Source organism: Cognatishimia sp. WU-CL00825, from assembly GCF_040364665.1.
Taxonomy (GTDB): Bacteria; Pseudomonadota; Alphaproteobacteria; order Rhodobacterales; family Rhodobacteraceae; genus Cognatishimia.
Map to the genome: position 1 here is coordinate 570,153 of NZ_BAABWX010000001.1, position 229,139 is coordinate 799,291.

Sequence of the window (229,139 nt, forward strand, 5' to 3'; positions counted from 1 at the left end):
TGTTTGAAATCACGGTTCAGGGCAAGGGCGGGCATGCGGCAAAACCGCATGAAACAATTGACAGCACGGTGATGGCCAGCCAGTTGGTCTTGGCACTGCAAACAATAGCCAGCCGCAATGCAGACCCGGTTGATCCTGTGGTAATCTCGGTGACATCCTTTGAAACAAGTTCGAAGGCGTTCAATGTTATCCCGCATGCGGTGACCTTGCGCGGTACCGTGCGCACCCTAAGCAAAGACATGCGGCAATTGGCAGAAGAGCGCGTCAAAGCGCTGTGTGCGCTGCAATGTGAAAGCTTTGGCGGACAGGCCATTGTGGACTATCGCCGGGGATACCCGGTGATGGTCAATCATCCGGATCAGACCGAATTTGCCGCTCAGGCAGCGCGCAGCGTGTCGGGACAATGCGACAAAGCCCCGTTGATCATGGGCGGAGAAGACTTTGCTTATTTGTTAGAAGAACGCCCTGGTGCTTATATTCTGGTGGGCAATGGTGATAGCGCGATGGTGCATCATCCGGCTTATAATTTTAACGACGAGGCCATTCCGGCAGGGTGCAGCTGGTGGGCTGAAATCGCCGAACAGCGTATGCCACTCAGCTCTTAATTAACAGCGTTGTGCAGCAGCGCGAGTAGTTTAACAGACACGTCTTTGCGAATTTCAGCGCCTTTTGTGACATAGGCGTATGCAGATTTTTGCATTGTTTCCAAATCGTTGCTGGCATGAAGTTCAAGCAATGCGTGACCAAGTTGATCTGCGGTGTCAACCTGTCGAGCTGCCCATATCCCATCTAGGTCAGCATAGGCCTGTGCAAAGTTCGCATAAAGCGGTCCGTGCAAAATAGCGCAGTTAAAATGCGCCGGTTCAAACGGGTTGTGACCGCCAACGGGCACAAAGGAACCGCCGATAAAGGCCTGTGGTGCCAGGCTGTAAAATAGCCCGGTTTCACCAAGGGTATCTGCAAGGTAAATCTCGGTGTCGCGATTGGGGTTCTCAGATTTGCTGCGTTGGGCCACTGTCCAACCGCGTGATTTGAGCATTGTAGCTATGGCATCGCCCCGTTCCGGGTGACGGGGCAGCAAGACCAAAAGCGCATCATCCTCTTGCGCTTGAAACTGTTTGTGCGCGCTTGCGACCAGTTCTTCTTCGCCAGGGTGGGTTGAACTGGCAAGCCAAAGCGGGCGCTGACCAAATTCGGAGGCAAGCAAGTCGCGTTGGTTTTCGTCGACGGGCAGGGGATCAGAAGAGATTTTCAGATCTTGCGTAACGCTTACATTTACTGGGTTTGCACCAAGATTTGTAAGGGCTGTAGCCGTCTTTTGTGTCTGACACAGGACGAGCGAAAAACGGGATAGTAAGGCTTTGGCAAGTCGTGGGAAACGTGACCAGCTTTTGATAGACTTTTCCGACAAACGCGCATTGATCAGTGCCAATGGAATGCCGCGATCACCAAGGTTGACAATCTGGCGTGGCCAAATTTCGCTTTCAACAAACACCGCCATGTCTGGGTGCCAATGGGTCAGAAAACGCTGTGTGGCCTTCGCGGTATCAAGCGGCGAATACTGGTGTAAACAACGTTCTGGTAGCCGTGTTTCGGCCAATTTGGCGGCAGTGGCGGTTGTTGTGGTAACCAAAATTGTGGTGTCTGCAGCTTGCTTTATCAGCGTGGGCAATAGACCCAGAATGGACTGGAATTCGCCAACTGACACTGCGTGTATCCAGACAAGTTTGCCTGTTGGTCGTGGCAATGTTGCGTGCCCAAGGCGTTCCTGCGCTCGCGTCGGGGAAACACCGGCGTCTTGTAGTTTTTTTACTGCATGATTGGCGATTTGGCGTGCAAAAAGGCGCGTGACAAGCGCATAGAGCCGATAAATCGGTGGCAAGGACAACGCAGGGCGCACCGACATCAGCCGCCTGTGTGGCTCATATGGCGAGACATTTGGCCTTCGACCTTTTGTCGAGAATAGTCAAAATCATGCCCCTTTGGTTTAAGCTTGATCGCGTCACGGATCGCTGTTTCCAAATGGTCATCATCTTTGTGTTGTCGCAATGGGTCCCGCAAATCTGCCATGTCTTCTTGACCAAGGCACATGTAAAGTTCGCCTGTACACGTCAGACGCACACGGTTGCAGCTTTCACAAAAGTTATGGGTCAATGGGGTGATAAAGCCAATTTTTTGCCCGGTTTCTTCCAGACGCACGTAACGGGCCGGGCCACCTGTGCGTTCTGCAAGTTCGGTCACTGTATAGTTTTTTTCCAGGTCAGCCTGCAGATCCTTAAGCGACCAATATTGGTCAAGCCGATCTTCCTCGCCCATATCGCCCATGGGCATGACTTCTATCCAGGTCAAATCCATGTCCCGTTCGGCGCACCACTGCGTGATTGGCAGAAGCTCGTCGTCGTTTACGCCCTTGAGCGCAACGGCATTGATTTTGACGCGCAGACCGGCCTTTTGGGCGGCGTCAATGCCGCGAATAACGTTGTCAAGTTTGCCCCAGCGGGTCACCTTCGCAAATTTTTCAGTGTCGATGGTATCCAGTGAAATATTCACCCGCCGCACGCCACAGTCAAAAAGCTCGTCAGCAAATCTGTGCAACTGGCTGCCATTTGTGGTCAGCGTCAGTTCCTTAAGGGCACCGCTGTCCAAGTGGCGCGACATTGCGCGAAAAAAGCTCATGATATTGCGTCGTACCAAAGGCTCGCCGCCGGTGATCCGCAACTTTTGCACACCCAGTTTTACAAAGGTCGAACACATGCGGTCCAGTTCTTCGAGGGTGAGCAAGTCTTTCTTAGGCAGAAAGGTCATATCCTCGGACATGCAATAGACGCAGCGAAAATCGCAGCGATCTGTTACGGAAACCCGCAGGTAATCGATGGGGCGTTGGAAAGGGTCTATCAATGGCGCTGTCATAGGGTAGACTTAGGCCTATGCGCCCGTAGGAGCAAGAGAAATTGGGGTTTTAAGGATTCTGAAATGATGAAGTATTTCTGGATTTCGACGGTTTTCGTGGCCGTGACGGGATGTGCACAGGTCGAAAAGCTTGGTTTGGGCAAAAAGACGCCAAGTCAAAGCAGAGCAGCACCTGCGGATCCGGCATTAGGGCTTGTTCGCCCGGTGGCGCGTGGAGATTTGGGCGGGGATCTGGCCAAATCCGGTGCTGAGCAACTAGATTTGACAAGTAAAACGGGTACAAAATCAGGGGTGTTGGGGGTGACAATTGCCAGCCTTGGCGACGCGCGACAGCCTGGAATGTGGCTTAAGACCCCATTGGTTGAGGCCCCACAGCCTGGTCAGGTCATTTTTGGCAGCAAAAGTGCTGATGTGCAGTTGCTGCCGCTTGATGGTCCTTTGACCGCCGGCAGCCAGATTTCCTTGCAAGCGATGCAGGCCCTTGGTGCCCCGCTGACGGGGCTGCCAGAATTGAAGGTGCGCGCGTTTTAACCGGGCAAGTGGCGCGCGGCTTCTTTTTGCGCAAAGGGTTTCATCGCATTGCCATGAGTCGCCAAAAAGGCGCGGGTGCGGTCGGGGTCATGTTTGGATAGGTCACGCAACCACCATGCGATTGATTTTTGGATAAACCATTCTGGGTCAGACACATAGCTGGCGGCCCAACCCAGCACTCGATCGCGTATTTCCAGATCAAGTGGTTTGGGAAAGTTTTGTTTGGTCCAAGGCAACGTGGCCACAAGTGCTGCGCGGCGTGTCCACATGTGGTCTGAAGTTATCCAGGTCTCAACGATATCAAGGCGCGTGGGATCTGCCACCAGCCGTTTTTGGATCGCCGCACAGGCGTGATCTGCTATCGCCCAGCTGTCAAATTCAGGCACCCAGGTCTGCATCAGTTCCCAAGCTTGATCGTCTGGGCGCAAACGGGCTTGTGTCAGCAATTTTGCGGCTGCAATTCGGGCCTCGAAAATATCACTTTCCCATAGGGCCTTTGCAAGCGTCAGCCGCTGCGTCACTGACAGGGTCTGTCGCCACGTTTTTGTCAGGTCATTCAAGGCAGGGTTTGGCACTCCAAGCACAATTCGGGTTTGCTTGTGGTAGGCTGCCTTTTGCTCGGCGCGCCCGGGTTCCACGTGCTGCATAAGTTGCGCGAGGGCCTCGTCATAAGTCATTCGACGGTAACCGATTTTGCAAGATTGCGCGGTTGATCCACATCGGTGCCTTTGGCGACTGCGGTGTGATAGGCCAGCAATTGTGCGGGCAGCGCATAGAGGATTGGGCTGAGAACTGGTGAGATGGGTGGCATTTTGATGACCTGCCACGCGCCATCCGCTGCCTCGGTTGCGCCGGTGCTGTCGGTGATCAACAACACTTTTCCGTTGCGCGCCATGACTTCTTGCATGTTTGAGATCGACTTATCAAAAAGCGCGTCGCGCGGGGCCATCACAACAACTGGAACTGCTTTGTCAATCAGTGCGATGGGGCCGTGTTTTAGCTCTCCTGATGCATAGGCTTCGGCATGTATATAGCTGATTTCTTTTAGTTTTAATGCACCTTCTAAGGCTAGAGGATACATGACGCCGCGGCCTAGAAACAGGATATCGCGTGCTTCTGCCAGCTTGCGCGCCACTTTCTTGATTTCACGGTCACATTCCAAAGCCGTGTTCATAATCCCCGGCAATGCCCGAAGGGCTGACAAGTGATCCGTCAGGGTTTTTGGATCTATAACTCCCCGGTCAGAGGCAGCCTTAAGTGCCAACATTAACAGGACGGTAAGCTGACAGGTGAAAGCTTTGGTTGAGGCCACACCAATTTCGGTGCCTGCAAGAATGGGCAGCGCGATGTCACTTTCGCGCGCAATGGAGCTTTCTGCGACGTTCACAACCGATACAATTTTTTCCGCTTTTCCCTGACAATAGCGCAGGGCAGCCAAGGTATCGGCGGTTTCGCCGGATTGGCTCACAAACAGGGCCACGGTGCCTTTGGTGATGGGCGGCTCGCGGTAGCGGAATTCTGAAGCAATATCGACTTCGACTGGAATTCCAGCTAACTGCTCAAACCAGTATTTTGCGGTAAGGCAGGCAAAGGATGCTGTTCCGCAGGCAACCATTGTCAGGCGTTCGACCTTGCTGAAATCCAAATCCGCGCCCGGCAACACAACTTCGGTGCCAGTGGAAGACAGATAATGGCGCACGGCTTCGCCAATGACTGTGGGTTGTTCGGCAATTTCTTTGGACATGAAGTGCTTGTGGCCTGCTTTGTCCACCCGCGCAGAGTCGATCTGGATTGTCTTTTTGGCACGGTTGGCAAGCTCGCCGGCTTCGTTGCGAATTTCCAGAGACGTGCGGGTGATGACAGCGCTGTCACCTTCTTCAAGATAGGTGATTTCGTCGGTCAAAGGGGCCAGAGCAATGGCGTCAGACCCGACAAACATTTCGCCGTTGCCGTGACCGATGGCCAATGGTGATCCTTTGCGGGCAGCCACGATCAAATCGTCCTCACCCTCAAACAGAAAGGCCAGGGCAAAGGCACCGTGCAGGCGCGACAGAGATTTGCGAGCTGCATCGACAGGCGACATACCGTCGTTCATATATTTTTGCGTCAGTAGCGCTACAGTCTCGGTGTCTGTTTCTGTTTGAAACGACAAACCGCAGTCGGCAAGTTCTTGGCGCAACTCGCGAAAGTTTTCAATAATGCCATTATGGACCACGGCCACGGGGCCAGCTTGATGAGGGTGTGCATTGTCTACCGAGGGCGCACCGTGGGTTGCCCAGCGGGTGTGACCGATGCCCGATTTTCCGCGCAGTGGTTCGTGCACTAACAGATCAGACAGGTTGACCAATTTACCGACAGCCCGTCGCCGCGTCAGCGCGCCATCATCGACGGTTGCAATGCCCGCGCTGTCATAGCCGCGGTATTCAAGACGCTTTAACGCCTCGACAAGCAAAGGGGCTGCTTCGTGATTACCTAATACGCCAACAATTCCACACATTACTTTGATCCCTTTGCCATTTTGGCTTTTTTGGCGCGCAGCATTTCAAACAGTTTGCGTGCCATGCCTGGTTTGCTGACTTGCTGGGCCCTTGCAATCGCAAGTGCGCCATTTTCGACAGTCTTGGTGACTACCGAACCGCTGGCTGTCATGGCGTCATCCCCAACGGTGACCGGGGCCACCAGCATTGTATTTGAGCCGATAAAGGCGTTTTTGCCTATGATGGTTTTATGTTTCATGACCCCATCATAGTTGCAGGTGATTGTGCCCGCACCGATGTTGGTTTTTTCGCCAACCGACGCATCCCCGATATAGCTAAGGTGGTTCACCTTAGCGCCTTCGTCGATGATGGCGTTTTTGATTTCAACGAAATTGCCAATATGCACGTCTTCGGCGAGCTCTGCACCGGGGCGCAGGCGCGCATAGGGGCCAACTGTACCACCGCGCGACACATGGGCACCCTCTAGGTGAGAGAATGCCCGAATGCGGGTGCCGCTTTCTATGGTGACTTCAGGCCCAAAGAAAACGTTTGGCTCGATCACGCTATCACGACCGATGACCGTATCAAGGCTCAGATAAACAGAACTTGGATCTACCAGTGTAACGCCGTCATCCAACAATGTCGCACGCGCGCGGGACTGAAAGGCGGCCTCGGCCTCGGCCAAATGAGCGCGAGAATTCACGCCCATCGTTTCTGATGCATCACAGGAGATTGCCGTTGTGGTTAGTCCCTTTTGTTGGGCAACTTTGACCACATCAGTCAGATAGTATTCCCCTGATGCATTATCATTATTTGTGGCGTCCAGCAGGTCAAAAAGCGTATCGCTTTTGGCTAGCATAACGCCACTATTACAAAAGGTTACGTCGCGCTGCTCGTCTGTCGCATCAGAAAATTCCACGATTTCAGAAAGCTGATCATTATGCATGATCAGGCGGCCATATTTTTCAGTTGGATCAGCTTGAAACCCTAGCACCACCACGGCGTTATTTGCCCGGGCGGCCACCATCCGTTCTAGAGTTTCTGGTTGAATAAAGGGTGTATCCCCATAGAGCACAATGACATCGCCAGCGAAGCCTTGCAGAGCGTCGCGGGTGACCATGACCGCATGGCCGGTGCCATTTTGTTCGGTTTGGTCAACGACGATGGCATCGGCGTCATATTTCTTGGCAGCCTTTGTGACAGCTGCGATCCCGTGACCTGCCACAACAACGGTGCGTTCGGGCATCAGCGTTGCGCCAGCCTTCATTGCGTGAACCAACATCGGCGCGCCTGCTATTTCGTGCAAAACCTTTGGCAGGTCGGAATTCATCCGTGTGCCTTTGCCTGCGGCAAGGATGACCAGTGCGATGCTCATTTTTGTTTTCTCTTTGTAATTGGCTTGCGCCCGTTTTATCCGAGTGGGGGTAAGGCGCAAGGGTCTGAGACTTCAAAGAAGGTTGCGGCCTGTAACAGGATTGGGCGGATTGTCGCCCTTTTGAGCAATTTGGCGGGATATTTGGCTGATGAAGACGGTGATTTTTGATCTGGACGGCACTTTGGCGGACACCAGCGGTGATCTGCTAGAGGCGGCGAATGTGTGTTTTCGTCAGATGGGCCATGGGGATGTTTTAAAGCCTGCAACAGATGCGGGGATCGCTTTGCGGGGTGGTCGGATGATGTTGCAGGCTGGTTTGCAGCGTCTGGAACGATTTGATGCCGCAATTGTAGATGAGTATTACCCCGTATTGTTAGAGGCTTACGGCGAAAACATAGCGCGTCACACCACCTTATATCCCGGTGCAATGCAGGCTGTCGCAACGCTGAGCGGTCTTGGTTATGGCGTTGGTATCTGCACCAATAAGCCAGAGGCGCTTGCCGAACAATTACTGGGGGAATTGGGCGTGCGCGCGGCCTTTGGGGCTTTGGTTGGAGCAGATACGCTGCCAGTGCGCAAACCTATGCCAGATCCGTTGGTCGAGACCGTGCGACGTCTTGGGGGAGATCCTGCCAAAACCGTTTTGGTTGGAGATAGTGATACCGACCGAAATACGGCGCTTGCCGCCGGGGTGCCCTCAATTCTGGTGACCTTTGGTCCAAGTGGTGAGGATATGGCCGCTTTGTCGCCTGAGGCCTTGCTGTCGGACTATGGCGACCTTGCCGCGGTTGTCGTGTCATTGCTAGGGGCACCGACCAAGGTTCTTGAAACCTGAATCTGAGCTTTCACTTTTTCAAAGCCAAGAACACGGCATTGACCCGATGCAAATAGCGTATAAAGCTGCTGCTATGAAACAGAATTTCCTTGGTAATTTCACCCAGCAAGAACCGATTCCTGAAGAAGGCATTCAGGCAGCAATTGATGTGATGCGCAGTGGGCGGTTGCATCGGTACAATGTTGCACAAGGCGAGGCAGGCGAAGTTGCGCTGCTGGAACAGGAATTTGCCGCACTTACTGGGGCAAAATTCTGTTTGGCTGTGGCCTCTGGTGGATATGCAATGGGGGCTGCTTTGCGCGCGCTTGGCGTTGGTCCGGGGGATCACGTTTTGACAAATGCCTTTACTTTGGCACCGGTTCCAGGAGCGATTGCCGCAGTCGGCGCGGTGCCAGTATTTGTGGGAGTGACTGAGGGATTAGTGATTGATTTAAATGACCTAGAGGCGAAAGCTGATCAAGCGGATGTATTGATGCTAAGCCATATGCGCGGGCATCTTTGTGATATGGAAGCGCTGATGGCAATTTGTGACGCTCATAAAATTCGTGTCATCGAAGATTGTGCCCATACCATGGGAGCGCACTGGAAAGGCAAGGCATCGGGGCGATGGGGCGCGATGGCGTGTTACTCGACGCAGACCTATAAGCATGTGAATTCCGGCGAAGGTGGTTTTTTGATTTCCGATGACGAGGTGTTGATGGCAAAGGCCACGATGTTGTCAGGATCTTACATGTTGTTTGACAGGCATTTGGCCGCGCCAGATTCTGCGGTTTTTGCTGAAATTAAGTACGACACCCCAAATGTGTCGGGCCGTATGGATCATTTGCGGGCCGCCATTTTGCGCCCGCAGTTGCGGGTTTTGGACCAGCAAGTTGAAAACTGGAATGCGCGTTATCGTAAAGTGGAAGGCGGCTTAAGGGGCACGCCGGGTTTGACCTTGGTCGCGCGCCCGCAGGAAGAACATTTTGTGGGATCGTCGATACAGTTCTTATTGCTGGATTGGTCTGAAGATAACATTAACAAAGCCGTTGCCGCCTGTGCAGCGCGTGGGGTGGAAATCAAATGGTTTGGCGGCAAAGAGCCTGTGGCATTTACGTCGCGCTATGACAGTTGGCGTTATGCGCCGTCAGAAAAGATGCCAAAGTCTGACCGGGTTTTGTCGTCAATCATGGACATGCGAATTCCATTGACGTTTTCTGTCGAGGATTGCGCTTTGATTGCGCAGATCATCAAAGAAGAGATTGGCGAGATCTTTACCGCTTAAACCTATTTGTCTGGAAACCGACAAAATTTCACTGCGCGGTTGCGAGTGTTCGTGATGATGTTTTTGTCCGCGAGCTTTCTATAATTTAGTTTTTTTCAGCGAGACGTCGCGTCCTTTGGGGCGTTGCAGCTGCTTGCAGGCTTGATCGAAAGCTGTGTCTCCCGTATTAACTGAACAAACGTTCAATAACGGGGTTGCCCATGTTTATGCACACTTTGAATTTCGACCTAGGCGAAGATGTAAATGCACTGCGCGATATGGTGCATCGCTGGGCGCAAGAGCGCGTGAAGCCAATGGCGACCGAAATCGATGCCAAAAATGAATTTCCCGCTGAGCTTTGGAAGGAAATGGGCGAGCTGGGCCTTTTGGGTGTGACTGTCCCTGAAGAATTTGGCGGAGCGGGCATGGGCTATTTGGCGCATACGGTTGTCACGGAAGAACTGGCGCGGGCCTCGGCCTCTGTGTCGCTGTCCTATGGTGCGCATTCCAATCTTTGTGTGAACCAGATCAAGTTGAACGGCAACGCAGAACAAAAGGCAAAATACTTGCCCGGTCTGATTTCCGGCGAACACGTTGGTGCCTTGGCCATGTCCGAGGTCGGGGCCGGCTCTGATGTTGTGTCGATGAAATTGCGTGCAGAGAAACGTAATGATCGCTTTGTCTTGAACGGCAACAAATTCTGGATCACCAACGGCCCGGATGCTGACACGTTGGTTGTCTATGCAAAGACCGATCCAGAAGCGGGATCCAAAGGCATAACTGCGTTCATCGTCGAAAAGGACATGAAGGGTTTTTCGACCTCAAAGCACTTTGATAAGCTCGGCATGCGTGGGTCCAACACCGCTGAGTTGATTTTTGAAGATGTCGAAGTGCCGTTTGAAAACATCCTTGGCGAAGAAGGTAAGGGTGTTCGGGTTTTGATGTCTGGTTTGGATTTTGAGCGCGTTGTCCTGTCTGGCATTGGTACCGGGATCATGGCGGCCTGTCTGGATGAGGTGATGCCGTATCTGGCAGAGCGCAAACAATTTGGCACTGCCATTGGGGATTTTCAGCTGATGCAGGGCAAAATCGCTGACATGTATACCAAGATGAACTCAGCCCGCGCTTATGTGTATGAAGTGGCCAAGGCGTGTGATCGTGGCCAAGTGACCCGCCAAGATGCGGCGGCATGTGTTTTATATGCATCAGAAGAAGCCATGGTTGTGGCGCATCAAGCAGTGCAGTCGATGGGTGGTGCGGGTTTTATGAATGAAACCCCGGTCAGCCGGATTTTCCGTGATGCGAAACTGATGGAAATCGGGGCAGGCACCAGCGAAATTCGCCGGATGCTGATTGGCCGCGAAATGATGAACAAGATGCGTTCTAATTAAACTTGAATTCTGGAGGTAGCGTGATGAAGCTTTCATCCACTGCGATGCCATCGTCTGAGGCCTTTAAGGCCAATGTTGCGGGTCATCTTGAGGCGTTGTCTGTTGTCCGCGAAGTTGCGCAAAATGCCGCTTTGGGTGGCGGCGACCGCGCGCGGCAACGCCATTTAGATCGCGGCAAAATGTTGCCACGCGATCGGGTTGCCAATTTGCTAGATCCCGGTTCGCCGTTTCTAGAGGTTGGCGCGACTGCGGCTCATGGCATGTATGGTGGCGCTGCTCCGGCGGCAGGTGCTGTTGCTGGTATAGGACGCGTGCATGGCCAGGAAGTGATGGTTGTTTGCAACGATGCGACCGTCAAGGGTGGCACCTATTATCCAATGACCGTGAAAAAGCATCTTCGAGCGCAAGAGATCGCCGAAGAATGTAATCTGCCATGTATCTATTTGGTCGACAGCGGTGGGGCGAATTTGCCCAACCAAGACGAAGTATTCCCAGATCGTGATCACTTTGGCCGCATTTTCTATAATCAGGCCCGGATGAGCGCAAAGGGTATCCCACAGATTGCTGTTGTGATGGGGTCGTGTACCGCCGGCGGTGCATATGTGCCGGCGATGTCGGATGTGACCATCATAGTTAAAGAGCAGGGCACCATTTTTCTGGCAGGCCCGCCTTTGGTGAAAGCCGCAACCGGTGAAGTTGTAACATCTGAGGACTTAGGTGGCGGTGACGTTCATACACGCCTTTCTGGCGTTGCCGACTATTTGGCAGAAGATGATGCGCATGCATTGGCTTTGGCGCGACGTGCCGTCAGCCATTTTAATCGCAGTAAACCCGCTACGGTCACTTGGCAGGCTTCGGAAGAACCAGCCTATGACCCAAGTGAAATCTTGGGTGTAGTGCCTACGGACCTGCGCACGCCCTATGATATTCGCGAAGTGATCGCGCGGGTGGTGGATGGCAGCCGGTTTGATGAATTCAAACCGCGCTTTGGCGAGACTTTGGTGACGGGCTTTGCCCATGTCAAAGGCTGCCCTGTTGGCATTATCGGCAACAATGGAGTGTTGTTTTCAGAAGCCGCCCAAAAGGGTGCGCATTTTGTGGAACTCTGTTCGCAACGCAATATCCCCTTGGTGTTCTTGCAAAACATCACCGGATTTATGGTGGGGCGCAAATACGAAAGCGAAGGTATTGCGCGGCATGGGGCCAAGATGGTGACCGCTGTAGCCACAACTAATGTGCCTAAGATCACCATGGTTGTGGGCGGGTCTTTTGGGGCTGGTAACTATGGCATGTCAGGACGGGCCTATCAGCCGCGCTTTATGTGGAGTTGGCCAAGTTCGCGTATTTCGGTGATGGGTGGGCCGCAGGCTGCCGGCGTACTGGCGACGGTGAAACGCGATGCCATTGAACGTCAAGGCGGCAGTTGGTCAGCCGAAGAAGAGGCCGCCTTTAAGCAGCCAACGATTGATATGTTCGAAGAACAAAGCCACCCGCTTTATGCGTCGGCGCGGTTGTGGGATGACGGCATTGTTGACCCGCGCAAGACCCGTGATGTTTTGGCTTTGTCGTTAAGTGCGTCTTTGTGTGCGCCGATCGAGCCTACAAAATTTGGTGTGTTCCGGATGTGACGTGGACGGGGGGCAGCCCCCGCGGTCGAAATGATATTTCGACCTTTCCCCCGGAGTATTTTTTGGAAAAATGAAGATCCTGGTCCAGGAGGCCGCCAATGTTTGACAAGATCCTGATCGCCAATCGTGGTGAAATTGCCTGTCGTGTTATGGAAACCGCCCGTAAATTGGGGGTTAAAACCGTTGCGGTCTATTCAGATGCGGATGCAGCAACCAAACATGTGGCTTGCGCAGATGAGGCCGTTCATATTGGCGGCTCAACGCCTGCGGAAAGCTATCTGAAAGGCGATGTGATCATTCAGGCAGCACAGCAAACCGGGGCGCAGGCCATTCATCCGGGCTATGGGTTTCTGTCGGAAAATCCTGAATTTGTAGACGCTGTTGAAGCGGCTGGGTTGGTATTTATTGGACCCTCTGCGGATGCAATCCGGGCGATGGGTTTAAAAGACGCAGCCAAAGCGCTGATGCATGAGGCCGGAGTTCCAGTTGTGCCCGGCTATCATGGCCCAAATCAGGATGCAGCGTTTCTGCGCCAAAAAGCTGACGAAATCGGCTATCCAGTGTTGATCAAAGCGGTTGCTGGCGGTGGCGGAAAAGGCATGCGTCTGGTGGAGGCCAGTGAGGAGTTTTCTGACGCTTTGGCGAGCGCTCAGAACGAGGCGACCACTGCTTTTGGCAATGCAGATGTGCTGATTGAAAAGTATATTCAACAGCCGCGCCATATTGAAGTTCAAGTGTTTGGCGATGGCAAATCCGCCGTGCATTTGTTTGAGCGCGATTGTTCATTGCAGCGCCGCCATCAAAAGGTGATTGAAGAAGCGCCTGCGCCGGATATGACCGAGGAGATCCGCGCGGTCATGGGGCAGGCAGCTGTCAGAGCGGCGGAGACCATCGGGTATAAGGGGGCAGGCACGGTAGAGTTTATCGTGGATGGCTCGGATGGGCTGCGGCCAGATGGCTTTTGGTTCATGGAAATGAACACGCGGCTGCAGGTAGAGCATCCGGTGACCGAAGCCATCACCGGGGTTGATTTGGTAGAGTGGCAATTGCGTGTCGCGGCAGGGGATTCAATTCCTATTGCACAGGATGCGCTCACGATCACGGGGCATAGTTTTGAGGCGCGGCTATATGCCGAAGATGTGCCCAAAGGGTTTTTGCCAGCCACTGGCCAGCTGTCTCATCTGCAATTCCCAGACGATTGTCGCGCTGATAGCGGCGTGCGCGCCGGCGATGTTATCAGCCCATTTTATGACCCAATGATTGCCAAGGTCATCACCCATGGCGCAACGCGATCGATTGCTTTGTCTAGGCTGAAAAAGGCATTGCAGGGGTGCCAGGTGGCGGGCACTGTCACGAACCTTGGTTTCTTAGGTGCGTTGTGTGCCCACCAGGGTTTTGCGAAAGGCGAGGTCGATACGGGGTTAATTGCGCGTGACCTTGAGGATCTGGTTGCCTTGGCTGAGATTAAACCTGCAACTGTTGCGCTGGCTGCGGCCGCAGCAAGTGGGGTTATGGACAGCGCGCATGATGAAAGCGGGTTTACGCTTTGGGCTCCGTTGGATCATACGGTGCATCTGCGGCAGGATGAAAACGTGCAACAGGTGAAACTGCGGGTACTCTCAAAGACCTTGATCGAGGTCTTGGTCGGTGAAGTTGCCGTGACTTTGGAAAAAGGGCGAGAGGTCTGGCGTGTGGATGGCCAGCCTGCGCCCGGTGTTTTTGTTGGGGGCAGTAGTGTTACTGTTTTTGACAATTATGGCGTTTCTTTTGAAATCGTCGATCTTTTGGATCAAGCAGCATCCGCCGGGGGGGATGGCAATTTGATTGAAGCCCCGATGCCAGGTTTGGTGAAGGCGGTGTTTGCAAAGGCAGGACAAAAGGTGAAAGCGGGCGACAGATTGGCCATTCTGGAGGCGATGAAGATGGAACATGCTTTGTTGGCAGCACGCGACGGTGTGGTTGCCGAGGTGTTGAGCCAGGCCGGAGACCAAGTGGAAGCCGGGGCTGCATTGATCTGCCTAGAAAACGACGAGTCGGCGCAATGATGCATTTGCATCATGTGCCTGGGACACGCTCGAGCCGCATCTTATGGCTGCTGGAAGAGTTGTCTTTGGACTATGAACTGAGCGCCTATCAAATCGGCGACGGGTCGTTGCGTACGGCCGAATTTTTGGACCGCTCCCCTTTGGGGCGGGTGCCCGCGTTGGAAATCAATAGCACAGTGATTTTCGAAAGTTCGGCGATTACCCAGGTGCTGTGTGAACAATATCCAGATGCAGGCTTGGCCCCGTCTGTGGGCGAGGCTGATCGGGCTGCGTATTTGCAATGGCTGAGCTATGCAGAGACTCAGGCCAGCATTGTTGAAGCCTTGAATTTGCAAATGATCTTTCTTAGGCCACCTGCCAAACCTTCGGTCGCAGTTCTAAAGCTGATGGTGGCGCGCCTTAAGGCAACCTTGGGGCCTCTGGAAGCCCTATTTGGGACGCAGGACTGGGTGCTTGCACGTGGTTTTTCTGCGGCGGATACCATGTTGGGGTTCAATCTTTATGCGGTGAAACATTTTGTGGACTTGCAGCCATTTCCAAAATTGCGCGCCTATACAGAACGCTGCAGGGCGCGCCCGGCCTATCAACGTGCTGTGGAAAAAGATGGGGCGCAAAAAATGTATTCGCAGGACTTTTATCCGCTACCGACCGAGGTGTGATATGACTGAATTTGTTGAGATATTTGAGGTAGGCCCACGTGACGGCTTGCAGAATGAAAAAAAACTGATAGCAACAGCCGATAAAATTGACTTGGTCGATTGCCTTAGTGCTGCGGGTTTTAAACGTATTGAAATTGCCAGCTTTGTGTCACCCAAATGGGTGCCGCAAATGGCAGATTCAGCGGATGTTTTGGGTGGTATCCAACGGGCCACAGGCGTGTCTTATGCGGCTTTGACACCTAATATGAAGGGGCTTGAGCGTGCGATTGCAGCCCGGGCTGATGAAGTGGCGATTTTTGCCTCGGCGTCTGAAGGGTTTTCAAAAGCCAATATCAACGCCAGCATTGCCGAAAGCTTAGAGCGGTTTGCGCCGGTTGTTGCGACTGCGAATGAAAATGGTATTGCCGTGCGCGGCTATGTTAGCTGCGTGACAGATTGCCCTTATGATGGTGCAACGGATCCGGTTCAAGTGGCCCGCGTTGCCAAAGCGCTTAAGGATCTTGGTTGTTATGAAATATCACTGGGCGATACTTTGGGGCAGGCGACGCCAGATCGCATTTCGGCCATGCTTGAGGCGGTGATTGAGGAAATTCCCGTCGCACAGTTGGCAGGGCATTATCATGATACAGCGGCGAGAGCTTTGGACAATATCGAGGCGTCGTTACACAAAGGCGTTCGGGTGTTTGATGCAGCTGTCGGCGGATTGGGTGGTTGCCCCTATGCCCCAGGTGCGGCTGGTAATGTGGCCACAGAAGCAGTGCACGCAAGACTTCTGGCTTTGGGCTTTGAGACCGGATTAGATGCGGCGATTTTAGAGAAAGCCGGTCAAATGGCGTTGGCGCTGCGTTAAAAGACGGAAATTTGAGAAATGGAACAGGTTATGTATCAGACCATTCGCATCGAAATAGATGAACGCGGTGTTGCAACGTTGACCTTGGATCGAGCAGAAAAACACAATGCCATGTCTGCTTTGATGATGGCAGAACTGACCAATGCGGCCAAAGCCCTGGGGAAAGACACTTCTGTGCGGGTTGTGGTGCTAACGGGGGCTGGCAAGACCTTTTGTGCGGGTGGGGATCTGGCCTGGATGAAGCAGCAGATGGCGGCTGACCCGAAAACGCGCTTTGTCGAGGCCCGGAAATTGGCTGAAATGCTGAACGCATTGAATGAAATGCCAAAACCGCTGATTGGTCGTTTGCAAGGTAATGCTTTTGGAGGTGGCGTTGGACTGGCCTCGGTCTGTGACGTGGCGATTGGTGTTGACACTTTGAGCATGGGTCTGACGGAAACCCGGTTGGGATTGATCCCGGCAACAATCGGCCCCTATGTTTTGGCCCGGATGGGCGAAGCCATGGCGCGACGCGTGTTTATGTCGGCGCGGATCTTTAAGGCCGACGAAGCGAAATCTCTGGGACTTTTGGCAGAGGTGGTTTGCCCAGCGGATCTGGATCGCGCGGTCGAAGCTGAGATTGCGCCTTACTTAAACTGTGCACCGCAAGCCGTGGCGCGTGCCAAGGCTTTGGCCCGTAGATTTGGGCCGCGGATTGATGATGCGGCAATCGACCACACTATTGCGGAACTGGTGAAGTGCTGGGACGGAGATGAAGCCAAAGAGGGTGTGGCGGCGTTCTTTGATAAGCGAAAACCGGGCTGGATGCTCTGAGGGTCATTCAACAAACTTTTAGCCATATGTTAAGGTGGTTTTGTCAAGCGTTTTGGCGTTTCCTTAGTGTTGTTGGGTGTTTATCGACCAAGGGAATCGTTGAGTCTCAAAAAATCGATATCTGGAGCAAACCGCGCATCCGCTTTTGATGCTTTGCGGATTTTGAAGGCTGTGTTTGAAAAGACTGCGCTGGGTGGTGGTCTGTTTTTTCCGGTCAATCGTCGTATTTCTTAAAGGTTTGCTAACAGCGCCAGCAAAAGCGGTCGAATATAGCCAGATTTGGTTGACCCCACCTTGGGGCAGAGGTAAACCCCAATCTGATCAATAAGCCATCTGACTGCAGAAAATTGTCTGCATGAAAGGAGCCGCCCCGTGGAAGAGATGCTGAGGGAATACCTTCCCATTCTCGTCTTTCTGGCCATCGCCATTGCTCTTGGACTCGTTCTTATCCTAGCTGCTGTTATTGTTGCCGTGCGTAACCCTGACCCTGAGAAGGTGAGTGCGTATGAGTGTGGTTTCAATGCCTTTGACGATGCGCGTATGAAATTTGATGTGCGATTTTATCTTGTCGCGATCTTATTCATCATTTTTGACTTGGAAATCGCGATGCTTTTCCCCTGGGCCGTGGCCTTTAAGGATATCAGCATGGTCGGATTTTGGTCGATGATGGTATTTCTCGCCGTTCTGACCATCGGCTTTGCTTACGAGTGGAAGAAGGGGGCGCTGGAATGGGAGTGATGACAGGTGTAAACACCGCTGGGGCTGACAAAGAAGTCGCCACACAAGCGTTGAACGCAGAGCTGCAAGACAAGGGCTTTCTGCTGACTTCTACTGAAGACATCATCAACTGGGCCCGCACAGGGTCGTTGCACTGGATGACATTCGGATTGGCCTGTTGCGCTGTCGAGATGATCCAGGTTGCGATGCCGCGTTATGACCTTGAACGGTTTGGCACTGCACCGCGTGCCTCTCCACGTCAGTCTGACCTGATGATTGTCGCGGGCACTCTGACCAATAAAATGGCACCCGCGTTGCGCAAGGTTTACGACCAGATGCCAGAACCACGCTATGTGATCTCGATGGGATCCTGCGCTAATGGCGGTGGCTATTATCACTATTCATATTCAGTAGTACGTGGCTGTGATCGGATTGTGCCGGTTGACGTCTATGTGCCTGGTTGCCCGCCAACCGCCGAAGCGCTGCTGTACGGTGTTTTGCAGTTGCAACGTAAAATTCGCCGCACGGGGACACTTGTACGATGAGTGAAGCATTGATGGAATTGGGCGCGCTGATTGAAGCAAAGCGCGCCGATTGTGTGCTGGGTTGGGACGTGACCCATGACGAGCTGAATGTCGATGTTGCGCCGTCGAACCTGGTTGCGTTTGTTGAGTTTCTGAAGACTGAACCGACCTGCAAATTCACTCTGTTGATCGACCAGACCGCTGTAGATTACCCAGAGCGGGTCAAACGTTTTGATGTGGTTTACCACTTGCTGTCGATGCATCAGAACCATCGTATTCGCTTGCGTGTGTCTGTCCGCGAGGACGAAATGCTGCCATCTATCACTTCTGTGCATGCCGGGGCAAACTGGTTTGAGCGTGAAGTGTTTGATATGTTTGGCATTATCTTTACAGGTCACCCGGATTTGCGCCGTTTGTTGACGGACTATGGTTTCCGAGGTCATCCGCTGCGCAAGGATTTCCCGACAACGGGTTATACCGAAGTGCGTTATGACGAAGAGCTTAAGCGTGTGGTTTATGAACCAGTAAGCCTGACGCAGGAATACCGTCAGTTTGACTTTATGTCCCCTTGGGAAGGTGCCAATTACATTTTGCCAGGCGACGAAAAAGAGGGGGCGAAATGATGCCGTTTCTGACTGAGATTGCTTTGTTAGTATCCACTGTTTTGATTGCAGCGATGTTGCTTTCGGCACCGGCACCCAAGAAAGCCCGTGTGGTGGCACGTATGCGCAAGGAGACCAAATAATGGACGGCTCCAAAGGTTTTGAAGACGCCCAATCTGGCGAACAGAAAATTCGTAACTTCAATCTGAACTTCGGTCCGCAGCACCCGGCAGCGCACGGGGTTCTACGTTTGGTTCTTGAACTGGACGGCGAGATTGTCGAACGTTGTGATCCGCATGTTGGTTTGCTGCACCGTGGGACTGAAAAGCTCATGGAAAGCCGGACCTATTTGCAAAACCTGCCGTATTTTGACCGGCTGGACTATGTTGCGCCGATGAACCAAGAGCACGCTTGGTGTTTGGCTATTGAAAAGCTGACTGGCACGGTTGTGCCGCGTCGTGGGTCTTTGATCCGGGTTTTGTTCTGTGAGATCGGCCGTTTGCTGAACCACTTGATGAACGTGACCACTCAGGCGATGGACGTTGGCGCACTGACGCCGCCGCTTTGGGGTTTCGAAGAACGCGAAAAGCTGATGATTTTCTACGAACGGGCCTGTGGCGCGCGTTTGCACGCGGCTTATTTCCGTCCGGGGGGCGTTCATCAGGATATTCCCGACGCGCTGTTGGATGATATCGAAGCATGGACGCTGACATTCCCGCAGGTGTTGGAAGACATTGATGGTCTGTTGACTGAAAACCGCGTCTTCAAGCAACGTAACGTTGATATCGGCGTCGTCGATGAAGAAATGGTCATGCAATATGGTTTTAGTGGCGTTATGGCGCGCTCTGCTGGTCTGGCATGGGATCTGCGTCGTGCGCAGCCGTATGAATGCTATGACGAGTTTGAGTTCCAGGTTCCAGTTGGCAAAAACGGCGACTGTTACGATCGTTATCTGATGCGCATGGAAGAAATGCGTCAGTCGGTGTCGATCGTGCGTCAGGCGATTGTGAAACTGCGTGAAGCCACTGGCGACGTTCTGGCACGTGGCAAGGTCACACCGCCCAAACGTGCCGAGATGAAAACCTCTATGGAAAGCCTGATCCATCACTTCAAGCTTTATACCGAGGGTTTTCACGTGCCTGCAGGTGAAGTTTATGCCGCTGTTGAAGCACCCAAAGGTGAATTTGGTGTGTATCTGGTGGCCGATGGATCTAACAAACCCTATCGCAGCAAAATTCGTGCGCCGGGGTATCCACATTTGCAAGCCATGGACACCTTGGCTAAAGGCCATCAGTTGGCTGACGTCGCCGCGATTATCGGCACAATGGACATCGTTTTTGGGGAGATTGACCGCTAATGTTGCGCCGTCTTTATCATGAGCAACCCGAAAGCTTTGCGTTCACGCCTGCCAATCAGGCTTGGGCTGAAGCGCAAATAACCAAATTCCCAGAAGGTCGTCAGGCCTCGGCTGTGATCCCACTTTTGTGGCGTGCACAGGAACAAGAGGGCTGGGTGACCAAACCGGCGATTGAATATATCGCTGACATGCTGGGTTTGGCCTATATTCGTGTGCTTGAAGTCACATCTTTCTATTTCATGTTCCAAATGCAGCCTGTTGGCTCTGTGGCGCATATTCAGATTTGTGGCACAACGTCCTGCATGATCTGTGGTGCCGAAGATCTGATTGCGGTTTGCAAAGAGAAAATCGCTGCAAACCCACATGAATTATCTGCAGATGGCAAATTCAGCTGGGAAGAAGTGGAATGTCTTGGGGCTTGCACCAACGCGCCCATGGCTCAGATTGGCAAAGATTATTTTGAAGATCTGACCACCGAAGGTTTGGCCAAGATGTTGGACGAGATGGCGGCAGGCAAAGTGCCTGTGGCTGGTCCGCAGAATGGCCGCTATGCCGCAGAGCCTTTGTCAGGTTTGACGTCGCTGACCGAATATGACTCTGGTAAAACTCAGTATAATGCGTCGGTACAATTGGCGACAGATATTGGCGACAGCATCAAACGCATTGACGGAACCGAAGTGCCACTTAATACGTCATGGATTGGCAAAGATGGCGTCGTGGCCGGTCGCGCTGCGGCAGAGCCAACTCCGACGGCGCCTGCGCCTGCAATGCCCGCAGTTCGACAAGCCGAAGACGCCAAGAAAGCCGCCAAACCAGCTGCAAAGAAAGCCGCGCCCACAAAGCCTGCGCCGAAGAAATCAGATGACACCGCTGAAGTTTCTGAATCTGCCCCTGAGACCCTAGGCGCTGCGCGTGCGGGTGGTGCGGACGATCTTAAGCAACTGAAAGGTGTTGGGCCAAAGCTTGAAGCAACGCTTAACGAGTTGGGTTTCTATCACTTTGATCAGGTCGCTGCTTGGGGCGCTGAAGAAGTGGCATGGGTTGACAGCCGCCTGTCGTTCAAAGGCCGCATCGAACGCGATGGGTGGATTGACCAAGCCAAAAAGCTTGCGGCTGGTGAAGAGACAGAGTTCGCGAAACGCGTCAAAAAAGGCGACGTTTACGAGGACTAGAAAATGACGGAGGGGCAAACAGAGCAGCAATTGGCAAAACGAGGCCGCACAGTCAGCCTTGTAATTGCAGGAACGCTTGTGTTTTGGATGCTCATCCAGGTGGTTGGACGGCAGATCGGATTGCCGGGGCGGTTTGCCTTGTTGTTCGACTTTGCTGCCATTGCGGCGCTGATTTGGGCGCTGGTGAATGTTTATCAGATCTGGCGCGCGCGTCAGAAAACGGAAGGGTAGAACGGGATGCTCAAAGATCAAGACCGTATCTTTACCAATCTCTACGGTATGCACGAGCGTACCCTTAAAGGGGCGCAGCAGCGTGGCCATTGGGATGGCACCGCAGGCATAATCGAAAAAGGCCGCGGCTGGATCATCGACACGATGAAAGCATCTGGTCTGCGTGGCCGTGGTGGCGCGGGTTTCCCGACAGGCCTGAAATGGTCATTTATGCCCAAAGAAAGCGATGGCCGCCCGTCTTATCTGGTGATCAACGCGGATGAATCAGAGCCGGGCACCTGTAAAGATCGCGAAATCATGCGCCATGATCCGCATACTTTGATTGAAGGGGCGCTGATTGCCTCTTTCGCGATGAATGCACACACCTGCTATATCTACTTGCGCGGCGAATATATTCGCGAACGCGAAGCGCTGCAGGCCGCCATTGATGAATGCTATGACAAGGGCATGCTAGGCAAAAACGCAGCTGGCTCCGGTTGGGACTTTGATGTCTTTCTGCACCATGGTGCAGGCGCTTATATTTGTGGTGAAGAAACCGCATTGCTGGAAAGCCTTGAAGGCAAAAAAGGCATGCCACGCATGAAGCCGCCGTTTCCGGCGGGCGCGGGTCTGTATGGGTGCCCAACTACTGTGAACAACGTTGAGTCCATTGCGGTTGTACCAACAATCCTGCGTCGTGGTGCTGAATGGTTTGCAGGTTTTGGCCGTGCCAACAACGCGGGCACAAAACTGTTTGCGATTTCTGGCCACGTCAACAACCCCTGTGTTGTCGAAGAAGCGATGTCTATTCCGTTTGAACAGCTGATTGAAAAGCACTGCGGTGGCATTCGCGGTGGCTGGGACAATTTGCAGGCTGTTATTCCGGGTGGTTCCTCTGTTCCCTGTGTGCGCGGTGAAAACATGCGCGACGCGATTATGGATTTTGATTATCTGCGCGGCGAATTGGGGTCAGGCCTTGGGACGGCGGCGGTGATTGTGATCGACAAGCAGACTGACATTATCAAGGCAATCTGGCGCTTGGCGAAATTCTATAAGCACGAAAGCTGTGGCCAATGCACGCCATGTCGTGAAGGCACCGGTTGGATGATGCGTGTGATGGAGCGTTTGGTCAAAGGCGAAGCGGATCCAGAAGAAATTGACATGTTGTGGGATGTGACCAAACAGGTCGAAGGCCACACAATTTGCGCATTGGGAGACGCGGCAGCTTGGCCAATTCAGGGCTTGATCCGCAATTTCCGTGAAGAAATCGAAGACCGTATCAAAGCGCAAAAAACGGGCCGTATGGGCGCGATGGCTGCAGAGTAAATTAGAGATGACAATGTTTAATACAAAATTTTTAAAAAAGTCCGCAGTTTCAGCGGTATTGGCGCTTTCTTTCGCCACGGGCCCAGTTTCGGCTGCGCCATCTAAGGGTGAGTTTCTTACTAAAGAGATTCGTGACGAAGTTCTTGCCCTGGATATTGCTTATATAATTGCAAAAAAATGTAGGAAAATCGTGTTCAGCGACCACCAAAAGCAGAAATTTTTTGAAGGCGTTTACGAGAAGTTCGTGGATGAAAGTCGTAGACGACGCGCCGTTCTGGATGCAATTGACGCGATTGACAAAAAAGAACATGAAAAGAAGATTGTTGGTTTTTTTGAAAAAGCTGGGGTTGATCCTCAAGTCAGAAATTCTTTCTGCACTCCTGGATTTTCTGAGATTCAAAAGAGCTCATTGATCGGTAAATATCTACGAGGTCGAAAGTAATGCAAACACCGCAGTCATCTTCATTGTCTTTGAACGTTCAGCCTTGGCGCTGTGGCGTAGCGATACTTTTTATCGCGAGCTTGTCGATGTCTGCGTGTGGCCGTTTCCAGAAAGACACTGGCCTGCGTTTTGACGAACAGCGTTTCCGTATCAAGGCTGCAAAGGTCAGCAAGGATGACCGCAGTGTTTTCACGGTTGCAGTTAGCCCAGCGTCAGCGACGCTTGATGGCGCGCGGGCGGCGGCGGCTTACGGTGGAACGCAATATTGCATCAAACAGTATGGCACTTCGCTTATTTCTTGGTCGCATGGCCCCGAGGACGAGCCGCAATTTGATGGTGACAAGCTCGTTGTTCAGGGGCAGTGCAAACCGTGAACCAAGTCGCTGCACATATGGGTCCTAAAAAAGCCGGTTCTCGGCAATTTCATGCTGAATTGGGCATGAAACAGACCTGTTATTGCATAACACCCAGTCGATCTCTTGATCTGGGCCAGAAAGGGCGCGGTTTCGCAGCCCTGTTTGGCGTTGAAGGAGAGATACGGTGCGTATGATGGTTTTAGCGATGGTGATGGCGGCAGGCACAGCAAATGCCAAGCAACCCTTGGAAAACGTTAAAAGCGTAACGGATGGGTTGCTATGGGTGGGGATTGCGGATGAAATTCGCAATATTTGCCCGACAATTTCTGCGCGAATGATCCGCGCATTGCGCTATGTCAATGCGATCCATTCAGAAGCAAAGTCTTTGGGCTATAGCAAAGACGAAATAGATGCTTTCCGAAAGAGCGATGTGAACAAAGCAGAGCTCCGCCGTCGTGGGGAAGCTTATCTGAAAGCCAATGGGGTCAATTTCGATGACCCGGAAACATACTGTGCGCTTGGGCGTACGGAAATCAAGAAATCCAGCCAGATCGGCGCGCTGTTAAGGGCCAAATAACTATGTCTGACCTACGCAAGATCATTATTGATGACCATGAAGTTGAAGTGGATGGCGCCCTGACGCTGATCCAGGCCTGCGAGCAAGCCGGGGTAGAAGTGCCGCGGTTCTGTTACCATGAAAGACTGTCCATTGCTGGCAACTGCCGCATGTGCCTGGTCGAAGTGGTTGGCGGGCCACCAAAGCCCGCCGCGTCTTGCGCGATGCAGGTAAAGGATCTGCGTCCAGGTCCTGAAGGCCAAGCGCCTGTTGTGAAAACCAACTCGCCGATGGTCAAAAAGGCCCGCGAAGGCGTGATGGAGTTCCTGCTGATCAACCACCCGCTGGATTGCCCAATTTGCGACCAAGGTGGGGAATGTGACTTGCAGGACCAAGCGGTGGCTTATGGTCTTTCTGGCTCGCGTTTCAAAGAATCAAAGCGCGCGGTTGAAGATTTGGATCTCGGGCCGTTGGTTGCAACAACCATGACCCGCTGTATTTCTTGCACGCGCTGCGTTCGGTTTACTACTGAGGTCGCTGGTATCACCCAGATGGGCCAAACCGGTCGTGGTGAAGATTCAGAAATCACAAGTTATTTGAACGAAACACTGGATAGCAACCTGCAGGGCAATATCATTGACCTTTGCCCAGTTGGGGCGCTGACATCCAAGCCCTATGCCTTTACCGCACGTCCTTGGGAATTGGCCAAAACCGAAACCATCGACGTGATGGACGCCTTGGGTTCCAACATTCGCGTGGATACCAAAGGTCGTGAAGTGATGCGGATTTTGCCGCGCAATCATGATGGCGTGAATGAAGAGTGGATTTCCGATAAAACCCGTTTTGTTTGGGATGGCTTACGTCGTCAGCGCCTTGATCGTCCTTATGTGCGTGAAAACGGCAAGCTGCGCGCCGCCACCTGGGGCGAAGCCTTGGGCAAAGCTGCGGCTGCGATGAAGGGCAAGAAAGTTGCCGGACTCGTGGGTGAATTGGCCTCGACCGAAGCGGCCTATGCGCTGAAATCTTTGGTTAGCGTTTTGGGCGGCACTGTTGAATGCCGGACAGACAACGCGCGTCTGCCGATTGGCAACCGTTCGGGCTATGTTGGCAATGCCAGCATTGAAGATATCGACACTGCCGAGTTCATCCTGCTGATCGGCACTAACCCACGCACAGAAGCGCCGGTGTTAAACGCGCGTCTGCGCAAAGCCTGGTTGAACGGTGCAAAGGTTGCCAATATTGGCGCGCCAAATGATCTAACATTTGACGTGTTTGAAATGGGCACCGGCCGTGAGGCTTTGGCGGGTCTTGAAAAACACGAATTCAAAGAAATTTTGGAAAAACCATCGGTGATCATCGTTGGGGCAGGTGCCTTGACCGAAGCAGATGGCTTGGCGGTTCTCGGCCACGCGATGAACGCGTCGCAGCGCACCAACGGCAAGATGATGGTGTTGCATACCGCCGCCAGCCGTGTGGGTGCCATGGATGTGGGCGCGGTCACCGAAGGTGGCGTTCCTGCTGCGATTGAAGGGGCCGAAGTTGTTTACAACATGGGCGCTGACGAAGTTGACATCGATGCGGGTGCCTTTGTGATCTACCAAGGCTCGCATGGTGACCGTGGGGCGCATCGCGCGGATGTGATTTTGCCTGCTGCGGCCTATACCGAAGAAAACGGTCTATTCGTGAACACGGAAGGCCGTCCACAATTGGCAATGCGGGCGAATTTTGCCCCTGGCGAAGCCAAAGAAAACTGGGCGATCCTGCGTGCGCTTTCGGCAGAGTTGGGTGAAGCACTGCCGTTTGACAGCTTGGCGCAATTGCGCACGGCGATGATCGCAGAGGTGCCGCATTTGGCCAAGGTCGATCAAGTTGTAGAAAACGAATGGAAGCCTTTGGCGGTTGATAAACTGGGCAAAGCAGATTTCCGCAGCGGTGTTGCTGATTTCTATCTGACCAACCCAATCGCCCGCGCAAGCCAGTTGATGGCAGAGCTTTCAGCTCAAGCCAAAGCGCGCGGTGAAACAAAGATTGCGGCGGAGTAAGAACGGATGAAGCTCTTTTTGCACCGTGTTCTGACAGTATTGGCGGCTTCGGCCGGCCTGTCAGCCTGTGCAGTGCAAGAGGACAAAACCGTATCACGCGACGTGGTGGCATTTGATCCATCTTATGACGGTGTGGAAACGCGCTTGTTGGATGGCGATTTGGTCAATTTCCACGTTGAAATGCGCGACGCAAGAGATGAAGCAGATGTTGTGGCCTATAGCGAATGTGCAGCTGCACAATACACGCTGATCCGCGGTTATGGATTTGCGCGACATCTGAGAACAACAGTTGAATTTCAGGGTGGAATTTGGCGGGGGGATGCTGTTTACACCATCTCGTCGGCACTGCCCCGTGGTTTGAAAACCATTGACGCAGAAGTCGCGGTTTCAAGCTGCGCTGAGAACAGAATACCCACGGTGTGAGGACATATGGCTGATTTCTTTACCACTCCCCTAGGTTTAGGCGTTTTGATCGTCGCCCAGGTTTTGGCCGTCTTAGGCTTTGTAATGGTTTCGCTACTGTTCCTTGTATACGGGGACCGGAAAATTTGGGCAGCAGTTCAGATGCGCCGTGGCCCCAACGTTGTTGGCGCTTGGGGGTTGCTGCAAACCGTTGCTGACGCGCTAAAATACGTTGTGAAAGAGGTGGTCGTACCCGCAGGGGCCGACAAGACCGTTTTCATGCTGGCCCCTTTGACTTCCTTTGTATTGGCCATGATCGCCTGGGCGGTTATTCCGTTTAATGATGGTTGGGTGTTGTCTGACATCAACGTTGCTATTCTATATGTTTTTGCGGTGTCTTCTTTGGAAGTTTATGGCGTGATCATGGGGGGCTGGGCGTCCAACTCTAAGTATCCATTCTTGGGATCGTTGCGCTCTGCTGCTCAGATGATTTCTTACGAAGTCTCGATTGGCCTGATCATCATCGGCATTGTGCTGTCGACTGGTTCCATGAACTTTGGCGACATTGTGCGCGCGCAAGATGGCGCATACGGGTTCTTTAGCTGGTATTGGTTGCCGCACTTCCCAATGGTGTTCCTGTTCTTTATTTCTGCGCTTGCTGAAACCAACCGGCCGCCATTTGATTTGCCCGAAGCAGAATCCGAATTGGTGGCTGGCTATCAAGTTGAGTATTCCTCGACACCCTTCCTGTTGTTTATGGCGGGCGAGTATATCGCAATCTTCCTGATGTGCGCCCTGACGTCACTGCTGTTCTTTGGTGGTTGGTTGTCCCCAATTCCTGGCCTGCCGGATGGCGCGCTGTGGATGGTTGGTAAAATGGCATTCTTCTTCTTTATCTTCGCCATGGTAAAAGCCATCACGCCGCGTTACCGCTATGACCAACTGATGCGTATAGGTTGGAAAGTCTTCTTGCCGATGTCTTTGGTTTGGGTGGTTCTGGTAGCATTCTTTGCAAAATTCGAAGCTTTCGGCGGCGCATATGCTCGCTGGGCGATTGGAGGCTGATATGACCCAAATCGACTATACCCGCGCTGCCAAGTATTTCTTGCTGGCGGATTTCGTAAAAGGCTTCCGGCTGGGCTTCAAATACTTCTTTGCCCCAAAAGCGACGCTGAACTATCCACATGAAAAGGGGCCTTTGTCGCCGCGTTTCCGTGGTGAACATGCGTTGCGCCGTTATCCAAATGGTGAAGAGCGTTGCATCGCTTGTAAATTGTGCGAAGCGGTTTGCCCTGCACAGGCCATCACCATCGATGCGGAACCCCGAGAAGATGGCAGCCGTCGCACCACGCGCTATGACATCGATATGACCAAATGCATCTATTGCGGCTTTTGCCAAGAAGCCTGCCCGGTGGATGCCATTGTCGAAGGACCGAATTTCGAGTTTGCCACCGAAACCCGCGAAGAGCTGTTTTACGACAAAGAAAAACTGCTGGCGAACGGTGAACGCTGGGAAGCAGAGATAGCTCGTAACCTAGAACTGGATGCGCCGTACCGATGACCGATCCAAAGAACCCTTTCGAAGCAATGATGGCTCAGTATCAGGAAATGGCGAAGTCCATGAATCCTGCGCTGGAATCCTTCTCTCCAAAAGGGTTCGAGAACCTTTGGCCAACCATGCCAAAAGACATGATGGAAATGTTCTTTGGCAAAGGGTTGAACAAAGATGGGCTGGACGCAAAGACGCGCCTTCTTTTGACTTTAGCAGCCTTGACCGTTCTGGGCGGGCAAGCTGACGCACAAATTCGCCTGACCATTCGGCATTTGCTGGAAGCGGGCGCAACGAAACAAGAAATTGCCGAGACCATTGGCCAAATGTCAATGTTCGCCGGCTTACCCGCCATGACCCGTGTGATGGACCTTGCACAGGGTGTGATGGGCGACAATGAGGAAAGTGAGACATGACCATTGCGGCGCTTGCATTCTATCTGTTTGCGATCTGTGTGATCGCGGGCGGTCTATTTACCGTGGTCAGCAAGAATCCGGTGCATTCGGTATTGTGGCTGATCTTATCCTTTATCAGCGCGGCAGGTCTGTTTGTGCTGTTGGGGGCTGAATTCGTCGCGATGTTGTTGATCATCGTCTATGTTGGGGCGGTTGCAGTATTGTTCCTGTTTGTGGTGATGATGCTGGATGTTGATTTCGCGGAACTCAAGGCGGGCATGGCGCAGTATTTGCCAATTGCCATCTTGATCGGTGTGGTTTTGTTGATGCAATTTGGTCTGGCCTTTGGGGCCTGGGAAGAAGCAGAACAGGCTGAAGCCCTGCGTGCAGCAGTTGCACCTGAGGGTGTCGAGAACACCGCGGCTTTGGGCCTGCTGATTTATGATCAATACTTTCTGTTGTTCCAACTGGCCGGTTTGATCCTGTTGGTTGCGATGATCGGCGCGATTGTACTGACCATCCGTCACCGTCGTGACATCAAGCGTCAGAACGTTCTAACCCAGATGTGGCGCGACCCAGCGACTGCAATGGAAATCAAAGATATTAAACCGGGGCAGGGGCTTTAAGCCCCCGCTGAGGAAAGAGTAAGGACCGAGGGACAAAATGATCGGACTTGAACATTACCTTACCGTGGCGGCGACATTGTTCGTCATCGGTATTTTTGGCCTCTTCCTGAACCGGAAGAACGTCATCATCCTATTGATGTCGATTGAATTGATGCTGTTGGCGGTGAACATCAACCTTGTCGCCTTTTCGTCCTTTTTGGGCGATCTGGTGGGGCAGGTCTTCACGCTGTTTGTTTTGACCGTTGCCGCTGCTGAGGCTGCGATTGGTCTGGCAATTCTGGTTTCCTTCTTCCGTAATCGCGGCACCATCGCGGTCGAAGATGTCAACGTGATGAAAGGCTAACTGAGCATGGAAACGATCATCCTCTTTGCGCCTCTTGTTGGGGCCATCATTGGCGGGTTTGGCTGGCACTATATCGGCGAGACCGCGGCACAATATGTGACAACCGGCTTGTTGTTCTTAGCTTGCTTGCTTTCTTGGGTTGTGTTCCTGAGCCATGGGCCGGAAACACAGCACATTCACATCCTGGATTTTATTCAATCAGGTACTCTTGATACCAGCTGGTCGATCCGTCTGGACCGTCTGACCTCGATCATGTTGATTGTTGTGACCACGGTTTCGGCCTTGGTGCACCTGTATTCCTTTGGCTACATGGCGCATGACGAAAACTTTTCCGAGGATCAGAACTATAAGGCGCGTTTCTTCGCCTATCTAAGCTTCTTTACCTTTGCGATGTTGATGCTGGTGACCTCTGACAACCTTGTTCAGATGTTCTTTGGCTGGGAAGGCGTGGGCGTAGCGTCCTATCTATTGATTGGTTTTTACTGGAAAAAACCAAGCGCGGGTGCGGCGGCGATGAAAGCCTTTATCGTCAACCGTGTAGGGGACTTTGGCTTTGCGCTTGGTATCTTCGGCCTGTTCATGCTGACCGGCAGTATCGACTTTGACGTGATCTTTGCCGAGGTTCCAAACCTTGTGAATAAAGAGATCACCTTCCTGTGGACCGAATGGAATGCAGCAAACCTGCTGGCCTTCTTGCTGTTTGTCGGTGCGATGGGGAAATCTGCACAGTTGTTCCTGCACACTTGGTTGCCTGACGCGATGGAAGGTCCAACGCCTGTTTCGGCTTTGATCCATGCCGCGACCATGGTTACCGCTGGTGTGTTTTTGGTTTGCCGTATGTCCCCATTGATGGAATACGCGCCCGAAGCCACAGCATTCATCACATTCCTTGGGGCGACCACCGCTTTTGTGGCAGCGACCATCGGTTTGGTTCAAAACGATATCAAACGCGTGATTGCTTATTCAACCATGTCTCAGCTGGGCTATATGTTTGTGGCTGCTGGCGTTGGTGTCTATTCTGTTGCGATGTTCCACTTGTTCACACACGCGTTCTTCAAAGCGATGTTGTTCTTGGGCGCAGGTTCCGTGATCCATGGCATGCACCACGAACAAGACATGCGGAATTATGGCGGGTTGCGTAAAAAGCTGCCTTACACATTTGCCGCAATGATGATTGGGACGTTGGCGATTACTGGTGTCGGCATTCCATTGACTCATATTGGTTTCGCAGGATTCTTGTCCAAAGATGCAGTGATTGAAAGCGCCTATGCGGGCACGGCTGGTGGCTATGCCTTCTGGATGCTGGTGATTGCCGCGCTGTTCACAAGTTTTTACAGCTGGCGTCTGATTTTCCTGACGTTCTATGGCAAGGCGCGCGGCGACAAACATACCCATGATCATGCGCATGAAAGCCCAACAGTGATGCTGGTGCCGCTTGGTGTGCTGGCTTTGGGTTCGGTGTTTGCCGGTATGATTTGGTACGGCAGTTTCTTTGGTGACCATCACAAGGTGAACACCTTCTTTGGTATCGAAGCGCATGCGGAAGCCAGCGAACATGGCGACGACCATGCAGATGACAGCCACGCTGCCGCCAAGGATGATCATGCCAAAGCAGACAGCCACGGTGACGATCATGCGATGGCAAATGCAGCCCATGCAGAAGCGCCAAAAGGTGCGATCCACATGGCCGCAGATAACCACGTTATTGATGACGCGCACCATTCTCCAACATGGGTCAAGGTCAGCCCGTTTATCGCGATGCTGATCGGCTTTATCACCGCTTTGTGGTTCTATATCTGGGATCCGTCGATGCCGCGCAAAGTGGCAGAGTCGCAGCGTCCGCTGTATCTGTTCCTTTTGAACAAATGGTACTTTGACGAGATCTTTGACTTTATCTTTGTACGTCCGGCCAAGGCCATCGGTGGTTTCCTTTGGAAACGTGGTGATGGCAATGTGATCGACGGCTTCTTGAATGGCGTGGCGATGGGCATTGTGCCCTTCTTCACCAAGCTCGCAGGCCGCGCTCAGTCCGGTTATATCTTTACCTATGCCTTTGCCATGGTGATCGGCATTGTCGTGCTCATCACTTGGATGACGCTCAGCGGAGGAGCGCATTAATGGATAACCTTCTTTCCATTGTCACCTTCATTCCGGCGATTGCAGCTGTAATCCTGTTGGTGTTCTTGCACGGCGATGATGCGGCGGACCAACGCAATGCCAAATGGGTTGCGTTGATCGCAACAGCTATCACTTTTCTAGTCTCGCTGTTCATTCTTGCTGAGTTTGATCCACAAGATACCGGGATGCAGTTTGTCGAAGAACGGTCTTGGTTGTTGGGGCTACAATACAAGATGGGCGTTGACGGGATTTCGGTTCTGTTTGTCATGCTAACCACGTTCATGATGCCGCTGACCATTGCTGCATCTTGGGGTGTGAATAAGCGCGTCAAAGAATATATGATCGCTTTCTTGCTGCTTGAAACGCTGATGCTTGGCGTGTTCATGGCGCTGGATCTGATCTTGTTCTACTTGTTCTTTGAAGCAGGCCTGATCCCAATGTTCCTGATCATCGGGATCTGGGGCGGGGCGAACCGGATTTACGCATCCTTCAAGTTCTTCCTATACACGTTGCTTGGATCAGTTCTGATGCTGGTCGCGATGGTTGCAATGTTTGCAGATGCGGGCACAACCGACATTCCAACATTGATGAACCACACATTTGCGTCTGAAAGCTTCTCTGTGCTGGGCATTCACGTCGTGGGTGGATTGCAAACCCTGATGTTCCTCGCGTTCTTTGCGAGTTTCGCGGTGAAAATGCCAATGTGGCCGGTGCACACCTGGTTGCCAGATGCGCACGTTCAGGCCCCGACAGCAGGTTCTGTGGTGCTGGCGGCGATCTTGCTGAAGATGGGCGGCTATGGCTTTTTGCGCTTTAGCTTGCCGATGTTCCCGGTTGGGGCCGAAGTTCTGACGGACTTTATCCTGTGGATGTCAGCCATCGCGATTGTCTACACATCTTTGGTGGCTCTTGTGCAGCAAGACATGAAAAAGCTGATTGCTTATTCATCAGTGGCGCACATGGGTTATGTGACTATGGGGATCTTTGCGGGCAACCAACAGGGGATCGATGGCGCGATCTTCCAGATGCTAAGCCACGGCTTTATTTCTGGCGCGCTCTTCCTCTGTGTCGGCGTTATCTATGACCGTATGCACACACGCGACATTGACGCCTATGGCGGTCTTGTGAACCGCATGCCAGCCTATGCGCTGATCTTTATGTTCTTTACCATGGCAAACGTGGGTCTGCCGGGCACTTCTGGATTTGTCGGAGAGTTCCTGACTTTGATGGGGGCGTTCCAGAAAAACACTTGGGTTGCTGCGATTGCTACATCTGGTGTGATCCTGTCAGCAGCCTATGCGCTTTGGCTGTATCGCCGCGTTGTCATGGGCGATCTGATCAAAGAAAGCCTGCGCACCATCAGCGACATGAATACACGTGAGAAATGGATTTTTGCACCTTTGGTTGCAATGACGCTTCTGCTGGGTGTTTATCCTGCGTTGATCACCGACATTATCGGGCCTTCAGTCGAGGCCTTGCTACTTAACTATGAAACCGCTTTGGCGCATGCTCCGGCTGCTGACCAAATCGCGGCATCGCACTAAGGGGGCGGTAACCGATGATCACTGCTGATCTGAATATCATCCTGCCGGAAATTATTCTGGCGATTTACGCGATGCTCGCGCTTGTTGGGGCTGTGTACACCGGCAAAGACGCAATCGCGGGCGCGTTGACTTGGCTGACGGCAATCTTGTTTGTTGGTTTGGCGGCTTGGATTGGTCTGAACGGCGAGGGCAGCAATGTTGCCTTTAACGGAATGTTCCATGACGACGGTTTTGCGCGCTTTGCCAAAGTGACAATTCTAATTTCCGCCGCAGCCGTGCTGGTGATGGGAAAAGACTATTTAGCCCGTCGCAATCTGTTGCGCTTTGAGTATCCCATTCTGATCGTTTTGTCGGTTGTCGGCATGATGATGATGGTGAGTGCAGGGGACCTCATGGCGCTATACATGGGCCTCGAATTGCAGTCTCTGTCGCTTTATGTTGTGGCGTCTTTACGTCGTGACAGCGTTAAATCCACCGAAGCTGGCATGAAGTACTTTGTTCTTGGTGCTCTGTCATCGGGCCTGCTTCTGTATGGGTCGTCTTTGGTCTATGGCTTTGCGGGCACAACTCAATTTGCCGGCATCATTCAGGCCGCTGGCGAAGGTCACACGACGCTTGGCCTGTTGTTTGGTCTGACATTTGTGGTGTCTGGTCTGGCGTTCAAAGTGTCTGCTGTGCCGTTCCACATGTGGACACCAGACGTTTACGAAGGTGCGCCAACGCCGATCACGGCATTTTTTGCCACAGCGCCAAAGATGGCAGCAATGGCTTTGTTTGCGCGGGTTGTACATGATGCCTTTGGCGGCGTGGTTGGCGACTGGCAACAGATCGTAGCCTTGTTGTCATTGCTGTCGATGTTCTTAGGCGCGGTTGCAGCGATCGGTCAAAAAGACATCAAACGTCTGATGGCCTATTCGTCAATCGCCCATATGGGCTATGCCTTGATGGGTCTGGCTGCAGGCACCGCGTTTGGCGTGCAATCCATGCTGATCTATATGGCAATTTATGTGACGATGAATGTGGGCACCTTCGCCTTTATTCTGTCGATGGAACGCGATGGCCAGCCGGTTACGGACATCACGGCTTTGAACATGTATTCCAAACGCGAACCTGGCAAAGCAATTGCCATGTTGGTGCTGCTATTTTCGCTGGCGGGTGTGCCGCCGTTCCTGGGCTTTATCGGTAAGCTGTATGTTTTGCGTGCCGCCTATGATGCGGGTCTGGCCTGGTTGGCAATTGCCGGTGTGGTCGCTTCGGTTATTGGGGCGTTCTATTACCTGCGCATCGTCTTTTACATGTACTTTGGCGAAGAGGGCGAGAGCTTAGACAAAAACCGCAGCCCTATTCTCTATGGGTTCCTGATGGCCTCTGCGGCGATCATGGCACTGGGAATTGTGAACCTGTTTGGTGTTGAAGCAATGGCGGAAGTTGCGGCAGCTGCGCTTGTCAACTAAAGCGCTTTGCATATGAATTAAATTGGCGCGCCCTGACGGGCGCGTCTTTTTTGTTTAAGGTGCCTTCGGCGAGGGTATTTGGATCAAGAACAGGAACAAGTATGCAAGATTGGCCAATCGGATATGGGCGGCGCGTGCTAAAGGAGTTGGACAGCACAAATGCCGAGGCATTGCGTGTTGCTGGCACAGTGGCGGGACCAGAATGGATTTTGGCTTTGCATCAAACTTCGGGCCGTGGTCGCCGTGGGCGCGTTTGGGAGGACCCAACCGGAAATTTCGCGGCCACCCTGTTGATGCATCCTTCGGAGACGCCTGAGAATGTTGCATTGCGCAGCTTTGTAGCAAGTCTCGCGCTATTTGACGCTTTTGTGGCTGTCACTGGCCGCGCCGGGGCGTTTGCGTTGAAATGGCCCAACGACGTTTTGTTGAATGGTGGAAAAGTCGCCGGGATATTGTTGGAAAGTGCTGGGTTCTCAGGTGGTCAAGTGGCCCATCTTGCGATTGGGATTGGTGTGAATCTTGCGGTGGCCCCTGATGCGCAAGATTTGGAAGCAAGCGCAACACGCCCCGTGTCTGTGTTGTCAGAAACTGGTGCAGAGGTTGATCCTGAAACCTTTTTGGACGTGCTTGCATCGGCCTATGCCAAGTGGGAATTGCAGTTTGTAACCTTTGGGTTTGAGCCAATCCGTACGGCTTGGTTGGCGCGGGCCGCGCGATTAGGTGAGGTGATAACAGCACGCACTATGCGTGATGAATATGTCGGCACCTTTGAAACGGTAGACAATGCGGGCAATCTGGTGTTGAAGACGCCCCAAGGCGCTGTGGCGATCCCCGCAGCCGACATCTTTTTCTAAGATAGGGCAAACCATGCTTTTGGCGATCGACTGCGGCAACACAAATACTGTCTTTTCCATTTGGGATGGGCAGAAATTCCTGTGCACTTTGCGCACCTCGACCCACCATGCGCGCACCGCGGACGCCTATTTCACGTGGTTTTCGACATTGATCTCCCACTACCAGATCGAGCTGGATATCACGGAAGTGATCATTTCCTCGACGGTACCGCGCGTGGTGTTCAATCTGCGGGTCTTTGCGGATAAGTTCTTTGGGTGCAGACCCTTGGTTGTTGGTAAACCTGACTGCAAGTTGCCTGTTGCGCCGCGCGTCGACCATGGGGTGCAGCCGGGGCCGGACCGTTTGGCAAATGCGGCCGGGGCCTATGACCGTCATGGCGGGAATGTGGTTGTCGTTGATTTTGGCACCGCGACCAACTTTGATGTTGTGGACAACGATGGTGCCTATATCGGGGGGGTGATTTCACCCGGTGTGAATTTGAGCCTGGAAGCGCTAAGCGCCGGCGCGGCCGCTTTGCCGCATGTTGATATAAGCCAGCCCACAAAGGTCATAGGGACCAACACCGTGGGCTGCATACAATCTGGTGTATTTTGGGGATACACGGGCCTGATCGAGGGGATTATCTCGCGTATCAAGTCTGAATATGGCGCGCCGATGAAAGTGATCGGTACCGGCGGCCTGGCCCCACTGTTTGAGAAGGGTGATCACCTTTTTGATATGATCGAAGAAGACTTAACGATGCACGGGCTAACCGTGATCCACACTTATAACAAAGAAAGCTGACCTTTTATGAGCAGTGACCGTTTGATTTACCTTCCCCTTGGTGGGGCGGGTGAAATTGGTATGAACGCCTATGTCTATGGCTATGGCCCAAAGGGCAAAGAGCGCTTGATCCTGGTGGATATTGGCGTGACTTTTGCCGATATGGAGACCTCTCCGGGGGTAGATCTGATTTTCCCGGACATGTCTTGGCTGATTGCCAACAAAGATCGCCTTGAGGCCATTTTTATCACCCATGGCCATGAGGACCATATTGGGGCCGTGGGCCATTTCTGGGATCGTCTGGGCGTGCCCGTCTATGCGCGCGCCTTCACGGCAAATCTGGCGCGTCACAAGATGCGCGACCAAGGGCAACCGGACCAAGAGGTCGTTACGGTAAGCGCTTGGCCGGAAACGACAAAAGCTGGCCCGTTTACCGTTGGCTTCCTGCCGATTTCGCATTCTATCCCCGAAAGCGGTGCGCTGGTGATCGACACTCCTGCAGGGCGTATCATTCATACCGGCGACTTCAAATTGGACGAGACACCGATCGTCGGCGAAGCCTTTGACCCGGCACTTTGGGCGGCGGTCAGCAAAGACGGCGTTAAGGCGTTGGTGTGTGACTCTACCAATGTGTTTTCGCGTGCCGAAGGCCGTTCTGAGGCCACGGTTGGGCCAGAGATTGAGAAACTGATTTTGGCGGCACCGCAAATGGTGGCGGCGACAACCTTTGCCAGCAATGTGGCGCGGGTCAAGACCTTGGCAGAGGCAGGCGAGCGGGCCGGGCGGTCGATTTGCCTGATGGGCCGTGCAATGCGTCGCATGGTTGAGGCCGCGCTGGAAACCGGGGTTCTCACCAGCTTTCCCAAAGTTGTTAGCCCAGAGGAAGCACGGTCAATTCCGCGAGAGAATCTGATGTTATTGGTGACTGGGTCACAGGGTGAGCGCCGCGCGGCGACGGCACAGCTGGCTCGGGGCAAGCACAATGGTATCACCTTGAAAGATGGCGATACTTTCCTGTTTAGTTCGAAAACCATTCCTGGCAATGAGAAGGGTGTCATTCGTATTGTGAACCAATTGTCAGAAATTGGTGTGGATGTGGTGGATGACAGTGCTGGGCACTATCATGTGTCCGGTCACGCGAACCGGCCTGACCTGGAGCGTATGCAAGACATTGTGAACCCACAAATGGTGATCCCGATGCATGGGGAACATCGCCATCTGCGCGAACATGCCAAGCTGAGCGAAAGCAAGGGGCGCGCCAGTGTTGTGGCGGTGAATGGCACCATGTTGGAGCTGACAGGTAATGCACCCAAAGTCACAGAATTTGTAGAGACTGGAAGGACTTACCTGGACGGTTCGGTCAAAATTGGCGCGATGGATGGCGTGGTACGGGATCGTATTCGCATGGCGTTGAATGGACATGTGATTGTGAATGTCATTCTGGACGAAGACGATGAGCCGCTTGGGGAAGCCTGGGTGGAGCTGATGGGCTTGCCCGAGGTTGGCAGCAGCCATGCACCGCTGTCAGATGTGTTGGAAGAGGACCTGACACAATTTCTGGGACGTGCTGGGGCCAAGACATTGGCAGATGACGATAAATTGGAAGAGAACCTGCGCCGGATCGCCCGCAATAGCGCGAAAACGGAAATTGGTAAAAAGCCAGAAGTCAGCGTGATTGTCAGCCGTTTGAGCTGATCACAAATTCTGGGTTTGGGCTAAAACTTGACCCGCGTTGCGCCTTGGGCGTGCGCGGGTTTTATTTTTGCCTAATTGTACAAATTGTACGTTTCAAGCGCCGAAACGTACGATTCGACCCATGTGGCCTGGGCGCCTGTAAGTTGAGTTTGGGGCACGGCCTACGGTCGGCGAAACCGTTGGGTTACCCAGTTCAGCCGGTATCAGCTGGTGGAATTTTAAGAGAGAATTTTTGGAAAGATGAAGATGTCAGGCGGCGCTTTGTTGGGCCGCCTGATATTCTTTAGCTTGCGCGCCGTTCGTCAAAGCTGAGGGCGATGAAGCTGGGCATATGGTCGCCCATGCCGACAACTTTGTTGTCACGACCACCGCGATCATTGCGGTTGTCGTTGCGTCCACGACCACGATTGCCGCGCGCATTGTTTCTGGTGCCTTCAGGCTGTTCTGCCTTTGGCGCAGGTTTTTCTGCTGCGGTAATCGGCGTGACCTCGGCGGTTTTTGTTTCGGGTATGGCTTTGTCGGCTTTTTCAGCGCGCGGTTTGCGCGTGCGCTTTTCTGGCGTAACCGGGTTTTCGATGCGCGGGATCTCTTTTTGGATCAAGGCTTCGATTTCGGCAAAGTTCTTTTCGTCGCGCGGCACGCAAATCATTATCGCTTTGCCATCGCGACCGGCACGGCCTGTGCGTCCGATACGGTGCACGTAATCTTCGGCATGGCCGGGCACATCAAAGTTAAACACATGGGATACATCCGGCACGTCAAGACCACGTGCAGCCACATCAGAGGCCACCAGAAAGCGCAATTCGCCATTGCGGAAGGCATTCAGCGTTTTGGTGCGCTGAGACTGATCAAGATCGCCATGAATTGGCGCGGCATCCAAGCCATATTTCTTCATCGATTTGGCGCAGATATCGACATCGGTCTTACGGTTGCAGAAAATGATCGCGTTGGTGCAAGCGTCGCCTTCGGTTTCGATGAGCTTGCGCAGGACTTTGCGTTTTTCACTGCCTTCGCGGTCGCGACGGCTGGCTTTGAACATCACAACACCCTGTTCGATGTTTTCCGAAGCGGTCGCCTGACGGGCGACTTCGACACGGGTGGGATTGGACAGGAACGTGTTGGTGATACGCTCGATTTCAGCGGCCATAGTGGCCGAGAAGAACAGAGTTTGGCGGGTGAAAGGGGTCAGGCCAAAGATGCGTTCGATATCTGGGATGAAACCCATATCAAGCATACGGTCGGCTTCGTCGACAACCATCACCTTGACATCTGACAGGATCAGCTTGCCGCGTTCAAAATGGTCAAGCAGGCGGCCAGGGGTGGCAATCAGCACATCAACGCCTTTGTCGATAATGCTTTCCTGTTCCTTAAAGCTGACCCCACCAATAAGCAGTGCTTTGGTCAGTTTCAGGTGTTTGGTATAGGTGTCGAAGTTTTCGGCAACCTGGGCGGCCAATTCCCGTGTTGGGCACAGCACCAAGCTGCGCGGCATGCGCGCCCGGGCGCGGCCACGGGCCAGCAGCGAAATCATTGGAAGCGTGAAGCTGGCGGTTTTGCCTGTGCCTGTCTGGGCGATGCCGAGAACATCTTTGCCTTCGAGGGCTGGGGGAATCGCACCGGCCTGAATGGGGGTAGGGCTTTCATAGCCCGCTTCGCTTACAGCTTTGAGAACCTTGGGGTTCAGATCAAGATCGGAGAACTTTATCATGTGTATCCGTGATTTACGGACACATATTGGCCCGTACGTCTGATGTGGGTCGGGCCCGTTTGGCCCCGTGGTTTGCCACATGTGTGACCCACGGTGAGGGCATAGCGCATTGTGCCGGATGCGTCAACGAAAGGGAAAAAACGCGGATTTCAGAGAATTAGATTGTTTCGTAAAGCGAAACATTACTCACTGAATTCCGGGAAGTGTTTCGCCACTTTGCGAGCAATATCCAACCTATAGTTGCGCAAAAGTCCAAACTTGTTCAGATCAGCGCGCAGCTTTGGGGTCGCCAAGCAGGTTTCATCAAAGAACGCGCGCAGCTCGGATGTGCCTGATTGGGTTAAAGTAGAGAACATCTGGTGGCGCGATATGCGGCCCGAAGAGGGATCAATGGATTGTTCAAGTTCAGCGCGGTAAGAACCTTTGGATAGGCGGAACTGCATGATTTTTAACCACTTTTCCCAACTTTCAACATGTCGGTGGCACAGTTCAACCTGTGGCAATGGTGTTTCGATGAGCGGTTGATCTTTGTTGGCAAAGGCGCGGTGGATGGCAAAACGCAGGTTGGGTTGGCCGCGCCGTACAAAAATTTTCCCCGCAGTGTGGCTGATAAATCCGCTTTTGAAAAAACCGCCAAACATCGGGTACAACGCGCGTTCAATTTTTTGGCCTTTTGGTCCGCCGGGGGTTTTGGCTTTGCAGTAGATAAGGGCGGGGTCGAGGTCTGGTTGGTCTTCGGCGCAGAGAGATTCGCATGGCGCGACTCGGGCAACCGGTGTTGTTGACGGCATTTGCGCGAGCGCATTTGATACGTCGCCTGCAGGGCAGAGAAATTCGTCGACATCGATATGGGCAAGCCAGCTCAGCTGTGTTGCCTGTGCATAGGCGCGCGACGCATTGTGAACCTGGCGCACCTGATGTTTGTGCGGCCGTCGGCCATTGGTTGTTTGCCAATAAGCGTCGTCTGTGCGGGTGACTGTGATATTTGGATGTGTGGCAAGCGTGTGTTCAGCGGTTGGGTTGGCGTCATCCAGAAAGATAAAGATATGATCCGCGCCAAGGTCGAGGTGATAGGCGGCGAAATTGACGATGTCATGCGCTGGGGCTTTGATGGTTGCGACGATGCCCCACGTTGCTGCATTTGTTTTGGCGTTGGTCGTGGCAGAGGTCATGGCGTGACGTCCGCAATGAACTGATCGATTTTTCGGTCTAGATCAAGGTTATGTTCCAGCAAGACACCCTGGGACTTTAGCATCTCTATGACCTCTGGACGGGCGGAGCAAATTTCTTGAAACATCGCTTTAAGTTCTGCGTTTTGTGATTTGTAATCAACGGCATCCAAGACAGATTTAATGTTGGTTCCATCGGGTTTTCGACGGGTATACCCCTCGGCAATGCGCCTTGGCAGAGCGGCAAGAAAGCTTGGGTAATCTTCGCTGTGACAGTGGGCAACGATCATATCGGGGAGGGTATAGCTGTTGGTCGCCGCGCGCTTTTCGTATTTGACGACGAAATTGCCGACACGGATATTGCCGAGTTTTCCGCGCACCACTAAGCGGCCTTCTGAAGGACCTAGAACCAGGTCGGGCACGTAACTGCCAAAGGTTGGGAACAGCTCTTGGTGGTGCTCTTGGGGCAAGTCATAAGCGCTGGCAGGTGGTCGAAAGAGCGTGGGCGCATCAGCGAATTGTTCAACAACAGAAAGCGCAAGAAAGGCGGCATCTTCTGGCACTTTGGCCAGAATCTCGCGCACCGGGACTTTGGGCAGTAAGAATTCGTCCACATCCAGCATCGCCACCCAGTCCAGCCGCAGTTTGCGGCGGGCTTTGTTGAAGTAATAGGCTTTGCGGGCATTGCGGAGGGGCAGGCTTTCGCGCTGATCGTTGCTGATTACTGTTTCATCACAAGTGATTACGGTGACATTGGGATGCAGGCCCAATTCGTGCGGGACGTCTTGGGGGTCATCGGCATAAAGTACAATTTGATCTGCGCCCAGGGTGACGTGGTGGGCCACAAAGCGAACGGCTTGATCGTGATCGTCGTTTAAAGTCGCCACAATCCCCCAAGAGATCGCGCTGGGGTCGCGTTTGACATGGCGCTGGGGCACGGGGATTGGGTTTTTGTTGTTTTCTTCTAGGTGTTGCACACGTTGGTCCGCCATGTTGCGGAGGCGGCGGAACAGGGTGTTTGGATCGTCGTTGATCGCGTTCAGCAAATGGTTGGCAAGAGGTTTGATCACCGGATCTTGCTGTGCATCTTTCCAGAGGCGGGTCAGTAATGCGACATCCAAGCCGCCGCCTTTTAAGGAATAGGACGGGATATCAAGCGGCAATCGGGTGTTGATTTTGCTGGCGGTGTCATAGGCGGTTGCGGGGGCATAGCCGGAATACAGCCGCTCAAATTCATAAAGTTTGATCATGCCAAACAGCATGGTCATGCTGCGGCCAACATGGCGCTGTGCCTCTGTTAGGCCGTGGTCTCCAAAGGTTGTGATCGTGGACACCAGCCAGCGCAGTGGCAGGCGTCTCAGCAGAAACTCGCTGTGTTCACGCCAGATTTTCTGAAATAATTCAGGGGCATGGGGCGGGAATTCGTTTTTGCGTAGGGTGGCTATGGTCAGGCTGTTTAGGAAACACAGCTCTGGTTCACCTTCGAGTTCAAGCTGAAGGTCGCGGCGCTTTTTCGCGAAAGTCGACTCGCTGGTGAGCGGTTCGGCAACGGTGATCGACGTGCACAAAGCAGTGAGATCAGTGTTAAGATCCGGAAGGCTTTCGTCTTCGGCAAAAACCAGAGGTTCACGGCGCAGGTTTGCGCGGCGCAATAGGGCGTCATAGCCGCCGGGATATGTTTTGTCTTGTGTCATACTGCTCTTGCGGGCTGTTTGGCCACCCCCGCAAGGGGCTGGCTTAGACCATCATCTCTTTTGTAGCGGTAAGTTTCACATCTGGATAGTCGCGACCTACACGATCAATATCCCATTGCAGACGCGTCAAGTAAACGATGTCGCCATCATGATCGTTTGCAATGTGTTGTTTGTTGCTTTCAGTAAACTTATCAACGGCTTGCTTGTCTCCGCTGACCCAACGGGCGCTGGTGAATTGGCTGGCTTCGAAACGCACAGGAAGGCCGTATTCCATTTCGATGCGGCTGGCGAGCACTTCAAATTGCAACGCACCAACAACGCCAACGATGAAACCAGAGCCAAAGGACGGTTTGAACACTTTGGCTGCGCCTTCTTCGGCGAATTGCATCAGAGCTTTCTCGAGGTGCTTGGCCTTCATCGGGTCGCCCGCGCGGCACGTTTGCAAGAGTTCTGGCGCAAAGGACGGGATGCCAGAAACGCGCAGGGCTTCGCCTTCGGTCAATGTATCGCCAATGCGCAATTGGCCGTGGTTTGGAATACCAATGATGTCGCCAGCCCAAGCTTCTTCTGCAAGTTCACGGTCAGAAGCGAGGAAAAGCACCGGGTTTGAAATGGCCATGGGCTTTTTGGTGCGCACATGGGTTAATTTCATACCGCGTTTGAAGTGGCCAGAGGCCATACGTACAAAGGCGACGCGGTCACGGTGTTTGGGGTCCATGTTGGCCTGAACCTTAAACACGAAACCCGCGACTTTTTTCTCTTCGGGGGCGACATTGCGCGGCTGCGCGGATTGAATTTGCGGTTCAGGGCCAAAATTGCTGATGCCATGCATCAATTCCTGTACCCCAAACGAGTTGATTGCAGAGCCAAACCAAATGGGGGTCATGTGACCTTCGAGCACAGCCTGGGGGTCAAGTTTTGGCAAAAGCTCCTTGGCCATCTCGACCTCTTCGAGGAACTTTTCCAGCAATTCCGCTGGGATGTGTTCGGCCAGTTTTGGATCGTCCAAACCATTGATTTCAACGGACTCAGCGACTTTGTTCCGGTCTGCACGGTCCATCAATTCCAGACGGTCGCGTAGCAGATCATAGCAGCCCATGAAATCGCGGCCCACACCGATGGGCCAAGAGGCTGGGGTGACGTCGATCGCGAGGTTCTCTTGAATTTCATCAATGATTTCAAAAGTGTCGCGGCTTTCACGGTCCATCTTGTTACAGAAGGTCAGGATGGGCAGGTCGCGCAGACGGCAAACTTCGAACAGCTTTTGCGTCTGGCTTTCAACGCCTTTTGCACCGTCAATCACCATAACCGCAGCGTCGACAGCGGTCAGCGTGCGATAGGTGTCTTCGGAAAAGTCGCTGTGACCTGGTGTGTCAACCAAGTTAAAGCGGAAGTTGTTGAAATCAAACGACATTGCAGACGCCGAGACAGAGATGCCGCGGTCTTTTTCCATCTGCATAAAGTCAGAGCGGGTGCGACGGGCTTCGCCCTTGGCCCGGACCTGGCCAGCCATTTGAATCGCGCCACCATAGAGCAGGAATTTCTCGGTCAGAGTCGTTTTGCCCGCATCCGGATGCGAGATGATCGCAAAGGTGCGACGCCGCGCAATTTCAGGCGGCAATTCAGGGCGGTTTGTAGCGTTGTCCAACATGTGGCGCGTATAGCTGGCTGCATAGCCCCGCGCAATGTCTGGTGGCGCAATATCTTTGTGACCGGGTTTTGAATTATCCCGATGACGAGGCGCGCCGCAAAAGGGCGGCGGCATCAGGGCGGTCCAACAAAGCTTTGGGAACCTCGGTGGCGTGGCCTTCGTTAAAGGGCAGGCCGGGTTGACTGGTTTGGAATTTTTCAACCAAGCCTTTTGGTAGAACCGGGCGGGTGGTTTCAGTGACCAGCATGGTTTCAGCCGAGATCCCCTCGGCGAAAATAATCTGGTGATCGTCAAACAGAAGTTGGTAGTAGTCGACAAAACCACCGTGTTGTTTGTAAACGGTTTTTCCGTTCACAAGGTGGCGTGCTCTGACCAGAAGCTCGGCGCGACCTGCGCCGATGTGATCGTTTCTTTGGTAAATAAACAGGCGATGTTCGGGGCTGACGGTAAGATCTGCCAGATTGTGCAATGCGCCCGCGGTGATGACAACGGGGGCAAAAACGCCGGTGGCCCGAACGGTAGATTTGCCGATCCAGCGAATTTCCTGTGCGCCGCCATCGCGGGTTAGCACCCGGTCACCGATGTTCAGGGTTTCGATTGGTTTTTGCTCGCCTGTGGCCGTGGTGATGCGTGTGCCACGCGAAAAGGAGACGCAGCCAAGCAGGGCCATGCGGCGGGTGGCATCTTTGCGGCTGATGCCGATCAGGGAATATTGGGTTTTTGCGGTCAGCGGGGCAAGGGGATGCAGGTAGATTTCGGCGACGTTGCCTTGCGGATCAACCTCTACAAGGATGAGGGCCTCGATGGTTTCGCCATGGGCGGGCATCAGTGTTACGCAGCAATCTAAATGCAATGTGGCCCCGGGCAGGCCTATGTCTGTTTGCGGCGCAATATGGAATTGTCCGTTTTCGGCCACCTGAAAATTAAGCGCGCTGACAGAGGCATTTTCGGAGAGTTCATAAACATCGTCGAGTAAAAGCTCTGCTGCGAAAGACAAAGAGTCACCTTGATTGGCCCCGTTGATGACAACGAGATCGGCGCAGGGGTAGACCGGGAGTTGCCGCCCGGTGCTGTCTTGGTCTTGTAGCGGCGCGCCCATCAACGGCATCCTTTTTGTCTTGCGTTACCTCATTCATGCTGACCAATTATGTCAACAAGAGGGATCGGCCCCGGCATTTTGCTGGCACATTGGTGAAAACCAAGTGATGCTGGCCATAAAGAAAGGAAACATTTTATGGATCTTGGGATCACGGGGAAAAAAGCGCTGGTGTGCGCAAGTTCAAAAGGCTTGGGGCTTGGCTGTGCCGAAGCCTTGGCCGAAGCGGGTGTGGATTTGGTTATGAATGCGCGCGGCACTGAGGCCTTGGAGGCAGCTGCAAATGAAATTCGCGCGCGGTTTGGCGTGAATGTTGTGACTGTTGCCGCTGATGTCAGCACCGAAGCTGGCCAAGCGGATGTGCTGGCTGCGGCGCAAGGCGTTGATATCTTGGTTACAAATGCAGGCGGGCCGCCTCCGGGACTTTGGAGTGATTGGGACCGTGAGGATTTCATCAGGGCGCTGGATGCCAATATGTTGGCGCCGATTGCCCTGATGAAGGCACTGTTGCCGGGCATGATGGATCGCGGCTGGGGTCGGGTGGTGAATATCACTTCGGTGTCGGTGAAAGCACCTATTGCTCAGTTGGGTCTGTCCAATTCGGCACGGGCTGGATTAACCGGCTATGTCGCGGGAACGGCGCGGCAGGTGGCTGGGAAGGGTGTGACCATCAACAACTTGCAGCCGGGCATTCATGCAACAGATCGCGCGGTGGCTTTGGATACAGGCGCAAGCCAAGCGCAGGGCATTTCCATGGACGAAGCCAAGGTGCAGCGATGCGCCAGTATACCGGCAGGGCGTTATGGCACACGGCAGGAATTTGGCGCGACATGTGCTTTTCTGTGTTCACAGAACGCGGGCTTTATTGTTGGGCAGAATATCCTGCTGGACGGTGGTGCCACGAACACAACGATGTAAGGGTCAAAACATATGGCGCAGGGTTTTTCCTTGGCTGATCAGATCTTTAACACGGATTCGATTGGCGATTTGGCGCGTGAATTCGCTGGGGGCATCGTGGGATTTGACGGCGACGCCTTTCATACCGAGGTTATGGGGGGGCTGGCTGAGCGCGGATTTATGGAACGCATCGAGTGGATCGCGGACTGTTTGGAGCCGCGATTGTCCGATGATTTTGCTGTGATGGCAGATCAGCTGGAAGCGGCCATGGTTGCGCCGCTGAATCCAGATTTGGCGGATGATGATTTTGGCCGGTTTATCCATGCGGTGCCCGGTGTTTTGGCAGTGCGACATGGGCTGGAAGATCATTTGGAACGCGCGCTTGGCTTGCTGTATCAGGCGACAAAGCGGTTCTCGATGGAGTTCTATATCCGCGCCTTTATCAACCGCTGGCCGGATCAGGTTTTGGCGCGTTTGGCGCTTTGGGCCAAAGATGACAATTACCATGTGCGCCGTTTGGTCAGCGAAGGCACGCGGCCAAAACTGCCTTGGGCGAAAAAGCTGGTGATTGAGGCGCAGACGCCTGTTGCCCTGTTGGATCAACTGCACGCAGATGACCGGCGGTTTGTGACGCGATCTGTGGCCAATCATTTGAATGATATCGCAAAAATTGATCCTCGCTTGGTGATCAAAACCCTGCAGCATTGGCGCAAGCTAGGACTTCAGAACGCCAAAGAGCTAGATTGGATGACCCGCCATGCGCTGCGCACTTTGATCAAGAAAGGCGATGCAGAGGCGATGGCGCTGTTGGGTTATCGCCAAGATGCGCCGGTGCGGCTGGAGACGTTGCGATTGGCACAGGATAAAGTTGTAGCTGGCGAAGCTTTGGACATTGAAGTGGTTCTGAGTGCGGATGAAAAATGCCCCGTGATCGTGGATTATCTGATTTGGTTCCAGCGTAAGGATGGCAGCCAGTCGCCCAAAGTTTTTAAGCTAAAACAGGCCGTTGTGCAGTCTGGCAAGCCGCTGAAAGTGGCCAAGCGTCATGTGCTTAAGGGCAATGCAACCACGTTCACGTTATATGCGGGGGCGCACCGGGTGGCGGTGCAGGTGAATGGCAAGATATTGGGTGAAGTTGGGTTTGACCTGTCGCTCTAGAGCATAAGATCGCGCATTCTCACAATCGCGTGGGAAAGCGCAAGTTTGCTGGCGCGGCAAAAACCCGGCTGTTAGTGCAGTCTAAACCACAGACTTAGGGGAAGACCATGCAAGCCACCGCCGTTATTGGGCTATTTGGATTTATCATTTTGGCAAGCCTTTATGCCGCGCCACGCCGCGCAAGCATCGAGGGGTTTTTTGGTGGCGCTGGCGCACAGGGGCAAACACCGGGGCTGTGGACTTTGGTCTTGAGCCAAGTCACCACGTGGATTTTTGCGCGTTCGCTGATGAATGCCGCCATCCTGGGTTTTTTCTACGGGATTGCGGGTGTTCTGGCCTATGCGGCGTATTACGGCTCGTTTTTGACCGGTGGTTTCATTGTGGGTCGCTTGCGTGCCAAGGGCGCACGTTCGGTACAGGATTGGTTGACTGATCAATTCGGAAGCATTGGCACGGGCTGTTATAATTTGGTGATTGCGCTGCGGTTGCTGTCAGAAGTTTTTGCGAATTTGATTGTGGTGGGTTTGATATTTTCTGCGGCCTTGCCAGAAGTCGGCTTTGCCAAAGAAGGCTCTATTCTGATCGTGGCGATCTTGGCCTTGGGTTATTCTGCATGGGGTGGTCTAAGCGCAGCCTTGCGCACAGATGTTATTCAGATGGCTTTGTTTTTGGTGGTTTTCGCCGTGGCATTTGCGGCTTTGGTTCTGAAACCGGGCTTTGATTTGGGTGCCGTTCTGACCGCCGAAGGGGCCTCGGGGCAGTATAACGGTTGGGTGCTGTTGGTTGTGGCGTTTTTGCAGGTGTTTTCCTATCCGGTGCATGACCCGGTGATGATGGATCGTGGGTTTTTGGCGGACAAAGACACCACGCGTAAAAGCTTTATTCATGCGTTTTGGATTTCGTCGCTGTGCATCATCGCCTTTGGATTCTTTGGCATTCAGGCTGCACTAGAAGGAGCCGCTTATGAGGGCCAGCTGATTGGCACTTGGGCGGCCATCCTGCCGACATGGGTGTTTGTGCTGTTGCTGGTGTCTTTGCTGGTCTCTGCGTTGTCGACGCTGGACAGCGCCTTGTCGTCTGCGGCGCGTTTGGTGGTCGAAGAGCTGAAACTGGCCCCCAAAACCCTGAATGGGGGACGTTTGGCGATGGTGGTGTTTGCTGTGGCTGGGGCGGCGCTGACCTTGTGGGGCAATCAGACGTTGTTTGATGCGGTTGCGGTGTCTGGCACAGCCAGCATGTTCTTGACGCCGGTCTTGGCGGCTGGATTGTTGGGCGCGCGCCGGGTGGCGTTGTGGGCATATTTGGTCAGCTTTGCTGCGGCGATTTTAGGGGCAGCGGCCTATTTTCTGCGCGGCAACGAGCTGGTGGCGTCATTGCTGGTTGAAGGCCACAAATACGAGCAGCTGTTGCAAATCTGTGTGATTGTTCTGGTCGTTGGCTTTGCGGCTGTGCTGGTGGGGTCCCGTAAGGGCCATAGCGATCAAGGCAGGGTTGAAGCCTAAGAGGCGGGCTGTTACACCGATGCAAAACCTGATGAAAGTCATCAGGCATTGCATGAGGCAGCCGTGAGCCTGGATCAAACAACAACAACGCCACCCCGTTTGGAAATTCGAAACCTGACCCGTCGTTTTGGGGATCGGTCGGTTGTGGACGGGGTGTCTCTGGCCATTGAGCCGGGGCAAGTGACCTGTTTGTTAGGGCCTTCAGGCTGCGGGAAATCAACGACGCTGCGCATGATTGCGGGCGTGGACATGCAAGACAGTGGCGAGATCTATGCGGATGGCAAGCTGATTTGTGACACGGTATTTCGGGTGCCGCCAGAACGTCGTCAGATCGGGTTGATGTTTCAGGATTTTGCGCTGTTTCCCCATTTGTCGGTGGCTGACAACGTGGCCTTTGGCCTGCGTGGCCAGAATGTAGACAAGCGTAAGCGTGTCGAGGAACTGCTTGATAAGGTGGGACTTTCCTGGGCAATTGATGATTATCCGCACCATCTTTCCGGGGGGGAACAACAGCGGGTTGCTTTGGCGCGCGCTTTGGCTCCCCGTCCGCGCATTATGCTGATGGACGAGCCGTTTTCCGGTTTGGACAATCGTTTGCGCGACGGTATTCGCGACGAGACTTTGGCGCTGTTGAAAGAAGAAGACACCGCTGTGATGCTGGTGACGCATGAGCCGGAAGAGGCTTTGCGAATGGCGGATGAAGTGGCGTTGATGCGCAACGGACAAATCGTGCAACGTGGCTCGCCTTATAATATCTATAACGCGCCAGTTGATCGCGATGCGATGGCATTTTTTAGTGATATCAATGTGATCAAAGGGGTCAGCAACGGAGCGTTGACAGACACGTTGTTTGGACAGTTTTTGACGCCGGGCTGCGGTGAAGGTGCGCCGGTTGATATTGTCATTCGTCCACAGCATTTGCATTTGGACTTTGATCGCGGTGGCAAGGGACCTGCCCCGACGGCGGTGCATGGTCAGGCGGCGGCGGGCGTTGTGGTACGTGCGCGCTTTATGGGCAATGAAAGCCTGATCGAGTTTCGTATGGAGCATGATGGCAGCGCGTTGAAGGCCACAGTGCCCAATGTCTTTTTGCCCAATGTGGGCACACGCCTGTGGCTGACGTTACGGCGTGACAGATGTTTTGTGTTTCCGGCAAAAAAATAGGCGCACTCTGATGAGAGTGCGCCTAGGTTTGGGAGGTTTCGTTTCGTTAGTTAGAGACAGCCAGACCGTCAGCATTGAACGTGCGCACGCGGTCGCGATCAAAGTTCAGACCGATGATATCACCGACCTGCTTGTCTGAATCGCCATTGATCCGCACGTTGATCTGCCCCAATTCGCCGCCATCACACAGCAGGAACGTATCAGCCCCCAAGAATTCAGTGACCTCGACCTTTGCGTCACATTGGCCGCTGCCAGCAGGGCCAATGGTGATGTGCTCGGGGCGAATGCCAAGATGCGCGGTGGCGGCGTTAACCGGGTAATCATCACCGCGATGTCCCGGCAAATCATAGCCCCCAGACCGTGCGCTTGCCGGCATGATGTTCATTTTCGGGCTGCCGATGAACTGCGCCACAAACAGGTTGGCTGGATTTTCATAGAGGTCGCGCGGGCTGCCGACCTGAGCGATAACCCCGTATTCCAAAACCACAATTTTATCTGCCAAGGTCATGGCTTCGACCTGATCGTGGGTCACATAGATCATTGTGGCCTTCAGGCTTTGGTGCAGTTTGGCGATCTCGTGGCGCATTTCGACCCGCAGGGCAGCGTCGAGGTTGGACAGAGGTTCGTCAAACAAGAAAGCGGTGGGGTCACGGACAATAGAACGTCCGATCGCCACACGCTGACGTTGCCCACCAGAGAGGTCTTTGGGGCGACGATCCAGATAGGTTTCCAGTTTCAGGACAGCCGCCGCGTGGTCGACTTTTTCTTTCTGTTCCTGCTTAGATGCTCCGGCGGTTTTAAGCGAAAACCCCATGTTGTCGCGCACCGACATATGCGGATAAAGCGCATAGGATTGGAACACCATGGCAAGGCCGCGTTTTGATGGCGGCTGATCGGTTACGTCATTGCCGTTGATTTCAATCGCCCCGCGAGAGGTGTCTTCGAGACCTCCAATCATGCGTAGCAAAGTTGACTTGCCACAACCGGACGGACCAACAAAGACCACAAACTCGCCGTCGTTGATATCGAGATCAACGCCTTTGATCACTTGAACTTCGCCAAACCATTTTTCGACGTTTTTAAGATGTATAGAGCCCATTAGTCCCTCCGCTCATTCGGGTTGGCCCATGCCAGCCATGTGGCTGCGGTCCATGTGAAAGATTGCCCGCCGGCTGCAGCGCCAGTGGTTGAGTCGTAATATTCCGCAAAACCTTGGCTTCGGATCAGGTCAGCGGTTGCCAGTCGCAGACGTTCTGCCAGGTCTGCGTGGCCTTGGTCTGCAAGGCCGATGCCAATTAGCATGTTCATGAAAGCCCAGGTTGGACCACGCCAATACCGGCAGCTGTCATAGTGCTGCGAGGTGGTGGGGTGGCTGGCGACCGGGAAGTTGGTATTTGCGAAGCCAGTCTGTAATTTTGCCAGTTGATCTGCGTTTTCAAGCCCTGCGAACCAGCAGAGGAAGGAGGCATTAGACATACAACCGGCAAAATCCCCTGTGTGACCGTTGCGCGCATCATAGCTGCCAAGCGCTTGGTTCCACAGGCTTTCTGCGCCTGCGGTCAGGGTTTCGATTTCAGCCTCAATTCCGCTGATGTCCAGGCCCAACTCTGTGCCCATGCTGAGCAGGTCTTTGTGGGCGCGCAGCAAAAGGAACGTTGTGGTTGGATCGGCCATTCGGAATGGGTTTTGCTCGAGCAGTTTTTGCTGATCCCATTTCAGAGCGGCACCTTGTTGCACCAGCCAGATGTAGCGGTCGTAGTCAAATTTAGTAGGGCGCATCGAGGCATCAACGTGACCGGTGTCGCGGCGGGTGTATTCGCCAACGCCTTCGGCTTTCATTGTGGTCAGGATTGCGTCCCATTCCGGCGCGTTGTCGCGACCAGATTCCCAGGGGTGCGTGACACAGATCGCGTTGTTTGCATCAACACGCCATTTAAGGAACCAACGGTGCCACGCCAGCATTTTGGGAAACAGCGCCGTGATCATGTCTTTGCCAGCTGCCTTATCTTGTTCAAAGATAAGGCGGGCCATAGTCGCAGCAACGGGCGGTTGGGTGATGCCCGTAGAGGCCACAGGACCGGTGCCTTGCCAGACATCGAGGCCTGGGAAGTAGCTGGGATCGGGCTTGTGGAAAATGATATGGGGCACCATACCGTCATCCCATTGACCAGAAAACAAAGTTTCCAACTCTTGCCATGCGCGTTTTAGGTCAAACGTGGCAAATCCCAGGGCGGCAATGGCACTGTCCCAGTTCCATTGATAGGGGTACAGCCCTTCGGTTGGCACGGTATAACCACCTCGGTCGTTTTGGACCAAGATATTGCGCGCTTCGCGGTTGTGATTTGTTTGTGCATTCATTTTCTTATCCTTTGACCGAGCCAGCTGTGAGGCCTTTGGTCATGAACCTTTCGAGCCCAAGGAACAGCGCCATCACAGGGACAGTGGCGATAACGGCACCAGCCATGAGATGTTGTCGCGGAATTTCCGAGGAGTTGAGCATTGTGACACCTCTTGTCAGGGTGAACTTTGACGGGTCATCCAGCAGCATGAAGGCCAAAAGGAATTCGTTCCAAGCGATCATAAAGACATAGAGCGACACCGAGGCCAAAGCCGGGAGGCTGAGGGGCAGAGTGATTTTCCAGATCACAGCGAGACGCCCAAGACCATCCATAAGGCCGGCTTCTTCGACTTCGGCGGGAAGGCCGCGGAAGTAACCTTGAAGCATATAAAGCGCCACGGGGATGGTGGTGACCGGATAGATCATCACAATGCCAAGGATCGAGTTGCGCAGGCCAATCATCGAAAAGGCGATATAGATTGGCAGGGCGAGAACGATCATTGGCACCATGTAGATCAACAAGATCGAGCGGCTGAAGGCCTTTTGACCCTGAAAGCGCAGGCGGGCGACCGCATAGGCTCCGGGGATGGAAAAGGCCAATGTGATAAAGACGGTCAGCACCGAAACATAGAAGGATGTCCAGAGATAGGACCCAAAGCCAAAGTCGGCAAACAGTTCGGAATAGCTGCGGAAGAGGCCGAGGCCTTTTTCCCAATCAAGCGAGAAATCAAGCGGGTTTTGCAACAAAGCTTGCTGAGATTTCAAGCTGGTCATGACCATCACATAGAAAGGGATCACCACGATGGCGGTGAAAAACACATAGCCAAAACCGGTAAGAAATTTGATCACAGCGTCTTCAAATTCGTGGCGGGTTAGCTCGCCCTGATGCACTTCTGGCAACATGGCAACCAATGCCGGGGCAAAACCACCGGTGAAGATCAGCACGCCGACCACATTGGCGATTGTGCTGACGTTTTCACCCACACGGATTGGGCCATAGCCGATCAGCGCACAAAGGATCATCACAGCCAAGGTGACGGCCGCCACGAGACTGCGGTTTGGCAGGTAGATCACCAGCATGCCCAAGATTGCGCCCACAATCAGTGCACCAAGCCCGCTTGGCGCAAATTCAGCACCAGTTGAAAACGACATGGCGATGGCCACGGTGACAGCAACAACAAAGGACCAAAGCGCACCAATAATGGGGGCCGTGACCTGTCCGATACGAAGAATGCTCATAGTCCTTCCTCCTGGCTGATGTAACGGAAGAAGAAGAAGCTAAAGGTCAGCAAGCAGCAGAAGATGACCACGGCGACGGCTGCGCCTGCACCGATGTTACTGATCGCAAAGGCTTGTTCATAAACGTTAACGGTTAGGGTTCGGGTGCCTGCGTTACCACCGGTCAGCAAAAAGATGTCGTCAAACTTGTTGAAGGTCCAGATGAAGCGCAGCAGGAACAGCACTGACAGAATGCCCAACAACTGAGGCATGCTGAGATACCAGAATTTCTGAAACGGGCTGGCACCGTCCATATCGGCGGCTTCGTACATGTCGGTATCAATCGACTGCATACGCGCCAGAATGAACAGGAACGACAGTGGGAAATAGCGCCAGATCTCAAACACGGTAACCGTGATCAAAGCCAAGGGCCGTTCGCCAAAAAAGTTGATCGCACCTTCGCTGACACCCATTTGGATCAGCAAAGCGTTTGCCGAGCCAGAGAAAGGGTCAAACAATGTCACCCAAGTGAAGGCCACCGCAATAACCGGGGCGACATATGGGAAAAGATATAGACCGCGCAACAGACCCTGGCCCTTGAAGCTTTTGTTCAACAACAGGGCAGCAAACAGACCAACAACCAATGCGCCAATGGTGCCAACAACCGTATAAAACAGCGTGACCCAAAGCACATTCATGAACTCGTCACCGTCAAACACACGGACAAAGTTTTCTAGTGAAAACTTGGAGTTGGTCAGGATGTGATCGGCTTTGCCAAAGGCCTTGGGTTCTGAGCCCTCAAGGGCTTCTTCGGCAGTGTCCATGTCTCCAGCAATGGAAACATCTATGCGATAGCGTTCGCTGAAACCTCCTTCAAGATCACCAAAATCACAGTTGATGTCGCGTCCGGTCAATTGACACTGAGGCGGCAGTTCGCCCAGCAGTGTGACGCTATCAGGTAAGGTATCGCTGAAGCCAGCATTGGCAATGATATTGTCGCGGCTGGAATTACGAATGCGATAATCAAGTTGGGGGATATCCCCACGTGTACGAAGGCTTTCTTTGACCACAACTTGCGCAGGGCGCAGGTCAGCCAGTTTGACGGGTTTGAAACTGATCCAGAAAATCGAAAGCAGTGGTAGGACGACGACAAGGGTGATGATTGCGATTGTGGGCGCCAAGAGGCTCCAAGCCAATCGTGCCTCACCCTTTGCCAATGCCCCTCTGCCTGTCGGCGGGGATGACATAGACATGGAAATATTCCCTGTTAAAAGCCGGGCGGCAGACAATCTGCCGCCCGTTTTTGATGGATTAGTTAACTTTTGCGAGTTCTGCGTTCAGTGCTTCCACTGTTGCAGCCGCGTCGCGGGCCCCATCAATATACTCGCGCACCAGGCGGTTGATTGCCTGCGAGTTGTTGATTTTGGATGCCAAGGACAGCTGACCCTCGGTCACGCCCCAACGTTGCGCCACATCAAGACCACCAACGATTTCGTTGATCATGTCTTGTGGGTAAAGCTCGCCCAGTGGTGCTTTGCGGTCCACGCCAACAGGCAATTCTGCCCATGCCATCGAGAATTTATCCGCGTCATCCATTGTGCCTTTGCGCACGGGGAATTTACCCTCGGGTGCAATCGACAGAGTTTGGGTGTAGCCCTCATCCATGGAGAATTTTACAAACTCCATCGCCGCGTCTGTGTCAGCATCTGTTGTGATGCCAAAATAACGTACGTCAGCGTAGGCTGCGCCACCTGGGTTTGATGGACCTGCAAAGTTTGTCACAACACCGGTTTTGCCTGCCAATTCACGCGACTGAGGGTCGCTGTTGATTGTGGGCGGAGCGGAATCGCGCAGACCTGCCAGTTCATCCAGAATAAATGGCGACCAGATGATCATTGCCGCTTGGCCCGCAAAATAGAGTTCGCGGGACTGTTTCCAGTACAGTTCACCCGGAGGCGACGCTTTGGCAATGGCCTTGTAGAAGTCCAGAACTTCGGTGGTTGCTGCAACATCAAGAGGCGCAAAACCATCGGAATCCACAGGGGAAACGCCGTTGGCCAGGAAGACATGCTCTAGCACCTGAGACATGAAGTTTTCGTCAACCTTGGTGGGGGCGACAAAGCCATACATGCTGGGTGGGTTGTGCAGTTTATCAAGCGCAGCCAATACGTTGGCATAAGAACTTGGAGCTGCAAGGCCCTCCGCGTCAAACAGGTCTTTGCGGTAAACCACAAGCTGTGTCCAGCCATCAACTGGAACCGCTGCGGTCAGACCATCATAGGCAGCCATGGCGATTGCGCCCGGTGCAAATGTGCCTTCGCCAAGCTCTTCGATCACGTCAGAGGCGGCGTCAACATCCAGAATACCGGCTTCGGCCCAAGGCAGGGCATATTGCAATGTGTGATAGATCACATCGGGCAAGTCACCCGCAGCAAACGCGGCTGTAGCACGTGTGCCAAGGTCAGACTCGGTGACGGGAATAACTTCGACAGATGTGCCGGTTTGTGCCTTAAATTGTGCGGCCATTTCTTGCTGTTTCGCAAGACGCTCTGGCTGTTCCTCGGTGGTCCAGAAGCGGATGCTGTCAGCCATGGCACCGGATGATGCCAAAACAAGGGCAGCCGAACTGCAAAGCAGTACCTGGCGTGCGTTGGTTTTAAATGAAGTGAACATAGAATCCTCCCAAAGGTTCACGGTGAAATTTATTCGGTCAGTCGTCGCGCGAGCTGCTCCGAATTCATTGAGGGCGCATTGTCAGAGCCCCCGCTTACGAAATGCGCAGAGGCAATTTCGCGAAGTTCTTGTGGGTCTTCGCCACGGATTTGCCGGATCAGCAAACTCGCAAGCCGACGGCCCGCCTGATAGCTGTCCACTCGAAAGCTGCTGAGCTTTGGTTTGGCATAGCTGCCTTGTGGAATGCCGTCATATCCAATGACCGATAGGTCGGTGCCAACCGACAGGCCAAACTGTTCTGCAGCCTCATAAACGCCAAGCGCCAATGCGTCTGTCGCGCCAATGATGGCCGTTGGCGGAGAGGGCAAACGCAGCAATTTTTTGGTTGCAACATCAGCCTCTTCACTGCGTTGAATGCCATGAACGTCAATTTTGGCATCATAGGGCAGGCCACATTCCGCGAGCCCTTTGAGGTAGCCGTCATGGCGCAGGTGGGTGTAGTTATATTCGTTCAAAGCGCCGAGAAATCCGATGCGCTTGTGCCCCAATTCTGACAAATGCCGCACCGCACGGGCCATGGCATCGCCACCTGCGATGTCATACCAAGACAGCCTAGAGCTTTCGGTGTTTTTGCCATAGCCGGTGCGACCAAACAGGACATGTGGTACATTCTGATCCAGCAGAATCTTGACGCGTCGATCCCTGACGCGGGTCCGCGGCAGAATGAAACCGTCTGCTTTATGCTCGTGGATCAGGCGCAACAGGGTGCGTTCCATATCTGCGCCAGAGTGTGCAGTGGCGACGGTTAATGTCCAGCCGTTCTCGCTGGCTTCCTCAGAAACGCCAGACAGAAAGGTGGTTAAAAAGGGCGCGTGCCCGTCATATTCGGTGGTTTCGAGAACCAGACCCAAAGCGCGCACACGACCGGTTTTGATCGCTTGCGCGTGGGACAATGGACGATATCCCATGCGCTCGGCCATGCGTTTGACACGCAACTGTGTGCTTTCGGAAATATCAGGATAGGCGTTCATTGCCCTTGAAACGGTGCCCTTTGACAAGCCCAACGCCTCAGCGACATCGCTGATTTTTACGCGTGTTTTTGGCCTTGTGACTTGTGACATGTTTCCCCCGAATTCGCGGTGCCTAATTGGCTCGCTTGATTCGAGAGTGAGTTCCGAAACCGGTTTCGGCAATGATTTTATTCAAAAAATTTCAAGCAAACCCCCAATAACATTTGGGGGTTGTCAAATAATTGCGTTTTTGAGACTGCTGGAACGGTGCCGACGTGTGGATAACTGACTGATATTATTTAATTAAATTTGATTGACTGGAAATGCCGCTGATTGATTTACGGCTCAAAACCCTCGGGAACACCAAAAATTGGTGTTTTAAGGCCAGTTCCGGTGAGCGCGTGTAAAAACTGGACTATGTCAGAGATATCCTGATCGGACAGCACCACGGATTTGATGTCGATTTTTGCCGCTTGGCGCGCCATTTCAAATCTGTCTGACCGTACGGTGAAATCAATTGCCGCAAGCCATTCGGCCTTGGGCAAATGGGCATCTGCGGGCTGCCAAGATTGGCGGGATTGCTGTGGGTTTAAGTGGTGACGCACCATGCTTTCGAGGGTCGCAAATGCACCATTGTGGCCATAGGGCGCTGTCAAAGCCACATTGCGCAGCATCGGCGTGCGAAAGCGGTATGCATCGTCCAGATCATCGCTTTCGCCCATACGGCCCACATCGCGCACCATTGGATCAAAGCGACGGGTACGGCCAGGGCCAAAGGCGGGCAGGGCAAGGGCGTGAAACTTTTGATCGCTGAGCAGCTTGCCTGAATGGCAAGTGCTGCAATTTGCCTTGCCATAGAAGAGCTGCATGCCGCGTTGTTGGGTGTCTGTTAAGGCCGCGGTGTCACCGGCAAGAAATTGGTCAAATGGGCTATCGATGCTGCGCCATTCGATGGCCTGAAAGGCAGCGAGTGCGTTGGCGATTTCTACGATGGTGACTTGATCTGGGTCTTGGATGTGGTCGAAAGCCGCGACAAAACGTGTGCCATAATCGCCTTTGGTGCGCACGGCTTTGGCGATGATAGGCCAAGGGGCATCTATACGGTCATGGGCCGCGCCAGCCACTTGGTTTTCGCCGGGATTGCCAGCCATTTCAAATTGCGCGACCAGTGGAAAAACCGCTTGGGCTGCGAGCAGTGAGTTAAAACCGGTGGGCAGCCATTCCTCGGCCGGGGAATTGAATCCGTTTTCAAAATCATCAGAGATGCTGAGTCGCCCGTCATGGAACAGCGTGTGCAGCTCTTTGGCCCCGAGATTCCAAAGTGGCGGTGCATTGCGTGGGATGCGTTTTTTGATACGCGTTTCACCCGTGCCTGCGGTGCGATCTGTGCCCAATCCAACACCGCCTTCGCCGATGCCAAGAGACAATCCATCGCCGGTGCCAAAATCGGGATGATGACAGGTCGCACAGCTAATATTTCTGTTGCCTGACAGGATTTTGTCGTAGAATAGGTCACGCCCTAAGGCCGCCTGTTTCATATCAAAATCAATGAAATCAGCAGCGGTCAATGGGGCAGGGAGTTCGCCCGCCAAGGCTGGTGTGGCCATAAGAAAAGAGAGACCAAATAGATGCGCGCGATAGCCTTTGGATTGGCCTTGTTGGCGACGCCGGTGATGGCGGAAATTGAACATGCTCGTGACCTTATGGAAGAGGGTAAGTTTCAGCAAGCTTACGCGGAGTTGTGGCCTGCAGCCCGGTCTGGGAATGCGGATGCCGAAGAGCTGATTGGCGTGATGTATGCGATGGGGCTGGGTGTGGATCGTGACGATCAGCGGGCGTTTGAATGGTATCTGCGCAGTTCGCTTAAGGGGCATCCGGGCGCGCAATCTGGCATTGGGTGGTATTACGAGGTTGGGCGCGGCATGCCAGCGCCGGACTTGGTAAGGGCCTATATGTGGTACACATTGTCGGCCATTGGCGGCGACCCTGATGCGGCGATCAGTCTGGAAGAGGTCGTCAAGAAAATGACGTCTGAAGAGATCGAAAAAGCGCATATTTTGGTCGAGGACTATAAGGTTTGGATGTATCCGTTTCGGTGATCAACTGATCTGAATTGATAGAAAAGGCGGCCAAGTTGGCCGCCTTTGTTTTGCATGTCAAAGCTTAGTTCAGGTCAGCTGCGCGTGATGCATTCACGTCTGCTTCGGCTGCGGCAACAGCGTCTGTCAGAGCGGTAAAGATTTCATCGCCACGTGTTACGTTGGATTTGAACCAGTCATAAACAGGGGTCGCGGCTGTTTTGAAAGCAGCTTTCTGATCTGGGGTTGGAACATAAAGGTCCCCACCACCTGCTACGAAATCTTCGTATGCTTTGATGGACTTACGCTTTGGAGAGGCGAAAGTCGCCTGTTGCAGAGCATAGAAGCCGTCAACGATGACACGGCGCATGCCTTCGTCCATACCCATGAACTTTTCGTTGTTCATCCACCAAAGGGCACCCATGTAGGCGTGGCCATCCAGCGTAACGTACTGCAGACCTGCATCTGGGAATTTCATGCCCATGATGTCGGTGATGCCGTTTTTAGAGCCTTCAACAACGCCCGTTTGGAACGATGTGAACAGTTCAGGCCATGGGATCGGAGTTGGGGACGCGCCTAGGGCTTTCACCAATTCCTGTGGAAGGTCTGCGACAACTGTCCGGATTTTCAGGCCATCCATGTCAGATGGGTTTGCAACGCGACGCTTGGTGTTGGCGAAATTGCGCCAGCCGCCGGTGTTACCAACTGTCATCAGACGGATTGCATTGCCGGAATCTTCCAGCGCCATGTCACGCAATGTGCGTGTAAAGTCGCCAGACAGAACGTGCTCTGCGATGCGGTCGTCAGCCATCAGATATGGCAGGTCAAGAACCTGAACATATGGGAAGATGCCGGACGCGCCGCCAGAAGTGGAGATGTAAACATCAACCTGGCCTTCGGCCACGCCCTGCAGACACTCTGCGCCGTTTGAACAAAGCTGTGTGCCAATGAACAATTCTACTTCGATCGCGCCATTGGAGGCCGCTTCAACGTAGTTTTTGAAGACAACCAGACCGTCATAGTCTTCGTCGTTTTCATTAGAGTTCGCAGTGGCCCGGATGGTATAGTCCGCAGCCGATGCTGTCACTGCGGATGCGGCAAGAAGCGCGGCAACCGAGAGTGATTTGATTGTGTTCTTGAGCATGGTAATTCCTCCCCTTTTTACTCAAATTAATTCGCGAAACCCGTTAAGCGCGGGATCGTCATGCTAATGGCTGGGACATAGGTGATCAGGAAAATCACAGCTATTTCCACAGCCAGGAACGGCAGGATGGCCTTGGCGATAGTCTCTACTTTTTCTTGCGAGACTGCGGCGGCTACAAATAAGACCAACCCCATGGGTGGTGTGGCCAGACCAACGGTCAGGTTCACACTCATGATGATGGCGAAGTGAATTGAATCAACCCCTAGGTCGATAAAAATTGGGCCAAGGATTGGGCCAAGAATGATGATCGCAGGGCCAGCGTCTAGGAACATCCCCACCACAAACAACAACAGATTGATCAGAAAGAGCAGGATCAAGGGGTTGTCGCTGAGGCTTAGGATATAGGCCGCCAGCGTTTCCGGTGCGTGGCTGAGGCTGACAACGGTTTTGAAGGCCATTGCGGCCCCCACCAGCAACAACACCACAGAGGATGTGATGCCTGCACGGATCAAAACATCAGGCAGGTCGCTGAGTTTCATGGTGCGCAGGATGCCAAAGGCCACGATCAACGCGTAGGCAACGGCGACGGCTGCGGCTTCGGTTGGGGTGAAAACACCCACCAAGATGCCACCCAGGATCAACACCGGCGTTTGCAGCGGAACCACGGCGCGTTTGCAGACCATGCGGAAATCATGACTGACAACACGGCGCAGTCCGAGCATTAGGCCATGGGTTGCCAGAACACCACCACCAAAGGCCAACCATTTTGCAGTGGAGGTGGCCTCGGGGCCAAGTGGCACAAATTGCGCCAACAACAGGCCGATGTTCAGGCGTACCAGAGCAAAGGAGAACCAATATTCTACGGGGCCAAGTTCGATGCCTGTCAGGACGACGCGTTGGGCTGGAGGAAGATCATAACGATCTGCTGTCACTCGGACCATCACCATCAGACCAACGCCCACCAAGATGCCTGGTACAATGCCTGCAAGGAACAGCGCGGCGACGCTTTCGCCCATGACATAAGCATAGATGATCATAATGCCCGAAGGCGGGATGATCGGGCCAATAACAGAGCTAGCCGCCGTGATTGCAGCGGCGAATTTACGAGTATAGCCTTGTTTTTCCATGGCTGGGATTAACATTGATCCCAGGGCCGATGTGTCCGCCACAGCAGAGCCTGACAGGCCCGCAAACAGGATGGATGACAGAATATTCACCTGCGCCAGACCACCACGCAGATGCCCCATCAAAGCTTGGGAGAATTCGACCAAACGAATGGTGATGCCACCTTTGTTCATCAGCTCGCCTGCAAGCATGAAAAACGGAATTGCCATCAGCGGAAAGCTGTCCATGCCGTTGTAAACGTTGCGATAAAGCAGCGTGATGTCTTTTTCCTGACCATTTAGCCATAGCAAAATACCGGGTGCCGCAAGCAGGCCAAAGAACACCGGCAGGCCAACCATGAGGAAAATCAGAAAGACGGGTAAGAACCAGATCAGCATTATTCAGCGCCTCCGATGTCAGCATCATCAATTGTCGGCAGGCGGTCGCGACCACCCAGCAATCCGACGATGCTGCGCAAAATAAGTTCGATATTTACAGAAATGAGCAAGATGACACCGATAAACAGCGACATCATCATCCAACTGCGTGGAATGCGGTACCATTCGTCAAAAGAAATAGAAGTTGGCAAATAAAGCGAAGCAGTGGCAAAGCGTCCGCCAAAGCCCGTGACTTCTTTGTAGCCAATGGTGACAGCCATGACCAAAACAACAAGGGAGAGCGTCAACAGGATTAGGCTGAGGATATCGCCAACGCGTTTGGGCAACAGATCTGGGACCGTTTCGATTGCGACAAATCCACCCCGGCGAAAGGCTGTGGGGGCCATAAGACCCGTCATCCATAACATGCCAAAGCGCGCCGCTTCGTCAGGCCAAGGCAAGGCGTTGTTCAGCACATATCGGCAAAAGACCTGTATCAAAATGGCGGCGACCATAAAGGCTACTGCCACACAGCCAACGCCGCGGCCTAGTTTGAGCACCGCAGCGTTTACAAAACTCAGAGGCGTAATCAACGCCAGCAATCCGCCCATGCGGATCCTCCCCCTTGTTGGTGGGCCTGTCCTCCTCAGGCAGACCCTTGCGCTTATTTTTGCGCGAATTGGCCGATTTTTCCGGCGTAGAAACCCAATGCGTCTCCGTCGCGCATCTCGGCCTTTAATACTTGTCCTAAAACGATGACGTGATCGCCGCCATCAAAGCCCGCGACGCGTTTGCATTCAAAGCGGGCAAGACAATTTGGCATAATTGGAACGCCAAATTCATTTTGTTCGTGTTCGATATGTTGCAGCGCAAATGCATCTTTTGCAAAGCTGCCACAAAGATCGCTTTGATCAGAGCCTAACACGTGAATCGCGTAGTGCTCTGTTTTTTCAAAGTAGGGAAACCGCCGAGACGTCTTGGCCGGAGCCCAAAGCACCATGGCCGGTTCTAGTGATACGGACGAAAAGCTATTGGCTGTAATGCCAACAGGGCCGTCATCAGAGGACGCAGTGACAATGGTAACGCCGGTCGCAAATCGACCAAAGGCATCCCGCAACAAGCGGGTGTTTTCTGGGTCAGGCTGGAAAGCTATGGGCATATCTGGGGCATAGGCATTCATTAAGGAACCTCGTTACCAAGGGCTGCTTCGTACAAACGGTACCAGCTTTCGCGGTCAAGATTGACTTTGAGCGCGTCAGCGATGGTGGCAATACGGGACAGGTTGTTGGTGCCCATGACAGGCAGGATCTGGGCGGGATGCGCCAAAAGAAAGGCCACCGCAACCGCGCCACGATCCACATCAAATTCGGCGGCCAGGTCGTCCAATACGATGCCCAGTTTGTCGCTGTTGTTTATGATGCTACCGCCACCCAAAGGTGACCAGGCCATGATTGGATTGGCTTGGCGTTGGTGGAACGCCAGGTCGCCATTGGTGAAAGGGCCGATTTCTGCAAGGCTGATTTCAATTTGGTTGGTGACCAGTTTGGTTTTCATCGCCGATTGCAGCAAGTCCCAATCCCAGGGGCGGAAATTGGAAACACCAATGTTGCCAACTTTGCCTGAGGCCACTAGGTCATCAAGTGCGGCACCGGTTTCATGATGATCCATCAAGGGATCAGGGCGGTGCACCAGCAAGAGGTCTATGTGATCGATCGCCATTTCCTGAAGCGAAATATCAACCGATTTTTCGATATGCGCACGTGAGGTGTCATAGTATTTAACTTTGACGTCAGAATAACGGCCGCAGGGTGCAACGATGTCACATTTTGTGACGATTTGCATTTGCGCGCGCAGGGCAGGATTGGCACGCAATGCACCGCCCAAAACCGCCTCTGCAACATATTCACCGTAAATGTCGGCTTGGTCAAAGGTGGTGATGCCTTGGTCCAAGCAGGCTTGGATTTTGGCTTCGACATGGGCAGGAGATGTATCGCTGTCGTCGCCAAGGCGCCACATGCCATAGACGATGCGGCTCATGTCCAGAGACGGGGATAATTTGATGCGATCCATTAGCGGCGGACTCCGTTACCAAGTGGTGTTGCTGGTGTTGTGGCGGGCGCGCGGCCATATTCGATCGGCAGCGAGCAGGTTTTTAGGTTAGGCAATACGCGTGCGCCAAAATGTTTGGCTTCTTCTAGGTGCGGGTAACCCGAGAAGATAAAGGCGCGAATGCCCATTTTCTGATAATCTTCGATTTTGGACATGACCTGATCGGTCGATCCAACCAGGGCAGCGCCGCAGCCAGAGCGGGCCCGGCCTACACCGGTCCAGAGGTTTGGTTCGATATAGCCGTATTTGTCCGCCAGCTCGCGGTTTTTGGCTTGGTGGCTGACACCCAAAGACGTGCTGTCCAGCGCGCGTTCGCGGATCATTTGGCCATATTCATCGTCAAGCTTTGAGACAATGTAATCTGCGTATTCCTGGGCTTCTTTTTCGGTGTCACGCACAATCATGTGGACGCGCAGGCCGTAATCAAGCGTGCGATTGTATTTCTCGGCAACCGAATGCACGGCCTTCATGCGGCTTTTAAGCTCTTCGATCTTTTCTGGCCACATCAAATAGACGTCGCAGTGTTCGCCGCAAAGTTCCAAAGCAGAGGGAGAATAGCCGCCAAAATACAGCAGCGGGCCGCCGTTTTGCTGGTAAGGTTTCACCGGATCAGTGGTCAGGCCCTTGAAGTTATATACGTCGCCTTCGTGATTGATTTCGTCCTGTGTCCAGGCTTGCTTGAGGATTTCAACGACTTCGCGAGAGCGCTGGTAGCGGAAGGCGCTTTCTTCTTTTTCACCGGGAAAATCAGAGCTGATAATATTGACCGTCAGACGGCCTTTTAGCATGTGATCCAGCGTTGCGATTGTGCGCGCCAGCATGATGGGTTGTACTTCGCCACAACGCACCGCCGCCAGCAGGTTTATCTTGTCGGTGATCGGCGCACAGCCGGCCACAAATGAAAGCGTGTCTTGACCCACTTGATAAGAAGAGGGGCACAGAATGTTGTTGAACCCTTGCTCTTCGGCAGTTTTGACAATGTTTGAGCAATGCTCCCAAGAGGAGCGCAGATCGCCATCTGGCACACCTAAAAATTGGTAGTCATCAGAGCAAAGTGCTGAAAACCATGACACTTCTGCCGCGTCGAGATCAGGTGATGTAATGGGCACGACTGTCATTTTTGATCCTATGGGTTGTCTTCGCTTACCACTTGGGTAACATCCGCCTTGATATGGATCAATGGTGTATCAATTTTTTCCGCGACATCCTGACACGGGGTTTTTAGTGACAAATCGAAACCGAAACGCGCTGCCTGTTTATGTGCAAATTACAGAACTGATCATCCGAGACATCAGTGCGGGCCGCCTGTTGGATGGCGAACGATTGCCGCCAGAACGTGAGATGGCAGCGGGTATGAACACTTCTGTTGGCACCCTGCGCAAAGCGCTTGGCGAACTCACAAACAAAGGGCTTTTGGAGCGAATTCAGGGGTCTGGGAATTACATTCGTGCCGGCAGTGTGCGCGACAGTGTTTATGGATTGTTTCGTCTGGAATTGCCCGAAGGTGGGGGCTTGCCACGCGCAGATATCTTGTCGGTCGCCACGGTTTCAAAGCCGCAAGACTTGCCCGAGTTTGGCTATGCTGATCGCGGCGCGCGCATCCGTCGGCTGCGGTATTTGAATGATACAATTATTGCTGTGGAAGAGATTTGGCTCGACGAATCGGCGGGTGAAGTCAGCGAGGCTGCCCTGTCGGATTCGCTTTATCACTATTATCAAAAGCAACTTGGCTTTTGGATTACCCGTGCCGAAGACCGGGTGAGCATCGCAAAAGTGCCGCAATGGGCACCGGATATATTCACAAAACCCGTCGGTTCGACCGTTGGATTTGTGGAACGTTTTAGTTGGGCGGACCAAAATATGCCCATCGAATACTCAAGAACTTGGTTTGACACGGATCAGGCGCTGTATGTGCAGCGGCTGAAATAAGGAGCTCTCAATGAACCGTGACATCAACTATGGCATCATCGGCTGCGGCATGATGGGGCAGGAACATATGCGAAATATTGCGCTGTTGGAAAACGCGCGTGTGGCTGCAATTTATGAACCAGATGAAATAATGGCCAATGCCGCGAAAGCGATAGAGCCAAATGCAACGCTGTGCGACACGCTAGAAGCGCTTTTGGATCGTGAGGATCTGGATTGTTTGTTGGTGGTCAGCCCAAACCATATGCATGTGCCGCAGCTAGAGGCAATTGCGGCGCGTAATCCACTCCCTTTGCTGATGGAAAAGCCGCTTTTCACTGACGCAAACGATGAGGCGAAATTGCTGGCGTTCAAGGAAAGCTATCCGGCCCCGATTTGGGTTGCGATGGAATACCGCTATATGCCTCCGATCCAAACCTTGGTCGAAGAGGTGCAAAAGGCAACAGGCGGCGTGAAAATGTTGACGATCCGCGAGCATCGGTTTCCGTTTTTGGGCAAAGTTGGCAATTGGAACCGATTTAACAAAAACTCTGGCGGCACATTGGTTGAAAAATGCTGTCACTTCTTTGATTTGATGCGTTTGATCATTGGGGCAGACCCGGTGCGCATTATGGCCTCGGCAGGCCAAGAGGTGAACCATTTGGATGAAAACTATGATGGGGCAGCCTCAGATATTTGGGACACGGCGTATGTGATCGTTGATTTTGCCAATGGCGCGCGTGGCATGCTGGAGCTGAGCATGTATGCCGAGGGCAGCAAGTTTCAGGAAGAAATCAGCGCGGTTGGACCTGAGGGTAAGATCGAGGCCTTTGTGCCTGGCCCAGGTCGGTTCTGGCCAACACATTTGGGCGAACCGCCTGTCTCACAAGTTGTGGTATCGCCGCGCAGTCCCAAAGGACCGCAAATGGTGGAAATACCGGTTGATCCAACGATTTTGGATGCGGGCGATCACAATGGGTCGACGTTCTACCAGCATGTGAAGTTCTTGGAGGTCGTGCGCGGCGGCGGTGCGCCTGAGGTCTCTTTGATGGATGGGTTGAAGGCTGTTAAAATGGGACTTTTGGCGCAGGATTCTGCGCGTGATGGGCAAAGCAAACAATTTGCTTAAGCAGTATTGTTAACGCAATGTATCACTTTAATAAGCGCGCTGAAGCAATTCAGCACGCTTATTTTATTGGCTGACCATCTCTTCTTTGGGCCGGAAGGCCAGCCAAATTAACGCACCGCCTGCCAAGACCAAAAAGGGAGCCATCGCCAGATTTACGGCTGTCCAGCCCTCGACCGCATTGCCGCCAGAGCAATTCATCAATCCGCCCGAAGCCAACGAGGCCATTGTGACACCACCAAAAACAATCAGATCGTTCAGACCTTGCATCTTGCCGCGTTCATGTGGTGCATGGGCCTCGGCGAGCATGGCTGTGGCACCGATGAAGCCAAAGTTCCAACCAATGCCCAAAAGGATAAGCGCTGCAAAGAAATTCGGCAGCGTTACCCCCATTAGGGCAACGGCACCTGCAGCGGCAAGGATCACAAGCCCAATGGCGACGATTTTCTCGACGCCAAATCGCGCAATCAAATGGCCAGTGAAAAACGAAGGAGCAAACATCGCCAGAACATGGCCGCTGACAATGTCGGCTGCATTGTCTTTGGTGAAACCGCATCCGACCACAGCAAGCGGCGTTGACGTCATCATCAGGTTCATCAGCGCATAGGAAACTGTGGCGCAGATAATCGCCACGGCAATGCGTGGCGTGGTGATCAGTTCCCAGCGCGAGCGGCTCGGTGCGGCGTCGGCTTTGGGGGGCGCGGGTTTGGGGATGTCCAGAAAGACAAACAGAAATGCCCCCAGAAGATTAAGGGCGATAACCGCCGCATAGGTGCCCATAAAGGGCACAACCATCGCGTCAGCCGTGACTTTGACGATTTGCGGGCCAATCAAGGCCGCGGCCAGGCCTCCGGCCATGACGTATGAAATGGCTTTGGGTCGAAACGCATCAGAGGCAGTATCGGCGGCGGCAAAGCGGTAAAAGCCATGTGCGCTCATGTAGACGCCGGTGAAAAGGCTGCCGATCAAAAAGATCGTAAAGCTGCTGGTATAAAGGCCGTAGGCCCCGATGACAGCGCCAAGCGCCCCGCAGAATGCCCCAAGAATGAAGCCTGCGCGACGTCCATGTTTTTGCATAATTGCAGACATGGGGGTGGCGCTGATCATTGAACCAAGCACAATCAGCGAAATGGGCAAAGTTGCAAAACATGCATTGCTGGCAAGCGATTGGCCAGCCAATCCACCGATCGTAAAGATCATGGGCATCTGTGCGCCGATAAGGGCTTGGGCCAGAACAAGAACAAAAACCGTCTTTTTGGCGCGGGAGTCATCAATCAATTGAGTCATGGGGGAATGGCTAGACTTCAAACTTTGGTTTGGAAAGGGGTTTGGTACAATTTTTCCCGGGTTCTGGGTCACAATTACGGTTGCCTGAAATACGCGTTTGACTTGGATGGTTTGCACCGGTCTGATGCGGCCAAATCAGGAGAGCGAATTTGGTTGGCCGAATAATAGAAACGGATGCCTGTGTCGCAGAAGGCGCGGATTGGTTGGCGCGATTTGATCCGCGTTTCGCCCAGGCGCTAAATTTAACAGGGACTTTGCCATTGCGGCGCAAGTCTGATGGGTTTGAGCCATTGTTAAGTGCGATTGTGAGCCAACAGGTCAGCGTTGCGGCTGCAAACGCCATTTGGGCAAGACTGAAAGCTGCGAGATTAACCGGGCCGCGCAAAGTTATGTGGGCAACAGATGATGACCTGCGCGCAGCAGGTCTAAGCCGGCAAAAGGTGAAATATGCTCGTGCATTGGCCGAAGCACGTATTGATTTTAAAGCCTTACGGGATGTTCCAACGGCGGATGTGATCAAGACATTAACCCAAGTCAGCGGCATCGGCGTTTGGACAGCAGAGATTTACGCAATGTTTAGCCTAGGACGCGCTGACGTTTTTGCGCCGGGTGATTTGGCGTTGCAAGAAGCGGCACGTGTTTTGTTTCAATTGAACGACCGGCCTTCGGAAAAGGCCTTGCGTGTGATGGCAGAGGACTGGAGCCCATGGAGATCGGTTGCGGCGCGGCTCTTGTGGGCCTACTACCATGTGGCAAAGGATAGGGAAGGCATCAGATGACTCGGGTATTGAATGCGCTGCGCAAGGAGCCGGTTTCAGGAGAAACACGTTCCGTTGTGGTTTTTCTGCATGGATATGGGGCCAATGGCCAGGATTTGATCGGTTTGGCTGATCCATTGGCGGAGCATTTGCCAGACACTTTGTTTATTGCGCCCGATGCGCCGGAAACAATACCGGGCATGCCGATGGGTTTGCAATGGTTCCCGATTCCTTGGATTGATGGCTCGTCCGAAGAAGAAAGCATGTTGGGCATGCAAGCGGCAGTCGAAGATCTGAATGCGTTCTTGGATGCGCTGATGGTAGATGAAGATGTCTTGCCAGAACAGGTTGTGCTGTTTGGTTTTTCACAAGGCACGATGATGGCGCTGCATGTGGCACCACGACGCGAAGATGAAGTTGCGGGCGTGGTGGCGTTTTCTGGGCGTTTGTTGAACCCTGATTTGTTGGCGGATGAAACCGTAAGCAAGCCTGCGATTTTGCTGGTGCACGGCGATCAAGATGATGTGGTGCCCGTGAAATCGTTGCCTGAGGCGGCCGAGGCGTTGCAAACCGCAGGTTTCCAGGATGTTTTCGCCCATATCATGAAGGGCACCGCGCATGGTATTGCGCCGGATGGTCTGAGTGTTGCTTTGGCATTTATGCGGGACAAATTGGGTCTTTAAGCTTGGTTTAAGCTTTGGTGTTAGAAAAGGGGTCGGCACTGTGTGTCGGCCCTTTTTGCATGCCGCATGAAAAACATGCCTTGTGGATAACTGTCACGCAGACGTTACGACGGCGGCGTATCATTCCCGTATAAAGCATATATCGTGGGGGTTGTCATAAGGTCGACGCGATATATAGTAGAAGTAGAGTAAGGGCAGGGTGTCCTGTCCGAATGCTAAGAAAACAAGCAGTTGGGCGGAGGATGAGTCCCCAATGGATGGCGATTTTAGGTCAGAGTTTGTACGTGAACCCGGTGGGTTAAAACAGCACCCTGCTTTGGTGCTGAATGCGGACTATCGGCCTTTGTCATATTATCCATTGTCGTTGTGGCCCTGGCAGGACGCCGTAAAGGCGGCTTATATGGACCGGGTTGATATCGTGGCTGAATACGATCAGATCGTGCGCAGCCCCAGCATTGAGATACGAATACCCTCGGTTGTTGTCCTCAGAGATTATGTCAAACCAGTCAAGCGCGTGGCCTTCACGCGCTTTAATCTTTTTTTACGGGATGAATTTTGTTGCCAGTACTGCGGATCGCGCGGCGAATTGACCTTTGATCATGTTATTCCGCGCGCGGCGGGGGGCATCACAAGTTGGCACAATGTGGTTGCGGCCTGTAGCCCTTGTAATTTGCGAAAAGGATCCAAAAGCCTGCGTCAAGCGCATATGCAGTTGCGTAAGCCGCCACGTCAGCCAGATGCGGAAGAATTGCGAAATACAGGGCGCAAGTTTCCCCCAAACCATTTGCATGAAAGTTGGGTGGATTTTCTGTATTGGGATGCGGAATTGGACGCATAAAAAAGGGCCTCAGCGATGAGGCCCAATTTGGTTTAGGCCGGAACCTTTGAACGCTGCAGCATGCCAAACAGATCGCGTGGATCATCGGGGTCTGCCAGCATATCCAGCATATCGCAGAAATCAGTGCCTTTGATGCTGTCACGCACATAGCGCAAGGCCGAGAAGTCTTCGATCGCGAAACCAACACCGTCAAATAAGGTGATTTGTTTGTCGTCGCGGCGGCCGGTCTTCGTGCCTTCGATCACCTCCCACAGTTCGGTGACCTCGAAATCTGCTGGCATTTGTTGAATCTCGCCCTCGATGCGGGTTTGGGGAGGAAATTCCACAAAAACATCAGCGCGTTCCAGAATGCCAGAGGCCAATTCAGTTTTGCCGGGGCAGTCGCCGCCGATGGCGTTGATGTGCACACCCGCGCCAACCATATTGTCGCTTAGAATGGTGGCATTCTTTTTATCCGCGGTACAAGTCGTCAGGATTTGTGCGCCCTGCATGGCTTGTTCGGGCGAGGTGCAGATGGTGACATTGACGCCTAAGCCTTTGAGGTTACGGGCGCATTTTTCAGAGGCCGCAGAATCTGTGTCGTACAAACGCACATTTTCAATGCCAACGATGGCTTTCATCGCCAGGGTTTGAAATTCGGATTGCGCGCCATTGCCGATCATCGCCATGGTTTTGGAACTTTTGGGTGCCAGGAATTTGGCGGCCATCGCCGAGGTTGCCGCCGTGCGCAGGGCAGTTAACAAAGTCATTTCGGTCAGCAAGACCGGATAACCCGTATAAACATCTGCAAGCAAACCAAAGGCGGTGACCGTCTGTAGGCCCTCGGATGTGTTTTTGGGATGGCCGTTGACGTATTTAAAGCCATAGGCCTCGCCATCGCTAGTGGGCATCAATTCAATCACCCCAACATCAGAGTGCGAGGCCACACGTGGGGTTTTGTCAAAGAGTTCCCAACGGCGGAAATCGGCTTCGACGTAGGCTGCCAATTCTTGCAGCATGGTTTCAACGCCAACGTGATGCACAAGCCGCATCATATTATCGACGCTTACAAATGGGACGAGGGCTTTGTCAGATGGTTGGGACATTTCAGTTCCTTTAAGTCGTACGACGGGTCAAGTGGACGCCTGCAATCATGCAGCGCACAGATCCACCTGCGGTTTCAATGGTGGGCACATCCAGTGGCAAGGGATGGGCGGATTTTTCAATAATGGACAGTTGATCTGGGCGCAGGGATTTCAGGGCACGCGAAGACAGGGCCAAAACGCGTTGATCGCCGGTGAGCTCGATGGCGTTGCCCGCAAATTTGCTGATTTGCGCGTGTGTCAGATCAATGACCTCTAGCCCGGATTCCTCAAGACGATGCGCCACCGTACGGCGACGGGCCGGGTCAACGATCATATCTAGGCAAATCAGCGCATAGTCGGTGCCAATCCCCATCAGAACGTTGGTGTGATAGACATCGCGGCCTTGGGAATCTTTGGCTTCAAAGGCGATGGGCTCATAGTTGAAGTGGGTGCAAAACCGTTCGAGGATCACAGGATCCGCCCGGTTGGATTGCACGGTGTAGGCGATGCGGCCCACATGATCGAGCACCATGGCTCCGGTGCCTTCAAGGGCCAGATTGTCTTGTTCTAGACCTGAATAGTCGATCACGTCCTGCACCCGGTATTCAGCCTTGAGCAGCTCTATCACGTCCTGACGACGTTCTTTGCGGCGGTTTTCAGCGAACATCGGATAAATCGCCACATGGCCTCCGGTGTGGGTAGAAAACCAATTGTTCGGGAACACACTGTCAGGGGTATCTGTGCTGTCGTCATCAAAGACATGCACGCGTACCCCCGCGCCGCGTAGTTTTCCAACCGCGCCGTCAAATTCCGCTAAGGCGGCCTCGGATGTGGCATCGACGCTGCGATTGCTGAGTGTTTGAAATGCGTTGTCGTCACGGGTTTCTGGATTAGAACAGAAATGGTGTGGACGGATCATAACAACCGCTTGTGGGGCTTGCATGGATTTCATCAGTAGCTCCGGGTGGGTCGGTCAAAGATGCGACGGCCAAGCGACGAGGCCGCAAGATCAACCATCATCTTGGCGGTGCGGCCACGTTCATCTAGGAATGGGTTCAATTCAACCAGATCAAGCGATGTCATCAGATTTGAATCATGTAGCATTTCCATGACTAGGTGCGCCTCGCGCACCGTTGCGCCGCCTGGAACTGTGGTGCCAACGGCTGGCGCAAAAGAGGGGTCAAGAAAGTCAACATCAAGCGAGACATGCAACATACCGTTCACAGCAGCCACTTTTTTCAGGAACGCGGCAAGCGGTTTGGCAATGCCGCCTTCGTCAATTTCGCGCATATCATGGCTGTGAATTGCGCTGGCCTGCAATGCAGTGCGCTCGGCCAAGTCAACCGACCGCAAACCGATGATACACACGTTTCCCTGTGGCACCGGGTTATCAAGTGCCGGGAACCCATCAAACCCGTCACGGCCCGTAAAATAGGCCACGGGTGTGCCGTGTAGATTGCCGGTGTCTGTGGTTTGCGGCGTGTGATAATCGCTGTGTGCATCTAGCCACAAAACAAATTGTGGTCGGTTCTGTGTGTTTGCATATCGATTTACACCCAAAACAGAGCCGGCTGAAAGGCTGTGGTCACCCCCAAGAAAGATTGGAAAGCCGCGATCCATGGCGTTTTCCGCGGCGTCGGCAATGGATTCTGTCCAGCCAATGGTTTCGGCCAAGTTGTGTACTTTGGCCGATGTGGCAACAGCATCAACTTTTCTGGCCGCCAAGTTCCCGTCGTCGATTACGGTATGTCCGAGCTCGCCAAGGCTTTGCGCAAGGCCCGCGGTACGATAGGAATCAGGCCCCATCAAGCATCCGTCTCGCATTTTGCCGGAATCGACCGGTGCGCCAATTAATATGCATGTTTTGGGTGTCATTTTGGTCACTCAGTTTGATGATTTTTCAAAGTATGTTGCCGATTTGGGTTGAGTTTTAGTCATCAAATTGTTCAAAATGATCCATGATGTTTCAAAATGAAGGTAAATACTTCCATTATGGATGATATCGACCGTAAGCTTATCTCTGAGTTGCGCCATGATGCGCGGGCTTCTTTGTCGGACCTAGCGTTGGGGCTAAAGGTTTCTAGGGCAACGGTGCGCGCGCGCATTGATCGACTGAAGCAGCGTGGCGACATTGTGGGCTTTTCGGTGGTCTTAAAGGAAGACGTGCAAAGTGATCCGGTGCGCGGCCTGATGTTGATTGGCATCGAAGGGCGCGGGGCCGAGCGGATTGTGCGTCAGCTCAACGGAATGCCTGCGGTGCGGGCCGTGCACTCGACAAACGGTCGCTGGGATCTGATCGTTGAATTGGGGACCGAAACGCTTGAGGCGCTGGACAAAGTACTCGCGCAAATCCGGCGCTTAGAAGGGGTCACTACCAGTGAAACCAATTTGTTGTTGGCAACGCGCAAGAAAAGCTAGTTGCGTGCCAATGCCAGACGTAGCCAGAAAACGGCAAAGATAAGCGAGAAGATCGCATTGAGGTTTGCCATGGTAAACCCAAGCATTTGCCAAGCGATTTCATCACAGCGCACCAAAGGTGCATTCATGATCTGATCAAACAGCTCGCTTGAATTCAGTTTTGAAATATCACCAGAAGTGCAGGTTGACGGCCCTTCCCAAAGCCCGCGTTCAACACCGGAATGGAAAATACCAATGCCACCGGTGACCAGCATGGCCGCTGCACCAAGCCAGTGGAACACGCGCAATTTAAGCGTATAGGCTAGCGCGCCAATCGCAATGGCCGCGATGTGCGGATAGCGTTGCCAGTAGCACATTTTGCACGGGGGATAGCCAAGGTATTGAAACCCCCAAGCCGACAGGATCATGGCCGTAGAGGCGAGCGTCAAAAGCAGCGTTTGGGTTTTGTGGGGCATATCAAAGATACCTAACAACCAAGAAACCTCCGAACAGGAGGATGAGGAAAAGCGTAAAGACCAAACCCAGGCGCTTTTCGATAAATGTACGGATCGGTGCACCGAACTTCCAAAGAAGCGCCGCGACGATAAAAAAGCGAAGCCCGCGTGCCAAGACAGATGTGGCGACAAAGGTCGCAATTGGCATCCCTGTCCAGCCAGACATGATGGTGATGACTTTATAAGGGAAAGGCGTAATGCCCGCGCCCAATACGGCCCAGAACCCAAAATCGTTAAAGCGCGTATTGAATTCGGCAATGGCGTCTCCTTTGCCAAGCGATTCCAAGATGGGCTGACCAATTTGTTCAAACGCCAATGACCCAATGGCATATCCCAACATGCCACCAAGCACCGATGACACCATCGCAACGCTGGCAATTAGCCAGGCCCGATGCGGTGCGGCAAGGATAAGCGGGATCATTAGAATATCTGGTGGGATCGGAAAAAAGGAACTTTCCACAAAGCTGATAATGGCCAATGCCCAAAGAGCTTTGGGGTGATCCGCCAGTCGCATTGTCCAATCGTATAAGCGTTTGATCATGGTTTTAACCTTTTTGGAAACGCCTGATCGGTTTGGCGCGTGAGTGCAAGTCAAATTTAAGTGGGGCCCAATTGTATCAGTTGGGTTGTGGATTTTATGTGCAGGAGGCCGCCGGGTTGGGGGTGAAGAATTATTTAGATTAGCTTGTGCTATTTTTATTTTATTAACAATATATTTCAGTGCTTAATTCATTTAATGATTTAAGTTAGGTGATAAATACGTTTTGTCAATTAATCCATTGTTTTAAAACAGATTATCTTGCTTCTTAATGTTGCATGTGGAATTCGTGCGAATTTGCGGGTTCGGAAATTGCCGGTATGAGATTTTCCGCTGTTTCTGTAGAAGCATTGGCGAAACAAAATCCAGAGTATCTTGTCAAAGCGGGCTTGCTTGCCTGGTTGTTTGGAAAAAATGAATTTTTATGAAAATCTTGCGTTTTGCCTCTGGACCTTGCCGAGCGCTTTGGTTAGATCACTCGCAGTTGCCCAAGTGGCGGAATGGTAGACGCAGGGGATTCAAAATCCCCCGTCCTAGCGGACGTGCCGGTTCGAGTCCGGCCTTGGGTACCATTGAAAAAGGCGGTCTTTTGGACCGCCTTTTTTATTGGGTTTTTCACTGACTATTTGTGAAATAGCGTTGCTTCGTGTCGACGTGCAACTGTGCGAGCCGTTTGAAAAATCGTTGCAGGTGCATTTTTGAGTTCAGGAAAAAGAGTGTAGATCTCAGAGCGTTGGGGCGCATTGAGACCCGCCATCGCGTGCTGACCAGGTTGAAAGCTTTCACTCCAAATCCCGTCAGACCACAAAATTTCATGCCGATCACACAGCAGATGTATGTAGCTGATTTCGCTCACATCTGCACGGGTAATGCCTTCGGATCCAACCAAGTGTTTGGCTGCCACCAAAACTTCTGAGTCACCAAGCAGCATCTGCGCTTTTTGATCGGAAATAAGAATGCGGTGATTTGGACTTACCAACATATCCTTATGTGGAAGGTCAGCTCCAAGTGCACCTGCTTGTATCAGAATTGGCCGCAAGAACGGCGATTTGATTAGTTCTGGTTTTGTGAGATCGCGTCGGCCAACCCAGCGGACCGGTTGTGATCCATGGTCGCGCGTGATTATGCGATCGCCGACTTCGATATCTTCGACGTTTTTCAAGCCCAGTTCCGTGGCGATTTGGCTGCCTGGTGTGAAACACGGTACAATCGTTTCGATACCTTCATAGGTTACCGTTCCCGTGACGTTGCCGTCTGTATCCAGCAGTTCAACTTGGCCAGCCTCGGCATCATATGGGTCGCGTATAACGCGGAGCGGTCCAAGGCCGGTTAGGTCCAAAGTGTCGACATCATCGCCAGATTCTCCGCCAAGGATCGTGTCGCCGTCACTGACATTTCTAAAGATGTCTCGGCCAGCGCCGCCGTCCATATAGTCGGCACCGGCACCTGACTCAAACACATCATCACCGTCTTCGCCCATCAAGGAATCTGACCCGCTGCCGCCGACAAGTGTGTCGTCGCCAACAGAGGCATAGATCGTGTCATTGCCGGACCCACCTTCAAATGAATCGTTGCCCGCGCCAGAAAAGACAAGATCGTCGCCAGCCCCAGCAAGAATTTGATCGTCATCGCCGGTCATGCCGGGCAGGGTGGCATCGTTGCCATCGATACGGTCGCCGTCTGCGTCGATATCACCAACGTTGATAACGTCATCGCCATCGGTTCCGTTGAAATACCCATCTGGCGCGGCCGGAATACCAATCGCTTCTAGCGCAGCAGGGGTGTCAAATGTGTCAGCTGTTACCCCAATTAAAGTGATCGCTTCACCACCTGGAAATGTCAGAACAGCGTTTCCGTCTGTGTCGGCTGAAACCGTTACATCCTGCGTTGTGACTTGTGTGGCACCAGCGTCGTTTGTCATGCCCGTGACATCAAGCTGATCTTGTCCAGAGAAGGTTCCGTCGCCATTGTCGACGGGGGCCTGAAAATCAGTTACCGCATCTTTTCCTGAACCGTCGGCCAAAACAATTGTGTCCTGACCAGAGGACAGTTTGATGTTTTCTACGGCTTCAAATTCAAGCGTGCTTGTGCCGTCGCTGACCGTTCCGGCCCCGGTGGCGCTGTCGGTAAGGTCGACGCGTATCGCATCGGTCACCGCCGAAAGGTCCATCGTGTCGCCAAGGGTTTCATCAATGTTCTCTGCGGCGATGGTATCGTTGCCAAATTGGTTTTGGATTACAAATAGGTCGTCGCCGTAGCCGCCCCAAAGGTAGTCATCGCCTTCGCCTGCACCGCCAGAGTGGATGGTGTCGTTGCCATAGCTGCCGCGCAGAAAGTCGTTGCCGGTGCCGCCAAACAATTCGTCATTGCCAAGGTCGCCATTAACCCGATCATCGCCAGCCCCGCCATAAAAGACGTCGTTGCCCGCGCTGGTTTCGACAGTGTCGTTGCCGTCGCCCCCCAAAAACAGATCGTCGCCTTCGCCGCCAATCATTGAATCGTTGCCGGCCCCTCCAACCAGAGTGTCATCCCCTTGATCGCCGATCAAGAAATCGTCGCCTTGACCGCCATCGATGCTGTCATTCCCAAGGTTGCCATAGACGGTGTCGTTTCCGTCACCGGCTAAGATGGAGTCATCGCCGGTGGTAACGCGATCACCTTCCGGGTCGTCTAGATAGTCTATGTCAATCAAATTTGCTGCAGCGCTTCCCTCGACAATGCCATCGGGTGCATTTGAAAAGGCGATATCACTTAGGCCGAGTTTTCCGGTTTGTGCCGCGCTTTCCCCATGATCAAAGACAATTTCAAGCTGTGTAATAGGGCCGGCGATGGACACAGAAACCGTGTCCGCCGCGCCAGTCGTGTCAGTTGCAGCACTGCCTTGCCCGTCCGCGTCCAACTGTCCGTCCGTCACCGTATGGAGCGCGTCTAGGTCACCATACGTAATCGGATAGATGTTGCCTTCGGCGTCTGTTGCGAGGATTGTAACGCGCTCGTCCGTCAAAACACCATTTTGATCAACGTCAAAGAGCTCGAACGACAGGTTTTCGACCGGGGTGTCAAACGTGAGTGTTGTCGTGACAGCCTCGTTCAAATTGTCGACCCAAAGCGCGTTTGCAGTAGGGGTTCCTTGCGCGCTGACACTTGCGGTTTGCCCACCAGCATTTGTTGATGTCGCGACCGTTACGCCGGTCGACGTCGCGCCACTCCCGACGGTGAAAGAGCCATTTGCGCCTGCGTCTGCCCAGCTCAGTGTTTGCTCTGAAGGCATGCCTTGTCCGATCTTTTTTTAAATACTGTGTCGATGCATAGATTCGTTAATTCTTGGGTGCTTTTATGGGCAGCGATTACGTTGTCTCTGTGGAGCGATTGCGGCGAAATTTTTGCGCGCTGACGAAAAAACGCCGTATTCTCGGATTTGATGCGTTTGATTGAAAAATGAGCTGCCTTAGCCGTCAAAACGCAAATTTGTTTTGATGGCTCGATGAACTAACGATTGGGTTAGCGTGCCAAAACTAATCGTTTTTCTGCCCCATTCCAGCCTTGTTCCAAGTCTAGGCCTAAACGCCAGCAAAGACGCCCGCAGAAGCAGGCACATCGAGCAGAAGTAGGCTTGTAAATGAGAGTACGTATCCGTCAGCGCCGCTCCACGGCGCTTGAGAGCCGTCCCATGCGGGGCGACAACATTTTTTCCGATATTCGCCTTGAGCATCCGCCGCGTGCGGTTGTTCCTGGTCTTGCCACAGCCAAGAAGGCGCAGGTTATCCGCCCGACAAGTTTTCAAATTGACCCAATTGAAAGGGTGACAAGCGCCAGCTCGGAGCATGCGCGCGGTATTGGATGTATTAGCGCAAATGGCACAGTGATCACTCCAAGCGGACCTCGACCGGCTTCGGTGATCGCAAAAGGTGACAAAGTATTAACGCGTGACAATGGTTTTCAAACTGTCCGCTGGTGCACCCACCAATTGGATCATGCAGCGATGCCAAGTCTGGTAGAAATTTCAGCCGGGGCGATTTCCGAAGGGAAGCCAGATTCTGATCTTTGTGTGACTGGAAGTCAGCGCTTATTGGTCACCGGTACGCAGGTATCAGAAAGCTTTGGGGCAAGCGAAGTTTTGGTGCGGGCAGGCGACCTGTTGCATCTGGATGGGTTTGAAGAAGTTCACGAGCATGTTGGTTTTGTTGCACTGGTTTTTGATCAGCACGAAATTATGCGCGTGAATCAGACCTGGGTTGCCAGCTTGCAGCCAGATCATGTGTGCAGAAATCACTTAAGCAAGCTGCAATGCGAAGAGCTTTTTAAGATTTTCCCAGCGCTCAAAGGTCTGCCGATCGAGAGGAGCTATCCTGCTGCGCGGCCATTGCTGTCAGCGAGGTTCGCGCGTCAAGTTTGTCTAAATGCATGTTAGATCACACATATTTCACTAAAATTTGAAGAGTTGACTACGTAAACCACTGAAATTGTGCTATGGTTGCGTATGGTTAGAATTGTGCTGGTATGCATTGCCTTGATGTTGGCAGCTTCCGCTGATGCCGCAGCTGTACGATATGAGTTGGATAAAGACTCGTCTCGTGTTGGCTTCACGTTTTGGTTTGGTGAGCAAACTGGCAAAGGGTTTTTCCCAATCACCGACGCCGAAGTTTTTCTGGATCTGCAGAACGTGCATAAGTCTTCTGTTCGTGTCCAGCTTGATGTTCGCAATGCGCGCGCGGGCGATATTGTCGCCACTTCAGGCATGAAAAGCCGCGAGGTTTTGAATGCTCAGGACTTTCCAGTCGCTGAATTTCAAAGCAACTCGGTGCGACGTTTGGGGCATGGGGTTGAGGTTGAAGGCGATCTGACCCTGCGTGGTGTCACAAGACCCGTAACGCTTCAGGCCCGCATTTTACGCCAACCTTCGTCACCAAAAGACAATTCGCAGCTCGTTTTGGAAATTATGGGCAGCGTAAAACGCTCTGACTTTGGCGCGGTTGGGTATTCAAATCTGGTTGGCGATCAGGTCGATCTTAGATTTTTTGTTTGGGTTAACCGCCTTTAGACGCATTCGGTTCCAGAGGCCGCAATTTCAGTTTTGTAATACGGTTGTCTTTGCGGGCCATGACCTCAAATCGAAATCCATGAAAGGCAAATACTTGCCCAACAACGGGGATGGTTTGGGCTTCGTGTATCACCAATCCTGCAACTGTATTGGCTTCGTCGTCAGGCAAATTCCAATCACTTGCACGATTGAGGTCACGAATTGTCATCGCGCCATCAATCAGAAACTGCCCGTCTTCACTGTTGCGAATAGGGTGTTCCGCGGCGGGATCAAATTCATCGGTGATTTCCCCCACAATTTCTTCAAGAATATCTTCGAGTGTGATCAGACCACGCAAGGCTCCGTATTCATCTACAACCAAGGCAAAGTGGCTGCGACGGCGCAAAAACTGGCGCATTTGTTCGTCAAGCGCGGTGGTTTCGGGGATGAAGTAAGGTTTTTTGGCTACGTCAGAAAGGTTAAATTTGCCAAGGTCAGCGGTATCGCCATCGTTGCCTGCCAATTTGGCGTGCATGGCGCGCAGAAAATCTTTGGCGTGAACCACCCCAATAATGTTTTCAGGGTCATCCTTGAATATAGGCAAACGCGTGTAGTTGCTCTCTAGGCACTGCGCAAGAATATCTGCTGGATCTTCATCAGCGTTGATCATTTCAATACCTGAGCGATGCAACATGATTTCTTCGACTGTACGGTCACTTAGATCAAGTGCGCCAAGAATCCGGTCACGGTCTTCTTTTTCAACGATACCTTCGCTGTGACCCAATTGAATGGCCCCGGCGATTTCTTCGCGTACGGCCAAAATTTGGCTGTCAGGATCAATGCGCACCCCAAAAATGCGCAGCACCAACCGTACCAGGACGCGGACGGCGGCCACAACCGGCGCAAAAACCAGTACAATCACCTGGATAACGCCAGCAACGCGTGCTGCCGCGGTTTCAGGTGCCGTGATAGCGTAGGTTTTTGGCAAGACCTCGGCAAAAATCAAAACTAAGAGAGTCATGACCAAGGTGGCGAGGGCAACACCAGATTCCCCAAAAGCTTGGGTAAACATCGCCGTGGCCAAAGAGGTTGCAAGGATGTTGACGAGATTGTTGCCGAGTAACACCGAGCCAATCAGACGTTCGTTGTCTTCGGTGACGTTTAAGGCCCGCTTCGCGCCTTTGTTGCCTTTGCCGGCCTGGCTGCGCAATTTGCCGCGCGAGGCTGCGGTCAGTGCTGTTTCGCTGCCTGAAAAGAAGGCGGACAGCATCAACAGCACCGCAATAGCGCCGGCTGTAACCCAAAATGCAGTGTCCAGTGTCGGAGTTGTGACTTCCATCGCTCGAAAAATCCTCTTAACTGATGGCGTTATGGGCTGCGTTGGACTTTCATTCAAGGAAAACAACACATGATGGTGCAAGACCTGGGGTGCATATCTGATGATGTCCTGCTTTTTGGTGGGCCTTATTCAAACCTTCAGGCCACAGAGGCGTTGATCAAAGACGCGCAGCGCCTAAATATTCTGCCAAGTCATATGATTTGTACCGGCGACCTTGTGGCCTATTGTGCTGACCCTTGTGAAACCGTAGCGCAGATCAAGGACATTGGGTGTGCTGTGGTCGCTGGAAATTGCGAGCAGCAATTGGCGCAAAACGCTTTGGATTGTGGCTGTGGGTTTGACGAGGGCAGTACCTGTGATTTGCTGTCAGCCGGATGGTTTTCGCATGCAAATTCCCGTGTCACCTATAAAGATAGAAACTGGATGGCCGCTTTGCCAGATATTGTTGTATTTCAGCATTTTGGTAAGAAAATTGCGGTGATCCATGGAGGCGTTTCAGATGTCAGCCGCTTTATTTGGTCGGTGTCTCCGGCGGATGTGTTTCGCGAGGAGTTAGCATTGTTGCGACACCATGTAGGACCCGTTGACATGGTTGTTGCAGGTCACTCTGGGATACCCTTCCAGCGAAAGGTCGACGGGGTGATGTGGGTGAATGCGGGGGTCATCGGCATGCCTGCAAACAATGGAAAATCCGCCACCCATTATGTGACGCTACACGCGGGTGAGATCGGGTTTCACGACCTCACTTATGATGCTTTGGCGGCAAAATCCGCGATGGAGCAGACAGGGCTTGTGCAGGGATATCATAGGGCGCTGATCGACGGATACTGGCCCTCTGAAAGCGTATTGCCAGAGACGCTGCGCCGTACGTCCAGCGCCTAATACAGCGCAATTGGGTCACTCTTTTGAAAGCGGATGGTGCTCTAACACGAGTTCTTTCAGGCGTTCATCTAACACATGAGTGTAGATTTCAGTTGTCGCGATGTCTGCGTGCCCCAAGAGCGTTTGAATGGCACGTAAGTCTGCGCCGTTTGCCAATAGATGGGTGGCAAAGGCGTGTCGCAATGTATGCGGCGTGACTTTGGCGGGATCAATGCCGCCAGCTACGGCGAACTCTTTGATCAATACATAGAACCTGTGGCGCGTCAGGTGCCCCAACTTGCCGCGACTTGGGAATAGATAGGTCGAATTGGGCTTGCCGTTTCGTTTGTTTTTTTCTTCGGCAGCGTCCCGCAATTCCAACCAGTGGGCGAGGGCGTCGCGCGCACCAGGGGACAATGGCACCATGCGTTCTTTACCACCTTTACCCAGCACCAGCAGCATGCTGGGATTACCGCGGGCAGAACTTGTGGGCAATGAAACAAGTTCTGTGACGCGCATACCTGTGGCGTATAACAGCTCCATCAAGCATTTATTGCGCGCACGATCCAGTTTGTTGCGACCAGAGTCCCTTGCGGCCTTTAACAATTCATCAACCTCGGCAACCTCGAGCGTCTTTGGCAGGCGTTTATCTTGACCAGGACCTTTGATCTGGATGGCTGGGTTAATGTCCCGCCACCCCTCGTCAAACGCAAAGCGATAAAGCTGTTTGATTGCTGACAAGCGACGCGCGCGTGTTGATTTCGCGAGCCCTTGTGCGTCGCATGAAATCAGGTAGTCCTCGATGGTATCTCGCTCAACCTGTTGAAAACTCAGATTCCTATGTGATATCCACGCCGCGAAATCCTTCAAATCGCGCGCATAGGCCAATTGAGTGTTATTGGCAGCCCCCAATTCAGCAGACTGGGCATCTAAAAACGTAGATATCCATTGCAGATCACTCATTAAAAGCCTCGTTCGAGCAAGAGTATTTGCAATGCTGCTTGGCGCGCGGTGTCATCAAGACCAACTGCCCGAAAGGTTGCAAGCGCACTCGTCAGGGCCGGCAAGTCACCTGCGGCACCCTGTGAAAACAGCGTCATTGCCTGCAATATCACTTCGCCCAAATGGCCGCGCGCAAGACTGTTGGACAGGGATTGTGGGACGCCTGCGCCGTGAAAGGCGTCTGAAATCGCTTGGCTGGTTGTGTCCTGACCTCGTCGTGGAGGGAGCCCCAATGCAAGACCTGCCAAATAATCGCGGGGGCCGCGCTTGGCAGCCAACTCGTAGGCTGGGGACAACAGGGTGATCTTGCGTGCCAATGTTTGGGAAACACCGCTGAGCGACATTGTCATAAGCGGCTCTGCATAAAGCCGCGCAAAAGGAACCTCGAGCCGAGATGCTTGCATTGCGGCCCAAGCTGAGGGCAGGCGCACCGACACTTTTGCAGCATCCCCAGTTGCTATCGCTGTATCAAATTTCTGCAACGCGTCGACACGATCCCAAATCATGCCACTGGCGGCTGGTTTGCCCGCAGCATAGATGCCCAGCAACCGGTTCTCGGGCAAAGCCCCAACGCGGGCCAATCGTTCTGCGGCTTCGAGTTGTGCTTTCCAACCCGCTGTATCGCGCAAATCTGAATGGGCATATTGCAGAGGAAGTGTCGTCGTTGGCTGTGGTTCGCCTATGGCTTCGTACAGGCGAAATTTCAATGGATCAGGAGATGACGGTGTGACCAATATGGGGTCTTCTGCAAACAATTCTGGATCAAGGAACCGCAACAAAAGCGCATCTTCTTCTTCGGTCAAAAGACCCAGGAAATTTGCTGAATTCAGGGTAACGGCGGCTGTATTCCAGTCACCGGACCGAGCAGCGCAGAAAACCCGTGCGGCGTAACTGGGGGCAAGGTGGGCTGCCTGAGATAAGGTTTCACAAGCGCTGTCTTCTTCCCCTATCAGCAATGTTACATCAAAGCGTCTTTCAAATAGATCTGGCGTATCAGCGCCGCTCCGGTCGAGCAGCGCGTTGGCTTGTTCCAAGGCACCAAGCCGCACGAGCTTGTCGATGCGTGCCAACAGCAAAGTATCATTGCCATCTGAATCTACCGGGGGGTTCGCCTCTGCCAAAAGCAAAGTGTACAAAAGCGCCTGCATTGCGGGCAATGATTGCTGCGGTTGAATTGCAATCAAATCGGCCAGCACTTGCCCACGACTTTCTTGCCAGAGCGAGCTGGGTAAACCAGTGACCGCACTGGATAAAAGTCCCACAGCATCGCGTCCCTCGGTCCCCAGAGCCGACACCGACACTTTAGGGGTATTGCCACCAGCAGCGACAGGCGCTTCGGGTTCTATTTCGAGGGTCACCGTTGGCACTTTGTTCAACCAATCAATGGCCGACAAGGGTTCGGTTGATTGTGCCTGCACTGAGGGTGCAAAAAGAGCTGCGGCGCAAACCGCAACCCATTTAGAGACGTTAATTTGCATCCAACGGTACCGAAAGGCGAATCTCTTGCTGTGGTGCAGAAAAATCTGCGCCAAAAATCGGTCCCAAATATGCATAGCCCACAAGCCCAATGGCCATGAGAACTATTAGGAAAAACAGTGCTCTTATGAGCTTGCCCATGCGCTTCCCCAGTTTTTGTCTGCTCTTTTTTCCAACTTATAACTGGCCTTTTCGGCAATATCACGTCATTCAATGCGAAAAGGCGGATTTTGGCCGGGATGGTGTCCAAAAACCCCTAAGTTGAGGCATCGCGTAGGCATGAAACTTAAAAAGACAGTTGTAATGGTTGGCATGATGGGGGCTGGCAAAACCGCTGTTGGGCGGGCATTAGCAGCAAAGTTGAACGTGCCGTTCCTGGATTCGGACGCTGAAATTGTAAAAGCCGCAAATTTGTCGATTGCAGAAATTTTTGACCGAGACGGTGAAACGTTTTTTCGGCAAAAAGAAAGCCAGGTGATCGACAGATTGCTAGACGAAGAGCGCGGCATTTTATCCACCGGTGGGGGCGCATTCTTGGCTGAAGGCAATCGCGCGATGATCACTGAAAAAGGTATTTCAGTTTGGTTGGATGCGGATCTAGAGCTCTTGTGGCAACGGGTACGCCATAAAGACACGCGCCCGTTGTTACACACGCCTAATCCCAAGGCCACTTTGCGAGAGATTTATGAGCAAAGAGTGCCAATTTATGCCAAAGCGGATTTGTCCGTAAAGTCGCTGACGGCTTATTCAATTGAAAATATGGCGGATCGCGTTCTTGAGGCGTTGAAATCACGTCCAGATGTGTTGGAGACTTAATATGGAAACCGTTCATGTTGGTTTGGGCGATCGCGCCTATGATATTCACATCGGACCAGGATTGTTATCACAGGCCGGTAAGCTAATTGGGCAAATAAGCGGTCGCAAACGCATGATGATTGTCACAGAGGAAAACGTGGCACGTTTGCATTTGGCAACTTTGCAGGCTGGACTGGCCGCAGGCGGTATCGAATCAGAAGCGTTGATCCTGCCCCCCGGAGAAAGCACAAAGAGCTGGACCTATTTTGAGCAAACGGTGGAATGGCTATTGTCTCAGAAAGTTGAGCGCCAAGATTTGGTCATCGCTTTTGGCGGGGGTGTCATTGGCGATTTGACAGGATTTGCAGCAGCTTCGTTGCGTCGCGGCGTGGGTTTCGTGCAAATTCCAACGTCGTTATTGGCGCAAGTGGATAGCTCTGTTGGTGGCAAAACCGGCATCAATGCGCCTCAGGGCAAAAATCTGATTGGTGCGTTTCACCAACCCACCCTGGTTCTCGCAGACATAGAAGTGTTGGGCACCATGACGCCACGCGATTTTCTGTCTGGCTACGGCGAAGTCGTCAAATACGGCATGTTGGGTGATTCCGACTTTTTTGATTGGCTGGAAGTGCAGGGGCCAAAATTAGCCGCTGGTGATCAGACCGCGCGTATTGCTGCGGTGAAACGGTCTTGTGAAATGAAAGCTGATATCGTGATGCGCGATGAAACAGAGCAGGGTGATCGTGCTTTGTTGAATCTGGGGCATACGTTTTGTCATGCGCTCGAAGCCGCCACTGGATATGGTGATCGGCTGTTGCACGGCGAGGGTGTGGCGATCGGATGTGCGTTGGCTTTTGAAGTGTCCTCGCGTCTGGGCCTCTGCGCTCAAGAAGACCCAAGCCGAGTGCGGGCGCATCTCAAGGCTATGAATATGAAAACTGACCTGGCGGATATTGAAGGTGCATTGCCGGACGCAGACGGATTGCTGGAGCTCATGGCCCAAGACAAGAAAGTCGTCGATGGTCAGTTGCGGTTTATTCTGGCCAAGAGCATCGGCGCAGCGTTTGTGACTTCTGACGTGCCAAAGTCTGTTGTGCATGATGTGCTTAGCGATGCTTTGAAGCAAAGACACTGATACAAATAAAAAATACCGAGCACCAAAGGTACTCGGTATTTATGCGCTTCTCATTTTTGCTTAGACAAATATCAAATCGTCAGCAAAAAAGTTTGAACCAAGTTTCAGATCGCTTGCGGTCACATTCTCAAGCAAAACATTCGCGCCACTGGCTGCTTCCAGCAGGACATCTGTTCCAACTTGTGTCGCAACAATTTGGCCCATCTTTTTCATATGGATGCTATCGTCAATGGCATCAAAATCTTCGACGATATTGTCAGTGCCGCTGAATTTCCGGAAATGAAACGAATCTTCGCCGGTGCCGCCGATCAGCGTGTCAGCGCCCCATTTATCGACAAGATTGTCGTTACCAGCGCCGCCATCCGACACGTCGTCGCCTTTGCCGCCGTCAAGACGGTCATCGTCTGCGCCGCCTTCAAGATGGTCATCATGGGCACCGCCCAAAAGCGTGTCATTGCCTTCATGGCCAAGCAAAATGTCAGCGCCGCCTTGACCGTGCAACTTGTCGTTGCCCGCTTCGCCCTTTAGCTCGTCCTGACCACGCCCACCGTCAAGTAAGTCATTGTCATCTCCGCCGAATAACGTGTCATTGCCGCGGCCCCCTAAGAGCGTGTCATTGCCAGCATCCCCGGCAAGATAGTCATTGTGCAAGTCGCCGAAAAGCCAGTCATTGTCACTGCCGCCAAACAGGTAGTCATCGCCGTTGCCGCCGCGCAAAGTGTCATCACCGCTGTCGCCAATCAGAATATCTGAGGCACCTTCGCCTTTCAGCTCGTCGTTGCCTTCGCCACCCTTCAATTCGTCGTAGCCATCGCCACCAAACAGGGCGTCGTCGCCATCATCCCCAAAAAGCGTGTCGTTGCCGGCGTTGCCAATCAGGGTATCGTTGCCATCAAGACCATGAATTTCGTCGTTGCCTTCATAAGTGATCAGCAGATCATCAAACGCAGTTCCAACTTTGATTTCATCGATCGGGGGCATGGCAATATTCCTAAACTGATAAACTGGCTAGTCGCGCTACGGGTGCATCGCGATCATTGGCGAACGAAAACTATTGGCAAGCTGCCAACAGATCGACTTACGGATTTATTGAAATCGTAAGGTTCTATTATAAGGGGGAATATATCGACTTTCGTTGCGTAGTGCAAAAAATGTGTCGAAATTGCGGCTGAAAAAAATGCAAAAATCTTATTCTAAGCTGAGTTTGTTGCCGGTTAGGAAACAACCCCACTAAGAACGTCATCATTGTTTGTAAAGTGCAAATTTGGGCACGGTTTGGATCATCGCAAGAAAAGAAGTGAGCTCGAATCAACCCATAAGGACAATTTGTGTAGGCACAAAAAAGCCACCGCAAAATCGGTGGCTTTTCTTAGATGCTAATACCGGACTGTAATTAGAAGGGGATCTCGTCATCCAGATCGCGTGAAGGTGCACTTTGCTGCCCTCCACCATAGTTGCCTTGTTGGCCGCTGTCATAACCGCCGCCTTGACCGCCAGATTGGTCTCCGCCAAATCCGCCGCCCTGAGAGCCTCCACCGCCGCCGCCGCCACCTTCGCCACGGCCGTCGAGCATTGTGAGCGTGCTGCCAAAACCCTGCAAAACGATTTCGGTTGAATAGCGATCCTGACCGGATTGATCTTGCCATTTGCGGGTTTGCAGTTGGCCTTCGATATAGACCTTAGAGCCTTTGCGTAGGTATTGCTCGCAAACGCGCACCAAGCCTTCGCTAAAGACGGCAACAGAATGCCATTCGGTCTTTTCGCGGCGTTCGCCAGTGTTGCGATCTTTCCAATTTTCAGACGTAGCAATCCGCAGATTGCAAACTTTGCCGCCATTTTGGAAACTGCGAACTTCTGGGTCGCGGCCCAAATTGCCAATCAGCATTACTTTGTTAAGTGATCCGGCCATGTCGCCAACCCCCTGAATCTGTTTTTCGCTTTGGCAAAGCTTACACCACCACAGACAACGGAATGCCAGCAGAAACTTGCCTTCCATCTATGTAGGATTTTGGCAAAGTCTTCAAAATTTGTTAACAGGCGCTATATTGAGCGAAATTGCACGCAGGTTTGCAAGTGGGGCAGGAACAATGTTGACACGTTTTACCATAGGTTTGGTTGGCGCATTACTGCTTGGCCATCCGCTGTCCGCAAAGGATTTGGTTGGTGGAAAATCACGGATCGCATTGTTTAAAAGCCAGTTGAATGTATTGGATACACGCGCCTCACAGCAATATAACAACGCCGTACGCCTAAAGCCCCAACCCGTGATTACGCCGACCAAATGGGGCACAAAGCCATTTAACGGTAAGTATCGCGGACCATATTTGGATTTGGCGCGCAATGCGGCTCTGAAATACGACGTACCGGTGGATCTTTTCTTGCGCTTGGTCCAGCAGGAAAGCGGCTGGAAAGCCAATGCGCGCTCACATAAGGGGGCGCTTGGATTGGCGCAACTTATGCCTGGCACCGCTGCATTGCTTGGCGTTAATGCGCATGACCCGCAAGAAAATCTTGAAGGTGGCGCCAAATATTTGTCACAGCAATATAATCGTTTCCGATCGTGGCGATTGGCATTGGCCGCTTATAATGCTGGGCCAGAAGCCGTGCAGAAATACGGTGGCGTGCCGCCGTATAAAGAAACCCAAAATTACGTTAAAATCATTTGGGGCAGCTAGCTATAGCGGTGTCTTTCGGGCCTTTTTACGCAGATCGCTTGGTGTTGCGCCACAGTGCTGCAAGATAAAACGCGTAAAATACGGGGCGCTGCCAAACCCAAGAGATTCAGATATTTTTTTGAATGAACTTGTTTCGTTGACCAATTTCTCGCGCGCCGCATGCAAAGTGCACTGAACCAGTAATTCTGCGGCGGTCATGCCAGCCGTTTCACGGCACACGCGCGTCAAATGCGTTGGGGTCACTTCCAAGGCTTTGGCATAAGCGCCCATGGGCTGACCCGTTTCAAAACTCTGGGCAAGCAAATCACAATAGCGACGCACAAGCCGCATTGCTGCTTTCTGCTTTTTTTGTGGCTGGGCGCTTTGAATTTGGCGGCGCAACCAAATGGCAAGTAGATGGGCATGGGCCGCTGTTGCTTCTTCAACGTAGGGCCTGTTTTGCGTCAATTCGCGGCGCATGTCTTCGATTAGTCCGGTCAATTCGCTTTGAATAAGCCCGTCTTGCACACGTAAAAGGTGGCATTGTTCGGGGAAAGCACCAGAGGCTGTTGAAGGAATGAATACTGCTTGCCCCAAAGTCTGGCGGCCAATTTCAATGGCCCACAAATGACTTGCAGGAACAAATAACGCGTTATGGGTGCTGAAGCCACGCCGCACACCGTGTAGATTCACAACACCTTGACCACGGGTTGTCCAAAGCAGCAGGTTGGTGGGCTGCTTGTGAACAAGTTCTAATGTCCAACTTTCAGCCTGCATCAATTGTGCAAAGGTGCAAACTCGCACCGCGTCTTGGGAAAACATGTCTTTTGGCAAAAGGCTTGTGCTCCGTAAGCTGCGTTCTAGTCAATGTCCAGATCAGAGAAGGAAAAGCTCTGATACTTATCATAATAAGACATTAAAAGTCGATTGAAGCAAGGAATGGCAAGTTCATGCGGGTGAATATTTAGTCCATGCTGCCATCTTTGATCGAAACCAAGTGCGTTGCCGTTTTGCGTATTGACGGGTTGCGATGTTTGAAAGGTCTCTGGCTTTGTCCAAAGTCAGATCTCCCTGTAAGTGGGCGATCAGTTCTGGGGCACCAATGGCTTTGGAAGAGGGCAAGCTTGGATCCCAATTTGGCAGGTTTGCTTGCGCCTCTGCAAGGGCACCTTTTTGCAACATCATGTCAAATCGTTTGGAAATACGGGCATTTAGCCAGTCTTTATCAACATCAAACAAAATGGGCATACAATCGCCGAGCGGTAAAATGGGGGCAGGCGTTTCATCTTGCCATTGCCACAAGGGGCGCCCGGTGGCTGTTTGAACTTCCCAAGCGCGTTGGACACGCATCGGATTAAGCACATCAATGCGTTCAAGCGTCCGGGCATCCAGTTCGCTGCGCAAAGCATCAATGCCGTGCTCTGCAACTCTTTGATTTGCCTTTGAACGTAATGCAGGCGGGGTGGGGGGGATCTCTGCCAAACCATCGGTTAGCGCTTTGAAATACAACCCAGTTCCACCTACGATAATTGGGCGATCCCCTTTTTTTATCAAAGGTTTGACATCTTTTAACCAATGGCCAACGGAATATTCTTGGGTCTTGTCGATGTACCCATAAAGCAGGTGAGGTGCTGCCGCTTCATCTTCTTCAGATGGACGTGCAGAGAGCACGCGCCAATTGTTATAGACCTGCAATGCATCAGCGTTCACAATCACGCCACCTTGGCGCGCCACAATTTCCAACGCTAATGCGCTTTTGCCGCTCGCAGTTGGTCCGGCAATAAGCACGGGTTGCTCTGAGGACAGCTTATTGATCTCAAACATTCACTGTATTCCGTGTTTTTTCGGCCAAGGGTGCAGAAGATGTCATATCTCGCATTGAACCTGACGCTGTTTTCCGACATCTTGCGCGCAATTTAGATCTATGCGCGGACGGAGTGCAACATGGCTGACGCTAACCCGGAAAACGAGACCACTTTTAAACGTGTGATGCTTAAGATTTCGGGGGAGGCGTTGATGGGAGATCAAGGATTTGGTCTTAACCCGCCAACGGTTCAACGGATCGCGGAAGAAGTAAAGACCGTGCACGACCTTGGGGTCGAAATTTGTATGGTCATTGGGGGCGGTAATATTTTCCGCGGCCTTTCCGGATCCGCACAAGGCATGGAACGCACCACAGCAGACTATATGGGCATGCTGGCCACGGTCATGAATGCTTTGGCAATGCAATCAGCGCTAGAGGAACTGGGCGTGTTCACGCGGGTTATTTCGGCCATCCCAATGGATCAGGTTTGCGAGCCATATATCCGTCGTCGCGCCGTGCGCCACCTTGAAAAGAAACGGGTGTGTATTTTTGCCGCTGGCACAGGTAACCCATATTTCACAACCGACACTGCGGCGACCCTGCGGGCAAATGAAATGGCCTGCGAGGCGATATTCAAAGGCACCAAGGTCGACGGTGTCTATGACAAAGATCCGGTGAAATTTGAAGATGCCGTTCGCTATGATACCGTGAGCTATGACGATGTGCTGGCGAAACGGTTGGGGGTTATGGATGCCTCTGCGATTGCGCTGGCGCGCGACAACAACTTGCCCATTATCGTTTTCTCGCTAGATGAACCCGGTGGCTTCCGCGGCATTCTTGCGGGCAAAGGGACCTATACAAAGGTTCAATAAACCTTTTAGTGTTAGGTATAAATCCGGGGCACGGCCCCACAGAAGCAGAGTAAATCGCCATGTCTGAAGAATTTGAGCTTGATACCGATGACCTGACCCGTCGAATGGACGGTGCTATGGCCAATCTTAGAACAGAATTTGCCTCGTTGCGCACCGGGCGCGCCTCGGCCTCGATGCTAGAGCCTGTGCAGGTTGACGCTTATGGGTCTATGACGCCGATCAATCAGGTTGGGACGGTAAACGTGCCAGAACCCCGCATGGTGACTATCAATGTTTGGGACAAAGGCTTGGTTGGCAAAGTTGAAAAAGCCATTCGCGAATCTGGTCTGGGCATTAACCCGCAGCTCAACGGCACCATTATCATGTTGCCCATTCCCGAGCTTAACGAAGAACGCCGCCGGGATTTGACAAAAGTTGCCGGACAATATGCGGAAAACGCCCGAATTTCCGTGCGCAATCTGCGTCGCGATGGCATGGACCAGATCAAAAAGGCCAAAAACGACGGCATGTCAGAAGATGACCAAAAGCTATGGGAATCCGAAGTTCAAGACATGACGGATGCCTATATCAAAAAGGTGGACGAGGCGCTTGAGACAAAGCAAGCCGAGATCATGCAGGTCTAAGGCAGAGAGGTCTGAGCATGGACGCCGATAGCACATCCCTTAAGGGGCCGCGTCATGTGGCCATCATCATGGACGGTAATGGTCGTTGGGCGCAATCCCGCGGACGACCACGCTTGTTTGGCCACCATGCCGGAGCAAAACGCGTCAAAGAGATCGTGCGCGCGTGCAAGCCATTGGAGGTCAAATATCTGACGATATTTGGCTTTTCGACAGAGAACTGGAAGCGCACGCAATCCGAAGTCGCTGGATTAATGAGTCTTTTTCGCCAGTACATTCGAAAAGAAACGCGCAGCCTTAAAAAAGAAGGCGTGCGGGTGCGCTTTATTGGCGATCGTGTGCGGCTGGATGAAAAGCTTGTCGCGTTGATGGACGAGCTGGAACTGTTAACTGCGGAAAACGACGACGTTCATTTGACCATCGCGTTAAATTATGGCGGTCGCGACGAAGTCGCGCGTGCAACCCGTCGCCTGGCCTTTGATATTCAGGCCGGTAATCTTTTGCCGCAAGATGTCGACGAAGAAACGCTGCCAAAATATCTTGATACTTATGTGTTGCCAGATCCAGATTTGGTGATCCGTACAAGCGGCGAAGCACGTATTTCAAACTTTCTGCTGTGGCAATCGGCCTATGCTGAATATGAATTCATCGACACGCTTTGGCCTGACTTTTCCGAAGAGGAATTTCGCAAGGTTGTGAGTGCATTTGGCATGCGCAAACGACGTTTTGGTGCGGTGCCTGCATGATATCTGACGGCAAGTGGGGAGATCTGGGCGCTCGGGTTTTATCCGCTATTGTGATGCTGGTCGTTGGACTTATGGCATTATGGCTGGGTGGCATTCTATTTCATGCATTGGTGGCGATTGTCTGCGGCGGTATGATTTGGGAACTCACACGTATGTTGGCACCATCAAAGCCAGCTGCGCCGCTCCAGATGGGTTTGTTGGCTGGTTTTGCCTTGTTCAGCATTGCTTTTATTCCCCCTTTGTTTTTTCTACCGGTGTTACTGGCACCCGCAATTGTGGGCGCAACCAGCCTAAGAAAAGATCGTTTGATATATGTTGCCTATGCCGCTGGATTGCTACTGGCGGCCTTTGGACTGATCATGTTGCGCGAATTTCGCGGACTGGAATGGGTTGTTTGGCTGGTGCTGGTCGTGATTGCGACAGATGTGGCCGGCTATTTTGCAGGCAAAGCGTTCGGAGGCCCAAAGTTCTGGCCGAAAATCAGCCCCAAGAAAACCTGGTCAGGCACATCAGCTGGGTGGCTTGCAGCGGCCGTGGTTGGCTTTTTCTTTGCTGGTCCAGGTCTGGCGTTGGTCAGCGTGGCGATATCATTGGCAAGTCAACTTGGCGATATTGCAGAAAGCGCGATCAAACGGCGGGCAGGGGTCAAAGACAGCAGTCAGCTTATCCCCGGGCACGGAGGCCTGTTGGACCGCTTTGATGGTTTGATGGCTGCTGCCTTACTGATTTTGGTTATTTCGTCGCTTGTTGGCTTGCCCAGCCATCCGGGATAAATACCTGTTAATCTAGACGGAGTAGGCATGAAACGCGTATCCATTTTCGGCGCAACCGGATCTATTGGGCAAAACACCATAGATCTAATAATGCGCGCGCCTGATGACTACAAAGTTGTGGCCCTTAGCGGCGGTGCGAATATCGCGCAATTGGCAAAGGATGCCATTGCCCTTGACGCTGAAGTTGCTGTCACCGCTTACGAGTCTCGATTTGAGGACCTGCAATCTGCGCTTCAGGGCACAAGCGTGGTGGCGGCGGCCGGAGCTTCCGCGATTGCCGAAGCCGCAGCACGGCCTGTTGATCTGGTTATGTCTGCCATTGTGGGCGCTGCTGGGTTGGAGCCAGGTCTTGTGGCGCTACAGCAAGGCGCGACATTGGCCTTGGCTAACAAGGAATCTTTGGTGACGGCTGGCGCGCTGGTTTTGCGCACCGCAAAGGCAAACCAAGCCAGGTTGTTGCCGGTTGACAGTGAACACTCAGCAGTATTTCAAGCCCTGATTGGTGAAGATATTTCCGCTGTCGAGCGTATAGCAATCACCGCCAGCGGTGGCGCGTTCCGGGATTGGAACCTGAATGATATGGCGAATGCCACGCCAGAGCAGGCCGCAACTCACCCTAACTGGGATATGGGGCAACGCATCACAATCGACTCGGCCTCGATGTTCAATAAGGCGCTTGAGGTGATTGAAACCAAAGAGTTTTTTGGCGTAGATCCCAATCAAATCGAAGTATTGGTGCATCCAGAATCCCTGGTGCATGCCTTGGTCGGCTTTAACGACGGCGCGCTTATGGCGCACATTGGCCCAGCTGATATGCGCCATGCCATTGGCTATGCGCTGCACTACCCTGATCGTAAAACCCTGCCCGTTGAACGTCTTGATTTGGCGCGGATCGGCCAATTGAATTTTCGCGCCCCCGATCCTGCGCGCTATCCGGCTTTGCGATTGGCGTGGGATGTGATGGAAATCGGCGGCATGGCAGGCTGCATATTCAATGCAGCGAAAGAAAAAGCTCTGGACGCTTTTATTGCCAAACGTATCGGCTTTCTTGAAATGGCCACTGTTGTCGAAAATACACTCACGAAACTGTCAGGTGACTCTGGCCTTATTCTCGCCGAAATGACATTGGATACGGTCAAACACACCGATCAATTGGCCCGGCGTATTGCCGACGAAACCATTCAAAAGCGCGAAGGATAGTTCATTGGAAGTCTCGTCTCTGATTCCTCAGTTTCAAAGTGGTGCCATGACTGTCTTGGCTTTTGTGATTGCCTTGTCGGTGATTGTCGCCATTCACGAGTATGGCCACTATATCGTCGGGCGTTGGTCGGGCATTCACGCCGAGGTGTTTTCGCTGGGATTTGGGCCTGTGCTTTACTCGCGTTTTGATAAACGTGGCACTAAATGGCAAATCGCGGCCATACCCATGGGCGGATATGTACGTTTTAAAGGTGACGCGGATGCTGCGTCTGCGGGAAAAGACGACCAGGCGATGTCAGAGCTTTCGCAGGCCGAATTGCGCAGCACCATGCATGGTGCCCCGCTCTGGGCGCGCGCGGCAACGGTCGCCGCTGGACCGTTCTTCAATTTTGTGCTGTCCATTTTGATATTTGCGGGCGTTATTCTTAGTCAGGGTGTTGTTGGTGAAAAGCTGATAGTGGGTGACATGCGCGCGCTGCCTGTCACTGATTTCACCTTGCAGTCTGGAGACACAATTCTCAGCGTCGCAGGCGCAGAACTGCCAAATTCAGAGAACGGCATAGATGGAAACAGTTTCATTGAAAATCTGCCACGTCAGGCCTTGCTGGATTACCGGGTACAGCGCGATGGCAGTGAAACAACTGTTTCAGGCCCCTATCTCTATCCGCCAATTGTGGTTCAGCTGTCACCACAAAGCGCAGCCTATACCACTGGGCTAAAGCAGGGGGATGTTATCACCGCGATCGACGGCAATAACATCTTTGCCTTTCGCGACCTGAAAGAAGCGGTTGAGGGTTCTGATGGGCGTGGGTTGGCGCTGACGGTTTGGCGTTCTGGTGAGTTTCTGGAGTATGAGTTGACACCGCGACGTGTCGATGAACCGCAAGATGGAGGCGGCTTTGTCACCCAGTGGCGCATTGGTATTGCTGGCGGCACAGCGTTTGACCCAGCCAGAGAGCCCGCAAGCTTTGGCGAGGCGGTGACGGGTGGTTTTTCACAGACCTACCGCGTCATCAACGGATCATTGTCGGGCCTATATCATATGGTGACTGGGGCGATCAGCAGCTGCAACCTTTCGGGACCCATTGGAATTGCCCAGACATCTGGCGCAATGGCCAGCCAAGGCACACAGAATTTCATTTGGTTTATTGCGGTGCTGTCCACAGCAATTGGCTTATTAAATCTCTTTCCCATCCCTGTTCTGGACGGCGGGCATTTGGTGTTTCACGCATATGAGGCGATCAGCGGCAAACCGCCAAAAGACTCTGTTGTGCGCGTGTTGATGACCATTGGATTGGTCATGATTCTCAGCTTGATGGTATTTGGGGTTAGCAACGATCTTTTCTGCCCCTAAGTTATGGCATTCCCAAGACTTTTTGCATCTGCCCAATTCTTGCCTCAATCCCTTGCTAAATTGCATTGGAAGATAGTCAAGAATTGGGAGTGACCCATGCAAACGATTGAAAACGGATACCGCGCCATGGGCGTTCTTTGGCACGTAAACTGGGAACGTCTTGTGTTCCCCGCTGCGATTTGTCTTTCCTTGGCTATTGGGGCGCAACTGGGCTCTATGGGCCTGTTCTGGAACTAAGGTTTCAACCTTAGCAGACATGTTTCAAAAACTTTTGTCCAATAAGCGCGTATCCCTCTGGGATGCGCCGATTGCGGTTTTGACAAGACAACGTATTCCCGGTACTCAAGTCAGCAAATAGGATGTCTGACAGGATTTGGGGTTATGAGCGAGCAGTTTGGGGGCGCGGCTTCGTTACGGAACCGTAAAAAGGGACTTTTGCGTCGTAGTGCATTTGCCTTTTCAGTAATTATTTCAATGGGTTTCGTTGCTAGCCCGGATTTTGCGCAGGCGCAAAGTTATCGATTCACTGCCGTTTCAATCGAAGGTAACAATCGTATTGAGGACGCTGCCATCGCCTCATACGCTGGAATCATTCGTGGACAGGTCGTTTCTGCCGCGCAGGTGAACGAGGCCTATCAACGTATTTTGGCCAGCGGATTTTTCGAGTCCGTCGAAGTGACCCCTGTTGGCAATCGTTTGGTTATTAAAGTCGTTGAATTTTCAACGATTAACCGTGTGCGCTTTGAGGGAAACAAACGGCTTAAAGATGATGTGCTTGAGGCTGTTATCGAGTCTCAGTCGCGCCGCGTGCTGAACCCGGCTGTCGCGGAGCGGGATGCTGGCGCAATCGCAGAAGCCTATGCCCAAAGCGGTCGGATCGCTGCACGCGTCACACCGCGCATCATAAAACGTTCCGACAATCGCGCAGATCTTGTATTCGAAATTTTTGAAGGTGCCCTTGCCGAAATCGAACGCCTGAGTTTTGTCGGCAACCGTGAATTCTCTGACCGTCGTTTGCGCCGTGTGCTTGGAACCAAACAAGCTGGAATCCTGCGCGCCTTGATAAAGCGCGACACATTGGTCGAAGATCGCATCCAGTTCGATCGGCAGGTTTTGACCGACTTCTATCAGGCCCGAGGGTTTGTTGACTTCCGTGTAACAGGGGTAAACGCGGAATTGGCGCGAGAGCGTGACGGCTATTTTCTGACCTTTAATGTTGAAGAAGGTCAGCAGTTTTCCTTTGGCGAAATTTCCGCCACAAGTGAGCTAGCAGAGGTTGACTCCGAGGCCTTTGAGGATGCGCTCAAGATCCGTAAAGGCGTAACATATTCGCCTTCGTTGGTGGAAAATGATATCGCACGGCTAGAGCGGTTGGCGATCCGCCAAGGTTTGGATTTCGTGCGCATTGAACCGCGCATCAGCCGTAATGATCGCGACCTGACGCTGGATGTTGAATTTGCAATTGTTCGCGGGCCGCGTGTTTTTGTCGAACGGATCGATATTGAGGGTAATACAACCACTCTGGATCGTGTGGTGCGCCACCAATTCAAAACAGTAGAAGGCGATCCGTTTAATCCTCGCGAAATTCGCGAGGCCGCAGAACGCATTCGGGCGCTTGGTTTCTTTAGCACAGCGGAAGTGAACGCGCGCCAGGGATCGACGCCGGATCGCGTTGTCGTTGATGTTGATGTAGCAGAGAAACCTACGGGTTCCTTGAGTTTTGGCGGTACATATTCAACCGACAATGGCATTGGACTCGTTGCCGGGTTTACAGAGAGAAATTTCTTGGGTCGTGGCCAACTGCTTTCCTTCAGTTTGTCGACGTCACCAGATGTAAATGACTACCAACTTAGATTTGTTGAACCAGCATTCCTTGGGCGCGATGTCGCCGTTGGCTTTAACGCTGCTTTTCAGGATCAAGGATTTAGTCAGGCACGCTTTGAGAACACCGTGGGCGAATTCCAGCCCTTCATTTCGTTTGCGACTGGCGAAAATGGTCAATTGCAGCTGCGGTACACTTTAGATGCCGTGGATATGGTTGTCCCGACAGCCTCTGCAATTCCGGGCTCTGCGCTCGATACCGAGGCTGGGCGCGGTCAATTGGTGAACAGTTCGTTCGGATATTCCTATAGCTATGATACGCGACGCGGTGGATTGAATCCTGACGCGGGCGTGCTGTTGGAGTTTGCGCAAGATTTTGCAGCGGCTGGGTCGGATGTCTCATATATCCGATCAACGGCAAAAGCGGTTGGGCAGACCAAGATCTTCAACGGTGACGTGACCTTGCGCGCGACGCTTGAAGGCGGGGTTCTTACAACACCCAATAACGATACGCGGGCCCATCATCGTTTCACTTTGGGCAGCTCGCAAATGCGCGGTTTTTCACCCTATGGCATTGGACCACGTGAAGTTGGTACGGGGGCAACGACCGTTGATGATGGTCTTGGCGGCAAGTTTTTTGCGGTAGCGCGATTTGAGGCTGAGTTCCCGATTGGTTTGCCCGAAGAGTATGGGATTTCTGGCGGTGTCTTTTATGACATTGGATCGCTTTGGGGTGTAGATGGGTCAACCTCAGTTGCTGGAAGTTCTATCCTTTATAGCGATGCAAAAATCCGTCAAGTCATTGGGCTTTCGATCTTTTGGTCTACGCCCGTAGGCCCTTTGCAGTTCAACTTCTCCAAAGCCTTGCAAAAAGAAGCGTTTGACCGTGAGCAAACGTTTAATCTGACTATCCAGACAGAGTTCTAGAGTGCCAAAACTCTTATCTGCAATAATTGTCGGTGTCAGCCTTTTGGGGCTGACAGCGACATTTGCTTTGGGGCAGCAAGCGCGCGGTGTTGTTTCTAGCCCCATACTGATAATCGACTCTCAGCGGCTCTATGCGGAATCGGCCTTTGGGCAACGTGTACAAAGAGAACAAGAAGCCAGCATTGCAATACTAAGTGCTGAAAATCGTAAAATCGAGGCAGAGCTCGCCGCAGAAGAATTACAGCTCACAGAAAAACGCTCGGCAATGGTGCCTGCAAACTTCCGAAAAGTCGCTGATGCCTTTGATCTGCGCGTTCAGGATATTCGTGATATCCAAGATGGCAAAGAAGTTGAAATCGCCAGAGCAGCAGAACGTGAACGCGCGCGTTTTTTTCAGTCACTTGGCCCGGTTATGGACAGTGTGTTGCGGGAATCTGGTGCCGTGTTGATAATGGAAAAGCGATCGACATTTGCACATAGCCAAGCTTTGCTGATTACTGATTTGGTGCTTGCTCGCATCAATCAAACACTTGGCGATGGGGCAATCGAACCGATAGATGATGCAGATGACGCTGCAGAGAACTAGCACGCTTGCTCTACGCCTTTCGGATTGTTAGTCACCTCATAAGAAACAATAACAGCAGGAGCTTTTATGAGCGAGCCGTTGAAAACCGCAGATATTTCGCTAATCCAGCGGATAATTCCACACAGATACCCGTTTTTACTGGTCGACAAAGTTGTGGACATTGATGGCTATCAGACTGCCAAGGGCATCAAGAATGTCACGATGAATGAACCGCATTTTCAGGGCCACTTCCCAGGAAACCCAATCATGCCTGGCGTAACTATCGTAGAAGCGATGGCGCAAACCGCTGCTATTATGGTTGGTACAGAACTGGGTATGGCCGATAGGAATATGCAGGTCTATTTTATGGCCATCGATAAATGCAAGTTCCGTCGCATGGTTGTTCCAGGCGATGTTTTGGAACTGAATTTGACAACGGTGCGTGGCAAGCCAGGTGGCAAGGTCTGGAAGTTCTCTGGAGTTGCCACGGTTGAAGGTGAAATGGCTGCCGAAGCCGAATTCACAGCAATGATGGAACTGCCCAAGGAGTAAGCCGTATGGCCGTTTCCCCAAAGGCGCGGGTTCATGCGTCAGCCGTCGTCGTAGATGGTGCTCAAATCGGTGCAGGGTGCACTGTTGGCGCATTCTGCGTTATTGGGCCTCAGGTTGTGCTTAAAGACCGCGTTGAGCTGAAATCACATGTTGTGGTTACAGGCGACACAGAGATTGGTGAGGACACAATTGTCTTTAGCTTTTCGGTCATTGGCGAAATTCCTCAGGATCTGAAATTCAAGGGCGAAGCCAGCAAATTGGTTATCGGCGCGCGTAACCGCATCAGGGAACATGTAACCATGAACGCCGGCACCGAAGGGGGTGGCGGTGTGACCAAGATCGGCGATGATGGGTTGTTCATGGCCGGATGTCATGTTGCCCACGACGCCCAAATTGGCAACAACGTTATTTTGGTAAACTCCGTTGCTGTTGCAGGGCATTGCATTATCGAAGACGATGTTATCGTTGGTGGATTGTCAGGCATTCATCAATGGGTGCGCATTGGGCGAGGCGCGATTATTGGCGCTGTTTGCATGGTTACCAATGACGTTATCCCTTTTGGTCTTGTGCAAGGTCCCCGTGGCAAGCTCGACGGATTGAACCTTGTTGGGCTCAAAAGGCGCGGTGTACCGCGCAGCGAGATTACTGCAATGCGAGCGGCGTTTCAAACGCTAGCAAGTGGCGAAGGAGCCTTTTCTGAGCGTGCCAAAGAATTAGGAGCCTCACAGGACAGCGCCTATGTGCAGGAAATCGTTGATTTCGTGCTGGGGGACACTGATCGTTCCTTTTTGACGCCGAGCTGACGCTATGGGTAAACTTGCTGTCCTAGCCGGAAAAGGCGCATTGCCAGTCGCACTGTCTGATGCCCGTCCAGATGCATTGTTGTTCACGCTAGCTGGCATGTCACATGATTTGAGCCGCCCCACATTTGAGCATCGGTTTGAAAAACTCGGTGGGCTGATCCAAGACATGAAAGATCGCGGAGCCACCGAAGTTGTGATGGCGGGCGGCATGCCGCGCCCACAAATTGACATTTCAGCGCTGGACGCCTTTATGATGGCAAATGCAGCCCGTTTGCAGGCAGCATTCCAACAGGGTGATGACACGCTTTTGCGGCTGTTTATTTCATTGTTTGAAGAACAGGGCATAAAGGTACGCGGCGCGCATGAAATTCTGCCAGAACTTACAATTGGGCAAGGTGCTGTTGTCGGCCCATCTCCGACGGCGGACCAAATGCGTGATATCGAAAAAGCTGCCGATCTCTTAAAAGCTTTGTCGCCTCATGACTTGGGGCAGGGAGCGGTGGTATCTGCTGGCCTGTGTCTTGGCATTGAAACGCTGCAAGGGACGGATGCGTTGCTGCAATTTGTTGCTGAGACCCCAAAGCATCTTGTGCGCCAACCTGGCGTTTTTGTGAAAGTCCCCAAATCCGGGCAAGATCTAAGAGTCGATATGCCTGCTATTGGGCCGGGCACGATTGAAAAGGTTATTGCCGCTGGCCTGGCAGGGATCGCTTTGGCCGCGCATCGAGTCATTCTGCTAGAGCGTGCCAAGACCATTGCCGCAGCGGAAAAAGCCGGGCTGTTTCTCTATGGGCTAGAGGGCTTATAATGAAGGTCTATGTGATTGCGGGTGAATTGTCCGGCGACAAATTGGGCGCTGCACTTATGTCTGGACTTTTGCAATTGCACGGCACTGATATCGAGTTTCGCGGTGTCGGTGGGCCGCTGATGGCGCAACAGGGCCTGAGCAGTCAGTTTCCCATGACCGAACTTTCAGTCATGGGGCTTGTTGAAATTTTGCCCAAGTACTTTGACCTTAAACGACGTATTCAGGAATGTGTGGATGCCATCTTAGCGTGGCAACCCGACGTTGTTATCACGATCGACAGCCCTGATTTTTGCCTGCGCGTTGCCAAAGCAGTGCGCGAAAAAAGCCAACTGCGCACTGTGCACTATGTGGCTCCATCAGTTTGGGCTTGGCGGCCGGGGCGGGCAGCCAAAATGGCTCCTTTTATTGATCAGGTTTTGGCGCTGTTGCCGTTTGAGCCTCCTTATATGACCGCCCATGGGATGCGCTGTGACTTTGTTGGCCACCCTGTGGTTGCAGAACCATTGCCAACGCCCGACGCCATACAGTCTTTGAAAGCTGAGCTGGGAATTGACGGTCCCACCTGTTTGATATTGCCCGGAAGTCGACGCAGCGAAGTGTCTCGATTGCTGCCGGTTTTTGTGCAAACCATGGAAAGGCTGCAAGCCCAGCGTCCTGATCTAAATTTCGTGCTGCCTGCGGCGGGTCCGGTTGCCAGCCTCGTCAAAGACCTAACCGCGAATATGGCTGCACCGCCCACTATTCTGGATGCCTCAGAGCTTTCAGCAGATCAGGCAGAAACCCGAAAACGCGCTGCCTTCGCAATGGCTGACGTTGCCCTTGCTGTTTCCGGTACGGTTTCACTCGAACTTGCGGCGGCTGGCACGCCGATGGTGATTGCCTATGATGTAAATGTGATCACCCGAGAAATCATGAAACGATTGCTAAAGATCGATACTCTGACTTTGGCCAACCTTGTGACTGACACACGCGAAATACCGGAATTTCTGGGCAAAGACTGCATTGCAGAGAAAATTGCGCCAAGCTTGCTCCAGCTCTTGGATGCGCCGGAAACGCAGCAAGAAATCCTGTCAGAGACCATGCGGCTTCTCGGGCGTGATGACCAAGACCCTGGATTGCGCGCCGCGGCGGCTGTTCTGGATGGGCTGAGCGACTAAACCTGCATACACTATGCGCTTAGCCGCGCCAAATCCAACCACCGCCAAATATCCGAGAACCTTCGGCCGCATAAAACACGCAGGCCTGACCAGGCGAAACGCCTTCTTCTGGTGTCAACAGCTCGACTTCTGCGGTTGTCGGGCCAGTCGGTCGAATAATTGCCTCTCGTGGGGGGCGGGTGGACCGCACTTTTACCCAAAGATGGCGCTCTTTTTCCGCGTCAAAGGCATCATCACCCAGCCAGTTGATTTCGCGAACCGGAATGATCCGCGTTGAAAGCATTTCTTTTGGACCAACGACCACTTGCTTGGCATCCACATCCAGTTTCACCACATAAAGCGGATCTTCTAACCCCCCTATACCTAGGCCACGGCGTTGACCTATTGTGTAATGGATCACGCCATTGTGGCTGCCCAAGACCTTTCCAGTTTGGTCAACGATATCGCCGGGTTCAGCGGCACCGGGTCGCAGCTTTTCGATCACCTGGGCGTAGTTACCGTTTGGCACAAAGCAGATGTCTTGGCTGTCAGGCTTATCCGCCACGGCCAGACCGTATTCGGCGGCCAAGGCGCGGGTGGCGTCTTTGTTGGGCAAATGCCCCAATGGGAAACGCAAATAGTCCAGTTGCTCGGGAGTTGTTGAGAACAGAAAATAACTCTGGTCGCGTCGCGCGTCTTCTGCGCTGTGCAATTCAGGACCATTTGCACCCATTTTGCGCTGAATATAGTGCCCGGTGGCCATACAATCAGCTTCGAGGTCTTTGGCGGTTTCCAGCAGGTCTTTGAATTTCACCCGTTCGTTGCAGCGGATACAGGGCACAGGGGTTGCCCCGGCCAGATAGCTATCTGCGAATTCGTCGATCACCGCATCCTGAAAGATGTTTTCATAATCCAACACATAATGCGGGAAGCCCTTTTCTTCGGCCACCCGACGGGCGTCATGAATATCAATTCCTGCGCAGCAAGCGCCTTTCTTAGCCAAAGCGGCCCCGTGGTCATACAGTTGTAATGTGACACCGACCACATCATAGCCTTCGTCTGCCAGCCGAGCGGCGACAACGGAACTGTCAACACCTCCGGACATCGCCACAACAACCCGTGTCTCTGACGGGGGCTTGGCAAATCCAAGTGAGTTTAACGGGTGTTTTTGATCCAGCGCCATGACCGGTCTCCTTAGGGGCAGAAGAATGGAATATAGGAAAATTCAACATACTCTCAAGCCCAAGTTTCATAGGCCGTTAACAGAGCAAGCGCCACAGTCGAATATACAAAGAGGCTTGGCTATGTTTTTAAAGAAAGTGGATGGCATTCGAACGGTGACTTTACCTGATGGAGAAGTCCTTTCTCAGGCAGATTTACCCCCTGTTAATACACGCCGATGGGTTGCATCGCGCAAGGCGGCTGTGGTGCGTGGCGTGGCCTATGGCTTGCTCTCTCAAGAAGAAGCATTGCGCCGGTATAGGTTGTCAAATGAAGAGTTTATTCAATGGACGCTGGCAGTTAGCGAGCATGGCGAAGATGCGCTTAAGGCGACGAATTTGCAAAAATATAGACAACCTTAACGTGTGGTGGTACTTTGGAAGTTGAAATTAATTTGAATTTAACCATTCCTCGTCCACCGTAGATTTAGAGCCTGCTTGCCACTGGAGATTCCGAATGCGTGTTTTGTTAATCGAAGATGACCCTGCCACAGCAAAAAGTATCGAACTGATGCTGACCCATGCCAATTTGAATGTTTATGCCACTGATTTGGGTGAAGAGGGAATCGATCTCGCCAAATTATATGATTACGATTTAATTCTTTTGGACCTTGGTTTGCCGGATATGGCTGGTCACGAGGTGTTACGGCAATTGCGTTTGTCGCGCGTCGAAACCCCAATTCTAATTCTTTCCGGGGCAGATGACACCGAAAGCAAGCTCAAGGGGTTTGGTTTTGGGGCGGATGACTATCTGACCAAGCCCTTTCACCGCGAAGAATTGGTTGCGCGCATTCACGCGATAATACGCCGATCCAAGGGGCATTCGCAGTCGGTTATTCACACGGGTCGGGTTTCGGTAAATTTGGATGCCAAAACCGCAGATGTCGAAGGCAATGCGGTGCATTTGACAGGCAAAGAATATCAAATGTTAGAACTGCTGTCCTTGCGCAAAGGCACAACTTTGACCAAAGAAATGTTCCTCAACCATCTTTATGGCGGCATGGATGAACCTGAATTGAAAATCATAGACGTGTTCATTTGCAAACTGCGCAAAAAACTAAGCGAGGCAACGGACGGCGAAAACTATATCGAGACCGTTTGGGGCCGAGGCTATGTTCTGCGCGACCCAGAACCGCAGCAGGTTGAGCCACCGCAAGATATGGCGCTCAGGGCCTAACCATAATCTGATCTAATTTCACACAATAGTGCTGCGCTGCCTAGACGCCGCCTGCGCCCCGAATTATCTATTTGTTCAGAGCGGGGAGCATGCGGCGTGACACAAGAACAAGATATTTTAGCCCTTTCGCCCAAAGAGGCTGAAAAAGAACTCAAACGGCTGTCCAAATTATTGGCAGAGGCAAATTTTGCCTATCATTCTGACGATTCTCCAGACATGTCTGACGCAGAATATGATCAACTCAAGCGCCGAAACGCAGCTATAGAGGCGCAGTTTCCAGATCTTAAACGTGAAGACAGCCCAAGTGATCTTGTCGGGGCTACGCCTTCGGATGGGTTTTCCAAGGTCACCCATGCGGTGCCGATGTTATCGCTGGGCAACGCATTTGAAGACGCAGATGTCACCCAATTTGATGAACGCGTCCGAAGCTTTTTAGGCAAATCCTCGACAGACAAATTAGCCTATACCGCCGAACCAAAGATCGATGGCTTAAGCCTTTCTTTGCGTTATGTGGCTGGAAAGCTCGTGCAAGCGGCCACGCGCGGCGATGGCGCAACGGGTGAAAACGTCACCGCAAATGCATATACGATCGAAGATGTGCCGCAATTTGTTGAAAACGCACCGCAAATTTTGGAAGTGCGCGGTGAAGTCTATATGAGCCACGCTGATTTTGCCGCGTTGAATGAACGCCAGCTTGCCAATGGTGACAAAGTTTTTGCCAATCCACGTAATGCGGCAGCCGGGTCGCTGCGGCAGTTGGATGCCAAGATCACCCAGTCACGCCCGCTAAAATTCTTTGCCTATGCCTGGGGAGAGTTGAGCGCCCCTTTGCATGAAACCCAACTTGGGGCGATAGAGAGATTGTCTGAATTTGGGTTTGTCACCAACCCGTTGACCAAACGCTTTGACAAGCCAGACGCCTTGATAGCGCATTATCGCGATATCGAAGCGCAGCGTGCAACCCTTGGCTATGACATTGACGGTGTGGTTTACAAAGTAGACTCACTTGAATTGCAAAGCCGCCTTGGATTTCGATCAACCACGCCACGCTGGGCGATTGCGCATAAGTTTCCAGCCGAACTGGCCTGGACCCGGCTTGAAGCCATCGATATTCAAGTGGGCCGCACCGGCGCTTTGTCCCCAGTGGCGCGGCTTCAGCCTGTCACTGTGGGTGGGGTGGTTGTGTCGAATGCAACCCTGCACAACGAGGATTATATTCGTGGATTTGACAGCAAAGGCGGCGAAATTCGCGACGGCAAAGACATCCGGGTTGGGGATTGGGTTCAGGTCTATCGCGCCGGGGATGTGATCCCCAAAATCGCGGACGTCGATCTTAAAAAACGCCCGGCAGACTCTGTGCGTTACGTGTTTCCTGACAAATGCCCTGAATGTCAGTCAGATGCTGTTCGCGAGGAAGGCGACGCTGTGCGACGCTGCATTGGGGGCATCATTTGCCCGGCGCAGGCCATGGAAAAGCTGAAGCACTTTGTGGCGCGTAAAGCCTTTGACATCGAAGGGTTGGGGGCCAAACAAATCGAGATGTTTTTTGACGATCCGGATCTGGCGATTAATCAACCCGCCGACATTTTTACGCTGCAGGCGCGCGATGCGGGCAATTTTACCAAACTAAAGAACCGTAAAGGCTGGGGTGCGCAAAGCGCCAACAACCTCTTTTCCGCCATCGAGGAAAAGCGAAAAATTGGCTTTGGCCGTGTGTTGTTTTCTCTGGGCATCCGCCATGTGGGCGAAGCGGCGTCTAATCTGTTGGCCAATCACTATGGAAGCTGGGAGGCTTTAGAAACCGCCTTGGATCAGGCCAAGGGTTTTGAGGGGGCCGCTTGGGAAGAGCTGCTATCAATCGATGGTATTGGCGAGGTTATGGCGCGGTCTTTGGTTGGCGTGTTTGCGCAGGGTGGCGAACGGGTGTCTATTGATGCTTTGATCGCCCATCTTGACGTGCAGCAAGCCATCAAACCCAGCAGCGAGGGCAGCCCCGTTGCCGGAAAAACCGTGGTCTTTACCGGCACGCTGGAAAAAATGTCCCGCGCCGAAGCCAAAGCGCGTGCAGAGTCTTTGGGTGCCAAGGTGGCTGGATCGGTTTCGAGCAAAACAGATATTCTGGTGGCTGGACCAGGGGCTGGATCAAAGGCCAAAAAAGCAGCAGATCTTGGGGTGAAAACACTGGACGAAGACGCCTGGCTCGCGTTGATTGAAGGCCTGTGAGCGGTCGCCCCGAAATACTGTTTCCGCTGTTTGCGGATCTGACAAAGCTAGAGGGCGTTGGGCCCAAGACGGCGCAGAATATGGCAAGCCTTGGCATTGAAAAGCCACGCGATGTTTTGTTTTCATTGCCCTATTCCGTGGTAGATCGCAGGCGTCGCGACAGTATTCAGGGGGCTGATTTCCCAAGTGTTGTGACCGTCGAAGTGACTGTGCTGTCACATAGCCCATCGCGCACAAAGGGCGGGGCCTATCGTGTGACAGTGCAAGACGCACAGACCAGTTTCCAATTGGTTTTCTTTCACGCGCGCGGCGACTTTTTGCAGCGGCAATTGCCCGAAGGCGAAACCCGTTTGGTGTCTGGACGGATCGAATTATTTGATGGGGTGGCGCAAATGGTGCACCCGGATCACATGGTCAGCCTTGATCAAGGCGCAAGCATACCACCGTTTGAGCCAGTTTATCACTTGTCTGCAGGTGTGACATCGAAAACCATGATGAAAGCCGCCGCATCTGCGCTGCGGTTAATGCCAAAATTAGACGAATGGATTGACCCCGGGCAAAAGGCCAAGGCCAAATGGCCCGATTGGGCGGCAGCGATCGCCGCGTCCCATGCCCCCACGGGTGTTGACAGCATGTCTGCGACAAACCCGGCGCGCGAAAGATTGGCCTATGACGAGTTTTTTGCGCATCAATTGACTTTGGCCCTAGCGCGATCACAATTTCAACGCGCAGAGGGGCGTATCAGCGTCGCCACAGGCGCGTTGCAGGGACGTGTTCTAAAGGCATTGCCATATAGGCCGACACAGGCGCAAAACCGCGCGGCCTCCGAAATTTCAGCGGATATGGCCCGCCCAATACGAATGAACCGACTGCTTCAGGGCGATGTTGGCTCTGGTAAAACTCTTGTAGCCTTCATGGCACTGCTTGTGGCCGTAGAGGCTGGCGGGCAGGGCGTTTTGATGGCCCCAACCGAAATTTTGGCGCGGCAGCATTTACAAGGCGTGCACCCGCTTGCAGAGCAAGCGGGCGTGGTTGTTGAGATCTTAACCGGACGCGACAAAGGGAAAGAGCGCAAAGCCAAGCTAGAGGCGCTGGCGCGGGGCGATATCCACGTCCTTGTGGGCACACATGCGGTTTTCCAGGCGGATGTGCAGTTCGGCGATTTGCGGCTTGCAGTTATCGACGAGCAACATCGATTTGGTGTGCGCCAGCGTCTAGAACTCGGTAAAAAAGGCGCTGCTGTTGATGTTTTGGTGATGACCGCGACGCCTATTCCGCGCTCCTTGTCTTTGGCGCAATATGGCGACATGGACGTGTCGATTCTGGATGAAAAACCACCCGGCCGACAACCTATTACCACGGTTCTGGTCTCTGATGCGCGCTTGGACGAAGTGGTTGAAAGGCTGCGCCGTGCGGTTGCAGAAGGAAAACAGGCCTACTGGGTCTGCCCGCTGGTAGACGAGAGCGAAATCATGGACCTTACTGCGGCCGAGCAGCGCTTTCAAGGCCTGCGCGCGGCCTTGGGGGAGGGGGTTGTTGGTATTGTGCATGGTCAGATGCCAGCCGCAGAGAAAGACGCGGCTATGGCTGCTTTTCAAGCCGGTGACACCAGCGTTCTTGTTGCGACAACCGTGATCGAAGTTGGCGTTGACGTGCCAAATGCCACCATCATGGTGATTGAACGTGCAGAGTTCTTTGGCTTGGCCCAATTGCACCAGCTGCGCGGACGGGTCGGACGCGGGACGCAGGCTTCGACATGTTTGTTGATGTATCAATCTCCGTTGACCGAGACCGGACAAAAGCGATTGACCGTGATGCGCGAAACCAATGACGGGTTTCGCATTGCCGAAACCGATTTGGAGATGCGGGGCGCCGGAGATCTTATTGGCACGGCCCAGTCCGGCGTCCCAAAATTCCGCATTGCAGATCTTGAAGGCCAAGCGGCCCTGATGGCCGTTGCGCAATCTGATGCGCGCAAGTTGTTGTCAGATGATCCGACGCTTACAAGCCCGCGTGGGCAGGCGGCGCGTGTTCTATTGTGGCTAATGGAACAGGATCAGGCAATTCGTTTGATTTCAGTGGGTTAGCCTTTTATTCCCTAAATGTTCTCAAATGTTCCTAAAAAGTTCTTTACTTTTGGTCCCGCAAGTGAGAACAAAGGAGCAACAAAACGAATTGAGCCGCAGGAGCCACCTCATGTATACTCAGATCAAAGCCGTTGTTCGCAATTCTCAAAGCACCTTGGTGCAAGATGCCGTTGGGGCGGCTGCGTTGGTTGTGATGCTGTTGGTGGCGCTGCATATTCCGGGAGTAACCTAACTTTTTGCCTCGCGTTCTTTTTTGGATGTGCGCGTATCCTGTCCCCACTTTGATACGCACCGACGACTGACACTGCCTGTCCCCAAGTCCTGAAGGGTCTGCCTACTCATCCCATTCAGCCACATCCTGTCTCACAAGAACGCATCACTGATCGCCGCCTTTCGTCCCCGAAAGTGCGGCGATTTTTTTGTTTTGTTTGAGGGTGTTAAGCGCAGGCGGCTTGCTGGGCCTGATCAAAGGCATCAAGCGTTGCTTCCAGCGACAGCAGGATTGATGCGTGACGATTTTTGTATTCACGTGCCGGGCGCAGAACCTCTAGGCCATCAAATGGTGCGGTGGGCGTCGGGCCGTCTTGTTTCAGCATGGCTTTCAGGTCGTCGCGGGCGGTTTCAACTTCGGCTCTGCTACGGCCGATGATGTTGGCCCCAACCACTGAGGCCGCGGCCTGACCCAAAGCGCAGGCTTTTACATCTTGGCCAAAATCCGTTATTTTTCCGTCTGTTACGCTGACGTCCACCGTGATTGTAGACCCACATAACGGCGCGCGTTTTTTGCTGCTTGCGTCCGGGGCCTCAAGGCGGGCGGCATGGGGCATGTCTGACGCCAAGGCAAGGATTTGGCCAGAATACAATTTGATCAGGTCGTTTTCACCGGACATCGAGGTTCCCTTTCGTTCGTCTTTCATAGATAGAGAGGCCAAGCGCAGATGCAAAGGGAAACCACATGTCTTTTGATGCAAATAGCCTGAAGTATAATGACGCAGGCCTCATCCCGGCGATTGCACAGGATGCAGAGACCAAAGATGTTCTGATGATGGCCTGGATGAACAGGCAAGCTATTGAAATGACTTTGGAAACCGGGAAAGTGACCTATTGGTCGCGCTCGCGTCAGGCGTTCTGGATCAAAGGCGAAACCAGTGGTCATACGCAAGAATTGGTGGATTTTCGCTATGATTGTGATCGCGATTGCATCTTGGTGCTGATCAATCAGAAGGGGCCTGCGTGTCACACGAACCGGCGCTCTTGTTTCTACACGTCTGTGCAGAACGGCGAGAACGTAGAGCTGATGTCGCCTATCGACCTGTCATAAGCCAATCAGGTTAAGAATGTCTTGTGGTGCCGCGCCTGCGTCGCGATAAGTCGCAATGGCGCGCGCGTCGTCGCGTTTGGCAAGTCGCTTGCCTGCAGCGTCACGGATCAAATCGTGGTGGTAAAACCTGGGGATGGGTAACCCCAGAAGTGTTTGTAAAACAACGTGAATTTGCGTTGCCTCCCACAGGTCAGCGCCGCGTGTCACTTGGCTGATATGCTGGGCGGCGTCGTCGACGACGACGGACAGGTGATAGCTGCTGGCCATGCCGCGGCGCACCAATATGATGTCGCCGACATGGCTTTGCAGGTGATCCGGATCTAACTGGTGTGTGCCGCGATAAAGCGGGCCAAATTCGTCAAATTCCGGGGGCGAAATGCGCTGAAGTGCCTTGTGCATATTTAGGCGCACGACCGGCGCAGCGTCTTGTAAATCAAAGGTTTTTTCCCGGCATGTGCCGGGGTAAATTCGGCCGTCTGGGCCAAATTGTGGAACGCCTTCTTGAGGGGCGCTGGCGGCGGCTTGGATGTCGGCGCGACTACAGGTGCAAGGGTAGGTCAGCCCCATGTCCGTCAACTGGTTCAGGGCAGATTTATAGGCGCTGGCCCTGTCTGACTGGCGCATAACCGGACGTTGCCATTTGATCCCAAGCCATTGTAAATCATCATAAATTTGCTCTTCCCAGTGGGGTCGGCTGCGCGATTGATCGATGTCTTCAATACGCAGCAAAAATGCGCCCTTTTTGGCTTGGGCCTGCCGAAAGGCGATCAAGGCAGAATAGGCATGACCAAGATGCAAAGGCCCAGTGGGTGACGGGGCAAAGCGGGTTCGGAAAGTCAATGGTTTCAAAGGCTTACTCGTTGTTTGTCGCAGTTTAACAGAGCGATGGCATAGAGCGCAAAATAATTTTAACAAAACCGCGGACAGACCAATATTCTGGAAAAAACTGCCGCCGTACGCTGTGTTAATCAGGTTTGTTAAGGTGACTTGTCACCTTATGTATGCGTTGTAAGTACTTGATATAGTGTTGCATTAACCCGGAATAACAAGGTTCGGTTTTGTCATTTTGCGTTAATTGTACAATTTGTACAACTGAGGCGCTGAAACGTACGATTCGCGTGGTTTTTCACGTTTCGCGCGAAACATTCCGGTTTTGGCAGGTTAACGCGTTTGTTTTTAGCGGTAAGCCGGGCTTTAGCCCGGCCTACGCGCCTATGCCTCAAGCCAGCTTTTCCAATCTGCTTTGGCGCGGTCTGAATAGGCCTTGTAGCGTTCTTTACGTCCACGGCGACCATGTTTCAGGCCTTCGACCGGTTGGAAGAGACCAAAGTTCACATTCATTGGCTGAAAGGTTTTGGCTTCGGCACCGCCGGTGATGTGATGCACAAGCGCGCCCATGGCCGTGTTGAGCGGCGCGGTTTGCACCGGTTTGCCAAGGATTTCTCCCGCGGCCAAACGTCCAGCCAACAGCCCCATGGCAGCGCTTTCCACATAGCCTTCGACGCCGGTGATCTGACCGGCAAAGCGAATGTGCGGTTTGGATTTCATCCGCATCTGATCGTCCAAAAGAGTGGGCGAGTTGATAAAGGTGTTGCGGTGGATGCCCCCAAGGCGCGCGAAAGAGGCGTTTTCCAGACCGGGGATCATTTTCAGCACTTCGGTTTGCGCGCCGTATTTCATTTTGGTCTGGAAACCGACGATATTAAGCAAGGTGCCAAGTGCATTGTCGCGGCGCAGCTGCACCACGGCGTAGGGTTTGTTTTCCGGATCATGGGCATTGGTCAGACCCACGGGTTTCATCGGGCCAAAGCGCAGGGTTTCGCGCCCGCGTTCCGCCATGACCTCGATCGGCAGACAGCCGTCAAAGTAACCAGCGGTTTCGCCTTCGTGGAATTCGGTTTTGTCTGCGGCCAGCAATGCGTCGATGAAGGCTTCGTATTGATCCTTGGTCATCGGGCAATTCAGATAGGCTTTTTGTTCTTCTTCGGTCTCGCCCTTGTCATAGCGCGATTGCAACCAAGCGACATTCATATCGATGCTATCGGCATAGACAATCGGGGCGATGGCATCAAAGAACGCCAGAGCGTCGGCACCGGTTTCTTGCTGGATGGCGGCACCCAGGCCAGCAGAGGTCAGCGGACCAGTGGCGATAATCCAATGGCCATCAGTCGGCAACGCGTTGATTTCGCCATATTCGACAGAAATATTTGGGTGGGCCAGCAACGTATCGGTGACAGATTGCGCAAAGGGATCACGGTCGACCGCCAAGGCGCCACCGGCGGGCAGGCGGTGTTTGTCGGCGGTTTGCATGATGATGCCATTTGCGGCGCGCATCTCCCAATGCAACAGACCCACGGCGTTTTGTTCGCTGTCATCAGAACGGAAGGAATTTGAGCACACCATTTCGGCCAGGTTGCCGGTGCGGTGGGCAAAGGTTTCGACTTTGGGTCGCATTTCGTGGATCACCACGTTGACGCCCATGTTCGCGGCCTGCCAGGCGGCCTCGGATCCGGCCATTCCGCCGCCGATGATATGCAATGTCTGTGTCATAAAGGGCGAGATAGGCCACGGGCGCGCGTTTGGAAAGAGGTTTGTGCGACACGGCGGGTCAGGAAAGATAACATTTGGGTCGCTGCGGTGGGAACGTCGAGGACAGAGAGAGATCTGTCCCTGGAGGGACCTTCCACCGTGCAGCGACCCAATGTTGGTCTAGCATCAGCACAGACTGTGCGATGCATGATCGCGTCTTTGCTTTGGCTGTTATGGCAGGTCTTTTTTTATTGCGCTAGCGCGAATTGGGAAAAAATGCGGCACGAATTAGGAAACAATCAAAATAAGACTGGATTGGGCCTGTATTGCTTTGTTTTTTAACGTTTTGTTAACCTGAGGCGGAGGTTTGAAGGGCTGTATTTGCCTTGATTTTGCCACAATTCGGGTTGGAATTCGGGGGGGCTTTCGGCGGGGGGGGCTTGCTGGGGGATTGGGCGCGGGAGACATGCGTGTTTGAGCAGGAAATGCCGTGACGTTACGCGGCGACTGACTTGTCTTCTGTGGCCATGCGCGCAAGCCTTGGACACGCAACGCGCCGGAGGAAAGACATGTCGCAAAATTCAGCATCGGAACATCGGCCTGTGATGTCAGTCACAGAGGTGACGGAATTCTTGGCGGAGGTTTTTCCGCAGATGGGCGATGAATTTGTTGTTGAATCGCTGGACGGATCTGTGGCTGTGATGCGTTTGCGGGTGCAGGAAACGCATTTGCGGCCCGGCGGTACGGTATCGGGGCCGTCGATGTTTGCTTTAGCAGATGTCGCGGCTTATGTCGCAGTATTGGCACCCATTGGGCCGCAGGCGCTCGCGGTGACCACGCAATGTTCGATTGATTTCATGCGCAAACCTGCGGCAGATGCGGACTTGATTGCCACGGCAGAGGTGTTGAAACTGGGCCGAAGTCTAGCGGTGATAGATGTGCGGCTGCGTTCTGAAGGCAGCACGGCGCTGGTGGCGCGTGCATCACTGACCTATTCTATTCCACCCAAACGGGAGGAGGGTGAAAAAAAGCCGGGGCGAACCCCGGCTTAGTAGATCTGGCAGAGGACGGGGTTTACGTCCGCCAGAAGGGATTGGCTGCTTGCGCAGCCGAGACATCGGGAGTGACACCGATGGCTTGCGGCCTCTGAGCATCAAGACAAGACAAGGTATGTCGCGATGGCAGATGCCTAACCCAGAGCGCGGCAACCATAACCAGCGACAAGGCCCGCTCTGCAAGCACCGGAAGAGGGTGGTCTTGCAGAAAGGGTATTGAAAGCAAGCAATGTTGCGCTGCACGCGCCATGGGAATCTCCAAAATTGTATCGATACAAAGCACTGGATGTACCGTCGGCCTTTGGGTACAATGCGCGAAGATTCTGGTCTAGGAAAACATTGTAATGGGTACAAACTGGCAGCCTCTGTTGGCTCAAACCGGGGGCGCAAAGTATCGTGCATTGGTGGATTGTATCCATCTGGCGATCAAAAAAGGCGAGTTGACGCAGGGTCAAAAACTACCACCTGTGCGCGAATTGGCCTATCGATTGGACATCACACCGGGCACCGTGGCCCGGGCCTATTCGATCTTGGTGGATCAAGGCACGCTGACTGCTGGCGTTGGACGCGGCACCTTTGTTGCAGAGCGAAAAAGCCTGGATCTGAGCGGTGAAAAACCCGACATAATCGACATGCGCAGCCCGCGCATTCCGAGCATGGGCCAAGAGACCTTGATCCGCGAAGCGCTGCGCAAAGTATCGAATGAATTGACGCCAAACGCCTTAATGCGTTACCCCGAACGCCAGGTGAACCTGCCGGCGCGCCTTGCGTTTATGCAGTGGATGAAGGACGCGCCACTGGGGTCCTATACGGTTGATGACCTGGTCACGACCCATGGTGGGCAAAATGCCATTTTGCATGTGATGCAATCGGTGCTGCGCGGTGCCGATCCGGTGGTTTTGGTAGATGCTGTGACCTTTTCAGGGTTCCGCAAAGCCGCCGAATTATGCCGCGCCCGCGTGGTTGGCGTGCCGTGGGACGGCGAGGGGCCTGACCCCGAAGCCTTAGAGCGATTGGTACAATCCACAGGCGCGCAGCTATATTGTACCTCTTCTGAAGTGAACAATCCAACCACACGCATCATGTCACAGCGTCGGCGTCGTGAAATTGCCGGCGTGGCCCTGCGGCATGGGCTGCATGTTGTGGATGATGATTGTTACCATACGGGACAGCATCAAGGCGAAAGTTTTCGCGCCTTGCTGCCGGAACTTGGGTGGTATGTCAGCTCGCCCTCCAAGCTTGTTTCACCGGCGATGCGCATTGGGTTCACCATTCCGCCCCGAGCCTGGGTGGGGGATATGTTGCGCAGCGTGCAGTTTAGCCATTTTGGTGTCTCGAGCATTCTGGCCGAGGTGTTTGCCCATGTTATGACGCATCCAAAATTGCCCGGCATCATCGATTCAGTGCAGGCGCGGATCAATTCTGACCTGCGCATCGCAGTCAATCACTTGGGGGGCTATGCCATCCGGTGGCGCAGCAATGTGCCTTTGGTTTGGGTCGAATTGCCCGTTGGCTGGCGCGCACCAGCCTTTGCTCAGGCCGCCGAGGCGGCCGGTGTCGAGATTAAATCAGCGGATGAATTCACATTGCGCGATGGGCAAGCGGTCCATGCGGTGCGCTTGGCGATGAACGGGCAGATTGACCAGGGGCGGTTTGAAGAGGGGGTGGCCATTGTGCGAAAGCTGCTGGACAATCCGCCGCGCAGTTTTACCACCTGAGCAGCGCTAGGTGGTATTGTTATCATATTCCGAAATTTATATATGTTCTGCAAGACGCGAACCTATTGCCGATGAAGGGTCACCAAAATGACAGCACAGACCACAAATGAGATGTTGGCCCACAAACGGGGTTTGCATCATTTTCCTATTGCGTTTTTTGCCGTTCTTATGGGCCTGTGGGGCTGGGTTCTGGCGACGCAGGCCATTGCCGGGCAATTTCCGGCGGTTCTGCCCTTGGCTGAAGTTTTGCGCGGAGTGGCAACAGCGGTGTTGCTGATTGTGGCCGGGCTTTACGGTGTAAAGGCTCTGCGCTTCCCGCAGGCCTGCGCGGCGGAATGGAACGCGCCACCCAAATTGGCATTTTTCCCAGCGATCTCGATTTCATTGTTGTTGATGGCCACCGCCTATCTGCCATTTGCCCCAGAGTTCGCGCATGTGTTGTGGATTGTGGCCGTGGTGTTGCAGGGCGGGCTGACGCTGGCGGTGATTTCAAGCTGGATCAGCCATCGGGCGTTTCAGATGGGCCAACTGAGCCCGGCCTGGTTCATTCCAGCAGTGGGCAATGTGATTGTGCCTGTGGCTGGGGCGCAATTGGGCTATGTCGAGCTGTCGTGGTTGTTCTTTTCGGGCGGGTTGATTTTCTGGCTCGTCTTGCTGACGCTTGTGATCAACCGCCTGATGTTTCATGATCCACTGCCCGGAAAATTGCTGCCGACCCTGGTGATCTTGATTGCGCCACCTGCTTTGGCCTTTCTGGCCTATGTGCAATTGGTGGGTGAAGTCGACAGCTTTGCGCGCGTTCTGATCAATGTGGCCTATGTGTTTGCACTGCTGGTGCTGATCCAAGCGCGTAATTTTGCCAAATTGCCCTTTGCGCTGAGTTGGTGGGCGCTGAGCTTTCCGGTGGCTGGGCTGACCATCGCCTCGCTGCAGTTTGGGGTCTTGGCGGTGTCCACAATACACATCTGGATTGGCGCGGCACTTGGCGCAGTATTAACGCTGATTGTGCTGCTTTTGGCGTTGCGCACTCTGCGCGCTGTTGGCACGGGCGTGTTTTTCAGTCCGGAAGGGTAAGTTTATTGGGGTAAAATGATACCTATTTTGTAATGTATTGTTTTTGCAGTATTATTTACGATTTCCTGCACTTGACTGTGGCGTTCTGCGCTTTATAACCCGGCCATCGCATATTGATGTGTCGACGTGTCGTTGAATTGATCCGTTGGCCCTCTGTCAACCAAACTTAGGTAGACCACCATGAAAACCTTTTCTGCTACTCCGGCAGACATCGAAAAGAAATGGATCATCATCGACGCTGAAGGCGTGGTGCTGGGCCGTTTGGCTTCGATCGTCGCGACCCGCCTGCGCGGTAAGCACAAGCCGTCTTTCACGCCGCACATGGACACTGGTGACAACGTGATTGTCATCAATGCCGACAAAATCCAGATGACTGGTAAGAAACGCACCGACAAGCGTTATTACTGGCACACTGGTCACCCGGGCGGCATCAAGTTCCGCACAGCTGAGCAAGTGCTTGAGGGTAAATTCCCTGAACGCGTTGTGACCGCTGCGGTAAAACGCATGTTGCCAGGCAACCGCCTGAGCCGTCAGATCATGACAAACCTGCGCGTTTACGCTGGTGCCGAGCACCCACACGAGGCGCAAGCGCCAGAAGTGCTGGATGTGAAATCCATGAACTCCAAGAACACGCGGAGCTAATCAATGGCTGATCAAATCAATTCTCTGGAAGAGCTGTCCGCTGTTGCAAACGGCGAAGATGCTCTGGTTCTGGACGCCACACCTGCGGAGCCTGTTCGTGACGAACTGGGCCGCTCTTATGCAACCGGCAAGCGTAAAGACGCTGTGGCCCGTGTTTGGATCAAACCAGGCTCTGGCAAGGTTGTTGTAAACGGCAAGCCTCAGAACGAATATTTCGCCCGTCCGGTTCTGCAAATGATCCTGGCACAACCATTCACTGTTGCTGGCGTTGAAGGTGAATTCGACGTTTACGCAACTGTGAAAGGTGGCGGTCTGTCCGGTCAAGCGGGCGCGGTCAAGCATGGTATTTCTAAAGCGCTGCAGCTTTATGAACCATCCCTGCGTGGCGCGTTGAAAGCCGCCGGCTTCTTGACACGTGACAGCCGTGTTGTTGAACGTAAGAAATTTGGCCGCCGCAAAGCGCGTCGTTCTTTCCAGTTCTCCAAGCGTTAAGCTTATCTGTTTTCGAATTTTCAAAGGGCTGCCTTCGGGTGGCCCTTTTTTGTTGGATTTGTCATGGGGGCTTTGCCCCCAAACCCCCAGAGTATTTTGGGAAAGATGAATGCTCTTGTGCTTGAGGCAAATACCCCGGGGTTTGGGGCAGCGCCCCAAGTCAGTCGTCCGGTTTTACCAGGCCCAGGCCGCGCAGATAGACGCCAATGCCGGTTTCCAGCAGATCTTCGGGTGGGAAGGGGCTTTGGGTGCCCGGGGAGTTTCTGGCAAACAGTTCGACCACGCCGTGGCTCATGGCCCAGATATGGGCGGAAAACATGCTGGCCGGTGGGCGTTTATCCGGTGGGATATGTTGGCTGAGGTCGGTGGCGGCCTGTTCCATCACGCCGCGGGCGCGGGCCGCGACGGCGGCCAGTTCGGGGGTGCGATTGACCGAAATGCCGCTTTCAAACATGGCGATATAGTGACCTGGGTATTTGCGGGCAAAGGCCAGATAGGCGCGGCCGGTGGCTTCAAAGCTGGCGAGTGCTGAGGGTTGGCCTTTGTCATAGGCAAATTGCATCAGATCTGCAAAGATTTCATAGCCTTGGCGGGCAGCTTCGGCGATCAGGTCTTCGCGACCTTCAAAGTGCCGGTAGACGGCGGCTGGGGTGACGCCCGCGGTTTTGGCAGCCTCTGACAGGGTGAAGCCTGTGGGGCCTTTGACCTCGATCAGTTTCAGCGCGGCCTCGACCAATGCCTGACGCAGGTTGCCGTGGTGATATCCGCGTTTAGGCATGCCAGATATCCGTGCCGCCACATATTTTGTCGTCACAAAGCCCGATGGCTGTGGCATCTTTATGGGCATAGTCGATGTGATTTAACACATGGCGGATGGCATTGAGGCGCGCGCGGCGTTTGTCATCGCTGCGGATCACGGTCCAGGGGGCATGATCGGTGTCTGAATTGGCAAAGGTTTCGCTGATGGCCTGGGTATAGGCGTCCCATTTTTGCAGGCCCTCCACGTCGATCCAGCTGAGCTTCCATTGCTTTAAAGGATCGCTTTCGCGGGCCAGAAAGCGGCGCAATTGTTCGGCGCGCCCGACATTCAACCAGAATTTGATCAGGATGATGCCTTCGTCTGCCAGCATATGCTCAAAGTCGGAGACTTGATTGAAAAAATGTTGACGTTGAGGATCGCTGCAAAAGCCAAAGACCTTTTCCACCACGCCGCGATTGTACCAGCTGCGGTCAAAAAAGGTGAGTTCACCGGCAGAGGGCAGATGTTGGATATAGCGTTGAAAATACCATTGGGTGGCTTCGGTTTCAGTGGGTTTGGACAGGGCCACAACCCGCGCCCCGCGCGGATTCAGGTTTTCGCGAAAGCGTTTGATGGTGCCGCCTTTTCCGGCGGCATCCCGGCCTTCAAACACGATGGCGACGCGTTTGCCACTGTCGCGCAGGCCAGTTTGCAGTTTGGCCAGCTCTATTTGCAGCAAAGCCATGTCCCGTTCATAAGATTTACGCCCTAGCCGTTTGGCGTGGGGATAACCGGTGTCAAGGATATCACCTTTGTCGGCGGTTTGGATCGCAGCGCGCATCGCCTCGGGGGCGGTGGTTTTGTAGAAAGTGCTGATTGCTCCATCAAAGGGCAGCTGCATATGGCCTCTCCATTTTTTCTTAATATGGCAACGACTTGCGTCTAGTGCAACGGGCGGCGGGCGGCGGCGCGATGAATTGCAGCCACTATTTCTGTTTGTGCGCTGTGGTGGGGCATATGGCCGATGCCCGGTAACACGGTCAGATGGGCATTGGGCAAGGTTTGCTGCAAAGGGCGAGAATGGATTTCAAGCCCGACCGTGGTGTCAGCATCGCCATGCACCAGTTCGGTTGGGGTTTGCAGATCTGCATATTGCGTCGAAAGCGCGGTGATTTCCTGCAGCAAGCCCGCGCGTTGCAGGGCATTGGCGCGCAGTGAAACGCGGCGCAGGGTCAGACCCGGCCCAAAATGTTGCGCATAGCCGAGCGGGGCAGATTGCGGCGTAAAAACGCTTTCAACTTCGGCGTTTACGCGGCTTTCGGGCACCCATGCGGTGAGCAATGGAATGACAAGCGGACCCATTATTGGGTGGGACGTCAGTTTATAGAATGTGCTCAGGCCTGTGGTCCAGGGCAGCGAGGGGGTGGCGATGGGCACCAGGGCGGCAATGTTTTCCGGGTGATGGGCGGCCCAAGCCAGAGCCACCGACCCGCCATAGCTTTGGCCCATGACGATGGGCGTGTTGGCCCCCAGCTGTGCGGCGGTTTTCTGTAACAGGGCGGCCTGGCGTTGCAGCGTGGCGTTCTTTAGAGGCTCTGAATAGCCAAGGCCCGGTCGGTCTATCACAATCACCCGAAAGTCGGCGGCCAGCCTGTCCACCAAAGCAAAGGTGAAGTCACGGGTGCTGCCAGAGGAGCCATGGATCAACACAAGATCAGGGCCAGAGCCGCGCTGCACCACATGCATTTTGTGGCCGTCGACATCGATGATCTGACCTTCGGGTGGATAGGCCGCCAGGGCGCGCGCTTCGTTGGCGCGCGCCTTGAGCAGTGTGGTGACTGCAATGGCAAACAGGCAAAGTCCAAATATTATGAACAGCTTAGCGGCCAATGTCGTTCATATCGTAATGGGTGGTTTCATAGACCTCGGTGATCCAGTTGCCATAGAGCAAATGCGCGTGACTGCGCCAGCGGTTCTGCGGTTTTTGGGATGGATCATCGTTGGGATAGTAATTCATCGGCACATTGATCGGGGTACCATTGGCGATGTCGCGGTCATATTCTTGTTTCAGCGTGTCGCTGTCATATTCAAAGTGATTGAAGATATAGAGCCCGCGGCGCTTTGGGTCTTCGACCAAACAGGGCCCGGCATCTTCGCTGGCCAGCAGGGTTTTCAGCCCCGAGGCGGCGTCAATTTCTGACTGCTTCATTTCGGTCCAGCGGCTAACAGGGATCACGCAATCATCAGAAAACCCGCGCAGGTAATGGCTGGATTCGTCAAGGTTCTGGTGCCGGAAGCAGCCAAACAGTTTGGCGTCCAGCAGATGTTTTTTCACGCCATGGAAATAGTTGATCATCGCCATGCCGCCCCAGCACACGCCAAAGGTGGAATGCACATTGGTTTGGGTCCAGTCAAAGACCTCGCAGAGTTCGTCCCAATAGGTCACATCCTCAAAGGGCATGTGTTCGATGGGGGCACCGGTGATGATCAGACCGTCAAATTTCTCGCCCGAGGCTTTGACTTCGCTAAAGGGACGGTAGAATTCAGCCATGTGTTCGGCGGCCGTGTTTTTGGTCTGATGTTCGCTCATGCGGATCAGTGAAAATTCGATTTGCAACGCCGTGGCCCCAATCAGACGGGCGAATTGGTTTTCGGTCTGAATTTTCTTGGGCATCAGATTCAACAAGCCAATGCGCAGAGGCCGGATGTTTTGCCGCTCTGCCTGCCGTTCTGACATGACCATCACGCCTTCGCGCGAAAGCACGTCAAAGGCAGGCAGGTCGGAGGGCAGTTTGATGGGCATGGGAGTGGTGTCCTATTTGGGTAGAGGGGTTATGTAGGGCAGGGCTTAGGCTTGCTCAAGGGTCTCGGCGATCAGGTCGTCAAACTCTGACGGGTTTGTGACCTGTGCGATGTCTTCGGCGGTGACCGTGATGCCCCAATCTGACATGGCCTGATAGCGCGGTTGGCGGTGGGCCATGGCTTTGGCGTAGGTCCATCTGACAAAAGCGTCCGGATCGACCTGTGTTTCGGTGCAGTCGTTTTCTGCGAGGTAGGATTTCCAACTGGAGAGCAGGAATTCCGGTTGATAATACATAGGTTTAGGTGATTTATCAAAACGGCGGCAGAGTTCTGCGGTATGGGCGTCAGAGCCTTTGATCCAGACCATCAAAGCGTTTTCAGACAGAGATTTTAGGATCGGGTCGTTGGGGTCCTGGGGATCGACCACTTCGCAGATCGAGCCGCCTGTGTCGCAAATGAAGTTGTCATAGCCATAGAGCGCTTTGGCGCGATGGCTGAAATGCGGGGTGTCCAACAGGGCCGAGGTTTCGGCGATGCGGTGCTGCTCTTGGCGGCGCATATATTCGTCAAACGGCAGGCCACCCTGTTCGGGATTGCCGGGTTTGCCAAGGTAGCTTGAGAGCGGGGTGAGGTTGTTAAATGTGATGTTAGAGCCGATAAAGATGCTGTCAGACAGCAAAAGATCGCGCAAAAACGGCACTTTCATGGCTTCGGCTTTGGCATTGTCGGCAATGTGTTCGCCCATGTAGCGGGTGCCGATGCGGTAATCGATGGAATAATGGAACCAGTCCCCAGATCCGCGCAACATGTTGGACACATGGGTTTTGCCCAAGCCAGACATGGCAAAAAGGAGCACTTTCTTTTGCGGCGCGTCACGCCAATCGCTTGCGGATTTGTAGATCATGGGCCTGCCTCTGGTGGTCTTATCCGTTGGTAGCGGGCAGGGGGCAGAGGGTCAATGTACACCAGGGGATGATCTGATGTAATACATGGAAAAACCCCGCCAATTGGCGGGGCTTTAACAGGGATCAATCCACGCTTAGAAGCGGTAGCGAATGCGCAGCCCGGCACCGACAGCGGTGTTGCCGGTGAAGTTGCCGGCTGTCACAGGTGCGATGGTGGTGAGCGTGGTGGTGGCGTCGCCCACCTCGACCAAGCTCAGCCCACCGGTGATTTCCATTTTGTCCTTTTTATAGGTCAGACCAACAGTCACACCGGTTGCCCCGTCTTTGGGCCCAAGATTTGAGGCGTGCCCGCCAACCTGCGGTTCGTACATCAAAGAGACGGCACCGGACCAGTTTTCATTGAATTTGCGGCCAACCCCCAGCGTATAGGTGACGGTGTCTTCACGAAAGGCCACAAGCGAGGCCCCGGTGGCGGCCATATAGCCTGTTGGTGAAATTGCAAAATCAGACCAATTCACCCAACGCACACTGCCAAAGAGCAATGTGTCTTTGGCGATGCCAGATTGCACATCCAGATTGACGGATTGTGGTGTTGAGACGGTCAACGGCGTGGTGCCCGGCACCGGACCGGTTTCAACCACCGACCAATTGTGGTCGATTGCCGAGTTATATGTCAGGGCAACGCGCAGGGCGATTTCAGGCTTTTCATATGCCGCGCCCACCACATAGCCGAAACCACCATCTTCGGAGCTGGTGCCGGTATAGCCTGCAACAAAGGGAACGGAAGCTTGGGCCATCAGGGTTTGATAGCGCAGCCCGCCAAAGACGCTGATGTTGTTGGCGGTTTTATATTTCAGCAATGCGGTGATTGCTTTGCTGTCAAGTTCAGCTGTCGCGCCGCCTGCGAAATAGCCGCTCCCGGTGGGGTAACTCACATCTGCGCCAAACGGTTGATCAAAGATCACTGCAAAGGCAAGGCTTTCATTTAGATCCCGCTTATAGGCGAGGCCGGTTTGGTAATAGGTGTCTGTCATATCGCCTGATGACGCCCCCGGAGTGACGGCAACGCCAACACCCGAAACCGAGGCATCAACCGCGCCAAAGCTTAGCTCTACGAGACTGCCCTGTTCAAACAATATGCCAACCGATTGCTTGGATCGTTCGACACCGCCTGCCTGGGCTAAAGACGCCATCAACGTCAGCGCCGTGGCCCCTTTGATTGCATAGATCATTCACGTCCTCCCCTACGTGTACTTTCTTATGACGTGTATGGTAGAAATTATGTAATCTTTGCGTCAACCGATGACCAAGCGTCAGAATGGCGAAGTTAACGCTTGGTCATTCTGAAGTTTTTCGCGTTTCTGATAATATATTCAGATAGTTACCCAGGAAAATCAACACCGCCCCAAACAGCACATAAATGTCCAGCGGTTCGCTGAAAAACATCGCCCCAACCACGGCAATGACGGGAAGGCGCACAAAATCAAACGGTGCCACAACCGAAGCGGGCGCGATTTTCAGGGCATTTGTGATGCAGAAATGCGCCAAAAGCCCCGCAAGGCCGATCAGGATTACATAGGGCAGCATCGTGGCACTGGGCCGGGTGATGTTCAAATCATAACCCGCCGCAATCACGCCAAACCCGGCTTGCATCAAGGTCAGATAAAACAAGATGCACACGGTGCTGTGGCTTTGGGTCAGTCGTTTGGTAAAGATGAAAGTCAGCGCAAAGAAGATGGCGCAGCTGGCGGCGATAATGAACCCAAGCCCAAGCGGGGCGCTGCCCGGACGGGCGACAATCAAGATACCAATAAAGGCGATCACGGCGGCCAAAAGCGCAATGGGGCGCAGCGGGCTGCGCAGCAACAGGGGTGACAGCAGCAACACCCAAATCGGCGTGGTGAATTCAAGGGCAAACAGCTGGGCAAGTGGCATCAGGCCAAGGGCAAAGAACCACAGGTTTTGACCAATAAAGTGAAAGATATTGCGCAGCGCATGGGTGCCTAGGTTCTGCGTTGTGATGGCTTTCCAGTTGCCAGTGGCTGTGGTCAGGATACAGATGATCAGCAAGCCCACAAAGCTGCGGTACATCATGACTTCGAACGTATCGAGTTCTGCGGCAACGATGCGCCCGGATATGGCCATTGTCGAAAACGAGACAATGGCGCCGCTCATCCAGAGGGCTGCAAGAAAGATTGGGTTCATGGCTGGTCCCGTTGCGCTGCAAGATGAACTGAGCTTGACCTAATTGGCGGGATAGGGAAATCGGTATTATTTGGTAGAGGGTACAGAAAGCCGTAAGGCTTGGTCGGCGGTCAGCGGGGGTGTCCAGCCGCAGTCTGTTGGCTCAAATTGCAACGAGTCAAACAATTGCTCGTATAAATAGGGTCGCCGTACTATGTGGCTGGCGAGTTTGAACAGCGGTTTTGGGGCTGGAAATAAGCGGCGCGGACGGCCAAGTGCGTGCCGCAATTGGGTGGCAATGCGCGTGGTGCCCAGATCGTCGTGATCGGTGGCCAGTATCTTTGCGGGCAGCGCGTCAGATTGCACGCAATGGCGGATCAGATCCGCAAGGTTTTGCACGGCGATCATGCTGCGGCGGTTGTCCGCAAAGTCAAAGGGCAACGGATAGCGGCTGTCACAGAGTTTCATCAGCTTGCGCCAGTTGCCCGGTGCATGGGGGCCATAGACCAGCGGCACGCGCAGAATTGTGGTTTTCAGCGGGCTTTGGGCAAGGATCTCTTCGGCTTCGAGTTTGGCTTGGCCATAGGGCGTGTTGGGATCGGTTGGGTGATCAAGCGCAATAACCTGATCTGACTTTTGCAGCCCATAGACCGCCACCGTGGACATAAAGATAAAATGCTGCACGCCAGCGGTCTCGGCTTGGCGCAGCAAATCGGCGGTGGCATCGCGGTTGGCCAAACGATGATCTGCCAGCGCCGTTTTCGGATCTTCTTTTGTGTGTACGCGCGCGGCACAATGCACCACTGTTTTGGCCCCGGTCAGCACCTGGGACATGTCGCCAAGCTGGGTCAGATCAAAGCCATGCACCAACCCATTGGTGGGTTTGCGGCACAGGCCAATGGGATATTCACCAGCCTGTACAAGCGCTTGCATGACGTGGGTGCCGATAAAGCCGCTGGCACCGGTCACAACGATATGCGGTTGATTTTGCGACATGACACAGACCTTGATCAAATTTGTTAGTGGCCGTTTATGCGAAAGTGGCTAAACGACAAAGACTTATTCGTCGCTTTCTTCAATTTCAAAATGCCGCGGGATGCCTTGGGTCACCTCTGCCCAGACAGATTGCGCGGCCCGGTTCTGATGGGCCTCAAAACCTTTGCGGTCCAAAAAGCTTTCGGCGACGTGAAACCGGCCTGGCTGGTCAAGGTCTTCGGTCACGTCAAACGTCAGATTTCCGGGCTCGGCGCGGGTCAGACGAATGTGGTCAGGCAATGCAGAACGGACCGCCGCAAGGCGATCCGCTGGAATGTCGATATATCCGGTCAGTCGGATTATTCCCATTCGATGGTGCCCGGAGGCTTGGAAGTGATGTCATAGGTGCAGCGGTTGATGCCCTTGACTTCGTTGATGATGCGCGTGGCGGTTTCGCCCAAAAACTCATGGGTGAACGGGTAATAATCGGCGGTCATACCATCAACCGAATTCACCGCACGCATGGCGCAGGCATAATCATAGGTGCGGCCGTCGCCCATCACACCCACGGTTTTCACCGGCAGGATCGCCACAAAGGCTTGCCAGATTTCATCATACAAGCCGTGTTTGCGGATCTGGTCGATATAGACCGCATCTGCCTCGCGCAGGATTTCCAGCTTTTCGCGGGTGATTTCACCGGGGCAACGAATGGCCAAACCGGGCCCTGGAAATGGATGGCGGCCAATAAAGCTTTGCGGCAGGCCCAATTCGCGGCCCAAGGCGCGGACCTCGTCTTTGAACAATTCGCGCAGCGGCTCTACCAGTTTCAGACCCATCTTTTCAGGCAGGCCACCGACATTGTGGTGGCTTTTGATCGTGACCGATGGACCGCCAGAAAATGACACAGATTCAATCACATCCGGGTACAATGTGCCCTGTGCAAGGAACTCTGCCCCGTCGATTTCATTGGCATATTTCTGGAACACGTCAATGAACAGCTTGCCGATGATTTTGCGTTTGGTTTCCGGGTCAGACTGGCCTTCCAGCTCGCCCAAAAACAAATCGCTTTCATCCGCAGCAATCAGCTTGATGTTATAATTGTCGCGGAACATGGCGACAACTTCTTTGGCCTCGTCCTTGCGCAACAAGCCATGGTCGACAAACACACAAGTCAGCTGATCCCCAATCGCTTCGTGGATCAGGATCGCGGCCACAGAACTGTCAACGCCACCTGACAGACCACAGATCACTTGTTTGTCGCCAACCTGTTCGCGGATCTTTTCGATCATCTGCTCGCGGTAGGCGCCCATGGTCCAGTCGCCTGAGAAACCAGCCAGTTTGACAAAGTTTTCATACAGCTTGGCACCATTGGGTGTGTGGTGGACTTCGGGGTGAAATTGCACCGCATAAAAATGACGCGACACATCGGCGGTGATCGCATAAGGCGCGTTGGGCGAGGTGCCATAGACCTCAAAACCCGGTGCAATTTCGCTGACGTGATCGCCGTGGCTCATCCAGACCTGCTCGTCGCCGTCAGCAAACCAGCCATCCAAAATGGCCAGCTTATTGGCGGGCGTCACAAAGGCGCGGCCAAATTCGGCGGTGCCATGGCCGCTTTCGACCTTGCCGCCAAGTTGGGTCATCATGGTCTGCTGACCATAACAAATGCCCAGAATTGGCACGCCCAGATCAAAAATCTCTTGTGGCGCACGCGGCGAGCCGTCGCGGGTCACACTGTCTGGGCCACCGGAAAAGATCACGGCTTTGGGCGCAAAGCTGCGCACAAAATCCATTGTGACTTTTTGATAGGGGTGGATTTCGCAATAGACGTTGAGTTCGCGCAAGCGACGCGCAATCAGCTGCGTAACTTGGCTGCCAAAGTCGATGATCAATAGGCGGTCATGGGATGTCTCTGTCATGGCAGAGCCATAGGCGAGCGCGGCTTTTTGCGCAAGTGCCCTTGTGGTGCTTTGGCGCGAGTTTGGCGGTTTTGGCAGGCTGCGCTTTGTTCTTGAAAAAAATACCCCGGGGTGAGCGCAGAAATCTTGATTTATGTGCGAGGGGCAGCGCCCCTGGTGCAGTCAGGCGCTTTTTCTGGGCAATCGCGCCAAGATGTCGCTTTTCCCCCTCAATGGCCGGATTTTCACGCTCGCAATACCTGTCGCGCGGTAAGCTGGTGGTCAAAGACTGCTGCAACGAGGACAATTATGGCACAAGCAGAGACCCGCAGACGTGGGCGTGGCGGCGGTGGGGCCGCGCGCCGGGCCGAGCGCAGCGCGATCCAGATCGAGACAGCGAAGTATATTGAACGCAACATTCCGCTTTATGAAATCCTGAGCGACGCGGCATTGGATGTGATCGAGGCCAATGCGGAAACCCTGCTGGAAGAGGTTGGCGTTGTCTTTGCCAGCAATCCAGGCGCGCTTGAGCTCTGGCGCGAGGCAGGGGCGCATATTGATGGCGACCGCGTGCGCATTCCAAAGGGTTTGGCGCGCAAATTATGTCAGACTGCCCCCGCGTCCTTTACTCAGCACGCGCGCAATCCTGAAAAATCTGTGGTGATTGGCGGCAAAAACATGGTCTGTGCGCCGGTCTATGGCCCGCCTTTTGTGCGCGATGCGGATGGCGGACGGCGGTATGCCACCATGGATGATTTCAATAAATTCGTGAAACTCGGCTATATGAGCAAATGGCTGCACCATTCGGGTGGCACCGTGTGTGAACCCACAGATGTGGCGGTGAACAAGCGCCATCTTGATATGCTGCTGGCGCATATGACGCTGAGTGACAAGCCGTTTATGGGCTCTGTGACCGCCCCAAGCCGCGCACAAGACAGTGTGGACATGTGCGAGATCTTGTTTGGCAAAGAGTTTGTGCAAAACAACACGGTTATGACTTCGCTGATCAATATCAACTCGCCGATGACCTTTGATGATGTGATGATGGGTGCCTTGGAAGTCTATGCCAAGAACAACCAGGCTTGCATTATTTCCCCCTTTATTGTGGGCGGCGCGATGGCCCCGGTGTCGGTTGCAGGTACTTTGACCCAGGTGATGGCCGAGGTCCTTTCGGGCATCGCGTATAGCCAATTGGTGCGACCGGGGGCTCCGGTGATCTTTGGTGCCTTTGTGACCTCGATCGATATGGGCTCAGGGGCCCCAACCTTTGGCACGCCAGAGGCCAGTCAAATTCTTTATGGGGCGGGGCAATTGGCACGTCGTTTGGGTCTGCCATTCCGGTCAGGCGGCGGGCTGTGTGGCTCTAAGTTACCAGATGCGCAGGCGGCCTATGAAACCGCCCACACCCACAACGCAGCTTTGCTGGGCGGTGTGAACTTTATGCTGCACAGCTGTGGATGGCTTGAAGGCGGCCTGGTGTCGAGCTTTGAAAAATTTGTGATGGACGCGGACCAATTGGGTGTGTTGCACAAATTGGCTGCCGGTGTTGCGATGGACGAAAACGGTCAGGCTATGGACGCCATTCGCGAGGTTGGTCCGGGTGGGCATTATTTGGGGTGTGCACATACGCAGGCCAATTACCAAGAGGCGTTTTGGCGGTCAGAAGTTCTAGATTACAAACCGTTTGAAACCTGGCAGGACGAAGGGTCGCGCGATACGCAAACCCTGGCTGCGCAACGGGTCGAAACCCTGTTGGCCCATTATAAAGCGCCAGCACTTGATCCCGCCATCGAAGCGGCGTTGCGCAGTTTTGTCAGCGACAAAAAGGCCTCTATGCCTGACGCGCTTGAATAGGCCTTAGCTAGGCATTCAAGCTGTAATAAGCCCTTGTCGCGAGGCGCAATACATTTGCGCCTCGGCGATTAACGCGCTGAGCAAACCCACGTGATCCACAAGCGAATACGTGTTGTCTTTGCTTTGACGCAAAGCGTTCATGTCCTGCTCTATTTCGATCAATTTCATCAGCGCTTCGACGCTTCTGGGCAGATGATCGGTCTTCAGGTGGTGGCGCAAATGCAGATCTCGGCGGTAATCGCGCGCGGCGGCCTTTGCGGTGCGCACCAATATGCGCGGGCGGTTGAGTTGCGCCAAAGTGGTCAGAACATCTTGCATTACACCATCCTTATTTCTGGAACAGGATTGCAAGAATTGCACAACCTAGAGGGGTGTTGCGTTTTGCCAGTTCCATGCGTTCGGCGGGTTTCACTTCTCTTTAGCTTTTGTCAACAATCTTAGGGCTGCCCACAGGTGTTAACGCATGGGTAACCAATGCGACCTAGCTTGATGAGAAATCCTGGCAAGATCTGTGGGTATGACTGGCAGCACGAGATACCTACCGGGGGCATATATGACGAAACATTGGGGGACAGATCAGGATCTTCCTAACATTCCAAAATGGGTGCCAAATTATGCAGTTCGCTATTTGGCACATACGGAACAAGGTGTGTCTATTCGGGCTTTGGCCCGGCATTCCAATTGCCATGCGTCGACGGTGCTTCGGCAAATTCGCCGGGTAGAGTCGCGTCGTGATGATCCTCTGATCGACGAGGCATTATCTGCCCTTGGGGCACAGGTATCACAGAGTGCAGCCGCGGATCGACTGATGGAGACATTTGAGATGAATGCACAGAATTCTGGGGAACCCCCAAGTGAAAAAGACTTAAGAAATGCAGCCGGCAAAATCCTCTTAAGGTTGAACGAGGCTGGGGCGGTTTTGGCCGTTGCAAAGGATATGGAAAAGGCGGTTGTTGTGCGTGATACGCCGGGGGCGGCCCCGCAACGCATGGCGGTTGTCGACCGGCCGATTGCCCAGGCCATGGCCCTAAAAGACTGGATCAGTTGCAAAACACCGGGCCGGATCTCGCGCTACCAGATCACCGCTGCAGGGCGCACGGAATTGGGGCGTCTGACGGCTGGGAAAGCCGGGGAATTGGCAGGTTTCAACGAAGCACAGGCGGCATTTGATGCGGGTACGCCTGTAGATGGTGCAGGGGCTGGCGTTGTGCCAAGGCGGATGCGGTTTAGTGCTGGCGAAAGCCCGATGAGCATTCTGGCACGCCGCAAGGACAAGTCAGGCAAGCCATTTCTAAGTTCAGATCTTGTGGCCGCCGGTGAGCGGATGCGGGAAGATTTCGAATTGTCGCAAATGGAGGCGGCTGTTGGGCAAAACTGGGATCGGTTTTTAACCGCTGGGGTCAGCAATGGCGACACCGACAGGTCGGGCGGGTTTGGCCCCATGGCTGCGCGCCGTCGCGTTGGCGAAGCAGTAGAGGCTCTGGGCGAAGGTTTGTCAGACGTTGTGCTGCGCTGTTGCTGCTATTTAGAAGGGCTGGAAAGTGCTGAAAAAAGACTGGGTTGGCCCGCGCGCAGCGGAAAGGTTGTCTTGCGAATCGCCTTGATACGGTTGCGTGAACACTATGAAGCCTCGCGGTCTGAAACCAGCGACATGATTGGCTAGAAACTGCGCCGCCCAGACCGGGCGGCGCAATAGAATTTAGGCGTTAAGCGCTTTGCGCGCGGCGCGGATGCCCTTGCCATAGGCCGGACTGATTTGGTCATAATGCGCCAACACCCTTTCAATGGTGTCAGCTTTCGCGCCCTGCATTGCCTCGGCGGTATTGGCGTAAAGACGGGCGCGCTGACCCTCGTCAAACAGATCGTGTAATGCGCGGGCCTGACTGTAATCATCGTTGCCGTCGCGGTGATTATACCGGTCAGCATCGCCGGAAATCTTGAGCGGCGGTTCTGCCTGTGTTGCATCTTCGCGTGGCGCACCGGCGACCGAGTTTGGCTCGTAATAGGCGTCACTATTGCCGGTTTGCTGCCCCATAAAGTTCATATTGCCATCTTTGTGATAGTGATGGACGGGGCATTTGGGCGCGTTGACCGGCAGGGCCTCGTAATGGGTGCCAATCCGGTAGCGGTGTGCATCCGCATAGGAAAAGAGCCGCGCTTGCAGCACTTTGTCCGGGCTAAAGCCAACACCCGGCACGATATTTGACGGGCTAAAGGCGGCCTGTTCGACCTCTGCGAAGTAATTTTCTGGATTTCTGTTCAGCTCAAATTCGCCGATTGTGATGCAGGGGTAATCTGCATGTGGCCAAACTTTGGTCAGGTCAAACGGGTTAAAGGCGGCTTTTTCGGCGTCTTCTTCGGCCATGACCTGAATTTGCATGGTCCATTTGGGAAAGTCGCCATTCTCGATGGTGCCAAACAACGCTTCTTGATAGCCTTCGCGGGTCTCACCAATTTTGGCCGCTGACTGTGCGTTGGTCAGATGAGCGTGTCCTTGCTGGGTTTTAAAGTGGAATTTCACCCAGAACCGTTCGTTTTGATCATTGATCAAACTGAATGTATGCGACCCATAGCCGTTCATTTGCATCGGGGTGGTTGGGCAGCCGCGATCAGACATCAAGATGGTGACCTGATGCAAGGCCTCGGGGCTTAGCGACCAGTAATCCCACATGGCTTCGGCACTGCGCAGGTTGGTTTTTGGGTGGCGTTTTTGGGTGTGGATAAAGTCGGGGAATTTATAGGGGTCGCGCAGGAAGAACACCGGCGTGTTGTTGCCAACCAGATCCCAATTGCCATCTTCGGTGTAAAATTTCAGGGCAAACCCCCGCACGTCGCGCTCGTTATCTGCGGCTCCCAACTCGCCGGCAACAGTGGAAAACCGCGCCAGCATCGGCGTCGTTGCACCTTTTTGCAACGATTTGGCCTTGGTGTATTTACTAATGTCTTCGGTGATCTTCAGCGCGCCAAAGGCACCCCAACCCTTGGCGTGTACGACGCGCTCTGGGATGCGCTCGCGGTTTTGGTGCGCCAATTTTTCGATCAATTGGTAATCTTGCATCAAAACAGGTCCGCGTTCACCGGCGGTCTGGCTGTTTTGATTGTCTGAGATTGGGGCCCCAGCGGTAGTGGTCAGCTGCTTGTCGGTCATAATGATCCCTTTGGTTAAAGCGCGTTGACCCCAGTTTGCCAAGAAAGATTTATAATATCCAATTGTAGTTTTTCATTGTTTTGATAGTTTAAAGTTATGAACTTAACCATCAAGCAACTCAGTTACTTTAAAGCCTTGGCCACACACCGAAATTTTGGCCGGGCGGCGGCGGCTTGCTTTGTCAGCCAGCCTGCGATGTCGGTCCAGATCCGTGAATTAGAGCGAACGTTGAACGGACGCTTGGTTGAGCGCCATGCCAGGGACATTGTGTTAACGCCATTTGGGCGGCAGACTTTGGACTATGCCAATCGCATTTTGGCGGATGTTGCCGATCTGGAGCGCGCTGCACGCTGGCGGTCTGGTTTGGCTGGAAAGCTGGCGCTTGGCATGATCCCAACCATAGCGCCCTATTTGCTGCCCAGCGCCTTGGCCGCGCTGCGGGCGCGCGACATTTCGCTGGACGTGCAGGTCATGGAGGGAAAAACGGATCGGTTGATTGGTTTGCTGGAGGCTGGCAATTTGGATGCGGCTGTGATGGCTTTGCCGTCGGGGGTTGAGGGGCTGACCGATGTGCCATTGTTTGAGGATCGGTTTCTGCTGGCGGGCACGCCGGCGCGGGTTGATGCGCTGGAGGCAGCGGTCGAGTCATTGCAACCAACGGCCTTGGAAAACCATCAGTTGATGCTGCTTGAAGATGGTCATTGTTTGACCGATCAAGCGCTGGATGTTTGTGGGCGCGGGCGCGGCCATAGCCAGATCAATATGGGGGCGTCCTCGCTGTCCACGCTTTCAAGACTGGTGGAAGCTGGGTTTGGCCTGACCTTGATGCCGGAACTCGCAGCCCAGGTTGAGCAGGCGGCGACACCTGGCATTACACTGCGCCGATTTGCAGAGCCGCAACCATCGCGTCAGATTGGGTTGGTGCGGCGTGCAGGCAGCGATGACGACGGTTGGTTTGCAGAGCTGGCAACGCTTTTGACCGAGGTGGGGCAGGGATTGTTACAGCCCAAGGCTTCTGTAATATAAAAAGGCACGCCATTAAGCGTGCCTTTTCAAGTGTCTATCTGGAAACTGTAGGGGCTTAAGCCGCGACTTCAGCTTTGGCTTTCAAGTGCTTCATCACATTTTCTGGCGCACTTTCGCCATAGGGATCTTCGGGGTGGTTATCATCGCGACCTGGCTCTTCGAAGAATGCTTCGACCACGCCGTTGTTGATGATGGCCGCATAGCGCCAAGAGCGCATGCCAAAGCCAACGTTGTCTTTGTCGACCAGCATGCCAACTTTGCGGGTGAATTCACCAGAGCCGTCAGGGATCACTTTAACGTTTTTGATGCCCTGAGCTTCGGCCCATTTGTTCATCACAAAGCTGTCGTTGACGGACATGCAATAGATTTCGTCGATGCCTTCGGCGGCGAAATCGGCGAAACCGTTTTCAAAGCCTGGCAGTTGGTAAGTCGAGCATGTTGGCGTGAAAGCGCCCGGCAGAGAGAACAAAACAACGCGTTTGCCCGCGAAGTAATCTGCGGTTGTCATATCCTGCCAACGGAATGGGTTAGGGCCTTCGATGCTTTCATCGCGAACGCGGGTGCGAAAGGTCACGGCTGGAAGTTTTTGTCCTGCGAACATGCTTATACCTCTGGTTTGAATGTCGTCTTGGGCGCCGAATTAAAACGATTCTAAGTTTCGCGCAATGTCGAAGGTTGTTTAACGTCAAAGAGACTTTCATTGATGTTGGTATTCTGGCCCAATTGCCACAAACGCATAACGGCATTGCGCCTCTGGCCCTATCATGATTGGGGCGTTATGTTATCTGAAACGAGACTGAATCTGTCGTAAGGAAAGCTGCGTGAGAGACCTTAAGATCCCAGAACAACGCCATCCGGAAAAAGCCAAACGACCGGACAATGTGCAGCCCAAGAAACCAAAATGGATTCGGGTGAAAGCGCCAACCGGCGAAGGCTATAATGCCACCAAGAAAATCATGCGGGAAAACAAGCTGGTCACGGTTTGCGAAGAGGCGGGTTGCCCCAATGCCGGTGAATGCTGGAGCCAGGGTCACGCAACCATGATGATCATGGGTGAGGTTTGTACCCGCGCCTGTACGTTCTGCAACATTGCGACTGGCAAGCCACCAGAGGCTTTGGACGTGTTTGAGCCGGGCCGGGTTGCGGATGCGGTGAAAAAGCTGGGTCTGAACCACGTTGTGATTACTTCGGTGGATCGCGATGACGTGGAAGATGGTGGCGCAGAACATTTTGCTCAAACCATTCGCGCGGTGCGCAGGCAGTCTCCGAACACCACAATTGAGATTCTGACACCTGACTTTATCCGCTGTGATTCTTCGGCGTTGGAAGTGGTGGTTGCGGCCAAACCTGATGTGTTTAATCACAATCTGGAAACCGTGCCTGGGCTGTATCCCGAGGTGCGCCCCGGTGCGCGGTATTTCCATTCGTTGCGCTTGTTGCAACGCGTGAAAGAGCTGGACCCAATGATGTTTACCAAATCGGGCATCATGGTGGGACTGGGCGAAGATCGGCAATCTGTGGTGCAGGTGATGGAGGATATGCGCGCGGCGGATATCGATTTTCTGACGATCGGACAGTATTTGCAGCCGACACCAAAGCACCACCGGGTCGACCGTTTTGTGACTCCGGAGGAATTTAAGACCTATGAAAAGGCAGCTTATGGTAAAGGGTTCTTGATGGTTTCGGCCACTCCTTTGACACGCAGTTCCTATCATGCAGGCGATGATTTTGCGAAATTGCGCGACGCGCGTATGGCGAAATTGGGTCAGTAATGGCAAGTCCTGGATGCGCAGGAATTTGACGCATTCAGGGCTTTAACTGACGTGTTTAATGTAATGTTTTCAGATGGTTGCTTTTGGTATCTATGGTATCAGCTTAAGGTAGGCAGCAATGCTTTCACGGTCTGATGCAGACAATTGCCCCATGTTTTCCACAACATGTGTCATGGCACCGCCCGCGCTGTCAAACTCTGGTGTAAACCCAGTTTCAAGATAATAGGCGATATCGGATGGTGCCCAGTCAAGCTGGCCGCTGGCAATGGCAGGCACTTTGCCTTCTCCGGGAATGAAAGCCCCTTGCAACCAGTCACCGCGTTTCAACCCGCCCAGCGCGTTGCGAGGTGTGTGGCATTCGCCGCAATGGGCTAGTGCCTCGACCAAATAGCGCCCGCGCTCAATTTCCGGGCTTTCGGCATTTGTCAGAACCCAATCTGAATTGGCAAACAGCAGTTTCCAGCCGCCAAGGGTGCGCCGTATGTTAAAGGGAAAGCCAACATCATGTGGCAGACTCGGGCTGTAAGATATTGGGAGCGCATCCATGAAGGACTTTAGATCTGCCACGTCTTGGGGTCGCATCTTGGCATAGGCCGTATAGGGAAAAGCGGGGTAATAATGCGCGCCATCCGGTGAAACGCCTGCTTGAACGGCATTGGCAAATTCAAGCAAAGTCCAACCGCCGATCCCGTTTTGCGGATCAGGTGAAATATTGGGCGCGTTGAAGGTTCCGAAAGGGGATGGAAATTTTTGCCCACCTGACAGAATGGGGTGATCGCTGAAGTCGGTTTTAGGCGCTGCGTGGCAAGATGCGCAACCCGCAGCATGAAACACCTGGGTCCCATGGCTTGGGTCGCCCACCAAGTTTGCAAAGTCGTCGGGATCGACGCCAACTGGGCGTGTCAGATAGAAAAAGGCAGCAAGGCCCAAAATGCCAACGAAAATAAATAGGCGAAGTATGCGGGCCATGCTTGTTCCTTGGATTTATCTGCTTCGGTAGGCTTTGTGACATGCGCTACATGCGCCGCCAAGCGGGCCCATTGCTGCGCGCAACGCGTCCAAGTCTGTACCGGCTGCACCAGCCATGGCAACGGCAGCGGCGTTTAATGCGCCTGCTTTTGCGCCAACGTCAGGGAAATTGCTCCAGATTTCTGCTTTGGCGCGTGTGCCTTCAACACTAGAGCTGTCAGAACCCTGGGGCCACATTGTCATGGCATTGAGGCCTGAAACCACAGCGAGATTGTCTGCTGCGGCTTTTGCAGCTGCGGAATCATAGGCAACATCGCCTTTGGCCATGGCCCCTAAGACGCCAAGATTATGGGAATAAAGTTGCATTTGACCTTGGCGCGCCTTGATTGCCTCCATGATCGCTTTGTCAGCGTGGCTGTCCGCAACTGTCACCGACGCGCCTAGAACTATGGCGAGTGCGGAGGCTGTCAAAAGTTTGAAATTCATTAAATGTCTCCCTGTCTAACTATGCTGCCCATATTGCCTGTGCTAAATTAGATGTACATTAGCGAAAAGTGAAGAAATGTATTCGATTTATGCACAACGATAACTGGGATGACATACGATTTGTATTGGCGGTGGTTGAATCCGGCACGGTCAGCGGGGCCGCGCGCAGGCTTGGGGTGAACCATGCAACGGTTCTGCGCCGGATCGCTTCATTTGAAGAGCGGTATGGGGTTCGGATCTTTGATAAATCGGCGCAAGGGTATGAAATTATACCAGAATATGCGCGGATCACCGATGCATTACGGGGTGTTGAAGAGTCGATGCATTTCATGGAGGCCGCTTTGGCTGGGCAAAATAGCCAAGTACAGGGCGCGCTGCGACTGACGTCGACAGATTCATTATCTTCTATCGTTTTGCCAGAGGTTGTCGCCAATATTACGGCTGATTTCCCTGAGTTACGGTTGACCGTCATCAGTACAAATTCACATTTGGACCTTGGGCGCGCGCAGGTCGATCTGGCGATACGTCCGACAGATCAACTGCCTGAAACATATTCAGGCGATTTGGTGGGCTATTTGCCTTTTGCGATTTACGAAGCTGAGGGCGGCCAAGATGCATGGGTTGGGCTAACGGGGCAAATTGCGCGTGGCACAGTCGGGCAAGAGGTTACCGCGCATATTGCAGGGCAAAAAATTGCGGCAAAGGCGGATACATATCTTGTGGCGGCGCGATTGGCGCGCCAAGGGATTGGGCGCACGGCGTTGCCTTGTTTTGTCGGAGATGTGGAATCTGGATTGCGTCGCGTGGATATTGACTGTGCGCTTCCCAGCATACCTTTGTGGGTCGCTTGCCATACCGAGCTGCAAGATGCCCCGCGCGTGCGCAGGCTGCGTGCGAGAATGGTGGATGAGATGAAAACGGCCGCGATAAAAACCAAAGGTTTATTGCCAGCCTAGTTTAGGGGCGCGTGAACTTTGGGCGGGAGCTGTCAATTGTCAGGCTGTCAGGCCAGCCCACAAAATACTCAATTGCAAAGAGAGCAAAGCAAAGCAGCAAGACCAGCGCCACGAGTTTGCGGCGCCGCGCCGACGGAGGGCGACGCACCAGCATCGAGAGTCTAAGGAGATGACGCAGGTTCAATCGGTGAACCGAACTTTGCCAATATAGGGCAGGTTGCGATTGCGTTGGGCATAGTCGATGCCATAGCCGACAACAAATTCATCCGGGATTTCAAAGCCAACCCAGTCGGCCCGCACATCTGCTTCGCGCCGTGAAGGTTTATCAAGCAAAGCGATGGTTTTCATTTTGCGTGGAGCGCGAGATTCCAACAGGTGTTTGACGTGGTGTAATGTGTGGCCGGTGTCGACGATGTCTTCCACAACCAAGACATCGCGGTCATGAATTTCGCCACGTAAATCCTTTAGAATACGCACTTCGCGGCTGCTTTCGGTGCTGTTGCCATAAGAGGAGGCTTCGAGGAAATCGACCTCGACTGGCAGATCCAGCTCGCGCACAAGATCGGCGATAAAGACAAAAGAGCCGCGCAACAGGCCAACGACCACCAGCTTGTCGGTGTCGGCGTATTCATTACGAATTTCTGTACAAAGGTCTTCGATGCGGGCGGCAATGGATTTTGCCGAGATCATCTTATCGATCACATATGGTGGCTGTGTCATGCTGCCCTCTTGCTTTTTCGTTCGTACCATACGAAATGAGCCACCACTGTCCAACGCGAAAATCAGACAATAGGACGTTTACTGCTTTATGCCGACCCATTCGGAAACCCGGGCCCTGCCTTATAGCGCGCAACAGATGTATGATCTGGTTGCGGATGTGGCTGCTTATCCAAAGTTTCTGCCGTGGTGTGCCGCCGCACGCATCCGTTCGCGGGATCAGGACGGAGCTTCAGAGGTGATGCTGGCGGATCTGGTGATTTCGTTCAAAGTGTTCCGCGAGCGTTTTGGGTCGCGGGTGGTGTTGCACCCCGAAACCATGAGCATTGATACCGAATACCTAGATGGGCCGTTCAAGTTTTTGAAATCCACCTGGGACTTTAAAGACGCCGACGGCGGCTGTGAGGTCTCGTTCTTTGTGGATTTCGAATTCAAAAGTGCCATCTTGCAAGGCATCATTGGTGTGGTCTTTAACGAAGCAATGCACCGGATTGTTATGGCTTTTGAGAAACGTGCGGCAGAGCTTTATAACGCTTAAGCAATCTTAGTTTTTGGCGCCCTAAGCGGACAGGCCTGCTGCATCATGTCGGCCAGCAGCGCTCTGAGTTGGGTCAACTCTCTGATTTTGGCGTCAACCTCTGAGAGTTTATCCCCAAGAAGTTTGCTTGTTTCATCCTGGCTAAGACCCGATCCCGTGACGGCCTTGGCCAGCCCGTCCATTTCGCGCAGTTTGAACCCAAGTTTTTGACCGCTTTTGATCAACAAAACCAATTGCACCATCGAGGCGTCAAAATCGCGATAGCCGTTGTTTTGGCGGTCGGATTTGATCAAGCCACGTTTTTCGTACAGCCGTAGCGTGTCCGCGCTGACATTTGTTTTTTGGGCAAGTTCACCGATGCGCATATTTCTGTTGACCTTGGACTATGGTCCTAGGTTTATGACCTCCCCGAACCATTATGGAAAGGGTTAAAATGTTTTCTGAAACCGCTGCAAATAGGATCTATCGGCTGTCTGCCTGGTGGGATTTGATCGTGACCTGGCCGTTTGCGCTGCCATTTACTTTGGGAGTGCTTTGGAACTTTGGATTGACGCCGTTGCATGGCCTTACCAGCGACGGGGCATTGCCGCCACTTGATGTACATGCGGTGTTGTTTGGCAATTTTTTTGGATCAGTGGTGGTGATTTGGGCCTTGGTGCGGCTGAATTGGAATGACACGCGTTTGGGCTTATATGATGCCGCTGGTCGGGTGTTGTTTTCGGTTGCGATGATCAACGCCCTGATGTCTGATATTTCGCTAATAGTGTGGGTCTTTCTGGTGCCAGAGATCCTGTGGGCGATTGTGCAATTCTTGGCGTTGTATCCGCTGGTTAAGCAGCGATTGGCATAAGCGCAGCGCGAGAAAAGGCGGCCGATGGGCCGCCTTTGTTGATCATATGAGCTGTGGGTTACGAACTGATGTCGTAGGCGCGTTCGCCGTGTACCGTCAGATCCAGACCGTTGGTTTCGGTCTCTGCATCAACCCGCAATGGTGTGATCAGCGCGCAGACTTTGATCAGCACAAATGTCACCACCAATGTGAAAGCGCCTACTATGGCCAGGCCGCCCAATTGCGCAGCCCATGCGCCAGCACCAAACACCGCGATCATGATGGTGCCAAAGATACCGCCAACACCGTGTACCGCAAAGACATCCAGCGTGTCGTCGATCTTAAAGGTGTTGCGGATGACATTCACCGCCTCTTGGCACAGGACACCGGCAACTGCGCCGATAATCAGTGCTTCGACTGGGCCAACAAAACCAGAGGCTGGGGTGATCGAGGCAAGGCCTGCGATGGTCCCGGTGACCAGACCCACCAAAGAGGCCTTGCCGTATTTGATTTTTTCCCACAGAGCCCAGGTCAGCGAGGCCGTTGCCGCAGAGATATGAGTGACAGTTAGCGCCATGGCCGCGCCGCCGTCTGCCGCCAGCTGTGAGCCGCCGTTAAAGCCAAACCAGCCAACCCAAAGCATCGCCGCGCCAATCATCACCATCCAAGGAGCATGGGGCGGGGTGGTTCTGTTTTTGCGTGGGCCAAGCACAACCGCGATAAGCAGCGCTGCCAGACCGGCGGTTTCATGTACCACGATGCCACCGGCAAAGTCTCTGACGCCAGTGTCGCCGAAAATACCACCGTCAGCCAACATGCCGCCGCCCCAAATCCAGTGTACAACCGGAGCATAGCAAAGCAGCATCCAGAGAGAGGAGAATAGCAGAACAAAGCCAAAGCCAATGCGCTCCACATAGGCACCCACGATCAGTGCTGGTGTGATGATTGCAAAAGTCATCTGAAAGGCAAAGAACAGGATCTCGGGCAGGGTGCCAGATAGGCTGTCTGCGGTGATGCCCGCCAAGAAGAACTTGCCGGTGCCGCCCCAAAAGCCGCTGGTGCCTTCGCCAAAGGCGATAGAGTAGCCAAATACAAACCATAGCACGCTCATCAGGCAAGCAATCGCGTAGCAATGCATAAAGACGCTCAGCACGTTGCGTGCGCGTACGAGGCCGCCATAGAACAAAGCCAATCCTGGCAATGTCATAAATAGCACAAGTGCTGTGGCGACGATGATCCAGGCGGTGTCCGCTCCGTTCATGGTCTTTTCCTTTCCCTCATTTATCCGTTGAGGGGCGAAAAACCCTATGCGGGGTGCAAAACAAAGAGGCGCTTGGCAGGAACACGCTTATTTTATTGGCAAATTGCAGATTGATTAATGTTTAGGCGCTTGGTGGCGGTGTTTGCTTAAAAACTAACCGCAATTAGGATGCGTGTTTGAGCAGCAGTGAAAGAGCATGATTCTTAGCCGCATCGCGCACATTTGCGCGGCCAATTGCCCCAAATTCCACCGTTTCTGTGACGGTGGTTGTTTGCAAAGTGATGCCAAAACAGACGCGGCCTTCGGGTTTGAACTCTGATCCGCCGGGGCCTGCGATGCCAGTGACCGACACAGCTAGATCTGCGCCGCTGTGTTGGGCGGCGCCTTGGGCCATTTCGCGCGCAACCTGCTCGCTGACGGCCCCAAAGGCCTCAAGCGTCTGTTCAGACACGCCTAACATTTGTTGTTTGGCCAGGTTCGTATAGGTGACAAAGCCGCGTTCAAACACCGCGGAAGATCCGGCCACATCGGTAAGTGCTGCGGCCACAAGACCTCCGGTACAGCTTTCAGCGGTGGCAATGCGCAGACCCTTGGCCTTGGCAGCCTTAAGAACGTCAGCGGCCAAACTCATAGGATCACCACATGGTATAAAAAGGCCAAAATGGCGGTGCCAATGGCCGCATAAATGCCAGCGATCACGTCATCCAGCATCACCCCAAGCGCATCACCGCGACGGTCGGCCCAGCCAATCAAGTTGGGCTTGGTGATGTCAAACAGGCGAAACAGCGCAAAGCCTGCAATCCAACCGGGGTATAGTTTCAGGGGGTCAATGCCCATGCGCGAGGCTCCATAACTGGTCACCAAGAGGGCGATCCACTGACCAGCGACCTCATCAATCACTACCTCGCTAGGGTCATGGTCGTCTTGCCCTGCGGTGACCTGGGCTGTGGCCCACCAGCCCACAAAGAAAACCACAACGGTTGCAAGGGCAAGCAGGGTGACGCCGCCTAGATAATGGAGGGCAAGCGCCATCAGCACAGCAACAGCCGAGCCCCAAGTGCCCGGTGCAGGTTTCAGATAGCCGGTGCCACCAACCGTGGCGATCATATTTGCAAGTGTGCGGGTCATGGTTTCACCAATGTGGCTGTGGCAATGGAGGCGATGCCTTCTTCGCGACCGGTAAAACCGAGGCGCTCGCTTGTGGTGGCTTTGACAGAGATCTGGTCGGCGCGCAGCCCCATGATTTCGGCCATGCGGGCCATCATGGCGGCAGCATGCGGACCAATTTTGGGGCGTTCACAGATCAGCGTACAGTCAATATTGCTGATGGCATATCCTTTAGACGTTGCAAGATCGACGGCGTGTTTTAAAAAAATCGCACTATCAGCGCCTTTCCATTGCATATCGCTGGGCGGGAAGTGCCGCCCGATGTCACCTTCGGCTAAAGCGCCGTAAATGGCATCGGTGACTGCATGCATGCCCACATCCGCGTCAGAGTGGCCCTTGAGCCTTTTGTCATGTGGGATGTGAACGCCACAGAGGGTGACGTGATCCCCTTGTTCAAACGCATGCACGTCAAAGCCATTGCCTAGCCGAATATCCATAGGTCCTCTCAGGATTTTTTCTGCCCGTTTGAAATCTGCCGGGGTGGTGATTTTCAGATTGTTTTCATCGCCTTGCGTGATCTTGACTGTGATGCCGGCGGCGCGGGCGACCTCTACATCATCCGTCGCGCTGCCACGAAAGTCTTTGTGGGCGGATAGGATTTTTTTAAAATCAAAGCCCTGGGGGGTCTGGGCGCGAAACAGGCCATCGCGCGGATGGGTGTCGCTGACCGCGCCTTTATCACCGCGCCAAAGCGCGTCGGTGACGGGCAGTGCGGGGGCCGCGCCGTCGTGGCTGTTGAGTGCGCAGATCACGTCAGAGATACAGTCCTGCGAGACACTGGCGCGGGCGACATCGTGGATCAAGACCTTGGAAATACCTTGATCTTGCAGGGCTTCAAGCCCCTTGCGCACAGAAATATCGCGACTGGCCCCACCAAAGACGCAGGTGACTTTGGCATGATCAATTGTGCTATAATGGGCCGTGTCATCGGGGTGCACCACGAGTATAATTTGATCGATCTGGTCATGGTCGCAAAAGGCCGCAACGGTCCAGTCGGCCACCCGGCGTCCCGCCAAGGGACGCCATTGTTTAGGCAAGCCTTTTCCGGCCCGTGTTCCGCGCCCGGCGGCAACGATTACCGCAGCGGTTTTTTGTTCTGCACATGTCATGTCGCCTGTCTAAGACCTGCCATGGAAAGACGCAATCTACCCCTTGCGTGTGATTAAAAAATAGGCAAATGCGTAATTCTAGGACATTTTTTCGTGCGAAATCATTGCTGGCCCCTCTGTATGGGCCTATTTTAAGCACAACGACCAAGGAACTGACTGTGGCGATACGACTCGGAGACATTGCTTTAACCCCCCCGGTTTTTCTGGCCCCATTGGCTGGAATCACCGACTTGCCGTTTCGCGAGTTGGTCGCTGGGTTTGGGGCCGGGTTGGTCGTGTCAGAAATGATCGCCTCGCAGGATTTGGTGCATGCCAAACCCGGCGTGCGCGAAAAGGCAGAGCTTGGCTTTGGCGTGGCGGGAACGGCGGTGCAGATCGCTGGGTGCGAAGCCCATTGGATGGCCGAAGCCGCGCGTATGGCCGAGGCCAATGGCGCGCAGATCATCGACATCAACATGGGCTGTCCAGCAAAGAAAGTGACCAGCGCCAGCGGGGCCGGGGCCTCGGGGTCGGCATTGCTGCGGGACTTGGATCATGCGTTGCAATTGATCGAGGCAGTGGTGGCCGCCGTTGATGTGCCGGTGACATTGAAAACCCGCCTGGGTTGGGATGATCAGCTGCTCAATGCGCCTGACCTTGCCAAGCGTGCGGAATTGGCAGGCATTCAAATGGTGACCATACATGGGCGCACACGGTGTCAGTTTTACAAAGGCGCTGCTGATTGGTCCGCGATATCGGCGGTCAAAAATGCGGTGTCTATTCCGGTTATTGCCAATGGCGATATTGTTGATACCGCCAGTGCTAAGGCCGCATTACGACAGTCAGGGGCAGACGGTGTGATGATGGGGCGCGGCGTACAAGGTCAGCCTTGGCTGCCTGCCTTGGTGGCAGCAAATCTTTATGGAAGCAAAGCTCCAGTGATACCTGAAGGAAGTGAATTTATAAGCATGGTATCAAAGCATTACGAGGCAATGCTTATCTTTTATGGCAGGGCACTGGGGCAGAAAGTCGCGCGAAAACACTTGGGCTGGTATATGGATCACGCGGCAACTGATAAACCGCTGCGCCACCGGGTTCTGACTGCAAGAACCGCCGAAGAGGTCTTGGATTTATTGCCAGACGCTCTGGTGTATTCTGTGGAAAGGACAGCTGCATGATTTCCAATTCATCCCTGTGGACCTCCTTGCCGGTTCCAGCTTTGTTGGTGGACAGCGCCGATAAGATTGTGGACGTGAATGGTGTTGCCGAGATTTTTCTGAATGGGTCTGCCAAGTCCCTGCGCGGTACGCCGGTTTGGGATAGGCTGGCGGTTGACGCGCCGTTAGAAGAGGCGTTTTCACGGGCGCGCCGCCATGGCACGCCGTTGTTTGTGAATGATGTAGATGTCGGGACTGGGAATGCGCCACCCGTGCAGTGCAACGTGCAGATCGCACCGGTCATTGGGGCCGAGGATGGGGCCACGGGCGACATGATCTTTTTGATCTCGCCGCGCGAATTGGCCAGCCGGGCCACCAAAACAGACAATGTGAAAAGTGCGGCCAAATCGGCGATTGGCATGGCAGAGATGCTTGCACATGAAATCAAAAACCCATTGGCGGGCATCACCGGTGCTGCGCAATTGTTGTCGATGAATTTGCCTTCTGAAGATTTGGAACTAACGGACCTGATTGTTGAAGAAAGCCGGCGGATCGTGAAATTGCTGGAACAAGTCGAGCAGTTTGGAAACCTGCGTCCCCCGGCGCGCAACGCGGTGAATATTCATGATGTTCTGGATCGGGCGCGTCGTTCAGCCTTGCTGGGCTTTGGAGCCCATATGAATATCATCGAAGATTATGACCCATCGCTGCCCTATGCGCTTGGTGATTCTGACCAACTGTTGCAGGTTGTTTTGAACCTGCTGAAAAATGCCTCTGAAGCGGCCGGAAAAAGCGGTACCATTCGCATTCGGAGCTATTTTGAGCACAGTTTTAAGCTGCGTCGCAATGACGGATCCGGACTTGCTTTGCCGCTACAGGTTGAAATCATCGATGATGGCCCAGGTCTACCACAGGACATCAAGGGGGACATTTTTGATCCCTTTGTGTCGGGGCGTGAAAATGGCACCGGGCTTGGCCTGGCTCTGGTTAGTAAAATTATCTCAGATCATGGCGGCTGGATTTCGGTTGAATCTGTGCCTGGCCGCACCGTATTTCGTATTTCTTTGTCGCGTGCGCCCAAAGATATCATTCCCTCAGAGGAGACATAGCAATGGACGGCACCGTTCTTGTTGCAGATGACGATCGTACAATTCGCACCGTTTTGACTCAGGCTTTGACCCGGGCGGGCTGCAAAGTTCACGCCACAAGCTCTTTGACCACGCTGATGCGTTGGGTCGACGAGGGCAAAGGTGATGTGGTGATCACCGATGTGATGATGCCTGACGGCAATGGCTTGGAAATGCTGCCAAAAATCGCTGAAGACCGTCCCGGATTGCCGGTGATCGTCATTTCAGCGCAGAACACCATTATGACGGCAATTCAGGCGGCCGAGGCAGACGCTTATGACTATTTGCCAAAGCCTTTTGATCTGCCTGATCTTATGAAGCGGACTGGCAAGGCGCTCAGCGAAAAGCGTCGGTCATCGGCACCTGCGCAGGGTGCGGAAGATGCACGGCCTGAAGAGCTGCCATTGGTGGGACGCACTCCGGTGATGCAAGCGCTGTACCGGGTTGTCGCGCGCGTGATGAACACGGATTTGCCGGTTTTGATTTCGGGAGAATCAGGTACTGGTAAATCGCTGATTGCCAAAGAAATTCACGACTTTTCAGACCGTCGCAGCATGCCGTTTGTCACGGTGACCGGCGCTGATATTGCTGATTTGGAAGGGCCAGCGCGCGTCATGGCTCGTGCCAAGGCCGGCACGATCCTGTTTGATGAAGTTTCTGATCTGAGCGAGGAAATTCAGGCGCGTATCGTGCGTATGATTGACAATCCGGGCGACAACGCGCCGCGTTTTATGGCCACCAGCCAGAACGATCTGATGGATGCGGTGGAAAAAGGCACAGTGCGTCAGGATTTGTTTTATCGGTTAAACGGTGCGGCGTTGCATGTGCCAAGTTTGCGCGAACGTGTGGATGATATCCCGCTGCTGGTTGATCATTTCCTATCGCGGTCCGAACGGGATGGGGCACCGTTGCGCCTGTTTTCCGCCGAGGCGCGCGAGTTGTTTCGCGCTTACAGCTGGCCGGGCAATGTGCGTCAGCTGGAAAATGCCGTCAAACGCTTGGTTCTGACCTCGCGCAGTGAGGAAATCACCAGATCAGAAGCGGAATCTGTGCTGGGTAGCCAGCCCGAAGCTGTGCCTCTGTTGGGCGGCAGTGAAAGCGAAAAATTGTCTGGATCTGTTGAGCGACATTTGCGGCGCTATTTTGATTTGCATGGCAATATGTTGCCGCCGCCGGGGCTTTATGCGCGAATCCTACGTGAAATAGAGGCACCGCTGATCGAGATTGCATTGGATGCCACCGGCGGAAATCAGGCAAAATGCGCGGATTTATTGGGTATTAACCGAAATACTTTGCGTAAGAAGATCACTGATCTGGATATTCACGTGACACGCCGCCGCAAGTTGATGTAAAACTGCCACATAGCGTGGCGAATGGGACGCATGTTCTAGTTTGACCACTAAATATGGCGGTACGTCGCGTTTGCGACACAAAATCAATTGGGGGCTGCGGGTGACTACCCGGGCAAAAACAACACATTGGGTCCGCCTCAGGCGGTTGCAACGTCAAAGACGCTTGCAGAATTTTGCGACCTTCGGGTTGGTTGTGCTTGGGCCCATTCTGGCCCTCGCAACATTTCTGATTATGGGTCCGTTTGACCGCGGCGCAACGACAGTGTCTTTGCGGTCAATTCTGCTGGCGGATTTTGTCTATGTGTTGCTTGTAGCTGCTTTGGTGCTGCAGCGTGTGGCACGTATGATCGCCTCGCGCAGGGCCAAATCAGCAGGGTCCCGCCTGCACATGCGCTTGACCGGAGCCTTTGCGTTGATGGCTTTGGTGCCAGCCGTCACCGTGGCTATTTTTGCCGGATTAACCATCAATATTGGCCTAGAAGGCTGGTTTTCGGAACGGGTAAGCCGGGTGGTGGGCAGTTCTGTCTCGGCCGCGCGCGCCTATGAAGAAGAGCACGTGCGAGACTTGGAATCTGATGCCAAGGCCGTCGCAGATTTTATCGAGGCCAGCAAATTTGCCCGGCGCACGATTTTTGCCGCGGGTGATTTTCGTGAATTGCTGAGTCAAGCCCAGTCGCAAAGCCAACGTGGATTGCGCGAGGCCTTTATTGTGGATGGGGCCGGAGAATTACGCGCACGTGGCGACCGTTCCTATTTGTTTGACTTTGAGCAACCGGCCGAAGCGGATTTAAACACCGCGTTTGAATCCGGCATTGCCATCATGCGTGATCTTGAGCAGGGCGAATTGCGGGCCTTGGTGCGACTGGATGGCTTTGTAGATCGGTTTGTTTATGTCAGCCGCGACATCGATTCCCAAATATTTAGCCTGTTGGATGAAACTCAGGAAACCGCACAGCTTTATGCGCAGCTGGAAAACGAACGTGGGCGTGTGCTGTTTGAGTTTAGCCTTGTTTACATCGGTTTTGCAGTGATTTTGATATTGGCTGCGACCTGGATGGGGCTGTGGTTTGCTGAAAGGCTGTCGCGCCCGGTTGGCCGGTTGACAGGTGCAGCGCAACGGGTTGGGTCAGGTGATTTGGATTTGCAGGTCATCGAAGAAGATGGCGATGATGAAATTGCCATGTTGGGGCGGTATTTCAACCAGATGACGCGACAATTAAAGGGCCAACGCGAAACGCTGTTGGAAAATACCCGCCAAATCGAAGTGCGTCGCCGGTTGTTTGACTCGGTGCTAAGTTCGGTCACTTCAGGCGTTTTGGGGCTGGATGGCGACGGGCGTATTTCGTTTTTGAACCGCGCCGCAGAGCGTCTATTGGAAATGCCGGATGGCCGGCGCTTGGTGCCTTTAGCTGTAGCTGTCCCAGAATTTGGCGAGCTGTTTGATACGTTGATTGCAAGCGGCAACGAAGTTGTGCAGCAAGAAATCAAAGTGGTGCGCAACGGCAAATTGGAAAGCCTGTTGGTAACGATTTCCACCCGGCGCGCCGGAGACAACAATCTGGAAGGCTATGTTCTGGCCTTTGATGAAGTGACGGATCTGGTGGCGGCGCAACGCATGGCGGCCTGGGGCGATGTTGCCCGCCGGATTGCCCATGAGATCAAGAATCCATTGACGCCCATTCAGTTGTCTGCAGAGCGGATCAAACGCAAGTTTTCGCCGCGTGTTGGCGATGACAGTGAAAAGCTTGAGCAGATGACAGATGTTATTATACGCCAGACAAATGACTTGCGTCGTATTGTGGATGAATTCAGCAAATTTGCGCGTATGCCAGAACCAGAGCGGCGGGACGTCGAGATTCGCCAGATTTTGGCTGACGCGGTGCTTTTGCAAGAGTCTGGCCAGCCAAATGTTAAATTTGTCAGTGACTTAGGCGATGATCCTGTGATGGCGCATGCAGATAACACGATGTTGTCGCAGGCGCTGACCAACCTTATCAAGAATGCGGGCGAAGCTATTGAAAGCCTTGAGAAAAAGGGAAAAATAGATGGTCTGGTGCCTGAGATTCAGATTTCCCTGACACGAGAGGAAGAGCAATGTGTCATTCGCATTGCGGATAACGGTATTGGTTTGCCTGAAAACAGGGCTCAACTGTTTGAACCCTATGTCACGACACGTGACAAAGGCACCGGTTTGGGGTTGCCGATTGTAAAAAAGATTATCGAAGAACATGGGGGCAGCCTGGCTTTGCTCGATGCGCCTGTTTTTGACGGAAATGCCCATTATGGGGCAATGGCAGAGATCACTCTGCCGGTAACGAGTGTGGCGGATGCCAGTTCAGTTAATGAAAATGAGGCGGGGTGATGCAGATGGGCGATATATTAATCGTAGATGACGAGCGCGATATTCGAGAGCTGATCTCGGATATTTTGGAAGACGAAGGCTATACAACGCGGATAGCGGGCACCAGTGACGAGGCCATGCAACAGGTCACATCTGAACAACCCGCGCTGATGATTTTGGACATTTGGCTGAAAGACAGCCAGATGGATGGCATCGACATTCTGAAAGCTGTGAAACGCGATTACCCGGATGTGCCTGTTGTGATCATTTCCGGACATGGCAATATCGAAATTGCGGTGGCGGCTATCAAACAAGGCGCATATGATTTCATCGAAAAGCCCTTCAATATTGATCAATTGCTGGTGGTTATTCGCCGCGCGATGGAAACCAGCCGTCTGCGGCAGGAAAATCACGCGCTTAAGCGTCAGGATAGCAAAGCCACTGATATGATTGGCGAAAGTACTGCCTTTCGCACCTTGGTGTCGCAGCTTGATAAGGTGACAAAATCCAATGGCAGGGTGATGCTGCGCGGACCTGCGGGATCAGGCAAAGAGGTGGCGGCACGTTATATTCATGCCCATTCAAGCCGTGCCAGCGGGCCCTTTGTCACAGTGAATTGCGCCGGCGTTGAACCGGACCGGATGGAGGAGGTGCTGTTTGGCCGTGAAAGCGGTGAACGCGGTGTGGAACAAGGTTTGTTGGAACAGGCGAACGGTGGCGTCGTCTATTTTGACGAAGTGGCGGATATGCCGATTGGCACCCAGTCCAAAATTCTTCGAGTGTTGGTGGATCAAAGTTTTAGCCGTGTTGGCGGCAGCGACAATATTCGCGTTGATCTGCGGGTGATTTCCTCGACAAGTAAAGACCTTGAGGCAGAAATCGCCGCAGAGCGTTTTCGCCAAGAGCTATATCACCGGTTGAATGTTGTGCCAATTACAGTTCCGTCCTTGGCAGATCGACGCGAGGATATCCCTGAATTGGCCGCAGAATTCATCAAAGGATTCAATGAAAGTCAGGGCTTGCCAATGCGCGAGTTGACTGACGAGGCGATTGCGTTGATGCAAACCATGAGCTGGCCGGGAAATGTGCGCCAGCTTAAGAACCTGATTGAACGGGTGCTTATTTTGGGTGACGGCTCTGGTCCGATCGAGGCGCGCGAATTGCCGGGCGACGAAGCGCCGTCAGCGGAAGAGGGGCGCGTGGTTCTGTCCGGTGCCTTGGCGACATTGCCGCTGCGGGAAGCGCGCGAGGCCTTTGAACGGGAATATTTGCTGACACAGATTAATCGGTTTGGCGGCAATATCAGCCGCACGGCGTCCTTTGTGGGCATGGAGCGCTCAGCGCTGCATAGGAAGCTGAAATCATTGGGGGTTGTGACCTCTAATAAGGCGGGTAGTCGCGTCGCAAGTGTGGATGAACCTGGCTAAAACCTGCGCGAAGTATTTGACCGTCGCGACCAAGTCTGACACACCGAGGGACGGGATATTGCGGAGGCACCTATGAAGGTCATCATTTGCGGAGCTGGTCAGGTTGGCTGGCAGATCGCGCGCCATTTGGCGAACGAACGCAATGACGTCACGGTCGTTGACAGCAACGCTGATCTTGTGCGGCGTGCCACGGATACATTGGATGTTCAGGGGGTGGCTGGATTTGCCAGCTATCCAGACGTTCTGGATCGGGCAGGCGCGCGCGATGCGGATATGATCATTGCCGCCACGCATTCTGACGAAGTGAATATGGTGACCTGTCAGGTCGCGCATTCGGTTTTTAATGTGCCGCGCAAAATCGCACGCCTGCGGGCGCAATCTTATCTTAACGCGATCTATTCTGATTTGTACCGGCGCGATCACATGCCGATTGAGGTGGTGATCAGCCCCGAGCGCGAAGTGGCGGCCGCGGCGTTGAAACGTCTTTCGGCCCCCTCGGCCTTTGACACAGAGTTTTTTATCGACGGCAAAGTGCAGATGCTGGGCATCGCTCTGGATGATGAATGCCCAGTGGTGAACACGCCTTTGCGGCAACTGTCTGATTTGTTTACGACTTTGGAGGCGGTGGTTGTCGGAGTCCGCAGGGATGGTACGCTTTTTGCACCGGACGCGGGTGACCAGTTGTTTGTGAACGACGAAATCTATGTCATGACCAAGGTCGAAGACGCCAAGCGCACACTAGAGATCTTTGGCAAAACTTCGACCAAACAAGAGCGCGTCATTTTGATTGGCGGTGGCAATGTTGGGCGTATGGTTGCCGAAGAACTAGAGAAGCTGCCGGGCCGCGCCATACGTGCCAAGATGATTGAAAAAGACCGCGCGGTGGCAGAAGCCGCCGCCGAGGCGCTTGAACGCACTATTGTGTTGCATGGTGATGGTTTGGACGCAGCGTTGTTACGCGAAGCTGGCATCGAACGCGCCGACGCAGTTCTGGCGGTCACAGATGACGATAAAACCAATATTCTCAGTGCTGTACGGGCCAAGTCCCAGGGATGTCCAATGGCGATTGCACTGATCAATGACCCGACGTTAGTGCCCTTAATGGTGCCTTTGGGCATTGACGCGCATATCAATCCGCGCGGCACAACGGTGTCGTCGATCCTGCGCCATATTCGTCATGGGCGGGTGCGCGATGTGTATTCGCTCGGCGATGCAGAGGCAGAAATCATCGAAGCTGAGGTGTTGTCGACCTCGCCAATTGCTGGCCAGCAGGTGCGCGATATTGATTTTCCCGAAGGCGTGTTGATTGGCGGACTTTTGCAAGGGGACACCGTGGTGAAACCCACTGGTTCAACCCGCGTTAACGAAGGTGATATCATCGCTTTGTTTGCGCTGGCAAAAGACATTGGCGAAGTGGAACGCCTGCTGCAAGTTTCGATCGATTATTTCTAGCAGCCATGGTCATTCGCATTCAAAACATGCCGTTGTTTCTGCAATTTGCGGGGGTGGCTGGCATTGCTATGTTTGTGCCAGCCATTTACGCGCTGACATTGCAAGATTACCTCGAGGCGCGTTCGTTTCTCTATGGCGGCTTGTTGATGCTGTTTGCGGTTTGCTTGGTGGCCATCGCGCTGGCGAATAACAAAAAGGACAAAGAGGAAAGGCTGCAAAACTATCTGTTGTCTTTGCTGATGGCCTATATTTTCCTGCCGGTTGCCTTGGCATTTCCGTTTCACGAAGTTTTGCGCACCACAAGTTATCTGAACGCCTATCTTGATATGGTCAGCTGCCTGACGACCACAGGTTTGATATTATTTGAAGACCCTGACCGCTTGTCCCCGGCGCTGCATCTATGGCGCGCCATGGTTGGCTGGCTAGGCGGGTTGATGATGTGGATCGCGGCTGTTGCTGTATTTTCGCCGCTCAGCCTGGGTGGCTTTGAAGTGTCTGCCCGCAGCGATTTTGGAACGTTCAATGACCATGGCAGCCGGCTGGGGCGATTGGACGCCGGGCGGCGTTGGCGGCGCACGCTGGCACATCTTGCCCCGATTTATGCCGGTTTGACGGCCGTATTATGGGTGCTGTTGATGATCCTTGGCGAAGATCCCTTGGTGGGCATGAGCCACGCGATGTCGGTTCTGGCGACCAGCGGCATTTCGGCTGTGGGCGGCATCGAGAACGCTCAGGCCGGGATTGGCGGCGAAATATTGATTTTCCTGTTTCTGTTTTTCGCCTTATCGCGCGAGACATTTTCGACCGATCTTGGGGCGACGCGCCGCGAAAGCCTGTTGAAAGATCCTGAGTTTCGATTTGGAATTTTGGTTGTCATTACAGTGCCTATGCTGCTGTTTATGCGCCATTGGATCGGCTCTATTGATGTCAACGAAGAAGAAAATATCACCGCTGCCCTGCACGCTGCCTGGGGGGCCATCTTTACGGTGATGTCGTTTTTGTCGACCACTGGATTTGAAAGCATGGACTGGCAGACCGCCCAAAACTGGTCTGGACTCGGCACACCGGGGTTGATCATGCTGGGATTGGCGATGATTGGCGGCGGGGTGGCGACAACAGCGGGGGGCGTCAAACTGTTGCGGGTCTATGCCTTGTACTTGCAGGGTCTGCGCGAGATGGAGCGACTTGTGCATCCAAATTCGGTCAGCGGATCTGGCGGACGCAAGCGCCGTATCCGCCGTCAGGGCGCGTTGATCGCCTGGGTGTTTTTCATGCTGTTTGCTTTATCCATGACCGCGGTCACATTGGCAATCGCCGCCGCAGGAACCGGCATCGAACAAGCGCTGATCCTAGCGATCTCCGCCCTGTCAACAACTGGACCCTTGGTGCAAGCCGCCTCTGAGGTCCCCATTGAAATTTTGGCACTGGGCCCTTGGGTGAAATTGGTTTTATGTGTGGCGATGATTTTGGGGCGGCTTGAAACTCTGGCAATTATTGCGCTTTTGTCGCCCAATCTATGGCGCAAATAGCGAAAATTCGCTTTCTGAATACGGCTTTTGGACTGTTTTAGGGCTGGCATAATGTGGCCCGGCGTACCATACTCTGATCCAGACAAACTGCACCCGTGGCAAAAAACAAGAAAAAAGGTGAACAAGCTATGGCTTCGGATCGACAGAACCTTCAGGATGCATTCCTGAACCATGTACGCAAGACCAAGGTTCCGGTCACAATCTTCCTTATTAATGGCGTGAAATTGCAGGGTGTTATCACCTGGTTTGACAATTTCTGTGTGCTGTTGCGTCGCGATGGACAAAGCCAATTGGTTTATAAACACGCGATTTCAACCATAATGCCAGCGCAACCTATCAGCCTTTACGAGGGTGAAGACGCCTCTTGATGGAACATGAAGAGCATGTCACCCGCGCGTGGGTGCTGCGACCAGAGCTAAAAAATCCAAACGCCAGACGTGAGGCCTCTTTCGCATTGGAAGAGGCCATTTCCTTGGCGCATGCCTTGCCCAATATGGACGTTATTGGGTCTGACATCGTGAAACTGCAAAAGCTGTTGCCGGGCATGTTGTTTGGCAAGGGTAAAATCGCCGAGCTTAAAGCCAAGTTTCAAGCCGAAGAGATCGAGCTTGTGCTGATTGACGGCTCGGTCACACCGGTTCAGCAGCGCAATCTTGAAAAAGAATGGGGCGTGAAACTGCTTGATCGCACGGCGCTGATCCTAGAGATTTTTTCTGATCGCGCCCGCACCCGCGAAGGTGTTTTGCAAGTCGAAATGGCGGCGCTGTCTTACCAGCGCACCCGGCTTGTTCGGGCCTGGACCCACCTGGAACGCCAGCGCGGCGGTTTGGGCTTTGTTGGCGGCCCTGGCGAAACCCAGATCGAAGCAGACAGACGGGCCATTGATGACCATTTGGTGCGCCTGCGCCGTCAGCTTGAAAAAGTTGTTAAAACCCGCGAGTTGCACCGCGATGCACGCGCCAAAGTGCCGTTTCCGATTGTGGCGCTTGTGGGTTATACCAATGCAGGTAAATCGACACTATTCAACCGGGTGACCGGGGCGGATGTCTTGGCAAAAGACATGTTGTTTGCCACGCTTGATCCAACCATGCGGCGGCTTGAACTGGAAGAAGGCCCCGAGGTCATTCTTTCAGACACAGTGGGTTTCATATCTGACTTGCCGACAGAATTGGTGGCGGCTTTCCGGGCAACGCTCGAAGAAGTGCTAGCGGCTGATATCATCTTGCATGTGCGCGACATCTCGCATGATGAGTCAGATATTCAAGCCGAAGATGTCACTGAAATCCTCACCTCGCTTGGGGTGTCTGAGGACACGCCACAGCTTGAAGTGTGGAACAAAGTTGATCTATTGCCAGAGGATATGGCGGAAGCGATGCAGGCCAAAGCCGCCCGCGAAGACGATATCTTTGCGATCTCGGCGATCACCGGCGCAGGTATCGATGAATTGCTGGCAGAAGTTACAACGCGGCTGCAGGGCGATCTGATGGTGGACACGCTTGATTTGCCGTTTGCTGCGGGCAAAGAGCGTGCCTGGTTGTTTTCGGAAAATATCATCGAGCGCGAAGAGCAGACCGAAACCGGCTTTTTGATCACGGTGAAATGGACCCCGCGCCAGGCGGCGCAATTCAAAGCCCTCTGACTTCACCTCTCTAAAAATACTCTCTTAATAAATCGGGTGAACCTCTGGCTTCACCCGATTTTCTTTTACGGTAACAATCGGGTCACACCCACGGCTGCGGCGCGCGCCAACTCTTCATCCAGCGACATCGGCACATATTCTCCGCGCCGCCAAAGCTGGGCCAAATCATCATAATAACGGCTGAGAAAATGGCCGGATTGCCCGGTTGAAATGATAAACACCGAGCTGTCGGGGTCAGCAAAATCATAAACACCCCGATAGCCCGCCGCATGCACGTTTTGAAATGGGTTAGGACCTTGACCAGAGGTGCGCCCGCGTTGCAGGGTGTTGTCGCCGCCGCTGGTGGATTGGCGGATGTTCACAAAATGCTTTAGCAAGGGGACTTTGCCAAGCACTTGATGGTCGTGCATGGCTTGGTGGGCTTGACCCCATCGCAGGGATTCAAGTTGGGTGCCATACCGTTCGCTGATCCAGATCAGCGCATCATCCAACGCCAGGCGCGCCATATCGGTGCAGCTTTCTTTTGGCGCGCTTTGGATCACGTCACACCAAACAGCAGCATTGTCCACATCGCGGAAAACCCGTTCGATGAACAGTGGCTCGACATGGGCGAACTCCGGTTCAAGCGGTCCCAGTTCGTCTTTGATCAGCCGCGTTTGCAAGGCGCGCATCCAGGCCGAATAAATCAGCGGTTCCGGCAGATGTTCGTTCATCTCGCCATTCCACTCGGCCAACAGGCCCAGCGCCCGCTGACGCTGACGTTCTTGGGTGCCCTCTGGCGTGGTTTCACCGGTGAACCACAGATCAGCCGCCACCAAGGGCAAAAGGCTGCGGGCAGAGAAGCTGACTGTATCTAGCTGCGCTTCGATAAAGCTGTCGCGCGTGTGGACCTGACGGCCTTGCATCAACCTTTGCCAGCGCTGGATCCTTTGGCTGTCTCCCCAGGTAAAAGACACGTGCAGCGGGAAGGGGCGATCGACAATTTTGTTGTTGGTATTGCCAAGGATGCCGCCAACTGGCGCAACAAATTGCGGATTGCTGGAATAGGGCAATTTGCCTTGCCAGCGGTTTTCCGGCCGCCATCCAAGGCTTGGCATGCGTCCTTGGCTTTGGTGCCGCGCGGTGCGGCGAGGAATGGCCCCAACGGTTTTAAGCGCGATATTCTGCGCATCAATCAGCGTTAAGTTCTGGGCCGGAGACACGTAGGATTCAGCCTTGGCAATCGCGTCTTGCACGTCGCGGGCGTACATCAAGTCAATCGCCGCGTTCATCGAAGTATCTGAGGGGCTAAGAGCGGTCCAGCTGATCGCCGCCACGTGACCTTTTGGGGTCACAGTTTTCAAATCATATTGGCTGCCGGGTAAGATCGGCCCATTGTCTGACCAGCGCAGTGTCAGCGTGATGGGCGGCGCATCTTTGATTTGCACAATAGAGCTGCGGGTTCTGAATTTCTTAAATCCATCCTGGGTGCGGTACTCGTTTGGGTTTGCCGGGTTCAGCTCTTCGATCAGCACATCCTGATCGTCCACATAGGCAGAGGTGACGCCCCAGCCGAGATTTTCATTTCGGCCCGTCAAAATCGCGGGAATGCCAGGAATTGTTCCGCCAATCACCCCTCCCGATGACAGGTTCAGGCGCGCAAGATACCAGATGGCTGGCGCCGATAGACCAAGATGCGGGTCATTGGCCAGCAATGTGCCGCCAGACGCTGAACGGTTAGGGGCTGCGGCCCAAGCATTAGACGCCCCAGCCAAACCTCGGGGCCGGAATGGCGACAAAGAGTGTGGGGTCAGCTGCGCGGTTTGTTCAAACCGTTTGTTGCCCGGCACCAAAGCAGCATATTCGGGCAGTGTGGCAATGCCTGCACCCGGTGAATCGGGCAAAATGTCAGACAGGCGCGTGCTATCCGGGACCACCAACGACAGACGCGCGCGCAGCACTTCTTCGCTAAGATGCCCTGACAATTGCAACGCCATAACACGCTGGATTGCCAAAGAGTCGGCCACACGCCACGGTGCGACCGGGGCAGAAAACACAAACATTTCTGGCGCACCACGTCCTAGCGCGCTGCGGTTCACCTCGTTGATCCGCGCATTCACCCCATTGGCATAGGCGCTCATCATGCTTTGGGTGCGCGGTGATAACGACTCAACCGAGCTGACAGAGAGTGCATAAATATCCAAACGTCGGATCAAACGGTCTACATCTACGGTGGCTGTGCCAAAAACTTCGGACAGACGGCCTTGGGCTGTGCGACGCAATGTAACCATTTGCCAAAGCCGGTCTTGGGCGTGGGCGTAGCCGAGGCCAAAGAACACGTCTTGGTCTTTTTCGCCAAAAATATGCGGCACATTGGCGTTATTTCGCACGATTTCGACCGGTGCGCTGACAAAACCGGTTTGCAAGGTCTTGTCGTATTCGGGCAGAGATCTGGATGCAAAATAGTAGATCAGCGCAGCCACAAACGCGCCAAGAACCAGAAGGCCGCTTGTCAATCGCAGCAGCCATTTGAAAATTATCGCCATCAGAGACCTTTTAAAACTTGCACAGGGGTGACGTGTCCGGGCAGACATTACTGTGAAAGTGAACGAGGGAAAAGCACATGGCGAAAATAGCATTCTTGGGCCTTGGGGTCATGGGATTTCCGATGGCTGGGCACCTTCAAGCGGCGGGCCACGAGGTGACGGTTTACAACCGAACCACTGCCAAGGCCGAGGCCTGGGCACAGCAGCATAAGGGCGCATTTGCAGCCACACCAGCAGCGGCCGTCAAAGGCGCGGAATTTGTAATGAGCTGTGTGGGCAATGATGATGATCTGCGTCAGGTTTGTGTGGCAGAGGGGGGGGCCTTTGCCGCTATGCACCCCGGCGCAATATTTGTCGATCACACCACTGTCTCTGCCAAGGTCACACGCGAATTATATAACTTGGCGCAAACCAAAGAGATCGGATTTATCGACGCGCCAATATCTGGTGGCCAAGCCGGGGCTGAAAACGGCGTTTTGTCAGTGATGTGCGGTGGCGATCAGGCTCAGTATGATCTGGCCGAACCGGTGATGCAGACCTATGCAAAGATTTGCCGTCGCATTGGTGACAGCGGCGCGGGACAGATGACCAAAATGTGCAATCAGATTGCCATTGCCGGTGTGGTTCAGGGCCTTTCAGAAGCCTTGCATTTTGCCGAAAAAGCCGGGCTGGATGGCCGGGCGGTGGTCGAAGTGATCAGCCAGGGGGCCGCAGGCAGCTGGCAGATGGAAAACCGCTATGAGACCATGTTGGATGACCATTTTGAACATGGGTTCGCCGTGGACTGGATGCGCAAGGACTTGGGCATTTGTCTGGATACTGCCAATGAAACCGGCGCAAGCCTGCCTTTGACGGCTTTGGTGGATCAGTTTTACAAAGACGTGCAGAAAATTGGTGGATCACGCTGGGATACTTCCAGCCTGATCAAACGTTTGCGGGCTTTGGACTAGTCAAACAAACAAAAACGCCGCCCAAAAGGGGCGGCGTTTTCAACAATATATTGCCAATTGTTATGGAATGATCCGCGAATACTTGGTGCCTTCCAGCGTGGCCCCAACCCGCAGGCCCGCGCGGCCAAAGACCACCGCAATCACCGGTGCGGTCAAGGTCGTGGTCTCGGTGGCCAGAGAGTCGCCCTGATCAGAGAATACATATTCAAGATCAGCGCCCGCAGCCCAACCGCTGGAGCGGCGGAAATTCATCAAGGCGTCCTGCGTCATAAAGAACAAAACATGCGCATATTGCTGCGCGCCAATTTGCAGCCCGAAATTCGCTTTGGCTGTCGAATAATAATCAACGGTGATGTCATTCACCAACAATGCGCCGCGGCCATATGCGCCACCAAAGCCCAAGCCGGCCTCTGTGACCAAAGGCATCACCAGCATGCCAGCGGCTTTGCCCGCCAAATCAGCTGTGTTCGGATAGTTGTCATACATATGCGTCAGTGTCGCGCTGACCCGTGCATCGATTGTGTCAGCTCCATTGCTGCCAACCCCATTGCCGCAAGCTGCGGTAACGGATACGCCAGCCAAGGCCGTAAGGGCAAATGTGCGTCTGTTTAGGTTTTTCATAAGAGTCGCCTGTGTTTGTTGTACCAGCTCTGCCGATTTTCCGGCTTTTTTTGGCAATATATCGCGCATCAAGCAGAATGTCATCTCTTGCCTGACATCTCGGCGGGTTAACGCCCGCTCAGCAGGCGTGCGGCCTGTGGGGCAAAATAAGTCAAAATGCCATCACACCCTGCGCGTTTAAACGCCAACAAGCTTTCCATCATGGCTTTCTCGCCATCGATCCAACCGTTCTGGGCGGCAGCCCGGATCATCGCGTATTCGCCGGACACCTGATAAGCAAAAGTAGGCACACCAAATTGGTCTTTCACGCGACGACAGATATCCAGATACGGCATGCCGGGTTTGACCATCACCATATCGGCACCTTCTTGCAAATCACGCTGTACCAGACGCAGAGCTTCATCGCCATTGGCCGGGTTCATCTGATAGCTTTTCTTGTCGCCCTTCAAAGCACCCGAAGCGCCAACCGCATCGCGAAACGGGCCATAAAAGGCACTGGCGTATTTGGCCGAGTAGGACATGATTGTAACATTGGTAAATGCTGCCGCTTCGAGCGCAGCGCGGATGGCCCCAATGCGCCCATCCATCATGTCAGAAGGCCCCAAAATATCGCTGCCAGCCTCGGCCTGGCTGAGGGCCTGTTTGACCAGCGCTTCAACCGTGCGGTCATTGACGATTTCGCCGTTTTCGACAAATCCGTCGTGGCCATTGATGTTATAAGGGTCAAGCGCAATATCCGTCATCACCGCCATGTCAGGCACAGCAGCTTTGATGGCGCGTGCGGCACGGTTTGACAGGTTGTCAGGATTCCATGCCTCGGCACAATCTTCGGTTTTCAAAGATGGATCGGTATAGGGAAACAGACAAATGACACCGATGCCCAAATCATAGGCTTGTTTGGCGGCCTCGGCGATTTTATCGACGGATAGGCGCGACACGCCGGGCATCGAGGTTACGGGTTCTTCGATGCCTTCGCCATCGCGTACAAACACCGGCCAGATCAGGTCTGACGCAGTTAATGTGTTCTCTGCAACCAGATCACGCAAGGCTGCAGAATGACGGGTTCTGCGCAGGCGCGCTTTGGGAAAAGGGGCGACGGTCGGTTTCATAATAGCCTCTGTTTTGCCTGCTATTGAGTTGCCATGGATATTGTCCCGCCACAAGGGTAGGAATTGCTGCGCTGTCGCGCTATGTGGGAGCAAATTTAAAAGGAATACCCCCGTGGATTGGTATACAACCATTCTTGCCCTGATCGATATGCGCAGCTTTTCCAACCTTTGGTTTTGGATCATGCTCGCGGTGATCTGGTCGTCCGCCAGCCACTGGATTCTGGGGGTGCCTTATGACCTTGTGCTGCGCGCGCGTCGCAAAGGTGGCCAGCACGAGGTGGATCTGGAAGATCTGGTGCGCATCAATGTTGGACGGCTGATGTATATCGGGCGCGAATCTGGCCTTTGGATGATGTCGTTTGGCTGCTTTTGTTTTACCGCGTTGGCGGTGCTCGGCTTTTACTACCGGATAGAATTTGCACAGGCGGTTTTCCTTGTGTTGTTCCCAATCGCGATTGTGGGGCTTTTGACGCTTGCCGCGGCGCGCGGCATTCAGGCGGATGACGTGCACGGCACCGAGCTTTATAAGCGTTTGGCGCGCCACAGAATCTATGTGCAACTTATTGGTATGGCTGCAATTTTTGTCACGTCCATCTGGGGCATGTATCAAAATTTTCAAATTTCGCCGCTGAATTAAAGGGCCTGCTTGATGGATGCAAATCATGTCACCGTTGGGGGCGCGCCTGAAGGATATGACGCGCGATTGATTCTGGATGAGGTCAAGGCCACGGGCCGGCCCGTTTTGCACATTGCGCGCGACGACAAACGTCTTGCTGCCTTGCAATCTGCGTTGGCGTTTTTTCAACCTGACATGCCCGTCATCACTTTTCCTGGCTGGGATTGTTTGCCGTTTGATCGGGTGTCGCCCAATGCGGATATGTCTGCGGCGCGTATGGCCACTTTGGCCGGGCTGGTGCATGGCATGCCGGGGCAATTTGTTTTGCTCACCACGCTGAATGCGGCGACCCAGCGATTGCCGGCACGCACGGTGCTGAAAGACGCGGCATTTCGGGCGCAGGTTGGCTATCAAATTGATGAAAAGGCGCTGCGCGAATTTTTGGTGCGCATGGGCTTTACCCAAGCGCCAACCGTGATGGAGCCGGGCGACTATGCCATTCGTGGCGGAATCATCGATATTTTTCCACCGGGTGATGGTGGGCCCGTGCGGCTGGATCTGTTTGGCGATGTCTTGGATGGGGCGCGCCGGTTTGATCCAATCAGCCAACGCACCACCGAAAAGCTTGACTTGATAGAGCTTGCACCGGTTTCTGAAGTAATCTTGGACGACGCCGCAATTCGACGGTTCCGGCAGAATTATCGCATAGAATTCGGGGCGGCTGGTACGGATGACCCGCTGTACGAAGCCGTATCAGCTGGGCGTAAACATCAGGGTGTTGAGCACTGGATGCCCTTTTTCCACGACACGTTGGAAACGCTGTTTGACTATGTGCCAGAGGCCAGCATCAGTCTGGATGATCAATCCGATGCGATGCGGCTGGCCCGATGGGACTCTGTGCAGGACCAGTATGAAACCCGCAAACATGCGCTGTCACAGAAAAAGCGGTTGGATACGGTCTATAAGCCTGTGCCGCCGCATTTGCTTTATATGGATGACGACGCTTGGGAGGCCGCTGTTGCCAAGCGTCGGGTCTTGAAATTTAAGCCGTTGCCGCAGGCCTCTGGCCCCGGATCTATCGACAAAATGGGTCGCATTGGCCGCAATTTCGCGCCCGAGCGGCAGCAGGAAAATGTTAGCCTTTTCGGGGCGTTGGCAGATCATCTTAAGAAAAAGATGCAAGATGGTCCTGTGGTTGTGGCCTCGTATTCCGAAGGGGCACGGGAACGCCTTAGTGGCTTGATCGAAGATGAGGGTTTGTCAGAAACCGTGCATGTTTCTGACGCGGCGCGCATCGGGAAATCTGGCTTGTTTCTAGCCGTCTGGGCCTTGGAAAACGGCTTTGAATCTCCGGGTTTGACCGTGATCTCCGAGCAAGATGTGCTTGGTGACCGACTGATCCGCGCTCCGCGCAAAAAGCGCAAAGCCGAAAATTTCTTGACGGAAACACAATCGCTTTCTCCCGGTGATTTGATTGTGCATGTGGATCACGGCATCGGCCGGTATCATGGCCTCGAAGTGATCACTGCTGCCGGGGCTGCGCATGAATGCATCAGCCTAGAATATGCCGAACGGTCGCGGCTTTATCTGCCAGTTGAAAATATCGAACTCTTGTCGCGCTATGGCCATGACGAGGGGCTGCTGGATAAACTGGGCGGCGGGGCATGGCAGGCCAAAAAGGCAAAACTCAAAGAACGCATCCGCGAAATGGCGGACAAATTGATCCGTGTGGCTGCAGAGCGGGCCTTGCGCCGCGCCCCCGTTATGGAAGCGCCACATCATGCCTGGGAGGCCTTTTCAGCGCGTTTCCCGTATCAGGAAACCGATGATCAATTGCGGGCCATCGAAGATGTCATGGGCGATCTGACAGCGGGGCTGCCGATGGATCGTCTGGTCTGCGGGGATGTTGGCTTTGGCAAAACCGAAGTGGCGATGCGGGCGGCTTTTGTTGCAGCGATGAGCGGCCAACAGGTTGCGGTCATTGCCCCCACAACGCTTTTGGCGCGCCAGCATTACAAAAGCTTTTCTGAACGGTTTCGTGGTTTCCCACTAGAAGTGCGCAGCCTGTCGCGTTTTGTCGGCGCAAAAGAGGCCGAGAAAACTCGCGATGGCATGTCGCGCGGCACGGTTGATATCGTGATTGGTACTCATGCGCTTTTGGCGAAATACACTCGTTTCAAAGACCTTGGCCTGCTGGTTGTCGACGAAGAACAACATTTTGGTGTTGGCCATAAGGAACGCCTGAAACAAATGCGCTCTGATGTGCACGTGCTGACCCTGACCGCGACACCCATTCCGCGCACGCTGCAGCTTAGCCTGTCGGGGGTGCGTGATTTGTCTATCATTGGCACGCCGCCGGTGGATCGTTTGGCGATCCGCACCTACGTCAGCGAATTTGACGCCATCACCGTACGCGAAGCCTTGTTGCGCGAACACTATCGCGGCGGGCAAAGCTTTTATGTTGTGCCGCGTATTTCTGATTTGCCAGAGATCGAAGAGTTTCTGAAAGAACAATTGCCAGAGCTGAAATATGTCGTGGCGCATGGTCAGATGGCTGCAGGTGAATTGGACGACCGCATGAATGCCTTTTATGACGGCAAATACGATGTGCTATTGGCCACCACCATCGTGGAAAGCGGGCTGGATATTCCCACCGCCAACACAATGGTTGTGCATCGCGCGGATATGTTTGGCCTGTCCCAGCTGTATCAAATTCGTGGACGGGTGGGGCGCTCCAAGACCCGCGCCTATGCGTATTTGACCACGCAACCACGGAAAAAACTGACCCCGGCGGCTGAAAAACGGTTGCGCGTGCTTGGGTCGCTGGACACGCTTGGTGCAGGGTTTACCCTGGCGTCTCAAGACCTTGATATCCGCGGGGCCGGTAATCTGCTGGGCGAAGAGCAATCAGGCCAGATGCGTGATGTTGGCTATGAGCTTTATCAATCGATGCTGGAAGAAGCGATTTCCAAGATCAAGGCGGGCTCCATGGAGGGGCTGACCGATCATGATGACCAATGGGCTCCACAGATTAATCTGGGTGTGCCGGTGTTGATCCCCGAAGACTATGTGCCGGATCTAGACGTGCGTCTGGGCCTATATCGCCGTCTGTCGGGTCTGACCACCAAAGTCGAACTCGAAGGCTTTGCTGCAGAGTTGATTGACCGTTTTGGCAAGCTGCCACGTGAAGTGAACACACTGATGCTGGTCGTGCGCATCAAAGCGATGTGCAAGAAAGCTGGCATTGCGAAAATGGATGGGGGGCCAAAGGGGGCCACCATTCAGTTCCACAATGATAAATTCAAATCGCCGCAGGGCCTGGTTGAATTCATGACCGAGCAAAAGGGCATGGCCAAGATCAAAGACAATAAGATTGTGGTGCGTCGCGACTGGAAAGGCGATGCCGACAAAATCAAAGGCGGCTTTGCAATTGCCCGTGAATTGGCTTTGAAAGCGCGGGTTTAAACCTCGCGCGGGCCAAGCTTAAGCATCAGCAAATAGGCGGCAATCTGGCAGATCACCACGCCCAAAAGCAGCGATTTGGGTGTGCCGTCAAAACTTAGGCTGATCGGGATCGCAAGACAGGCCGACAGAATGGTTGACGCCGCACCGCTGATAGAAGCAGCCATACCAGCAATATGGCCCAAAGGCTCCATCGCCAGCGCATTCAGATTTCCAAATACAAAGCCGATGGCCAGCAACAATGACGTGGCCCAGGCGAAAAACACCCAAACCGTCATGCCGCCCAGAAAGAACACAATCAATGCAAGGATCGATAGGATCATTTGGGTGATGATTGCGATTTTCACCAATCTGCGCATGCCAAACTTGGGCAAAACCCGCGCGTTTACATAGCTTGCCGGCATCGACAATAGGGCACTGGCGGCAAAAAACAGCGCGAACTCGTCCCCGATACCAAAGTTTTGCGCATAGATAGGCTGGATCGTTGAAATGGTAGAAAACAGGGCTGTGTAAACCATGGTTTGCACCGCAACCGAAAACCGAAAAATTCGATTGGCAAAGGTTTCAAAAACCGCATCCGTCAATCCGCGAACCGACATGGGTTTGCGGTTCGCTGGCGGCAATGTTTCGGCCCGGCGAAACGCCAGCCACGCGCCAATGATCACAGCAAATAAAGCAAAGGCAAAGAAAATGCCGCGCCAGTCAAAAATCGCCATAATGCCCAAACCAATCAATGGCGCGATGGCCGGAACCAGAACAAATATCATCATCGCAAAGGACATGATGGCGGCCATACGTTCGCCTTTGTAGAGATCCCGCACCATGGCAACACCGGCAATGCGGGGCCCCGATACAGCCAAGCCCTGCACAAAGCGCCCCAAAAGCATGCCCTCTAAAGTGGTAGACATCCCACAAATCAACGCGCCTATCAGATAAAAACCAAAGCCGCCAAGAATAACCGGTTTACGCCCAATTGCATCCGATAGTGGCCCAGTAAAGAAGGTGCCAACACCCATGCCAATCAGGAACACGCCTACAACCAACGTTGCGCGATCCGGTGCCGCAGGGCTAAGCTCTTGGCCCATGGCGGTCAAAGCGGGCAACATGGCATCAATCGACAAAGCGATTGTGGCAAACAGCATCGCGACAAGCGCAATCAGTTCCAATTCCGCCGCGCGGCTTGTTGGTTGCATCAAATTGGTCCTTGAGTGGAATGAGCACCTGTCGTGGAAATCAAAGTCAGGTTCATATCGAGACTTGTAAAATAATCTCTAGCAAGAAAGTTGCAAGTGTTACTTCTTGGTGGATTCGACTTTCTCTTTGGCCTTCAATCGGCGCAAAATGCGCAGACGGCGTTCCACGGCGACCTGACTAAATTGCTGAATGACAGCCGCAAAAATCCCAATGCCAAGAAAGATAAAAACCGTGGTTCCAATTTTCCCCAAAGCCGTCGCAGGCACCAAAGACCCATAGCCAACGGTCGACAGCGTGATGACAGAAAAGAAATAGCTGTCCAACCAGCTCCAGCCTTCGACAAAGTGAAAAAACACCGTGCCGGCCGCAATGATCTGCGCAATCAGTGCAATCAGTGAAACGATGCGGGTGCGCTGGTTCATTCGGTTTGCTGGGCGCGCAGCTCTGCAATGACTTTACGCCACAAATCAGGCTGTTGTGCGCCGGGCACTGCGTGTTGCCCGCCCACGATAAACGTCGGAACAGAATTGACACCCATTTCGCGGATGGTGGCATCGCGTTTTTGAGTGTCTTCAATGTCAGCATCGCTTTGCAGCAGACGCATCACAACCGATGCATCCATGCCCACGCTGTCGGCCACGTCAGACAAAACCTCGTGGTCGCCAATATCGCGGTTTTCAACAAAATAGGCTTGAAACAAAGCATCAACCACAGCGTTTTGCTTGTCTTCCAGTCGCGCCCAATGAATCAACCGGTGCGCATCAATGGTATTTGGAGTGCGTTTGATGGCCCCAACGTCCATTTTGATACCAGCGTCCTCGGCATGCTGCGCTATCTGGGAATAGACCTTAACGGCATTTTCCTTTCCACCGAATTTACGCTCGAGATAGTCAGCCCGGTCCATGCCGCCCGCGGGCATGTCAGGGTTCAGTTGAAATGGATGCCACTCGATCAGAAACGGCTGATCAGGCTCTTCTGCCAAAGCACGATCAAGCAAGGTTTTGCCAATATAGCACCATGGGCAGATAGGGTCTGACATAATGTCAAGTTTGATGGGCTGCATCGTCATTTGAGGCCTCATAGATTTCGCGCAATTTTTGTCGGGAAAGTTTGCCATTGGGATTGGTGGGCAAGGCTTTCAGACGTTGGTATATTCTGGGCTGCTTGTAGCGTGCTAATGTGGTCTTGGCAAAGGCTTCCAACGTGGCGCTGCTCAACTCTTTGTGGGCGGTGTAAAATGCCGCGATCACCTTGGTATCTGCTTTGACTTCTACGTCAATCACGCCGATTTGCGCCAAACCGGGACAGGGCTGCAGAGCTTGTTCTACCTCGATCGGCGATACCCGAAATCCGCCTGCGTTCATCATGTCGTCGGCCCGGCCAAGGTAGGTCACGTTAAAGCTGTCATCCATACAGCCTAAATCCCCGGTCAAAAACCAGCCCGCGTGAAACCGCGCCGCCGTTTCCTTTGGCGCGTTGTAATAGCCCAGCATCAAGCCCGGGTCATCGCAATGCACAGCGATTTGCCCAGACGATCCGAGAGGCACAGGGCCAGTGTCAGAGACAATCGCAATATGGCGACCCTTTTGTGGCCGCCCAAAACTCTGGGCGGGCGCAGGACTGGCGGGTGACCCGGAAATGAAAGTCGAGCATTCGGACAAGCCAAAGGCTTCGTGGATGTCGGTGCCTGTGCGATCATTCCAGCTCTGTCGCAAGGCAACCGACAGCTTTTCACCTGCCGAAATACCATGGCGTAGATGTGGCAAATGAAGCGGCAAGTCCTGTGCAATGATTTTTCGGTAAACCCCCGGTACAGCTGCAAATATCGTCGCCTGATGCTGGTGCAGCAGTTCGGGAATAGCCTCGATATTTGTGCCGGGTTCCAAGATAAGACTGGTCGCCCCAAGCGTCCAAGGATCAAGCAGCCCAGCCCCCAAAGTATAGGTCCAGTTGAATGCACCCGCATGTAAAACGCGGTCGCTGTCTTTTAGGTCATACCAGCCCTGATGCATCAGGCGACGCGCCCAAATTGCGCGGTGCGCATGCATGACTGCACGCGGTTGACCCGAGGTGCCCGAGGTATAGACAATATAGGCAAGGCGCTCTGGGTCGCCCAAATGAAATTCTGCCGCTGGCAATTCAAAAAAGCTCTGAAGTTTGTCCAGATCAATGGTCATGGCACCGGTTTGATCTGCGCCCAAGTTTGGTGTCAATTCAGGCGTATGGATGATGGCAGACGGCGTCATCTCGGCGATGATATTGTTTACTTCTGAAACTGTCAGCATGGACGAAGTTGGAATAGGAACAATGCCCGCCGCAATACATCCCAAATATGTGATCGGGAAATCCACAGTGTTTCCAAGCCGCATCAGAACGCGGTCGTTTGGCTGTATTCCCATTGCCTGCAATCCCGTGGCAACCCCCAAAACAGCGCGTTTTAACGCGGCATAGCTCAAGTTTTGGGCCTGGGATATTGCGATGACGGATAGGGCCGTTTTTTCTGGCTGGTTGTCAGCCAAAGCAAGCACATGTGCCGCCATATTAAACGATTTGGGGCAGGGATCTGCGCTGCCCATGTCAAAGATTGATTGCATTCCTGTTTGCTAGGCGCTGACGCGTCATCGCGCAAGCTCAAACCCGTTAGATCGGGGGCCGGACAGGGGCAAGTGCTGTGCCTGACTTGATGTTTTTCATCCTGCACCCTAAAACCCGAGATTATGACACAAAAAGATCCTAAATCGTTGATCCAGGTTGCGCGCGAAAATGGCACGGTGGATGATGCAGAACCCCTAGATTTGGGGGTGCGCGTACGTGAGTTGCGCAAGGCAAGAAATTGGACATTGGAACAGGCCGCCACTCAGGCGGGCTTGGCGCGTTCAACGCTGTCCAAGATCGAAAACGGCCAGATGTCACCAACCTATGACGCGCTCAAAAAGCTGGCCGAGGGTCTTGAGATTTCGGTGCCGCAACTGTTTACACCGCCCGAACGCGATCAGATTAATGGTCGTTTGGTCATCACCAAACAAGGCCAAGGCGCGCATCGCCCAACTACCACCTATGAACACGAATTATTGTCAGAAAACCTGACCAAAAAGAACATGTTACCCTATCGTGCGCGCGTGCGGGCGCGCAGCATGGATGAATTTGACGGCTGGGTGCGCCATGATGGCGAAGAATTCCTGTATGTGCTGACGGGTGTTATCAAGCTGTATACCGAATTCTATGAGCCGCTTGAAATGCGTCGCGGGGACAGCGCCTATTATGACGGTGCCATGGGTCATAATGTGGTTTCAGTCAGCGACGAAGACGCCAATATTCTATGGGTGACATCGCTTGTCTAAGTGCTCGGCGCAGCAACTTCTGACAGGCTGGTTTCCAAATCTCCATAGCCAGTAAACCGATGCTCATAAGTCAGGCCAAGCCGTTGGGCGCAATCCTGGGCTTTGGCGCGCAGTTCCGGGTTATCTGTCTGCGCTTGATAGACCAGTTTTTCGTAATTGCCAAAGTACATGTCACGCAGTTCAGGGTGTCTGTCTAAGCCCATGGGTTTCCAGACAAATGCATCAAATTGGCGCACCAAAAAATCGGTGAGGTAAAACGCTGTAAACTCACTTTCGCTTATCTCTTCAAACCTTTGATTTCCTTCGAAGAAACTATAACAATGTGGGCCCTTGACTATGCGAACACCCAGTTCATCACAGGTTTTCTGCAACAATCCTCCAGTGCCGCAATCAGCATAGACTACAAATATCTGATCATACGCGCTTTTATGCTTGGTAACCGCATCCTGAACCGCTGCTGGAATCTTTTGCGGATGGATGTGCAAAATTGCGGGCAGGCAGGTCAGATCCATATGCTGCCAATTGTTCATTTTCTTCAGCGCCAGAATTTCACGCGCCAAAGCACCGCAGGCAATCAATAAAATGCGCGCCTCTGACGGGGCCAGATCCAATCCATGTTCGGTCAGGTTTTTGTCATCCATTTTGGCACCGCTGTTGCTTTAACAAAAAGGCCCGCCAAGGGCGGGCCAATGGTAACACGCGTTTAACCGCTATTTCACGCGCTGACTGAATTGTGTTTGCGCGCCATCATTTCTTTGGCCGTTTCAACTGCTACGGCGGCGTCCCGGCAATAAGCGTCTGCGCCAATTGCTGTGCTGAATTCTTCGTTCAACGGTGCACCACCAACCAAGACGATGTAATCGTCGCGTTTGCCTTTTTCGATCAAGGTATCGATGACAACTTTCATATAAGGCATTGTTGTTGTCAGCAGCGCTGACATGCCCAAAATATCGGCATCTTCAGCCTCGAGTGCTTCAAGATAGGCATCAACGGCGTTGTTGATGCCGATATCGACAACTTCAAAGCCCGCGCCTTCCATCATCATACCCACAAGGTTTTTACCAATATCGTGGATATCACCTTTGACAGTGCCAATGACAATCTTGCCAACACGTGGCGCACCAGTTTCAGCCAAAAGCGGTTTCAGGATGGCCATGCCGCCCTTCATTGCGCCTGCAGCCAATAAAACTTCTGGCACGAACAAAATGCCGTCTCGGAAATCGACGCCAACAATGGTCATCCCGCCAACTAGCGCTTCGGTCAAAACACGATAGGGACTCCAGCCGCGATCCAGCAGGATTTGAACACCTTCTTCGATTTCCTCTTTGAGGCCATCGTAAAGGTCGTCAAACATCTGTTCGACGAGTTCTTCATCGTTCAGTTCGGACAGGTTGATTTCTTCTTCGTCTGACATGTCAATTCCCTTGCGGATGGCGTTAAGGCCGAGCGCCCGCGTCCAGTTTTCGTCGTTTTGCCATCTGTCGACTGTCAAATTTGCGACATCGACGCAATCGCTACCGACTTATATTGTTAATTTTTCTGAATTTCTCTCGAAAAAGATTCATTCAGATTATGTGCTTCATTGCAATTGTTCTTGTTTTGTTCTTATATTTAGCAATGGAACAAAACGACTCGTTAGAAATTTCCAAGGAACGGCGCAAAGCGCGCGGGGCTGTCAGTAATCCAACGGGCCGTTTTGAAACGACGCAAAGAATCGAAACCAGTGATGACTGGGCGATCGAGGAAGAGCGGGCGCTGTTTAAAACAGCGGTGTCTCTAGAGACGGCAAAATCGATGATTGTGCGTAATACCTCGCCGGATTTGCCGTTTGATCGCTCGATCAATCCCTATCGCGGATGCGAACATGGCTGCATATATTGCTTTGCGCGGCCAACGCATGCCTATCTGGGGTTTTCGCCGGGGCTGGATTTTGAAACCCGCCTGATCGCGCGCCCAAATGCAGCCAGCATTCTAGACGCAGAGCTGCGTAAACGTGGATATGCTGTGGCTCCTTTGGCGATTGGCACCAACACCGATCCATATCAACCTATTGAAAAACAGCATAAGATCATGCGCCAATGTCTGGCTGTTTTGCAAAAATTCCGCCACCCCGTCGCCATTGTCACCAAAGGCACATTGATCGAACGCGATTTGGACATCTTGTCAGAAATGGCCTGTGAAGGATTGGTTCAGGTGGGGGTTTCAATCACCTCGCTGGATGTGCGCACATCGCGTTTGATGGAACCGCGCGCGCCCGTGCCAGCGCGGCGTCTGGCGCTGGTTGAACGGCTGGCAAAGGCAGGCGTGCCTGTGCGCGTCATGGTGGCCCCTGTGGTGCCCTGTGTGACCGACCATGAAATTGAACGCATATTTGGGGCTGCGGCAAATGCCGGGGCACGGGCGGCAACATGGATCATGCTGCGCTTGCCTTTGGAAGTGTCGGCTTTGTTCCAAGAATGGCTTGCGGCGCATTTCCCAGATCGCAAAGCGCGGGTCATGTCACATGTGCGTGCGATGCACGGGGGCAAAGATTATGCTGCGGACTGGGGCAAACGGATGCGCGGTGAAGGGCCATATGCGCAGATGATAGCGCATCGTGCGGCGCTGGCGATGCGCAAAAACGGCCTGTCCAAGACCTTACCTAATTTGCGCACCGATCTATTTGCAGTGCCCTTTGCAGAGGGCAACCAACTGAGCTTGTTTTAGACCTGAGTGTTAGCCGCGACGACGGCTGCGACGTTTGGGTTTGGCATCCGCGCCTTCTTCGGTACCATCACTTGCCGAGGAAAATGCCCCCAAAGCGTCGGTGATGCGGTCCAGGGTTGGGCGATCGCCTCGTGGACGGGTTTCCAGCGCCTCGCGCATCGCAACAAGGTGCTCTGGCATGGTCCCACAGCAGCCGCCAATGATTGTCGCACCGGAATCACGTGCCATAACCGCATAATCCGCCATCAATTCTGGCGTACCATCATAATGAATATGTCCATCGACATATTTTGGAATGCCCGCATTGCCCTTGGAAATGATCGGGCGCTCGGTGCCCTGAGCAGAAAAGCCCAATACGGTGCGCAACAGATCAGATGCGCCAGTGCCGCAGTTTGCCCCAAAACCAAGGGGCGGATTTGGCAAGTCTTCAACCAATTTGACCAGATCCGCAGAGGTCACCCCCATCATGGTGCGGCCAGCAGTGTCAAAGCTCATGGTACCGCACCAGTCCATGCCAGCCAGAGCAAAGCCTTCGGCGGCAGCTTTGAACTCTTCGGGGGCCGAAATGGTTTCGAGCCAGCAAACATCAGCCCCGCCTTCTTTCAGGCCTTCGGCTTGTTCGTGAAACATCTCCACGGCATCTGCATGTGATAGCGTGCCAACCGGCAACATGATGTCACCTGTTGGGCCAACAGAACCGGCAACAATCACCGTGCGACCCGCTTTATCGGCAACTTCGCGGCCCAATTCCGCAGCAATGCGCGACAGCTCACGCGCCCGATGCCCAGCGTTGTGCAATTTCAGCCGCGAAGCATTGCCGCCAAAGGAGTTGGTTAGGAAAATGTCGCTGCCAGAATCCACCGCAAATTGGTACAATTTCTTAATGCGATCCGGGTGTTCCTCGTTCCACATTTCGGGTGCATCCCCAGAGGTCAGCCCCATATTGAACAGATTTGTGCCGGTGGCCCCATCCGCCAACAACCAATCCTGGGTTTCAAGCAAACGGGAAAGCGCATTTGTCATAACAGACTCCTTTTAGCACACATCGGCAAGACAGCTCCCTGTGCCATGCAATCGGCAAAAGAACAAATGCAATTTCCTCATTTTGATTATGAATTTCGGTTTTCCAGCATCGCAAATTGCGGCGCGCTCAATGGTTCAGCCCGACGCACCGAACGGATAAGGTCAAGCGCTGCCAAAGTAATCTGGGCCGGGCTAGGGGCCGCCATATAAAGCGGTTGCCACTGCGGATTAAAGCAAGCTTTGAACTGCCTTAAACCAGCTCCACCGGCTTTGGCAAAAAACACTTTGCGCGCCCAGGCTTCAAGTCGGGCATGTTCCTTTGGGCCGGCGGGCGCGGCCGCAAGCGACAGGCATGGCACCGTTTCAGTGGCGGCGGCTTCGATGGCGGATTGAACCAGGCGGTGCATGGTGCCATCAGGTGCGTCAGGTAAGACGCGCATCAAGTCCAAGCACCATTCATGCGCGGTAACATGAAAGGTCACAAATCCAACCAACATATTGTTAACATAGGCCAATAGCACCTTTTGATGCGCCACATAGCTTTCTTCAAACTGGCCCATAGAAAGGCCACGTGCACCGCCATGGGTGGCCTCCCAGGCGGCGGATACCTGTGCCATATCATCAAACGGCAATGCATCTTGGGCGATCGAAATTGTTACGCCGGCTTTTTCTGCGGTGCGCAATTTGCGCCGCAATTGACGGTATTTAGATCCGTCAAGCTTATGCGTCATTGGGCGAACCATGGCTTCGTCGGCCACATGTAATACAGTCCATCCAGCTTTTCGGGCGCGCAACGCGTGGCGGGCCGTGATTTTATATTTGCAAACAATGCGGTTTTGATCCCGCGCTATGTCGCGCAACGGCTGTGCCAAATCTGCGGAATGGCCTTGGATCGGGTCAAATATCGTGGTCAAGGTCTGACCGGTGCGCACAACGCCACACACCCCGCCCGTGCAATGCAAAATCGCTCCGCCGTTTTGGCGCACAACGCCCAACTCGGCACGGGCGCTGCTGGATTTCAGGCTGTTGTCCAGATCACCAAGCGCTTGTGACAGCCAATCGGCATCGTTTGATTTTGTCATGGGCTTCAAAAGCGCAATGCCACCCAAAATCGCGGGCAGGGCATAATAAACCATGCGGAAAGCCAGGATGGCAGCCATCAGCTCTGCCTCTGGCGCAAGCGGTAACAAGGCCAGAACCGTCAGTTCAAATGGACCAACTCCGCCGGGCGTCCCAGAAAGCAATGCCGCGCCTAAAGCTATCAGATAAACCGGAAAAATCTGTGCGATTGTCAATTCAATGCCGGTTGGCAACAACACCCAAAAGGCCAAGGTGGCTGCAAAGGTATCTAAAAGACAAAGCGCCAAAAGCGCCCCCATGGCGGTCAGAGTTGGCAGCTCAATTTCGCGGCCCGCGCGTCGCAAGACCGGGTTGAAAAACGCCAGACCAAGCAGGCCAAACGCCACAGCCAGCACCGAACAGGGTACTGAAACATGCACGCCTCCTGTGGGCAGAACCAACACCGCCGTTGCTGTTATCACTGACCATGCGGCGAGGAAGGTCAGGGTCACAAAGGCAGTGATTTTCGCGGCAGAAACCAGACCTAATCCGGGCTGCATGCGCCAGCGAATAAAGGCCCCTACAATGGCACCAGCGCCAACTGTTTGACCAACCGAAATCGCCGTTGCACCCGTAACTGTGGCACGACGTTGGGGTAAACCTGTTTGAAAATGTCTATGGGCAACAACATCATAGCGGGCCACTGCCCAAAAACTCAGCGCAGTGGCAAAGATTGCCGCGATCCATTGCCAAGGTTCGACGCTTAAAACCGCCTGCCAAAGTTGACTAAAATTGATGTGATCTAGCTGGTTATATAGCGCCCAACAGCAGACAACGCCGATTGCAATTGGAATTGCATGGCGTAGCACTGTTCGGGCTTGACGAATTGCCTGCCCCAAAATGTTACCCTCAACCTCAATTTGTCCCACCGTAACCAGAATATGGCTCGAAAGGTTACCGATACGATAACATGGCTGGGTTAAAATAAATACAAAGTAAACAGAAAGGCTTAGCTATTCTGTTCACCTTGTGGTTGATTTTTGCAACAGGTGCTAAATCAAACTTCGTCTACAAGCTCGTTTTTGGCCGCTACAAGGGCCTCGGCGCGTTTCTCGCGGATGGTGTCTGACGGCACCTTGCCCTCAAGGTCAGCTGTGACTTTGCGAATGACATCTTCGCAGCCAGCTTCTTCAAAGTCCGATGCAATCACGGTTTTGGCGTAAGCTTCGGCTTCGTCGCCAGAAATGCCCATCAACTCAGCCGCCCAAAGGCCCAGCTTTTTGTTGGCGCGAGCTTCGGCTTTGAACTGCATTTCCTCATCATGGGCAAATTTAGCCTCAAAAGCTTTTTCGCGGTCGTTGAATGTGTTCATGGCAAAGATCCCTTTAGTTTGGGTACGTGATTATTAAGATATGCCTATGCAATGGCTTTGCTGCAAGGGGGTAGCGACGCTTGCGACAAAGACGCCCATATACTAAGAGGGCGCAAAGAAGCGGGGAGTCGGTCCCCGCCCGCAGAGAAAGAGACCCCATGGCGCGTGGAAAGAAGTTGTACGAAGGCAAGGCAAAAGTACTTTATGAAGGTCCTGAGCCCGGCACGATTGTTCAATATTTCAAAGACGATGCCACCGCCTTTAACGCTGAGAAGAAAGACGTCATCGACGGCAAAGGTGTGTTGAACAACCGCCTCAGCGAATATTTCATGGTCGGCCTGGGTCAGATTGGCGTGCCAACGCATTTCATCAAACGTTTGAATATGCGCGAACAATTGGTGCGCTCTTGCGAGATTATTCCGCTCGAAGTCATCGTGCGCAATTTTGCCGCAGGATCGATGTCTAAGCGTCTGGGCATCGAAGAAGGCACGCAGTTGCCGCGTCCGATTGTCGAGTATTGCTACAAAGATGACTCTTTGGGAGACCCGCTGGTCGCCGAAGAGCATATCGCAGCCTTTGGTTGGGCTGGTCAGCAAGACATGGAAGACATTCTGAGTATGGCGTTGCGGGTCAATGATTTCATGTCTGGGGTCATGTATGGCGTTGGCATCAAACTAATTGATTTCAAGATCGAATTTGGCCGTACTTATAATGGCGATTTTCAGCAGTTGGTTGTGGCAGATGAAATCAGCCCGGACAGCTGCCGCCTGTGGGATATGGAAACCAATCGCAAGCTGGACAAAGACGTGTTCCGTCGCGACCTTGGCAGCCTGACAGACGCTTATGCCGAAGTGGCGCGTCGTTTGGGTGTTTTGCCAAAGAATGCGACACCGATCACCAAACCTACGCTGATCAACTAACCCCTAGGCTCTGCGGATGGCGGGGCTTTTTGAGTATTTATAGAAAAGTGAAGCCTGGGTCGGGTTTCATTTAATGAGCTGGAGAAGATCGACATGAAAGCACGTGTTTACGTGATGCTGAAAAACGGCGTTTTGGATCCCCAGGGTGAGGCGGTGCGCCACGCGCTTGGGTCGCTTGGCTTTGATGGTGTTGATGGTGTGCGTCAGGGCAAGGTGATAGAGCTTGATCTGGCAGAAACCGATGCGGCGAAAGCCGAAGCAACCGTGACCAAGATGTGCGAAAAGCTTTTGGCCAATACGGTCATCGAAAGCTATCGCGTGGAGCTTTCATAATGAAAGCGGCGGTTGTAGTGTTTCCCGGCTCAAATTGTGACCGCGACCTTGCGGTTGCCTTTGAGCGCGCCGGGGCAGATGTCACTATGGTGTGGCACAAGGAAAGCGCCTTACCAGCTGGCGTAGATATCGTCGGCGTACCAGGTGGGTTTTCCTATGGCGATTATCTGCGTTGTGGCGCAATTGCGGCCAATTCGCCGATTTGCCGCGCTGTGGTGAAACATGCCGACGCGGGCGGTTATGCCATGGGCATCTGCAACGGATTTCAGATCCTGACAGAAACCGGCATTTTGCCCGGCGCTTTGCGCCGCAACGCCGGGTTGAAGTATATCTGCCGTACCGTTGGGCTAAAGGTCACGGCCGCAGATTGCGTCTATACTGATGGCTATGCGCAGGGCGATGTCATCAATATTCCAATAGCGCATCATGATGGCAATTATTTCGCAGACCCAGAGACGCTGGCACGTTTGCAGGGCGAGAATCGTATTGCCTTTACCTATACCGATAATCCCAACGGGTCTGTTGCGGATGTCGCTGGTGTGCTGTCTGCCAATCGCCGGGTGCTTGGCATGATGCCGCACCCAGAGCGGGCTGCGGATGCTGGCCATGGCGGCGTGGACGGAACGGCAATGTTTAGCGCATTGATCGACAAAGTCGTACCTGCATGACTTGAGTACGCCGTTTAGGCGGCGTACCTTACCGCTATGAGCGGCAAAACTGAACCACACGCAAAGATTGGCGGGAAATCCCAAAGGAAAACCCCCAGAAAAACGCACAGGCTGCGCACCATCAGTTGGCGCGTGCGTCTGGCGCTGGTGGGGCTGTGTGTGATCGCCGGATGTACCATCTGGATCACCAATAGCTATTTGACCGATCGCTTTACCCAGAACACCCGTAACCGTGCAGAGTTGCGCTTGGCTCTCTACTCAGGAAACCTACAGTCAGAACTGCGCCGCAGCGCGATTGTGCCGCAGCTATTGGCGCGTGACCCGGAATTGATCCGCGCGCTGCAAGACAGCGATTTTACCACCTCTACCGCGCGTCTGATTTCCTTTGTCGAAGAGATCGGGGCAGCGTCCTTGGTGCTGTTGGACAGTGACGGGCGCACCGTGGCGGCCACCGATCGCAACCGATTGGGAGAGTCCCATCGTCAAGCGCCTTATTTTGTCGATGCCATGCGCTCTAATGCGACAGTGTTCAGTGTCGCGCCACGGGAAAGTGCAGGCTATTCCTTTGCCTATTCCCGCCGTCTGGAACAGCAAAATGTGGCGCTTGGGGTCATTGTGGTCGAAGTGGATCTGCAAAAGTTCGAACGGGCCTGGGCGGGCATCTCTGATGCTGTGTTGGTCACAGACAGTCAGGGGGCCATTATTCTGGCCACAGAGCCTCGTTGGCGTGGGTTAACCGAAGCAGACGCTTTGCAACGTCAGCCTGCACAGGGCGCAATTGAACGGGCTATTCAGGCGACATCGGATTGGACAGCTTTGCCAGCTGATGCTTATTTGCGCGGCGAAGCTGTGATGCGCAAAGATGCCCGCATTCCCTTTCGAGGTTGGCAGATCGCCAGTTTCACCAGCTATACCAATGTGCGCGAGCGGGTGAATGCGGTTCTTGCGTTGGAAATCATGGGATTCGCCATTCTTTTGGCGATGGCCTTCTATTTTCTCAGCCGAAAAAACGCTTTGCGCATGGCTTTGTTCCAGCGCGAGTCGGCGAGCCTTCGCGCATTGAACCACCGGTTGCAGCGAGAAATTGCCGAACGTGAACGCATGCAGGCGAGCCTTGAAGTGGCCGAACAATCGCTGGCGCAAAGCTCTAAATTAGCAGCTTTGGGCGAGATGTCGGCGGCGGTTTCACATGAGTTAAATCAACCTTTGGCTGCGATGAAAACCTATCTGGCGGGGGCGCGTCTTTTGGTGCGCCGCAATCGTCCCGAAGAAGCATTGTCCAGCTTTAAACGGATCGACGATTTGATCGAACGCATGGGGGCGATCACCAAGCAGCTGAAAAGCTATGCGCGCAAGGGTGGAGAGGACTTTCACCCAGTAGAAATGGGGGATGCGCTGGCCTCTGCTCTGGCTTTGATGGAACCACAATTGCGTCAGAGACATGTTAAAATCGGCCGTATCATGCCGGATGAACAGGTGCGGGTGATGGGGGATCGTGTGCGCATCGAGCAGGTGATGATCAACCTTTTGCGCAATGCTTTGGATGCCACAAAAGGCGTTGATGAACCGGAAATCGAAGTGTTGTTGGCGGCGGGTGAAACCGCAACCTTGACCGTGCGCGACAACGGGGCAGGGATCCAGGATCTGGATAACCTGTTTGAACCCTTTTACACCACCAAACAGCCTGGCGATGGTGTCGGGCTGGGGCTTGCCATTTCCTCTGGGATCGTAAACGACCTAGGGGGACGGCTGACCGCGCGAAACGGTCAGAACGGTGGGGCTGTATTTGAAGTACAGTTGCCTATCTTAAGTGGTGAGATTGAAGCTGCGGAGTAAACGATGGCTCAGGCTATGAAAATTGCGATTGTGGATGACGAAAAAGATATGCGTCAGTCTATCAGTCAATGGTTGGCACTCTCTGGATATGACACAGAGACCTTTGCCAGCGCAGAGGATGCGCTCAAGGTTTTGGGGGCGGATTATCCGGGGATTGTGATCTCTGATATTAAGATGCCCGGCATGGATGGCATGCAGTTTTTGAAAAAACTGATGGGCAGCGACAGCGCTTTGCCGGTCATCATGATCACCGGCCATGGCGATGTGCCGATGGCGGTCGAAGCCATGCGGGTCGGGGCGTTTGATTTTCTGGAAAAGCCGTTTAACCCAGACCGCATGAGCCAATTGGCGAAGAAAGCGGCAAATGCCCGGCGTCTGACTTTGGACAACCGCGTGCTGCGCAAAGAGCTGTCAGATGGCAGCCAGTTGATGAACAAGTTGATTGGGTCATCCCCCGTGATGTCGCGGCTCAAAGAAGATATCCTTGATCTGGGGCAGGCTGACGGTCATGTGCTGATTGATGGCGAGACCGGAACCGGCAAGACTTTAGTGGCGCATGCTTTGCATGCAGTCGGCAGCCGGGCGGGCAAGAAATTTGTCTTGGTCAGTTGTAGCGCCTTGGAAGAAGACGCGTTGGCCAAGCGCCTGTTTGGACCAATGCTGCCCGAAGACACGCAATTGCCCGCGGTCGAGGAAGCCCGCGGTGGCACTTTGGTGCTCGAAGATATCGAGGCGCTCAGCGATACGTTGCAGGCCCGTTTGCTAAGTGTGATCAACGATCAGGGCACCCCTGCGGAAACCCGCATTGTGGCGATTTGCAACCTTCAAGAGCAAAACCGCACCTGCGAAGATGCGCTGCGCTCTGACCTTTTTTACCGCCTAGCCGCCCTGCGCATCACCGTGCCCCCCCTGCGGCAGCGCGGCGAAGACATCCTGACGCTATTCACGCGTCATGCGGAACAGTTTTCCGAAGAATACGGCTGCGACGCGCCACAGGTCAGCGCCCAAGAAGCGGCGCAGCTTTTGCAGGCCCCGTGGCCCGGCAACGTGCGTCAGCTGATCAATCTGGCAGAACGTGCGGTACTGCAATCGCGTCGTGGTGGCGGCACTATCGCCTCGCTTTTGATGAATGACCACGAGGAAATGCAGCCGGTGATGACCACCGAGGGCAAGCCCTTGAAGGAATATGTCGAAGCGTTTGAGCGCATGCTTATCGACAATACCATGCGCCGACATCGTGGATCGATCGCAAGCGTCATGGAAGAACTCTGCCTGCCGCGCCGGACGCTTAATGAAAAAATGGCCAAATACGGTCTCGCCCGGGCTGATTATCTCTAAAATCATCGAATATTTCCGTGCAAATGGCATCGCGCTTTCTGGCGCGGTGGCTTTTCAATTTTAGCGCGTGTTGTTTTACCATTGTAATTTCCACATACGTGGTCTTATGTAGGGATGACGGACTGCGCCAAATGGCAGCACCGCATGAGTTTCGCTGAAGGACTATCGCCTAGGACGCGATTGCGCCCGATTTTCTTTCAGACCGATTGAGCCCCTCGGGGCTAGACAAACGCCCGGACCGCCAACTGGCGGCGGGCACGTAACAGGCGCCAACTGGCGTCGGAGAAGAACCGCGATGAAGCGCGCGATACTATTGAGAGACCGAGCAGAGGCCGTTCGCGGCCCCCTTGGCCGCGCGTCTCAACTCGCCTTGACAAGACACCCCGTGCAATCTCTGGAACCGCCTGGTCTGACACGCCAGCGCGACAGGGTCTCACTTCGGTGCAAATGGACAACATGGCTAAGAAAATGCTTATCGACGCCACCCACGCGGAAGAAACCCGCGTTGTGGTGGTGGATGGAAACAAGGTCGAGGAATTTGACTTTGAATCTGAAAACAAACGCCAGCTCGCTGGCAATATCTATCTAGCAAAAGTTACACGTGTCGAACCGTCTCTGCAGGCAGCCTTTGTAGACTATGGCGGAAATCGTCATGGTTTCTTGGCGTTTTCCGAGATCCACCCTGATTATTATCAGATTCCGGTGGCGGATCGCGAAGCACTGATGGAAGAAGAGCGGGCCTATGCGGAATCTCTAAAGGCGCGCGACGAAGAAGACGAGAAACCCAAGCCCAAACGGCGCCGGTCTCGGTCGCGCAAACCCAAAGAAACTCAGCCCACAGAACAGGCCGTTGCGGCCGACCAGATCGAAGGTATGGAAACCATCGACCTGAACGATGGGGCTGAGGACAATAACGAAAACGCAGCTGTGGACCTTGTGGATGATGCGCCAAAATCAGACGCAGCTGACACAGCAGCGTCTGAAGAAACAACGCAAGTAGCAGAGACAGAAACGCCCGAGGCCTCTGTCACAGAAAACCCAGCCCAAGCGGACACTGAAGCTGCTGCGCCTGAAACCACAGAAGATGCGCCAGCCGAAGACGCGCCAACCGAAGTTGCAGAGGCCCCAACAGCTGACGCAGAATCTAAGGCCGCGCCTGTCGAAAAGACAGAAAGCGCAGTGGAAACGGTTGCCGAAGCAGACACAGACACTGCAGACCAAGATGGCCAGGGCAAACCTGGGCAGACCATGGCTGCAAAAACTGATGGCAAAGACGCCGTTGTGTCTCAGGACCCAGAAACCGGCGAAGAGACCGAAGCAGAGGCCGAAGCCGCGCCCGTAGCTGCATCCGTAGCTGCAGAGGAAACTCCAGCAGAAGAAACCGCGCCAGAGGCCCCAAAAGCTGAAACCGAGATTGCCGAAGAGGCACCGGCCGCAGCCGCACCCTCTGAGACGCAAGAGTCTGCCGCTGAGGAAAACACTGCAGAGGCCGCGCCAGCTGAAGAGATCGAAGAAGAGGCCGAAAAGCCACGTCGCCGACGCTCTGAAGCCAAAGACAAAGACGACTCGATTGAATCGGTTGCCGACGAAGACGACAGCGAAGACATTCGCCCGGTGCGCAAGCCCCGCGCCCGTCGTTACAAAATCCAAGAAGTGATCAAAGTGCGCCAAATCCTTTTGGTGCAGGTGGTCAAAGAAGAGCGCGGCAACAAAGGCGCGGCTCTGACAACCTATCTTAGCCTTGCGGGTCGCTATTGCGTCCTGATGCCAAACACTGCACGCGGTGGCGGCATCAGCCGTAAAATCACCAATGTGACCGACCGCAAAAAGCTCAAGGAAATCGCCCACGAGATTGATGTGCCGTCGGGCGCTGGCTTGATCATCCGCACCGCTGGTGCCAAGCGCACCAAAGCCGAGATCAAACGCGATTATGAGTATTTGCAGCGCCTGTGGGAGCAAATCCGCGCTCTGACGCTGAAATCAATCGCGCCTGCCAAAATCTATGAAGAAGGCGATCTGATCAAACGGTCGATCCGCGATCTATATAACCGCGAAATCGACGAAGTGCTGGTCGAAGGCGAGCGCGGCTACCGCATTGCCAAAGACTTCATGAAAATGATCATGCCGTCGCATGCCAAAAACGTGCGCAATTACCAGGATCAATTGCCGCTGTTTGCGCGCTTTCAGGTCGAAAGCTACCTCGGTGGAATGTTCAACCCAACGGTACAACTGCGCTCTGGTGGCTATATCGTGATTGGCGTCACCGAAGCTTTGGTTGCCATCGACGTCAACTCTGGCCGTGCCACCAAAGAAGGCAGCATCGAAGAGACCGCGTTGAAAACCAACCTGGAAGCCGCCGAAGAAGTGGCGCGCCAGTTGCGTCTGCGCGACCTTGCAGGCCTGATCGTGATCGATTTCATCGACATGGACGAGCGCAAGAACAACACAGCCGTTGAAAAACGGATGAAAGACAAGCTGAAAACCGACCGTGCGCGCATCCAGGTGGGTCGCATCTCGGGTTTTGGCCTGATGGAGATGAGCCGTCAACGTTTGCGTCCCGGCATGATCGAGGCGACTACACAGCCTTGTGCGCATTGCCACGGCACAGGTTTGATCCGCTCTGACGACAATCTGGCGCTGAATATCCTGCGCCAAATCGAAGAAGAGGGCACCCGCCGCCGGTCACGCGAAGTTTTGGTCAAGGCCCCTGTGTCTATCGCCAACTACTTGATGAACCAAAAACGCGAGCATGTTGCTCAGATTGAAACCCGCTATGGGTTGTCTGTACGGATCGAAGGTGATCCGACGTTGATCTCGCCAGATTTCACCATCGAGAAATTCAAGACCGCAACCCGTGTTGTGCCCGAACCAACAGCCGCTGTTGTCTCTGTGGACACGATGTTGATGGATCAGGTTGATGATGACATCGAAGACGCGGAAGTGGTCGAAGAGGCTCCGGTGGAAACCGTAACCGAAGAAGCTGATAAGCCAAAGAAACGCCGTCGTCGTCGGCGTCGTCGCAAGTCACGTACCGATGAGAACGCAGAAACTACTGACGAGACAACCACTTCAGATGCTGGCGAAGTTGACACGCAGGCTGATACGCAGAACGTGGACTCGGCTGATGCTGAGGACGTGACAAAGCCTGAAGAGACCGGCGAAGATAAGCCAAAGTCCCGCAGTCGGTCACGTAGCCGGTCACGGTCCCGAAAGCCTAAAAAGACAGAGGAACCAACGGCCGTAGATGCGGTTGCAGAGACCGCAGAAGGTGAGCAGGCGGCTCCTTCTGAGGCCGCAGCTGACACACAAGCCGACGCAGAGGCACAAGCTCCTGTTGTGGAAACAGCTGATGCGGCAAAGACCGACACTCCGGCGTCAGAAGCTGTAACCACAGAACCAGTAACCGCAGAGCCCGCGCCAATCGAACCGTCGCCAGTAGACCCGGTGCCAGTGGAAACAGAGCCGGTGGAAACAGCGCCTCAGTCTGACGTTCAAGTGCTGGAAAAAGAGCCCACAGCAGAGCCAATCGCCGAACCGGTGGCGGAACCTGTTGTTGAACCCGTGGCGGAACCCGTCGCAGAGGTTGCCCCAGAACCAAAAGCTGACGTACCACCCAAGCCCAAGCGGCGCGGATGGTGGTCGATGGGCAGCTGATCAAATACCAAAACGCCGGGCACTGTCCCGGCGTTTTTTTTAGGCTCTCTGCACGATGAAAAAGAAATGACCATCGCGCTCGCCAGAAGACAACAGCCTGTGGCCTTGCTCTTGGCAAAAATGCGGCACGTCCACAATCGAAGCCGGATCATCCGTCAGCAAACGCACCTGCGCCCCCGCCGCTAGCTTTTGCAAACGTTTGCGCAGTTTCAGCACCGGCAACGGGCACAACAGCCCAATCGCATCTATGTCCATTTCGAAATCTGTCATGGGTTTCCATTACGGTTGAACGCCCTGCCTGTCCACAGGGTTGTGATCAGCCGTGTGGTGATATGTCTCGTGACCTTGCTGTGTCTATGACATATGTGAAGCATATGTTCGGAATCGAAATCATAGATGCGGCCTTGTTGCCAGCAATGATCGTGGCGCTTATGGCCGGAGTAGTCTCCTTCCTAAGCCCATGTGTTCTGCCCATTGTGCCACCTTATTTGGCTTATATGAGCGGTATTTCAGTCACTGAATTATCAGAAGGCAAAGCCAGAAACAAAGCCCTGCTGCCCGCAACGTTCTTTGTGCTTGGACTGTCGACGGTCTTCTTGTTCCTTGGGTTTACCGCCAGCGCCATCGGAACGGTTTTTCTAGAGTACCAACAATGGTTTAATACGCTTGCCGGAATTCTGGTGATGATCTTTGGTGCGCATTTTGTGGGTGTGTACCGCATCGGTTTTCTGGATCGCGAAGCGCGCATTGATGTGGGCGACAGGGGCGGCAGCGCCTTTGGGGCCTATGTGCTTGGCCTGGCCTTTGCCTTTGGCTGGACCCCCTGCATTGGGCCACAACTTGGTGCCATTTTGTCGATGGCCGCCAGCGAAGCCTCTGTCAGCCGTGGCACATTGTTACTGGCGGTCTATGCTTTGGGCCTTGGCATTCCGTTTCTTCTGGTGGCTGCCTTTTTGCCACGTCTGACCGGCACAATGGCTTGGATGAAGCGCCAAATGCAGCAAATCGAACGTGTTATGGGGCTTCTGCTCTGGACAATCGGCCTGCTGATGCTCACAGGCGGCTTCTCGGCGTTTTCATATTGGCTGCTGGAAACATTCCCGGTCTTGGCGGTTCTTGGATAAGCGGTTAGTCTAGCCTCAAACTGCCGTGCAACAGACACGCAGAAGAGGTAAATTTGACCGAGCAGACACCCAAAACTGTGACCAAACCGGTGCACCGACGTCGGGTTTTTTATATTCCTGGTTATGATCCCATTCATCCCAGACGTTACCGCGAGCTGTATCGCAAAGAAAGCGCAGCGCAGGCCGCGATTTCTGACTATGAAGTGACGCTTCAACCCAAGAAAACCAGCGGCACCTACGGCTGGCGCGTGACCGCCAATATCGAAAATATTGAAACCACCACAGATATCGAAGTGCTGGTGTGGGCTGATATCGTACGTGACAGCATGGATGTTGGCATTCTGGCCACCTATGCGCAGTTGCTGCGCACCGCATGGTGCTACATTGGCTCAGGCGCGCTGTGGCGGCTGATGAAACTGCGCAAGGGGCCGGTGATTGCAGCGCTTTATCCTGTGGTGTTTTTGCTGGTGCAACTGTTGTTGTCGCTCTTGGCGGCCTATGGGTTGGCCAAATTGATCACACTATTTTTGCCCTGGTGGGCAGGTTTTGCTGCATTGGCCATTGTGCCGGGGTTGCTGAATTGGTTCAAAAAGAAAGACAACAAATTTTTCGCCTATTACCTGATGCATGACTATGCCTATGCGGCCTCGACCAAGGGTGCAAATCCCCCAGAACTAGAGCGCCGCATGGCTGAATTCACCGCACAGATCACCGCGGCCCTTAAACAGGACTTCGACGAAGTATTGGTGGTTGGCCACAGTTCTGGCGCGCATCTGGCGGTTTCGGTGCTGGCAGATTTGCTGCGCCAAGATGGTGCCACCAGCAATGGGCCCAAGCTGTCATTTCTATCATTGGGGCAGGTGGTGCCCATGGTGTCCTTTCTGCCAAAAGCAGCGCGGCTTCGGGCCGACCTGCGCTTTATGGCGGCGCAAACCATGGTGCCGTGGATCGATGTCACAGCGCCGGGCGATGGTTGCGCCTTTGCGCTCTGTGATCCTGTCAGCGTCAGTGGCGTTGCCCCAGAACAGGGCAAAACAGGCCCGTTGGTGCTGTCGGCCGCCTTCACCCAAACCCTCAGCCCCGCGCGCTGGAAAGAACTGCGCTGGAAATTCTTTCGCCTGCATTTTCAATATCTCTGTGCCTTTGACCAGCCCGGCGACTATGACTATTTCAAGATCACAGCAGGCGGTCAGACCCTTGGTCAACGCTTTGAGGGCAGGGCGGCTTCCGGCTCGCGTATCGAAACGCCGGTCAATAAATTTACGGCGACAGCACTGTGACCCAACATCCCTTGCCGCCCAAACCACCTTCGCGCCCCAGCAAGGTTTCGCTGTTGCACTATGCCCGGTTGTTCAAACAAGATCTGCTATCGGCCCAACCTGCGCGGCTTTACCGCGCTTGGATGGCGGAATTTCGCACGCCTTTCTTCCGCTCATACCTGCTAAACCAGCCCGATCTGGTCAAAACCATCCTCAAAGAACGGCCGGATGACTTCCCCAAATCGGGTCGCATCTCCGAGGGGCTGCGGCCCTTGCTGGGCAATTCGGTCTTTCTGACCAACGGTGCGGTATGGAAACGTCAAAGACGTATCATCGATCCAGCCTTTGAGGGCGGGCGCTTACGCGAGGCATTTCCTGCGATGTGGGCCGCCGCAGAGGCGGCTGTGGCGCGTTTGGAAACACGCACTGGCACAGAGTTGGAAATCGAAGCAGAGACCAGCCATGTGGCTGCCGACGTGATCTTTCGCACCTTGTTTTCCATCCCGATCGAACATGAGATTGCCAGCCAAGTCTTTGACCAATTCCGCGACTATCAACGCAGCCAGCCGATCCTAAATCTTGCCGCCTTTGTGCCAGTGCCAAACTGGGTGCCGCGGTTTTTTGGCCGCCGCACCAAGCAAACCGCCCGCGCCATTCGCGGGTTGATCACTCAATTGACCCACAGTCGGATGCAAGAGATCAAGAACGGCACCGCGCCAGATGATCTTGCCACCAAAATCATGACCACAGCAGACCCTGAAACTGGCGAGAAATTTAGCGCCGAGGAAATGGTCGATCAGGTCGCGATCTTCTTTTTGGCCGGGCATGAAACCAGCGCCTCGGCTTTGGCCTGGACGCTCTATCTGATGGCGCTTTATCCAGAGTGGCAAGATCAGGTGGCCGACGAAGCCCAGACGTTGGAAACTTGCGATTTTTCCGTGGTGCGCCAGCTTAAGATCAGCCGCGATGTGTTCCGCGAGGCGCTGCGACTTTACCCGCCGGTGCCGATGATGGTGCGCGAGGCCAGCCAGGATGAAGCCTTTCGGGATCGCAGCATCAAAAAGGGCGCGCAGATGGTGTTGTCACCTTGGCACCTGCATCGCCATGAACGTCTGTGGGACAATCCGGATGGCTTTGATCCAACCCGCTGGGACAGCGAAAACGGCAAAGCCTGTATGCGCGACGCCTTTATGCCGTTTTCATCTGGGCCGCGGGTCTGCACCGGGGCGGGCTTTGCCATGGTCGAAGGCGTGTTGATCTTGTCGATGCTGCTAAAACACTATCGTGTGGAGCGGGTGGTCGGCAAAGATCCGGTGCCCGTCGCGCATCTGACCGTGCGCAGCAAAGACGGGATTTGGCTGCGTCTCACGAAACGTTAGGACAGTTTTGAAAGGGGGCGGGGGCTTTGCCCCCAACGTCGAAATTGCATTTCGACGCCTCCCCCAGAGTATTTTTAGAAAGCTGAAGCTAGAACCATGTAGAGACGCGCCGCGCGCCGCCGGAAATGTCCTCACCCACGCCTTCAACCGTGGCGCAGCCTGCCAGAATCACGCAGAGCGAAATGATCATCGCTGTCTTCATGTTAGTCTTCCTCATACCACCAGCTGTGCGGCATCCAATCCACACCGTCGCCATAAATCGGCAAGGTGTCTGGATATTTGATTTCTTTCACATGGGCAATGCGCCCGACGGCAAAGTTCCAGAACGGGATCACATGCCGGCCCGCGGTCAGCGTGCGGTCAAGCGCCTTGGTGGCCGCGACAAAATCGCTTTGGTCTTTGGCGGTCAGCATTTCATTAATCAGCCCGTCAATGGCCGCTGACTTCACGCCCATCCAGTTGCGCGAGCCTTCCTGGTCTGCTGCCCCTGATCCCCAATACAGGTTTTGCTCATTGCCCGGGCTCAGCGAAATGGCGCGGCGGTAGTAGCTGATATCAAAGTCAAAGGCATTGGTGCGTGCGGTGTATTGCGAGCCGTCCACCACCGACACGTCAAGCGTGATCCCCAAGCGTTTCAGAGCTTCTTGGTAGAGGTCAACGACAGTGGCGGTTTCAGTATCGCCCTGGCGCAAAACCACCTCTAGCCTAAGCGGTGTGCCATCGGCCCCCGACATCAAGCCATCTTTGATGCTATAGCCGGCCTGGGCAAACAGATCGGTGGCTTTGCGGATGTTCTTGCGGTTGCGCGCGGTGCCATCTGACACCGGCAGCGTATAGCCAGAAATCGCATCTGGCGGCAGGATATCTGCATAGGGTGCCAAATATTCGGCCACCCGGCCCTGGGCTGGGCCGTCAGACATGCCAAGCACGGAATTGCTGAAATAAGAACTGATGCGGGGTTGGCGGCCGCCGGTCATTGTGTCGTTGATGGCCTCGAAATTGAACGCATGAATCAAAGCATCGCGCACGCGAATGTCATCCAGCGGCGCACGCCGCGCATTCATCACCAGCCCGGTGATGCCCGAAGGTTTCTGATGCGGGATCTCGGCTTTGATCACATCACCAGAAAGACGCCGCGGAAAATCATAATTGCTAGCCCATTTTTCGGCATTAAACTCGCGCATATAGCTGATTTCACCCGCCTTAAAGGCCTCAAACAGCACCGCGCCATCGCCAAAGAATTCTATCTGAATCTCGTCAAAGTTATGGGTGCCACGCCGAAAGGCCAGATCTTTGCCCCAATAGTCAGGGTTACGGGTCAAAGTGACAGACCGGTTTGGCTCGAAATCGCTGATCATATAGGGCGCGCTTGTGATTGGCACATCTTGTAATGTGCTGTCATTGATGTCTTTGCCATCCCATTGCGCTTTTTTCAAAATCGGTCGCAACCCAGCCAAAAGCGCCAGTTCGCGATCTTCGGTGTTAAACGTCAGACGCACAGAATGCGGGCCGGTCTGCTCTATCTTTTCGACTTTTTTCCAGAACCCCAGATATCTTGGGTGACCCACAGTGCCGAGGGTTTCATAAGACCAGATAACATCTTCTACGGTGACCGGGCTGCCATCCCAGAACTTGGCCTCTGGGCGCAGGGTGAATTCAACCCATTCACGATTCGGGCCGGTTTCGATGGTTTCTGCCAAAAGCCCATACAGGCCAAAGGGTTCGCCGCGACTGCGACCCATCAGCGACTCAGAGGCAAAAAAGCGCAATTGCCAGGGCACGGATCCGGTGCGGATATAGGGATTTAGCGAATCATAACCGCCGTTGTTGCCGGTGACGAATCGCCCACCCTTGGGGGCATCAGGGTTTGCATAGGGCAAAGAGACAAAATCGGCTGGCAGGGCAGGTTCCCCATACATGGCGATGCCGTGCTTTGGGTCGGCAAAAGCTGCCGTACCCAAGAAAATAAGAGCCATGGCGGCTCCGTTTTGCAAAAATCCCTGGAAACTTACTGATCGCATTCGAAGAACAATCCCTCTTTGACCTTATTTCATTGCGTTCAGCGTATAGAGGGATTCCAGCCATTTCAAACTTTTAGCTTGGACTCTCGGCGCGACATTGCTTATAAAGATGTCACTGCTCGATAGGTTTCTTGCCTGTATGAAACCTGCCTCAATAACTTTACGCCCGCTTCGTGCGGGCGTTTTTTTTGGCTTGGTTTCTTAGCCCCGATCTAATCCCCTGATCGATTGGATGTCGAATTCCCCTTATTTTGCTAGCGCAGCATGATATGTTGCACCTGCAAAGAAAATGAGGAGCATTGGCGCATGAGCTTAAAAGGCAAAACAGCGGTTATCACTGGGTCAAATTCAGGAATCGGTTTGGGAATCGCCCGGGAATTTGCGCGCGCTGGCGCGGATGTGGTGTTGAATTCATTCACAGATCGCGAGGAAGATCACGCTTTGGCCGCTGCAATTGCTGCGGAATTTTCTGTGCAAGCACGCTATATTCAAGCGGATATGTCTGATGGGGCCGCCTGCCGCCGGTTGATCAGCGATGCTGGCGTCTGTGATATTCTGGTCAACAACGCAGGCATTCAGCATGTCGCGCCGATTGATGAATTTCCGGTGGACAAATGGGACGCCATTATCGCGATCAATATGAATTCTGCGTTCCACACGATGGCAGCTGCTTTGCCAATAATGCGCGCAAGGGGCTGGGGCCGGGTGGTCAATATTGCCTCGGCACACGGTTTGACCGCGTCGCCCTATAAGGCGGCCTATATTGCCGCCAAACATGGGGTGGTTGGCATGACCAAGACCGTTGCGCTAGAGACCGCGCAGGAGCCGATCACATGTAACGCCATTTGCCCGGGCTATGTTTTGACACCACTGGTGGAAGCCCAGATCCCGGACACGATGAAAGAATATGACATGAGCCGCGAAGAGGTGGTGAAGAATGTCATGCTCAAGCGACAACCGTCAAAGGAATTTGCGACGGTGGAGCAGATGGGGGGCACCGCGGTGTTCTTGTGCTCGGATGCGGCCGCACAGATCACCGGGACAACCATCAGCGTTGATGGCGGCTGGACAGCGCTTTAGCGGTGCCTTCGGTTTACAGCCAATTCTGGCTGGGGGCTTCGCCCCCAGACCCCCAGGGTATTTTTATCAAGAACAAAGAGGTTGGTTGTGATCCGTCTTAATTTGGCTTTACAGGGTGGGGGGGCGCATGGGGCGTTTACCTGGGGTGTGTTGGATGTCTTGTTGCAGGATCCTGACATCGAGATTGCGGCCATATCGGGCACCTCGGCTGGGGCGCTAAATGGTGCGGCGCTGAAAGCTGGGTTTTTGCAGGGCGGGGCCGAGGCTGCGCGGGAAAATCTGGATTGGCTTTGGACCAAAATGGGGGCCACCAAGGCCCCGGGGTTTGCCGATTGGATGGGGGCTTTTGGGCCAGCGTTCCTGGCGCGGGCTTTGGAACATTCCATGCCGTTCATGATGGCGGATTGGGCCAGCCGGCTGATGTCGCCTTATGCCTATGGGCCGTTTTTCAGCCATCCACTTAAGCCGATTGCCGATGAATTTCACTATGATAGCGTCTGCGCCGCACAGGGCCCGAAACTGTTTGTCTGTGCCACCAATGTACGCACTGGCAAGGCGCGGGTGTTTCAAGGTGCAGACATCAACACTGATGTTATCTTGGCCTCTGCCTGTCTGCCCACCCTGTTTCAAGCGGTAGAAATCAAAGATACGCGCACCGGTCAAACGGATGCCTATTGGGATGGCGGCTTTACCAGCAATCCCGCCTTATGGCCCTTGTATGACAAAGATCTGCCAGAGGATTTGCTGATTGTGAACATCAATCCGCTGGAGCGCCAGGAGCTGCCGCGCACGCCGCAACAAATTCAATCGCGCATGAATGAAATCAGTTTCAATGCGTCACTGATGGGGGAATTGCGCGCCATCGCCTTTGTGCAGCGCATGTTAAAAGACGGCGCTGTTGCGCCGGGCAGCATGAAGGATGTCAAAGTGCATATGGTGGCCGATGATGCGTTGATGAACGAGCTGAATGCTGTGACAAAAATGGTGCCGGTGCCGCAAATTCTGGCCGCTTTGAAATCCGCGGGTCAACGTGCTGCACGTGACTTTTTGGCCAAACATAAAGCAGATCTGGGCCAAAAAAGCACCGTTGATCTGGCCGCGCTTTACGGATCACACCACGGATCACAACCCAGATGACACGGCATCCAGCGCTGCTATTCAGCCGCCTGCGCGGGCTTGCTGGATTTCGCAGTCTCGGCATCAGACCCGGTCGCTACGTTGGTCACAGTGTCCGCTTTGGTCTCTGAAACCGGGTGTTGTGTCGGTGAGATGGCCGGCTGCTTTGGATCTTTGGCATTGGGATAGACCAGCCCGGCTGAGATCACCAATTTCGCCGCATCTTCCACCGACATATCCAGTTCGATCACATCGCTTTCTGGAAAGAACAGCAAAAATCCCGATGTTGGGTTGGGGGTGGTTGGCACAAAGACCGACAGCAGCTGATCGTCATGTTCTGCGCGTGCGTTCACTTCGCCTTTGGCTGTGGTGGACACAAAGCCAACCGCCCAGATACCTTTGCGCGGGTATTGCACCAGGCAGGCTTTTTCAAAGCTGCGATCGGTCTGGGCAAACACCGTTTCAGCGATCTGTTTCACCCCGGAATAGATCGACCGCACAACTGGCATACGCGCCACCAGCGTTTCCGCATAACGGATCATCGATTTGCCGATCAGCCCTTTGGCTATCCAGCCCATGAAGACGGTGAAAAGCAGAAAGAATACCACGCCAACGCCGCGAATATTGATCGAGACTTCTTCGCCAATCCAAGCATTATAGCGGTCCTGTCCAATGACATAGCGCACGATATTGTCTGGCTGATAGGCGTCGGGCACAAAAGGCAACACAAAGCCATCCACCCAGCCAATAAACGACCAGATCAGCCAAATCGTGAAGGCAACCGGCGCGATCACCACCAGGCCCGTCAAAAATGACGTGCGTAGCCGGGCAAGCAAGCCGGGTCCTGCGGGCGGTTTTGTTTCATCAAACGGTGTGGTCATGACGCTTCCATGTTGCGAGTTAGATAAGCTGTTTTGGGGCAGGCTTCAACTCATGCGGCCTTGGCGGGGCCTGATTAGGGCTGTGCGGCGATATTTGTGGCGATTTTTGCGGCCAATGTGGCGTTGTTCAGCACCAAGGCGATGTTGGCTTGTAACGATTTTCCGCCTGTCAGCTCAAAAATACGTCCCAACAAAAACGGGGTGACAGCCTTGCCGCTAATCCCCTGAGCTGCGGCCTCTGCGGTGGCCTGGGCAATGATTGGCGCAAGTTCTTGGGCGGGGATTTCGGCATTTTCCGGGATTGGGTTGGCGATCAACTGCCCGCCGGGCAAGCCCATGTCCTGGCGCATAACATGGCTGGCTGCGATGTGCTTGGCGCTGTCCAACCGCAACGGGGCTGCAAGATCAGACTGCGCCGACCAAAAGGCGGGAAAGCTGTCTTGCCCAAAGGCAATGACCGGCACGCCATGGGTTTCCAGCACTTCCAGAGTTTTGGGAATATCAAGAATGGCCTTTGCGCCGGCCGCCACAACTGTCACCGGCGTGGCTGCAAGTTCCAACAGATCAGCCGAGACATCAAAGTTTAGTTCTGCCCCTTTGTGCACACCGCCAATGCCGCCTGTGGCAAAAACCGAAATGCCCGCCAAATGCGCGGCAATCATGGTGGCCGCCACGGTTGTGGCCCCCATGCGTCCGGTGGCCATGCAAACGGGCAAATCTGCACGCGACACTTTCATCACGTCTTTGGCGGTCGCCAAATCCTCTAGCTGCGCATCGGTCAAACCGATGTGCAACCTGCCGTTTAAGACCGCGATGGTCGCTGGGGTTGCCCCGTTTTCGCGCACCTTCGCTTCGACCTCACGCGCCACTTCGATGTTTTGCGGATAGGGCATGCCGTGGGTGATTATGGTGCTTTCCAGCGCCACAATGGCGGTGCCAGCGGACTTGGCCGCGGCCACTTCAGGAGACAGAGTATATAGTGTCATTTTGGGCTTCCTCCGGACACGTAACTTGCGGCAGCTTGCAGCGCGAGATGCAGGCTTTCCGCACGGTCTGAGCCGGCTTTTTCCGCAGCAATATGGGCGGCCATAAAGGTGTCACCAGCGCCGGTCACTCGGGTGACCATCACTGCGGGGGGCGTTTGGGTTAAGATGCCTTCGGGCGTGGCGTCGCTGGCGCTTTTGCCACCATCAGTCACAAGCGCGCGACGGGCACCGCGATCCAGCAGGCCCTGGGCTGCGTCCTTTGACGAGCTGAATTCTTTTTGGCACAGCAATCCTGCTTCTTCCAGGTTCACATAAAGCACCGCGCGCTCATGGGTCAAAAACGGCAACAGCCGTTCCGCCTTGCCGGGACTTGCCGGGGCCACCCGCAAATCTGCGCCAGCAAAAAACGGGCTGACGGCGATATTTTCCAACAATCGTTGGGTCAGATTGCCATCCAGCGCGATGAAGCCTTGGTATGGCTTTTTCATATCGCCGAGCTGACCATCAGACAGGGGCCGCAGAATTTTGTCCCCAGCGGCTTCCAGCGAATGCGCATCCGCAATGGCCGCAATCAGCCCATTGGCCCCCTCGACTGCCATATACCGATCTGTTGGCAGGTCTTCCGAGCGGTACACAAAGGTCGTATCCATGCCCAACTCGTCGCAGGCTTTGATCAATTCATCGCCTTCGGCGTCACGACCAACCGCCGTCAGCAAAGAAGATTGCAAGCCAAACCGCGACAACGTCATTGCTATATTCATCGCGACGCCGCCCGGAATGCGCGTGATGCGCCCAGCAACATCAGAACCTTGCCGCATATGCACTGGCGCGCGACCAATCACGTCCCAAAGCACCGAGCCAATACAAAGAATATCAATCGTTTTGTTCATAGGTTGCTTGTGGCGTCAAAGTGCGCCCAAGGCAAGGGAAAGCCGTGCTAGGGGCGCGCAAATGTGAGCGCTGCCCACAGGCTCTCCCAAGCGATGTCTTTTTCGACTTGAAGCGCCTCTGTTGGCCGGCGCAAAATCACGGAATCCAACAAATATTGATACCCGGATTGCAAGGGTATATTCACCAGCCCCTTTGCGTTGGTGCGCAGTTGCGTTACCAGAACCTCGCCGGACGAATTCTTTGAAAACACTTCAATTTGTGCGTTTGGATGCGGTGCGCTTTGATACCAGAGCTGCACCGGCAGCCCCTCTGGCAACGCATCGCTATAGGGGTTTGCCAGCGCGACAAATTCAAACTCAAGCCCACCAAAGGCATCACTGCCGTGCCCGTCGCCAACTGCGACTAAAGATTTCACAAAACGGGTATAGCCTTCGACCAGCGGATAGATCGGGGCTTCTAATGCGGCGGGATCCAGATCTTTATGGCTTATAAAAGCCTCAAATTTCTCTGCCTCACGATAGGTGATTGTGTCCATGGTTGTTTGATGCATCAGGCGCAGCAAGCCGGTGTCTTCAGGCTGATAAGACAGCGCTGGCAAATCCCCGGCGCGCCCGGTCATCACGTGGCGCTGATCCCCCATCAAAGCCAGCGACGTTGCAATCCGCCGGTCAAACCAAGACAAAGCACCACCTTGGAAATTCTGCCCATTTCGCAGATCCGCTATCACCGCTTCATTGGTTTCCACTTGATATTTCTGCGCATCAATCCAAAACTCATGGGCAAGCGCCGATTTGGCGACACTTAACGACAACAACAAAAAACAAAGCAGGCGCATGACATTTTCTCTTTTTAATTTGCCTTACAAGCTGGCTTTCGCAACATTAATGTCAATCTTCTTTTACCTGCAAGCCGCCTTGGCCCACGAGCTGGATCCAACGATTGCTGATATCGAAGTTAAGTCAGATCAGTTGCACATCACAATCCGCCTAAATGCCGAAGCCTTTTTAGCAGAGCTTGATTTGGACGCTGTCACCGACACCGATGCTTCCAACAAATCACAGCGCTATGATCAATTACAGGCATTGCCGGGTTCAGAGATCTCTCAGATGTTTACTGATAATGCCAGCCGGTTTTTCGCTGGTTTTTCGGTACAGTCTAGCGATGTTCTGATACCTTTGATGATCACCGGTATGGCAACCCCGGCGGACAGTATCGCTGACATCGCCCGGCAAAGCACTTTGCAAATCACCGGTTCGCTACCGCAGGATGCAAACGCATTTTCTGTTAGTTGGGCAAAGGGTTACGGTCCAATTGTGATCCGCCAACAAGGGGTCCAAGATCCCTTTACCGGCTTCTTAAATGGCGGAGAAACAACGCTCGCGATCACAATAAAGGGCGGTGGCGCGCAATCTGCGGGGGCGGCATTCCTGTCCTATGTGCCAGTGGGGTTTGACCATATTTTACCCAAGGGGCTGGATCATATCCTTTTTGTGCTTGGCCTGTTTTTCCTATCTTTGCGCATGGGGCCGTTGCTGTGGCAGGTGTCAGCCTTCACCTTGGCCCATACGGTGACCCTGGCGCTGGGTGCCTTGGGTCTGGTCGCCATCCCCGGCAGTATTGTCGAGCCGTTGATTGCGGCCTCTATTGCCTATGTTGGCCTGGAAAATGTGTTCTCCAAAGGACTTAGCCGCTGGCGCCCGATGGTGGTCTTTGGCTTTGGCCTGTTGCACGGGCTGGGCTTTGCCTCGGTTCTGGGCGACTTTGGCCTTCCGGCAGGCCAATTCATTCCAGCGTTGATTGGCTTTAATGTTGGGGTCGAGCTGGGCCAGTTGACCGTCATTGCCTTCGCGTTTTTGCTGCTTGGAGTCGGTTTTGGCCGAAAACCCTGGTACCGCAGCCGTATCGCCAACCCGTTGTCGATTGCGATATCTGCCGTCGGTACCTATTGGTTTTTTGAGCGCGTCTTCATGTGAGGTAAAATAAGATTACAATTCAACACCTTATTGGTGTTACTTAATAGATTGAATGAACTCTTGAAGCTTGGCAGCAGGATCGTCGCAGCGCCAGACTTCCTCGCCAATGCCAAAGAAATCGGTAACCGGGGCCAATTTGCGCACGATATCCACATCCAATGCGCCTTCTGCTACAACCGGCAGTTCAACAACCTGAGACCACCAGTCAAACAGTTCGTGATCTGCTACGGTTCCGTCGCCCAACGGCGTGGCCACAACCGGGCCAAAACTAACGTAATCGGCGCCACTTTCACCCGCCGTCAGCCCGTCATGCCGCGACGCCGCACAAAAACTGCCCACAATGGCATCATCACCCAAGTCTTTACGCACCTTGCGCACCGACCGGGCGCCATCGGTCAAATGCACCCCATCCAGCCCCAGCCGCTCTGCCAGCAAAACATGCTCGTTGATCACCAGCGCGATGTCGCGCGGATGGCATACCTCGCGCACCGCGTCAGCGGCGCGGCTCAGACGGTCTTCGTCTTTGGTCGCTAGGGCCAAACGCACACAGGCGATGTCCGTGCTGTCCAGAACTTTCGCCAATTCGCTTGGAAATCGGCTCAGTTCGATTTCTGGTGGTGTGATCAAATAGATTTGTGGGTGCTCGGTGTCGGCCATGGTGTTTTCCAGTCGTCGTCTTTGCGGCTGCTATAACCTGCTTTGATCGGCTTGGCTACTTTGGTGCAAGGGTTTGGATATAAGCTTTTGCCAAATCAAGCATTTTTTGCCGGCGGATGTCGTCTTCCATCAGCGCTTCGCTCACTTCGACAAACCCCGGCATGCGTCGCTTGGTAAAATCCATTTCACGCGCGCCTTCGATGCGCAGCGCGTCTTGTTCCAAGTCTTTGCCGACCCGGAACATGCCGCCGCCCTTATGCACACCACACAGCATATGACCGTTCAACATGAAACAAAGCCCGCCGAACATTTTCTTTTCCACCAGCGGCTGTTCTTCGATCAGATCGTCGCGCAACAACGCCACATGTCCTTCGTCATAAGCCATAGTAAGTGCTCCTTAGCGCCCAAGGGTCCATTTTCGTCCAGCAGAAACCGTCAGCGCTTGTTTTGCAAGGGGCGCTTGGGTAAGAGCAGGCGATCTATAGGAGAATAACATGCCCGTCGGAACACCCCAGCCAGCGATTGTTTTGGTTCGCCCCCAAATGGGTGAAAACATCGGAGGTGCCGCCCGGGCGATGTGGAATTTCGGGCTGGATCGTATGCGCATCGTTAATCCCCGCGACGGTTGGCCCAATCAGAAAGCGGTCGCCATGAGCTCAGGGGCAGGGCGACTGCTTGACGAAGCACAAATTTGCACCTCGGTGGCCGAGTCCTTGGCCGACTGCACCTATGTATTTGCCACCACCGCGCGGGCCCGCGATTTGACCAAACCGGTCATGACCCCGGAACACGCGATGAAGATCGCCCGAGAAAAAATTGCAGCTGGTGAAAAAGTCGCGGTGATGTTTGGCCCAGAACGATCGGGGCTGGAAAACGAAGACATCGCCCATGCCAATGCCATCATCAACGTGCCGGTCAATCCCGAATACGCGTCGCTGAACCTGGCACAATGTGTTTTGCTGACCTCTTATGAATGGATGCGTGGCTCCGTGGATGTGGCCCCCGAACGGGTCGAAATGGCCAAAACCAACTGGGCCACGCAATCCGAGGTGGAGGCTTTGGCGCATCATTACGAAGAGCGTCTGGATGAGGCCAGGTTTTTCTTTCCTGATCACAAGGCTGACAGCATGAAATTGAACCTGCGCAATATGTGGTCGCGCATGCCGTTAACGCGCGCAGATATTCAGACATTGCACGGAATGATGCGGCAAATGGTGCGCTGGAAAAACCGCGCCGAGTGAATCGTACGTTTCAGGCCGCCAAACGTACAAATTGTACAATTAAGCTAAGATAAACCCACCGTTCCCGCCTTGAAGCCACCCATGCCGCAGCCTAATCTGCGCGCAAACGGCAAGGAAAATATCATGAGCCAAAAGCGCAGCATTTTTGAAGAGGTCGCCGAGAAAAAGGCACCTGAAAAGCCGGTCACAGGGGCGATCGACAAGGCTCCAAAAGGTGCGCGCAAAGCCATTCGTGTTTGGTTGGTAATCTTGTTTGCGATGGTCATGGCGATGATTGTGGTTGGCGGGTTAACCCGTCTGACCGATAGCGGTTTGTCGATCACAGAATGGAAACCGGTCACCGGGGCGATGCCGCCAATGTCTGCGCCGGAATGGCAATCTGAATTCGAGAAATATCAAGAGATCCCGGAATATCAGTTGCAAAACAAAGGCATGAGCCTTGAAGAATTCAAGTTTATCTATTGGTGGGAATGGGGCCACCGCCAACTTGGCCGGATGATTGGCCTTGTCTGGGCCTTGGGTTTTCTGGGTTTTGCGGTCAGTCGCAAGATCCCAACAGGATGGGCGGGGCGCTTGTTCCTGATCGGGGCACTTGGCGGTTTGCAGGGGGCCATCGGCTGGTGGATGGTGTCCTCTGGCCTGTCTGGGGATCGTCTGGATGTTGCCTCTTATCGACTGGCCACTCATCTGGGCTTAGCCTTTGTTATCTTGGGCTTTATTGCCTGGTATATCTTTCTTTTGGGTCGACCTGAACGCGACCTCATGCAGGCGAGACGTGGCAAAGAAGCCAAACTTTTCTCGCTTTCCACCGGCCTTTTGCACGCGACCTTTATCCAAATCCTGCTTGGGGCGTTGGTGGCGGGCATTGATGCTGGGCGCAGTTTTACCGATTGGCCTTTGATGGCGGGCAGCTTTGTGCCGCAGGGCGCATTGGAACTGACGCCCTTGTGGACCAATTTCTTTGAAAACGCGGGCCTTGTACAGTTCATGCATCGGATTTGGGCCTATCTGCTGCTCATCTTTGCAATTGTCGTCTGGCGGCGTGGCCGTGCCTCTGCACATGGCAAAACCCGCTTTGCGTTCAACGCTTTGATGGCGGCTTTGCTCTTGCAGGTCGTTCTTGGTGTCATGACTGTGCTTTATATCGCGCCCTGGCAGTTGGCGATCACCCATCAGATCGTCGCAGTGCTTGTTTGGGTTTTGATGCTGCGCGCACGTTTTCTGGCGCATTACCCTTTATCCACTTCGATCCGGGAAACTAAATAATGAATGCATTCAAAGACTTGATGGCCTTTCAAAGCCAGACCGAAGCTTTGTCCCAAGTGGCCGGACGGCTTGGGTGGGATCAAGAAACGGTCATGCCCGTTGGGGCAGCGCAACAGCGTGGCGAAGAGATGGCCGCCATGGAAAATGTGCTGCACGCCCGTCGTATTGCACCCCAGGTAGCAGATTGGCTTGCTAAAATTGAGGACAGCACCTTGGATCTGGTCGGTCAGGCCCAAATGCGTCACATTCGCAAATCATTTGCGCGCACGCAAAAGGTGCCGGCTGATCTGGCGGCGGAAATCGCCAAGGTCACCAGTCAGGCGCAGGGCCAATGGGCGCAAGCCAGATCCGACAAAGACACCGGGGCTTTTGTGCCTGTTCTGGAAAATGTCGTGCGCCTGAAACGCGAAGAAGGTCAGGCTCTTGCCAGCAACGGCGATGTTTATGACGCGATGATTGACGACTATGAACCGGATATGACTGCCGCAGAATTGGCCGCCATGTTCGATGAAATGCGCCCGCGTCTGGTTAACCTGCGATCTGCGGCCCTAGAGGCCCCATCGCCACGTGCCCTGTTTGGCCATTACCCGGAAAAACTGCAATTGGCCCTGTCGCAAAAACTGGCTGATGCCTTTGGCTACGATGGCAAACACGGGCGGATCGACAAGGCGGTGCATCCGTTTAGTTCGGGGTCCGGCCAAGATGTACGCATCACCACACGCGTCAGCGAAGATGACCCATTTAATTGTTTTTATTCAACAATTCACGAAGTAGGACATGCGTGCTACGAGCAAAACATCGACAATGCTTACTTGCTCACCCCCTTGGGGCAAGGCGTTTCAATGGGCGTGCATGAAAGCCAAAGCCGGATTTATGAAAACCAAATTGGCCGTTCACAAGCCTTTACCGGCTGGTTATTTGAGCAAATGAAATCCAGCTTTGACGAGTTTGATGTGCCGGACGCAACGACGTTTTTTGGCACCGTGAACCGCGTCAACAAAGGCTATATCCGCACAGAAGCAGATGAGGTGCAGTACAATCTGCACGTCATGCTGCGGTTTGACCTAGAGCGGGCTCTGATGCGGGGGGATCTGAGTGTCAAAGATCTCGAAGCCGCCTGGAATGACCGTTTTGAGGCAGACTTTGGCTATGCCGTAGACAAGCCCAGCAATGGCGTTTTGCAAGATGTCCACTGGTCTGTGGGCCTGTTTGGCTATTTTCCGACTTATGCGCTTGGCAATGTCTATGCGGGCTGCCTGTATGACGCGCTGCGCCAAGATTGCCTAAATCTTGATGCGGAACTGTCGGTGGGCAATACTGTCGGTGCAACCAACTGGCTCAAAGCAAACCTGCAAACCCATGGCGGTTTGCGGTCCCCTCGCGAGACAATCGAATTTGCAAGTGGCATGGCCCCGTCTCCAAAGCCATTTCTTGGCTACCTTGAAGCGAAATTTGGCCAGATTTATCAGCTGTAGATCCGACGAGTGTTGGTCAGCAGGGCAGGCCAAAAGGCCTGCCTTGTCAAATGCTTACCAGGCATGGAATGCCGCAGTCCATCCGCGGCGATGATAAGGTACGCCGCCACCCAACTCTTTGCGCAGTTGAAATCCTATTTGTTCCTGCCCATTGACCGTGGCGGCCGTCAGATCCGCGTATAATCCGTTGTTCAATTCCGCTGATCCGCCAATATAAAACAGGGTTTCGTGAATCGGATCGATGATCCCGTGCACTCCGCCGATGATATAATAGCGCCCGCCAAAGGATGAACTTGGTCCAAACGACCCACTTGGTCCCGAAGAGCTGGCAGCAGATCCATCGCTTGAGACAGAGCTGACACCGCCATAATCACCAATCAGGAAAATGCCGTCAAAGCCCCATAAGGTATAATCAAAACCACCACCCACGGGTTCGAATTTGCCAATGTGGCCGTCTGCCTTAAAGCGGTTGTCCTCATAGGCAAGTTCTGCACCATAATACTGATAGTCATTCCCAAACCAGTCCTGCTGCCCATAATAGGCTCCGACTGACACCTCGGCTGAGACCTCATACGACAAATGCGCCCCAAGGCTTAGGCGCCGTTGACTGTCAAAGTCATACTCATGGGTCGTCAGGTCAAACTGAGCCCCAAAGGGTCCGCCAAAGTTCCAGAACATCTGTCCGTAAAGGTCATTTAGGTGGTTATGACTGTCGGTGTTCTTGTACAAACCAAAGCCACCGTTAAAGCCCATGCCTGTTTCGGCTGTCGCTGCGGTTGCCGTAAATCCTGCGGCGGTTATCATGAAAATACCGAATAGTTTCATATGGATATCCCCTTTATGCCAGCCAAATGATGCTTTGGTTGTTGTTATGCGTATGAGTTTTCATAACATAATAAGGGTCATTTTGAAACTGAGTCCGATTCGGACCAATTCAGATGTAGCAAAAGGGCCGCATAATCTGCGACCCTTTTCATAATCTGTGAAATTCAGGGGGCTATTCTTCGGCCGTTTCTTCGACAGCCTCTTCCTCGTTTTGCTCTGCAATCCAAGCCACCGAAACAACAACTTCGCGTTTGGCTGTGTCAAACACCCGAACACCACCGGCAGAGCGTGACCTGAACGAAATGCCATCAACCGGCACACGGATTGATTGGCCCTTGGATGTTGCCAGCATGATTTGATCAGCCATTTCAACAGGGAAAGAGGCCACCAAATCACCGCCGCGCATCGCTTTGTCCATTGCCGCAACACCCATGCCGCCACGTCCGCGCACCGGATAGTCATGCGAACTTGAAAGCTTGCCAGACCCGCCAGAGGTGATGGTCAAAATCAGCATCTCGGCCGCAGACATTTCCGCATAGCGCTCTGGGCTGATGGTTGCGTTGCTGTTTGCGTCTTCTTCACCGTTGGCTTCGTCATCCAAAGCGCCGGCCACAGCGCGGCGCATTTTCAGATAGGCCACGCGTTCATCAGAGCTGGCTTCAAAATGTCGGATCACTGACATTGAAACAACCCGATCTTCTCCAGACAGACGAATGCCACGCACGCCGGTGGAATCCCGGCCTTTGAACACACGCACATCGGTGGTTGGGAAACGGATGGCTCGACCAGAATCTGTCACCAACATGACGTCATCTTCTTCGGTTGCGATCCGCGCATTTACCAATTCCACATCTTCTGGCAGCTTCATGGCAATCTTGCCATTTCGCTTCACATTGGTGAAATCGCTCAGCGCATTGCGGCGAATGTCGCCAGCCGAAGTCGCAAAGACAATCTGCAGATCTTTCCATTCCTCTTCTTCACGGTCTACTGGCATGATGGCGGCAATCGACACACCCGTCGGAATGGGCAGAATATTAACAATTGCCTTGCCCTTGGCGGTACGGCCACCTAACGGCAAGCGCCATGTCTTCAACTTATAGGCCATGCCATCGGTTGTGAAAAACAGCAGCTGCGTATGCGTATTGGCCACAAACAATGTGGTCACCACGTCTTCTTCTTTGGTCTGCATGCCTGACAGACCTTTGCCGCCGCGTTTTTGCGCACGGAAATCAGCCAGTGCTGTGCGTTTGATATAACCGCCAGATGTGACCGTTACGACCATATCTTCGCGCTCGATCAAATCCTCATCTTCCATGTCGCCAGACCAGTCAACAATATCGGTACGACGGGGCACAGCAAACTTGTCTTTGACTTCTTGCAGCTCGGCAGAAATCATTCCCATAATACGTTCGCGCGACCCAAGGATCTCTAGGTATTCCTTGATCTTACCGGCCAGCTCTTCCAGCTCGTCGGTCACTTCTTTGACGCCAATTTGCGTCAGGCGTTGCAACCGCAACTCCAGAATTGCTCGCGTCTGGGTTTCAGACAGATTATAGGTTCCGTCGTCGTTCATTGTGTGGGTCGGATCGTCGATCAAGCGGATATAGGCCGCAATATCAGCCGCTGGCCAACGACGTTGCATCAGTTTTTGCCGCGCTTCAGCCGCATCCGCCGAGGACCGAATGGTTGCAACGACTTCATCTACATTTGAAACCGCAACCGCCAGACCACACAGGATATGGCTGCGTTCACGGGCCTTGCGCAGTTCAAAGGCCGTACGCCGTGCAACAACTTCTTCGCGGAAATCAACAAACGATGTCAAAAATGCCCGCAATGTCAGCTGTTCTGGGCGACCGCCATTCAGCGCCAGCATGTTACAGCCAAAATAGGTTTGCATTGGCGTAAAGCGGAACAGTTGGTTAAGCACGACTTCGGCCGTCGCATCGCGTTTCAATTCAACAACAACGCGCACGCCGTTACGATCTGATTCATCCTGCACATGCGCGACGCCTTCGACCTTTTTCTCGCGCACTTGTTCTGCGATTTTCTCGATCATCGCAGATTTGTTCACTTGATAAGGGATCTCGTCGATCACAATCGCATAGCGATCCTTGCGTATTTCTTCGACACGGGTTTTTGACCGGATAATGACGCTGCCACGGCCTTCAAGATAGGCTTTGCGCGCGCCAGAACGACCCAGCATAATGCCACCGGTCGGAAAATCAGGGCCTGGGATATACTCAATCAGCTCTTCAGACGTCAAATCCGGGTTTTCGATTAGCGCCAAAGTGGCTTCGCAGACCTCACCCAAATTGTGCGGCGGAATGTTTGTCGCCATCCCGACCGCAATGCCGCCAGCCCCATTGACCAGCATATTGGGAAAGCGCGATGGCAGAACTGTTGGTTCCTTGTCTTTGCCATCATAGTTGTCTTGGAAATCAACCGTGTCTTTTTCGATATCAGCCAAAACAAAGGCTGCCGGCTTGTCCATGCGCACTTCGGTATAACGCATCGCAGCTGGGTTATCGCCATCCATCGAGCCAAAGTTGCCTTGGCCATCCAGCAAGGGCAATGACATCGAAAAGTCCTGCGCCATACGGACCAAAGCATCATAGATCGCTCCATCGCCGTGCGGGTGATATTTACCCATCACATCGCCCACCGGACGCGCCGATTTTCGATAGGATTTATCGTGGGTATTTCCGGTCTCGTGCATCGCATATAAAATGCGGCGATGGACCGGTTTCAGGCCGTCCCGAAGATCGGGAATCGCGCGGCTCACGATCACGCTCATGGCGTAATCAAGATAAGAGGTGCGCATTTCCTCTTCGATTGTCACACTGGGGCCATGGTGCTCCATGCGTGTAACTGTTTTTTCTTCTTCGGAATCAGGTGTTTCTGGCGTTTCGCTCACGTATGGTGCTCGCTTTTTTTCGGCAGTCTATATCTTGTTGTAAGTTTTATAACAGAGGCAGGATATAGGGCGCAATGGCGCTTGTGGCGAAAGCCAAAACTAGTGCAGAAATCCGCGATTTCAGGTGGCTGAATTTGCTGAAATTGACCGGCTAAATCGCGGATGTATCAAACAGTTTGATCAAGTCGAATTGCAAGCTCTTTCTGCGGTTAGGCAGAACAGCTTGCCCCGCCCAAAACGCAGAATTTGGCGCAATGCGGATGATTGAGTTGAACGGGTTGCTCTGCCTCTTGCAGTGTGCTGCCCATATCGAACTCTTTTTCATAGGGCAGCAACGTGCAGGCGATCACAGATGGGCGATCTGCGCCCTTGTGCTTAACCACCATGCGGGAATTAGAGCACATAACTTGCGAAGGCGATTTATCCAGAATACCCCAGCAGGCGGTAGTGATTTCTGGCACTTCGATCTTCTCATCCATTTCTGGAAAAAGTACTGTTTCCCCAGGGTTTTGCGCATCAATATTAAAGTTATGCTTTCGATAGAGTTCCGCATACCCTTGGCGGGAAGCCACATCAGTGTCACCCCATACGGTGCGGCCCGCCACGGCCATTTTGATTTTGTTATCGCGCAGCCAAAGCATGCCAGCTAGGGTTTTTGCAAAACTGCCTGTGCCGCGCTCTTTATCGTGCAGCTCTTCAGACCAATGATCAACGGAAATGCGCAGCGTCAGCTTTTCGCCAAATCGCTTGTTAAGTTCTTGTAAACCTTGTTTAACTTTCTTGCGTTGCATCGGTAGCATCGCGTTGGTTAGGATCAAAACCTCATAGCCTCGCGCAAGCGCTCGGCGCGCCATTTCTATCATCTCCGGGTTCATGAAAGGCTCGCCGCCGGTAAAGGCAATTTCGCTGACATCCCAATTTCGATCGTCCAGCTGATCTAGGTAATCGCTTATTTCGTCGGCTGACATATATACTAAGGCATCATTGGTCGGAGAGCTGAGAATATAACAATTCTCGCATTCGATATTGCACAGGGTGCCAGTGTTAAACCACAGTGTTTGCGGGTTTTCCAAGCGAACGCTGGCGCGGTCTTCGCCCTTTGCTGTAAGATAAGGATCAACAAACTTGCCGATATTTGCGTGATCTTTCATGAGTAGGTCATTCCCTTGTTTCCTTTGTGGTATCGAAGATTTCAGCCAAGGGAAATATAATTGCGCTGACCTGACAGGGTTGTGAATGCTCTTGTTTGCGTGCAGCGGAGTTGATAGGGTGCGTTAGCGCTAACGGATGTGGCTTGACCACCAACTCAGAGGATCAAATGGTTTCGCGAATTATTCCAGTCGACTTGTTCGACCTGATCATTTTTGGCGGCACGGGCGATCTTGCTCGCCGGAAAATTCTGCCTGCTTTGTTCAAGCGGTTCTGTGATGGGCAGATTCCGCAAGGCTCTCGTATTATTGGGGCGGCGCGGTCTGATATGACAATGCAAACCTATCAAGACTTTGCAAAAGAAGCCGTTTTGGCAGCTGACGATGCACCGTCTCATACTGCAAAGGTCGACGCGTTTCTAACCTGTCTGGATTATGTGAAAATCGATGCCATGGGGGAAGAGGGCTGGGATGTCCTAAGCGCCAAGCTCGACACTGACCGGGTGCGAGCATTTTATTTTTCGGTTGGCCCTAATCTGTTTGACGATCTGGCAGACCGGCTGCATCTGCATAAAATGGTGCAAGACGACACGCGCATTGTGGTAGAAAAACCATTCGGGCGCGATCTGATATCCGCCAAGGCCTTGAACAAGGCGCTGTCCAGTCGGTTTGACGAAACCCAAGTGTACCGCATTGATCATTATCTTGGCAAAGAGACCGTCCAGAACCTGATGGCTGTGCGCTTTGGCAACATGCTGTTTGAGCCGCTTTGGAACAGTCAATACATCGATCATATCCAGATCACAGTGGCCGAAGAAGTTGGCGTAGGGGGCCGAGGGGCCTATTACGACAAATCCGGTGCTATGCGGGATATGGTGCAAAACCATTTGATGCAGTTGCTGTGCCTGACAGCCATGGAACCCCCAGCCAAATTTGACCCGGATGCCGTGCGCGATGAAAAACTTAAAGTTATCCGCGCTTTAGAACCCGTCGAGCCACACCACTTGGTGCGTGGCCAATATGCTGAAACCGCAAGCACCCAAGGGTTTCGCGAAGATGTTGAGAATCCTCAATCCAAAACCGAAAGTTTTGTGGCGCTCAAGTGTGCTGTGCAAAATTGGCGTTGGGCAGGCACGCCCTTTTATCTGCGCACCGGCAAACGCTTAAAAGCGCGCGATTCAGAAATCATTGTGGCTTTTAAGAACACGCCACATTCTATTTTTGGCCCCGAAGCCGGACAACACAGCAATGAATTGCGCATTCAATTGCAACCAGACGAAGGCATCACGCTGAAGGTGACAATCAAGGAACCGGGGCCGGGCGGAATGCGCCTGCTGGATGTGCCCCTGGACATGAGTTTTGCAGAAGCCCTTGGGCCTGATGCCGATACGCCAGACGCCTATGAGCGCCTGATTATGGATGTTTTACGCGGCAATCAAACCTTGTTCATGCGCAACGACGAAGTCGAAGCGGCCTGGGCATGGACCGATCCGATTATTCAAGGATGGGAAGCGCGTTTTGATGTTCCAAAACCCTATGATGCGTTTAGCGAAGGTCCAATTGACGCTATGTTGCTGATGCAACGTGAGGGTCGAGAGTGGAGGAAAATTGCAGAATGAAAATTGAAAAATATAGCGATTTTGACATGATGGCGATTGATGTCGCCAATGCCATTGCAGGCGATCTGACCGCAGCCCTGCAACATGAAGATCGGGTTTTGTTTGCGGTTCCCGGTGGCTCGACACCCGGTCCGATTTTTGATGATCTCTGTGCTGCAGATCTGGATTGGTCGCGCGTTGATGTCATTCTAACCGATGAACGCTGGGTGCCGGCTGACAGTCCACGCAGCAACACCACCTTGTTGCGCGAACGGCTTTTGGTGAACCGGGCAAGCAAGGCCAGGCTTTTGCCGCTTTATGCGGATGCCCCCCAACCCGAAGACGCAATTTCAGGGCTGATTGATAATCTGACAGGCTTGTTGCCGATTGATGTGGCGGTGCTGGGTATGGGGCCTGATATGCACACAGCTTCGTTGTTTCCTGATTCTGACGAACTGGTCGCGGCCTTGGATTCGGCTGCGCCGGTACTGCTGCCTGTGCGCCCCAAAAGCCAACCAGAAGCCCGCGTTACACTCGCAGCGCATGTCCTGAATGGAGCTCTGCGCAAACATGTGGTGTTTCGTGGCAAAGAAAAATATCAAGCCCTAGACGCCGCAAGGCATCTGCCAGCAAAACAGGCCCCAATACGGGCGGTGATGGATGGCGCAACGGTACATTGGACGGAGTAATAAGAATGTGGGATAAACTCACGGCACTGCACGCGGCGACAAAAGATAGACATATCAATGACTTGTTTGACAATCCGGGACGCAGCTCAGAATTCGCGAGCGAATGCGATGGCTTGTTCTTTGATTATAGCAAGACCAATATTGACGCTGAGGCCAAAGCCGCACTGATAGAGTTGGCGATCTCAAAGGCGCTGGAAACCCGCCGCGCGGCAATGTTTGCAGGTGAAAAAATCAATCAGACCGAAGACCGCGCCGTTTTGCACACAGCGTTGCGAAACTTGGATGGTCCTGGCGTGATCGTGGACGGGGTCGATGTGATGCCCGGCGTCAAACAGTCATTGGCCCAAATGGCCGACTTTGCAAATGCAGTCCGCAGCGGTTCATTTACGGGCGAGGGGGGCAAGATCACCGATGTTGTGAATATTGGCATTGGCGGCTCCGACCTGGGTCCGGCCATGGCTGTGCCTGCTCTGGCGGCCTTTCACGACGGTCCGAAATGCCATTTTGTGTCCAACGTGGATGGGGCTGATTTGGTGGACAAACTGGCAGGTCTCAACCCCAAAACCACCTTGGTTCTGGTGGCCAGCAAGACATTCACAACACTTGAAACCATGATGAATGCCCGCAGTGCCATGGCGTGGATGGCCAAAGAGGTCAAAGATCCGGGCGCGCAATTTGCGGCGATTTCGACCGCGATGCAGGCCACTGCAGAATTCGGTATTCCATCCAGCCGGGTCTTTGGTTTTGAAGATTGGGTTGGTGGTCGCTATTCGATGTGGGGTCCTATTGGCCTGTCGATCATGTTGGCGGTTGGGCCAGAGTCGTTTACGGAGTTTCTGCGTGGCGCACAGGCGATGGATCGGCATTTTTGCGACGCCCCGCTGGCGGAAAACATGCCGGTATTGCTGGCGCTGGTTGGTATCTGGCACCATCAAATCAGTGGCTATGGCACCCGCGCGGTCTTGCCCTACGAACAGCGCCTGTTGCGCTTGCCAGCCTATTTGCAGCAGCTTGAAATGGAATCAAACGGCAAAAGTGTCAGCCTTGACGGAGAGCCATTGGATCAAACGGTCGGCCCAATTGTCTGGGGTGAACCGGGCACCAATGGGCAGCATGCGTTTTATCAATTGATCCATCAGGGCAAACAGATTGTGCCTTGTGAATTCATCGTTGGGGCGCAGGGCCACTCGCCTGACCTCGATGCACACCACAAGGCGCTTTTGTCCAACTGCCTGGCGCAATCCGAAGCCTTGCTGTTGGGCCGTCCCATAGAAGACGCCCGCACATTGATGAAAGCCAAGGGGCTTGCAGGAGCCGAGTTGGAAGCAAACGCGCAGCAACGTGTCTTTGCCGGAAACCGCCCATCAACCACGCTGATGTACAACAAACTTACTCCGTTTGTGTTGGGGCAAATCGTTGCGCTTTATGAACACCGTGTGTTTGTTGAAGGTGTGCTTTTGGGGATCAATTCCTACGATCAATGGGGCGTGGAATTGGGCAAAGAGCTGGCCGTAAAACTGGCTCCAGCGATGGAAGACAACGCAGATATTTCGGCGCTACATGTCGCGACTGCATCTCTTGTATCACGTGTGCAATCGTTCAGAAGTAATTGATAATAAACAAGTAACCCCGCAATTTCGCGGGGTTACTTAATGCTTCTTAGCCACGACGTCGGCGGCCGCCACCACGTCGTCCGCGACCAGAGTCACCCTCTGCTGCAGGGGCTGCGTTGAACTTGATCCAATCTGCGCCGCCATCATCGCGATTGGTTAAGAAGTTGGCCGCACGAATGGCTTCCATCTCTTTACCCGGACGCGCCAGTGTAGAACCCATGCCGAACATTTGAACAAATGCTTCGTCATCCATGCCGTCCGGCAACACAATGCCTGCCGCTTCGACTTCTTCGCGTTTCGCCGCGATCTTCTTGGGGCCGATCGGCAGGGCCACAGGGTTCATGATCGCAGATGTCATGCCTGCCGCGATGGCCATCGGTAAAAAGGCGTTGTTGATACCATGACGATTGGGCAGTCCAAACGAGATATTAGAAGCCCCACAGGTGGTATTCACACCCAACTCGTCGCGCAAACGGCGCACCAGCGTAAAGACCTGATGACCAGCCGTTGCCATTGCGCCAATTGGCATCACCAGCGGATCCACCACAATGTCATGTGCAGGAATACCAAAGTCAGCCGCGCGTTCGACGATTTTCTTGGCAACCGCGAAACGCACATCCGGGTCCTCGGAAATACCTGTGTCATCGTTAGAAATCGCAACCACGGGCACGTTGTACTTCTTGACCAGCGGTAGCACGAGTTCCAGACGCTCTTCTTCGCCTGTCACAGAGTTCAACAGCGGGCGGCCATGCGCAGCAGCAAGCCCGGCTTCCAAGGCTCCAGGAACCGAGCTGTCGATACACAATGGGCTGTCTGTCACCGACTGAACGGTTTCAATCAGCTCTTTCATCAGGGTTGGTTCGACAAAATTGTTGTCCGCATAACGCACGTCTTCTGCCATTTTGTTGGAAAACACAGCGCCTGAATTGATATCAAGAATATTTGCACCGGCGGCCACCTGTGCAAGAGCATCCGCTTGAACGCGTGAAAAATCGCCGCGTTCCAGTTCCAGATTCAAGATCTTGCGACCCGTCGGGTTAATACGTTCACCAATCACACTGAAGGGCTGATCAAATCCGATGATCGTTGTTTTTGTCGCAGATTCGATGACGGTACGGGTCATGAAAATTCCTTAAGCATTTGCTGGTTTCGTGGAGGACCCGCCGTTGTCGGTGGCCCATTTTGCATTTGTTTTGATGCCGCCCAACGGAAAGAAATGTGCGGCCTGAATATTGAAATCCGGATGCGCAGCCTTGTGGTCCGCCAGAGCTTTTACAACATCTGTTGGTTCATAGGGTAGCAATAGTTTTGTGACGTCCATTGCGCGTTTTTGCAGGACCTTCAACGAAGGACCAACACCGCAGGCAATGGCGAATTTTATCAGCGTTTGCAGCTTGGCAGGGCCAGCGATACCGATGTGGATCGGCAAGGTGATGCCATTGTCCTTTAAGCCATTTGCCCATTCAATGATCGGCTGGGCCTCAAAGCAGAACTGGGTCACAATGGCCATTTCTGCGTCGGTTGTGTCGCGGAAATTGTTTTTCCAATGCAATGCTTCGTTCACCAAAGTCATGCCGCCATCCGGGTCAATGTCTTTGTTGCCTTCCGGGTGTCCGGCCACATGCAGCCGCTTAAAGCCTGCTTTGTCAAACAGGCCTGTCTCCAAGAGCTGCATAGAGCTGTGGAAATCACCTTTGGGCTCTTTGTTGTTGCCAGCCAAAAGCAGCGCTTGTTCGACGCCTGCCTCGTTTTGGTACATCGAGATCCAAGTCTGAAGCTCAGCTTTGTCAGCAATAATTCGCGCTGGAAAATGCGGCATGGCTGTCATGCCTGCATCAGTGATCCGCCGTGCGGTGGCCACCATATCAGTGATGGATGTTCCATCAATATGGGCAATGTAAACCCGCGTATCTGCCGGGAGATGATCTCGAAAGTCAGCGATTTTTTCCGCTGTCCGCGGCATCACTTCAATCGAATACCCCTTCAGAAAATCTTGAACTTGGGGGGATCCATCCTGCCCAGTTTCAAGTCTTTTCTTGAAATTTAATAGCGCCATGAGCCTCTCCAAGAACCAATGTTGTGTCACGCCCACCCATCATTTTGAATCAGGGATTTTAAGCGTTGCTGATCATATTCCAGCTCAAGCCGTTCTGCCTCGGCAGCAACGATTTCAGCAGGGTCTCCGTCCACCGCATAAGGATCTGCTTTGCGCCATTCCGCCAGATAGGCATCCGCGTCAGAAGAGCCGATTTTCATCGCCGCCCGGTCAATGGCTTGCTCAAACCGCTCCGCCAATTGTTTTTTCGCGCCACGACGCCCTTTGCCCACAATAACCTGAGCTGGGATGTCGCGCCAAAATACGATGGTGACGTCTGGCATGTTGAAGTTCCTTATTTGATAGCTCTTGGTAGACCAGCTTTTTTCCAGTTCCGGGTCCATTTTCGACTTAAAGGCCACAATCCGCGACCTCTTGGCTTCTATCTGTGTCCGGCCTGCAGCGCCACAGCCAGGGGACTGAAAAATCCTAATGATGATCTTGAACAGATCAAGGGCAGGGGATTGCGCGTTGCCTTTCAAAGCACTACGCTGGTGTTAACTCGAAATGGAGGGCGTGTAATATGGCGCCCAAGCGTCCCAAAGGTGCGGGCGCATTCCCGAAACCGGTCGAAAGCTCCGCGCCCAAGACACCGGATCCAAGTGAGCTTTATGCAGCACTGGATCTTGGTACAAATAGTTGCCGCATGTTGATTGCCCAACCAAAGGGCAGTCAGTTTCATGTGGTTGATAGCTTTTCTAAGTCGGTCCAGTTGGGATCAGGCCTGGAAAAGACTGGGCGCTTGTCGCGTGGCTCGATGCGCCGCACGATACAAGCCCTGCGGATCTGCCAGCAAAAATTGCGCCGGCATCGTGTGAAACACATGCGGCTTGTAGCGACCGAAGCCTGTCGTCGGGCGCGCAATGCCAAAGACTTTATCAAGCAGGTGCGCCGTGAAACCGGTTTGCAACTTGAAATCATTCCTGCAGAGGAAGAAGCCCGGCTTGCGGTCATTTCCTGCGCGCCGCTAGTGTCCACCAAGACCGAACAGTTGCTAGTTGTTGATATCGGCGGCGGCTCTACGGAACTGGTTTGGATTGATCTGTCCAAAGTGCCCGCGCGCGAGCGGCCCAAATCCATCATGCGCATGCGCGGTGGGTTGCAGAATATCGACACGCCGTTTCCGGCTGCCCGCGTGGTTGACTGGATATCCGTACCCTTGGGCGTGGCAACCCTGCGCGATCAATTTAATGACGTCGAGGATGACGCGGCGCGTTTTGCCCTAATGAGTTGGTTTTTCGAAGAAAACCTCGCCGATTTCGCCCCCTATAAAGACGAGCAACCCCGCGAAGGCTTTCAGATTGTTGGCACCTCTGGCACCGTCACAACCGTTGCCGCAAGCCACCTTGGATTGCGACGATATGATCGCAACAAGGTGGATGGGCTTCGCATGACATCAGAGCAAATAGACAAGGTGATCAATGACTATTTGCGGCTTGGGCCAACCGGCCGTCGACAAGACCCGCGCATCGGTCAGGATCGCCATGCGTTGATCATGTCTGGCTCAGCCATTTTGCAAGCCTTGCTACGCTGTTGGCCAACCGACCGCCTGTCGGTTGCCGATCGCGGGCTGCGCGAAGGCCTGCTTTATGCACAGATGTCAAACGACGGTGTTCTGGAAGATGGGCCGTTCTAGGTGTATCAGGCATCAAAGCGATTCTTCGCAATAATTGGGTGAAGCTGTGAAAGACAAAAAACCGTCAGGAATAAAGAATACCTCTGGGCGGGGTCAACGTGATCTGACGATCAAGGTCAAATCTGCGCGTGGGCGCAGCATCAGTTCTACCCGTTGGTTACAACGCCAGTTGAATGACCCCTATGTCAAACGGGCCAAAGCCGAAGGTTTTCGGGGCCGCGCCGCGTTCAAGATCTTGGAACTGGATGACAAATTTCGGTTTTTGGTGCCAGGCGCGCGCATCGTCGATTTGGGCTGCGCCCCCGGTGGCTGGCTTCAAGTCGCAGTGCCGCGGGTAAATGCGCTGGGTGAAAAACCCGGTAAAAAGGTTGGCACGGTCTTGGGAATTGATTTGCAAGAAGTCGAGCCACTGCCAGGTGCCGAAATCTATCAACTTGATTTCATGGAAGATGACGCAGACCTGAAAGTCAAAGAATGGCTTGGCGGCAAAGCCGATGTGGTCATGTCTGACATGGCGGCATCCTCGTCGGGCCACAAGCAAACAGACCACCTGCGCATCATCGCATTATGCGAAGCTGCCGCATATTTGTCGTTTGACGTGCTGCAAGAGGGCGGCACATTTGTTGCCAAGGTCTTGGCAGGTGGCGCAGAAGGTGAACTGCAAAAACTGCTAAAGCAGAAATTCACCAAAGTTGTGAACGTAAAACCGCCGTCGTCTCGCGCGGATTCTTCGGAAAAATTTGTAATTGCGACGGGTTTCAGAGGCTAGGTCACCGTTTTAAGGACGCACAGGCAAGTTCGCGAAAGCTTTCGATTTTTGCGTGCTCAATCGCTTGCGATTGTGGGGCGCTGCCCGCGCAAACATTTTCCTGACGGATGAGTTCAAAGAGGCGGCCCAAACGCGGACGGTTCATTGCGTCTTGAAATTGTGTGTGGCGAATATGCATGACGATCTCCTTTATAACTTTGCTAAAGATGATTAAAATTTTCAGATAAATGCGGCCGAATTGCTGCGAAAGCCGGGCATTTAGGCGAAATTTGCCCCTTTTTGTCTTAGTGTCCGTTTTCGGCTGCAAGTCACACTTTGCGGCAATCAAGCCCGCATGTTTATCTTGCGGTGTCGCCATAGCCCCGTGATCTGTCGCGGGGCTTTTTGAATTTGCATACATTCCTGTAATCTAGGTGCAAATGCCCAATGCAAACTGGGCCGCGGTTTGGCACGCCACAACTTGGCACATTAGGAATGAAATAATGCCCGAAGCACCGATATCCCTGCGTGATCTACAATCAATTCTATTCAAATCTTGTGATCTGATAGTGCCAGACGCTTGGACTGACATGAATGGTCACATGAACGAGGCGCGATACGTCGAAGTCGCGGCTAAAGCCACAGATGCTTTGCTGGACTATATCGGTGCAGGGCAGGATTATGTTGCAACTCAAAAGAGCTATTTTACCGCCGAAAGCCACGTCAGGTTCTTGGCAGAGGCGCATGCAGGGGACCATTTGGTCACCATGACCCGTGTACTGCAAGGGGCGCCCAAAACCCTGCATTTGTTTCACACGCTCTTTCGCAGCGCAGCGCCTGCCCAGCCAGTGGCAACGGTTGAGACACTGTTGGTGCATGTCGATCTGAAAAGCCGTCGCGGCTGCTTGCCGTCTGATGACGTTGCCAATGCGGTAGCAAGCCTGCGTGCAGAACATGAAAAATTGCCCTTACCACAAGGGCTTGGGCGTCACGTTGGGCAACGCCCTTAGGCCAATTTACCATTCGCCTCAGAGGACAATCGGAAACGATAGGGCGACGCGCCAAATTTCATACGAAAGCGTTTTGAAAAATAGCTTGTCGAGCCAAATCCACAAGCCGTCGCCACCTCGATTATCGACAGATCAGTGCCTGCCAACATGGTGCGGGCCTGTTGTAGGCGAACATCAACAAGAAAGCTGCGGGGGGACAAATCAAGATGGCGCTTAAACAGACGTTCCATTTGCCGGCGCGACACGTTGCACATTGCAGCAAGCTCGTCGAGCTTAAGGTCTTCCTCAAAATTATCCTGAATAAAATTGACCGCCTTCAGCAATTTTTTGTCGCGAATGCCGAACGTAGCAGCCGTCGAGGACTTTTGCGGATCATTGGACGACCTTGGCACATTCACAAGACACATTTGCGCTACGGCCACAGCAAGCTTAGAGCCAAACAGCTTATCTATCCGCGCAATCATCATATCGGTTGCCGCAATACCACCGGCACAGGTCCAGACCCGGTTGTCAAAAACAAAGGTACATTCAGAGGGTTCCAATTGGTCAAAGGTCTCGCTGAAGGGCGCAAGGTTTTCCCAATGCAGCGTGAACTCAGAGTTTTGCAGAATGCCCGCCTTTGCCAGCGCATAGGCCCCGGTGCAAATCCCGCCAACCGTTTGTCCTTTGCGCCATTGAAAGCGCATCCAATTTGCCACTTTGTCCGACGTATGCAAAATCGGGTTCACACCGCTGCAAACAAGGATCTTGTCTGTGCTTTGCACGAGAGAAAAATCCCCAGCAACGCTAATTTCCACACCGCTCGAACAGGCGATGGCCTGCCCATCTTCGGAAACCAATACCCAGCGAAACAGCTCTTTTCCCGTCAACTGGTTCGCAATCCGCAAAGGTTCCAGCGCAGCACTAAACGCATTCAGGGACATTTTGGGCAGCAAAACAAAAGCATAAGACTCTGTTTCGTAAGTGCCAGGCAGGTCCACATGGGCCACGCCTTGTGACACAGCAGCGCGTTGCACCGATGGCGTCGATGGGGTGGTTTCAGGGTCTATGGTAGGATGATCGTTAGGTGCTTCCATAATTGACTGGCCCAAGCTGATGGCTGCGTTTGATCGATTATCCTGAGCTGAACAAGCTTGCGAGTTTCAACTTTATTGGACACATTATTAACAAAAACGGACAAATATGCGTGAAATGCTTCAATCAACGTTAATTCGCGTTATCGTGACGCCGAATTTCAACCTAGCCGCGACGATGAACTTCATCGATCCGTTTCGTGCGGTGAACTATCTAGAGGGCCTCAGTCTGTTTCGCTGGGAAATTGCGTCGGACATGGGCGGCCCCTGTGTGGCCAGCAATGGGGTTTCTATCGACACCCAAGCGTTGGTGAACCTTGACGAAGTTGCACCAGATATCACGATTGTTTCCTCAAGCTGGACGCCAGAGGACGTGAGCACAGCGCGTATTAACAAAGCGTTGCGCACGGCTGCGCGCGCTGGAAAAACCATAGGCGGCCTGGACACCGGGGCCTTTATTCTTGCTGAAACCGGGTTGATGCGCGGCAAGCGTGCCACCGTGCACTATGAACATATCGATTCCTTTATCGAACTCTTCCCAAACATCGATGTCAGCGAGAATCTCAGCGTTTTTGATGGCAAATTTATAACCTGTTCCGGCGGCGTCGCCTCTGTCGATTTTGCCCTGCGCATCATTCACAGCACACTGGGGCCAGCGATTTCCAATGCGGCCGCACGGTATATCTTCCACCCAGAATTCAGGGGCGCGGGCAAATCGCAGAATCCCTCTGGAGATGAACCAATGGGCGCAAACGTGCCTGATACCGTCAAGCAAGCGATCTCAGAAATGGAAGCCCACCTCGAAGATCCGCTCACAATTCCAGAGATCAGTAAGAATATAGGTATATCCCAACGGCAACTCATACGGCTTTTCTCTCGTTATTTGAACAAAACCCCAGTTTTGTACTACCGTGATATTCGACTGGATCGGGCGCGGGGGCTGGTCACGCAGACAACTTTGTCGATGGCTGAAATTGCTGTTGCGAGTGGTTTTTCAAATCAGGTTCATTTTAGCCGGGCGTATCGAGAGAGGTTTGGGCTTTCTCCTTTGCAAGACCGTGGCGAAGGACGCATTCCATTTGAGTTTCGTGCTTGGCCTTTGCACCGAAATCCAAAAGGCGAAGCTTAGGGCCAAAATAGTTAAGATATTGGCTGAAAAAGTTCAGTCACACGGGGCGCGCGGGATAATTTTGTTGAAAGCTTCGCCAACAGGCAAGCAGCAATAGGTCTTAAACGAGGTTCGAAATGACAGAGCTGCCAACCCCACAGCAACGAGCGGAAATCGCAAAAGGGTATCACCCAGACGCATCTCGCTCATTCTCTCTCAAGGCGGATGCCTATACAGATCCGGTCTGGCATGACGTTGATGTCAAAGAGGTAATCGCAAAAACATGGCAATGGGTGTGCCATGTAGAAAAGCTGCGAAACCCCGGGGACTACGTGACAATAGATATCGCTGGAAACCCAATTGCCTTGGTGCGAGACCGCGAAGGTGTCTTGCGCGCCTTTTACAATGTCTGCAAACACCGGGCGCATACGCTTGTCTCTGGCGAAGGAAACACGTCGCGTCTGATGTGCCCTTATCACGCCTGGGTTTACAAGCTAGACGGCAATTTGGTGCGCGCACCGCATACCGAAAACTTGGATGATTTTCAAACCAAAGAAATCTGTCTTGATGAGGTTCGTGTCGAAGAATTCTGCGGCTTTATCTATGTCAATCTGGATACTTCTGCAGTGCCACTGGCTGAAATGTCGGGCGAACTGGCGACAGAGATCAAACATTGGGCTCCAGACATCGAGAACCTGACGTTTGCTCATCGTTTGACATATGACATCAAGTCAAACTGGAAAAATATCGTTGATAACTTTCTGGAATGCTATCACTGCCCAACGGCGCATAAAGACTTCTGTGATCTGGTGGACATGGACACCTATAAGGTGACCACCCATGGCATATATTCAAGCCACATGGCGGATGCTGGCAAGGCTGAAAACAGCGCTTATGATGTTTCAAACGCCACGGTGCGCACCCATGCGGTTTGGTGGCTTTGGCCAAATACCTGCATCATGCGTTACCCTGGTCGCTCGTCTTTGATTGTGCTCAACATTATTCCAGTTGGCCCTGATCGCACCTTGGAAACCTATGATTTCTTCCTCGAAGACACGACGCCGAACGAAGCAGAAATCGAAACCATCCGCTATTTGGATGAAGTGTTGCAGGTCGAAGATATCAATCTAGTTGAACGGGTTCAGCGCGGCATGAATACACCTGCCTTTACCCAAGGCCGGATCGTCAACGATCCTGAAGGATCAGGGCAATCAGAGCACGCCTTGCATCACTTTCATGGTCTCATTCTAGAGGCCTACGCCAAAACTGCCACTGCCACACAGGCGTGATCGTTTCAACTTTGTCCCAATGGGGCGTCGCCCTGGGTGCATTAAGCATTCAGGGCGGACGGCTTACATCTGATCAACTTGAGAGCTGAAATGCAAAAAAAACCAAACATCGTTTTGATCATGGCCGATCAGTTCGCACCACATTTTTGTGGGGCTTATGGGCACCGGACCGCAAAGACGCCGCATATAGATGCGCTTGCCAACCGCGGCATGCGCTTTGACGCCGCCTATTGCAACTCGCCGTTATGCGCGCCTTCGCGCTTTGCCTTTTTGTCTGGCAAACACATCAGCAAGATTGGGGCCTATGACAATGCGTCCGAATTTGGTGCCTCTGTTCCAACTTTTGCGCATTACATGAAGACATTGGGCTATCATACTTGTCTTAGTGGAAAAATGCACTTTGTTGGTCCCGATCAGAAGCATGGTTTTCAGGACCGGATCACCACCGATATCTATCCATCTGACTTTGCCTGGACCCCGAATTGGGATGCGCCTGACGAACGTATCGACAAGTGGTTTCACAATATGGGCACGGTCAAAGAAAGCGGACAGGCGGTTGCCACCTACCAAACCGATTATGACGATGAAGTGGGCTTTGCCACGCGGCGCTGGCTTGTGGACCGCGCCCGTGATCGCACACTGGGCAACCAGGAACCCTTCGCTTTGGTGGCATCCTTCATTCATCCCCACGAACCCTATGTGGCGAAACCTGAATTCTGGGATCTGTACGATGATGCTGACATCGATATGCCAGAGGTCACATTCACGCCGGACGAACAAGATCCGTTTTCTCGGCGTTTGATGGATGGAACAGAAGCCAGCACCAAGCCGCTGACAGATGCAGAGATCCGTCAGGCACGGCATGCTTATTTGGCCAACGTCAGCTATTTTGACAGCAAAGTTGGCGAAATCGTTCAGACCCTGACTGACATTGGCGAGCTTGATAATACCATTATCATGATCTGTGCTGATCACGGCGATATGCTGGGCGAACGCGGCTTGTGGTATAAAATGTCTTTCTTTGAACACTCTGCGCGCATTCCATTGATCATGGCCGGCCCAATGGTCAATCACGGCACCGCATCAAATGCCTGTTCGCTGGTTGATATATTGCCAACACTGATCGAAATCGGTGGCGGAGACTCAAGCATCTTGGGTGAACCCGTGGATGGGCGCAGTTTGCTGCCGCTTGCGCGCGGTGAACACGACCCAATTGACGAAGCGATCGGTGAATATTGTGCCGAGATGACATCCTATCCGGTCTTTATGATCCGGCGTGGCTCTTTGAAATATGTACATTGTGAGTCAGATCCAGCGCAGCTCTATGATCTTTCAGTAGATCCCAAAGAACTGCATAATGTCGCAGAAGATCCGCGCTATCATCCGCAGGCCTTGGCCTTTGCTGCAGAGGTCAAAGACCGTTGGGACAGCGAAGCGCTGCGCACAACGATTATCGAAACCCAACGATCCCGCCACAAGCTGCACGCATGCATGCAGGCAGGTGCTGGCGCGCATTGGGATTACAACCCGCCGTCGGATGCCTCGCAACAATACATTCGAAATCACATGGATTGGACGGTCGCCGCAGGTCGTTACCGTTTGAATACACAGGAAAATAAGTGACTATGAAACTTCAGGGTAATACAGCTTTAGTGACCGGTGGCCGCGGCGGCATTGGCCGCGCAATCGTGGCACGCTTTCTAAAAGAAGGTGCAACGGTATTTGCAGCCGACCTTAGCGAACAAGGGTCGCTGGCCGCACACGACAATGATGGCAGCGTCTTTGTGCGCATGAATGTTGCTTCCGAAGACGAAGTCAAAGCAGCGATGGCGCAGGTTCTGGAAACCTCTGGACAACTCGATATCTTGGTGAACGCTGCTGGAATCGAAATCGAAAAAACCATCGAAGACACCACTTTGGATGAATGGAATCAGTCCTTTGCGGTAAATTGCACCGGCACTTTCCTGACGTCCAAATATGCACTGCCATTGCTGCGCGCGGCAACAAAGTCCGGCACAACTGCCTCGGTGATCAACTTTGGCTCCTATGATGGTTTTATCGCAGATCCCGGTTTGGCGGCCTATTGCGCCACCAAAGGGGCGGTGCATGCCCTGACGCGGGCCATGGCCTGTGATCATGGTCCAGAAGGCATCCGTGTGAACGCCATCTGTCCTGGCTACATCGACACGCCAATGCTGCAAAGCTTCTTTACCGGCGAGGGATCGGGCGGCGATGGCAAATCCATTGATGATTTGCAACAGGCGGTGCGAGGCGTGCACCCAATGCGCACCTACGGCACACCAGATGACATCGCCAACCTAGTGAATTGGCTGGCCTCTGACGAGGCGCGTTATGCAAGTGGACAGCTTTGGGTGCTTGACGGTGGATTGTCAGCACAAGTTCAACAAATGAAACTTTGATCGGATACTATGATGGCAAAATCAAAACCAGTGATCATCACCTGCGCACCCACAGGTGGCATTCATACCCCGACAATGTCCGAGCATCTGCCAATCACGCCGACCGAGATTGCGCAGGCCAGTATTGATGCAGCAGAAGCAGGCGCTTCGATCATTCACTTGCATGCGCGTGATCCTGAAACCGGCAAACCAGATGCAGACCCCGATCTGTTCATGCAGTTTCTGCCGCGCATCAAGCAGGCAACAGACGCAGTCGTGAATGTTTCAACCGGCGGCGGCCTTGGCATGAGCCGGGAAGACCGTTTGAAAGCGGCCATGGTCACAAGCCCGGAAATGGCCTCGATGAATATTGGTTCCATGAACTTTGGGATCTTCCCAATGAAAGACAAATATTCAAATTGGAAACATTCTTGGGAACCAGAATTTCTGGATATGACCCGCGACTTTATTTTCAAAAACACGTTTAGCGACATCGAATATTGCCTCAAAGAATTGGGGCAGGGGCATGGCACCCGGTTCGAGTTTGAGTGCTATGATCTGGGGCATTTGTATAACCTGGCCTGGATCCGGGATCAGGGATGGATCGAAGGCCCAATATTTATACAAATGGTCTTTGGTATATTGGGCGGCGTTGGCGCTGATCTTGATAATCTGATGCATATGCACACCATTGCAAACAAGCTGTTTGGCGACGACTATGAATGGTCGGTATTGGCCGCAGGACGTCATCAAATGCCCTTTACCACCCAAAGTGCGCTTTTGGGTGGTAACGTGCGCGTCGGCTTGGAAGACAGCCTCTACATTGGACCTGGCGAAAAAGCCGTATCCAGCGCGCAGCAAGTGCGCAAAATCCGTAATATTGTCGAAAATCTTGGTCATGAAATCGCGACCCCAGCCCAAGCGCGCGAGCGCCTTGGTCTGAAGGGAGCGGACCAAGTTGCGTTCTGAGGAGGATAGCATGCAAACCAAAATGTTGATTAACGGCGAGCTTGTTACAGGCAACGATGCGCCAATTTCAGTACTTGATCCTGCAACAGGCACCGAAATCGTAGCAATTAATGCTGCAAGCACCGAGCAAGTCGATGCAGCGGCGGCCGCATCACACGAAGCCTTTCAAACCTATGGGCAGTCAAGCCCCGGCGAACGCGCTGAGCTTTTGACAAATATCGCCAATGTTTTGCAAGAGAATGCCGAAGAATTGGCGGCTCTGGAAAGCCAGGATGTTGGCAAACCCTGGCCCTCTGCGCTTGATGACGAAATGCCGCTTACACTTGACACCTTTCGGTTTTTTGCCGGAGCAGCGCGCACCATAAGCGGTGTGGCTGCTGGGGAATATGTGGCTGGCCACACCAGTATGATCCGCCGCGATCCGGTTGGGCCGGTGGCAGCCATTGCGCCTTGGAACTATCCGTTGATGATGGCCGCATGGAAAATGGCGGCTCCATTGGCCGCAGGCTGCACCGTAACGCTCAAGCCGTCGCAAGTCACACCGCTGTCCAGTTTACGCGCTGCGGAATTGATCAGCTCGGTTGCACCAAAAGGTGTGGTGAACGTGTTGCACGGGGCAGGGCGTAACGTTGGGAACCAAATGATCAACGATCCGCGCACCGAAGCAATCACCATCACCGGGTCCAATCAAACCGGTGCCGAAGCCATGAAAGCCGCGGCCAATCAAATACGCCATGTGCATCTTGAACTGGGTGGTAAAGCGCCGGTCATTGTGTTTGAGGATGCCGACATCGATGCGGTGGCAGAAACCGTGCGCTATGGCAGCTTTTTCAACGCTGGGCAGGATTGCGCTCAACCCTGCCGCATCATGGTGGCTGATGCCATCTATGACAAAGTTGTTGCAGCAGTGGCAGAACAAGTTGGACAAATCAAAGTTGGTGCACAGCGCGCCGAGGGCACTGAAATGGGCCCAATTGTCTCTGCGGCACAGCGCAATACCGTAGCCGGGTTTGTCGATCGTGCGCGCGACCACTGCGAGGTCGTATCCGGCGGCAACATGATCGACGGGCCGGGTTTTTTCTACCAGCCAACCGTGCTTGCGAACGTTGACAACACTGCAGAAGTGGCCTGCACCGAAATATTTGGCCCGGTCGTGACGATCTCGCGCTTTAGCGATGAAGAAGAAGCCTTGCGCATTGCAAATAGTGGCCATTTTGGCTTGGCCTCCTCTGTCTGGACAAAAGACACCGGCAGAGCCATGCGCATGACGTCAAAGTTACGCTATGGCTTTACTTGGGTGAACACGCATGGTGTGGCCACACCCGAAATGCCTTGGGCCGCGATGAAAAGCTCAGGCACAGGTTGTGACATGTCAGTCTATGCTCTGGACGCCTATACAGCAGTGCGTCACGTCATGATTGCACACGGGTGATTGATATGCAGAAAACAGCAATTGTAACTGGCGGTGGGCGCGGCATTGGCCGCGCCATCGTCACGCGGCTGGTCACTGACGGAATGAATGTCGTGACCTGTGGTCGCGGCGAAAGGCCTTCTGATTTGCCACAGCAAGTGATCTGGAAGCAAGCGGATGTGTCCCGCGTCGCAGAGGCCAATGCTTTGGTCGAGGCCGCAACAGAAGCCTTTGGGGCTGTGCATGTTCTGGTGAACAACGCCGGTGTCCAAGTGGAAAAAACAACCGCCGACAGCACCGACGCAGACTATGATCTGGTGATGGACGTCAACTGTCGTGGCACATTCAACATGTGTCGCGCTGTGTTGCCCAGCATGACGGCTCAGGGGGGGGCTATCGTGAACATGGGGTCGATTTCGGGCGAAGTCGCAGACTCTTGCATGGCGCTTTACAATGCGTCCAAGGCCTTTGTGCACGGCTTGACGCGTTCTATTGCCGTCGACCATGGGCCGCAGGTGCGTTGCAATGCCATCCGGCCCGGATGGATCATGACGGCAATGGCCGAAGATGGTTTTGCCCTCGCCAATAATCCCAAAGCGGCCATGCAGGATGCCTTGGCGCGTCACCCTGTCGGTCGTTTTGGACAACCAGAGGATATAGCTAAGATGGTGTCTTGGCTGGTGTCTGACCAAGCCCCCTATGTGTCAGGTGAATGTTTTACTGTTGATGGCGGCATGACCGCTGCGTCGCCACTTAATCCGGGTTTGTTCTGATGGTTGATACTTCACACACGGCCTGCTTGGGTGGCGGCGTTATTGGCGCAAGCTGGGCAGCATTGTTCTTAGCATCTGGCCGTTCGGTCGCGATGTATGACCCGGGTCCAAACGCTGAATCAGCTGTGCGCGACTACATTGAAAACGCTTGGCCTGCTTTGCAAGAATTGGGTTTGGCGGACAACGGCAATCCAGATGCAATCACGTTTCACCAAAGCGCTGCTTCTGCCATTCAAGGGGCTGGGTTTGTACAAGAAAACGTCCCCGAACGCCTGCCGATCAAACATGCGACTTTCAAGGAAATCGAGGCAGAGCTGCTGCCAGACGCCATTGTCGCCAGTTCCGCCTCAGGTCTGACCCTAGGGCAAATGCAGCAAGGTTGGGAAAACCCAGGCCGGTTCATTCTGGGCCACCCCTTTAACCCACCTCATCTGATTCCCCTGGTCGAACTTATGGCCAATGACAAGACCGATGACGACGTTCTAAAGGGGGCAAAGGCCTTCTATGAAGCTGTCGGTAAAACCACCATTCGCGTGCGCAAAGAGGTGAATGGTCATATTGCAAACCGCCTACAGGCCGCTGTTTGGCGCGAAGCGATCAGTTTGGTGGTGTCAGGCGTGGCCAGCGTTGAGGATGTCGACAAGGCGATGTGGGCTGGTCCTGGGCTGAGATGGGCCGCAATGGGGCCAACCATGCTGTTCAACCTTGGGGCAGGGCCCGGTGGGCTGCAATCATTCTGCGATCATTTTGAAGCTACATTCAATGGTTGGTGGGACGATCTGGGCAAAGTGTATCTTGACGACGCATTGGCCAAACAATTGGTCGATGGCGTGAACGATGAAGCGCAGGGAAAATCTGTGGCTGAACTGTCCGCCGAGCGCGACGCGCTTATTATTGCAATGCAAAAAGCCACAAGGCACCTGAGATAAGCATGACCAAAAAGATTGTTGTAGTTGGCGCAGGTCAGGCAGGGTTTTCAGTTTGTGAAAATCTAAGGAAACTTGGGTTTTCAGGAGAGCTGACCCTGATAGGACAGGAAAGCGCCCCGCCATATCAGAGACCCCCCTTATCAAAGGGTTATCTGCTAGGGGACATGGCCTTAGAGCGCATGTATTTGCGCCCCCTAAGCTTCTATAAGGATCAGGCCATTGATCTGGTTTTGTCTAATGCAGTGACAGAGATCGATGTGGCAGGCCAAAAGGTACGGCTGGCAGATGGCGCGGCAAAAGCCTATGACAGTCTTGTGTTGGCCACAGGTTCGTCGCCGATCCAATTGCCTGCAGCGATTGGCGGTGCATCCCAAGGGGTGTTTTATGTCAGAAATCTGGCAGATGTCGACGAGCTGTCAAGGGCAGTGAAACCAGACGCAAATGCTTTGATTGTGGGCGGCGGCTATATCGGCCTCGAAGCAGCAGCTGTTGCAGCAAAGCTTAAGATGAAAGTCACTTTGGTTGAAGCCGGCGAACGTATTCTGGGCCGCGTGGCATCAGCAGAAACCGCCGCGTATTTTCGTGATTTGCACCAAGGACATGGCGTGCAAATTTTAGAGGGCGTCAAGCTCGAAGCTCTGCATACCGAAAATAGGCATGTTGTCGGCGCTAGCCTGTCTGACGGTCGCAAGCTGCCGGTTGATCTTGCCATCGTTGGCATCGGTATCCGACCAAATGTAGCGCTTGCCGAAAGCGCTGGCCTGACCTTGGATAATGGCATTTTGGTTGATGAACAGTGTCGGACGTCGGACAAAAACATCTTTGCCGCGGGTGATTGTGCGTGCTTCCCTTTGGGCGACAAACTGGCGCGTCTGGAAAGCGTAGGCCATGCGATTGATCAGGCCGCGACGGTTGCACGGGTGCTCTGCGGTCAAGAGGCATCCTATATTGCCAAGCCTTGGTTCTGGTCCGATCAATTTGATACAAAATTGCAAATTGTCGGTCTTTCATCTAGATATGATCAGATCGTAAAACGCACGTCTGCAACCGGGGCCTTGTCGATTTGGTACTACAAAGGGCCCAAGCTTTTGGCCGTTGACGCCATGAATGATCCCCGGGCCTATATGGTCGCAAAACGGTTGATCGAAAGTGGCAAATCACCCCAACCATCAGATGTTAGCAATTTGGAATTGGATCTAAAGCAGCTCTTAAGGTCATAAAAAATCACATGTCGAAAAAAGCACCCGAATAACCTTCGGGTGCTTTTTAGTTTTTAGCGGCACCTTGTGCCTGAATTTAGTCTTTTACTTCAGCAACAGCGCTAGTTTTTCACGCGCGTCGTCGTTGAGCCAGTTTCCCCAGACGTCTTTATAAGTGTCCAAGAAATACACAGCCGCTTCTTCGAAGCTCGCGGAATTGGTGTCTTGCCATGCCAGCACTTCACCCATTTGGGTGTTTGTGAACGACATTTTGCTTAGGAAAGCAACGATTTCAGGTTCACGTTGTTCAAGCGCCGGCGTGACCGCTGTGATAACTTTTGCAGTCGGATAAGCCGAAGCCGTTGGTGCGCTGCATTCTGGATCGCTGTTGCAGGCGTGTGCATCAGCATCAAAGGCATTCATTTCAACTTGAACCATCGGGTATTTGCCCAAAACCGAAGTTGGGGCCCAATAATAACCAAACCATGGTTCTTTGTTCGCATAAGCGGCCGCGATTGCAGTTGCGAGCGTTTCGCCAGAGCCATGTTGGAACCGTTCGATCCCGACCTCTGCCATGCCCAGTGCTTTTAGATTATTGTTGTTCACCACATCACAGGCCCAGCCTGATGGGCAATCGTGAAAACGGCCGCCTACAAGTTCTGGGTTGGCCTTGATGCCGTCAATGGTTTTAAGTTCCGGATGCGCCTCAACCAGATAGGCAGGCAGCCACCAGGCCTCTACGCCACCATCAGACAATACGTGACCCAGTTCCAGCAATTTGCCCTCAGCGCGCAACTCTTCATAGACTGGGGAGGAGTTGGTCCAAAGCTCTGTCAAAATATCGGGCTGACCGGTTTCCGCCACCGACGTCATTGCAGGTGTTGTTGAGGATGGAATCAAAGACACCTCGCAGCCATAACCATGTGTCATTAAGACATTTGCAACATGGGTGACCACCGCAGATGAGGCCCAGTCCATTTCCGTAATAGAGACTTCGCCACAGTCCGCATGTGCCAGGCTGCCGATGCAAGTTAACCCGAGTGCTGCGAGTGAAATTTTGGTGCCAGATTGCATTTTGTTTTCCCTGTGTTGTTAACTTTGTTGTTGCATTTACTGTTGCATCATCGGGAAATCATTTTTGATGCTTTTTGCCGTTTTTTTAACTTTATTGTATGGATTCAGGCCTTTCCGCGATGCCCGCAGCGTGATTGATCATTCGATTTTGGCGAAAAATCGTTAAAGTTGAATCAGTTTTTTTAAGAAACGCTTTGGCGGATGCCGGGGGGGCATCTGGGGTTTGTTAAGAAAAGCGCAGGCCATCGGCAAAAAGTTCACAGCAATAGGAAATGATGCGCCTGTGGGTCAGTGACCGCTGCGAAATCAAAATGATGCATCGATCCCCAAGGGGGAAACTCTTTTGAATTCAAAGGGGTAAATGGTGGGTCGTGAGAGGCTCGAACTCCCGACATCTTCGGTGTAAACGAAGCGCTCTA

General features: G+C 53.5%; 219 protein-coding genes and 2 tRNA genes (2 of these 221 cut by a window edge). 127 read left to right on the forward strand and 94 right to left on the reverse strand.

The genetic code is table 11. The annotated features are described in order from the left end of the window. A protein-coding gene (locus ABXG94_RS02760; RefSeq protein ID WP_353532159.1) for a M20 aminoacylase family protein crosses the window boundary here: on the forward strand, positions 1-605 show its 3' portion. It extends 562 nt beyond the left edge of the window; 605 of the gene's 1,167 nt are visible here — the last part of the coding sequence; its start codon lies beyond the left edge, outside the window; its stop codon occupies positions 603-605. On the opposite strand, the gene ABXG94_RS02765 is transcribed toward ABXG94_RS02760, so the two are convergent. Both ABXG94_RS02765 and moaA read right to left on the reverse strand, forming a co-directional pair. Next, complete coding sequence (locus ABXG94_RS02765) at positions 602-1,906, reverse strand: 3-deoxy-D-manno-octulosonic acid transferase (protein WP_353532160.1); 1,305 nt, start codon at positions 1,904-1,906, stop codon at positions 602-604. The two genes, ABXG94_RS02760 and ABXG94_RS02765, sit on opposite strands and share 4 nt — an antisense overlap. Further along, the gene (moaA, locus tag ABXG94_RS02770; RefSeq protein ID WP_353532161.1) at positions 1,906-2,910 is read right to left on the reverse strand and encodes a GTP 3',8-cyclase MoaA; all 1,005 of its coding nucleotides are present in this window, start codon (positions 2,908-2,910) and stop codon (positions 1,906-1,908) included. The genes ABXG94_RS02765 and moaA overlap by 1 nt, the downstream gene beginning before the upstream one ends. A 63-nt stretch (positions 2,911-2,973) precedes the next feature. Between moaA and ABXG94_RS02775 the strand changes: the two genes are divergently transcribed. After that, positions 2,974-3,441, forward strand: coding sequence for a hypothetical protein (locus tag ABXG94_RS02775; protein ID WP_353532163.1), 468 nt, complete (start codon positions 2,974-2,976; stop codon positions 3,439-3,441). Here the strand turns inward: ABXG94_RS02775 and ABXG94_RS02780 are convergent. Genes ABXG94_RS02780 through glmU form a run of 3 tightly spaced genes read right to left on the reverse strand, consistent with a single transcriptional unit; the run spans position 3,438 to position 7,293 of the window. Continuing rightward, positions 3,438-4,118 carry a DNA alkylation repair protein gene (locus ABXG94_RS02780; RefSeq protein WP_353532164.1) on the reverse strand — a complete coding sequence of 227 codons (681 nt, stop codon included), beginning with the start codon at positions 4,116-4,118 and terminating at the stop codon, positions 3,438-3,440. The genes ABXG94_RS02775 and ABXG94_RS02780 overlap by 4 nt on opposite strands. Beyond that, a complete protein-coding gene (glmS, locus tag ABXG94_RS02785; protein WP_353532165.1) occupies positions 4,115-5,938 on the reverse strand; it encodes a glutamine--fructose-6-phosphate transaminase (isomerizing) in 1,824 nt (607 codons plus the stop codon). The genes ABXG94_RS02780 and glmS overlap by 4 nt, the downstream gene beginning before the upstream one ends. Continuing rightward, the gene (gene glmU / locus ABXG94_RS02790; RefSeq protein WP_353532167.1) at positions 5,938-7,293 is read right to left on the reverse strand and encodes a bifunctional UDP-N-acetylglucosamine diphosphorylase/glucosamine-1-phosphate N-acetyltransferase GlmU; all 1,356 of its coding nucleotides are present in this window, start codon (positions 7,291-7,293) and stop codon (positions 5,938-5,940) included. The genes glmS and glmU overlap by 1 nt, the downstream gene beginning before the upstream one ends. A 148-nt stretch (positions 7,294-7,441) precedes the next feature. Here glmU and ABXG94_RS02795 point away from each other — a divergent pair, with 148 nt between their 5' ends. The 32 genes from ABXG94_RS02795 to ABXG94_RS02950 all read left to right on the forward strand — a co-directional run bounded on the left by ABXG94_RS02795 (position 7,442) and on the right by ABXG94_RS02950 (position 37,804). After that, a complete protein-coding gene (locus tag ABXG94_RS02795; protein WP_353532169.1) occupies positions 7,442-8,128 on the forward strand; it encodes an HAD family hydrolase in 687 nt (228 codons plus the stop codon). Positions 8,129-8,201: 73 nt separating this feature from the next. Beyond that, entirely contained in the window at positions 8,202-9,392 is a 1,191-nt protein-coding gene (locus ABXG94_RS02800; RefSeq protein ID WP_353532170.1) for a DegT/DnrJ/EryC1/StrS family aminotransferase, read from the forward strand. A 200-nt stretch (positions 9,393-9,592) separates the two neighbouring features. Next, the gene (locus tag ABXG94_RS02805) at positions 9,593-10,762 is read left to right on the forward strand and encodes an isovaleryl-CoA dehydrogenase (RefSeq protein WP_353532171.1); all 1,170 of its coding nucleotides are present in this window, start codon (positions 9,593-9,595) and stop codon (positions 10,760-10,762) included. Positions 10,763-10,785: 23 nt separating this feature from the next. Beyond that, positions 10,786-12,390: a carboxyl transferase domain-containing protein gene (locus ABXG94_RS02810; protein WP_353532172.1), complete on the forward strand. Its 1,605-nt coding sequence runs from the start codon at positions 10,786-10,788 to the stop codon at positions 12,388-12,390. Positions 12,391-12,488: 98 nt separating this feature from the next. Then, the gene (locus ABXG94_RS02815) at positions 12,489-14,435 is read left to right on the forward strand and encodes an acetyl/propionyl/methylcrotonyl-CoA carboxylase subunit alpha (RefSeq protein ID WP_353532173.1); all 1,947 of its coding nucleotides are present in this window, start codon (positions 12,489-12,491) and stop codon (positions 14,433-14,435) included. Further along, positions 14,432-15,094, forward strand: a complete 663-nt coding sequence (locus ABXG94_RS02820) for a glutathione S-transferase family protein (RefSeq protein WP_353532175.1) — start codon at positions 14,432-14,434, stop codon at positions 15,092-15,094. Before ABXG94_RS02815 ends, ABXG94_RS02820 begins: the two co-directional genes overlap by 4 nt. 1 nt (position 15,095) lies before the next feature. Continuing rightward, positions 15,096-15,944, forward strand: coding sequence for a hydroxymethylglutaryl-CoA lyase (locus ABXG94_RS02825; protein ID WP_353532176.1), 849 nt, complete (start codon positions 15,096-15,098; stop codon positions 15,942-15,944). A 30-nt stretch (positions 15,945-15,974) separates the two neighbouring features. Then, positions 15,975-16,757, forward strand: a complete 783-nt coding sequence (locus tag ABXG94_RS02830; RefSeq protein WP_353533985.1) for a crotonase/enoyl-CoA hydratase family protein — start codon at positions 15,975-15,977, stop codon at positions 16,755-16,757. Between the two features lie 372 nt (positions 16,758-17,129). Then, positions 17,130-17,495, forward strand: coding sequence for an NADH-quinone oxidoreductase subunit A (locus ABXG94_RS02835; RefSeq protein WP_353532177.1), 366 nt, complete (start codon positions 17,130-17,132; stop codon positions 17,493-17,495). Beyond that, positions 17,486-18,019, forward strand: coding sequence for a NuoB/complex I 20 kDa subunit family protein (locus ABXG94_RS02840; RefSeq protein ID WP_353532178.1), 534 nt, complete (start codon positions 17,486-17,488; stop codon positions 18,017-18,019). Before ABXG94_RS02835 ends, ABXG94_RS02840 begins: the two co-directional genes overlap by 10 nt. Next, positions 18,016-18,621: an NADH-quinone oxidoreductase subunit C gene (locus ABXG94_RS02845; RefSeq protein ID WP_353532179.1), complete on the forward strand. Its 606-nt coding sequence runs from the start codon at positions 18,016-18,018 to the stop codon at positions 18,619-18,621. The genes ABXG94_RS02840 and ABXG94_RS02845 overlap by 4 nt, the downstream gene beginning before the upstream one ends. Next, positions 18,621-18,743, forward strand: a complete 123-nt coding sequence (locus tag ABXG94_RS02850) for a hypothetical protein (RefSeq protein ID WP_353532181.1) — start codon at positions 18,621-18,623, stop codon at positions 18,741-18,743. The genes ABXG94_RS02845 and ABXG94_RS02850 overlap by 1 nt, the downstream gene beginning before the upstream one ends. Further along, positions 18,743-19,957 (forward strand): NADH-quinone oxidoreductase subunit D, encoded by a 1,215-nt coding sequence (locus ABXG94_RS02855; protein ID WP_353532182.1) that lies wholly within the window; start codon positions 18,743-18,745, stop codon positions 19,955-19,957. The genes ABXG94_RS02850 and ABXG94_RS02855 overlap by 1 nt, the downstream gene beginning before the upstream one ends. Then, a complete protein-coding gene (locus ABXG94_RS02860; protein ID WP_353532184.1) occupies positions 19,957-21,129 on the forward strand; it encodes an NADH-quinone oxidoreductase subunit E in 1,173 nt (390 codons plus the stop codon). Before ABXG94_RS02855 ends, ABXG94_RS02860 begins: the two co-directional genes overlap by 1 nt. 3 nt (positions 21,130-21,132) lie before the next feature. Next, positions 21,133-21,360 (forward strand): DUF5337 domain-containing protein, encoded by a 228-nt coding sequence (locus tag ABXG94_RS02865; RefSeq protein WP_353532186.1) that lies wholly within the window; start codon positions 21,133-21,135, stop codon positions 21,358-21,360. A gap of 6 nt (positions 21,361-21,366) precedes the next feature. Beyond that, entirely contained in the window at positions 21,367-22,665 is a 1,299-nt protein-coding gene (gene nuoF / locus ABXG94_RS02870; protein WP_353532187.1) for an NADH-quinone oxidoreductase subunit NuoF, read from the forward strand. 13 nt (positions 22,666-22,678) lie between these two features. Further along, entirely contained in the window at positions 22,679-23,107 is a 429-nt protein-coding gene (locus ABXG94_RS02875) for a DUF5333 family protein (protein WP_353532188.1), read from the forward strand. After that, complete coding sequence (locus ABXG94_RS02880) at positions 23,107-23,481, forward strand: hypothetical protein (protein ID WP_353532190.1); 375 nt, start codon at positions 23,107-23,109, stop codon at positions 23,479-23,481. Before ABXG94_RS02875 ends, ABXG94_RS02880 begins: the two co-directional genes overlap by 1 nt. A gap of 172 nt (positions 23,482-23,653) precedes the next feature. Next, complete coding sequence (locus ABXG94_RS02885; protein WP_353533987.1) at positions 23,654-24,040, forward strand: DUF5333 domain-containing protein; 387 nt, start codon at positions 23,654-23,656, stop codon at positions 24,038-24,040. A gap of 2 nt (positions 24,041-24,042) precedes the next feature. Continuing rightward, positions 24,043-26,061, forward strand: a complete 2,019-nt coding sequence (nuoG, locus tag ABXG94_RS02890) for an NADH-quinone oxidoreductase subunit NuoG (RefSeq protein WP_353532192.1) — start codon at positions 24,043-24,045, stop codon at positions 26,059-26,061. 6 nt (positions 26,062-26,067) lie between these two features. Continuing rightward, on the forward strand, positions 26,068-26,484 hold the full coding sequence (locus tag ABXG94_RS02895; RefSeq protein ID WP_353532194.1) for a YNQ4 family lipoprotein: 417 nt from the start codon (positions 26,068-26,070) through the stop codon (positions 26,482-26,484). Positions 26,485-26,490: 6 nt separating this feature from the next. Beyond that, a complete protein-coding gene (nuoH, locus tag ABXG94_RS02900) occupies positions 26,491-27,528 on the forward strand; it encodes an NADH-quinone oxidoreductase subunit NuoH (RefSeq protein WP_353532195.1) in 1,038 nt (345 codons plus the stop codon). Between the two features lies 1 nt (position 27,529). After that, positions 27,530-28,024 carry an NADH-quinone oxidoreductase subunit NuoI gene (nuoI, locus tag ABXG94_RS02905; protein WP_353532196.1) on the forward strand — a complete coding sequence of 165 codons (495 nt, stop codon included), beginning with the start codon at positions 27,530-27,532 and terminating at the stop codon, positions 28,022-28,024. Beyond that, on the forward strand, positions 28,021-28,428 hold the full coding sequence (locus ABXG94_RS02910) for a carboxymuconolactone decarboxylase family protein (protein ID WP_353532197.1): 408 nt from the start codon (positions 28,021-28,023) through the stop codon (positions 28,426-28,428). Before nuoI ends, ABXG94_RS02910 begins: the two co-directional genes overlap by 4 nt. Next, positions 28,425-29,033, forward strand: coding sequence for an NADH-quinone oxidoreductase subunit J (locus ABXG94_RS02915; RefSeq protein WP_353532198.1), 609 nt, complete (start codon positions 28,425-28,427; stop codon positions 29,031-29,033). Before ABXG94_RS02910 ends, ABXG94_RS02915 begins: the two co-directional genes overlap by 4 nt. Before the next feature lie 37 nt (positions 29,034-29,070). Continuing rightward, positions 29,071-29,376 carry an NADH-quinone oxidoreductase subunit NuoK gene (gene nuoK / locus ABXG94_RS02920; protein ID WP_072794219.1) on the forward strand — a complete coding sequence of 102 codons (306 nt, stop codon included), beginning with the start codon at positions 29,071-29,073 and terminating at the stop codon, positions 29,374-29,376. Positions 29,377-29,382: 6 nt separating this feature from the next. Next, complete coding sequence (nuoL, locus tag ABXG94_RS02925) at positions 29,383-31,494, forward strand: NADH-quinone oxidoreductase subunit L (RefSeq protein WP_353532199.1); 2,112 nt, start codon at positions 29,383-29,385, stop codon at positions 31,492-31,494. Continuing rightward, complete coding sequence (locus ABXG94_RS02930; RefSeq protein WP_353532200.1) at positions 31,494-33,038, forward strand: NADH-quinone oxidoreductase subunit M; 1,545 nt, start codon at positions 31,494-31,496, stop codon at positions 33,036-33,038. The genes nuoL and ABXG94_RS02930 overlap by 1 nt, the downstream gene beginning before the upstream one ends. A gap of 14 nt (positions 33,039-33,052) precedes the next feature. Next, a complete protein-coding gene (gene nuoN / locus ABXG94_RS02935; RefSeq protein WP_353532201.1) occupies positions 33,053-34,492 on the forward strand; it encodes an NADH-quinone oxidoreductase subunit NuoN in 1,440 nt (479 codons plus the stop codon). Between the two features lie 101 nt (positions 34,493-34,593). After that, positions 34,594-35,346 carry a biotin--[acetyl-CoA-carboxylase] ligase gene (locus ABXG94_RS02940; protein ID WP_353532202.1) on the forward strand — a complete coding sequence of 251 codons (753 nt, stop codon included), beginning with the start codon at positions 34,594-34,596 and terminating at the stop codon, positions 35,344-35,346. A gap of 13 nt (positions 35,347-35,359) precedes the next feature. Next, positions 35,360-36,130, forward strand: coding sequence for a type III pantothenate kinase (locus ABXG94_RS02945; protein ID WP_353532203.1), 771 nt, complete (start codon positions 35,360-35,362; stop codon positions 36,128-36,130). A gap of 6 nt (positions 36,131-36,136) precedes the next feature. Next, positions 36,137-37,804, forward strand: a complete 1,668-nt coding sequence (locus ABXG94_RS02950; RefSeq protein ID WP_353532204.1) for a ribonuclease J — start codon at positions 36,137-36,139, stop codon at positions 37,802-37,804. Positions 37,805-38,087: 283 nt separating this feature from the next. Here the strand turns inward: ABXG94_RS02950 and ABXG94_RS02955 are convergent, their stop codons facing one another. From ABXG94_RS02955 to ABXG94_RS02975, 5 genes are all read right to left on the reverse strand, one after another. Further along, on the reverse strand, positions 38,088-39,512 hold the full coding sequence (locus tag ABXG94_RS02955; protein WP_353532206.1) for a DEAD/DEAH box helicase: 1,425 nt from the start codon (positions 39,510-39,512) through the stop codon (positions 38,088-38,090). Between the two features lie 182 nt (positions 39,513-39,694). Then, a complete protein-coding gene (locus tag ABXG94_RS02960; RefSeq protein WP_353532207.1) occupies positions 39,695-40,684 on the reverse strand; it encodes a glycosyltransferase family 2 protein in 990 nt (329 codons plus the stop codon). Continuing rightward, positions 40,681-42,375 carry a glycosyltransferase family 2 protein gene (locus ABXG94_RS02965; protein WP_353532208.1) on the reverse strand — a complete coding sequence of 565 codons (1,695 nt, stop codon included), beginning with the start codon at positions 42,373-42,375 and terminating at the stop codon, positions 40,681-40,683. The genes ABXG94_RS02960 and ABXG94_RS02965 overlap by 4 nt, the downstream gene beginning before the upstream one ends. A 43-nt stretch (positions 42,376-42,418) precedes the next feature. Then, the gene (locus tag ABXG94_RS02970; RefSeq protein ID WP_353533988.1) at positions 42,419-44,026 is read right to left on the reverse strand and encodes a peptide chain release factor 3; all 1,608 of its coding nucleotides are present in this window, start codon (positions 44,024-44,026) and stop codon (positions 42,419-42,421) included. Positions 44,027-44,099: 73 nt separating this feature from the next. Then, positions 44,100-45,125, reverse strand: coding sequence for a Hint domain-containing protein (locus ABXG94_RS02975; protein WP_353532210.1), 1,026 nt, complete (start codon positions 45,123-45,125; stop codon positions 44,100-44,102). A gap of 135 nt (positions 45,126-45,260) precedes the next feature. Between ABXG94_RS02975 and ABXG94_RS02980 the strand changes: the two genes are divergently transcribed. From ABXG94_RS02980 to ABXG94_RS02995, 4 genes are all read left to right on the forward strand, one after another. Continuing rightward, complete coding sequence (locus ABXG94_RS02980; protein ID WP_353532211.1) at positions 45,261-46,040, forward strand: SDR family oxidoreductase; 780 nt, start codon at positions 45,261-45,263, stop codon at positions 46,038-46,040. 12 nt (positions 46,041-46,052) lie between these two features. Further along, complete coding sequence (locus ABXG94_RS02985; RefSeq protein ID WP_353532212.1) at positions 46,053-47,177, forward strand: YhaZ family DNA alkylation repair protein; 1,125 nt, start codon at positions 46,053-46,055, stop codon at positions 47,175-47,177. A 107-nt stretch (positions 47,178-47,284) separates the two neighbouring features. Continuing rightward, complete coding sequence (locus ABXG94_RS02990; RefSeq protein WP_353532213.1) at positions 47,285-48,679, forward strand: sodium:proline symporter; 1,395 nt, start codon at positions 47,285-47,287, stop codon at positions 48,677-48,679. Between the two features lie 63 nt (positions 48,680-48,742). Next, the gene (locus ABXG94_RS02995; protein ID WP_353532215.1) at positions 48,743-49,843 is read left to right on the forward strand and encodes an ABC transporter ATP-binding protein; all 1,101 of its coding nucleotides are present in this window, start codon (positions 48,743-48,745) and stop codon (positions 49,841-49,843) included. Positions 49,844-49,889: 46 nt separating this feature from the next. On the opposite strand, the gene ABXG94_RS03000 is transcribed toward ABXG94_RS02995, so the two are convergent. From ABXG94_RS03000 to ABXG94_RS03030, 7 genes are all read right to left on the reverse strand, one after another. Beyond that, positions 49,890-50,942 (reverse strand): ABC transporter ATP-binding protein, encoded by a 1,053-nt coding sequence (locus ABXG94_RS03000; RefSeq protein ID WP_353532217.1) that lies wholly within the window; start codon positions 50,940-50,942, stop codon positions 49,890-49,892. Next, positions 50,942-52,201 carry an MGH1-like glycoside hydrolase domain-containing protein gene (locus tag ABXG94_RS03005; protein ID WP_353532218.1) on the reverse strand — a complete coding sequence of 420 codons (1,260 nt, stop codon included), beginning with the start codon at positions 52,199-52,201 and terminating at the stop codon, positions 50,942-50,944. Before ABXG94_RS03005 ends, ABXG94_RS03000 begins: the two co-directional genes overlap by 1 nt. Before the next feature lie 4 nt (positions 52,202-52,205). Beyond that, complete coding sequence (locus ABXG94_RS03010; RefSeq protein ID WP_353532219.1) at positions 52,206-53,420, reverse strand: carbohydrate ABC transporter permease; 1,215 nt, start codon at positions 53,418-53,420, stop codon at positions 52,206-52,208. After that, positions 53,417-54,652: a carbohydrate ABC transporter permease gene (locus tag ABXG94_RS03015; RefSeq protein ID WP_353532220.1), complete on the reverse strand. Its 1,236-nt coding sequence runs from the start codon at positions 54,650-54,652 to the stop codon at positions 53,417-53,419. The genes ABXG94_RS03010 and ABXG94_RS03015 overlap by 4 nt, the downstream gene beginning before the upstream one ends. Before the next feature lie 58 nt (positions 54,653-54,710). Next, complete coding sequence (locus ABXG94_RS03020; protein ID WP_353532221.1) at positions 54,711-56,072, reverse strand: ABC transporter substrate-binding protein; 1,362 nt, start codon at positions 56,070-56,072, stop codon at positions 54,711-54,713. Positions 56,073-56,101: 29 nt separating this feature from the next. Further along, on the reverse strand, positions 56,102-57,193 hold the full coding sequence (locus tag ABXG94_RS03025) for a LacI family DNA-binding transcriptional regulator (protein WP_353532223.1): 1,092 nt from the start codon (positions 57,191-57,193) through the stop codon (positions 56,102-56,104). A 227-nt stretch (positions 57,194-57,420) separates the two neighbouring features. After that, entirely contained in the window at positions 57,421-58,689 is a 1,269-nt protein-coding gene (locus ABXG94_RS03030) for a cytochrome-c peroxidase (protein WP_353532225.1), read from the reverse strand. A gap of 21 nt (positions 58,690-58,710) precedes the next feature. Here ABXG94_RS03030 and ABXG94_RS03035 point away from each other — a divergent pair, with 21 nt between their 5' ends. Further along, a complete protein-coding gene (locus tag ABXG94_RS03035; protein WP_353532226.1) occupies positions 58,711-59,181 on the forward strand; it encodes a tetratricopeptide repeat protein in 471 nt (156 codons plus the stop codon). Between the two features lie 64 nt (positions 59,182-59,245). Here ABXG94_RS03035 and ABXG94_RS03040 read toward each other — a convergent pair whose 3' ends face one another. The 6 genes from ABXG94_RS03040 to ABXG94_RS03065 are packed head-to-tail and all read right to left on the reverse strand — an operon-like array spanning position 59,246 to position 65,012. After that, positions 59,246-60,304, reverse strand: a complete 1,059-nt coding sequence (locus ABXG94_RS03040; RefSeq protein ID WP_353532227.1) for a TRAP transporter substrate-binding protein — start codon at positions 60,302-60,304, stop codon at positions 59,246-59,248. Between the two features lie 26 nt (positions 60,305-60,330). Next, the gene (locus ABXG94_RS03045; protein ID WP_353532229.1) at positions 60,331-61,806 is read right to left on the reverse strand and encodes a TRAP transporter large permease; all 1,476 of its coding nucleotides are present in this window, start codon (positions 61,804-61,806) and stop codon (positions 60,331-60,333) included. Further along, the gene (locus ABXG94_RS03050) at positions 61,806-62,396 is read right to left on the reverse strand and encodes a TRAP transporter small permease (protein ID WP_353532231.1); all 591 of its coding nucleotides are present in this window, start codon (positions 62,394-62,396) and stop codon (positions 61,806-61,808) included. Before ABXG94_RS03050 ends, ABXG94_RS03045 begins: the two co-directional genes overlap by 1 nt. A 53-nt stretch (positions 62,397-62,449) precedes the next feature. Beyond that, positions 62,450-62,965, reverse strand: a complete 516-nt coding sequence (locus ABXG94_RS03055; RefSeq protein WP_353532232.1) for a flavin reductase family protein — start codon at positions 62,963-62,965, stop codon at positions 62,450-62,452. After that, positions 62,965-63,855 (reverse strand): aldo/keto reductase, encoded by an 891-nt coding sequence (locus tag ABXG94_RS03060; RefSeq protein ID WP_353532234.1) that lies wholly within the window; start codon positions 63,853-63,855, stop codon positions 62,965-62,967. Before ABXG94_RS03060 ends, ABXG94_RS03055 begins: the two co-directional genes overlap by 1 nt. Continuing rightward, on the reverse strand, positions 63,855-65,012 hold the full coding sequence (locus ABXG94_RS03065) for an LLM class flavin-dependent oxidoreductase (RefSeq protein ID WP_353532235.1): 1,158 nt from the start codon (positions 65,010-65,012) through the stop codon (positions 63,855-63,857). The genes ABXG94_RS03060 and ABXG94_RS03065 overlap by 1 nt, the downstream gene beginning before the upstream one ends. A 61-nt stretch (positions 65,013-65,073) precedes the next feature. Here ABXG94_RS03065 and ABXG94_RS03070 point away from each other — a divergent pair, with 61 nt between their 5' ends. Both ABXG94_RS03070 and ABXG94_RS03075 read left to right on the forward strand, forming a co-directional pair. Continuing rightward, positions 65,074-65,823 carry a GntR family transcriptional regulator gene (locus ABXG94_RS03070; RefSeq protein WP_502901677.1) on the forward strand — a complete coding sequence of 250 codons (750 nt, stop codon included), beginning with the start codon at positions 65,074-65,076 and terminating at the stop codon, positions 65,821-65,823. 10 nt (positions 65,824-65,833) lie between these two features. Continuing rightward, positions 65,834-66,928 (forward strand): Gfo/Idh/MocA family protein, encoded by a 1,095-nt coding sequence (locus ABXG94_RS03075; protein WP_353532237.1) that lies wholly within the window; start codon positions 65,834-65,836, stop codon positions 66,926-66,928. Between the two features lie 63 nt (positions 66,929-66,991). On the opposite strand, the gene ABXG94_RS03080 is transcribed toward ABXG94_RS03075, so the two are convergent. After that, on the reverse strand, positions 66,992-68,212 hold the full coding sequence (locus ABXG94_RS03080; protein ID WP_353532238.1) for an MFS transporter: 1,221 nt from the start codon (positions 68,210-68,212) through the stop codon (positions 66,992-66,994). Positions 68,213-68,361: 149 nt separating this feature from the next. Between ABXG94_RS03080 and ABXG94_RS03085 the strand changes: the two genes are divergently transcribed. From ABXG94_RS03085 to ABXG94_RS03095, 3 genes are all read left to right on the forward strand, one after another. Further along, positions 68,362-68,991, forward strand: a complete 630-nt coding sequence (locus ABXG94_RS03085; RefSeq protein ID WP_353532239.1) for a DNA-3-methyladenine glycosylase family protein — start codon at positions 68,362-68,364, stop codon at positions 68,989-68,991. Next, positions 68,988-69,653, forward strand: a complete 666-nt coding sequence (locus tag ABXG94_RS03090; protein ID WP_353532241.1) for an alpha/beta hydrolase — start codon at positions 68,988-68,990, stop codon at positions 69,651-69,653. Before ABXG94_RS03085 ends, ABXG94_RS03090 begins: the two co-directional genes overlap by 4 nt. A gap of 253 nt (positions 69,654-69,906) precedes the next feature. Beyond that, positions 69,907-70,491 (forward strand): HNH endonuclease, encoded by a 585-nt coding sequence (locus ABXG94_RS03095; protein WP_353532243.1) that lies wholly within the window; start codon positions 69,907-69,909, stop codon positions 70,489-70,491. Positions 70,492-70,523: 32 nt separating this feature from the next. Here ABXG94_RS03095 and ocd read toward each other — a convergent pair whose 3' ends face one another. Genes ocd through rocF form a run of 3 tightly spaced genes read right to left on the reverse strand, consistent with a single transcriptional unit; the run spans position 70,524 to position 73,430 of the window. Beyond that, on the reverse strand, positions 70,524-71,576 hold the full coding sequence (gene ocd, locus ABXG94_RS03100) for an ornithine cyclodeaminase (protein WP_353532245.1): 1,053 nt from the start codon (positions 71,574-71,576) through the stop codon (positions 70,524-70,526). A 10-nt stretch (positions 71,577-71,586) separates the two neighbouring features. Then, complete coding sequence (gene ctlX / locus ABXG94_RS03105; RefSeq protein WP_353532246.1) at positions 71,587-72,507, reverse strand: citrulline utilization hydrolase CtlX; 921 nt, start codon at positions 72,505-72,507, stop codon at positions 71,587-71,589. Next, the gene (gene rocF, locus ABXG94_RS03110; RefSeq protein ID WP_353532248.1) at positions 72,507-73,430 is read right to left on the reverse strand and encodes an arginase; all 924 of its coding nucleotides are present in this window, start codon (positions 73,428-73,430) and stop codon (positions 72,507-72,509) included. Before rocF ends, ctlX begins: the two co-directional genes overlap by 1 nt. Before the next feature lie 117 nt (positions 73,431-73,547). On the opposite strand from rocF, the gene ABXG94_RS03115 reads away from it, so the two are divergent. Next, on the forward strand, positions 73,548-73,973 hold the full coding sequence (locus ABXG94_RS03115) for an Lrp/AsnC family transcriptional regulator (RefSeq protein WP_353533990.1): 426 nt from the start codon (positions 73,548-73,550) through the stop codon (positions 73,971-73,973). Here the strand turns inward: ABXG94_RS03115 and ABXG94_RS03120 are convergent. After that, positions 73,970-74,428 carry a disulfide bond formation protein B gene (locus ABXG94_RS03120; protein WP_353532249.1) on the reverse strand — a complete coding sequence of 153 codons (459 nt, stop codon included), beginning with the start codon at positions 74,426-74,428 and terminating at the stop codon, positions 73,970-73,972. The genes ABXG94_RS03115 and ABXG94_RS03120 overlap by 4 nt on opposite strands. Position 74,429: 1 nt before the next feature. After that, positions 74,430-75,008: a YqaA family protein gene (locus tag ABXG94_RS03125; RefSeq protein ID WP_353532251.1), complete on the reverse strand. Its 579-nt coding sequence runs from the start codon at positions 75,006-75,008 to the stop codon at positions 74,430-74,432. 483 nt (positions 75,009-75,491) lie between these two features. Between ABXG94_RS03125 and ABXG94_RS03130 the strand changes: the two genes are divergently transcribed. Next, positions 75,492-75,577, forward strand: a tRNA-Leu gene (locus ABXG94_RS03130). Between the two features lie 50 nt (positions 75,578-75,627). Here the strand turns inward: ABXG94_RS03130 and ABXG94_RS03135 are convergent. Beyond that, entirely contained in the window at positions 75,628-78,276 is a 2,649-nt protein-coding gene (locus ABXG94_RS03135) for a Hint domain-containing protein (protein ID WP_353532252.1), read from the reverse strand. A 348-nt stretch (positions 78,277-78,624) separates the two neighbouring features. Here ABXG94_RS03135 and ABXG94_RS03140 point away from each other — a divergent pair, with 348 nt between their 5' ends. Continuing rightward, positions 78,625-79,416: a Hint domain-containing protein gene (locus ABXG94_RS03140; RefSeq protein WP_353532254.1), complete on the forward strand. Its 792-nt coding sequence runs from the start codon at positions 78,625-78,627 to the stop codon at positions 79,414-79,416. Positions 79,417-79,518: 102 nt separating this feature from the next. Continuing rightward, positions 79,519-80,046 (forward strand): YceI family protein, encoded by a 528-nt coding sequence (locus ABXG94_RS03145; RefSeq protein ID WP_353532255.1) that lies wholly within the window; start codon positions 79,519-79,521, stop codon positions 80,044-80,046. On the opposite strand, the gene ABXG94_RS03150 is transcribed toward ABXG94_RS03145, so the two are convergent. Continuing rightward, positions 80,033-81,364, reverse strand: coding sequence for an HlyC/CorC family transporter (locus ABXG94_RS03150; RefSeq protein WP_353532256.1), 1,332 nt, complete (start codon positions 81,362-81,364; stop codon positions 80,033-80,035). The genes ABXG94_RS03145 and ABXG94_RS03150 overlap by 14 nt on opposite strands. 69 nt (positions 81,365-81,433) lie before the next feature. Between ABXG94_RS03150 and ABXG94_RS03155 the strand changes: the two genes are divergently transcribed. After that, entirely contained in the window at positions 81,434-82,246 is an 813-nt protein-coding gene (locus tag ABXG94_RS03155; protein WP_353532257.1) for a metallophosphoesterase family protein, read from the forward strand. A gap of 15 nt (positions 82,247-82,261) precedes the next feature. On the opposite strand, the gene ABXG94_RS03160 is transcribed toward ABXG94_RS03155, so the two are convergent. Genes ABXG94_RS03160 through ABXG94_RS03170 form a run of 3 tightly spaced genes read right to left on the reverse strand, consistent with a single transcriptional unit; the run spans position 82,262 to position 84,844 of the window. Next, positions 82,262-83,188, reverse strand: coding sequence for a site-specific tyrosine recombinase XerD (locus ABXG94_RS03160; RefSeq protein WP_353532258.1), 927 nt, complete (start codon positions 83,186-83,188; stop codon positions 82,262-82,264). After that, positions 83,188-84,645, reverse strand: coding sequence for a hypothetical protein (locus ABXG94_RS03165; RefSeq protein WP_353532259.1), 1,458 nt, complete (start codon positions 84,643-84,645; stop codon positions 83,188-83,190). Before ABXG94_RS03165 ends, ABXG94_RS03160 begins: the two co-directional genes overlap by 1 nt. A 49-nt stretch (positions 84,646-84,694) precedes the next feature. Beyond that, the gene (locus ABXG94_RS03170) at positions 84,695-84,844 is read right to left on the reverse strand and encodes a hypothetical protein (protein WP_353532260.1); all 150 of its coding nucleotides are present in this window, start codon (positions 84,842-84,844) and stop codon (positions 84,695-84,697) included. Between the two features lie 138 nt (positions 84,845-84,982). Between ABXG94_RS03170 and ABXG94_RS03175 the strand changes: the two genes are divergently transcribed. After that, complete coding sequence (locus ABXG94_RS03175) at positions 84,983-85,519, forward strand: shikimate kinase (RefSeq protein WP_353532262.1); 537 nt, start codon at positions 84,983-84,985, stop codon at positions 85,517-85,519. Between the two features lies 1 nt (position 85,520). Continuing rightward, positions 85,521-86,633, forward strand: a complete 1,113-nt coding sequence (gene aroB / locus ABXG94_RS03180; RefSeq protein ID WP_353532263.1) for a 3-dehydroquinate synthase — start codon at positions 85,521-85,523, stop codon at positions 86,631-86,633. A 60-nt stretch (positions 86,634-86,693) separates the two neighbouring features. Here the strand turns inward: aroB and ABXG94_RS03185 are convergent, their stop codons facing one another. Together ABXG94_RS03185 and ABXG94_RS03190 are read right to left on the reverse strand one after the other, a co-directional pair. After that, the gene (locus ABXG94_RS03185) at positions 86,694-87,614 is read right to left on the reverse strand and encodes a calcium-binding protein (protein WP_353532265.1); all 921 of its coding nucleotides are present in this window, start codon (positions 87,612-87,614) and stop codon (positions 86,694-86,696) included. Positions 87,615-88,026: 412 nt separating this feature from the next. Then, on the reverse strand, positions 88,027-88,542 hold the full coding sequence (locus ABXG94_RS03190; protein WP_353532266.1) for a single-stranded DNA-binding protein: 516 nt from the start codon (positions 88,540-88,542) through the stop codon (positions 88,027-88,029). A 178-nt stretch (positions 88,543-88,720) separates the two neighbouring features. Between ABXG94_RS03190 and ABXG94_RS03195 the strand changes: the two genes are divergently transcribed. Continuing rightward, positions 88,721-89,308 carry a lytic transglycosylase domain-containing protein gene (locus ABXG94_RS03195; RefSeq protein WP_353532267.1) on the forward strand — a complete coding sequence of 196 codons (588 nt, stop codon included), beginning with the start codon at positions 88,721-88,723 and terminating at the stop codon, positions 89,306-89,308. Here ABXG94_RS03195 and ABXG94_RS03200 read toward each other — a convergent pair whose 3' ends face one another. Further along, positions 89,309-90,121 (reverse strand): AraC family transcriptional regulator, encoded by an 813-nt coding sequence (locus tag ABXG94_RS03200; protein WP_353532268.1) that lies wholly within the window; start codon positions 90,119-90,121, stop codon positions 89,309-89,311. Between the two features lie 114 nt (positions 90,122-90,235). Next, positions 90,236-91,111: a tRNA (adenosine(37)-N6)-dimethylallyltransferase MiaA gene (gene miaA, locus ABXG94_RS03205; protein ID WP_353532269.1), complete on the reverse strand. Its 876-nt coding sequence runs from the start codon at positions 91,109-91,111 to the stop codon at positions 90,236-90,238. Between the two features lie 120 nt (positions 91,112-91,231). On the opposite strand from miaA, the gene pyrH reads away from it, so the two are divergent. The 13 genes from pyrH to lpxB all read left to right on the forward strand — a co-directional run bounded on the left by pyrH (position 91,232) and on the right by lpxB (position 103,289). Beyond that, a complete protein-coding gene (pyrH, locus tag ABXG94_RS03210; RefSeq protein WP_353532270.1) occupies positions 91,232-91,963 on the forward strand; it encodes a UMP kinase in 732 nt (243 codons plus the stop codon). Positions 91,964-92,022: 59 nt separating this feature from the next. Next, positions 92,023-92,586 (forward strand): ribosome recycling factor, encoded by a 564-nt coding sequence (frr, locus tag ABXG94_RS03215; RefSeq protein WP_353532271.1) that lies wholly within the window; start codon positions 92,023-92,025, stop codon positions 92,584-92,586. Between the two features lie 17 nt (positions 92,587-92,603). Then, entirely contained in the window at positions 92,604-93,329 is a 726-nt protein-coding gene (gene uppS, locus ABXG94_RS03220; RefSeq protein WP_353532272.1) for a polyprenyl diphosphate synthase, read from the forward strand. Beyond that, positions 93,326-94,102, forward strand: a complete 777-nt coding sequence (locus ABXG94_RS03225) for a phosphatidate cytidylyltransferase (RefSeq protein ID WP_353532273.1) — start codon at positions 93,326-93,328, stop codon at positions 94,100-94,102. Before uppS ends, ABXG94_RS03225 begins: the two co-directional genes overlap by 4 nt. Before the next feature lie 27 nt (positions 94,103-94,129). Next, on the forward strand, positions 94,130-95,302 hold the full coding sequence (gene dxr / locus ABXG94_RS03230; RefSeq protein WP_353532274.1) for a 1-deoxy-D-xylulose-5-phosphate reductoisomerase: 1,173 nt from the start codon (positions 94,130-94,132) through the stop codon (positions 95,300-95,302). A 4-nt stretch (positions 95,303-95,306) separates the two neighbouring features. After that, a complete protein-coding gene (gene rseP, locus ABXG94_RS03235) occupies positions 95,307-96,656 on the forward strand; it encodes an RIP metalloprotease RseP (RefSeq protein WP_353532275.1) in 1,350 nt (449 codons plus the stop codon). 96 nt (positions 96,657-96,752) lie between these two features. After that, a complete protein-coding gene (locus ABXG94_RS03240) occupies positions 96,753-96,893 on the forward strand; it encodes a hypothetical protein (RefSeq protein ID WP_353532276.1) in 141 nt (46 codons plus the stop codon). Positions 96,894-97,037: 144 nt separating this feature from the next. Further along, positions 97,038-99,404 carry an outer membrane protein assembly factor BamA gene (gene bamA / locus ABXG94_RS03245; protein WP_353532277.1) on the forward strand — a complete coding sequence of 789 codons (2,367 nt, stop codon included), beginning with the start codon at positions 97,038-97,040 and terminating at the stop codon, positions 99,402-99,404. 1 nt (position 99,405) lies between these two features. Continuing rightward, positions 99,406-99,990, forward strand: coding sequence for an OmpH/Skp family outer membrane protein (locus tag ABXG94_RS03250; protein ID WP_353532278.1), 585 nt, complete (start codon positions 99,406-99,408; stop codon positions 99,988-99,990). A 66-nt stretch (positions 99,991-100,056) separates the two neighbouring features. Continuing rightward, positions 100,057-100,521 carry a 3-hydroxyacyl-ACP dehydratase FabZ gene (fabZ, locus tag ABXG94_RS03255; protein WP_353532279.1) on the forward strand — a complete coding sequence of 155 codons (465 nt, stop codon included), beginning with the start codon at positions 100,057-100,059 and terminating at the stop codon, positions 100,519-100,521. 5 nt (positions 100,522-100,526) lie between these two features. Continuing rightward, the gene (lpxA, locus tag ABXG94_RS03260; RefSeq protein ID WP_353532280.1) at positions 100,527-101,324 is read left to right on the forward strand and encodes an acyl-ACP--UDP-N-acetylglucosamine O-acyltransferase; all 798 of its coding nucleotides are present in this window, start codon (positions 100,527-100,529) and stop codon (positions 101,322-101,324) included. A 4-nt stretch (positions 101,325-101,328) separates the two neighbouring features. Then, a complete protein-coding gene (locus tag ABXG94_RS03265; RefSeq protein ID WP_353532281.1) occupies positions 101,329-102,132 on the forward strand; it encodes an LpxI family protein in 804 nt (267 codons plus the stop codon). Beyond that, positions 102,132-103,289: a lipid-A-disaccharide synthase gene (gene lpxB / locus ABXG94_RS03270; RefSeq protein WP_353532282.1), complete on the forward strand. Its 1,158-nt coding sequence runs from the start codon at positions 102,132-102,134 to the stop codon at positions 103,287-103,289. Before ABXG94_RS03265 ends, lpxB begins: the two co-directional genes overlap by 1 nt. A gap of 19 nt (positions 103,290-103,308) precedes the next feature. Here lpxB and mnmA read toward each other — a convergent pair whose 3' ends face one another. Beyond that, positions 103,309-104,451 (reverse strand): tRNA 2-thiouridine(34) synthase MnmA, encoded by a 1,143-nt coding sequence (mnmA, locus tag ABXG94_RS03275; RefSeq protein ID WP_353532283.1) that lies wholly within the window; start codon positions 104,449-104,451, stop codon positions 103,309-103,311. A 121-nt stretch (positions 104,452-104,572) separates the two neighbouring features. Here mnmA and sciP point away from each other — a divergent pair, with 121 nt between their 5' ends. The 5 genes from sciP to ABXG94_RS03300 all read left to right on the forward strand — a co-directional run bounded on the left by sciP (position 104,573) and on the right by ABXG94_RS03300 (position 110,207). After that, entirely contained in the window at positions 104,573-104,851 is a 279-nt protein-coding gene (gene sciP / locus ABXG94_RS03280) for a CtrA inhibitor SciP (protein WP_353533992.1), read from the forward strand. Positions 104,852-104,945: 94 nt separating this feature from the next. Further along, positions 104,946-105,665, forward strand: a complete 720-nt coding sequence (gene ctrA / locus ABXG94_RS03285; RefSeq protein ID WP_353532284.1) for a response regulator transcription factor CtrA — start codon at positions 104,946-104,948, stop codon at positions 105,663-105,665. 96 nt (positions 105,666-105,761) lie between these two features. Then, positions 105,762-107,888: an NAD-dependent DNA ligase LigA gene (gene ligA, locus ABXG94_RS03290; RefSeq protein WP_353532285.1), complete on the forward strand. Its 2,127-nt coding sequence runs from the start codon at positions 105,762-105,764 to the stop codon at positions 107,886-107,888. Next, on the forward strand, positions 107,885-109,975 hold the full coding sequence (gene recG, locus ABXG94_RS03295; protein ID WP_353532286.1) for an ATP-dependent DNA helicase RecG: 2,091 nt from the start codon (positions 107,885-107,887) through the stop codon (positions 109,973-109,975). The genes ligA and recG overlap by 4 nt, the downstream gene beginning before the upstream one ends. A gap of 109 nt (positions 109,976-110,084) precedes the next feature. After that, positions 110,085-110,207: a hypothetical protein gene (locus ABXG94_RS03300; protein ID WP_353532287.1), complete on the forward strand. Its 123-nt coding sequence runs from the start codon at positions 110,085-110,087 to the stop codon at positions 110,205-110,207. 205 nt (positions 110,208-110,412) lie between these two features. On the opposite strand, the gene ABXG94_RS03305 is transcribed toward ABXG94_RS03300, so the two are convergent. Next, positions 110,413-110,865: an iron-sulfur cluster assembly scaffold protein gene (locus ABXG94_RS03305; protein ID WP_353533994.1), complete on the reverse strand. Its 453-nt coding sequence runs from the start codon at positions 110,863-110,865 to the stop codon at positions 110,413-110,415. Positions 110,866-110,930: 65 nt separating this feature from the next. Between ABXG94_RS03305 and hisI the strand changes: the two genes are divergently transcribed. Further along, the gene (hisI, locus tag ABXG94_RS03310; protein ID WP_353532288.1) at positions 110,931-111,296 is read left to right on the forward strand and encodes a phosphoribosyl-AMP cyclohydrolase; all 366 of its coding nucleotides are present in this window, start codon (positions 110,931-110,933) and stop codon (positions 111,294-111,296) included. Here the strand turns inward: hisI and gluQRS are convergent. Beyond that, positions 111,291-112,136, reverse strand: coding sequence for a tRNA glutamyl-Q(34) synthetase GluQRS (gene gluQRS / locus ABXG94_RS03315; protein ID WP_353533996.1), 846 nt, complete (start codon positions 112,134-112,136; stop codon positions 111,291-111,293). The two genes, hisI and gluQRS, sit on opposite strands and share 6 nt — an antisense overlap. 372 nt (positions 112,137-112,508) lie before the next feature. Continuing rightward, positions 112,509-113,846, reverse strand: a complete 1,338-nt coding sequence (trmFO, locus tag ABXG94_RS03320; RefSeq protein WP_353532289.1) for a methylenetetrahydrofolate--tRNA-(uracil(54)-C(5))-methyltransferase (FADH(2)-oxidizing) TrmFO — start codon at positions 113,844-113,846, stop codon at positions 112,509-112,511. Between the two features lie 548 nt (positions 113,847-114,394). Between trmFO and ABXG94_RS03325 the strand changes: the two genes are divergently transcribed. From ABXG94_RS03325 to rpsI, 5 genes are all read left to right on the forward strand, one after another. Next, complete coding sequence (locus ABXG94_RS03325) at positions 114,395-114,877, forward strand: PaaI family thioesterase (protein WP_353532290.1); 483 nt, start codon at positions 114,395-114,397, stop codon at positions 114,875-114,877. 347 nt (positions 114,878-115,224) lie between these two features. Then, positions 115,225-116,598, forward strand: coding sequence for an aminotransferase-like domain-containing protein (locus tag ABXG94_RS03330; protein ID WP_353532292.1), 1,374 nt, complete (start codon positions 115,225-115,227; stop codon positions 116,596-116,598). Positions 116,599-116,685: 87 nt separating this feature from the next. Continuing rightward, positions 116,686-117,672 (forward strand): SLAC1 anion channel family protein, encoded by a 987-nt coding sequence (locus ABXG94_RS03335; RefSeq protein WP_353532293.1) that lies wholly within the window; start codon positions 116,686-116,688, stop codon positions 117,670-117,672. A gap of 180 nt (positions 117,673-117,852) precedes the next feature. Next, complete coding sequence (gene rplM / locus ABXG94_RS03340) at positions 117,853-118,314, forward strand: 50S ribosomal protein L13 (protein WP_353532294.1); 462 nt, start codon at positions 117,853-117,855, stop codon at positions 118,312-118,314. Between the two features lie 3 nt (positions 118,315-118,317). Next, on the forward strand, positions 118,318-118,806 hold the full coding sequence (gene rpsI / locus ABXG94_RS03345) for a 30S ribosomal protein S9 (RefSeq protein WP_353532295.1): 489 nt from the start codon (positions 118,318-118,320) through the stop codon (positions 118,804-118,806). 160 nt (positions 118,807-118,966) lie between these two features. On the opposite strand, the gene ABXG94_RS03350 is transcribed toward rpsI, so the two are convergent. The 10 genes from ABXG94_RS03350 to guaA form a co-directional block, all read right to left on the reverse strand. Continuing rightward, a complete protein-coding gene (locus tag ABXG94_RS03350) occupies positions 118,967-119,584 on the reverse strand; it encodes a TetR/AcrR family transcriptional regulator (RefSeq protein WP_353532296.1) in 618 nt (205 codons plus the stop codon). After that, positions 119,577-120,446, reverse strand: coding sequence for a polyphosphate kinase 2 (gene ppk2, locus ABXG94_RS03355; protein ID WP_353532297.1), 870 nt, complete (start codon positions 120,444-120,446; stop codon positions 119,577-119,579). Before ppk2 ends, ABXG94_RS03350 begins: the two co-directional genes overlap by 8 nt. Positions 120,447-120,487: 41 nt before the next feature. Then, entirely contained in the window at positions 120,488-121,435 is a 948-nt protein-coding gene (locus tag ABXG94_RS03360; protein ID WP_353532298.1) for an alpha/beta fold hydrolase, read from the reverse strand. Continuing rightward, on the reverse strand, positions 121,425-122,348 hold the full coding sequence (gene metA / locus ABXG94_RS03365) for a homoserine O-acetyltransferase MetA (RefSeq protein WP_353532299.1): 924 nt from the start codon (positions 122,346-122,348) through the stop codon (positions 121,425-121,427). The genes ABXG94_RS03360 and metA overlap by 11 nt, the downstream gene beginning before the upstream one ends. Before the next feature lie 45 nt (positions 122,349-122,393). Then, on the reverse strand, positions 122,394-123,251 hold the full coding sequence (locus tag ABXG94_RS03370; protein ID WP_353532300.1) for an ATPase: 858 nt from the start codon (positions 123,249-123,251) through the stop codon (positions 122,394-122,396). Positions 123,252-123,386: 135 nt separating this feature from the next. Then, a complete protein-coding gene (locus tag ABXG94_RS03375) occupies positions 123,387-124,484 on the reverse strand; it encodes an OmpP1/FadL family transporter (RefSeq protein ID WP_353532301.1) in 1,098 nt (365 codons plus the stop codon). A gap of 106 nt (positions 124,485-124,590) precedes the next feature. Continuing rightward, positions 124,591-125,457, reverse strand: coding sequence for a DMT family transporter (locus ABXG94_RS03380; protein ID WP_353532302.1), 867 nt, complete (start codon positions 125,455-125,457; stop codon positions 124,591-124,593). Between the two features lie 66 nt (positions 125,458-125,523). Further along, positions 125,524-126,432 carry an NAD-dependent epimerase/dehydratase family protein gene (locus ABXG94_RS03385; RefSeq protein WP_353532303.1) on the reverse strand — a complete coding sequence of 303 codons (909 nt, stop codon included), beginning with the start codon at positions 126,430-126,432 and terminating at the stop codon, positions 125,524-125,526. Positions 126,433-126,495: 63 nt separating this feature from the next. Then, positions 126,496-126,780, reverse strand: coding sequence for a putative quinol monooxygenase (locus tag ABXG94_RS03390; protein ID WP_353532304.1), 285 nt, complete (start codon positions 126,778-126,780; stop codon positions 126,496-126,498). Beyond that, on the reverse strand, positions 126,771-128,330 hold the full coding sequence (gene guaA / locus ABXG94_RS03395) for a glutamine-hydrolyzing GMP synthase (RefSeq protein ID WP_353532305.1): 1,560 nt from the start codon (positions 128,328-128,330) through the stop codon (positions 126,771-126,773). The genes ABXG94_RS03390 and guaA overlap by 10 nt, the downstream gene beginning before the upstream one ends. Before the next feature lie 288 nt (positions 128,331-128,618). Here guaA and ABXG94_RS03400 point away from each other — a divergent pair, with 288 nt between their 5' ends. Further along, positions 128,619-130,163, forward strand: coding sequence for a trimethylamine methyltransferase family protein (locus ABXG94_RS03400; RefSeq protein ID WP_353532306.1), 1,545 nt, complete (start codon positions 128,619-128,621; stop codon positions 130,161-130,163). Positions 130,164-130,178: 15 nt separating this feature from the next. Here the strand turns inward: ABXG94_RS03400 and ABXG94_RS03405 are convergent, their stop codons facing one another. Further along, positions 130,179-130,481, reverse strand: a complete 303-nt coding sequence (locus ABXG94_RS03405; RefSeq protein ID WP_353532307.1) for a DUF6477 family protein — start codon at positions 130,479-130,481, stop codon at positions 130,179-130,181. Positions 130,482-130,716: 235 nt separating this feature from the next. Between ABXG94_RS03405 and ABXG94_RS03410 the strand changes: the two genes are divergently transcribed. Next, positions 130,717-131,826, forward strand: a complete 1,110-nt coding sequence (locus ABXG94_RS03410; RefSeq protein WP_353532308.1) for a DUF6456 domain-containing protein — start codon at positions 130,717-130,719, stop codon at positions 131,824-131,826. A gap of 36 nt (positions 131,827-131,862) precedes the next feature. On the opposite strand, the gene ABXG94_RS03415 is transcribed toward ABXG94_RS03410, so the two are convergent. After that, positions 131,863-133,311: a catalase gene (locus ABXG94_RS03415; protein WP_353532309.1), complete on the reverse strand. Its 1,449-nt coding sequence runs from the start codon at positions 133,309-133,311 to the stop codon at positions 131,863-131,865. A gap of 96 nt (positions 133,312-133,407) precedes the next feature. Between ABXG94_RS03415 and ABXG94_RS03420 the strand changes: the two genes are divergently transcribed. After that, positions 133,408-134,337 carry a hydrogen peroxide-inducible genes activator gene (locus ABXG94_RS03420; protein WP_353532311.1) on the forward strand — a complete coding sequence of 310 codons (930 nt, stop codon included), beginning with the start codon at positions 133,408-133,410 and terminating at the stop codon, positions 134,335-134,337. Positions 134,338-134,392: 55 nt separating this feature from the next. On the opposite strand, the gene ABXG94_RS03425 is transcribed toward ABXG94_RS03420, so the two are convergent. Beyond that, positions 134,393-134,938: a peroxiredoxin gene (locus tag ABXG94_RS03425; protein WP_353532312.1), complete on the reverse strand. Its 546-nt coding sequence runs from the start codon at positions 134,936-134,938 to the stop codon at positions 134,393-134,395. A gap of 220 nt (positions 134,939-135,158) precedes the next feature. Between ABXG94_RS03425 and lipA the strand changes: the two genes are divergently transcribed. Beyond that, the gene (gene lipA, locus ABXG94_RS03430) at positions 135,159-136,109 is read left to right on the forward strand and encodes a lipoyl synthase (RefSeq protein ID WP_353532313.1); all 951 of its coding nucleotides are present in this window, start codon (positions 135,159-135,161) and stop codon (positions 136,107-136,109) included. A 90-nt stretch (positions 136,110-136,199) separates the two neighbouring features. Here lipA and ABXG94_RS03435 read toward each other — a convergent pair whose 3' ends face one another. Next, the gene (locus tag ABXG94_RS03435) at positions 136,200-137,078 is read right to left on the reverse strand and encodes a c-type cytochrome (protein ID WP_353532314.1); all 879 of its coding nucleotides are present in this window, start codon (positions 137,076-137,078) and stop codon (positions 136,200-136,202) included. A 15-nt stretch (positions 137,079-137,093) separates the two neighbouring features. Further along, positions 137,094-137,564, reverse strand: coding sequence for a c-type cytochrome (locus tag ABXG94_RS03440; protein ID WP_353532315.1), 471 nt, complete (start codon positions 137,562-137,564; stop codon positions 137,094-137,096). 89 nt (positions 137,565-137,653) lie between these two features. Here ABXG94_RS03440 and ABXG94_RS03445 point away from each other — a divergent pair, with 89 nt between their 5' ends. Further along, on the forward strand, positions 137,654-138,520 hold the full coding sequence (locus ABXG94_RS03445; RefSeq protein WP_353532317.1) for a LysR family transcriptional regulator: 867 nt from the start codon (positions 137,654-137,656) through the stop codon (positions 138,518-138,520). A 180-nt stretch (positions 138,521-138,700) separates the two neighbouring features. On the opposite strand, the gene hpt is transcribed toward ABXG94_RS03445, so the two are convergent. Continuing rightward, on the reverse strand, positions 138,701-139,240 hold the full coding sequence (gene hpt / locus ABXG94_RS03450; protein ID WP_353532319.1) for a hypoxanthine phosphoribosyltransferase: 540 nt from the start codon (positions 139,238-139,240) through the stop codon (positions 138,701-138,703). Positions 139,241-139,328: 88 nt separating this feature from the next. Here hpt and ABXG94_RS03455 point away from each other — a divergent pair, with 88 nt between their 5' ends. Beyond that, positions 139,329-139,775: a type II toxin-antitoxin system RatA family toxin gene (locus ABXG94_RS03455; RefSeq protein WP_353532320.1), complete on the forward strand. Its 447-nt coding sequence runs from the start codon at positions 139,329-139,331 to the stop codon at positions 139,773-139,775. Here ABXG94_RS03455 and ABXG94_RS03460 read toward each other — a convergent pair. Beyond that, positions 139,772-140,140, reverse strand: coding sequence for a MerR family DNA-binding transcriptional regulator (locus ABXG94_RS03460; protein ID WP_353532321.1), 369 nt, complete (start codon positions 140,138-140,140; stop codon positions 139,772-139,774). The two genes, ABXG94_RS03455 and ABXG94_RS03460, sit on opposite strands and share 4 nt — an antisense overlap. A 68-nt stretch (positions 140,141-140,208) precedes the next feature. Between ABXG94_RS03460 and ABXG94_RS03465 the strand changes: the two genes are divergently transcribed. Then, a complete protein-coding gene (locus ABXG94_RS03465) occupies positions 140,209-140,625 on the forward strand; it encodes a hypothetical protein (protein WP_353532322.1) in 417 nt (138 codons plus the stop codon). A 58-nt stretch (positions 140,626-140,683) separates the two neighbouring features. Here ABXG94_RS03465 and ABXG94_RS03470 read toward each other — a convergent pair whose 3' ends face one another. The 4 genes from ABXG94_RS03470 to ABXG94_RS03485 all read right to left on the reverse strand — a co-directional run bounded on the left by ABXG94_RS03470 (position 140,684) and on the right by ABXG94_RS03485 (position 144,141). After that, positions 140,684-141,865: an ammonium transporter gene (locus ABXG94_RS03470; RefSeq protein WP_353532323.1), complete on the reverse strand. Its 1,182-nt coding sequence runs from the start codon at positions 141,863-141,865 to the stop codon at positions 140,684-140,686. Between the two features lie 163 nt (positions 141,866-142,028). Further along, positions 142,029-142,496 carry a CinA family protein gene (locus tag ABXG94_RS03475; protein ID WP_353532324.1) on the reverse strand — a complete coding sequence of 156 codons (468 nt, stop codon included), beginning with the start codon at positions 142,494-142,496 and terminating at the stop codon, positions 142,029-142,031. Next, positions 142,493-142,993 (reverse strand): phosphatidylglycerophosphatase A family protein, encoded by a 501-nt coding sequence (locus ABXG94_RS03480; RefSeq protein WP_353532325.1) that lies wholly within the window; start codon positions 142,991-142,993, stop codon positions 142,493-142,495. Before ABXG94_RS03480 ends, ABXG94_RS03475 begins: the two co-directional genes overlap by 4 nt. Beyond that, the gene (locus ABXG94_RS03485) at positions 142,990-144,141 is read right to left on the reverse strand and encodes a bifunctional 2-C-methyl-D-erythritol 4-phosphate cytidylyltransferase/2-C-methyl-D-erythritol 2,4-cyclodiphosphate synthase (RefSeq protein WP_353532326.1); all 1,152 of its coding nucleotides are present in this window, start codon (positions 144,139-144,141) and stop codon (positions 142,990-142,992) included. The genes ABXG94_RS03480 and ABXG94_RS03485 overlap by 4 nt, the downstream gene beginning before the upstream one ends. 158 nt (positions 144,142-144,299) lie before the next feature. Here ABXG94_RS03485 and dusB point away from each other — a divergent pair, with 158 nt between their 5' ends. The 9 genes from dusB to hflX all read left to right on the forward strand — a co-directional run bounded on the left by dusB (position 144,300) and on the right by hflX (position 156,144). After that, positions 144,300-145,298: a tRNA dihydrouridine synthase DusB gene (dusB, locus tag ABXG94_RS03490; protein ID WP_353532327.1), complete on the forward strand. Its 999-nt coding sequence runs from the start codon at positions 144,300-144,302 to the stop codon at positions 145,296-145,298. Further along, entirely contained in the window at positions 145,295-146,386 is a 1,092-nt protein-coding gene (locus tag ABXG94_RS03495) for a two-component system sensor histidine kinase NtrB (protein WP_353532328.1), read from the forward strand. Before dusB ends, ABXG94_RS03495 begins: the two co-directional genes overlap by 4 nt. A 2-nt stretch (positions 146,387-146,388) precedes the next feature. Continuing rightward, positions 146,389-147,756, forward strand: a complete 1,368-nt coding sequence (locus ABXG94_RS03500) for a response regulator (RefSeq protein WP_353532329.1) — start codon at positions 146,389-146,391, stop codon at positions 147,754-147,756. A gap of 100 nt (positions 147,757-147,856) precedes the next feature. After that, positions 147,857-150,118 carry a sensor histidine kinase NtrY-like gene (locus ABXG94_RS03505; protein WP_353532330.1) on the forward strand — a complete coding sequence of 754 codons (2,262 nt, stop codon included), beginning with the start codon at positions 147,857-147,859 and terminating at the stop codon, positions 150,116-150,118. 5 nt (positions 150,119-150,123) lie between these two features. Further along, positions 150,124-151,524, forward strand: coding sequence for a nitrogen assimilation response regulator NtrX (gene ntrX / locus ABXG94_RS03510; protein ID WP_353532331.1), 1,401 nt, complete (start codon positions 150,124-150,126; stop codon positions 151,522-151,524). Between the two features lie 72 nt (positions 151,525-151,596). Further along, positions 151,597-152,976, forward strand: a complete 1,380-nt coding sequence (gene trkA, locus ABXG94_RS03515) for a Trk system potassium transporter TrkA (protein WP_353532332.1) — start codon at positions 151,597-151,599, stop codon at positions 152,974-152,976. Between the two features lie 5 nt (positions 152,977-152,981). Beyond that, entirely contained in the window at positions 152,982-154,505 is a 1,524-nt protein-coding gene (locus ABXG94_RS03520) for a TrkH family potassium uptake protein (RefSeq protein WP_353532333.1), read from the forward strand. A 128-nt stretch (positions 154,506-154,633) separates the two neighbouring features. Continuing rightward, positions 154,634-154,873, forward strand: coding sequence for an RNA chaperone Hfq (gene hfq / locus ABXG94_RS03525; protein WP_008204623.1), 240 nt, complete (start codon positions 154,634-154,636; stop codon positions 154,871-154,873). Beyond that, complete coding sequence (gene hflX, locus ABXG94_RS03530) at positions 154,873-156,144, forward strand: GTPase HflX (protein ID WP_353532335.1); 1,272 nt, start codon at positions 154,873-154,875, stop codon at positions 156,142-156,144. Before hfq ends, hflX begins: the two co-directional genes overlap by 1 nt. A 65-nt stretch (positions 156,145-156,209) precedes the next feature. Here hflX and ABXG94_RS03535 read toward each other — a convergent pair whose 3' ends face one another. Next, positions 156,210-158,669 (reverse strand): penicillin acylase family protein, encoded by a 2,460-nt coding sequence (locus tag ABXG94_RS03535; RefSeq protein WP_353532337.1) that lies wholly within the window; start codon positions 158,667-158,669, stop codon positions 156,210-156,212. Positions 158,670-158,746: 77 nt separating this feature from the next. Here ABXG94_RS03535 and ABXG94_RS03540 point away from each other — a divergent pair, with 77 nt between their 5' ends. Continuing rightward, positions 158,747-159,619 (forward strand): NAD(P)-dependent oxidoreductase, encoded by an 873-nt coding sequence (locus ABXG94_RS03540; RefSeq protein ID WP_353532338.1) that lies wholly within the window; start codon positions 158,747-158,749, stop codon positions 159,617-159,619. A 60-nt stretch (positions 159,620-159,679) separates the two neighbouring features. Here the strand turns inward: ABXG94_RS03540 and ABXG94_RS03545 are convergent, their stop codons facing one another. Both ABXG94_RS03545 and hemB read right to left on the reverse strand, forming a co-directional pair. Then, on the reverse strand, positions 159,680-160,240 hold the full coding sequence (locus ABXG94_RS03545) for a lipid-binding SYLF domain-containing protein (protein WP_353532339.1): 561 nt from the start codon (positions 160,238-160,240) through the stop codon (positions 159,680-159,682). Positions 160,241-160,347: 107 nt separating this feature from the next. Further along, positions 160,348-161,349: a porphobilinogen synthase gene (gene hemB, locus ABXG94_RS03550; RefSeq protein ID WP_353532341.1), complete on the reverse strand. Its 1,002-nt coding sequence runs from the start codon at positions 161,347-161,349 to the stop codon at positions 160,348-160,350. A gap of 112 nt (positions 161,350-161,461) precedes the next feature. Between hemB and ABXG94_RS03555 the strand changes: the two genes are divergently transcribed. Next, entirely contained in the window at positions 161,462-161,986 is a 525-nt protein-coding gene (locus ABXG94_RS03555; RefSeq protein WP_353532342.1) for a component of SufBCD complex, read from the forward strand. A gap of 12 nt (positions 161,987-161,998) precedes the next feature. Continuing rightward, a complete protein-coding gene (mfd, locus tag ABXG94_RS03560; protein WP_353532343.1) occupies positions 161,999-165,430 on the forward strand; it encodes a transcription-repair coupling factor in 3,432 nt (1,143 codons plus the stop codon). Here mfd and ABXG94_RS03565 read toward each other — a convergent pair. The 4 genes from ABXG94_RS03565 to ABXG94_RS03580 form a co-directional block, all read right to left on the reverse strand. Then, complete coding sequence (locus ABXG94_RS03565; protein WP_353532344.1) at positions 165,427-166,620, reverse strand: multidrug effflux MFS transporter; 1,194 nt, start codon at positions 166,618-166,620, stop codon at positions 165,427-165,429. The genes mfd and ABXG94_RS03565 overlap by 4 nt on opposite strands. A gap of 99 nt (positions 166,621-166,719) precedes the next feature. Next, complete coding sequence (locus ABXG94_RS03570) at positions 166,720-167,043, reverse strand: potassium channel family protein (protein ID WP_353532345.1); 324 nt, start codon at positions 167,041-167,043, stop codon at positions 166,720-166,722. After that, complete coding sequence (locus tag ABXG94_RS03575; RefSeq protein ID WP_353532346.1) at positions 167,040-167,690, reverse strand: DsbA family oxidoreductase; 651 nt, start codon at positions 167,688-167,690, stop codon at positions 167,040-167,042. Before ABXG94_RS03575 ends, ABXG94_RS03570 begins: the two co-directional genes overlap by 4 nt. Then, a complete protein-coding gene (locus ABXG94_RS03580; RefSeq protein WP_353532347.1) occupies positions 167,665-169,215 on the reverse strand; it encodes a class I adenylate-forming enzyme family protein in 1,551 nt (516 codons plus the stop codon). The genes ABXG94_RS03575 and ABXG94_RS03580 overlap by 26 nt, the downstream gene beginning before the upstream one ends. A gap of 123 nt (positions 169,216-169,338) precedes the next feature. Here ABXG94_RS03580 and ABXG94_RS03585 point away from each other — a divergent pair, with 123 nt between their 5' ends. Continuing rightward, complete coding sequence (locus ABXG94_RS03585; RefSeq protein WP_353532348.1) at positions 169,339-169,962, forward strand: helix-turn-helix domain-containing protein; 624 nt, start codon at positions 169,339-169,341, stop codon at positions 169,960-169,962. Here ABXG94_RS03585 and ABXG94_RS03590 read toward each other — a convergent pair. Beyond that, complete coding sequence (locus ABXG94_RS03590) at positions 169,959-170,603, reverse strand: DUF1638 domain-containing protein (protein ID WP_353532350.1); 645 nt, start codon at positions 170,601-170,603, stop codon at positions 169,959-169,961. The genes ABXG94_RS03585 and ABXG94_RS03590 overlap by 4 nt on opposite strands. Positions 170,604-170,677: 74 nt before the next feature. Then, on the reverse strand, positions 170,678-171,376 hold the full coding sequence (locus ABXG94_RS03595) for a cobalamin B12-binding domain-containing protein (protein ID WP_353532352.1): 699 nt from the start codon (positions 171,374-171,376) through the stop codon (positions 170,678-170,680). Positions 171,377-171,579: 203 nt separating this feature from the next. Here ABXG94_RS03595 and ABXG94_RS03600 point away from each other — a divergent pair, with 203 nt between their 5' ends. Further along, positions 171,580-172,668, forward strand: coding sequence for a PA0069 family radical SAM protein (locus ABXG94_RS03600; protein WP_353532354.1), 1,089 nt, complete (start codon positions 171,580-171,582; stop codon positions 172,666-172,668). A 9-nt stretch (positions 172,669-172,677) separates the two neighbouring features. On the opposite strand, the gene bmt is transcribed toward ABXG94_RS03600, so the two are convergent. From bmt to ABXG94_RS03615, 3 genes are all read right to left on the reverse strand, one after another. Next, on the reverse strand, positions 172,678-173,691 hold the full coding sequence (gene bmt, locus ABXG94_RS03605; RefSeq protein WP_353532355.1) for a betaine--homocysteine S-methyltransferase: 1,014 nt from the start codon (positions 173,689-173,691) through the stop codon (positions 172,678-172,680). 86 nt (positions 173,692-173,777) lie between these two features. Next, positions 173,778-175,619, reverse strand: a complete 1,842-nt coding sequence (locus tag ABXG94_RS03610; RefSeq protein WP_353532356.1) for a phosphatidylglycerol lysyltransferase domain-containing protein — start codon at positions 175,617-175,619, stop codon at positions 173,778-173,780. A 188-nt stretch (positions 175,620-175,807) separates the two neighbouring features. Beyond that, positions 175,808-176,122: a DUF1476 domain-containing protein gene (locus tag ABXG94_RS03615; RefSeq protein ID WP_353532357.1), complete on the reverse strand. Its 315-nt coding sequence runs from the start codon at positions 176,120-176,122 to the stop codon at positions 175,808-175,810. A gap of 158 nt (positions 176,123-176,280) precedes the next feature. Between ABXG94_RS03615 and purC the strand changes: the two genes are divergently transcribed. The 6 genes from purC (at position 176,281) to ABXG94_RS03645 (ending at position 184,871) form a co-directional block, all read left to right on the forward strand. Then, positions 176,281-177,042 (forward strand): phosphoribosylaminoimidazolesuccinocarboxamide synthase, encoded by a 762-nt coding sequence (purC, locus tag ABXG94_RS03620; RefSeq protein ID WP_353532358.1) that lies wholly within the window; start codon positions 176,281-176,283, stop codon positions 177,040-177,042. Between the two features lie 93 nt (positions 177,043-177,135). Then, on the forward strand, positions 177,136-177,375 hold the full coding sequence (gene purS / locus ABXG94_RS03625; protein ID WP_353532359.1) for a phosphoribosylformylglycinamidine synthase subunit PurS: 240 nt from the start codon (positions 177,136-177,138) through the stop codon (positions 177,373-177,375). Then, positions 177,375-178,043: a phosphoribosylformylglycinamidine synthase subunit PurQ gene (gene purQ, locus ABXG94_RS03630; protein ID WP_353532361.1), complete on the forward strand. Its 669-nt coding sequence runs from the start codon at positions 177,375-177,377 to the stop codon at positions 178,041-178,043. The genes purS and purQ overlap by 1 nt, the downstream gene beginning before the upstream one ends. Positions 178,044-178,079: 36 nt before the next feature. Next, positions 178,080-179,879 carry a sensor histidine kinase gene (locus tag ABXG94_RS03635; RefSeq protein WP_353532362.1) on the forward strand — a complete coding sequence of 600 codons (1,800 nt, stop codon included), beginning with the start codon at positions 178,080-178,082 and terminating at the stop codon, positions 179,877-179,879. A gap of 3 nt (positions 179,880-179,882) precedes the next feature. Continuing rightward, a complete protein-coding gene (locus ABXG94_RS03640) occupies positions 179,883-181,217 on the forward strand; it encodes a sigma-54-dependent transcriptional regulator (protein WP_353532363.1) in 1,335 nt (444 codons plus the stop codon). Positions 181,218-181,673: 456 nt separating this feature from the next. Beyond that, positions 181,674-184,871, forward strand: coding sequence for an Rne/Rng family ribonuclease (locus ABXG94_RS03645; RefSeq protein ID WP_353532365.1), 3,198 nt, complete (start codon positions 181,674-181,676; stop codon positions 184,869-184,871). Positions 184,872-184,910: 39 nt separating this feature from the next. Here the strand turns inward: ABXG94_RS03645 and ABXG94_RS03650 are convergent, their stop codons facing one another. Further along, positions 184,911-185,141: a sulfurtransferase TusA family protein gene (locus ABXG94_RS03650; RefSeq protein ID WP_353532366.1), complete on the reverse strand. Its 231-nt coding sequence runs from the start codon at positions 185,139-185,141 to the stop codon at positions 184,911-184,913. 104 nt (positions 185,142-185,245) lie between these two features. On the opposite strand from ABXG94_RS03650, the gene ABXG94_RS03655 reads away from it, so the two are divergent. The 3 genes from ABXG94_RS03655 to ABXG94_RS03665 are packed head-to-tail and all read left to right on the forward strand — an operon-like array spanning position 185,246 to position 188,633. Then, positions 185,246-185,995 (forward strand): cytochrome c biogenesis CcdA family protein, encoded by a 750-nt coding sequence (locus tag ABXG94_RS03655; RefSeq protein WP_353533998.1) that lies wholly within the window; start codon positions 185,246-185,248, stop codon positions 185,993-185,995. A 53-nt stretch (positions 185,996-186,048) separates the two neighbouring features. Beyond that, entirely contained in the window at positions 186,049-187,275 is a 1,227-nt protein-coding gene (locus ABXG94_RS03660; protein WP_353532368.1) for a hypothetical protein, read from the forward strand. After that, positions 187,272-188,633, forward strand: coding sequence for a cytochrome P450 (locus ABXG94_RS03665; protein WP_353532370.1), 1,362 nt, complete (start codon positions 187,272-187,274; stop codon positions 188,631-188,633). Before ABXG94_RS03660 ends, ABXG94_RS03665 begins: the two co-directional genes overlap by 4 nt. An 88-nt stretch (positions 188,634-188,721) precedes the next feature. On the opposite strand, the gene ABXG94_RS03670 is transcribed toward ABXG94_RS03665, so the two are convergent. Then, a complete protein-coding gene (locus tag ABXG94_RS03670) occupies positions 188,722-188,835 on the reverse strand; it encodes an entericidin EcnA/B family protein (RefSeq protein WP_353532371.1) in 114 nt (37 codons plus the stop codon). A gap of 1 nt (position 188,836) precedes the next feature. Continuing rightward, entirely contained in the window at positions 188,837-190,654 is a 1,818-nt protein-coding gene (locus ABXG94_RS03675) for an extracellular solute-binding protein (RefSeq protein WP_502901678.1), read from the reverse strand. Between the two features lie 306 nt (positions 190,655-190,960). Here ABXG94_RS03675 and ABXG94_RS03680 point away from each other — a divergent pair, with 306 nt between their 5' ends. Further along, the gene (locus tag ABXG94_RS03680; RefSeq protein ID WP_353532375.1) at positions 190,961-191,734 is read left to right on the forward strand and encodes a 3-hydroxybutyrate dehydrogenase; all 774 of its coding nucleotides are present in this window, start codon (positions 190,961-190,963) and stop codon (positions 191,732-191,734) included. Between the two features lie 87 nt (positions 191,735-191,821). Beyond that, positions 191,822-192,871, forward strand: coding sequence for a patatin-like phospholipase family protein (locus tag ABXG94_RS03685; RefSeq protein WP_353532377.1), 1,050 nt, complete (start codon positions 191,822-191,824; stop codon positions 192,869-192,871). A 17-nt stretch (positions 192,872-192,888) separates the two neighbouring features. Here ABXG94_RS03685 and ABXG94_RS03690 read toward each other — a convergent pair whose 3' ends face one another. The 4 genes from ABXG94_RS03690 to ABXG94_RS03705 all read right to left on the reverse strand — a co-directional run bounded on the left by ABXG94_RS03690 (position 192,889) and on the right by ABXG94_RS03705 (position 196,443). After that, positions 192,889-193,731 (reverse strand): DUF502 domain-containing protein, encoded by an 843-nt coding sequence (locus ABXG94_RS03690; protein WP_353532379.1) that lies wholly within the window; start codon positions 193,729-193,731, stop codon positions 192,889-192,891. Between the two features lie 74 nt (positions 193,732-193,805). Next, positions 193,806-194,717, reverse strand: coding sequence for a pseudouridine-5'-phosphate glycosidase (locus ABXG94_RS03695; RefSeq protein ID WP_353532381.1), 912 nt, complete (start codon positions 194,715-194,717; stop codon positions 193,806-193,808). Next, positions 194,714-195,607: a PfkB family carbohydrate kinase gene (locus ABXG94_RS03700; protein WP_353532383.1), complete on the reverse strand. Its 894-nt coding sequence runs from the start codon at positions 195,605-195,607 to the stop codon at positions 194,714-194,716. The genes ABXG94_RS03695 and ABXG94_RS03700 overlap by 4 nt, the downstream gene beginning before the upstream one ends. A 47-nt stretch (positions 195,608-195,654) precedes the next feature. After that, positions 195,655-196,443, reverse strand: a complete 789-nt coding sequence (locus ABXG94_RS03705; RefSeq protein ID WP_353532385.1) for a DUF4198 domain-containing protein — start codon at positions 196,441-196,443, stop codon at positions 195,655-195,657. Here ABXG94_RS03705 and ABXG94_RS03710 point away from each other — a divergent pair. After that, positions 196,442-197,581, forward strand: coding sequence for a HupE/UreJ family protein (locus tag ABXG94_RS03710; protein WP_353532387.1), 1,140 nt, complete (start codon positions 196,442-196,444; stop codon positions 197,579-197,581). The genes ABXG94_RS03705 and ABXG94_RS03710 overlap by 2 nt on opposite strands. Positions 197,582-197,617: 36 nt before the next feature. Here ABXG94_RS03710 and ABXG94_RS03715 read toward each other — a convergent pair whose 3' ends face one another. Together ABXG94_RS03715 and ABXG94_RS03720 are read right to left on the reverse strand one after the other, a co-directional pair. After that, the gene (locus ABXG94_RS03715) at positions 197,618-198,238 is read right to left on the reverse strand and encodes a thiamine phosphate synthase (protein WP_353532389.1); all 621 of its coding nucleotides are present in this window, start codon (positions 198,236-198,238) and stop codon (positions 197,618-197,620) included. A gap of 55 nt (positions 198,239-198,293) precedes the next feature. Further along, positions 198,294-198,623, reverse strand: a complete 330-nt coding sequence (locus ABXG94_RS03720) for a TfoX/Sxy family protein (protein WP_353532391.1) — start codon at positions 198,621-198,623, stop codon at positions 198,294-198,296. Positions 198,624-198,732: 109 nt separating this feature from the next. On the opposite strand from ABXG94_RS03720, the gene ABXG94_RS03725 reads away from it, so the two are divergent. From ABXG94_RS03725 to ABXG94_RS03735, 3 genes are all read left to right on the forward strand, one after another. Next, a complete protein-coding gene (locus ABXG94_RS03725; RefSeq protein ID WP_353532393.1) occupies positions 198,733-199,479 on the forward strand; it encodes an RNA methyltransferase in 747 nt (248 codons plus the stop codon). Positions 199,480-199,602: 123 nt separating this feature from the next. Continuing rightward, positions 199,603-200,745, forward strand: a complete 1,143-nt coding sequence (gene ctaA, locus ABXG94_RS03730; protein ID WP_353532395.1) for a heme A synthase — start codon at positions 199,603-199,605, stop codon at positions 200,743-200,745. Next, the gene (locus tag ABXG94_RS03735) at positions 200,745-202,220 is read left to right on the forward strand and encodes a carboxypeptidase M32 (RefSeq protein ID WP_353532396.1); all 1,476 of its coding nucleotides are present in this window, start codon (positions 200,745-200,747) and stop codon (positions 202,218-202,220) included. Before ctaA ends, ABXG94_RS03735 begins: the two co-directional genes overlap by 1 nt. Positions 202,221-202,274: 54 nt before the next feature. Here the strand turns inward: ABXG94_RS03735 and ABXG94_RS03740 are convergent, their stop codons facing one another. The 3 genes from ABXG94_RS03740 to ABXG94_RS03750 all read right to left on the reverse strand — a co-directional run bounded on the left by ABXG94_RS03740 (position 202,275) and on the right by ABXG94_RS03750 (position 207,110). Next, positions 202,275-203,045 (reverse strand): hypothetical protein, encoded by a 771-nt coding sequence (locus ABXG94_RS03740; protein ID WP_353532397.1) that lies wholly within the window; start codon positions 203,043-203,045, stop codon positions 202,275-202,277. A 172-nt stretch (positions 203,046-203,217) separates the two neighbouring features. Further along, the gene (gene gyrA, locus ABXG94_RS03745) at positions 203,218-205,959 is read right to left on the reverse strand and encodes a DNA gyrase subunit A (protein ID WP_353532398.1); all 2,742 of its coding nucleotides are present in this window, start codon (positions 205,957-205,959) and stop codon (positions 203,218-203,220) included. 209 nt (positions 205,960-206,168) lie between these two features. Then, the gene (locus tag ABXG94_RS03750; protein ID WP_353532400.1) at positions 206,169-207,110 is read right to left on the reverse strand and encodes a radical SAM protein; all 942 of its coding nucleotides are present in this window, start codon (positions 207,108-207,110) and stop codon (positions 206,169-206,171) included. A gap of 167 nt (positions 207,111-207,277) precedes the next feature. Between ABXG94_RS03750 and zwf the strand changes: the two genes are divergently transcribed. The 3 genes from zwf to pgi are packed head-to-tail and all read left to right on the forward strand — an operon-like array spanning position 207,278 to position 211,007. Then, on the forward strand, positions 207,278-208,726 hold the full coding sequence (gene zwf, locus ABXG94_RS03755) for a glucose-6-phosphate dehydrogenase (protein ID WP_353532401.1): 1,449 nt from the start codon (positions 207,278-207,280) through the stop codon (positions 208,724-208,726). Next, positions 208,723-209,394, forward strand: coding sequence for a 6-phosphogluconolactonase (gene pgl, locus ABXG94_RS03760; protein ID WP_353532402.1), 672 nt, complete (start codon positions 208,723-208,725; stop codon positions 209,392-209,394). Before zwf ends, pgl begins: the two co-directional genes overlap by 4 nt. Positions 209,395-209,399: 5 nt before the next feature. Beyond that, positions 209,400-211,007: a glucose-6-phosphate isomerase gene (gene pgi, locus ABXG94_RS03765; protein ID WP_353532403.1), complete on the forward strand. Its 1,608-nt coding sequence runs from the start codon at positions 209,400-209,402 to the stop codon at positions 211,005-211,007. Between the two features lie 46 nt (positions 211,008-211,053). Here the strand turns inward: pgi and ABXG94_RS03770 are convergent, their stop codons facing one another. Genes ABXG94_RS03770 through ABXG94_RS03780 form a run of 3 tightly spaced genes read right to left on the reverse strand, consistent with a single transcriptional unit; the run spans position 211,054 to position 213,386 of the window. Further along, entirely contained in the window at positions 211,054-212,130 is a 1,077-nt protein-coding gene (locus tag ABXG94_RS03770) for a dihydropteroate synthase (protein WP_353532404.1), read from the reverse strand. 9 nt (positions 212,131-212,139) lie between these two features. After that, entirely contained in the window at positions 212,140-213,063 is a 924-nt protein-coding gene (locus ABXG94_RS03775; protein ID WP_353532405.1) for a methylenetetrahydrofolate reductase, read from the reverse strand. Positions 213,064-213,089: 26 nt separating this feature from the next. Beyond that, positions 213,090-213,386 carry a virulence factor gene (locus ABXG94_RS03780; protein WP_353532406.1) on the reverse strand — a complete coding sequence of 99 codons (297 nt, stop codon included), beginning with the start codon at positions 213,384-213,386 and terminating at the stop codon, positions 213,090-213,092. A gap of 239 nt (positions 213,387-213,625) precedes the next feature. Between ABXG94_RS03780 and ABXG94_RS03785 the strand changes: the two genes are divergently transcribed. After that, complete coding sequence (locus ABXG94_RS03785) at positions 213,626-214,738, forward strand: Ppx/GppA phosphatase family protein (protein ID WP_353532407.1); 1,113 nt, start codon at positions 213,626-213,628, stop codon at positions 214,736-214,738. A gap of 46 nt (positions 214,739-214,784) precedes the next feature. Further along, positions 214,785-215,507 carry an RlmE family RNA methyltransferase gene (locus ABXG94_RS03790; RefSeq protein WP_353532408.1) on the forward strand — a complete coding sequence of 241 codons (723 nt, stop codon included), beginning with the start codon at positions 214,785-214,787 and terminating at the stop codon, positions 215,505-215,507. Position 215,508: 1 nt separating this feature from the next. On the opposite strand, the gene ABXG94_RS03795 is transcribed toward ABXG94_RS03790, so the two are convergent. Then, positions 215,509-215,685, reverse strand: a complete 177-nt coding sequence (locus ABXG94_RS03795; RefSeq protein ID WP_353532409.1) for a hypothetical protein — start codon at positions 215,683-215,685, stop codon at positions 215,509-215,511. A gap of 304 nt (positions 215,686-215,989) precedes the next feature. On the opposite strand from ABXG94_RS03795, the gene ABXG94_RS03800 reads away from it, so the two are divergent. Further along, positions 215,990-216,496 (forward strand): thioesterase family protein, encoded by a 507-nt coding sequence (locus ABXG94_RS03800; protein ID WP_353532410.1) that lies wholly within the window; start codon positions 215,990-215,992, stop codon positions 216,494-216,496. On the opposite strand, the gene ABXG94_RS03805 is transcribed toward ABXG94_RS03800, so the two are convergent. After that, on the reverse strand, positions 216,493-217,572 hold the full coding sequence (locus tag ABXG94_RS03805; protein WP_353532411.1) for a GlxA family transcriptional regulator: 1,080 nt from the start codon (positions 217,570-217,572) through the stop codon (positions 216,493-216,495). The genes ABXG94_RS03800 and ABXG94_RS03805 overlap by 4 nt on opposite strands. Positions 217,573-217,678: 106 nt before the next feature. Here ABXG94_RS03805 and ABXG94_RS03810 point away from each other — a divergent pair, with 106 nt between their 5' ends. The 9 genes from ABXG94_RS03810 to ABXG94_RS03850 all read left to right on the forward strand — a co-directional run bounded on the left by ABXG94_RS03810 (position 217,679) and on the right by ABXG94_RS03850 (position 227,667). Next, positions 217,679-218,698, forward strand: coding sequence for a GlxA family transcriptional regulator (locus tag ABXG94_RS03810; protein ID WP_353532412.1), 1,020 nt, complete (start codon positions 217,679-217,681; stop codon positions 218,696-218,698). A 116-nt stretch (positions 218,699-218,814) separates the two neighbouring features. Then, positions 218,815-219,966 carry an aromatic ring-hydroxylating oxygenase subunit alpha gene (locus tag ABXG94_RS03815; RefSeq protein ID WP_353532413.1) on the forward strand — a complete coding sequence of 384 codons (1,152 nt, stop codon included), beginning with the start codon at positions 218,815-218,817 and terminating at the stop codon, positions 219,964-219,966. Between the two features lie 90 nt (positions 219,967-220,056). Continuing rightward, the gene (gene betC, locus ABXG94_RS03820; protein WP_353532414.1) at positions 220,057-221,589 is read left to right on the forward strand and encodes a choline-sulfatase; all 1,533 of its coding nucleotides are present in this window, start codon (positions 220,057-220,059) and stop codon (positions 221,587-221,589) included. A 2-nt stretch (positions 221,590-221,591) separates the two neighbouring features. Then, on the forward strand, positions 221,592-222,386 hold the full coding sequence (locus ABXG94_RS03825; protein WP_353534000.1) for an SDR family NAD(P)-dependent oxidoreductase: 795 nt from the start codon (positions 221,592-221,594) through the stop codon (positions 222,384-222,386). A gap of 12 nt (positions 222,387-222,398) precedes the next feature. Further along, positions 222,399-223,334, forward strand: coding sequence for a 3,5-dioxohexanoate:acetyl-CoA acetone transferase (kce, locus tag ABXG94_RS03830; protein ID WP_353532415.1), 936 nt, complete (start codon positions 222,399-222,401; stop codon positions 223,332-223,334). A gap of 10 nt (positions 223,335-223,344) precedes the next feature. After that, positions 223,345-224,766, forward strand: coding sequence for an aminobutyraldehyde dehydrogenase (locus tag ABXG94_RS03835; RefSeq protein WP_353532416.1), 1,422 nt, complete (start codon positions 223,345-223,347; stop codon positions 224,764-224,766). A gap of 5 nt (positions 224,767-224,771) precedes the next feature. After that, positions 224,772-225,518: an SDR family NAD(P)-dependent oxidoreductase gene (locus tag ABXG94_RS03840; RefSeq protein ID WP_353532418.1), complete on the forward strand. Its 747-nt coding sequence runs from the start codon at positions 224,772-224,774 to the stop codon at positions 225,516-225,518. Continuing rightward, positions 225,518-226,447 (forward strand): 3-hydroxyacyl-CoA dehydrogenase NAD-binding domain-containing protein, encoded by a 930-nt coding sequence (locus ABXG94_RS03845; RefSeq protein WP_353532419.1) that lies wholly within the window; start codon positions 225,518-225,520, stop codon positions 226,445-226,447. Before ABXG94_RS03840 ends, ABXG94_RS03845 begins: the two co-directional genes overlap by 1 nt. 2 nt (positions 226,448-226,449) lie before the next feature. Further along, on the forward strand, positions 226,450-227,667 hold the full coding sequence (locus ABXG94_RS03850; protein WP_353532421.1) for an NAD(P)/FAD-dependent oxidoreductase: 1,218 nt from the start codon (positions 226,450-226,452) through the stop codon (positions 227,665-227,667). Between the two features lie 84 nt (positions 227,668-227,751). Here the strand turns inward: ABXG94_RS03850 and ABXG94_RS03855 are convergent, their stop codons facing one another. Both ABXG94_RS03855 and ABXG94_RS03860 read right to left on the reverse strand, forming a co-directional pair. After that, positions 227,752-228,720 (reverse strand): ABC transporter substrate-binding protein, encoded by a 969-nt coding sequence (locus ABXG94_RS03855; RefSeq protein WP_353532422.1) that lies wholly within the window; start codon positions 228,718-228,720, stop codon positions 227,752-227,754. Positions 228,721-229,082: 362 nt separating this feature from the next. After that, positions 229,083-229,139: transfer RNA gene (locus tag ABXG94_RS03860), tRNA-Val, on the reverse strand (it continues 19 nt past the right edge of the window).

Bases quoted from the DNA above. Each gene is read 5' to 3' on its own strand.
- metA (WP_353532299.1), bottom strand. From the start codon at position 122,348: ATGCCCATCAAACTGCCCTCCGACCTGCCTGCCTTTGACGTGCTTTCG.
- nuoF (WP_353532187.1), top strand. From the start codon at position 21,367: ATGCTCAAAGATCAAGACCGTATCTTTACCAATCTCTACGGTATGCAC.
- glmS (WP_353532165.1), bottom strand. From the start codon at position 5,938: ATGTGTGGAATTGTTGGCGTATTAGGTAATCACGAAGCAGCCCCTTTG.
- nuoN (WP_353532201.1), top strand. From the start codon at position 33,053: ATGATCACTGCTGATCTGAATATCATCCTGCCGGAAATTATTCTGGCG.
- ABXG94_RS03600 (WP_353532354.1), top strand. From the start codon at position 171,580: ATGGAACAAAACGACTCGTTAGAAATTTCCAAGGAACGGCGCAAAGCG.
- ABXG94_RS02945 (WP_353532203.1), top strand. From the start codon at position 35,360: ATGCTTTTGGCGATCGACTGCGGCAACACAAATACTGTCTTTTCCATT.
- ABXG94_RS03405 (WP_353532307.1), bottom strand. From the start codon at position 130,481: ATGCAAGATGTTCTGACCACTTTGGCGCAACTCAACCGCCCGCGCATA.
- nuoK (WP_072794219.1), top strand. From the start codon at position 29,071: ATGATCGGACTTGAACATTACCTTACCGTGGCGGCGACATTGTTCGTC.
- ABXG94_RS03380 (WP_353532302.1), bottom strand. From the start codon at position 125,457: ATGAACCCAATCTTTCTTGCAGCCCTCTGGATGAGCGGCGCCATTGTC.
- ABXG94_RS03370 (WP_353532300.1), bottom strand. From the start codon at position 123,251: ATGATCTACAAATCCGCAAGCGATTGGCGTGACGCGCCGCAAAAGAAA.
- ABXG94_RS02780 (WP_353532164.1), bottom strand. From the start codon at position 4,118: ATGACTTATGACGAGGCCCTCGCGCAACTTATGCAGCACGTGGAACCC.
- ABXG94_RS03265 (WP_353532281.1), top strand. From the start codon at position 101,329: ATGGGTAAACTTGCTGTCCTAGCCGGAAAAGGCGCATTGCCAGTCGCA.
- ABXG94_RS03775 (WP_353532405.1), bottom strand. From the start codon at position 213,063: ATGGCGCTATTAAATTTCAAGAAAAGACTTGAAACTGGGCAGGATGGA.
- sciP (WP_353533992.1), top strand. From the start codon at position 104,573: ATGTTTTTAAAGAAAGTGGATGGCATTCGAACGGTGACTTTACCTGAT.
- ABXG94_RS03155 (WP_353532257.1), top strand. From the start codon at position 81,434: ATGATGGTGCAAGACCTGGGGTGCATATCTGATGATGTCCTGCTTTTT.
- ABXG94_RS03640 (WP_353532363.1), top strand. From the start codon at position 179,883: ATGGCTCAGGCTATGAAAATTGCGATTGTGGATGACGAAAAAGATATG.
- ABXG94_RS03095 (WP_353532243.1), top strand. From the start codon at position 69,907: ATGGATGGCGATTTTAGGTCAGAGTTTGTACGTGAACCCGGTGGGTTA.
- ABXG94_RS02950 (WP_353532204.1), top strand. From the start codon at position 36,137: ATGAGCAGTGACCGTTTGATTTACCTTCCCCTTGGTGGGGCGGGTGAA.
- ABXG94_RS03690 (WP_353532379.1), bottom strand. From the start codon at position 193,731: ATGACCACACCGTTTGATGAAACAAAACCGCCCGCAGGACCCGGCTTG.
- ABXG94_RS03680 (WP_353532375.1), top strand. From the start codon at position 190,961: ATGAGCTTAAAAGGCAAAACAGCGGTTATCACTGGGTCAAATTCAGGA.
- ABXG94_RS02880 (WP_353532190.1), top strand. From the start codon at position 23,107: ATGCAAACACCGCAGTCATCTTCATTGTCTTTGAACGTTCAGCCTTGG.
- ABXG94_RS03465 (WP_353532322.1), top strand. From the start codon at position 140,209: ATGTTTTCTGAAACCGCTGCAAATAGGATCTATCGGCTGTCTGCCTGG.
- ABXG94_RS03805 (WP_353532411.1), bottom strand. From the start codon at position 217,572: ATGGAAGCACCTAACGATCATCCTACCATAGACCCTGAAACCACCCCA.
- ABXG94_RS02815 (WP_353532173.1), top strand. From the start codon at position 12,489: ATGTTTGACAAGATCCTGATCGCCAATCGTGGTGAAATTGCCTGTCGT.
- ABXG94_RS03140 (WP_353532254.1), top strand. From the start codon at position 78,625: ATGAGAGTACGTATCCGTCAGCGCCGCTCCACGGCGCTTGAGAGCCGT.
- ABXG94_RS03855 (WP_353532422.1), bottom strand. From the start codon at position 228,720: ATGCAATCTGGCACCAAAATTTCACTCGCAGCACTCGGGTTAACTTGC.
- ABXG94_RS03540 (WP_353532338.1), top strand. From the start codon at position 158,747: ATGGCGAAAATAGCATTCTTGGGCCTTGGGGTCATGGGATTTCCGATG.
- ABXG94_RS02775 (WP_353532163.1), top strand. From the start codon at position 2,974: ATGATGAAGTATTTCTGGATTTCGACGGTTTTCGTGGCCGTGACGGGA.
- ABXG94_RS03720 (WP_353532391.1), bottom strand. From the start codon at position 198,623: ATGGCTTATGACGAAGGACATGTGGCGTTGTTGCGCGACGATCTGATC.
- miaA (WP_353532269.1), bottom strand. From the start codon at position 91,111: ATGTTTGAGATCAATAAGCTGTCCTCAGAGCAACCCGTGCTTATTGCC.
- ABXG94_RS03195 (WP_353532267.1), top strand. From the start codon at position 88,721: ATGTTGACACGTTTTACCATAGGTTTGGTTGGCGCATTACTGCTTGGC.
- ABXG94_RS03300 (WP_353532287.1), top strand. From the start codon at position 110,085: ATGTATACTCAGATCAAAGCCGTTGTTCGCAATTCTCAAAGCACCTTG.
- ABXG94_RS03655 (WP_353533998.1), top strand. From the start codon at position 185,246: ATGTTCGGAATCGAAATCATAGATGCGGCCTTGTTGCCAGCAATGATC.
- ctrA (WP_353532284.1), top strand. From the start codon at position 104,946: ATGCGTGTTTTGTTAATCGAAGATGACCCTGCCACAGCAAAAAGTATC.
- ABXG94_RS03455 (WP_353532320.1), top strand. From the start codon at position 139,329: ATGCCGACCCATTCGGAAACCCGGGCCCTGCCTTATAGCGCGCAACAG.
- ABXG94_RS02810 (WP_353532172.1), top strand. From the start codon at position 10,786: ATGAAGCTTTCATCCACTGCGATGCCATCGTCTGAGGCCTTTAAGGCC.
- ABXG94_RS03695 (WP_353532381.1), bottom strand. From the start codon at position 194,717: ATGACACTATATACTCTGTCTCCTGAAGTGGCCGCGGCCAAGTCCGCT.
- ABXG94_RS03770 (WP_353532404.1), bottom strand. From the start codon at position 212,130: ATGACCCGTACCGTCATCGAATCTGCGACAAAAACAACGATCATCGGA.
- ABXG94_RS03325 (WP_353532290.1), top strand. From the start codon at position 114,395: ATGTCGCAAAATTCAGCATCGGAACATCGGCCTGTGATGTCAGTCACA.
- hfq (WP_008204623.1), top strand. From the start codon at position 154,634: ATGGCTTCGGATCGACAGAACCTTCAGGATGCATTCCTGAACCATGTA.
- ABXG94_RS03055 (WP_353532232.1), bottom strand. From the start codon at position 62,965: ATGAATGCCTATGCCCCAGATATGCCCATAGCTTTCCAGCCTGACCCA.
- ABXG94_RS02965 (WP_353532208.1), bottom strand. From the start codon at position 42,375: ATGACACAAGACAAAACATATCCCGGCGGCTATGACGCCCTATTGCGC.
- ABXG94_RS03800 (WP_353532410.1), top strand. From the start codon at position 215,990: ATGCCCGAAGCACCGATATCCCTGCGTGATCTACAATCAATTCTATTC.
- ABXG94_RS03075 (WP_353532237.1), top strand. From the start codon at position 65,834: ATGAACCGTGACATCAACTATGGCATCATCGGCTGCGGCATGATGGGG.
- ABXG94_RS02865 (WP_353532186.1), top strand. From the start codon at position 21,133: ATGACGGAGGGGCAAACAGAGCAGCAATTGGCAAAACGAGGCCGCACA.
- ABXG94_RS03080 (WP_353532238.1), bottom strand. From the start codon at position 68,212: ATGACTCAATTGATTGATGACTCCCGCGCCAAAAAGACGGTTTTTGTT.
- ABXG94_RS03570 (WP_353532345.1), bottom strand. From the start codon at position 167,043: ATGAACCAGCGCACCCGCATCGTTTCACTGATTGCACTGATTGCGCAG.
- ABXG94_RS03845 (WP_353532419.1), top strand. From the start codon at position 225,518: ATGGTTGATACTTCACACACGGCCTGCTTGGGTGGCGGCGTTATTGGC.
- ABXG94_RS03535 (WP_353532337.1), bottom strand. From the start codon at position 158,669: ATGGCGATAATTTTCAAATGGCTGCTGCGATTGACAAGCGGCCTTCTG.
- ABXG94_RS03415 (WP_353532309.1), bottom strand. From the start codon at position 133,311: ATGACCGACAAGCAGCTGACCACTACCGCTGGGGCCCCAATCTCAGAC.
- ABXG94_RS03425 (WP_353532312.1), bottom strand. From the start codon at position 134,938: ATGTTCGCAGGACAAAAACTTCCAGCCGTGACCTTTCGCACCCGCGTT.
- ABXG94_RS02765 (WP_353532160.1), bottom strand. From the start codon at position 1,906: ATGTCGGTGCGCCCTGCGTTGTCCTTGCCACCGATTTATCGGCTCTAT.
- ABXG94_RS03650 (WP_353532366.1), bottom strand. From the start codon at position 185,141: ATGACAGATTTCGAAATGGACATAGATGCGATTGGGCTGTTGTGCCCG.
- ntrX (WP_353532331.1), top strand. From the start codon at position 150,124: ATGGGCGATATATTAATCGTAGATGACGAGCGCGATATTCGAGAGCTG.
- ABXG94_RS03700 (WP_353532383.1), bottom strand. From the start codon at position 195,607: ATGAACAAAACGATTGATATTCTTTGTATTGGCTCGGTGCTTTGGGAC.
- ABXG94_RS03120 (WP_353532249.1), bottom strand. From the start codon at position 74,428: ATGCCCCACAAAACCCAAACGCTGCTTTTGACGCTCGCCTCTACGGCC.
- ABXG94_RS03305 (WP_353533994.1), bottom strand. From the start codon at position 110,865: ATGTCCGGTGAAAACGACCTGATCAAATTGTATTCTGGCCAAATCCTT.
- trmFO (WP_353532289.1), bottom strand. From the start codon at position 113,846: ATGACACAGACATTGCATATCATCGGCGGCGGAATGGCCGGATCCGAG.
- guaA (WP_353532305.1), bottom strand. From the start codon at position 128,330: ATGACAGAGACATCCCATGACCGCCTATTGATCATCGACTTTGGCAGC.
- ocd (WP_353532245.1), bottom strand. From the start codon at position 71,576: ATGTCCCAACCATCTGACAAAGCCCTCGTCCCATTTGTAAGCGTCGAT.
- rplM (WP_353532294.1), top strand. From the start codon at position 117,853: ATGAAAACCTTTTCTGCTACTCCGGCAGACATCGAAAAGAAATGGATC.
- zwf (WP_353532401.1), top strand. From the start codon at position 207,278: ATGGTTTCGCGAATTATTCCAGTCGACTTGTTCGACCTGATCATTTTT.
- mnmA (WP_353532283.1), bottom strand. From the start codon at position 104,451: ATGGCGCTGGATCAAAAACACCCGTTAAACTCACTTGGATTTGCCAAG.
- ABXG94_RS03010 (WP_353532219.1), bottom strand. From the start codon at position 53,420: ATGAGCATTCTTCGTATCGGACAGGTCACGGCCCCCATTATTGGTGCG.
- ABXG94_RS03225 (WP_353532273.1), top strand. From the start codon at position 93,326: ATGATATCTGACGGCAAGTGGGGAGATCTGGGCGCTCGGGTTTTATCC.
- ABXG94_RS03575 (WP_353532346.1), bottom strand. From the start codon at position 167,690: ATGACGATGCAGCCCATCAAACTTGACATTATGTCAGACCCTATCTGC.
- ppk2 (WP_353532297.1), bottom strand. From the start codon at position 120,446: ATGCAGCTGCCCTTTGATGGAGCAATCAGCACTTTCTACAAAACCACC.
- nuoG (WP_353532192.1), top strand. From the start codon at position 24,043: ATGTCTGACCTACGCAAGATCATTATTGATGACCATGAAGTTGAAGTG.
- ABXG94_RS03150 (WP_353532256.1), bottom strand. From the start codon at position 81,364: ATGGAAGTCACAACTCCGACACTGGACACTGCATTTTGGGTTACAGCC.
- aroB (WP_353532263.1), top strand. From the start codon at position 85,521: ATGGAAACCGTTCATGTTGGTTTGGGCGATCGCGCCTATGATATTCAC.
- ABXG94_RS03135 (WP_353532252.1), bottom strand. From the start codon at position 78,276: ATGCCTTCAGAGCAAACACTGAGCTGGGCAGACGCAGGCGCAAATGGC.
- glmU (WP_353532167.1), bottom strand. From the start codon at position 7,293: ATGAGCATCGCACTGGTCATCCTTGCCGCAGGCAAAGGCACACGGATG.
- ABXG94_RS03520 (WP_353532333.1), top strand. From the start codon at position 152,982: ATGGTCATTCGCATTCAAAACATGCCGTTGTTTCTGCAATTTGCGGGG.
- ABXG94_RS03670 (WP_353532371.1), bottom strand. From the start codon at position 188,835: ATGAAGACAGCGATGATCATTTCGCTCTGCGTGATTCTGGCAGGCTGC.
- ABXG94_RS03615 (WP_353532357.1), bottom strand. From the start codon at position 176,122: ATGAACACATTCAACGACCGCGAAAAAGCTTTTGAGGCTAAATTTGCC.
- ABXG94_RS03145 (WP_353532255.1), top strand. From the start codon at position 79,519: ATGTTGGCAGCTTCCGCTGATGCCGCAGCTGTACGATATGAGTTGGAT.
- ABXG94_RS03585 (WP_353532348.1), top strand. From the start codon at position 169,339: ATGACACAAAAAGATCCTAAATCGTTGATCCAGGTTGCGCGCGAAAAT.
- ABXG94_RS03050 (WP_353532231.1), bottom strand. From the start codon at position 62,396: ATGGGCGGATTGCTGGCGTTGATTACGCCTCTGAGTTTTGTAAACGCT.
- ABXG94_RS03035 (WP_353532226.1), top strand. From the start codon at position 58,711: ATGCGCGCGATAGCCTTTGGATTGGCCTTGTTGGCGACGCCGGTGATG.
- betC (WP_353532414.1), top strand. From the start codon at position 220,057: ATGCAAAAAAAACCAAACATCGTTTTGATCATGGCCGATCAGTTCGCA.
- ABXG94_RS03420 (WP_353532311.1), top strand. From the start codon at position 133,408: ATGAACTTAACCATCAAGCAACTCAGTTACTTTAAAGCCTTGGCCACA.
- rocF (WP_353532248.1), bottom strand. From the start codon at position 73,430: ATGACACCCAAAACATGCATATTAATTGGCGCACCGGTCGATTCCGGC.
- ABXG94_RS03445 (WP_353532317.1), top strand. From the start codon at position 137,654: ATGCACAACGATAACTGGGATGACATACGATTTGTATTGGCGGTGGTT.
- nuoL (WP_353532199.1), top strand. From the start codon at position 29,383: ATGGAAACGATCATCCTCTTTGCGCCTCTTGTTGGGGCCATCATTGGC.
- ABXG94_RS03835 (WP_353532416.1), top strand. From the start codon at position 223,345: ATGCAAACCAAAATGTTGATTAACGGCGAGCTTGTTACAGGCAACGAT.
- pyrH (WP_353532270.1), top strand. From the start codon at position 91,232: ATGGCTGACGCTAACCCGGAAAACGAGACCACTTTTAAACGTGTGATG.
- ABXG94_RS03710 (WP_353532387.1), top strand. From the start codon at position 196,442: ATGACATTTTCTCTTTTTAATTTGCCTTACAAGCTGGCTTTCGCAACA.
- hemB (WP_353532341.1), bottom strand. From the start codon at position 161,349: ATGAAACCGACCGTCGCCCCTTTTCCCAAAGCGCGCCTGCGCAGAACC.
- frr (WP_353532271.1), top strand. From the start codon at position 92,023: ATGTCTGAAGAATTTGAGCTTGATACCGATGACCTGACCCGTCGAATG.
- ctlX (WP_353532246.1), bottom strand. From the start codon at position 72,507: ATGAAATCCATGCAAGCCCCACAAGCGGTTGTTATGATCCGTCCACAC.
- ABXG94_RS03070 (WP_502901677.1), top strand. From the start codon at position 65,074: ATGGTGTATCAATTTTTTCCGCGACATCCTGACACGGGGTTTTTAGTG.
- mfd (WP_353532343.1), top strand. From the start codon at position 161,999: ATGGATGCAAATCATGTCACCGTTGGGGGCGCGCCTGAAGGATATGAC.
- ABXG94_RS03675 (WP_502901678.1), bottom strand. From the start codon at position 190,654: ATGCGATCAGTAAGTTTCCAGGGATTTTTGCAAAACGGAGCCGCCATG.
- ABXG94_RS03385 (WP_353532303.1), bottom strand. From the start codon at position 126,432: ATGTCGCAAAATCAACCGCATATCGTTGTGACCGGTGCCAGCGGCTTT.
- ABXG94_RS03780 (WP_353532406.1), bottom strand. From the start codon at position 213,386: ATGCCAGACGTCACCATCGTATTTTGGCGCGACATCCCAGCTCAGGTT.
- ABXG94_RS03090 (WP_353532241.1), top strand. From the start codon at position 68,988: ATGACTCGGGTATTGAATGCGCTGCGCAAGGAGCCGGTTTCAGGAGAA.
- ABXG94_RS03590 (WP_353532350.1), bottom strand. From the start codon at position 170,603: ATGGATGACAAAAACCTGACCGAACATGGATTGGATCTGGCCCCGTCA.
- ABXG94_RS03030 (WP_353532225.1), bottom strand. From the start codon at position 58,689: ATGGCCACACCAGCCTTGGCGGGCGAACTCCCTGCCCCATTGACCGCT.
- ABXG94_RS03485 (WP_353532326.1), bottom strand. From the start codon at position 144,141: ATGACATGTGCAGAACAAAAAACCGCTGCGGTAATCGTTGCCGCCGGG.
- ABXG94_RS02860 (WP_353532184.1), top strand. From the start codon at position 19,957: ATGTTGCGCCGTCTTTATCATGAGCAACCCGAAAGCTTTGCGTTCACG.
- ABXG94_RS02915 (WP_353532198.1), top strand. From the start codon at position 28,425: ATGACCATTGCGGCGCTTGCATTCTATCTGTTTGCGATCTGTGTGATC.
- ABXG94_RS02980 (WP_353532211.1), top strand. From the start codon at position 45,261: ATGGATCTTGGGATCACGGGGAAAAAAGCGCTGGTGTGCGCAAGTTCA.
- ABXG94_RS02845 (WP_353532179.1), top strand. From the start codon at position 18,016: ATGAGTGAAGCATTGATGGAATTGGGCGCGCTGATTGAAGCAAAGCGC.
- ABXG94_RS02955 (WP_353532206.1), bottom strand. From the start codon at position 39,512: ATGATAAAGTTCTCCGATCTTGATCTGAACCCCAAGGTTCTCAAAGCT.
- uppS (WP_353532272.1), top strand. From the start codon at position 92,604: ATGGACGCCGATAGCACATCCCTTAAGGGGCCGCGTCATGTGGCCATC.
- ctaA (WP_353532395.1), top strand. From the start codon at position 199,603: ATGAGCCAAAAGCGCAGCATTTTTGAAGAGGTCGCCGAGAAAAAGGCA.
- ABXG94_RS02885 (WP_353533987.1), top strand. From the start codon at position 23,654: ATGATGGTTTTAGCGATGGTGATGGCGGCAGGCACAGCAAATGCCAAG.
- ABXG94_RS02875 (WP_353532188.1), top strand. From the start codon at position 22,679: ATGTTTAATACAAAATTTTTAAAAAAGTCCGCAGTTTCAGCGGTATTG.
- kce (WP_353532415.1), top strand. From the start codon at position 222,399: ATGGCAAAATCAAAACCAGTGATCATCACCTGCGCACCCACAGGTGGC.
- ABXG94_RS03740 (WP_353532397.1), bottom strand. From the start codon at position 203,045: ATGAAACTATTCGGTATTTTCATGATAACCGCCGCAGGATTTACGGCA.
- ABXG94_RS03115 (WP_353533990.1), top strand. From the start codon at position 73,548: ATGGATGATATCGACCGTAAGCTTATCTCTGAGTTGCGCCATGATGCG.
- ABXG94_RS03840 (WP_353532418.1), top strand. From the start codon at position 224,772: ATGCAGAAAACAGCAATTGTAACTGGCGGTGGGCGCGGCATTGGCCGC.
- trkA (WP_353532332.1), top strand. From the start codon at position 151,597: ATGAAGGTCATCATTTGCGGAGCTGGTCAGGTTGGCTGGCAGATCGCG.
- fabZ (WP_353532279.1), top strand. From the start codon at position 100,057: ATGAGCGAGCCGTTGAAAACCGCAGATATTTCGCTAATCCAGCGGATA.
- ABXG94_RS03125 (WP_353532251.1), bottom strand. From the start codon at position 75,008: ATGATCAAACGCTTATACGATTGGACAATGCGACTGGCGGATCACCCC.
- ABXG94_RS03815 (WP_353532413.1), top strand. From the start codon at position 218,815: ATGACAGAGCTGCCAACCCCACAGCAACGAGCGGAAATCGCAAAAGGG.
- ABXG94_RS02795 (WP_353532169.1), top strand. From the start codon at position 7,442: ATGAAGACGGTGATTTTTGATCTGGACGGCACTTTGGCGGACACCAGC.
- lpxB (WP_353532282.1), top strand. From the start codon at position 102,132: ATGAAGGTCTATGTGATTGCGGGTGAATTGTCCGGCGACAAATTGGGC.
- nuoI (WP_353532196.1), top strand. From the start codon at position 27,530: ATGACCCAAATCGACTATACCCGCGCTGCCAAGTATTTCTTGCTGGCG.
- ABXG94_RS03850 (WP_353532421.1), top strand. From the start codon at position 226,450: ATGACCAAAAAGATTGTTGTAGTTGGCGCAGGTCAGGCAGGGTTTTCA.
- dxr (WP_353532274.1), top strand. From the start codon at position 94,130: ATGAAACGCGTATCCATTTTCGGCGCAACCGGATCTATTGGGCAAAAC.
- ABXG94_RS02940 (WP_353532202.1), top strand. From the start codon at position 34,594: ATGCAAGATTGGCCAATCGGATATGGGCGGCGCGTGCTAAAGGAGTTG.
- ABXG94_RS02840 (WP_353532178.1), top strand. From the start codon at position 17,486: ATGGGAGTGATGACAGGTGTAAACACCGCTGGGGCTGACAAAGAAGTC.
- ABXG94_RS02830 (WP_353533985.1), top strand. From the start codon at position 15,975: ATGTATCAGACCATTCGCATCGAAATAGATGAACGCGGTGTTGCAACG.
- ABXG94_RS03795 (WP_353532409.1), bottom strand. From the start codon at position 215,685: ATGCATATTCGCCACACACAATTTCAAGACGCAATGAACCGTCCGCGT.
- hpt (WP_353532319.1), bottom strand. From the start codon at position 139,240: ATGACACAGCCACCATATGTGATCGATAAGATGATCTCGGCAAAATCC.
- ABXG94_RS02850 (WP_353532181.1), top strand. From the start codon at position 18,621: ATGCCGTTTCTGACTGAGATTGCTTTGTTAGTATCCACTGTTTTGATT.
- ABXG94_RS03750 (WP_353532400.1), bottom strand. From the start codon at position 207,110: ATGAAAGATCACGCAAATATCGGCAAGTTTGTTGATCCTTATCTTACA.
- pgi (WP_353532403.1), top strand. From the start codon at position 209,400: ATGTGGGATAAACTCACGGCACTGCACGCGGCGACAAAAGATAGACAT.
- ABXG94_RS03825 (WP_353534000.1), top strand. From the start codon at position 221,592: ATGAAACTTCAGGGTAATACAGCTTTAGTGACCGGTGGCCGCGGCGGC.
- ABXG94_RS03440 (WP_353532315.1), bottom strand. From the start codon at position 137,564: ATGAATTTCAAACTTTTGACAGCCTCCGCACTCGCCATAGTTCTAGGC.
- moaA (WP_353532161.1), bottom strand. From the start codon at position 2,910: ATGACAGCGCCATTGATAGACCCTTTCCAACGCCCCATCGATTACCTG.
- ABXG94_RS03475 (WP_353532324.1), bottom strand. From the start codon at position 142,496: ATGAGTTTGGCCGCTGACGTTCTTAAGGCTGCCAAGGCCAAGGGTCTG.
- bmt (WP_353532355.1), bottom strand. From the start codon at position 173,691: ATGACAAATGCGCTTTCCCGTTTGCTTGAAACCCAGGATTGGTTGTTG.
- ABXG94_RS03240 (WP_353532276.1), top strand. From the start codon at position 96,753: ATGCAAACGATTGAAAACGGATACCGCGCCATGGGCGTTCTTTGGCAC.
- ABXG94_RS03580 (WP_353532347.1), bottom strand. From the start codon at position 169,215: ATGCAATCAATCTTTGACATGGGCAGCGCAGATCCCTGCCCCAAATCG.
- ABXG94_RS03495 (WP_353532328.1), top strand. From the start codon at position 145,295: ATGATTTCCAATTCATCCCTGTGGACCTCCTTGCCGGTTCCAGCTTTG.
- ABXG94_RS03460 (WP_353532321.1), bottom strand. From the start codon at position 140,140: ATGCGCATCGGTGAACTTGCCCAAAAAACAAATGTCAGCGCGGACACG.
- ABXG94_RS03645 (WP_353532365.1), top strand. From the start codon at position 181,674: ATGGCTAAGAAAATGCTTATCGACGCCACCCACGCGGAAGAAACCCGC.
- ABXG94_RS02855 (WP_353532182.1), top strand. From the start codon at position 18,743: ATGGACGGCTCCAAAGGTTTTGAAGACGCCCAATCTGGCGAACAGAAA.
- ABXG94_RS03375 (WP_353532301.1), bottom strand. From the start codon at position 124,484: ATGATCTATGCAATCAAAGGGGCCACGGCGCTGACGTTGATGGCGTCT.
- ABXG94_RS03480 (WP_353532325.1), bottom strand. From the start codon at position 142,993: ATGACCCGCACACTTGCAAATATGATCGCCACGGTTGGTGGCACCGGC.
- ABXG94_RS03045 (WP_353532229.1), bottom strand. From the start codon at position 61,806: ATGCTGATCTGGTTCTTACCCGTCTTTCTGATTTTCCTCATGGTTGGC.
- ABXG94_RS03705 (WP_353532385.1), bottom strand. From the start codon at position 196,443: ATGCGCCTGCTTTGTTTTTTGTTGTTGTCGTTAAGTGTCGCCAAATCG.
- ABXG94_RS03725 (WP_353532393.1), top strand. From the start codon at position 198,733: ATGCCCGTCGGAACACCCCAGCCAGCGATTGTTTTGGTTCGCCCCCAA.
- hflX (WP_353532335.1), top strand. From the start codon at position 154,873: ATGGAACATGAAGAGCATGTCACCCGCGCGTGGGTGCTGCGACCAGAG.
- ABXG94_RS02910 (WP_353532197.1), top strand. From the start codon at position 28,021: ATGACCGATCCAAAGAACCCTTTCGAAGCAATGATGGCTCAGTATCAG.
- ABXG94_RS03005 (WP_353532218.1), bottom strand. From the start codon at position 52,201: ATGAATGCACAAACAAATCACAACCGCGAAGCGCGCAATATCTTGGTC.
- ABXG94_RS03500 (WP_353532329.1), top strand. From the start codon at position 146,389: ATGGACGGCACCGTTCTTGTTGCAGATGACGATCGTACAATTCGCACC.
- ABXG94_RS03390 (WP_353532304.1), bottom strand. From the start codon at position 126,780: ATGGGAATAATCCGACTGACCGGATATATCGACATTCCAGCGGATCGC.
- ABXG94_RS03025 (WP_353532223.1), bottom strand. From the start codon at position 57,193: ATGTCACAAGTCACAAGGCCAAAAACACGCGTAAAAATCAGCGATGTC.
- ABXG94_RS03735 (WP_353532396.1), top strand. From the start codon at position 200,745: ATGAATGCATTCAAAGACTTGATGGCCTTTCAAAGCCAGACCGAAGCT.
- ABXG94_RS03410 (WP_353532308.1), top strand. From the start codon at position 130,717: ATGACGAAACATTGGGGGACAGATCAGGATCTTCCTAACATTCCAAAA.
- ABXG94_RS02805 (WP_353532171.1), top strand. From the start codon at position 9,593: ATGTTTATGCACACTTTGAATTTCGACCTAGGCGAAGATGTAAATGCA.
- pgl (WP_353532402.1), top strand. From the start codon at position 208,723: ATGAAAATTGAAAAATATAGCGATTTTGACATGATGGCGATTGATGTC.
- ABXG94_RS03810 (WP_353532412.1), top strand. From the start codon at position 217,679: ATGCGTGAAATGCTTCAATCAACGTTAATTCGCGTTATCGTGACGCCG.
- ABXG94_RS02930 (WP_353532200.1), top strand. From the start codon at position 31,494: ATGGATAACCTTCTTTCCATTGTCACCTTCATTCCGGCGATTGCAGCT.
- ABXG94_RS03190 (WP_353532266.1), bottom strand. From the start codon at position 88,542: ATGGCCGGATCACTTAACAAAGTAATGCTGATTGGCAATTTGGGCCGC.
- ABXG94_RS03065 (WP_353532235.1), bottom strand. From the start codon at position 65,012: ATGACAGTCGTGCCCATTACATCACCTGATCTCGACGCGGCAGAAGTG.
- hisI (WP_353532288.1), top strand. From the start codon at position 110,931: ATGTCTTTTGATGCAAATAGCCTGAAGTATAATGACGCAGGCCTCATC.
- ABXG94_RS03470 (WP_353532323.1), bottom strand. From the start codon at position 141,865: ATGAACGGAGCGGACACCGCCTGGATCATCGTCGCCACAGCACTTGTG.
- ABXG94_RS02820 (WP_353532175.1), top strand. From the start codon at position 14,432: ATGATGCATTTGCATCATGTGCCTGGGACACGCTCGAGCCGCATCTTA.
- ABXG94_RS03595 (WP_353532352.1), bottom strand. From the start codon at position 171,376: ATGTCAGACGAAGAAGAAATCAACCTGTCCGAACTGAACGATGAAGAA.
- ABXG94_RS03545 (WP_353532339.1), bottom strand. From the start codon at position 160,240: ATGAAAAACCTAAACAGACGCACATTTGCCCTTACGGCCTTGGCTGGC.
- ABXG94_RS02985 (WP_353532212.1), top strand. From the start codon at position 46,053: ATGGCGCAGGGTTTTTCCTTGGCTGATCAGATCTTTAACACGGATTCG.
- ABXG94_RS03785 (WP_353532407.1), top strand. From the start codon at position 213,626: ATGGCGCCCAAGCGTCCCAAAGGTGCGGGCGCATTCCCGAAACCGGTC.
- ABXG94_RS03400 (WP_353532306.1), top strand. From the start codon at position 128,619: ATGGCACAAGCAGAGACCCGCAGACGTGGGCGTGGCGGCGGTGGGGCC.
- ABXG94_RS02960 (WP_353532207.1), bottom strand. From the start codon at position 40,684: ATGACCTCTGCCACGACCAACGCCAAAACAAATGCAGCAACGTGGGGC.
- purQ (WP_353532361.1), top strand. From the start codon at position 177,375: ATGAAAGCGGCGGTTGTAGTGTTTCCCGGCTCAAATTGTGACCGCGAC.
- ABXG94_RS03350 (WP_353532296.1), bottom strand. From the start codon at position 119,584: ATGCCTAAACGCGGATATCACCACGGCAACCTGCGTCAGGCATTGGTC.
- ABXG94_RS02990 (WP_353532213.1), top strand. From the start codon at position 47,285: ATGCAAGCCACCGCCGTTATTGGGCTATTTGGATTTATCATTTTGGCA.
- ABXG94_RS03330 (WP_353532292.1), top strand. From the start codon at position 115,225: ATGGGTACAAACTGGCAGCCTCTGTTGGCTCAAACCGGGGGCGCAAAG.
- ABXG94_RS03635 (WP_353532362.1), top strand. From the start codon at position 178,080: ATGAGCGGCAAAACTGAACCACACGCAAAGATTGGCGGGAAATCCCAA.
- ABXG94_RS02825 (WP_353532176.1), top strand. From the start codon at position 15,096: ATGACTGAATTTGTTGAGATATTTGAGGTAGGCCCACGTGACGGCTTG.
- ABXG94_RS03175 (WP_353532262.1), top strand. From the start codon at position 84,983: ATGAAACTTAAAAAGACAGTTGTAATGGTTGGCATGATGGGGGCTGGC.
- ABXG94_RS03020 (WP_353532221.1), bottom strand. From the start codon at position 56,072: ATGTTCACTTCATTTAAAACCAACGCACGCCAGGTACTGCTTTGCAGT.
- ABXG94_RS03170 (WP_353532260.1), bottom strand. From the start codon at position 84,844: ATGGGCAAGCTCATAAGAGCACTGTTTTTCCTAATAGTTCTCATGGCC.
- ABXG94_RS03435 (WP_353532314.1), bottom strand. From the start codon at position 137,078: ATGGCCCGCATACTTCGCCTATTTATTTTCGTTGGCATTTTGGGCCTT.
- ABXG94_RS03060 (WP_353532234.1), bottom strand. From the start codon at position 63,855: ATGGATCGCATCAAATTATCCCCGTCTCTGGACATGAGCCGCATCGTC.
- ABXG94_RS03565 (WP_353532344.1), bottom strand. From the start codon at position 166,620: ATGCAACCAACAAGCCGCGCGGCGGAATTGGAACTGATTGCGCTTGTC.
- rpsI (WP_353532295.1), top strand. From the start codon at position 118,318: ATGGCTGATCAAATCAATTCTCTGGAAGAGCTGTCCGCTGTTGCAAAC.
- ABXG94_RS02970 (WP_353533988.1), bottom strand. From the start codon at position 44,026: ATGTTGGACAACGCTACAAACCGCCCTGAATTGCCGCCTGAAATTGCG.
- ABXG94_RS02895 (WP_353532194.1), top strand. From the start codon at position 26,068: ATGAAGCTCTTTTTGCACCGTGTTCTGACAGTATTGGCGGCTTCGGCC.
- ABXG94_RS03715 (WP_353532389.1), bottom strand. From the start codon at position 198,238: ATGGCCGACACCGAGCACCCACAAATCTATTTGATCACACCACCAGAA.
- purC (WP_353532358.1), top strand. From the start codon at position 176,281: ATGGCGCGTGGAAAGAAGTTGTACGAAGGCAAGGCAAAAGTACTTTAT.
- ABXG94_RS03000 (WP_353532217.1), bottom strand. From the start codon at position 50,942: ATGGGCTCTATACATCTTAAAAACGTCGAAAAATGGTTTGGCGAAGTT.
- ABXG94_RS03160 (WP_353532258.1), bottom strand. From the start codon at position 83,188: ATGAGTGATCTGCAATGGATATCTACGTTTTTAGATGCCCAGTCTGCT.
- ABXG94_RS02975 (WP_353532210.1), bottom strand. From the start codon at position 45,125: ATGGGCGCGCCGCTACAAGACCAAGACAGCACCGGGCGGCAACTCCCG.
- ABXG94_RS03040 (WP_353532227.1), bottom strand. From the start codon at position 60,304: ATGCTCAAGAACACAATCAAATCACTCTCGGTTGCCGCGCTTCTTGCC.
- nuoH (WP_353532195.1), top strand. From the start codon at position 26,491: ATGGCTGATTTCTTTACCACTCCCCTAGGTTTAGGCGTTTTGATCGTC.
- purS (WP_353532359.1), top strand. From the start codon at position 177,136: ATGAAAGCACGTGTTTACGTGATGCTGAAAAACGGCGTTTTGGATCCC.
- lpxA (WP_353532280.1), top strand. From the start codon at position 100,527: ATGGCCGTTTCCCCAAAGGCGCGGGTTCATGCGTCAGCCGTCGTCGTA.
- ABXG94_RS02800 (WP_353532170.1), top strand. From the start codon at position 8,202: ATGAAACAGAATTTCCTTGGTAATTTCACCCAGCAAGAACCGATTCCT.
- bamA (WP_353532277.1), top strand. From the start codon at position 97,038: ATGAGCGAGCAGTTTGGGGGCGCGGCTTCGTTACGGAACCGTAAAAAG.
- ABXG94_RS03015 (WP_353532220.1), bottom strand. From the start codon at position 54,652: ATGTCTATGTCATCCCCGCCGACAGGCAGAGGGGCATTGGCAAAGGGT.
- ABXG94_RS03335 (WP_353532293.1), top strand. From the start codon at position 116,686: ATGACAGCACAGACCACAAATGAGATGTTGGCCCACAAACGGGGTTTG.
- ABXG94_RS03185 (WP_353532265.1), bottom strand. From the start codon at position 87,614: ATGCCCCCGATCGATGAAATCAAAGTTGGAACTGCGTTTGATGATCTG.